217 protein-coding genes, 3 tRNA genes, 3 rRNA genes, 2 pseudogenes and 2 riboswitches (1 of these 227 only partly in view) are annotated in these 230686 nt (G+C 59.7%); of the genes and pseudogenes, 158 read left to right on the top strand and 67 right to left on the bottom strand.

Going from position 1 to position 230686, the window contains the following annotated elements; all coding sequences use genetic code 11:
* The first annotated feature begins 528 nt into the window (after positions 1-528).
* The 3 genes and pseudogenes from JOD50_RS03685 to JOD50_RS10595 form a co-directional block, all read left to right on the top strand.
* Complete coding sequence (locus JOD50_RS03685) at positions 529-741, top strand: hypothetical protein (protein ID WP_239541515.1); 213 nt, start codon at positions 529-531, stop codon at positions 739-741.
* A gap of 210 nt (positions 742-951) precedes the next feature.
* Positions 952-1647 (top strand): DUF4062 domain-containing protein, encoded by a 696-nt coding sequence (locus tag JOD50_RS03690; protein ID WP_338052001.1) that lies wholly within the window; start codon positions 952-954, stop codon positions 1645-1647.
* 531 nt (positions 1648-2178) lie between these two features.
* Positions 2179-2373: pseudogene (locus JOD50_RS10595) on the top strand (recombinase zinc beta ribbon domain-containing protein); the annotation flags it as partial.
* An 87-nt stretch (positions 2374-2460) separates the two neighbouring features.
* Here JOD50_RS10595 and JOD50_RS10375 read toward each other — a convergent pair.
* The 4 genes from JOD50_RS10375 to JOD50_RS03710 form a co-directional block, all read right to left on the bottom strand.
* On the bottom strand, positions 2461-5046 hold the full coding sequence (locus tag JOD50_RS10375) for a DEAD/DEAH box helicase (protein ID WP_239541516.1): 2586 nt from the start codon (positions 5044-5046) through the stop codon (positions 2461-2463).
* Positions 5046-7061, bottom strand: a complete 2016-nt coding sequence (locus JOD50_RS03700; RefSeq protein WP_204880446.1) for a site-specific DNA-methyltransferase — start codon at positions 7059-7061, stop codon at positions 5046-5048. The genes JOD50_RS10375 and JOD50_RS03700 overlap by 1 nt, the downstream gene beginning before the upstream one ends.
* Before the next feature lie 234 nt (positions 7062-7295).
* Positions 7296-7565, bottom strand: coding sequence for an abortive infection family protein (locus tag JOD50_RS10690; protein WP_204881520.1), 270 nt, complete (start codon positions 7563-7565; stop codon positions 7296-7298).
* The gene (locus tag JOD50_RS03710; RefSeq protein WP_204880447.1) at positions 7562-7741 is read right to left on the bottom strand and encodes a PDDEXK family nuclease; all 180 of its coding nucleotides are present in this window, start codon (positions 7739-7741) and stop codon (positions 7562-7564) included. Before JOD50_RS03710 ends, JOD50_RS10690 begins: the two co-directional genes overlap by 4 nt.
* Positions 7742-7939: 198 nt before the next feature.
* On the opposite strand from JOD50_RS03710, the gene JOD50_RS03715 reads away from it, so the two are divergent.
* The 3 genes from JOD50_RS03715 to JOD50_RS03725 all read left to right on the top strand — a co-directional run bounded on the left by JOD50_RS03715 (position 7940) and on the right by JOD50_RS03725 (position 11104).
* Entirely contained in the window at positions 7940-8218 is a 279-nt protein-coding gene (locus tag JOD50_RS03715) for a YciI family protein (RefSeq protein WP_204880448.1), read from the top strand.
* A gap of 67 nt (positions 8219-8285) precedes the next feature.
* Positions 8286-9068, top strand: coding sequence for an alpha/beta fold hydrolase (locus tag JOD50_RS03720; RefSeq protein WP_204880449.1), 783 nt, complete (start codon positions 8286-8288; stop codon positions 9066-9068).
* A 191-nt stretch (positions 9069-9259) separates the two neighbouring features.
* On the top strand, positions 9260-11104 hold the full coding sequence (locus JOD50_RS03725; RefSeq protein ID WP_204880450.1) for a bifunctional sugar phosphate isomerase/epimerase/4-hydroxyphenylpyruvate dioxygenase family protein: 1845 nt from the start codon (positions 9260-9262) through the stop codon (positions 11102-11104).
* A gap of 22 nt (positions 11105-11126) precedes the next feature.
* On the opposite strand, the gene JOD50_RS03730 is transcribed toward JOD50_RS03725, so the two are convergent.
* A complete protein-coding gene (locus tag JOD50_RS03730) occupies positions 11127-12155 on the bottom strand; it encodes a LacI family DNA-binding transcriptional regulator (protein WP_204880451.1) in 1029 nt (342 codons plus the stop codon).
* 235 nt (positions 12156-12390) lie between these two features.
* Between JOD50_RS03730 and JOD50_RS03735 the strand changes: the two genes are divergently transcribed.
* The 5 genes from JOD50_RS03735 (at position 12391) to JOD50_RS03755 (ending at position 16657) form a co-directional block, all read left to right on the top strand.
* Complete coding sequence (locus tag JOD50_RS03735; RefSeq protein ID WP_204880452.1) at positions 12391-13368, top strand: tripartite tricarboxylate transporter substrate binding protein; 978 nt, start codon at positions 12391-12393, stop codon at positions 13366-13368.
* Positions 13369-13407: 39 nt separating this feature from the next.
* Complete coding sequence (locus JOD50_RS03740; RefSeq protein ID WP_204880453.1) at positions 13408-13953, top strand: tripartite tricarboxylate transporter TctB family protein; 546 nt, start codon at positions 13408-13410, stop codon at positions 13951-13953.
* Complete coding sequence (locus JOD50_RS03745; RefSeq protein ID WP_239541517.1) at positions 13950-15509, top strand: tripartite tricarboxylate transporter permease; 1560 nt, start codon at positions 13950-13952, stop codon at positions 15507-15509. The genes JOD50_RS03740 and JOD50_RS03745 overlap by 4 nt, the downstream gene beginning before the upstream one ends.
* A 2-nt stretch (positions 15510-15511) precedes the next feature.
* Positions 15512-16270 carry an IclR family transcriptional regulator gene (locus JOD50_RS03750; RefSeq protein WP_204880454.1) on the top strand — a complete coding sequence of 253 codons (759 nt, stop codon included), beginning with the start codon at positions 15512-15514 and terminating at the stop codon, positions 16268-16270.
* A gap of 90 nt (positions 16271-16360) precedes the next feature.
* A complete protein-coding gene (locus JOD50_RS03755; RefSeq protein ID WP_204880455.1) occupies positions 16361-16657 on the top strand; it encodes a YciI family protein in 297 nt (98 codons plus the stop codon).
* 88 nt (positions 16658-16745) lie between these two features.
* Here JOD50_RS03755 and JOD50_RS03760 read toward each other — a convergent pair whose 3' ends face one another.
* The 3 genes from JOD50_RS03760 to JOD50_RS03770 all read right to left on the bottom strand — a co-directional run bounded on the left by JOD50_RS03760 (position 16746) and on the right by JOD50_RS03770 (position 18733).
* On the bottom strand, positions 16746-17888 hold the full coding sequence (locus tag JOD50_RS03760; protein WP_204880456.1) for a tyrosine-type recombinase/integrase: 1143 nt from the start codon (positions 17886-17888) through the stop codon (positions 16746-16748).
* Positions 17879-18220, bottom strand: coding sequence for an ImmA/IrrE family metallo-endopeptidase (locus tag JOD50_RS03765; protein WP_204880457.1), 342 nt, complete (start codon positions 18218-18220; stop codon positions 17879-17881). Before JOD50_RS03765 ends, JOD50_RS03760 begins: the two co-directional genes overlap by 10 nt.
* A 78-nt stretch (positions 18221-18298) precedes the next feature.
* Positions 18299-18733: a helix-turn-helix domain-containing protein gene (locus JOD50_RS03770; protein WP_204880458.1), complete on the bottom strand. Its 435-nt coding sequence runs from the start codon at positions 18731-18733 to the stop codon at positions 18299-18301.
* 309 nt (positions 18734-19042) lie between these two features.
* Here JOD50_RS03770 and JOD50_RS03775 point away from each other — a divergent pair, with 309 nt between their 5' ends.
* The 49 genes from JOD50_RS03775 to JOD50_RS04015 all read left to right on the top strand — a co-directional run bounded on the left by JOD50_RS03775 (position 19043) and on the right by JOD50_RS04015 (position 60941).
* Positions 19043-19243, top strand: a complete 201-nt coding sequence (locus tag JOD50_RS03775; RefSeq protein ID WP_204880459.1) for a helix-turn-helix domain-containing protein — start codon at positions 19043-19045, stop codon at positions 19241-19243.
* 159 nt (positions 19244-19402) lie between these two features.
* Positions 19403-19555 (top strand): hypothetical protein, encoded by a 153-nt coding sequence (locus JOD50_RS03780; RefSeq protein WP_204880460.1) that lies wholly within the window; start codon positions 19403-19405, stop codon positions 19553-19555.
* A gap of 5 nt (positions 19556-19560) precedes the next feature.
* Positions 19561-19752, top strand: coding sequence for a hypothetical protein (locus JOD50_RS03785; RefSeq protein WP_204880461.1), 192 nt, complete (start codon positions 19561-19563; stop codon positions 19750-19752).
* Entirely contained in the window at positions 19749-20525 is a 777-nt protein-coding gene (locus JOD50_RS03790; RefSeq protein ID WP_204880462.1) for a lambda exonuclease family protein, read from the top strand. The genes JOD50_RS03785 and JOD50_RS03790 overlap by 4 nt, the downstream gene beginning before the upstream one ends.
* Entirely contained in the window at positions 20510-21100 is a 591-nt protein-coding gene (locus JOD50_RS03795; RefSeq protein ID WP_204880463.1) for a hypothetical protein, read from the top strand. Before JOD50_RS03790 ends, JOD50_RS03795 begins: the two co-directional genes overlap by 16 nt.
* Positions 21097-21591 (top strand): single-stranded DNA-binding protein, encoded by a 495-nt coding sequence (locus JOD50_RS03800; protein WP_239541518.1) that lies wholly within the window; start codon positions 21097-21099, stop codon positions 21589-21591. The genes JOD50_RS03795 and JOD50_RS03800 overlap by 4 nt, the downstream gene beginning before the upstream one ends.
* Positions 21592-21632: 41 nt before the next feature.
* Positions 21633-22361, top strand: coding sequence for an NUMOD4 motif-containing HNH endonuclease (locus JOD50_RS03805; RefSeq protein ID WP_204880465.1), 729 nt, complete (start codon positions 21633-21635; stop codon positions 22359-22361).
* A gap of 1176 nt (positions 22362-23537) precedes the next feature.
* On the top strand, positions 23538-24104 hold the full coding sequence (locus JOD50_RS03810) for a hypothetical protein (protein ID WP_204880466.1): 567 nt from the start codon (positions 23538-23540) through the stop codon (positions 24102-24104).
* 3 nt (positions 24105-24107) lie between these two features.
* Positions 24108-24656: a hypothetical protein gene (locus JOD50_RS03815; protein ID WP_204880467.1), complete on the top strand. Its 549-nt coding sequence runs from the start codon at positions 24108-24110 to the stop codon at positions 24654-24656.
* A gap of 2 nt (positions 24657-24658) precedes the next feature.
* Positions 24659-25759 carry an HNH endonuclease signature motif containing protein gene (locus JOD50_RS03820; RefSeq protein ID WP_204880468.1) on the top strand — a complete coding sequence of 367 codons (1101 nt, stop codon included), beginning with the start codon at positions 24659-24661 and terminating at the stop codon, positions 25757-25759.
* Positions 25760-25780: 21 nt separating this feature from the next.
* Complete coding sequence (locus tag JOD50_RS03825) at positions 25781-26734, top strand: hypothetical protein (protein ID WP_204880469.1); 954 nt, start codon at positions 25781-25783, stop codon at positions 26732-26734.
* Positions 26731-27117, top strand: a complete 387-nt coding sequence (locus tag JOD50_RS03830) for a hypothetical protein (RefSeq protein ID WP_204880470.1) — start codon at positions 26731-26733, stop codon at positions 27115-27117. Before JOD50_RS03825 ends, JOD50_RS03830 begins: the two co-directional genes overlap by 4 nt.
* Positions 27114-27509 carry a RusA family crossover junction endodeoxyribonuclease gene (locus JOD50_RS03835; protein WP_204880471.1) on the top strand — a complete coding sequence of 132 codons (396 nt, stop codon included), beginning with the start codon at positions 27114-27116 and terminating at the stop codon, positions 27507-27509. The genes JOD50_RS03830 and JOD50_RS03835 overlap by 4 nt, the downstream gene beginning before the upstream one ends.
* Positions 27506-28093: a hypothetical protein gene (locus tag JOD50_RS03840; RefSeq protein WP_204880472.1), complete on the top strand. Its 588-nt coding sequence runs from the start codon at positions 27506-27508 to the stop codon at positions 28091-28093. Before JOD50_RS03835 ends, JOD50_RS03840 begins: the two co-directional genes overlap by 4 nt.
* Positions 28094-28184: 91 nt before the next feature.
* Positions 28185-28487, top strand: a complete 303-nt coding sequence (locus JOD50_RS10695) for an HNH endonuclease (RefSeq protein WP_204880473.1) — start codon at positions 28185-28187, stop codon at positions 28485-28487.
* Positions 28488-28622: 135 nt separating this feature from the next.
* Positions 28623-28922 carry a hypothetical protein gene (locus tag JOD50_RS03850; protein ID WP_204880474.1) on the top strand — a complete coding sequence of 100 codons (300 nt, stop codon included), beginning with the start codon at positions 28623-28625 and terminating at the stop codon, positions 28920-28922.
* Positions 28909-30339 (top strand): terminase large subunit domain-containing protein, encoded by a 1431-nt coding sequence (locus tag JOD50_RS03855; RefSeq protein ID WP_204880475.1) that lies wholly within the window; start codon positions 28909-28911, stop codon positions 30337-30339. Before JOD50_RS03850 ends, JOD50_RS03855 begins: the two co-directional genes overlap by 14 nt.
* The gene (locus tag JOD50_RS03860) at positions 30339-31742 is read left to right on the top strand and encodes a phage portal protein (protein WP_204880476.1); all 1404 of its coding nucleotides are present in this window, start codon (positions 30339-30341) and stop codon (positions 31740-31742) included. The genes JOD50_RS03855 and JOD50_RS03860 overlap by 1 nt, the downstream gene beginning before the upstream one ends.
* Complete coding sequence (locus JOD50_RS03865) at positions 31720-32763, top strand: VG15 protein (RefSeq protein ID WP_204880477.1); 1044 nt, start codon at positions 31720-31722, stop codon at positions 32761-32763. Before JOD50_RS03860 ends, JOD50_RS03865 begins: the two co-directional genes overlap by 23 nt.
* On the top strand, positions 32760-33074 hold the full coding sequence (locus tag JOD50_RS03870) for a hypothetical protein (RefSeq protein WP_204880478.1): 315 nt from the start codon (positions 32760-32762) through the stop codon (positions 33072-33074). Before JOD50_RS03865 ends, JOD50_RS03870 begins: the two co-directional genes overlap by 4 nt.
* Before the next feature lie 139 nt (positions 33075-33213).
* A complete protein-coding gene (locus JOD50_RS03875) occupies positions 33214-33687 on the top strand; it encodes a DUF4355 domain-containing protein (RefSeq protein ID WP_204880479.1) in 474 nt (157 codons plus the stop codon).
* Positions 33688-33702: 15 nt separating this feature from the next.
* Positions 33703-34629 (top strand): phage major capsid family protein, encoded by a 927-nt coding sequence (locus tag JOD50_RS03880; protein ID WP_204880480.1) that lies wholly within the window; start codon positions 33703-33705, stop codon positions 34627-34629.
* A 4-nt stretch (positions 34630-34633) separates the two neighbouring features.
* Positions 34634-34804: a hypothetical protein gene (locus JOD50_RS03885; RefSeq protein WP_204880481.1), complete on the top strand. Its 171-nt coding sequence runs from the start codon at positions 34634-34636 to the stop codon at positions 34802-34804.
* An 11-nt stretch (positions 34805-34815) separates the two neighbouring features.
* On the top strand, positions 34816-35214 hold the full coding sequence (locus JOD50_RS03890) for a Gp19/Gp15/Gp42 family protein (RefSeq protein ID WP_204880482.1): 399 nt from the start codon (positions 34816-34818) through the stop codon (positions 35212-35214).
* On the top strand, positions 35201-35527 hold the full coding sequence (locus tag JOD50_RS03895; RefSeq protein WP_204880483.1) for a hypothetical protein: 327 nt from the start codon (positions 35201-35203) through the stop codon (positions 35525-35527). The genes JOD50_RS03890 and JOD50_RS03895 overlap by 14 nt, the downstream gene beginning before the upstream one ends.
* Before the next feature lie 300 nt (positions 35528-35827).
* Positions 35828-36250, top strand: a complete 423-nt coding sequence (locus tag JOD50_RS03900; RefSeq protein ID WP_204880484.1) for a hypothetical protein — start codon at positions 35828-35830, stop codon at positions 36248-36250.
* 77 nt (positions 36251-36327) lie between these two features.
* Positions 36328-37011: a hypothetical protein gene (locus tag JOD50_RS03905; RefSeq protein WP_204880485.1), complete on the top strand. Its 684-nt coding sequence runs from the start codon at positions 36328-36330 to the stop codon at positions 37009-37011.
* A gap of 106 nt (positions 37012-37117) precedes the next feature.
* Positions 37118-37273: a hypothetical protein gene (locus JOD50_RS03910; RefSeq protein WP_204880486.1), complete on the top strand. Its 156-nt coding sequence runs from the start codon at positions 37118-37120 to the stop codon at positions 37271-37273.
* Between the two features lie 17 nt (positions 37274-37290).
* On the top strand, positions 37291-37647 hold the full coding sequence (locus JOD50_RS03915; protein WP_204880487.1) for a hypothetical protein: 357 nt from the start codon (positions 37291-37293) through the stop codon (positions 37645-37647).
* Between the two features lie 35 nt (positions 37648-37682).
* Positions 37683-38090, top strand: a complete 408-nt coding sequence (locus tag JOD50_RS03920) for a hypothetical protein (protein WP_204880488.1) — start codon at positions 37683-37685, stop codon at positions 38088-38090.
* 22 nt (positions 38091-38112) lie between these two features.
* Positions 38113-41127 (top strand): peptidoglycan DD-metalloendopeptidase family protein, encoded by a 3015-nt coding sequence (locus tag JOD50_RS03925; RefSeq protein WP_204880489.1) that lies wholly within the window; start codon positions 38113-38115, stop codon positions 41125-41127.
* A 1138-nt stretch (positions 41128-42265) separates the two neighbouring features.
* Entirely contained in the window at positions 42266-43525 is a 1260-nt protein-coding gene (locus JOD50_RS03930; protein ID WP_070491369.1) for an IS256 family transposase, read from the top strand.
* A gap of 44 nt (positions 43526-43569) precedes the next feature.
* Complete coding sequence (locus JOD50_RS03935) at positions 43570-44877, top strand: hypothetical protein (protein WP_204880490.1); 1308 nt, start codon at positions 43570-43572, stop codon at positions 44875-44877.
* Positions 44828-45910, top strand: coding sequence for a hypothetical protein (locus tag JOD50_RS03940; protein ID WP_204880491.1), 1083 nt, complete (start codon positions 44828-44830; stop codon positions 45908-45910). The genes JOD50_RS03935 and JOD50_RS03940 overlap by 50 nt, the downstream gene beginning before the upstream one ends.
* Complete coding sequence (locus JOD50_RS03945; RefSeq protein WP_204880492.1) at positions 45907-46482, top strand: hypothetical protein; 576 nt, start codon at positions 45907-45909, stop codon at positions 46480-46482. Before JOD50_RS03940 ends, JOD50_RS03945 begins: the two co-directional genes overlap by 4 nt.
* Positions 46483-46491: 9 nt before the next feature.
* Entirely contained in the window at positions 46492-46977 is a 486-nt protein-coding gene (locus JOD50_RS03950) for a carbohydrate-binding protein (protein ID WP_204880493.1), read from the top strand.
* A gap of 101 nt (positions 46978-47078) precedes the next feature.
* Positions 47079-47384: a hypothetical protein gene (locus tag JOD50_RS03955; protein WP_204880494.1), complete on the top strand. Its 306-nt coding sequence runs from the start codon at positions 47079-47081 to the stop codon at positions 47382-47384.
* A gap of 12 nt (positions 47385-47396) precedes the next feature.
* The gene (locus JOD50_RS03960; RefSeq protein ID WP_204880495.1) at positions 47397-47690 is read left to right on the top strand and encodes a hypothetical protein; all 294 of its coding nucleotides are present in this window, start codon (positions 47397-47399) and stop codon (positions 47688-47690) included.
* 89 nt (positions 47691-47779) lie between these two features.
* Positions 47780-48748: an N-acetylmuramoyl-L-alanine amidase gene (locus JOD50_RS03965; RefSeq protein ID WP_239541519.1), complete on the top strand. Its 969-nt coding sequence runs from the start codon at positions 47780-47782 to the stop codon at positions 48746-48748.
* Between the two features lie 15 nt (positions 48749-48763).
* Complete coding sequence (locus JOD50_RS03970) at positions 48764-49027, top strand: hypothetical protein (protein ID WP_204880497.1); 264 nt, start codon at positions 48764-48766, stop codon at positions 49025-49027.
* 420 nt (positions 49028-49447) lie between these two features.
* Positions 49448-50548 (top strand): alcohol dehydrogenase catalytic domain-containing protein, encoded by a 1101-nt coding sequence (locus JOD50_RS03975; protein WP_204880498.1) that lies wholly within the window; start codon positions 49448-49450, stop codon positions 50546-50548.
* Positions 50542-52149 carry an FAD-dependent oxidoreductase gene (locus tag JOD50_RS03980; RefSeq protein ID WP_204880499.1) on the top strand — a complete coding sequence of 536 codons (1608 nt, stop codon included), beginning with the start codon at positions 50542-50544 and terminating at the stop codon, positions 52147-52149. The genes JOD50_RS03975 and JOD50_RS03980 overlap by 7 nt, the downstream gene beginning before the upstream one ends.
* Before the next feature lie 92 nt (positions 52150-52241).
* Positions 52242-54020 (top strand): FAD-dependent oxidoreductase, encoded by a 1779-nt coding sequence (locus JOD50_RS03985; RefSeq protein WP_204880500.1) that lies wholly within the window; start codon positions 52242-52244, stop codon positions 54018-54020.
* Positions 54020-54928, top strand: a complete 909-nt coding sequence (locus JOD50_RS03990; protein WP_204880501.1) for a LysR family transcriptional regulator — start codon at positions 54020-54022, stop codon at positions 54926-54928. Before JOD50_RS03985 ends, JOD50_RS03990 begins: the two co-directional genes overlap by 1 nt.
* 144 nt (positions 54929-55072) lie before the next feature.
* Entirely contained in the window at positions 55073-56410 is a 1338-nt protein-coding gene (locus JOD50_RS03995; protein WP_204880502.1) for an MFS transporter, read from the top strand.
* Between the two features lie 15 nt (positions 56411-56425).
* Entirely contained in the window at positions 56426-57313 is an 888-nt protein-coding gene (locus tag JOD50_RS04000; RefSeq protein WP_204880503.1) for a shikimate dehydrogenase, read from the top strand.
* Positions 57310-58380, top strand: a complete 1071-nt coding sequence (locus JOD50_RS04005) for a Gfo/Idh/MocA family protein (protein ID WP_204880504.1) — start codon at positions 57310-57312, stop codon at positions 58378-58380. Before JOD50_RS04000 ends, JOD50_RS04005 begins: the two co-directional genes overlap by 4 nt.
* 3 nt (positions 58381-58383) lie before the next feature.
* Positions 58384-60087 (top strand): FAD-dependent oxidoreductase, encoded by a 1704-nt coding sequence (locus tag JOD50_RS04010; protein WP_204880505.1) that lies wholly within the window; start codon positions 58384-58386, stop codon positions 60085-60087.
* Positions 60088-60101: 14 nt separating this feature from the next.
* Positions 60102-60941: a sugar phosphate isomerase/epimerase family protein gene (locus JOD50_RS04015; RefSeq protein ID WP_204880506.1), complete on the top strand. Its 840-nt coding sequence runs from the start codon at positions 60102-60104 to the stop codon at positions 60939-60941.
* A 102-nt stretch (positions 60942-61043) separates the two neighbouring features.
* Here JOD50_RS04015 and JOD50_RS04020 read toward each other — a convergent pair whose 3' ends face one another.
* On the bottom strand, positions 61044-61949 hold the full coding sequence (locus JOD50_RS04020) for an MBL fold metallo-hydrolase (protein ID WP_204880507.1): 906 nt from the start codon (positions 61947-61949) through the stop codon (positions 61044-61046).
* A gap of 11 nt (positions 61950-61960) precedes the next feature.
* Complete coding sequence (locus JOD50_RS04025; protein WP_204880508.1) at positions 61961-63334, bottom strand: aldehyde dehydrogenase family protein; 1374 nt, start codon at positions 63332-63334, stop codon at positions 61961-61963.
* Positions 63335-63523: 189 nt separating this feature from the next.
* Between JOD50_RS04025 and JOD50_RS04030 the strand changes: the two genes are divergently transcribed.
* Positions 63524-64315 (top strand): coniferyl-alcohol dehydrogenase, encoded by a 792-nt coding sequence (locus JOD50_RS04030; protein ID WP_204880509.1) that lies wholly within the window; start codon positions 63524-63526, stop codon positions 64313-64315.
* A 2-nt stretch (positions 64316-64317) separates the two neighbouring features.
* Positions 64318-65121, top strand: a complete 804-nt coding sequence (locus JOD50_RS04035; RefSeq protein WP_204880510.1) for an IclR family transcriptional regulator — start codon at positions 64318-64320, stop codon at positions 65119-65121.
* A 9-nt stretch (positions 65122-65130) separates the two neighbouring features.
* Here JOD50_RS04035 and JOD50_RS04040 read toward each other — a convergent pair whose 3' ends face one another.
* On the bottom strand, positions 65131-66345 hold the full coding sequence (locus JOD50_RS04040; protein WP_338052003.1) for an MFS transporter: 1215 nt from the start codon (positions 66343-66345) through the stop codon (positions 65131-65133).
* Positions 66346-66607: 262 nt separating this feature from the next.
* On the opposite strand from JOD50_RS04040, the gene JOD50_RS04045 reads away from it, so the two are divergent.
* From JOD50_RS04045 to pcaDC, 10 genes are all read left to right on the top strand, one after another.
* Positions 66608-67579: a PDR/VanB family oxidoreductase gene (locus tag JOD50_RS04045; RefSeq protein ID WP_204881522.1), complete on the top strand. Its 972-nt coding sequence runs from the start codon at positions 66608-66610 to the stop codon at positions 67577-67579.
* An 18-nt stretch (positions 67580-67597) separates the two neighbouring features.
* A complete protein-coding gene (locus JOD50_RS04050) occupies positions 67598-68797 on the top strand; it encodes a cytochrome P450 (protein WP_204880512.1) in 1200 nt (399 codons plus the stop codon).
* A 133-nt stretch (positions 68798-68930) separates the two neighbouring features.
* On the top strand, positions 68931-70307 hold the full coding sequence (locus JOD50_RS04055; protein ID WP_204880513.1) for an MFS transporter: 1377 nt from the start codon (positions 68931-68933) through the stop codon (positions 70305-70307).
* A 268-nt stretch (positions 70308-70575) separates the two neighbouring features.
* Positions 70576-71391 carry an aldo/keto reductase gene (locus JOD50_RS04060; protein WP_204880514.1) on the top strand — a complete coding sequence of 272 codons (816 nt, stop codon included), beginning with the start codon at positions 70576-70578 and terminating at the stop codon, positions 71389-71391.
* Positions 71392-71402: 11 nt separating this feature from the next.
* Complete coding sequence (locus tag JOD50_RS04065; RefSeq protein WP_204880515.1) at positions 71403-72185, top strand: IclR family transcriptional regulator; 783 nt, start codon at positions 71403-71405, stop codon at positions 72183-72185.
* 137 nt (positions 72186-72322) lie between these two features.
* On the top strand, positions 72323-73516 hold the full coding sequence (locus tag JOD50_RS04070; RefSeq protein WP_338052004.1) for a 4-hydroxybenzoate 3-monooxygenase: 1194 nt from the start codon (positions 72323-72325) through the stop codon (positions 73514-73516).
* A gap of 84 nt (positions 73517-73600) precedes the next feature.
* Entirely contained in the window at positions 73601-74413 is an 813-nt protein-coding gene (pcaH, locus tag JOD50_RS04075; protein ID WP_204880516.1) for a protocatechuate 3,4-dioxygenase subunit beta, read from the top strand.
* Positions 74406-75008 carry a protocatechuate 3,4-dioxygenase subunit alpha gene (gene pcaG / locus JOD50_RS04080; protein ID WP_204880517.1) on the top strand — a complete coding sequence of 201 codons (603 nt, stop codon included), beginning with the start codon at positions 74406-74408 and terminating at the stop codon, positions 75006-75008. Before pcaH ends, pcaG begins: the two co-directional genes overlap by 8 nt.
* 12 nt (positions 75009-75020) lie before the next feature.
* Positions 75021-76454: a lyase family protein gene (locus JOD50_RS04085; RefSeq protein WP_204880518.1), complete on the top strand. Its 1434-nt coding sequence runs from the start codon at positions 75021-75023 to the stop codon at positions 76452-76454.
* The gene (gene pcaDC, locus JOD50_RS10730; RefSeq protein WP_204880519.1) at positions 76451-77701 is read left to right on the top strand and encodes a bifunctional 3-oxoadipate enol-lactonase/4-carboxymuconolactone decarboxylase PcaDC; all 1251 of its coding nucleotides are present in this window, start codon (positions 76451-76453) and stop codon (positions 77699-77701) included. The genes JOD50_RS04085 and pcaDC overlap by 4 nt, the downstream gene beginning before the upstream one ends.
* Positions 77702-77764: 63 nt before the next feature.
* On the opposite strand, the gene JOD50_RS04095 is transcribed toward pcaDC, so the two are convergent.
* From JOD50_RS04095 to JOD50_RS04105, 3 genes and pseudogenes are all read right to left on the bottom strand, one after another.
* Entirely contained in the window at positions 77765-78319 is a 555-nt protein-coding gene (locus tag JOD50_RS04095; protein WP_204880520.1) for a GNAT family N-acetyltransferase, read from the bottom strand.
* A 1-nt stretch (position 78320) separates the two neighbouring features.
* Positions 78321-79463: a maleylacetate reductase gene (locus JOD50_RS04100; RefSeq protein WP_338052005.1), complete on the bottom strand. Its 1143-nt coding sequence runs from the start codon at positions 79461-79463 to the stop codon at positions 78321-78323.
* Between the two features lie 184 nt (positions 79464-79647).
* Positions 79648-80511, bottom strand: a pseudogene (locus JOD50_RS04105) (DNA-methyltransferase); the annotation flags it as partial.
* A 105-nt stretch (positions 80512-80616) separates the two neighbouring features.
* On the opposite strand from JOD50_RS04105, the gene glsA reads away from it, so the two are divergent.
* The 3 genes from glsA (at position 80617) to JOD50_RS04120 (ending at position 84365) form a co-directional block, all read left to right on the top strand.
* On the top strand, positions 80617-81849 hold the full coding sequence (glsA, locus tag JOD50_RS04110; protein WP_204880522.1) for a glutaminase A: 1233 nt from the start codon (positions 80617-80619) through the stop codon (positions 81847-81849).
* A 106-nt stretch (positions 81850-81955) separates the two neighbouring features.
* On the top strand, positions 81956-82960 hold the full coding sequence (gene hutG / locus JOD50_RS04115; protein ID WP_204880523.1) for a formimidoylglutamase: 1005 nt from the start codon (positions 81956-81958) through the stop codon (positions 82958-82960).
* A gap of 58 nt (positions 82961-83018) precedes the next feature.
* A complete protein-coding gene (locus JOD50_RS04120; RefSeq protein ID WP_204880524.1) occupies positions 83019-84365 on the top strand; it encodes a S1C family serine protease in 1347 nt (448 codons plus the stop codon).
* 63 nt (positions 84366-84428) lie between these two features.
* Here the strand turns inward: JOD50_RS04120 and JOD50_RS04125 are convergent, their stop codons facing one another.
* Positions 84429-85145: a metal-dependent transcriptional regulator gene (locus JOD50_RS04125; RefSeq protein ID WP_204880525.1), complete on the bottom strand. Its 717-nt coding sequence runs from the start codon at positions 85143-85145 to the stop codon at positions 84429-84431.
* 169 nt (positions 85146-85314) lie between these two features.
* Here JOD50_RS04125 and JOD50_RS04130 point away from each other — a divergent pair, with 169 nt between their 5' ends.
* Positions 85315-86199, top strand: a complete 885-nt coding sequence (locus JOD50_RS04130; RefSeq protein WP_204880526.1) for an SseB family protein — start codon at positions 85315-85317, stop codon at positions 86197-86199.
* Here JOD50_RS04130 and JOD50_RS04135 read toward each other — a convergent pair.
* From JOD50_RS04135 to JOD50_RS04165, 7 genes are all read right to left on the bottom strand, one after another.
* Positions 86196-86870 carry a GntR family transcriptional regulator gene (locus JOD50_RS04135; protein ID WP_338052006.1) on the bottom strand — a complete coding sequence of 225 codons (675 nt, stop codon included), beginning with the start codon at positions 86868-86870 and terminating at the stop codon, positions 86196-86198. The two genes, JOD50_RS04130 and JOD50_RS04135, sit on opposite strands and share 4 nt — an antisense overlap.
* Positions 86863-88569: a 5-oxoprolinase subunit B/C family protein gene (locus JOD50_RS04140; protein WP_239541520.1), complete on the bottom strand. Its 1707-nt coding sequence runs from the start codon at positions 88567-88569 to the stop codon at positions 86863-86865. Before JOD50_RS04140 ends, JOD50_RS04135 begins: the two co-directional genes overlap by 8 nt.
* The gene (locus JOD50_RS04145) at positions 88566-89348 is read right to left on the bottom strand and encodes a LamB/YcsF family protein (protein WP_420825526.1); all 783 of its coding nucleotides are present in this window, start codon (positions 89346-89348) and stop codon (positions 88566-88568) included. Before JOD50_RS04145 ends, JOD50_RS04140 begins: the two co-directional genes overlap by 4 nt.
* A gap of 8 nt (positions 89349-89356) precedes the next feature.
* Entirely contained in the window at positions 89357-90694 is a 1338-nt protein-coding gene (locus JOD50_RS04150) for an MATE family efflux transporter (RefSeq protein WP_338052008.1), read from the bottom strand.
* Positions 90695-90758: 64 nt separating this feature from the next.
* Positions 90759-92030: an MFS transporter gene (locus JOD50_RS04155; protein ID WP_239541521.1), complete on the bottom strand. Its 1272-nt coding sequence runs from the start codon at positions 92028-92030 to the stop codon at positions 90759-90761.
* The gene (locus tag JOD50_RS04160) at positions 92027-92989 is read right to left on the bottom strand and encodes a CPBP family intramembrane glutamic endopeptidase (protein WP_204880528.1); all 963 of its coding nucleotides are present in this window, start codon (positions 92987-92989) and stop codon (positions 92027-92029) included. Before JOD50_RS04160 ends, JOD50_RS04155 begins: the two co-directional genes overlap by 4 nt.
* A gap of 35 nt (positions 92990-93024) precedes the next feature.
* The gene (locus JOD50_RS04165) at positions 93025-93495 is read right to left on the bottom strand and encodes a hypothetical protein (protein WP_204880529.1); all 471 of its coding nucleotides are present in this window, start codon (positions 93493-93495) and stop codon (positions 93025-93027) included.
* 263 nt (positions 93496-93758) lie between these two features.
* Here JOD50_RS04165 and JOD50_RS04170 point away from each other — a divergent pair, with 263 nt between their 5' ends.
* From JOD50_RS04170 to JOD50_RS04180, 3 genes are all read left to right on the top strand, one after another.
* Positions 93759-94475: a LysE family translocator gene (locus JOD50_RS04170; protein ID WP_101630519.1), complete on the top strand. Its 717-nt coding sequence runs from the start codon at positions 93759-93761 to the stop codon at positions 94473-94475.
* Between the two features lie 110 nt (positions 94476-94585).
* A complete protein-coding gene (locus JOD50_RS04175) occupies positions 94586-96544 on the top strand; it encodes a lamin tail domain-containing protein (protein ID WP_204880530.1) in 1959 nt (652 codons plus the stop codon).
* Positions 96545-96663: 119 nt separating this feature from the next.
* Complete coding sequence (locus JOD50_RS04180; RefSeq protein WP_204880531.1) at positions 96664-96930, top strand: glutaredoxin family protein; 267 nt, start codon at positions 96664-96666, stop codon at positions 96928-96930.
* On the opposite strand, the gene JOD50_RS04185 is transcribed toward JOD50_RS04180, so the two are convergent.
* From JOD50_RS04185 to JOD50_RS04215, 7 genes are all read right to left on the bottom strand, one after another.
* On the bottom strand, positions 96916-97968 hold the full coding sequence (locus JOD50_RS04185; protein ID WP_204880532.1) for a DUF2891 family protein: 1053 nt from the start codon (positions 97966-97968) through the stop codon (positions 96916-96918). The two genes, JOD50_RS04180 and JOD50_RS04185, sit on opposite strands and share 15 nt — an antisense overlap.
* A 93-nt stretch (positions 97969-98061) precedes the next feature.
* On the bottom strand, positions 98062-98670 hold the full coding sequence (locus tag JOD50_RS04190) for a biotin transporter BioY (protein WP_204880533.1): 609 nt from the start codon (positions 98668-98670) through the stop codon (positions 98062-98064).
* The gene (locus JOD50_RS04195) at positions 98667-99311 is read right to left on the bottom strand and encodes a CbiQ family ECF transporter T component (protein WP_204880534.1); all 645 of its coding nucleotides are present in this window, start codon (positions 99309-99311) and stop codon (positions 98667-98669) included. The genes JOD50_RS04190 and JOD50_RS04195 overlap by 4 nt, the downstream gene beginning before the upstream one ends.
* Positions 99308-100072, bottom strand: coding sequence for an energy-coupling factor ABC transporter ATP-binding protein (locus JOD50_RS04200; protein WP_338052009.1), 765 nt, complete (start codon positions 100070-100072; stop codon positions 99308-99310). The genes JOD50_RS04195 and JOD50_RS04200 overlap by 4 nt, the downstream gene beginning before the upstream one ends.
* Positions 100073-100124: 52 nt before the next feature.
* On the bottom strand, positions 100125-101513 hold the full coding sequence (locus tag JOD50_RS04205; protein WP_204880535.1) for an MFS transporter: 1389 nt from the start codon (positions 101511-101513) through the stop codon (positions 100125-100127).
* A 4-nt stretch (positions 101514-101517) separates the two neighbouring features.
* Entirely contained in the window at positions 101518-102336 is an 819-nt protein-coding gene (locus JOD50_RS04210) for a hypothetical protein (protein ID WP_204880536.1), read from the bottom strand.
* 69 nt (positions 102337-102405) lie between these two features.
* Positions 102406-103176: a hypothetical protein gene (locus tag JOD50_RS04215; RefSeq protein WP_204880537.1), complete on the bottom strand. Its 771-nt coding sequence runs from the start codon at positions 103174-103176 to the stop codon at positions 102406-102408.
* Between the two features lie 130 nt (positions 103177-103306).
* Between JOD50_RS04215 and JOD50_RS10600 the strand changes: the two genes are divergently transcribed.
* Positions 103307-104389, top strand: a complete 1083-nt coding sequence (locus JOD50_RS10600) for an EamA family transporter (protein WP_204880538.1) — start codon at positions 103307-103309, stop codon at positions 104387-104389.
* 20 nt (positions 104390-104409) lie between these two features.
* Here JOD50_RS10600 and dnaB read toward each other — a convergent pair whose 3' ends face one another.
* On the bottom strand, positions 104410-105813 hold the full coding sequence (gene dnaB, locus JOD50_RS04225) for a replicative DNA helicase (protein WP_204880539.1): 1404 nt from the start codon (positions 105811-105813) through the stop codon (positions 104410-104412).
* A 546-nt stretch (positions 105814-106359) separates the two neighbouring features.
* Positions 106360-106455: riboswitch (TPP riboswitch) on the top strand.
* 5 nt (positions 106456-106460) lie between these two features.
* On the opposite strand from dnaB, the gene JOD50_RS04230 reads away from it, so the two are divergent.
* The 4 genes from JOD50_RS04230 (at position 106461) to JOD50_RS04245 (ending at position 110428) form a co-directional block, all read left to right on the top strand.
* Positions 106461-107486: a PfkB family carbohydrate kinase gene (locus JOD50_RS04230; protein ID WP_204880540.1), complete on the top strand. Its 1026-nt coding sequence runs from the start codon at positions 106461-106463 to the stop codon at positions 107484-107486.
* Positions 107487-107614: 128 nt separating this feature from the next.
* Entirely contained in the window at positions 107615-108886 is a 1272-nt protein-coding gene (locus JOD50_RS04235) for an MFS transporter (RefSeq protein WP_204880541.1), read from the top strand.
* Entirely contained in the window at positions 108883-109770 is an 888-nt protein-coding gene (gene thiM / locus JOD50_RS04240) for a hydroxyethylthiazole kinase (protein ID WP_338052011.1), read from the top strand. The genes JOD50_RS04235 and thiM overlap by 4 nt, the downstream gene beginning before the upstream one ends.
* Positions 109751-110428, top strand: a complete 678-nt coding sequence (locus tag JOD50_RS04245; protein ID WP_204880542.1) for a thiamine phosphate synthase — start codon at positions 109751-109753, stop codon at positions 110426-110428. Before thiM ends, JOD50_RS04245 begins: the two co-directional genes overlap by 20 nt.
* A 48-nt stretch (positions 110429-110476) precedes the next feature.
* Here JOD50_RS04245 and JOD50_RS04250 read toward each other — a convergent pair whose 3' ends face one another.
* The 9 genes from JOD50_RS04250 to JOD50_RS04290 all read right to left on the bottom strand — a co-directional run bounded on the left by JOD50_RS04250 (position 110477) and on the right by JOD50_RS04290 (position 119186).
* Entirely contained in the window at positions 110477-111145 is a 669-nt protein-coding gene (locus JOD50_RS04250) for a PepSY domain-containing protein (protein ID WP_204880543.1), read from the bottom strand.
* 104 nt (positions 111146-111249) lie between these two features.
* Positions 111250-111774 (bottom strand): flavin reductase family protein, encoded by a 525-nt coding sequence (locus JOD50_RS04255; RefSeq protein ID WP_204880544.1) that lies wholly within the window; start codon positions 111772-111774, stop codon positions 111250-111252.
* Between the two features lie 39 nt (positions 111775-111813).
* Positions 111814-111927: riboswitch (SAM riboswitch) on the bottom strand.
* A 161-nt stretch (positions 111928-112088) separates the two neighbouring features.
* Positions 112089-112550, bottom strand: coding sequence for a 50S ribosomal protein L9 (gene rplI, locus JOD50_RS04260; protein WP_204880545.1), 462 nt, complete (start codon positions 112548-112550; stop codon positions 112089-112091).
* 23 nt (positions 112551-112573) lie between these two features.
* A complete protein-coding gene (gene rpsR / locus JOD50_RS04265) occupies positions 112574-112813 on the bottom strand; it encodes a 30S ribosomal protein S18 (protein WP_109303513.1) in 240 nt (79 codons plus the stop codon).
* A 69-nt stretch (positions 112814-112882) separates the two neighbouring features.
* Positions 112883-113470, bottom strand: a complete 588-nt coding sequence (locus JOD50_RS04270; protein ID WP_101630501.1) for a single-stranded DNA-binding protein — start codon at positions 113468-113470, stop codon at positions 112883-112885.
* A 52-nt stretch (positions 113471-113522) separates the two neighbouring features.
* Positions 113523-113822: a 30S ribosomal protein S6 gene (rpsF, locus tag JOD50_RS04275; RefSeq protein ID WP_035755761.1), complete on the bottom strand. Its 300-nt coding sequence runs from the start codon at positions 113820-113822 to the stop codon at positions 113523-113525.
* A gap of 265 nt (positions 113823-114087) precedes the next feature.
* The gene (locus JOD50_RS04280) at positions 114088-116277 is read right to left on the bottom strand and encodes an acyltransferase family protein (protein WP_204880546.1); all 2190 of its coding nucleotides are present in this window, start codon (positions 116275-116277) and stop codon (positions 114088-114090) included.
* Positions 116278-116373: 96 nt separating this feature from the next.
* A complete protein-coding gene (locus JOD50_RS04285) occupies positions 116374-117660 on the bottom strand; it encodes a M18 family aminopeptidase (protein WP_204880547.1) in 1287 nt (428 codons plus the stop codon).
* Complete coding sequence (locus tag JOD50_RS04290) at positions 117657-119186, bottom strand: glycosyltransferase family 87 protein (RefSeq protein WP_204880548.1); 1530 nt, start codon at positions 119184-119186, stop codon at positions 117657-117659. Before JOD50_RS04290 ends, JOD50_RS04285 begins: the two co-directional genes overlap by 4 nt.
* A 117-nt stretch (positions 119187-119303) precedes the next feature.
* Between JOD50_RS04290 and JOD50_RS04295 the strand changes: the two genes are divergently transcribed.
* The 7 genes from JOD50_RS04295 (at position 119304) to JOD50_RS04325 (ending at position 127930) form a co-directional block, all read left to right on the top strand.
* On the top strand, positions 119304-120593 hold the full coding sequence (locus JOD50_RS04295; RefSeq protein WP_204880549.1) for a cytidylyltransferase domain-containing protein: 1290 nt from the start codon (positions 119304-119306) through the stop codon (positions 120591-120593).
* 59 nt (positions 120594-120652) lie between these two features.
* A complete protein-coding gene (locus tag JOD50_RS04300; RefSeq protein WP_101630496.1) occupies positions 120653-121561 on the top strand; it encodes an N-acetylneuraminate synthase family protein in 909 nt (302 codons plus the stop codon).
* A gap of 47 nt (positions 121562-121608) precedes the next feature.
* Positions 121609-122718 carry a glycosyltransferase gene (locus JOD50_RS04305; protein ID WP_204880550.1) on the top strand — a complete coding sequence of 370 codons (1110 nt, stop codon included), beginning with the start codon at positions 121609-121611 and terminating at the stop codon, positions 122716-122718.
* Complete coding sequence (locus tag JOD50_RS04310) at positions 122715-124181, top strand: polysialyltransferase family glycosyltransferase (RefSeq protein WP_204880551.1); 1467 nt, start codon at positions 122715-122717, stop codon at positions 124179-124181. The genes JOD50_RS04305 and JOD50_RS04310 overlap by 4 nt, the downstream gene beginning before the upstream one ends.
* Positions 124178-125245 (top strand): hypothetical protein, encoded by a 1068-nt coding sequence (locus tag JOD50_RS04315; protein ID WP_204880552.1) that lies wholly within the window; start codon positions 124178-124180, stop codon positions 125243-125245. Before JOD50_RS04310 ends, JOD50_RS04315 begins: the two co-directional genes overlap by 4 nt.
* A complete protein-coding gene (locus tag JOD50_RS04320; RefSeq protein ID WP_204880553.1) occupies positions 125235-126677 on the top strand; it encodes a DUF6716 putative glycosyltransferase in 1443 nt (480 codons plus the stop codon). Before JOD50_RS04315 ends, JOD50_RS04320 begins: the two co-directional genes overlap by 11 nt.
* A gap of 167 nt (positions 126678-126844) precedes the next feature.
* Positions 126845-127930 carry an inositol-3-phosphate synthase gene (locus JOD50_RS04325; RefSeq protein WP_204880554.1) on the top strand — a complete coding sequence of 362 codons (1086 nt, stop codon included), beginning with the start codon at positions 126845-126847 and terminating at the stop codon, positions 127928-127930.
* A gap of 118 nt (positions 127931-128048) precedes the next feature.
* Here JOD50_RS04325 and JOD50_RS04330 read toward each other — a convergent pair whose 3' ends face one another.
* On the bottom strand, positions 128049-129458 hold the full coding sequence (locus JOD50_RS04330; RefSeq protein WP_204880555.1) for a CCA tRNA nucleotidyltransferase: 1410 nt from the start codon (positions 129456-129458) through the stop codon (positions 128049-128051).
* 116 nt (positions 129459-129574) lie between these two features.
* Here JOD50_RS04330 and JOD50_RS04335 point away from each other — a divergent pair, with 116 nt between their 5' ends.
* The 5 genes from JOD50_RS04335 (at position 129575) to trxA (ending at position 135254) form a co-directional block, all read left to right on the top strand.
* A complete protein-coding gene (locus JOD50_RS04335) occupies positions 129575-130126 on the top strand; it encodes an NUDIX hydrolase (protein WP_101630489.1) in 552 nt (183 codons plus the stop codon).
* Entirely contained in the window at positions 130116-131837 is a 1722-nt protein-coding gene (gene murJ / locus JOD50_RS04340) for a murein biosynthesis integral membrane protein MurJ (protein WP_204880556.1), read from the top strand. The genes JOD50_RS04335 and murJ overlap by 11 nt, the downstream gene beginning before the upstream one ends.
* Before the next feature lie 134 nt (positions 131838-131971).
* Complete coding sequence (locus JOD50_RS04345) at positions 131972-133723, top strand: hypothetical protein (protein WP_204880557.1); 1752 nt, start codon at positions 131972-131974, stop codon at positions 133721-133723.
* Positions 133724-133950: 227 nt separating this feature from the next.
* Positions 133951-134895, top strand: a complete 945-nt coding sequence (trxB, locus tag JOD50_RS04350; RefSeq protein ID WP_204880558.1) for a thioredoxin-disulfide reductase — start codon at positions 133951-133953, stop codon at positions 134893-134895.
* A gap of 35 nt (positions 134896-134930) precedes the next feature.
* The gene (gene trxA, locus JOD50_RS04355) at positions 134931-135254 is read left to right on the top strand and encodes a thioredoxin (protein ID WP_109303496.1); all 324 of its coding nucleotides are present in this window, start codon (positions 134931-134933) and stop codon (positions 135252-135254) included.
* A 136-nt stretch (positions 135255-135390) separates the two neighbouring features.
* Here the strand turns inward: trxA and JOD50_RS04360 are convergent, their stop codons facing one another.
* The 8 genes from JOD50_RS04360 to rpmH form a co-directional block, all read right to left on the bottom strand.
* A complete protein-coding gene (locus JOD50_RS04360; protein ID WP_420825527.1) occupies positions 135391-136602 on the bottom strand; it encodes a ParB/RepB/Spo0J family partition protein in 1212 nt (403 codons plus the stop codon).
* 1064 nt (positions 136603-137666) lie between these two features.
* Positions 137667-138554, bottom strand: a complete 888-nt coding sequence (locus JOD50_RS04365) for a ParA family protein (protein ID WP_204880560.1) — start codon at positions 138552-138554, stop codon at positions 137667-137669.
* A gap of 36 nt (positions 138555-138590) precedes the next feature.
* Positions 138591-139352 (bottom strand): 16S rRNA (guanine(527)-N(7))-methyltransferase RsmG, encoded by a 762-nt coding sequence (gene rsmG / locus JOD50_RS04370; protein WP_239541524.1) that lies wholly within the window; start codon positions 139350-139352, stop codon positions 138591-138593.
* Entirely contained in the window at positions 139352-139936 is a 585-nt protein-coding gene (locus tag JOD50_RS04375; RefSeq protein ID WP_204881532.1) for a Jag family protein, read from the bottom strand. The genes rsmG and JOD50_RS04375 overlap by 1 nt, the downstream gene beginning before the upstream one ends.
* A complete protein-coding gene (gene yidC, locus JOD50_RS04380) occupies positions 139936-140907 on the bottom strand; it encodes a membrane protein insertase YidC (RefSeq protein ID WP_204880561.1) in 972 nt (323 codons plus the stop codon). The genes JOD50_RS04375 and yidC overlap by 1 nt, the downstream gene beginning before the upstream one ends.
* Positions 140908-140918: 11 nt before the next feature.
* Positions 140919-141413: a membrane protein insertion efficiency factor YidD gene (yidD, locus tag JOD50_RS10605; protein ID WP_204880562.1), complete on the bottom strand. Its 495-nt coding sequence runs from the start codon at positions 141411-141413 to the stop codon at positions 140919-140921.
* The gene (rnpA, locus tag JOD50_RS04390) at positions 141400-141729 is read right to left on the bottom strand and encodes a ribonuclease P protein component (protein ID WP_420825528.1); all 330 of its coding nucleotides are present in this window, start codon (positions 141727-141729) and stop codon (positions 141400-141402) included. The genes yidD and rnpA overlap by 14 nt, the downstream gene beginning before the upstream one ends.
* Before the next feature lie 92 nt (positions 141730-141821).
* Positions 141822-141959, bottom strand: a complete 138-nt coding sequence (gene rpmH, locus JOD50_RS04395; RefSeq protein WP_204880564.1) for a 50S ribosomal protein L34 — start codon at positions 141957-141959, stop codon at positions 141822-141824.
* A 618-nt stretch (positions 141960-142577) separates the two neighbouring features.
* On the opposite strand from rpmH, the gene dnaA reads away from it, so the two are divergent.
* From dnaA to JOD50_RS04440, 9 genes are all read left to right on the top strand, one after another.
* On the top strand, positions 142578-144278 hold the full coding sequence (gene dnaA, locus JOD50_RS04400; RefSeq protein ID WP_204880565.1) for a chromosomal replication initiator protein DnaA: 1701 nt from the start codon (positions 142578-142580) through the stop codon (positions 144276-144278).
* A gap of 503 nt (positions 144279-144781) precedes the next feature.
* The gene (dnaN, locus tag JOD50_RS04405; RefSeq protein ID WP_101630478.1) at positions 144782-145906 is read left to right on the top strand and encodes a DNA polymerase III subunit beta; all 1125 of its coding nucleotides are present in this window, start codon (positions 144782-144784) and stop codon (positions 145904-145906) included.
* A 7-nt stretch (positions 145907-145913) separates the two neighbouring features.
* On the top strand, positions 145914-147107 hold the full coding sequence (gene recF, locus JOD50_RS04410; protein ID WP_204880566.1) for a DNA replication/repair protein RecF: 1194 nt from the start codon (positions 145914-145916) through the stop codon (positions 147105-147107).
* Positions 147088-147705, top strand: coding sequence for a DciA family protein (locus JOD50_RS04415; protein WP_204880567.1), 618 nt, complete (start codon positions 147088-147090; stop codon positions 147703-147705). Before recF ends, JOD50_RS04415 begins: the two co-directional genes overlap by 20 nt.
* A gap of 348 nt (positions 147706-148053) precedes the next feature.
* Complete coding sequence (gene gyrB / locus JOD50_RS04420; protein ID WP_204881533.1) at positions 148054-150081, top strand: DNA topoisomerase (ATP-hydrolyzing) subunit B; 2028 nt, start codon at positions 148054-148056, stop codon at positions 150079-150081.
* Between the two features lie 114 nt (positions 150082-150195).
* Entirely contained in the window at positions 150196-152868 is a 2673-nt protein-coding gene (gene gyrA, locus JOD50_RS04425; protein WP_204880568.1) for a DNA gyrase subunit A, read from the top strand.
* Positions 152865-153416 carry a DUF3566 domain-containing protein gene (locus JOD50_RS04430; protein WP_101630475.1) on the top strand — a complete coding sequence of 184 codons (552 nt, stop codon included), beginning with the start codon at positions 152865-152867 and terminating at the stop codon, positions 153414-153416. The genes gyrA and JOD50_RS04430 overlap by 4 nt, the downstream gene beginning before the upstream one ends.
* Before the next feature lie 279 nt (positions 153417-153695).
* A tRNA-Ile gene (locus JOD50_RS04435) sits at positions 153696-153772 on the top strand.
* Between the two features lies 1 nt (position 153773).
* Positions 153774-153846, top strand: a tRNA-Ala gene (locus JOD50_RS04440).
* A 252-nt stretch (positions 153847-154098) separates the two neighbouring features.
* Here JOD50_RS04440 and JOD50_RS04445 read toward each other — a convergent pair.
* Positions 154099-155013 carry a hypothetical protein gene (locus JOD50_RS04445; RefSeq protein ID WP_204880569.1) on the bottom strand — a complete coding sequence of 305 codons (915 nt, stop codon included), beginning with the start codon at positions 155011-155013 and terminating at the stop codon, positions 154099-154101.
* Between the two features lie 175 nt (positions 155014-155188).
* Between JOD50_RS04445 and JOD50_RS04450 the strand changes: the two genes are divergently transcribed.
* The 3 genes from JOD50_RS04450 to JOD50_RS04460 all read left to right on the top strand — a co-directional run bounded on the left by JOD50_RS04450 (position 155189) and on the right by JOD50_RS04460 (position 157547).
* Positions 155189-155731, top strand: a complete 543-nt coding sequence (locus JOD50_RS04450; RefSeq protein ID WP_101630473.1) for a peptidylprolyl isomerase — start codon at positions 155189-155191, stop codon at positions 155729-155731.
* A gap of 95 nt (positions 155732-155826) precedes the next feature.
* Complete coding sequence (locus JOD50_RS04455) at positions 155827-156600, top strand: rhomboid family intramembrane serine protease (RefSeq protein ID WP_204880570.1); 774 nt, start codon at positions 155827-155829, stop codon at positions 156598-156600.
* 629 nt (positions 156601-157229) lie between these two features.
* A complete protein-coding gene (locus JOD50_RS04460) occupies positions 157230-157547 on the top strand; it encodes a DMT family transporter (protein WP_204880571.1) in 318 nt (105 codons plus the stop codon).
* A gap of 118 nt (positions 157548-157665) precedes the next feature.
* On the opposite strand, the gene JOD50_RS04465 is transcribed toward JOD50_RS04460, so the two are convergent.
* Complete coding sequence (locus JOD50_RS04465) at positions 157666-157983, bottom strand: cell division protein CrgA (protein ID WP_233430915.1); 318 nt, start codon at positions 157981-157983, stop codon at positions 157666-157668.
* Between the two features lie 164 nt (positions 157984-158147).
* Between JOD50_RS04465 and JOD50_RS04470 the strand changes: the two genes are divergently transcribed.
* From JOD50_RS04470 to JOD50_RS04480, 3 genes are read left to right on the top strand one after another with little or no spacing between them, the layout of a single operon-like run.
* On the top strand, positions 158148-158882 hold the full coding sequence (locus JOD50_RS04470; protein ID WP_204880572.1) for a class E sortase: 735 nt from the start codon (positions 158148-158150) through the stop codon (positions 158880-158882).
* Positions 158882-159070 (top strand): hypothetical protein, encoded by a 189-nt coding sequence (locus JOD50_RS04475; protein WP_109303484.1) that lies wholly within the window; start codon positions 158882-158884, stop codon positions 159068-159070. Before JOD50_RS04470 ends, JOD50_RS04475 begins: the two co-directional genes overlap by 1 nt.
* Positions 159067-159720, top strand: coding sequence for an anthranilate synthase component II (locus tag JOD50_RS04480; RefSeq protein WP_204880573.1), 654 nt, complete (start codon positions 159067-159069; stop codon positions 159718-159720). The genes JOD50_RS04475 and JOD50_RS04480 overlap by 4 nt, the downstream gene beginning before the upstream one ends.
* Before the next feature lie 131 nt (positions 159721-159851).
* Here JOD50_RS04480 and pknB read toward each other — a convergent pair whose 3' ends face one another.
* The 7 genes from pknB to JOD50_RS04515 are packed head-to-tail and all read right to left on the bottom strand — an operon-like array spanning position 159852 to position 169102.
* Positions 159852-161762, bottom strand: a complete 1911-nt coding sequence (gene pknB, locus JOD50_RS04485; RefSeq protein ID WP_204880574.1) for a Stk1 family PASTA domain-containing Ser/Thr kinase — start codon at positions 161760-161762, stop codon at positions 159852-159854.
* An 8-nt stretch (positions 161763-161770) separates the two neighbouring features.
* Positions 161771-163450 (bottom strand): protein kinase domain-containing protein, encoded by a 1680-nt coding sequence (locus tag JOD50_RS04490; RefSeq protein ID WP_204880575.1) that lies wholly within the window; start codon positions 163448-163450, stop codon positions 161771-161773.
* The gene (locus tag JOD50_RS04495; RefSeq protein WP_204880576.1) at positions 163447-164904 is read right to left on the bottom strand and encodes a penicillin-binding transpeptidase domain-containing protein; all 1458 of its coding nucleotides are present in this window, start codon (positions 164902-164904) and stop codon (positions 163447-163449) included. The genes JOD50_RS04490 and JOD50_RS04495 overlap by 4 nt, the downstream gene beginning before the upstream one ends.
* Positions 164901-166379, bottom strand: coding sequence for an FtsW/RodA/SpoVE family cell cycle protein (locus JOD50_RS04500; protein ID WP_338052012.1), 1479 nt, complete (start codon positions 166377-166379; stop codon positions 164901-164903). The genes JOD50_RS04495 and JOD50_RS04500 overlap by 4 nt, the downstream gene beginning before the upstream one ends.
* Entirely contained in the window at positions 166376-167839 is a 1464-nt protein-coding gene (locus JOD50_RS04505) for a PP2C family protein-serine/threonine phosphatase (RefSeq protein ID WP_204880577.1), read from the bottom strand. The genes JOD50_RS04500 and JOD50_RS04505 overlap by 4 nt, the downstream gene beginning before the upstream one ends.
* Entirely contained in the window at positions 167839-168327 is a 489-nt protein-coding gene (locus JOD50_RS04510; protein WP_204880578.1) for an FHA domain-containing protein FhaB/FipA, read from the bottom strand. Before JOD50_RS04510 ends, JOD50_RS04505 begins: the two co-directional genes overlap by 1 nt.
* A 4-nt stretch (positions 168328-168331) precedes the next feature.
* Complete coding sequence (locus tag JOD50_RS04515; protein ID WP_180754752.1) at positions 168332-169102, bottom strand: FhaA domain-containing protein; 771 nt, start codon at positions 169100-169102, stop codon at positions 168332-168334.
* 334 nt (positions 169103-169436) lie between these two features.
* Here JOD50_RS04515 and JOD50_RS04520 point away from each other — a divergent pair.
* The 5 genes from JOD50_RS04520 (at position 169437) to JOD50_RS04540 (ending at position 173391) form a co-directional block, all read left to right on the top strand.
* A tRNA-Leu gene (locus JOD50_RS04520) sits at positions 169437-169520 on the top strand.
* Between the two features lie 343 nt (positions 169521-169863).
* A complete protein-coding gene (locus JOD50_RS04525; RefSeq protein WP_233430960.1) occupies positions 169864-170820 on the top strand; it encodes a metal ABC transporter substrate-binding protein in 957 nt (318 codons plus the stop codon).
* Between the two features lie 2 nt (positions 170821-170822).
* A complete protein-coding gene (locus tag JOD50_RS04530; RefSeq protein WP_338052013.1) occupies positions 170823-171578 on the top strand; it encodes a metal ABC transporter ATP-binding protein in 756 nt (251 codons plus the stop codon).
* Positions 171575-172525: a metal ABC transporter permease gene (locus tag JOD50_RS04535; protein WP_101630792.1), complete on the top strand. Its 951-nt coding sequence runs from the start codon at positions 171575-171577 to the stop codon at positions 172523-172525. Before JOD50_RS04530 ends, JOD50_RS04535 begins: the two co-directional genes overlap by 4 nt.
* On the top strand, positions 172522-173391 hold the full coding sequence (locus JOD50_RS04540; RefSeq protein WP_204880580.1) for a metal ABC transporter permease: 870 nt from the start codon (positions 172522-172524) through the stop codon (positions 173389-173391). The genes JOD50_RS04535 and JOD50_RS04540 overlap by 4 nt, the downstream gene beginning before the upstream one ends.
* Here JOD50_RS04540 and JOD50_RS04545 read toward each other — a convergent pair.
* The gene (locus JOD50_RS04545; protein WP_204880581.1) at positions 173342-174016 is read right to left on the bottom strand and encodes a metal-dependent transcriptional regulator; all 675 of its coding nucleotides are present in this window, start codon (positions 174014-174016) and stop codon (positions 173342-173344) included. The two genes, JOD50_RS04540 and JOD50_RS04545, sit on opposite strands and share 50 nt — an antisense overlap.
* 114 nt (positions 174017-174130) lie before the next feature.
* Between JOD50_RS04545 and JOD50_RS04550 the strand changes: the two genes are divergently transcribed.
* The 11 genes from JOD50_RS04550 (at position 174131) to JOD50_RS04600 (ending at position 182978) form a co-directional block, all read left to right on the top strand.
* Positions 174131-175690: a SulP family inorganic anion transporter gene (locus JOD50_RS04550; RefSeq protein ID WP_204880582.1), complete on the top strand. Its 1560-nt coding sequence runs from the start codon at positions 174131-174133 to the stop codon at positions 175688-175690.
* Positions 175691-175765: 75 nt separating this feature from the next.
* Entirely contained in the window at positions 175766-176002 is a 237-nt protein-coding gene (locus JOD50_RS04555; protein WP_204880583.1) for a hypothetical protein, read from the top strand.
* Between the two features lie 74 nt (positions 176003-176076).
* A complete protein-coding gene (locus JOD50_RS04560; RefSeq protein WP_204880584.1) occupies positions 176077-176508 on the top strand; it encodes a hypothetical protein in 432 nt (143 codons plus the stop codon).
* A 32-nt stretch (positions 176509-176540) separates the two neighbouring features.
* Positions 176541-177212 (top strand): hypothetical protein, encoded by a 672-nt coding sequence (locus JOD50_RS04565; protein ID WP_204880585.1) that lies wholly within the window; start codon positions 176541-176543, stop codon positions 177210-177212.
* Positions 177213-177354: 142 nt separating this feature from the next.
* Entirely contained in the window at positions 177355-177795 is a 441-nt protein-coding gene (locus tag JOD50_RS04570; RefSeq protein ID WP_204880586.1) for a hypothetical protein, read from the top strand.
* 98 nt (positions 177796-177893) lie between these two features.
* Positions 177894-178325 (top strand): universal stress protein, encoded by a 432-nt coding sequence (locus JOD50_RS04575; RefSeq protein WP_204880587.1) that lies wholly within the window; start codon positions 177894-177896, stop codon positions 178323-178325.
* 19 nt (positions 178326-178344) lie between these two features.
* Positions 178345-179151, top strand: a complete 807-nt coding sequence (locus tag JOD50_RS04580; protein ID WP_204880588.1) for a type 2 periplasmic-binding domain-containing protein — start codon at positions 178345-178347, stop codon at positions 179149-179151.
* A 246-nt stretch (positions 179152-179397) separates the two neighbouring features.
* Positions 179398-180159 carry a FadR/GntR family transcriptional regulator gene (locus JOD50_RS04585; protein ID WP_101630803.1) on the top strand — a complete coding sequence of 254 codons (762 nt, stop codon included), beginning with the start codon at positions 179398-179400 and terminating at the stop codon, positions 180157-180159.
* Between the two features lie 162 nt (positions 180160-180321).
* Entirely contained in the window at positions 180322-181140 is an 819-nt protein-coding gene (locus JOD50_RS04590) for an enoyl-CoA hydratase/isomerase family protein (RefSeq protein WP_101630804.1), read from the top strand.
* Between the two features lie 66 nt (positions 181141-181206).
* Complete coding sequence (locus tag JOD50_RS04595; RefSeq protein ID WP_204880589.1) at positions 181207-182166, top strand: PfkB family carbohydrate kinase; 960 nt, start codon at positions 181207-181209, stop codon at positions 182164-182166.
* Entirely contained in the window at positions 182163-182978 is an 816-nt protein-coding gene (locus JOD50_RS04600) for an HAD family hydrolase (protein ID WP_101630806.1), read from the top strand. The genes JOD50_RS04595 and JOD50_RS04600 overlap by 4 nt, the downstream gene beginning before the upstream one ends.
* A 51-nt stretch (positions 182979-183029) precedes the next feature.
* Here the strand turns inward: JOD50_RS04600 and JOD50_RS04605 are convergent, their stop codons facing one another.
* Together JOD50_RS04605 and JOD50_RS04610 are read right to left on the bottom strand one after the other, a co-directional pair.
* Complete coding sequence (locus tag JOD50_RS04605) at positions 183030-184130, bottom strand: phosphotransferase (protein WP_204880590.1); 1101 nt, start codon at positions 184128-184130, stop codon at positions 183030-183032.
* 50 nt (positions 184131-184180) lie between these two features.
* The gene (locus JOD50_RS04610) at positions 184181-185521 is read right to left on the bottom strand and encodes a uracil-xanthine permease family protein (RefSeq protein ID WP_239541525.1); all 1341 of its coding nucleotides are present in this window, start codon (positions 185519-185521) and stop codon (positions 184181-184183) included.
* Between the two features lie 188 nt (positions 185522-185709).
* Here JOD50_RS04610 and JOD50_RS04615 point away from each other — a divergent pair, with 188 nt between their 5' ends.
* Entirely contained in the window at positions 185710-187149 is a 1440-nt protein-coding gene (locus JOD50_RS04615) for an aldehyde dehydrogenase family protein (protein WP_204880591.1), read from the top strand.
* 61 nt (positions 187150-187210) lie between these two features.
* Here the strand turns inward: JOD50_RS04615 and JOD50_RS04620 are convergent, their stop codons facing one another.
* Positions 187211-188764, bottom strand: coding sequence for an amidase (locus tag JOD50_RS04620; protein ID WP_204880592.1), 1554 nt, complete (start codon positions 188762-188764; stop codon positions 187211-187213).
* 174 nt (positions 188765-188938) lie between these two features.
* On the opposite strand from JOD50_RS04620, the gene JOD50_RS04625 reads away from it, so the two are divergent.
* On the top strand, positions 188939-189268 hold the full coding sequence (locus JOD50_RS04625) for a rhodanese-like domain-containing protein (protein ID WP_101630810.1): 330 nt from the start codon (positions 188939-188941) through the stop codon (positions 189266-189268).
* 100 nt (positions 189269-189368) lie between these two features.
* Positions 189369-190319, top strand: a complete 951-nt coding sequence (pheA, locus tag JOD50_RS04630; protein WP_204881537.1) for a prephenate dehydratase — start codon at positions 189369-189371, stop codon at positions 190317-190319.
* Positions 190320-190334: 15 nt separating this feature from the next.
* On the opposite strand, the gene JOD50_RS04635 is transcribed toward pheA, so the two are convergent.
* Positions 190335-191330 (bottom strand): diacylglycerol kinase family protein, encoded by a 996-nt coding sequence (locus JOD50_RS04635; RefSeq protein ID WP_204880593.1) that lies wholly within the window; start codon positions 191328-191330, stop codon positions 190335-190337.
* 133 nt (positions 191331-191463) lie between these two features.
* Here JOD50_RS04635 and serS point away from each other — a divergent pair, with 133 nt between their 5' ends.
* Both serS and JOD50_RS04645 read left to right on the top strand, forming a co-directional pair.
* The gene (gene serS, locus JOD50_RS04640; RefSeq protein WP_204880594.1) at positions 191464-192756 is read left to right on the top strand and encodes a serine--tRNA ligase; all 1293 of its coding nucleotides are present in this window, start codon (positions 191464-191466) and stop codon (positions 192754-192756) included.
* Positions 192757-192835: 79 nt separating this feature from the next.
* On the top strand, positions 192836-193636 hold the full coding sequence (locus JOD50_RS04645; protein ID WP_204880595.1) for an HAD family hydrolase: 801 nt from the start codon (positions 192836-192838) through the stop codon (positions 193634-193636).
* Positions 193637-193640: 4 nt separating this feature from the next.
* On the opposite strand, the gene JOD50_RS04650 is transcribed toward JOD50_RS04645, so the two are convergent.
* Complete coding sequence (locus JOD50_RS04650) at positions 193641-194561, bottom strand: LysR family transcriptional regulator (RefSeq protein ID WP_204880596.1); 921 nt, start codon at positions 194559-194561, stop codon at positions 193641-193643.
* A gap of 143 nt (positions 194562-194704) precedes the next feature.
* On the opposite strand from JOD50_RS04650, the gene JOD50_RS04655 reads away from it, so the two are divergent.
* Entirely contained in the window at positions 194705-196351 is a 1647-nt protein-coding gene (locus tag JOD50_RS04655) for an aminotransferase class I/II-fold pyridoxal phosphate-dependent enzyme (protein ID WP_204880597.1), read from the top strand.
* Positions 196352-196399: 48 nt separating this feature from the next.
* Here the strand turns inward: JOD50_RS04655 and JOD50_RS04660 are convergent, their stop codons facing one another.
* Together JOD50_RS04660 and ppa are read right to left on the bottom strand one after the other, a co-directional pair.
* Positions 196400-197002, bottom strand: a complete 603-nt coding sequence (locus JOD50_RS04660; RefSeq protein WP_239541526.1) for a hypothetical protein — start codon at positions 197000-197002, stop codon at positions 196400-196402.
* Between the two features lie 20 nt (positions 197003-197022).
* Entirely contained in the window at positions 197023-197502 is a 480-nt protein-coding gene (gene ppa / locus JOD50_RS04665; protein WP_204880598.1) for an inorganic diphosphatase, read from the bottom strand.
* Between the two features lie 116 nt (positions 197503-197618).
* Between ppa and JOD50_RS04670 the strand changes: the two genes are divergently transcribed.
* The 24 genes from JOD50_RS04670 to JOD50_RS04785 all read left to right on the top strand — a co-directional run bounded on the left by JOD50_RS04670 (position 197619) and on the right by JOD50_RS04785 (position 228272).
* Positions 197619-199106, top strand: coding sequence for a D-alanyl-D-alanine carboxypeptidase/D-alanyl-D-alanine-endopeptidase (locus tag JOD50_RS04670; RefSeq protein ID WP_204880599.1), 1488 nt, complete (start codon positions 197619-197621; stop codon positions 199104-199106).
* Between the two features lie 43 nt (positions 199107-199149).
* Positions 199150-200241: a tRNA lysidine(34) synthetase TilS gene (gene tilS / locus JOD50_RS04675; protein WP_204880600.1), complete on the top strand. Its 1092-nt coding sequence runs from the start codon at positions 199150-199152 to the stop codon at positions 200239-200241.
* 170 nt (positions 200242-200411) lie between these two features.
* Complete coding sequence (hpt, locus tag JOD50_RS04680; RefSeq protein ID WP_204881539.1) at positions 200412-200930, top strand: hypoxanthine phosphoribosyltransferase; 519 nt, start codon at positions 200412-200414, stop codon at positions 200928-200930.
* A gap of 171 nt (positions 200931-201101) precedes the next feature.
* Positions 201102-203153 carry an ATP-dependent zinc metalloprotease FtsH gene (gene ftsH, locus JOD50_RS04685; RefSeq protein ID WP_204880601.1) on the top strand — a complete coding sequence of 684 codons (2052 nt, stop codon included), beginning with the start codon at positions 201102-201104 and terminating at the stop codon, positions 203151-203153.
* 151 nt (positions 203154-203304) lie between these two features.
* A complete protein-coding gene (locus JOD50_RS04690) occupies positions 203305-204879 on the top strand; it encodes a variant leucine-rich repeat-containing protein (protein WP_204880602.1) in 1575 nt (524 codons plus the stop codon).
* Between the two features lie 439 nt (positions 204880-205318).
* Positions 205319-207253, top strand: a complete 1935-nt coding sequence (locus JOD50_RS04695) for an FAD-dependent monooxygenase (RefSeq protein ID WP_204880603.1) — start codon at positions 205319-205321, stop codon at positions 207251-207253.
* Between the two features lie 26 nt (positions 207254-207279).
* Complete coding sequence (locus JOD50_RS04700; protein WP_204880604.1) at positions 207280-207993, top strand: helix-turn-helix domain-containing protein; 714 nt, start codon at positions 207280-207282, stop codon at positions 207991-207993.
* Between the two features lie 50 nt (positions 207994-208043).
* Entirely contained in the window at positions 208044-208643 is a 600-nt protein-coding gene (gene folE / locus JOD50_RS04705) for a GTP cyclohydrolase I FolE (protein WP_204881540.1), read from the top strand.
* A 45-nt stretch (positions 208644-208688) separates the two neighbouring features.
* Positions 208689-209648 (top strand): dihydropteroate synthase, encoded by a 960-nt coding sequence (gene folP, locus JOD50_RS04710; protein ID WP_338052015.1) that lies wholly within the window; start codon positions 208689-208691, stop codon positions 209646-209648.
* Positions 209645-210028, top strand: a complete 384-nt coding sequence (folB, locus tag JOD50_RS04715; RefSeq protein ID WP_204880605.1) for a dihydroneopterin aldolase — start codon at positions 209645-209647, stop codon at positions 210026-210028. The genes folP and folB overlap by 4 nt, the downstream gene beginning before the upstream one ends.
* Positions 210029-210059: 31 nt before the next feature.
* Entirely contained in the window at positions 210060-210737 is a 678-nt protein-coding gene (folK, locus tag JOD50_RS04720) for a 2-amino-4-hydroxy-6-hydroxymethyldihydropteridine diphosphokinase (protein ID WP_338052016.1), read from the top strand.
* Positions 210734-211213 carry a DUF3180 family protein gene (locus tag JOD50_RS04725; RefSeq protein ID WP_204880606.1) on the top strand — a complete coding sequence of 160 codons (480 nt, stop codon included), beginning with the start codon at positions 210734-210736 and terminating at the stop codon, positions 211211-211213. Before folK ends, JOD50_RS04725 begins: the two co-directional genes overlap by 4 nt.
* Complete coding sequence (locus JOD50_RS04730; RefSeq protein WP_204880607.1) at positions 211203-211796, top strand: PH domain-containing protein; 594 nt, start codon at positions 211203-211205, stop codon at positions 211794-211796. The genes JOD50_RS04725 and JOD50_RS04730 overlap by 11 nt, the downstream gene beginning before the upstream one ends.
* 8 nt (positions 211797-211804) lie before the next feature.
* On the top strand, positions 211805-213385 hold the full coding sequence (locus tag JOD50_RS04735) for a PH domain-containing protein (protein ID WP_204880608.1): 1581 nt from the start codon (positions 211805-211807) through the stop codon (positions 213383-213385).
* Entirely contained in the window at positions 213382-214293 is a 912-nt protein-coding gene (locus JOD50_RS04740) for a DUF2520 domain-containing protein (protein WP_338052017.1), read from the top strand. Before JOD50_RS04735 ends, JOD50_RS04740 begins: the two co-directional genes overlap by 4 nt.
* A gap of 569 nt (positions 214294-214862) precedes the next feature.
* A 16S ribosomal RNA gene (locus JOD50_RS04745) occupies positions 214863-216393 on the top strand.
* Positions 216394-216837: 444 nt separating this feature from the next.
* A 23S ribosomal RNA gene (locus JOD50_RS04750) occupies positions 216838-219946 on the top strand.
* A 200-nt stretch (positions 219947-220146) separates the two neighbouring features.
* Positions 220147-220263: ribosomal RNA gene (gene rrf, locus JOD50_RS04755) — 5S ribosomal RNA — on the top strand.
* The 16S, 23S and 5S rRNA genes sit together here, the layout of an rRNA operon.
* Before the next feature lie 217 nt (positions 220264-220480).
* The gene (locus JOD50_RS04760; protein WP_204880609.1) at positions 220481-222475 is read left to right on the top strand and encodes a M13 family metallopeptidase; all 1995 of its coding nucleotides are present in this window, start codon (positions 220481-220483) and stop codon (positions 222473-222475) included.
* Between the two features lie 94 nt (positions 222476-222569).
* Positions 222570-224096, top strand: a complete 1527-nt coding sequence (lysS, locus tag JOD50_RS04765) for a lysine--tRNA ligase (RefSeq protein WP_338052018.1) — start codon at positions 222570-222572, stop codon at positions 224094-224096.
* A 2-nt stretch (positions 224097-224098) separates the two neighbouring features.
* The gene (locus JOD50_RS04770; RefSeq protein WP_204880611.1) at positions 224099-224326 is read left to right on the top strand and encodes a hypothetical protein; all 228 of its coding nucleotides are present in this window, start codon (positions 224099-224101) and stop codon (positions 224324-224326) included.
* Between the two features lie 118 nt (positions 224327-224444).
* Positions 224445-224744, top strand: coding sequence for a histone-like nucleoid-structuring protein Lsr2 (locus tag JOD50_RS04775; protein ID WP_101629718.1), 300 nt, complete (start codon positions 224445-224447; stop codon positions 224742-224744).
* A 187-nt stretch (positions 224745-224931) separates the two neighbouring features.
* Positions 224932-227577, top strand: coding sequence for an ATP-dependent Clp protease ATP-binding subunit (locus JOD50_RS04780; RefSeq protein WP_204880612.1), 2646 nt, complete (start codon positions 224932-224934; stop codon positions 227575-227577).
* 122 nt (positions 227578-227699) lie between these two features.
* Positions 227700-228272, top strand: a complete 573-nt coding sequence (locus JOD50_RS04785; RefSeq protein ID WP_204880613.1) for an amino-acid N-acetyltransferase — start codon at positions 227700-227702, stop codon at positions 228270-228272.
* A gap of 33 nt (positions 228273-228305) precedes the next feature.
* On the opposite strand, the gene JOD50_RS04790 is transcribed toward JOD50_RS04785, so the two are convergent.
* The gene (locus JOD50_RS04790; protein WP_204881544.1) at positions 228306-229370 is read right to left on the bottom strand and encodes an A/G-specific adenine glycosylase; all 1065 of its coding nucleotides are present in this window, start codon (positions 229368-229370) and stop codon (positions 228306-228308) included.
* A gap of 49 nt (positions 229371-229419) precedes the next feature.
* On the opposite strand from JOD50_RS04790, the gene JOD50_RS04795 reads away from it, so the two are divergent.
* The gene (locus tag JOD50_RS04795) at positions 229420-230103 is read left to right on the top strand and encodes a hypothetical protein (RefSeq protein WP_204880614.1); all 684 of its coding nucleotides are present in this window, start codon (positions 229420-229422) and stop codon (positions 230101-230103) included.
* Positions 230104-230148: 45 nt separating this feature from the next.
* Here JOD50_RS04795 and disA read toward each other — a convergent pair whose 3' ends face one another.
* Positions 230149-230686: the final stretch of a DNA integrity scanning diadenylate cyclase DisA gene (disA, locus tag JOD50_RS04800; protein ID WP_275587715.1), read on the bottom strand. 557 nt of this gene lie beyond the right edge of the window; only the last 538 of its 1095 coding nucleotides appear in the window; its start codon lies beyond the right edge, outside the window — the gene reads right to left on this strand; its stop codon occupies positions 230149-230151.

The raw sequence follows: 230686 nt of genomic DNA on the forward strand, positions 1-230686 counted from the left end.
GCGGTCAATACGAGCTTTCCGTATGGCCGCCACCTCGTATGGAACGATCCAAACTGGCGAGCATGAGTACAAGGTGTGTTTCTGTGGCCATGATGTGGCCATCGCCTTGGAGTACAAGGATCCGACTAATGCGGGCAAGCAGCCGCCGCCATCGGCACCGACATCCTCGCCACAACCAAAGCCATGCATCCATTGTGAAGGAGGGGTCTGACAACTGGGGCGCGAACCGTTCAAGCGGTCCGCGCCCCAGTCGTTTATGTAGTTAGGTTCTGAGTTCCGCGCTGGTTAGTTCAGCGGGATTTTCAGTTCTTGCTGAATCGCCAGACGCCCTTTTCCTGTTCTGCTTCGTTGGCTACGGACAGGTCGATCCCTGGGCGGTCCTTGACCAAGCTAACCGCGACCAAAGAAATGAGTGCCATGAGCAGCAGGTAGTTGGATACCGATGCGGTAGTTCCGGTCGCTTCCAGTAGCGCCTGTGCGATCGTTGGGGCGAATGCGCCACCGAGAACCGCGTCGAGAGCGTACGAGATGGCAACGCCGCTGAATCGAATAGCGCTGCTAGCTGCCTACCGCTACTATCAGCAAGAAACTGCCAACCTTGACGTGGAGCAGCTGGAGTTCAGCCCATACCTCTACGTGGCACTGCTCGACAAAGGCGCCGTCGCCGTCGAAGTCGACGACACCGTGACTTTCCGATTCCGCGACGGAAGAGAACAAGAAATCACTATCAGCCCTAAATAAGCTAGGCCTCTTCTCGAGTCACTAGAGCGGTTGTACAAGTAAGATAGAGCCATGAGCTTTTCGGCAACCGTGCTACGCGTTCTCATCGCATCCCCATCCGATGTACCCGATGCCCGAGACGCAGTCGAAGATGCTCTGCACTCGTGGAACCGACGCCACGCAACGACTCGGAATGTAGTCTTACTGCCGTGGCGGTGGGAGACCGACTCTGTGCCCCTGCTCGGGGGTCACCCTCAGGAGATTATCAACGCTCAGGGAGTCGACGGAGCCGACATTGTTGTCGCACTTTTTGGCAGTCGCCTCGGCTCACCAACACCAGATGCAGTGTCGGGAACAGTTGAAGAGATCGAGCGTGCCGTCGACAGCGGCAAACCCGTACATCTGTATTTCTCAAGAGCCCCATTGCCTCATGACGTCGATACTGTGCAACTAGAGGGACTCCGAGATTTCAAGAATGAAATCAGGGAGCGGGGATTGCTTGGAGAATTCGATGACATACGCCAACTGGAGAACCAGATCTGGAGCGCCATCGATCATGACCTTGCCAAGATCGATCCCTCCATTACTGGGGTGCTCCATGTGCCGACCGGCGTCCGTTTTCGCGTCGACTCAAAGAGCGAGCAACACCAAAAAGAAATCGATAAGCGCGGCAGGATCAAATACACAACAGAATATTGGCTTGAAGTTACCAATATCGGCGATGAGGCCGCTGAATCCGTGAAATTCGAAGCGGATGCATCGTCCGGGGGTATGTACACCGCCAACAGTGATGACCCCATCACCCTAGAGCCTGGCAGCGTTTGGAAGATCCCGGTCACCTACTCATTGGGCACGTCGGGCCAGACCCTAACGATTAGGTGGCTCGAGCACGACGAGGAGCGGTCGAAGACCTTTAACGTTCAGTGACAACAGCTTTCTCGCTAGTTGAACCGATCAAGCGGCTAAATCTTAATTCCCGCGCATTTGTATCCGGCGTGGAATGAAAGTTTCGAAGACCATATGGAAGTGGATACAACGCCGATCTAGGCGCGGCTGATGAGGGTTAGGAGAAACCTCCTCACCACAAGGAAAACGCGCGATGACGCTGAGCGTCAAACCGTCTATTCGGGCGTTGTGAATTCGGCATCTGCCGTGACCGGGAGACTTAGCCGGGCATCATGAACCACAACGGGCCTGGCTGACAGTGGAGCGCCAAAAGGTATCGCCGTTTACGACTTGCTAGTAGCCCTGATCAGCGCGTGTATGTACGTGACGCAAAGACAGGAGCGCGCACCATGCAATACCCCGAACTCGCAACAGTACAAACCCGACTGACCTACCGGCTGACCAGCTTCCTCCTGGAAACCTCGCCGCCGGGCCCACCGTCAAGTGGATGGACGCATTCAACGCCCAACGCCACGCCGCCGAGGCTCTAGGCACTGCAGACCGCGAGTTGCCGTGGCTGGGCACCCGCGTCGACCCACGCGGCACAAGCCCTTCGGCAAGCGCCTGTGCCGCAAGATCGTCTGCGGCGACTGCGGACGTCCGTTCGGCCATAAGACCTGGCACTCCGGTACCCCGAACCGGGCCGACGTGTGGGAATGCCCCACGAACTACGTCAAGCGCGGCACTTGCATCACCAGCCACCTCTACCCGGAAGTGCTGCTGGTGAAGATGGCCGAGGCGTTGCAGCTGCTCGCTGGGCGCAACAGCGAGGCGGCCGACCAGGCGAACTCACAGCTACAAGGCGTTGCTGACCGGGCTAGCGAAGGCTTTCAGGTCTTCCCACGAGTCGGCACGGGCGGTGTCTTGCTCGTACGCGATCAGATAGCCCCAGTGCTGACCGGCGTAAGCATCCTCAGCAACCAACCGGCGCACCAACGCCTCGGCAGCCTCACGCTTGGCCTGCACCCTGGCATCATCGCGCCCGCGCTCTTCCTTGCCTTCGATGATCCAATGCACCCCGTTGGTGTCCAAGGCCACGAAGTCGGGGAAGTAGCGGTCTTTCGCGTTGTAGTACACGAACGCCCGGTCTTGCGGATGCAGGCGATGCCACCACACGATCCCCGGCGAGGTGTTGAGCAGGCGAGCAAGCTGGTATTCGCCGGTGAAGGAGTCGAAGGACTCCTCAGCGAATAGCGACTTGAACCATCCACCGTAGACCCGGCCTCGCACGAACTGGTCACGACTCTCGATCTGGTCATGCACTTTCTCACCAAGCGGGAGCGTGTAGCCGGTGCCTGGCATTGACTTGGGGTGTATGGTCGGCACCTCGCGGGTGGCTCGCAGTGTCTCGGCTGTGTAGTTCTTGATCAGCGCTAGGAGTTCGGCGCGGGCGGAGTCGAGGGATTTGACGGTCCAGCCGGTGAACGTCACGGCGCGCATGAACTTCGGCACCAGGAACGTGGCGACGTAGCGGGCGGTCTGTTCGGTTTTGGGCACCAACGACATGTTGATCACTAGTTTGACCAGCGCCTCCTCAGCGTCGGCGTCGTCGACGTGGACGGAGTCGACTTCGGCGCTTTCTCGATCCTCTGCCCGGAGTTTCTTGCCTAGGGCGGCGATGATCTCTTTGCGCAGCAGCACGTCCCCAGCAGAGGTGACCCGACGCGCCGCTTGCTCAATCTCGGCGTCACTGATTTCAGACAGGTCAATGGGCGGCTGCTGCACAGTCATCGTCGTCACCGGGAATCGGTAGGACACGTCAGCAAAGCTCGGGTTCCGTCCGATCGAAACCAGCTCCCAGGTGGGCTCATCCTCCTGCTCGGTGATGGTACGAACCCCAACACCGGGCAAAGCCAGCCCTTCGTCACCACCGTTGACGGGAACGGTGCCCGGCTGCGGAGCCACACCACCGGCGAGCTCACCACTGACACCAGTGCCCGGTTCAGAACCGGTTGTCATCGTTGGTTGGTCACCGCCGGTCGTGGGCGTACCTGTACCCGTACCGGAATCTTCGGCGGCTTTACGGATCGCCTCCTCAACCTTGGCTTTGTCAGGCTCGGCGATGGCTTCGTCCAGACCGAACTGCCGGAGCACGTTCTCCGCATTGAGCAGCTCGGTGAAGGACTGGTGAGCGATGATGTCGAGCTGGTCAATCTGCCACACGCCCGTGTACTTCCCAAACGGCAAACGCAGTCCGCGCCCCATGGTCTGCTGGGTCAACACCTCCGAGGCCATCGCTCGCAGTGTCACGACGACCGCGATGTTCTTGACATCCCAGCCTTCCTTGAGCTTGTTCACGCTCACCACCGCCAGCACCGGCGATTCGGGCCGATCCAATTCGTCGAGGCGACGCTGGGTCAACTCATCCTCGTGCTTGGAGTCCACCTGCAGCACAGCCTCATCTCGGCCGAGGTACTCCGGCGTGCGCAGCAGCTCGGCGACCTGGGTGGCGTGCCCCACATCGGAGCAGACCACGAAAGCGACCGCATTCACATGATCGCGGTTCTGGGAAGCCGCGTATGAGTCGTAATAGGCCTGCTTGAGCGCACGCAATTGCAGCGCGTCACGCAACTGCTGCTCTTCGGAGGCTTCATCGGTGCCATATCCAGTCTTGCGGAACGCCAACACGGGGGCCTTCACATACTTGTCCTGGATGGCGCGGTAGAGCGGGTACTCGAAGATGACGTGATCGGTGGCCTTGTCCACCGACGCGGTCAAACCAATCGCCGCTGCTGGATCGAGTTCCTTCAACGCTGCATTGAATGCGACCGCGCTGGCCCCGTAGAGGTGGGATTCGTCGGCGATCACAACCAGATCATCGAGGTTCTTCAGGTAGTCGAAGAGCACGCCGGCGTTCTCGTCGAAACGGCGCGGTTTCCGACGCATAGCCTCTTGCGTGCCACCATGTGTGTCTCCTTCAACATCTTTCGGAGCAATCAGCTGCTGGATGTTGAAAATAAACGCCAGCATTGGCACTTCACGGCCGAACGCGAGTCGGGCCGGCCCGTTCTGCCGGGCGATCCACGCCGAGTAGTCCTGTGGGGTCACCACCTCGGGCGGCACCGCCGCACCGGTGATATAGCGGGGCGTGCCGGGCGTGAAGTTCTGCACCGTCTTCGCCTGCACCGTCTTGCCTGGGGTGACGATCACGACGTTGCCGACCCCTTGGCGGCGCAGGTACTCCACGAACGCCGCCATCAAGTAGGTCTTGCCCACACCCGTAGCGAGGTTGAGCACCTGCATCACGGTCGGGTCGTAGTCACCCTCGAGAGTGAACACCAGCTGGCGTAGCGCTTCCTTATTCGGGGTGCGCAGGTCGAACTCGGAGCTGATCGACTCCAGCATGTCCGAATCAAAACTGATGTTGAGCTTGGTAGTCATTACTGGTCACCACCTTCGCTGTAGCGGAACACATCATCCGGCAAAGCCACCACTCGGGATCCCTTCACCAGTTTGCGTAGATGCTGGCGCACGCCGTCCATCACCGTGGTGGCCGCCAGCACGATTGTCTCGCCGGGCTGGATTTGGGAAGCAAGCCAGTCGACGATCTCGACCGTGGCAACCCCCTCCAGCACCTTGAGGAGGGCGTTGCCCCGGCGGGCGTCGAACATGTAGTCATCATCCGCATGCAGCAGGGTGAACCCTAGAATCGCGGCCACCGACTCGATCAGAGTCTGTCCGGTCGCGGCCGCAGTTAGCATCACCCTGTCCAATTCAGGGTCGTAGTCGAAACACGCAGGCGACAGATGGGCAACCTGGAAGCCGCCGCCACCTCGCCAGTTCAGCACTTCCTTCGTGCGCCTGGTCTTCGAGGCAGCCTTCAGTGTCTTCACCTCGACGCTCTTCTTTAATTCCGGGTCATCCTTGATCAGCTTGTTAAGCACGCTCGTGAATTTTGCGGCGTCCTCTGGCGAGACACCATCAGGTAGCCCGTCTTCCGTAGCGTCGACTCGTTCGCCCTTCGTCCGGGTTATCCCTCCCGGGTCTTGATCGTTGACAACCTTCTCCAGACGCGGACGAGTGAACCGATTAAACGTATCTTCCACCAGTTCACAGGTTACCCAGCGGCGACCCATCTTCTGCGCGACCGCAGCAGTCGTCCCCGAACCCGCAAACACATCCAACACAATGTCACCAGGATTAGACCCAATATGAATGATGCGCTCGAGGAGACGTTCGGGCTTCGGAGTAGAGAACGGAACAACTCCAGGCAGCAGAGACTTGATCTCATTTTTCGCACTTCTATTATGTCCGACATCACTATTACGCCATAGCGTGCGCGCGGGAGTGCCTCGCTCCGGAATATACATTTTTAGACCGAATCCACCTGCGCTTCCGTCAGCACCACGTAAAATAATTCTCGGCCATTGAAGTTCATCAAGGCGTTGAATTGTCCGACTAACAGTCGGCTCTCCCCAGTCCTTGACTTTCAAACAAGGAATGTCATCTCTAATTTCGACGCCTTCGCCTTCGAGCTCTGCGCGAATAGATAGCTCTTCCGAATCTGGATTAACCAATTCATAATCTGCCCAATGAGACAGTTCATTCAGCATCCATTCCTGGGCAAAGTACCAATTTGCTCCACTCCCCGGGTATTTCATCTCTCCCGTAATCGGGTGCTGGATTCCATAAACGCTCGGATGCTGGCGTCGGCCTCTATTGTGGCGCGCAGTCGGATCTCCATCCCACCATGGGCCGTTCGCGTCGTTATCTGGATTCTTGAACCGAGCGTTGTCAGCTGTGGTTCGGGGCATGCGGTTGACCGTAGAATCTGGCGATCTTCCGTAAACTATTATCGCATCCTGGTCTACGCTAAATTTGTCTGCATTATTGCGGGGGCCATCGGCCTTTTCCCAAATGATTTCAGCGAGAAAATTCTCTACGCCGAAAACCTCGTCGATCAGTAGTCGCATCCGATGGTTCTCGGCATAGTCCAGGTGAACCCAGATCGAGCCGTCGTCGGTGAGCAACTTCTTCATGTGCAACAGCCGGTCGCGCATCATAGTGAGCCACACGGAGTGCTCGAGGTTATCCTCGTAGTTCGCAAAGGTCTGGGCCGTGTTAAACGGTGGATCGATATAGATCAGCTTTACCTTGCCGACGTACTTGTCTGCCAGTTCTGGCACGCGGGTAAGGGCCTCGAGAACGTCTCCGGATTCGCCGAGGATGAGTAGGTTGTCGTCTTGGGGTTCGAGGTCGGCGCGCTCGGAGTATTCGGACTCTTCCGACTTCGGTCTCTGCGCACCTTGCACGTAGTCGTCTAGCACGAGGGTGTGGGTTTCGCAGTATCGCGGGTCTGAGGGGTCAACCCATGTGTAGCCGTACTTGCCGGTCTCAGTAGGGATGAGGGCTTTGTCTTTGTTATACCAGATGAGCTGGAGCCGTTGTTTCGTCATCTAGTTCGCCTTTCCAGTCGCTTCATTGCCACTGCGATAACTGCCCAGATGCCCGCGATATCACCGTCAAACGTAATCAAACTTCGAGATCATCCACTCAGGACAGCTAGGCGGTAATTCACAGTCCACGCACGATTACATCCATTATCGCTGAAAGCTTCAGAAACAACGCCCCTATGAATACAAAGCCCTAAAGTATGGGCGCCGCCGTCCAGAAGACGGGCACCAAAAGAGCTAACTCCCCGGGGCTTGGCCCCTAGCGGATGCCTTCCTCTCTAAATGTGTTGCCCATAGGTAATCAACGAGGGCTAGCGAGGCACCTGCCGCAAGATTTGCGTGCCGCTCCGTCAGTCCAACGTACGAAATAGTCTTCCCATGGCCTGTGCCAGAGCTGTTTCGCAATTCTGCAAGATTCCGCGCCATACTCGTAAGAGTTCCCAAGAGCACTCTGACCGCTTCGTGGTCTGGGACTAAATCGCTTACTTCACGAGGATTAATCGTCAGAGCGGTCTGTGTTTTGTCGACGACTTTGGGGAGTCTTTCGCATACAACGGGTCAGTCAGAAAGTACGCGCGCATCAGGCGCTCGAACTTCGAGCCCTTATCGCGCTCATCAAGCTCACCAAAGTACAGGCGGTCAAAAAGCGCACCGAACGCGTTGTCCTGCGAAGCGATAGTCATACGCTACTTCTACCAAATAAGTGTGGTCGCAGTAACACTGAATCGCCTATGTGGCGGGTTTGCGTGGCAGCTTGGGGTCGCGCTTGCGGGCCTTGCGTCCATCATAGATTCAGTCCCAGGCCGCCCCTGCACCGCCTGGACTATCCTGAGAGAAACAGTCCACGCATGTTTTGAGACAGTCTTTAAGGGAGCGCTTTCGTGGCTATTTTCGCGGTTGAATACACCTACATCGACGACGCCGAACTCATCCAGAAGCACCGGCCCGAACACCGCGCGTTCCTCGCCGCACAGCGCGAAGCCGGCACCGTGCTCCTCTCCGGCCCCAAAGTAACCGAGCCGGGCAGCGCCCTCATCATCGTCCGCGCCGAAACCGCCGAGGAGGCCGGCCGCATCCTCGACGCCGACCCCTTCAACAACCACGGCATCATCACCCACCGCACCATCGCGGAATGGAACGTCGTCATCGGCGAGCTCTAAAGCAGCGACCGCAGCGAACGCCAGAGCATCACCACCCAAGCCGCATAACGAAAGGTAGCCAGCCGTCGTGGCCCCAAACCTCACAACACAACGCCTCACCGACCCAGCCCCGAACAAGCCGTTACTGCTCGTCGGGCCCGGCATCGGAACAGGCGTAGAGGAACTGTGGAACACCACCGCGCAAGAGCTCGCCGATGACTTCGAAGTGATCGGCTACAACCTCCCCGGCCACGCCGGCGCCCCCGTGCACACTGACGCCTACACCGTCGCGGAACTCGCAGACGCGGCCGCCGCACTCGTCGCCGACCAACCCGCGGAACGCAGCGTCTACTTCGCCGGCGTCTCCATCTCCGGCGGCGTAGCCATGGAACTCGCACTCCACCACCCAGAACGGTTCGCCGCGGTCGCGGTCGTGTGCTCGGCACCGAAAATCGGCGAACCCGAAGCCTGGGAAGAACGCGCCCAAGCGGCCGCCGCCAACGGAACCGAGATCATGGTCCCGTTCTGCCGCGAAGGCTGGTTCGCCCCCGGATTCATCGACGAAAACCCCACCCAGGCCGAAGCACTGCTGAACAACCTGCGGGAAGCCGACCTCGCGTCGTACGTCACCATCTGCCGCGCACTCGGCACCTACGACGTCCGCGAAGACCTCGCCACCGTCACCATCCCCGTACTCACCATCAACGGCGCACACGACCAAGTCTGCCCACCAAGCGAAGGCGCCACCATCGCGGCCGGCGTACCCAACGGCAAAGCCGTAACCTTCAGCCACACGGCGCACCTAGCCCCCGTCGAAGACCCCGAACGCACAGCCACCGAACTCCGCAACTTCTTCCTCGCGCAGGGCTAGGCGACGGCGCGGATAACGACGGCGGTGGCGGCATCGCGGTCGCGTGGCAGCGACGCGGCTAGGACTGTACACGGCGACGGCGAGCGCGACTGCCGCGCGGCATCAAATATGAAGCGCCCCTACCGATCCAAAAGTCGAAAAGGCTAATGTTGGGTGGAAACGGCTCGCCGCACACAACACTGAGGTTGAACATGAAGACGTCCATCGCAACCGTTTGTCTCTCGGGAACTCTCGAAGAGAAACTCCATGCGTGCTCCGCGGCAGGCTTCGATGGCGTCGAAATCTTCGAACAAGACCTCGTCGTCTCCCCCATGTCGCCGGAAGAGGTTAAGGCTCTCGCCGCGCGGCTGAACCTCACGCTCGACCTCTACCAGCCGTTCCGTGACTTCGAAGGCGTGGACGAACCCACCCTGAAAGCCAACCTGCACCGAGCTGAAGCGAAATTTAAGCTCATGAACCGGCTCGGCATCGACACCATCCTCGTGTGCTCGAACGTCGCCACCGCAACCATCAACGACGACCGCGTGTTCGTTGACCAGCTCCGCACCCTCGGCGAGCTCGCCGCCCAATACAGCATCAAGATCGCGTACGAAGCCCTCGCGTGGGGTCGCTTCGTCAACACGTACCAGCACTCGTGGGAGATCGTCCGCGACGTCAACCTCCCCAACGTGGGCATCTGCCTGGACTCCTTCCACATCCTCTCCCGCGGAGACGACCCCTCCGGCATCGCCGACATCCCAGGCGAAAAAATCTTCTTCGTCCAACTCGCAGATGCCCCCGTGCTCTCGATGGACATCCTCTCGTGGTCCCGCCACTACCGCGTCTTCCCCGGCGAAGGCGGCTTCGCACTCGACGAATTCATGCGGTACCTCGCGCTGTCCGGTTACGACGGCATCGTCTCCCTCGAAATCTTCAACGACGTCTTCCGCCAATCAAACATGCGCAGAACAGCCGTCGACGGCCTCCGCTCCCTGATCTGGCTCCAAGACCGCACCGCGCACTTGCTGCAAGAAAAGAGCGAAACCTCCGCCCTCAACCTCGCGACACTGCCGTCGACGCAACCGACTCGAGGCTTCGACTTCGCCGAGATCCTCACCGACTCCCCCGAACTCGTAGCCGAAACCCTCTACCAGCTCGGGTTCCAGTTCTTCGGCCAGCACCGCCGCAAACCGGTGCAGCTATGGAAAGCCGGCGACGCCCGCATCATCATCAACGCGAAACCCCGCCCCGAAGGCGGAACCGAACTTTCAGGCTTCGGGATCCACGTCGAAAACCCAGCCACCGCCATCGCCAAGGCACGAGCGTTGCTCGCCCCGCGCGTCGCGCGCCGTCAGCTGCCTGACGAACAGCAGCTCGTGGGCGTCGTGGCCCCAGACGAGACCGAAATCTTCATCGGCTCCGCAGACGAATCCGCGCGCTGGGAAAAAGAATTCAGCGAAGCCGCCCCCACCAACAGCGAGCCCATCATCGAAGCCATCGACCACCTCAACGTGGCGCAACCATGGCAAGCGTTCGACGAATCCGTGCTGTTCTACACGAGCGCACTCAACCTCTCAACGCTGCCCGCCACCGAGGTCCCGGGGCCCATGGGGCTCGTCCGCTCCCAAGTCCTGGAATCTGCGGACCAAGCCGTCCGCATCGCCCTCAACATCGTTCCGCAAGGCACGTCCCAAGAGAAGAGCGGCGCCACCGAATACCCGGAACACATCGCGATCAGAACCAACAACATCATTGCCCTGGCGCAGCGCGCCCAGGCCGAGGGAATGCGGTTCCTCCGGGTCCCAGAAAACTACTACGACGACCTCGCCAGCAGGTACGACCTGCCCGCAGAAACGCTCGCGCGACTCAAAGAGCTCAACCTGCTCTACGACCGTGACGACGACGGCGAATTCCTGCACTTCTACACGGCGACGATCGGCGACATGTTCTTCGAAGTCGTTGAACGGCGCGGCGACTACTCCGGATACGGCGCGCCCAACGCCCCAGTACGGCTAGCCGCGCAGTTCGAAAGAACGCGGTTCCCCCACGGCAACTAGCAACGGAGTCTAGTAAGAGCAACTAGTAACTGACCGGTTCCTTGCGCGCGTGTGCTGTCGAGGCTCGAACTGTGAGCCCCGACGGCACACGTACCCGTTGAACCTCGCGGTTCCCCCTAATCTGAGCCAAGAGGAGACGGACCGCCTCGCGTCCCGCGTATTCAGTCTCAGCGCGCAGGCACGTCAAAGGTGGAGAGCTAAAGCTCGACCCGAACGTGTCGTCGTAACCCACAATCGAAACGTCCTCAGGCACCCTGACCCCCTTTGCCTCCATCGCCTGAAGCATCCCGATTGCCAGCTGATCGTTATATGCGACGATCGCCGTTGGGTTGTACGACAACGCGAGGTCCGCTGCCGCCGCGCCTTGATTGAGCAGCGGCCGAAACGGCCCAACTTGGATGGGGCTCAAGCCGTATTCACGGGTGACCTCTAGCACCGCCGACCAACGTTGCTGATTCGTCCAGCTCAGGCGAGGCCCAGAAACATACACAATCCTCTTGTGCCCCAATGACACCAGATGCTGGATAAGCAACTGATTCGTTTCCGGTGTTTCAGCGCATACAGAAGAAATCCCCGGGGCCTCGCGATTGAAAAGAACCAGAGGCTTGCGTCGCGCGATCTCCGTCAGATCTGTGTCCGAGAGCCAACGTGCCGAGACAATTAGCCCATCCACCGACGGCAAAATTCGGCGGATATGGTCAAGCTCAACACTTGCCGATTCTTCTGCATCGCCTAGAAGAACCATGTAGTCACCTTCACGAGCCGCCTGAACTGCGCCCTTCATGAGGTCAGTAAAGAACGGGTTACTGATGTCTTGAACCATCAGATCAATGGTGCGGTGTAGCGACGCTCCACCCACTTCTGGCGCGGGCCGACGGCGGTAGCCAAGCTCATCTGCTATCTTCTGGATGCGCAACATCGTTTGGAAGTTCACGCGGTCAGGCGTTGTGAACGCACGCGAAACCGTCGAGACCGCTACGCCTGCAACATTTGCAATGTCTTGCAACGTGACGGTCTTCCCAGGGAGAGCATCGTTGTCAAAGATTCCCATCACGTCCACCTGTGACCCTTCAAACCCATGCTTTCCCAAGCCTTTTGCACTCAGGCAAGAACAGACTAAATGTGATCTGGATCACCACACTATGGCAAAGTTTGGCAAAACTCTATCCGGAATTTGCCGGTTGTGAGAGCTTTGGATGCACCACTCCCGCCCGGAAGTCTTTGCAAGATCTGTCCCGGCGACTCGCACGAGGCCCTATGAGAGAGGCGTAACCACCATGTTCTCGATGAAGAAAAAGACCTTGCTAGCAGGAATCGCAGCGATTTCGAGTGCATCCCTCCTCGCCGGATGCGCCAACGTAGGCGACGGTAAGGCAAACGACGGAGAATTCCCCAACAAGGACATTCAGCTTATTGTCCCTTGGCAGCCAGGCGGTTCAGGCGACCTTTCCGCACGCACCGTTGCCTCCTCACTCGAAAAGGAGCTTGGAGTCAACATTGTTGTAGAAAACAAGCCGGGCGCAAACGGCTCTATCGGCTACAACTGGCTCGCTGACCAAGACCCAGACGGATACAAACTGTCTGTTTTGGGTATGGAAGTAGCGACGCTCCAGTACATGGATTACGACGTCAATCCAGATGACTACACCTACATCGGGCAGCTGCTTGAGGGCCCAGGAGCCATCGCAGTTAAGGCCGATAGCCCATACAAGACACTGCAAGACCTGATCGATGCGGCGAAAGAAAAGCCTGGCGCAATCACCTACTCAAGCCCAGGCGTCGGGTCGGTCTGGGATAACCCTGCACAGGGCTTCCAAGAGTTGGCTGGCATCGAACTGAAGAACGTTCCGTTTGACGGATCAGCACCTGCCATCCAGGCCGCAGCTGCAGGCGACGTCGATTTCTCCATCGACGCAGCTGGCTCACAAAAAGCCAATGTAGATGGCGGCAAGATGCGCTACCTCGCAGTGCTTTCTGAAGAACGCCTCGAAACACTACCAGACGTTCCGACCATGAAGGAACTGGGAATCGACCTTCAGAACTCTTCGTTCACCGGCATCATGGGGCCGAAGGGCATGGATGAAGAGGTCGTCAAGAAGCTCTCCAACGCTCTGGAGAAGGCCGTTGAAGATCCTGAATACAAAAAGGTGATCGAGGGCGCCAACCTTGTACCGGTTAGCCGCAACTCCGAAGACTTCACCAAGTACATCAATGAACAGGCAGAGATTCACGGCAAGTGGATCGACCTGGCGAAGGCTAAGTAAAACTGGCCACTACTGGTCAGCCTGAAACAAAGAGCTGAAATGTCTGAAGCAAAGCGAGAACCCCTGGCTGCGCTCCCGCATGAGGGTGAAAGCGCCATCGGAGACCATGAACCCGAGCAAACCGCTCCACAGGCTCGTGGCCTAGCCGGCTACCGCATGCGCGAATTGTTGCCCGTGGCCGTGTCGATTCTCCTCGGCGTTTTCATCCTCATCCAGGCCCAAAACATCCAAGCCGGCGATCGAGAAATTGGAGCTCGATTCTGGCCGACGATGCTGGCTGTGGGCTTGATCGGCTTAGGCGCGCTTCTGGTGGTCACAAATGTGATCCGCGGAACCCGCCCAGACGATATCCCGGAAAGGATTAGCGCTTGGGGCCTTAGCCGGTTCGCTGGTGCCGCAGTCGTGTTGATCGGCTATCTGATGTTGTGGCGCGTGCTGCAATTTTGGCTCATCACGATTGTCGTTGTCTTCCTCCTTTCGGTTCTATTCGATCGCCGCGGTTGGAAAGCGCTGATCTTGTTTCCCGTTGTGATCGGTTTGACTCTGCACTTGCTGTTCATTGTGTTGTTGAAGGTCCCACTATGAGTGAATTCCTCTCTTTCGACATGCCAAACACTCTGCTCGTCGGGAACGTCGTAGCCGAAGGCGCGTTGGCGGTTCTGAATTTTGAAACCCTGATATACATCTTTTTCGGGATGCTCGTGGGCATGCTCGTGGGCGCTTTCCCGGGCGTCACAGCCACGATGGCGGTGGCGCTCGCCTCGGGTTTCACCTTGACCTTGGAACCCACACAAGGTCTAGCCGTGCTGCTGACCATCTACGTGGCAGCGCAATTCGGTGACCGAGTGCCGGCAATCCTTTTGAACACACCGGGCACGCCAGCATCGATCTCAACAACGTTCGATGGCTACCCGATGGCGAAGAAGGGCCAAGCCGGCCTGGCTATGACCACCTCCGCGTTCGCCTCGGCATTCGGCATGATTTTCGGCATCATTTTGCTGTCTATTGCTGGAATCCCGCTGTCCCAATTCGCAATGAAGTTTGGGCCGCCTGAGCTATTCGCGTTGGTCGTTTTCGGTTTGACCATGATGATCGGTGTCTCTTCGGGCCGCATCATTAAGGGACTCATCGCAGGCCTCTTCGGCCTGGCACTGGCAACGGTGGGACGCGACCCAATCACGGGTGGTCAGCGGTTCGTCTTTGACATTCCGGAGCTTAACAGCGGCATTCCGTTCATCCCGGTCATCATCGGACTCTTCGGCGTTGCTGAAGTGCTGAATCAGATGATGACGCACCGCAAGGCTGCGCGTGAAGAGGCACCTATTACTCAGATGAATTCATGGATGCCAAGCCGGTCTGTGATGCGCCGAATTCTCAAGCCAATGACGCTGGGTGCCGGTTCTGGTTCGGTAGTCGGCATGGTTCCGGCTGTCGGCGGCGATATCGCTGGCATCATTGCGTGGGACTCAGCTCGGCGCGTATCTAAAAAGCCGGAAGAGTTCGGCAAGGGGTCTGTGGAAGGACTCACGGCGGGTGACACCGCCTCGACCGCAACGTTGGGCGGCTCGGTAACAACAAGTATGTCGTTGGGTGTCCCAGGTGACTCAGTCATGGCTGTGATCATTGGCTCCATGATGATCTGGGGCATCCAGCCCGGCCCGGCTCTGTTCTCGACGCAGCCGCAACTCGTCTTCACCTTGGCCACCATCATGCTGGTAGCGACCGTGTTGTCATTGGGTGTCTCGCTCGTGCGCATGAAGGGCATGGTCAAGCTACTCGAATTGCCTAAACCGTACCTGTGGACCATTATTCTGGTGTTCTGCATGGTCGGTACGTACTCGATCAACAACTCGGTATTCGAGGTCATTATGATGATGATCTTCGGCCTGGTTGGGCTGTTCATGGTGCGGTTCGGTTTCCCTACGGGACCGACGGTCTTGGGCCTCATTCTGGGGCCTCTGGCGGAATCAAACCTCCGGAGGACCCTCATCGGTGGAGGTCTGGAAAGCCTGTGGACCTCGCCTATCGCGATGGTACTGCTCATCATTTCTGCGCTTGCGCTGCTCAGCCCCGTGATTCGCGGGCTGGTTACTAAGCGCAAGAAGGCTGGCAAGAAGATCGGATATTTCCCACACCCTTAGTCATGGCAAATTCACCATCCGGCGAGAGCGTACTGCAGCGGATCTCCAAGATCCTGGGTTGCTTTGATCAAGAGAAACCCGTGCTTTCTGCCGCTCAGATCGCCAGGTTGACCGGCATCAGCCGTTCAACCACGTACCGGATGCTGCATGAACTCGAGCACGAAGGCTTTCTTAGGCGAACCAGCGAAGGCACGTACGCCATCGGGCTAAAACTGTGGGAGTACGGGGTCCGGGCGAGCGGCTACGAATACCTCGGCAGACTCTCGCGGCCATTCCTTCAAGGAATCCACGAGACCCTCAACGTCAACGTCTCGCTAGCCGTGCTCGACCACGACGACGGCTCCATCATTTATCTAGAACGCGCGGGCGACCTCAACCCGGAACAAGACCTCACCGAGGTCGCCGGGCGGTTGCCCGCGCTTCTCACCGCCACCGGACTAGTGCTGATAGCTTTCTCCGACCCAAAAGTGTGGGAACGAACCCTCCGCGAGGTGACGGAAGAACAGCTAACCCAAATCAACACGACCCGGAAACAGTTGCGGTCTTTGCTCGCGAAAGTGAAGTCGGAAGGCTTCTGTCATCTCAGCGGTGTACTGGTCAAATCCTCCACGGGCACTGCTGTACCCGTTTTCGGTCCGCACCGTGAACTGCTGGGGGCGCTGACCTTTGTGACGAAGGCTCGAGATGTAGACCTGCGCTCCCAACTGCCGGTACTTATTTCAGCTGCGCGAAGCCTGGGCCTGGCAGCATCTCCCAATTAGTCTCATTCAATGGGATTTTTCATTCGGCGGCGCTAAGAATGCTCAACTATAGAGCTATTCAACGTAAGCACGACCGTGGAGGCGACCGTCATGGCAATTTTTGCTATCCAATACACATACGGCCAAGACACCGAAAAAATGGGCGAGTTCCGGCCCGAACATGTTGAGTTTTTGTCCGGTCTCCACGAGGCGGGGACTCTACTCGCGTCCGGCCCCTGGTCTGTCCCTAACACCGGGGCACTACTGCTGATCAAAGCTGATAACGCTGAGGACGCTGCAGCGATCATGGGTAACGACCCTTTCGCACGCGAAAACCTCATTGCTGAGCGAAGCATTAATCAATGGAATCTGTTCTTCGGTTCCATCCCTGGTGCGGATTCAGAATAATGTTTGCGGCGGTCACAACACAGCGACGCGTCACGGAACTGGTAAACCTACCACGACGATAATAAGAACCCGCTAAAACATGCGGATTTTAGGGGGCTGTGGTGTTTTCGTGGTGACTTAGATTCACTACGCCATCGCTTAACGATACAAGGCGCGCCTGATCGCTTGGCCATAGGTGGGCATACGTCGCTAGGGTCTCGTTCGCGTTCGCGTGACCTAAACGCTTAGCAACAGCTACAGGCGACGCACCGCCGGCAATCAACAGCGACGCGTGATAGTGCCTGAGCTGATGCCAGCCCGGCCCGATATGGTCGCCTAACGTTTCACGTAGCCGCTTCCACGGTAACCAGATTCGCGGATAGGTGAGCGGCCCGCCATCCTTATACGTGAACACCAAACCCGCGGGCCCAGGATCTTCGGTGAGGGGTCGCAGCAGTTCAACGACCGCGGGCCCTATCTCAACATCACGATAAGAATGCGGGGTCTTGAGCGGCGCAAGCTCCCAATCTTTGACGTTGCCGGCAAGCTGATGTTCGACACGGACAATACCCGTATCGAGGTCGATGTTATCGACGGTGAGGCCGCACCATTCGCTAGGACGTAACCCGGTTGAGGCGGCGAACACGACCCCGGCACGTAGCCCGGGAAGGTCAGCAGGCAACAAGTCGATGATCTGTTGAACAGTTTCGGATGTGAGCGGCTTGACCCGTTTCGGGGCGGGCTTAGGTAGCTGGATGTCTTTACACGGGGTCGTGACGATGTACCCGGCCTTGACCGCGTAGTTTAGCGACGCTTTCAGTTTGCTGTAGATAGTTCCGATAGTAGACCGTTCTAGCTCGGTTCTAGCTAGGTCGCTCACCCACTGGTTTACGGATAGCCAGTCGATACGGTTCACGTACTCATCTTTGAAGCGGGGCAGTATGTATTGCTTCAAATAGGTGTTCGTACTCGCTTGCGTGTTCTTCGCTAACGTTCCTCGTTGTGCTAGCCATTCTTCGACTAGCGCGCCGTATTGGACGGGTTCGCGGCGTATGGCGCGGCCGGCGGCTATGTTCTCGGCTTCACGTCGCCGCTCGGTTATGAACGCTTCCGCGGCTATCTTGGTTGTGAACGACCGTTTGCGTTGTGGCTTACCGGGTGTTTCACGCCATACAGCTACCCAGCGTTTACCTTTCCCGTACCGTGCTGTTCTGGTCCGGTCCTTGTTATGCCAAGCATCAACTACACGCATCGGGTCACCTCATTCTTGGCGGCTGTGATGCGGTCTAGAGCGACCCCGGGTGTCACATGCCAGTATTCGGCGAGCTCGGATAGATGCGGCGTCCATTGGATGCCTTCACGGTAGAGGCACGCAGGAACGAGCCGTAACGCTGTAGCGCGGCGGACGGCGTGTTCTATCGCGGCCGGCTGTGAACCAACATGGCCCTGTTCGATGTGAATCAGTTCGTGTGTGAGTGTGCACCGCCGATCTATCTCAGTTCGGAGCGCCTCGGATAGGTACACGATGCGGCGGCCGTCTGTCATGCCCTTCACGCCGGCCGGGAGCGTGCAATCTTCGATCACGATGACACCGCGTTCGTTAGCCGCGCTCCATGGACACCACATAACAGCAACCGCAACACAGCACCCTGACAGTTTGAACTAAGCCGGCGCGTCATCGCCTGGCCATTCCCGTTCAATGAGGTCGCTGACCGTACCGCCGGGCGTAGTGTCAGCCGCGAGGCCGTACACGTCTGTTTGCTGTGGTGTTTTCTGGTTCACCATGACACGGACAAGTTGGAGGATTGCGGCGCGTTCTTCTCGGTTGAGGGCGGCGGCGTCGGCTGGGAGTTCGAAGGGGCCTAGGTGTTGGGGGATGCCGGCGGCGGCTCTTAGGAGGTCGGCATCTATCCGGAACGCCGCGGCTAGCCCTTCGATCATCTCGTTTGATGGTTTGGCGGGGTGAGCGCCGTTCAAGTAGCGTGAAACGCTTCCGTGCGAAATGCTGTAGCCGTGTTTGGCGGCTTCTTCGGCTATGCGTCTAGAACTTAGCCCTTGCGTGTTCAATCGGTTCAGCAAGTCAGATAGTTGGCTCATTTTGTGTTCCTGGTTGGTGGTGTCTCATGTCTAACTGTACGCAGGAAACGACGCGCCGTGTTGTAACGATTTAGGCGCGGAATCTCGCGGGAAATATGCCAGTCACGTAATTACGGTGTTGAAATTCGCTTGTTATGTGTATAGCCTGATATCGCACGCTATACAGAGCGCAGAAGAACGCAGAATAGCGCAAAACAGCGCACCGCGTGAATAGGGCGCTACGCGACAACAGAACGGCTAAACGCCGCATTCGCATGGTCAATCTGTATAACGTCAAACAGCACACAGCACAACAGGAAGGGGGAACGGATGGTCAACGACAACACCGCGCTAGACGTCAAGACCGCGGCAGAAGTGTTGGGCGTGTCTATGCCAACCGTTCGCGCGCTACTGAACGCCGGCGAACTAAAGGGCTACCGGATGAGCGACCGCGTGAACGCTAGCTGGCGAACAACAAACAAATGGATCGCGCAATACCAAGAACACCAAGCCGCGAAAACACACCGCTAACCAAACCAAGGGAGACAACAAGCAAATGATCCTCGCAATCATCCTCAGCATCATCACCGCCGTTGTCATCGGCCTGATCATCGCAGCTATCGCGCCGGATGTTCTCGGAATACAGCGACGCAAACCACGGCACCGAGCGGAACCACGAAAGGCAACCCGATGACCAACCACAACAGAGACACCTACGACGATGGGCCGGTTTGGTTACCGATGCTCGCAGGCGCGCTAACCGCCGTCGCAGGACCCTACCTACTCATCCAACTCATTCTTTGGATCATCCACGTGTTCGACCTATACCCGGAAGGAATCTAAACAACATGATCGTCAACAGGAAAGGCGGCGCGTTCGTCTACAAAGACAACACCCGCAGCTACACATCAACCGTGCTCGTTGTCGTTGAGCTCGACGGGGACACCGCACAGATTGAGTTGAACGACTATGACGCGCAGAAGCTAGCGGATGCGCTCACAGGCAAGACCCCTGACGACAGCCCGAAGGCGGCGGCATGACGGCGGATAACGGGATCACGGTTCATGAGTCGTTTGAGCAGGGAACACCGGCTTGGTTTGAGGCGCGCGCCGGTATCGTCACCGCATCCAACGTCCACAAGCTCTTGACGCCGCGGCTAGGGGTCGCAGACAACGCGACGAGCCGGGGCCTCATCTACCGGCTAGCGATGGAGCGGCTTACGGGGCACCCGGTTGACGCCGGCGCTACAACGTTTGCGATGCGGCGCGGCACCGAACTAGAGCCTTACGCACGGGAACACTTCAAACAACACTGGCTAGCGGATGGGCAGACGCTAACGGAAGCCGGGTTCATTACTCGCGACCATGAAGCGACCGATACCGCGCCCGCGTACCGGATCGGGTATTCACCTGACGGGCTCATCGACGATGACGGGATTCTTGAAATCAAATGCCCCGGACCCGAGAAGTTCTTGACCTGGTTTGAAGATTGGGAAGCGACGCGGCGGGAATACGGGCAGGCGGCCTATGTGCCAGCTGAACACATGTTGCAGGTACAGGCCGGGCTATATGTGAGCGGACGAACCCGCGGCGTGTTCATGGCGTACACGCCGGGCCTAACCCCAATCGTTAGCTACACGGTGTCAGACCCGGCTTGGGTGAACACAATCAAGGCCGCCGTTCAAGCAGCAGAAACCAAAGTGAACGCGCTGGTCAACCTGCACCGGACCGCGACCAGCGGCGAACCGTTCGACCCGTGGTTTGACCCCTTCGACGAAGAAGCGACGGTGATTGACCTATGTCCGACGAACTAGACCTTGCAATCTATACGCGTCCAAAGAGCGATCGGTTCACGATGGGTTATTTCGTGCACGGCCCGGAAACCTTCACTGTTAGAGCAGTTGACACTAACGGGCCCGAAGGATACGAAACTCAAATCTATTTTGAGGAAGTCAAAGACCGTGTATACCACCCCGGAGCGCAAGCCCTGTTCGTTCTTGTAGCGCTATGGGGTGCTAATGGGCGGGCCTATGTCGGCAGGCGGATGACCCTAGCCCCTGACTATGGCGCTAAGCGACTCAGCAGAACCGGCGAAACCCTCCGAATCAGCCACCTAAGCCACATCGACGGCGGCAAACAGGTTTGGGTGAGAACCGGCAAGAACACGCCAAAAGCCCCTTACGACGTCCACCCGCTGCCTATGGATGATGCGGCGGCGGCTGTGGACGAACCCGGGCTTATCGCGCAAATACATCAGACACGAACCGTCGAAGAGATTACGGCGCTAGCTGAACACCTCAAAACCATCGACGCGCCCGCGGCGGCTATGGAAGCGGCCCGCAAACAATGGGCGAACCTCACAAACACGCAAGGAGAAAACCAGTCATGACAGATACACACCTGACCATCATCGGAAACCTGACCGCGGACCCTGAACTACGTTTCACACAGAACGGGGCGGCGGTAGTGAACTTCACGGTCGCATCAACCCCGCGCACATACGACAAACAGGCGCAGCAGTGGGTTGACGGTGAAGCGCTGTTCATGCGGTGCAACGCTTGGCGTGAACAGGCAGAGCACGCCGCGGAAACCCTCGCGAAGGGGATGCGGGTTGTCGTCGTTGGGAAGCTGAAGGCGCGTTCTTATCAAGACAAAGAGGGCAACAATCGGACGGCGTGGGAGCTTGAAGCGGATGAGATCGCGCCGTCGCTACGGTACGCAACCGCGAACGTCACGAAAGCCAACAGCGGCATGAACAACAACGCCGGTGCTGGTTCGCCTTGGGGTGGACAACCACAACAGCCACAACCACAGCCACAACCACAGCAGCAGGGCTGGGACCTACCCGCCGGAACCCCGCAAGCCGCTCCACCGTTCTAAACCACACCACACCCGGCTAGCCAAGAAAGGAGACACCCCGCATGACGAAACAACGGGACCGCGCGTGCCGATACGTGGAGCCACCCAACGCCAAAACACAGCGCTACGACACCCACAAGCAGGCATATATCTACGCGACACAATGCGCAACCACGGTTGAGGAATGGCGGCCTATCCCAGGCTACGAACCCCGTTACCTCGTATCGAACCACGGCCGTTTGAAGAACACAGAAACCGGCCGTTACGTCGGCACTAGGGAGCACGGCGGCACCGGCTACATACGAGCAACCATCTACAAACAAGGCGCAACCAAACCAACCCGCGCCCGCGTCCACGTCTTGGTTGCGGCCGCGTTCCTCGGACCAAGACCCGCCGGGCTCGACATCTGCCACACCGACTCCAACCCCGGCAACAACCACATCGGGAACCTACGCTACGACACCCGCGGCGCAAACATAGCGGACGCGAAACACGCGCAAACACGATGCGCTAACGGGCACCCATGGAACACACAGACCCGTTACGTGAGGGCTGACGGCGGCGGCTGGAAATGCCGCATCTGCAGGAACGAAGGAATCGCACGCTACCGGGCACGCACGGCCGGGCACATCACGAAAGGCAGGCGCTCATGGGCATCACGACATGCCGCGGCTGGAACGGGACCGTACACGGCTACCTACACCACCAACAGCACGGAACCGCGCCGTGTATCGGATGCGTTACGGCGTGGCGGCAATACCAGGCACGCACCAAACCGAACCGGCGGTTAGGGCTCGCTACGTGGCCGCTATGCGGGGCAGAACACCCATACACGCCCGCCGGCTACACCTGGCACCAAGCAACCGGAACCCCGCCGTGTATCGGCTGCGAAACCGCACACAACGAAACCACACCATCATGAACCAGACCGAACAGAGCCTACACAACTGGATCACCGACCGGCGCGCCCGCGAACGAACCAGAAACCAGCCGGCCCTAACAATCCACCAAGCACACGCAAACGCTAAACGCATCATGACCGCCGCACAGAAAGAAGCGGATAAAGCACGGTGTGAAGCGAAACAACGGCTAAGCGATGCAACACACTTCGCGGTCACCATCCAGCGACGCCGCGCAATCCTAGCGCAAGCAGACCTGAAACACCGCGCCATGAAGCAGCAACGGCAACGCTCACGACAGGCCCAACCCGAACGATGCGGCGTTTGTGGTGACTGGACACTAAACGACCACTGCAACACGTGCCAACGAAAGAAACGACCATGACCATGACTAGCACTGTCTACAGCTACCGCGGCCGGAACCGTGACATCACATGCGGAGACGCGACCGGGACACCAAGAGGATACCGGAGACACTACCGGCGCGGTGAACCTGCCTGTGACCTATGCCGTGAAGCAGAACGGTTACGGAGCATACAGCGGCGAAACAAAATCCGGGAAGAACACGAACGCAGAACCGGGGGACGCAAACACCCTACCGGGTTCGACCTTGACGCGACCAAACGAGCGCTAGACCGATACCTACAGGCCCGCAGAGAACGGAAACAAAAGGCAGGTGCCGACCGTGGTTGAACGGAACTATTTACAAGCCCGCGGCGCATCCATCACCGCACCCACCAGCTACCGCACATTCAAACCCTACGTGTACAGGGGCGCGGAACCATGGACCCCACCGACCAAACCAGAAAACCACTACACCTGCGAGACCACAGGTAAACGAGTCACCACCTACACCTACAGGCAGCACCTCAACCAGGGGGAGCCGGCCTGCACGCCGTGCCAGGTGTTCAGTCGTCTGTTACAGCGGCGGAGTGAACAGCACCGCACCGTTGGCGTGTACTGCGAGGCACCGAAACCATGTAGCCCGGAAGGCTACGCGTGGCACCAACACCAAGGCGAAACACCTTGCCCCGAATGCACCCGATACCACCAAAAGGAGAACCCACAATGACCGCTAAGTTCACTGCCAGCAACGGCGTCGAAATTGAGATCACCGAAGACGGCTACTTACGCGGAAACAAACACATCCACCCAGGCATGCTGTATGCGACGGCTGGCCGCGAAGGGGTCGAAGCCCTACGCGAATACTTCCAGCACGAACGAGACCAAGAGCTAAACAGGTGGCGCGACCCGGACAACCCCGACTTCGTGGTGTACCGGCGACCTGAGGAGGATGACGACGACGGGCGCGCTGTCGCGGTGTTGGACGATTCCACAGGAGTCGCGTTTACCTACTGGGAAAAATATGGCCTGGACGGGCAATGCACCACGAGATACGAAAATGGGCAGGAAGCGGCGGGCCGTTACTTCGCCGCGCACCCCGAACCGAAACCTTGGGAAGAGGCAAAACCCCGTGAAGCGTGGGTTCTCACTATCGACGGAAAAGAATTTCCTGCCACCGCAACGCTCTCCCTTTTCTCAGACGGCTGTGACTTCTACACCGGGGGCGATTGTCTCAATGCCCATGACCCTTCTATCACTGCTGGCCGCCGTATCTGGCCCGAAGAGGACTGACCCATGACCGACCACTACACCGAAGCAATCAGGCTGATCCGCCAACTACCGACGGATCTACCTGTAGAAGGGGTCATCACCCTCGCCCAAGTCCACGCCACCCTCGCACTCGCTGAACAGCAACGAATAGCGAACCTTATTGCGTTCCTACCGGGAATCGAAATGCCCGAAACAGGCGGGGCTATGGTGCAAGCCGACGGCCTAACCGAGATCATCCGAAAAACCAACCACGAGGGCCGCGAATACGGAATGTACCGCATCCGCCCCGACATCGCCCGAGCCCTACGAATCGAGACAGCGAATGACTACCCACTCCAACGGGCCGAGGAAGCGGCCCGCGCGAAACTCCACGCAATCTATGGATCAGGGAACGTCCTGGATAAGGAGGCCATCGTCAAGGCCGCATTCGAGTCCATCGACACCGACGAACTGCGAGATGTTATCAGCGGCTGGCTCATTGGTACCGGCTACTACAGCGTTGAAATCTCCATCGACGAAGCCCATTACATCGCCTGCGCCGTCAAAAACTGGCTCACCGGAAAGGAGAACTAGACATGAGCAACGACACGCTAACCCCAGAGATTGAAGCCGCGCTAGACAAGATGAAGCTATACGACTACCACGAAGAAGCGTGTGGAAGCATCGCCGCGTTGCTGTGGGATTACCTCAACAACCCGCTAGTGAAGGGACACGACACGAAACTAACCGACAAAGACAGGGACAGCGTGGAGCGCGCCGCGAAATTCCTTGCCGCTATGTCGGGGATGCCCAACGTGTTCTATAAGCAGTGGGCAACACACGACTACGCGGAAACCTGTTTGAACATCGGACAGTTTCTAAGCGATGACTTCGAGCCGGCGACGTTCGAAGCAGGTGACCTGATGGGCTGGCTCGTATGGGACTACGTAACCCAGTGCGACATGATCAGCCGTTGGGATACAGAGTGCGAAGACTACGACCCCGAAGAAACGAAAGCAGTCTTGTTTGAGCAGCGGGCCCTATCGCCGCAAGCCAAGACTTCTTTAGCCGTCGCTGACATTTTCCTCGACTACATTACGCCGCTTGAAGATCAGTCGCTGACCGCCGCGGAACAGACCCTAGACGATGTGGGGCAGATGCTTTACGGCGTAGTGCACAACGACCCGGGAGCGCTATCAATAATCTTTGACCGGCCCGGCGAAACACTCGTCCATAAGCTCGCTGACTACATCCTTGACGATTACCTCGCTAAGGACGCTCCCGGCCGGGAACTGATCGAGTCGCTTGTTAGGCAGTTCCTCGCATGCGGGGCGCACATCGAGCGTCCCAACCCGAACACAGATGATCCCGTTAAGCACTATTCGGACACGGTACCGATCGAGTCAGACCCTCACTACACGATCACACGCGCCGGCACAGTCACCAACACCAAGACCGGCCGCGTATTGAAGCCCTTCCCACGCGGTAAAGCTCGCGGCCTATCGGTCAGCTTACCTAGCGGCACCCACTATGTGCACACGCTCGTTGCGGCCGCGTTCCTCGGACCGCGCCCGGAAGGTCACGACATCATCCACCTAGACGGCGACCAAGTGAACCTACACGCAGACAACCTGGCATACGTGACTAGGTCGGAACGTATGAAGGGCGTTTACTACCGCGCCCGCCGGAACCACTAGAGACAGACAGGAGCACACACTATGGCACGGATCAGAACTATCAAGCCTGAATTCTGGGACACCCCGGAAATCAACACAATAAGTCTAGAAGCGCGCCTAACTTTCATCGCGCTCTTGAACTGGGCAGACGACTACGGAACCGGCACCTGCAACCCGCGTGAACTGCTCGGTTTCGTCTTCCCGCATGACGAAAACATAACCCTCGGAGATTTCCGCCGAGCCCTCGGAGAAATCCGCCGAGTATTCGGCGTAACTTTCTACAAGGTGAACGGACGAGGTTACTACAACGTTTTGACTTTCATCAAACACCAAAAAGTAGATAAACGGTCACAACCGAAACACCCCGGCCCATACACGCCCGGAGTCGTGTTTGACACCCCAGAAGATGAAGAAAAAGCCCGGAATTCCGCGGAACTTCACGGCATCCGAGAATTTCCGCGGAATCCCGCCGAGCCCTCGGCGGAAAACATCGAGCCCTCGGCGTTGGAAATAGGAAATAGGAACGTAGGAAATAGGAACAGTCTTATTAACCCTCAACGCGCTGACGCGGTTGAGGAAGCGACCACACCCACGGCACCGGCACCAACGAAACCGAAACCGAAACAGTTCGCAGAGTTCTGGGAACACTACCCCCGCAAAGTCGGAAAACGAGCAGCAGAAACCGCATACCGCAACGCGACCAAACGAACCGACGAATCAACCATCCTCGAAGGCGTGAAACGGTACGCGACAGACCCGAACCTGCCAGACGTGAAATTCATCCCACACGCGGCGACCTGGCTCAACCGTGACGGCTGGCTAGACGAACCCGAACCCGTACAAGCCACAGGAACCGACGCACACAGGTTCATGACCAACACCGAACGGAAACTACACACCACACTTCAAGCCGGCCTCGCATGGGCAGCAGAAGAACAACCCGCCCTAGACACCACACAGCCGTTACAACTCAAATACGAGGAACCACGCCAATGACACGCAACGAACACCGGACGCTAACCCGTGAAGACGTCGTGAAGATCGTCGGCTACATCCAAGCCATCGACCCACAACACGACGGACACAGGCCAACCCTCGAACTATGGGAACGCGGCCTACAAGGCTACGACCCGGAAGAGATCCGCGAAGCCGTCCTTGAATTCCATGACGACCAGCCGAAAGCATTCAGCGGGCAACGGATCCGTATAACGCCCGCAGACGTCCGCAGAATCATTCACAGGCATAAACACGCACAGGAAGCACGCGAGGCCGCCAGAACCGCCCTAGAAGCCCGGAAACAGCCACGTACACGGGCGACGTTGCCGGCAGGTGGCTGGAGAGAACTAATCAAACACATCGGCACAGGCGGCAAACAATGACGAACCCAGTCACACACATCACCATCAACCGCCCCGACGGGTTGAAGTTCATGAACGCGAACCAGCGGCTACACCACCACCAAAGAGCCAACCTAACCAGACAATGGCGAGCACTCGGACGAACCGCCGGCGAAACCCTACAAGCACACACACCAACCCACTACAGCCGCGCCCGCGTCACCTACACCACCACCAAAACAACGCGGCGACGCTACGACCCACCCAACCTATACCCAACCTACAAAGCAATCCTTGATGGGCTAGTAGACGCAGGAATCTTCGACGATGACAACAGCGACATCATCACCGAACACACCTTCACCCGCGGAAACCTCGGAGCCATCGAACAAGCAACCATAACGATCACACCACTACCCGAACGGACACCATGAACACCGAACAGCACTGCACCATCTGCGACACACCCGCAACCTTGTACCTATGCCCGGCATGCACACGCGACCTACAAACATGGCTCAACAAAATCACAGGCGAATGGCTGCATGCCCTCTACCTCATCGCGACCGGACAAGCACGACCAGCAGACACCACAACACGCAACACCACCCCCGGGCCACGCGCACCCATCAACCACACACTCACAGCCATACACACCCGGCTAGCCAACACAGCGCGCGACGCACACACCTACGCCCGAAACCCCCACGCAGCAGAAACCGCGCCCGCAATCATCAACGCAATCAAAACCGCCAACACAGTCATCCACGGAACCGAAACCAGAACAAGCCACCTACTCGCAACCCACAAGCTAAACACCATCGACCCAATGCGAGTACCCGCGCTGTGCGACTGGTACCGGGACACGCTAGGCATCAACCTCAAACCCAACCGCGTCTACGGATGGATCAAACGCGGCAAACTCCCACACCAATACGCCTACCACCCACGCGACATCTGGGAACACCTCACAGAACGCGAACGCACCAACATCACACACACGCGCCCGAATGAATGATATAGTCACAACAGGGGCAACGAGCGCGCCCAGAAACCCTGTACAGGTAACGCATACCTTGCAGGGTTCAACACTTTAAGGCGTGGTTCACATGGCTACATCACGGACCGGAACCGGGCAATGGAAACGCGTAAGAGCATGGGCAATCCGTGAAGCGTTACGCAACAGTCAAGAAACCTGCCTAGTTTGCGGTGTCTGGATCGACTACCAAAGCGCACTACAACACAACAGCCCCGAAGTCGATCACATCATCCCGCACAGTCGAGGCGGCACAGACACACAAGACAACGTCCGCGTCATCTGTCGCCAATGCAACCAACGACGCGGCAACAAACTACACGACGCTAAAGCACGACCCACGGCACTCACACCAGCGACCGTTATCGAATGGTGAACTGATCGGGGCAGGGGGTACCCGGTCCCTACCGTGTCCCAGTCGCGGGGCCCCGGCGTAGCGATCTCTCCCCGGTAATTTTCGGCGGGGGCTGTGGCGCGTTGTAACGCTTTTATTTCCACGGAGGGGGCGGTTATGGCTACTGGTTCTTTGAAGTCTGTTAGGGGCGGTTCACGGGGCCGTAAGCGGCCGGGGCTTGTTGAGGCGGCTGAGGCGGGGGACCGGCTCGCGGAATTGAAGGCGATGCGGGTTCAGCTCGCTGAGGTTCTTTCTTCGGGTGATGTTGCGCCGCGTGATCTTGCGGCGTTGACTAAGCGGCTCGCTGACATGGGCCGTGAGGTCCAGGAACTTGAAGATCAGCAGGCCGCCGCGGTTGAGGCTAAGGCTAAGGCCGCGGCTACAGCGGATAAGCGGTTCAAGCTTGAAGCTATCTGAGGCCGCAAGGCACCTGATTGTTCCGGAAGGTATCGAGTCCACGGCTTGGCCGTCGATCGCGGAACAGTTGAGTGTCATGGATTGGCCGCTTGATGAGTGGCAGCAGGGTATCGGGCAGGTTGCTTTCGCGAAACGCGCTGATGGCTCGTATGCGGCGGGTGTCTCGGGTGTGGTTGTGTCTATTCCTAGGCAGGTCGGCAAAACCTATATGGTTGCGGGTTTCGTGTTCGCGGTGTGTCTAACGACGCCGGGGTTACGCGTGATTTGGTCGGCTCACCATTCGCGGACGCATCAAGAGACTTTTCAGGAGCTTGCGCAGCTTGCTGAGCGGCCGGGTCCTGTTTCGGCTGTTGTGAAGAATGTTCGGCGCGCTAACGGTGAAGAGTCGATTGTTTTCAAGAACGGCTCGCGGATCATGTTTGGGGCTCGTGAGCATGGGTTTGGGCGCGGTATCCCGAACATTGGTGTCGCTGTGTTTGATGAGGCGCAGATCATGACTCAGAAAGCGCTTGACGCGGTCGTTCCTACATTGAACACGGCTGAGAACCCTTTAATGTTCATGATGGGTACGCCGCCGCGGCCGGGCGACCCTGGTGAGGCTTTCACTCAGAAACGCAGTGACGCGCTTGAGGGTGATGACCCTGATTTGTTTTATGTGGAGATGTCGGCTGATCCTGACGGGCGACCACAGGACCGTGAGCAGTGGAAGAAAGCTAACCCGGCGTTCGCTTCTGGTCGTGTGCACGCGTCGTCGATGAAACGCATGCTGAAGGCGCTTTCTGTTGATTCGTTTCGGCGTGAAGCGCTCGGTGTGTGGGATGTACGGACGGCGGGGCGGCGCGCGTTCCCTGTCGGCGTGTGGGGTGACTCGGTGACGGTCCAGCCGCCGTCTGATGGTGTTGTGTCGTTTGGTGTGAAGTTCGCGGCTGACGGGTCGCATGTCGCTGTTGGGGCGGCGTTGAAACCTGAGAACGGCCCCATCGTCGTTGAAGGCATCAAACAAGCGCCTATGACTGACGGTACGCAATGGGTTGTTGATTTCCTCGTTGAGCGTGCTGAACGGGCGGCCGCGATTGTGGTTGATGGGCGTTCGGGTGTCGGTTTCCTGGTTGAACGGTTACGCGCTGAGGGCGTACCAGCGAAAACGATCATCACACCTACCGCGGAACAAGCAGTAACAGCGCACGCCATGCTGTTGGGCGGGCTCGTCGAAGGCTCAACAACACACACGGCACAACCAGAGCTAGACACGCAGGCAGATGACGCTATACGCCGGAAGATCGGGAACCAGGGCGGGTTCGGTTGGGACGCTGGCACGGAAGGCGAAACGGTCGCGTTACTGGACGCGGTGACGATGGCGCATTACGGGGCGGCGACAACGAAACGGCGGCCGGGTAAAGGGATGAGGTTTTTCTAATGGCACTCACTGCTTTCACAGCACGCAACATTCAGGTTGATGGCCTGGATGATAAAGACGCGGCGCAGCTGATTGAACTGTTTGACGTGTGGGATAGCCGCCGGGTGGCGAACTATAACCGTTCACTGTATTACGACACTGAACAGGCGTTTAAAGACCTTGGTATTGCGTTACCCCCTCAGTTGAAGGCGGCGAAATTCTATCTTGGGTGGCCTACGCAGGCGGTTCGCAAACACGCATTGCGCACTCAGTTCGATGGGTTGCGTCTACCGGGTTCGGATGACCCGTTTGAATTGGGTGAAGTGTTGTCTTATAACCGGTTCCCGCTGGAGTTTGGGCAGAACGTTTTGGCGGCCGGTACGCACGGGTTTTCTTTGGTGACTGTATCGAAGGATGACCGCGGGTTTGTCCAGGTGCAGGGGCATAGTGCTGAGCATTGCGCGGCGGTGTGGGATTACCGTTCTCGTAGTGTTGGGGCCGCGTTGACGATTTCGGAGTTTGATAAACGTGGCCCTCGCGTGGTGACGTTGTGGCTTCCGGATAAGGTTGCGGTTCTTGCTCGTGGTGAAGGCGATGCTTGGAGCACGGTGCAGGTGTCTGTTAACCCGTTGGGGCGTGTTTTGGCTGTTGCTGTGACGCATGACCCTCAGTTGCGTAAGCCTCTGGGTCGTTCGCGGATTACGCGTTCGGTTATGGCGCTCACGGATATGGCGGTGCGTACTCATGTGCGTATGGAGGGTAACGCTGAGTTCTATTCTTCGCCTCAGCTTGCGCTGCTTGGTTTGGATGAATCGGCGTTTGACGCGTTGAGTGAGTCGGAGGCTACGAAGTTCCGGCTTGCTATGAACCGTGTGATTGGGTTTACGCGTGATTCTGATGGTCGTGTTCCTGAGTTGAAGCAGCTGTCTCAGGCGACGATGCAACCGCACTCGGACATGTTGCGGACTGTGGCTATGGCGTTCAGTGGTGAAACTGGTATCCCGCCGTCTTCTCTCGGGATTATTCACGATCAACCGGCATCGGCTGAGGCTATCCGCGCGGCTGAACATGACCTGTTGATTGATGCGACTTACCATAACCGCTATGTCTATGCGCAGGCGGTCAGAGACATTATGGCGCTGGTGTTGATGGTTCGCGATAACACGGCCGCGCTACCTGATGAGTTTCATAAACTGACTGTCCGGTTTGTTGATCCTGAGTTCCGTTCTTTGTCGGCGCAGGCGGATGCGGTGCAGAAGCTTGCGGCGGGCATGCCAGACATTGCTCAGTGGGATGTTCTGTTGGAGCAGGTGTTTGATGCTGGGCAGATTGCTCGCGTGAAGTCGGATAAACGCCGCGCCGAAGGCGGTTCTTTGGTTGAGCGGCTCGCTAGGTTGCGTGATGCCGGTGCCGAAGCGGAGTGAAGTAGAGGCGTTTCAGAGTTCGATTCGGATTGTTGCTAGCGCGGCTCAACACGATGTAAAGACTGTTTTCACTTCACTGGATTGGAGCGAGCCGGGCGAAGCAGTTGCACGGTTGAAGGCGGCGTCACAGGAGATTCTTCCTGTCTACTCGAATGCGACTGTTGCGATGGCAGCGGAATGGGTGGAGGAACTCACAGGTCTGACAGCGGTGCTACCGGAAACAATGGCGGCCGAACACCTTGCTAAGCGTTTCGACTGGGCTACAGCTAAAGCATTCGATGGCAATGTTCAGCAGGCGTTAGAGACCACGCTACAAGTTGTTGATCATCTCGTGACGGGGCCGGGTAAGAAGACGGTTTCGGAAACGTGCGCGGCTCATGGGGTTCGGTTCGCTCGCGTTCCGAGCGGCGCAACCACGTGTGAATTTTGTTTGATGCTTGCTAGCCGCGGGTTTGTGTATGCCAGTGCTGAGGCGGCGGGCCGGGTTGATCGTTTCCACGCTTCCTGTGATTGCGTGATTGTTCCGGAAGACGGGGTTATTCCTGATGGGTATGATCCGGATGCGTTGTATGAGAAGTGGGAGAAGCGGCGTGAGATTGGCGAGTTGAATGAAGTCTTAGCTGAGCGTGGTTTGCCAAAGATCACTGAGAAAGTTGAGCGGCATATTCTTGACGGTGAGCCATATGATCTTAAGAAAGGTGGCCATAGGTACGGCACCGGAAGAGCCACTAAGACTGAGTTCCCTAAAGAATGGACTGACGAACAAGCCGTTATAGCAGTCATTCACGTGTTGAAGGCACCAGGTTATGTTGAGGATAGAGACCAAAACGTCAAACGACGCGGTATTATAAATGGTGTGGCCGTTGAAGTAGCCACTGATAAGCGGGGTAACGGCAAGGAACGTTTCCGGAGTGCATTTCCGCGTGGCGGGGATGGAGTTCTACGGAATCAGATTGACAAATCAACGGGTAATCTCGTAAAAGTTCCCGTTGGTGTACCGCATAGATTCTTGGAGGCATGAAATTGTTCGGAGGCGGCCCCTATAAGGCGGACTATGAATACGAGGCGTATGAGTTACACGCTGTGTTTGCTGAGGCGCTGGTTCAATCTGTTGGTTTACCTGAAGGTTGTTCAGACTTCATTCAAGGACCGCTCGAGGCAGGAGAGGCCTGGCTGGCTTTAGAGGAAACCGCTGACCTTATTGAATCTTATGGCGCGAAAGTGGACCCGACTTTGTTTCGGCAAATGGAGGACGCACAGCGTCACTATCTGGATGAGACCTTGCAGGGCGCTATTGAAAAAGTGCGCCCGTATGTAACACCAGCTACCTAATCTTTTCGAACCTTTATAACCCACCCGGGTTTGCTCGGGTGGGTTTTCTTATACCCAAAAACAGGTTTCCCTACTACCGCCGGGGGCATAACGGCGGGCTAAACCACGCACATGATTGCGGCATGAATGGAGGGCACACATGTCCGAAAATGTTCAAGAGAACAAAGAACCACAATCCACCGATACGGCGGGGTTTACTCCTATCAATAGCCAGGAGGAACTAGACCGGATTATTGGGAATCGGCTCGCTAGGGAACGTGAGAAATTTTCTGACTACGAGGAGTTGAAAGAAAAAGCGGGGAAGCTAGCGGAGGTTCAGGAGTCGGCACAGGCTGATCTTGAAGCTAAGCAGCAGGAGCTTGATAAGGCGATTACTGAACTGGACGGGTTGAAAGCGGCGAAGCAGGCAGCTGATACACGTGAACAGATCGCTGACAAGTTCGGCATCCCAGCCGGTGTTCTTCGCGGCTCTACGGAAGAGGAACTAACCGCGCACGCTGAGACTCTTACGAAACTCATCAATAGCGGCCCTGTGGTTCCTACGGCGCATGTGAAGCCTGGGCAGGCGCGCGGGAATGATGCGCTGTCTGCTGTGAAACAACTGTTTAAATAAAGGAAGGTTACGGCTATGGCTGTTTTTGGTACCAGTGATTCTCGTATCCTCATGCCGCGCACGATTGCTGACGGCATGGTTGAGGATGTTCGTTCTACGTCTACGGTTGCGGAGCTGTCTGCTCAGGAACCGCAGAAGTTTGGTGAAACTGACTATATCGTTTTCAACGATCTGCCTAAGGCAGAGTTTGTTGGCGAAGGTGAAGAGAAGTCGGCTACTAGCGCCGGGTTCTCGACTGTGACCGCTAAGCCACGTAAGGCACAGGTCACTTTGCGTTTCAATGAAGAAGTTCGCTGGGCTGACGAGGATCATCAGCTTGGGGTTCTGGATACTTTGGCGAATGCTGGCGCGCGTGCGTTGGCGCGTGCTCTTGACCTCGGTTTGTATCACCGTATTAACCCGTTGACTGGTACAACTATCAACGGTTGGGATAACTACGTTACAGCGACTGATAAGACCGTGCTTTTGGATGAGGGTACGGAAGCGGATGCTGCTGTTCGTGAAGCGGTTGGTTTGCTTGTTGGTGATTCGAAGCAGGCTACGGGGGTGGCGTTTGATCCAAAGATGACGTGGGCGCTGGCTAATCTGACCGGTAAGACTGCTAACGGGCAGTCTGATGGTGTTCAGCGTTATCCGCATCTTGGTCTTGGCGCTCAGGTTAGTACGTTCCTTGGTTTGGGTGCTTCGCAGGGTAATACTGTTTCGGGTGTTCCTGAGGCGAAGGACACTGGGGTTCGTGCGATTGTTGGTGATTTCACTTCTGGTATCCGTTGGGGTATCCAGCGTGAGTTGCCTGTTGAGTTGATTGAGCATGGTGACCCGGATGGGCAGGGCGATTTGAAGCGTAACAACCAGATCGCGTTGCGTCTGGAGATTGTTTACGGCTGGCATGTGTTCGCGGATCGTTTCGCGGTTGTGAAGACCGCGGCGGCTAGCGAGTAATCGTATGCGGTACCGTAACCCGGTTACGGGTGTCGTGTCGGTGGTTCCTGAGGCGCTCGCGGGGGCTATGGGTCTTGTCCCTATCGTGGATGAGGCTAAGCCGGCCGCGGCGCGCTCTCGGGCCGCTGGCGCGGGTCGGAAGCCGGCGAAACGTAAACAGGGCGTCGAGGAATAGCGGGGGTTGTTGTGGCTGACATTGTGGAGCCGTTCGCGACGGTCGAGGATTTGAAGGCGCGTTGGCCCGATTTCCCGGCCGGGGCGGAGAAACACGCGGCCGTGCTGTTGGCTGATGCGTCTGATTTCATTCTTGATCTTGTACCGGCGGCGGTGAACGCGCGTGAATCGACTCGGCGCCGTGTTGTGTGTTCGGTTGTGAAGCGTGCACTGTCGGCGTCGGCGGGTGAGGGTGTTTCTCAGTCATCTTGGACGCAGGGCCCTTACACGATGTCGGCTACAGCAGCTAACCCGCACGGTGATTTCTACCTGACACGGAATGAGCGCCGCGCGCTTGGTGAGGGCCGGCAGGTCGCGTTCAGTGTCCCGGTGGCGCCTGATTTTGAGGAACGTTTGCATGCGTGGCTTTGATGTTATGGCGTCTATGTGGGGCGTTGACGTGACTGTGTTGCGGGGCGGGGGTCGTGACCGTTTGGGGGACCCGCGGCCGGTGACGCGTCACCATGTGGGGCAGTGTCTTCTTGCGCCGGGTGAAGCGCGTGAATCGGATGAGTATGACGAGCTACCGGTGACGCGTGCCAAACTGTTTCGGGCTAACCGTGATTTCGATTTCGAGCGGGGCGACCGCGTCGAAGTTGCGGGGGACCCGGGCGTTTGGGATGTGGACGGGGTACCGGCGGTTTGGCCTGTCGGTGTCGTCGTTTCACTGAAACGCCGGGGGTGATGTCGTTATGGCTTTGCATCGTATGAGGGGCAACCCGAACTATTACGCGGATGACCGGGGGCTAAGGGAACTCGGTAACTCGGACGCGTTACGGGGTGAAGTCTTAGAGGCTACCCGGTCGATCACTCGATCTGTTCAGAACGCTTCGGGCGTGCCGAACGGTTGGCGTGTGACGCTGACAACGACGGCGCAGGGCTATGCGGGGGATAGGCGACCTGAGGGGCGAATAACGCTACCTGAGGGCGCTAACCCGCGCCGGCTACGCACAGCGGTGAACACGGTGCTACGGAACATGGAGGCATGGACACGGTGAACGGCTTACATACGTGGTGCGATACGAGGGAGTTTCTACGGGCTCAATTCGAGACCGCCGGGTATTCGGTTGCGTTTCATCTAGATACGCAGTCGGCTAACGGCGTCGAAGAAGACGTGCTGCCGTTGGTGTTGATTTCTACGTTGATGGGTGGGCACGCGACCCGCGCGGAGACGGTGGACGTGTACCGGGTCGCCGTCTACGGGCACGGACGGGAACCGTTACAAGTCTGTCATCGGTTGCGGGAGCTGATCGAGGGCGACCTGGTCACGTATGACGCGCCTGAAGGCCAGTACGTGATCGATCACGTGAAGATCGTGACACCGCCGGGCATGGGTACCGCGTCGGTGAATGATCGGCTTGATTTCGCTGACATGACGGTTCACGTTGTGCACCGTCCAACACGCTAACCAATTCAGTTATCTATCTATTGTTTTCGGGGCCGTCCTTGTGGTGGGGCGGCCTTCACTATTTAAGGAGTTGCACAATGGCGACGTTTGACGAACTGCACACGGAAGCACACCGCCGTTCCCTTATCCGTAAGGCGGTCAAGTCGGTTGCTTTCATCCGTAAGAAGGACGCAGACAATAAGCCGATTGAATCGATCTTCGGTTCTGACGGCTCGCTACTCGATTTGAAGTCTGAGGGCTGGCTGCCTATTGGTCTTGTGACTGATGACGGCTACACCTTCGGGCGTGACACGAACGTTGACGATATTACGAGCCATGGGTTCGCTAACCCTACCCGTAAGGACGTCGTGAGCGTTGAGCGTAGCGTTACTACGACTATCCAGGAATACGGCAAGCGCCATGTCGAAGAACTGATTCAGGGCGCTGACTTTTCCGGTGTGAAGCAGAACGCTAAGACCGGCGAGATTGTCACGGATGAGCAGGACCTGCCTACGCCGGGCGCTTATGAGCTGCTTGTTATCGCGATGGACGGCCCAGTAGATCAACGCTGGTACTTGGGTAAGTTCTTCCCTTCGGTTCAGCTGTCTGAGGCGTCTGAAGAGGCTTGGGGCAAGGAAGGCGCTATCGAACGTGAACTGACGTTCGACGTGTTCAGTGACGAAGAACTTGGCTTCCCTGTACGTCATTTCATTGGCGGCCCGGCGGCGTCGGCGTCTAAGGACATTCTTGGCTACGAGACCGCGGCCGGTTCGGAAGGCTAGCACAGTCTTGCGAGGGGGCGGCCGTGGTTCTTCGGGTGGTGGCGGCCGCTCTCTCGCATTCCCTTATCTATCCATGCACTACCCGCATTTGTTTTAGGGGGCCTTGATGGGTGTTTTGCGTAAACCTGTCGTGTTGAAGCGTGGCAAGGACACTGTGAAGACCGGAGCGGCGTCGGAGATTACCGCGTTGAAAGCGGCCGGGTTTTCGGTCGTTGAGGATACACCAAAGCCGGCATCGAAACCGGCGGCAAAGAAAAACTAAACCTAGGAGAACCAGGAATGACCACCCAGAAGAAGAACACTGTGAAACCGAACCTTGTGCTGGCTGATCTCGCGGCTGAGACCAGTAAGCAGACGATTGAGCCGTTCGTTATTGATCTTGGTGACGGGGATAGCGTCGAGTTCACTGACCTGTATTCGTGGGATTATGAGCGGGCTGAGGGGCTCGCTTACCGTGCACAGACCGGTGAGGATCGTCCATCTGAGACGCTCAAGGCTTGGCTTGGGGATGAGCAGTTCAAGCTGCTCGTTAGCAAGGGTGTTGACGCGCGCGCTATGAACTCGATCCTGGAAGCAGTGTTTGAGTATTTCAACGGCGTGCATAAGCCGGGGGAAGGCGGCGCGTCGGTGAGCTAGTAGCTCGGTGGCGTGCTGAGATTCGGGCTGACCTCATGGAAACCTATGGGGTTGATTTGGCTGAGGCTGTCGCCGGTAACCGGTGGATGATGTTGGTTGATTTGATCGATCAGTTGCCGGCGCGGTCTCGGTTCCATCAAGCGCAGATGGATGACCCGGAAACAGCGGCGCTACTACTTGAGCTCGCTGACGCGGAGCAAGAAAACGATACAGAGAATGAACCGTGGTCGCCGCCTTGGCGTGAATTCGGTACCACTGAGGTTCTACTACAGCAATTGATTAATAGCGTTCATTTAGTTGCCGCTAACGTTCAGTCGGCGGCGGGCGTGAAGAAACCGAATGTGCCGGATCCGTTCCCGTCGCCTGTGACTGGGATTGATCGGGCGAGGAAACGGCGAGACGAAGAACACGCGCAAGAGCAACTCGCGGCGTTTGGTTTCTAACTAGTTTTTTGGGGGTTACAGGGTGGCTACGGTTGGTTTGGCTCACATTGTTGTGAAGCCGTCGTTTAAGGATTTTCAGAAGACCGTAGCGGAGAATACTAAACCGACCGCACCAACCAAGAAGTCGTCGAATAAGCTTGGTTCGTTCATCGGCGGCGCGTTGAAGAAGGGCGCTATCGCGGGCGTTGCGGGCGCGGCCGGCCTCATGGGTACAGCCTTATTTAAGGGGTTCGGGCGTCTCCAGTCGCTGGAGAACGCTAAAGCGAAACTAACCGGTCTCGGACACAGCGCTAAGACCGTTGAAGGCATCATGTCGGACGCTAACAAAGCGGTTAAGGGTACCGCGTTCGGTATGGATGAGGCGGCTACTACCGCGGCGGGCGCTGTCGCGGCCGGCATCAAGCCGGGTAAAGACCTTGAAGCCGTGCTACGTCTCACGGGTGACGCGGCGACTATCGCGGGCACCGATATGGCATCAATGGGAGCCATCTTCAACAAGGTTGCGACGTCGAATAAGGTCCAGGGCGACGTTATCAACCAGTTGAACGAGCGCGGCATCCCTATCATTCAACTTCTTTCAGAAGAGCTCGGTGTCTCGGCTGAAGAAACGGTAAAGCTCGCTTCTAAAGGCCAGATCAATTTCGAGACGTTCCGCAAAGCGATGGAGAAGGGCGTTGGCGGGGCGGCGGCTGAATCCGGTAAGACCCTGCAGGGCGCATTCAAGAACGCGGGCGCGGCGCTTGGCCGATTCGGCGCAAACCTACTGAGCGGGGTTTACCCGAAGGTCAGGGATTTCTTCACCGGGTTTATTGCGTGGATGGAACCACTAGAGGAACACGCGAAACGTATCGGATCCGTGTTGGGTGATTTCATCGTTACGGCGGTGGAGAAGATCAGCGCGGTCGCTGTCCCTATCGGGCGGGCGCTCATCGATGGGTTGAAGAACGTCGCTACATGGGTTCGTGAGAACTGGGACCTTGTGAAGGTTCTCGGTATCGCTGTTGGCGCGGCCGCGGGCGCGGTCGGTCTTATTGTGGCCGCTCAACGCACGTGGGCCGCTGTTACACGCGGGCTAGCGGCCGCTCAAACACTCTTGAACACTGTCATGAACGCTAGCCCGTTGAAACTCATCGTCGGAGCTATCGCGGCGGTTGTCGCCGGGCTGGTCGCGTTCTTCACACAGACCGAAACCGGGCGTAAGGCGTGGGAGCGTATTAGCGCCGCGTTCACCGGGTTCATTAGCGGTGTCGCCCCGGTGTTCCGTGCCGTGATCGACGGCATCAAGAACGCCATCGGTGTCATGGGTTCGGTTTTCGCGTCGGTCGGTAACGCTATCAAGACGGGTTGGCAGGCTGTCGGCGCGGTGTTCCGTAGCGTGTGGCAGTCGTTTGTTAGCCCGGTGTTCGCGGCGTTCCGTAGCGTTTTCCAGGCGCTCTATAACGGTGTTGTGAAGCCTGTAGCTAACGGTATCAAGGCGGTTTGGCGTGGGGTCGGTTCTGTGGTTCGCGCCGTATGGCAAGGGACTGTTAGCGGCGTGTTCAACCTTATGCGGAACGGTGTTTCGGCTGTCGGTAAGGCGTTCTCGGTCGCGAAGGGCACTATCTCGACGGTGTGGAACGCGGTGAAGGGTATCGCGTCGGGTGTCTGGAACTCGGTTAAGGGTAGCTTCGGTTTGATGAAGGGCGGAGTCAAGGGCATCGGGAAAGCGTTCGAAAAGGCGCGTGACGCTATCCGGACCGCGTGGAACATGATCAAGGGGATCGCCGCTAAACCTATCAATTTTGTTATTGACACCGTCTACAACAACGGCATTAGGAAGGTTGTGGGCGCGGTCGGCAAGCTTGTGGGTATGAAGACCCCGGACCGTATCCCGAAGATCAAGGGGTACGCGAAGGGCGGCCGCGCGCCTAAGGGCTGGGCTATCGTCGGTGAGGAAGGCCCAGAGCTCGTCAACTTCACTCACCCGGGCCGCGTCTACACGGCAGCCGAAACACAGGCGATGCTAACCGGCGGGGAACAGGCACCGCTTGATGCACTGGATTTCCTTGTTGGCCCTAAACCTTCAACGTCTATGGTTGCGGCCGGTGGCTTGTGGGAAGACATCAAGAACGGCGCTAAAGCCGTCGGCAACACGCTTAAGCAAGGCTGGGATAAAGTCACGGGTTGGGCACGCGGTAAATTGCGTGACACCGCTAACGTGATCTTGAAACCGATTCGAGCGTTGGCAGATAAGTTCATCCCTAAGCAGGGGTTCGCGGAGTTTATCAACAGGTTTGTTCACAAGTCGCTAGATAACTTCCTTGATTGGCTTGGGGGCGAGGATAAGAAGGCGGAGGCTGAAGAAGCCGGGGGTTCGTCGCCGGGCGAATACAAGGGCAAGCTACCGGGCGGCCGTCTTATGCGTCCTTCGCGTGGCCCGTTCACGTCGATGTATGGCCCGCGTTGGGGCTCCTTCCATGCGGGCGTTGATATCGCGGGCGGCGGCCCAACCTATGCGGCCGCTGACGGCAAGGTTTCGAAGGTCGGCTGGAACGTCGTTCCTGGCCGCACCGGTATCGGCATCGTGTTGTCTCACGGCGGCGGAATGTACACCTACTACGGGCACAACCCGGTCGGCGGTGTACGTGTCCGCCCGGGCGACACGGTGAAGCGTGGCCAGCATATTGGCGCGCAGGGCGCTACCGGTAACGTGACCGGTGTTCACCTGCATTTCGAGGTGCACCGGGGCGGGATCGGCCGGAACGTCAACCCTATGCCGTATCTGCACGATAACGGCGGCTGGCTGAAACCGGGCTTGTCTACGATTATGAACGCGACCCGGAAGCCGGAAGCTATCTTGAATCCGTCGCAGTGGCGGGCGGCTCAACGCGCTATCAACCACACGATCAACAACAATCAGGGCGGGGTGCCGTCTGTGGTGAATGTTCGTATCGGTGAACAGGAGTTCACGGGCTACGTTGAGGGGATCACTGACGGGCGTTTATCGACGCACGCGCGCGGGGCGCGCCGTATCACACGACAGTTCGCTACAGCATAGGCGGGGGTTTAGGTTATGGCTATCACATGGGGTTCGACTGTACGGAATAGCGGCGGAAACACGCTGCAGGTCGGCATTGACATGACTCAATCGCCGTCTCGTGTTTCGGCTGGCACTAGCTCGGTTAAGATTACGGCGAAGTTTTATGTTCGCACTATCGGCCCGGTGTACTATAACGGGGCGCGTTTATCGTTGGCGGGTTTGTTTAGGAGCAGTACTACGTTCAACGTTAGCCACGGCGCGGGCGGTGGCACGACGCTTGTTAGGACTTATACCCATACCGTGAAGCCGTCCTACAGCGGATCAACAACGTCTAAGATCACGGCGTCTGTTAGCGGTCTATTTAACTTCGGGGTGGCTAAACATTCCCGTTCTGTGACTACAGGCCGCCGCCCGTACTCGAAACCGGCGACACCAACCGGCGCTACCGTGTCGCGTTCGTCCGATACGCGGCAAATCATCCGGTGGAGCAATAAAGCGACAACCGGGGCGCCTTATGCGTCTATCCATATTGAGCGTTCAACGAATAACGGGGCTTGGGGGCAGATCGCGACCGTAAAGGGCGGGGCGACTAGCTACACGGACACCGGTACACGTTACAACGCTGTCTATCGTTACCGTGTACGGGCTAGGAATACGGGCGGATACTCGGGTTACGCTACGACTAGCTACGTCACTACGACACCAGCGAAGCCGCCGGCACCGAAAGCAACGAAACGCGGCGCAACCATCGTTGTTGATACGGGCACTAATTTACCGCGTGCTACTAACCGGATCGAGATTTTCGACTCGGTGAACGGGGCGGCGCCGGTTCTTGTCGGAGCTGTAGCGGCTAGAACTGGCGTGAACACTAGGTGGACGCACCAGAACCCGGACACTACGAAAACGCACGCCTATACGGTGAGGGCGCGCGGCGGGGCACCTGAGGACGCGGCCGGCTATATTTGGGGGCCACAGTCGAACCGCTCGAATACGGTTCAGCTGCATACCGCGCCGGCGGCACCAGTAGTGCCCCATAGAGTGGTGTAACTCGGTGGCCGAGATCGTCTCCGACTTCGTGTCGTTGTCGGATGTAGAGCGGCCACCGCGTGATCCTTCGAGTCAACCTTCCAAAGAATCCTCGAACGGAGTCATCACGATGACCGCACCCCATATTGTCGACCCTGCCGGCCTGCTGGGCCAAGCCCTCGCCGATGCATCACCGGATCTGATGCGCGAGCTGCTGCAGACCATGATCAACGCCCTGCTTTCCGCCGACGCCGACAGCGTGTGCGGGGCCGAATGGAACGCCCGCTCCGAGCAGCGGACGAATCGCCGCAACGGCTACCGCCAGCGCCCGCTGGACACCCGCGTCGGCACGATCGATGTCGCCGTCCCGAAGCTGCGCCAGGGCTCGTATTTCCCGGAGTGGCTGCTCGAGCGCCGCAAGCGGGCCGAGTCCGCCCTGATCACGGTCGTGGCGGACTGCTACCTCGCTGGTGTGTCCACCCGCCGGATGGACAAGCTCGTCAAGACGCTCGGCATCCACGCCCTGTCGAAATCCCAGGTCTCGCGCATGGCCGCCGACCTCGACGAGCAGGTCGCCGCGTTCCGCCACCGACGTCTGGACGAGGCCGGGCCGTTCACGTTCGTCACCGCTGATGCGCTGGCGATCAAGGTCCGCGAGAACAAGCAGGTCGTCAAAGCCTCGGTGCTGCTGGCCACCGGCGTCAACGGTGACGGCCACCGCGAGGTCCTGGGCATGCAAGTCGCCACCAGCGAGACGAAGGCCTCGTGGAACACCTTCTTCGCCGACCTGGTGGCCCGTGGCCTGGGCGGAGTGCGGCTGGTGACCTCCGATGCCCACGCCGGGCTGGTGGAGGCGATCGCGGCACACCTGCCCGGGGCCGCCTGGCAGCGCTGCCGCACCCACTACGCCGCCAACCTCATGGCCGTGTGCCCCAAGTCCATGTGGCCGGCGGTGAAGGCGATGTTGCACAGCGTGTACGACCAGCCCACCGCATCGGCCGTGCACGAGCAGTTCGACCGCCTGCTGGAGTACACCGACAGCAGGCTGCCCGAGGTTGCTGACCACCTCGGCGATGCCCGTGAGGACCTGCTCGCCTTCACCGGGTTCCCCGACGATGTGTGGCGGCAGATCTGGTCCAACAACCCCACCGAACGTCTCAACCGGGAGATCCGCCGCCGCACCGACGTGGTCGGGATCTTCCCGAACCGGGATGCCATCGTTCGCCTCGTCGGCGCCGTCCTGGCCGAGCAGACCGACGAATGGGCCGAAGGCCGCCGCTACCTCGGTCTCGAAGTCCTCAGCCGCTGCCGACTCACCCTGACCACCGACCCCGCCACCAGCTCGCCGACGGAGGTGAGCACCGACGACCTGATGCAACTACCCGCCTGACCACCCACGAAGGATCACCATTCAGTTACACCACTTCCAGGGGCTTGACCGCGGCACCGAAACTAACAGAATCGGCGGCCGCGCTCATCCCGTACGGTGAGCAAGACACGGCCCGGTTGGGTTGGTCTCATGAGTCGATCGACTCCACCGAACAAAACGCGTATGAAGTACGGTTAGACTACGGCGACGGCTACGAGTCGCTAGGGAAACAGGAAAGCGGCGCTGATAGCCATGAGCTATACATAATCTTTGCCTTCCCGCCGGCAACGATACGGTGGCAGGTCCGAACCTGGGGTGAGCACGCTGACCCGTCGCCGTGGTCGCCGGTCGGTGTCATCGACATCAAAAACGCGCCCGCGGTCGCGATCATCGACCCAGCGGATGGGAGCGAGATCAACACGTCAAATGTTTCTGTGGCCGTCGAGTTTGAGACTGATGAGACCACTGAGCCGCAACGGTGGGAAGCGTACTTGGCCGAGCTTGGCAATAGCGAGAACCAGTTATGGAACGGTACAGGCCGCGCAGATACGGTTATAGAGCTACCTGAGATTGAGACACCGGACGAATACGTGTTAGCGGTTCGTGTTCGTGACACGGCGGGCATATGGTCGCCATGGGCTGAATCATGGTTCACGATCCGGTTTCTACCGCCGCCGGCACCGGTCGTTGATTCGGTTGATTGGGATATTGCGGCGGGCGCGGTTCACCTGTCGATCACGGCGGCGGAGCCGGGCGCGGGCGAAGATGCTACTGATTCGTTTGACGTGTACCGGGTCGAGGAGACACCCGCGGGAACTGTTCGTATCCCTGTCTTGCGGGGCGTGACACCGGAAGAAGCGGGGCTGATTTCAGACGCGCTACCGCCGTTGAACACGTTCGTGATGTATGAGGTTCGCGCCCGTACTCAATACGGTGCTACGGCTTCGGTTACTGAGACGGTTGAGACGCCGGCGCGCGGCTGGTGTTACGTGAACGGCGGCGCGGGGTTCGGTGAGGTCGCTCGCATCCGGGACAACCTGAGCACGGATTACACGCGGGGGGTTGTGAAACAGCTGCACCAGTTCGCGGGACGTCGTTACCCGGTCGAATACCAAGGCAACGCGCGGACACTCAAAATTGGTATGGCGGGCCGGCTAGGCGGTGGATCTTCAACGCTAGATGAATGGTGGAACGTGGTTGAGGCGACCCCGCCGTTGTGCTTCCGTGACGCCACATTGAAGGCGTTCGTAGCCGCGGGTGAGGTGTCAACGAGCTATACGCGTGTGACCCGTGAAATTAGCGTGGATTTCGAGGGGGTGGACTATGACGAATCAGCAGGATACCGCGCTAGTGTTGGCGGGTCCGAGATTTAACGAGTATTGGACTGCTGAATTGCTTGATTGGTCGGATAGTGTCGTTGGGTCGCTTGGTGAGGTGACCGGCGGTAGTCTCACGATGAACCTACATGCGGCGTTACGCCGTACCGGGTCGATCACGTACGCGGGTGAATCGGTCGCTTGGCACCGGTACCGGGTTAGGCCGGTCTATCACTGGACGGGGGTTGACGGTATAGCTAGGTCTTGGCCGCTCGGTGTGTTGATCCCTGACACTACCGGCGTCGAATATATGGACGGCGGACACACACGCACCGTGGACCTATACGACAAGATAGACATTCTCGCGCAAGACTGTTTCACGGGGCCTTATACGGTGCCGGCGGGCGTGAACATTGTCGCAGCTGTAGAAGCGGTGATTACGGCGGGGGATACGGACGCGCGGCACGCTATCTATCCATCGACGGAGGCGGCGCGGGTGAATCGTGTCTGGGAGCCCGGCACGGCACGGCTACGGGTCATCAACGACTTGCTTGAGTCGCTCAACTATGCGGCGTTGTATACGGATGATGACGGCATTTACCGGGCGGAGCCGTATAGGCCGCCGGGTAACCGGCCCACCGTTTACGAGTTCGCTGACGATCACACGGGCATCTATAGCCCGGAGTTCTCGCATGAGAAGGACACGTATGCGGCGGCGAACCGTGTGGTTTGTATTGTTCAGGGTACTGACGAGGAACCGGGGTTGAGGGCGGTCGCTGAGAACCGTGACCCGGATTCGGTTATCAGTTTTCAGGCGCGGGGCCGTTGGGTGACCCGTGTAGAAGAGGGGCTTGAAGCGGCTTCACGGGCGGCGTTGCAGGCGCAGGCTGACCGGTTGATCTTGGAGGAAGCTAACGCGGTGTCTAAATACCAGATTCGGCATGCCCCGGCCCCTATCGGGTTGGGTGACATGGTTGGGTTTACCCGTGACGCGGAGGGGATCAGGACGCGCGGAACGGTGGAGTCTATCGAGTACAGCCTTGAGACGGGCGCGCTTTGTTCAACGACGCTTAGGGAGGTTATCGGGTGAGTGGTGTGAATCCGTTAGCGGGGCTTGTGTCTGACCCGGCCCGGCTGGGCGCGGAGGTTACGCAACGTTGGGGGACGGTGAAGAGCGTTGACCCGCCGGCCGTCGTGTTGGACGGCTATGAGGATCCGGTTACACCTACGGGGGTAGCGTCTCCACAGTTCTGGCCCGGGTTGCGGGTGTTGTGTCTGCATCAGGGTACGCAGTTGAATGTTGTCGCTAACGCGGGCGGGGCCGGTAACCGTGAACGCGTCGATATTAGCGGGTCTTGGGGTTGGTGGAAGTGGGATCCGGGCACGTATATCGAACGCGACGGCAAGAAGCGCTGGATTACGGGCCGGCTGAGGCGCACGGATGGGGGTACTTTTGACCCTACAACCAGGGGGTATGTGTATAGCAACCTGCCTGACGGGGATAAGCCGGCTTCCCTACGGACTTCGGTGGTGTGTGCTGGTGGCGGCACATCTGGACCTGAAATTGTGAAGGTTTATTTTGATGCCGGCAATATGGTGTTGTATCCGGAGCGGTCTACAAGATTTGTTGATTTTCAATCGGTGTCTTGGAACGCCGCATAAGGGGTTGTTATGAGTATTGACCTGGACGGTTTGAGTGTCGAGGAATTGACGGGGTTGCGTGAACGTATCGACGCAGCGCTAACACGCAGAACAGCGGCCGCGTACATCGAAGAGCAGGTTACGCACGTGTATGAGTCGGCGCGGGGTGAAGGGATGATCACAGCGCCGGAGACCGGGGCGGAATGGGTACAGCCGGCGGGCGCTCACGACGCCTATGTTGCGGGTGATGTTGTCGAGTATGCGGGCCGGGTGTGGGTGTCGATCGTGACGCCTAATGTTTGGGAACCGGGCGTTACGGGTTGGCGGCAACAAGACACCAGCGGCGACGGCGACGGAGACGCTACCCCGGCACCGTATCAACAGCCCGCCGGCGCACATGATGCCTATAACACCGGCGACCTAGTCATCTGGAACGGATCAACCTACCGCGCTAAACAAGACGCTGTCGTGTGGTCACCCGGAGATTGGCCGGCCGCATGGGAGCGGGTCGAATGATGAGCGACGTAGACAAAGCAAACCACGACTCGGCACGGCTTAGGCGCGTGTTCATCGTCGCCGCCGCCGTATATGCGCTAACCCGCGGGCTAGCGTACCTAATGCCTCGCCCTACACAGGGCCCTATCTGGGACGCGTCGCTAAACGGTGAACTCATCCCAGTATGGGGCGCGGTCTGGATCATCGCCGGAACATGGGCGCTAGCAGGCGCTAAACGAGCGAACATCAACGCGGGCGTATTCCTCACGGTCGGGCTCATGTACGCGTGGGGCGCAATGTGGGGCCTCGGCTGGATATTCGCGCTAATCGAACATGACCTGTCTACGTTCTGGTGGCAAACAATGGCGACCTATATAGCGCCCGCCGTGATGGTTACCGCGCTACTAGGCATCACACCACGCAGATAAGGGGGCGCGTGTATGCATGCAACAGCGTGGCAGGTTGTGGCGACGCTCGCGGGCGTGTTGATTACGGGCGGCTGCACGGTGTGGGTTGCTCGACAGAACAGGCGCGTAACCCGCGAAGACACGCTTTTGAATCGGTATGGTGAACGGCTTGTTGCGTTGGAGGAACGGGAGCAGAGGCAACAAGAACGGCTGGATGCGTTAGAAGTGAAGTTGGCGTTGTCGGTTGACTATATCCAGGCGTTACGGCACCACATCTATACGGGCAGGAACCCGCCGCCGCCGGATTGGCCGGAAGGTTTACCGTAACAAGCTATAGGCGACCGCATAGACACTGACCGCGTGTTTATGGGGTCGCCTTTCATATACAGGAACACAAAACAATAGGGGGTTAGCTTATGGCTAGGTGGTTGACGGGGTTAGCGAGGGTTGCACGTAAGACGGGTTACCCGGTCGTTGAAGTTGGGGGCTGGAAACGGCGAGGGTTCCTTAGAACACCACAAGGCGCTGTGAAAGGCATCGTCTGTCACCACACGGCACACGCTAGAGGGAACACGCTCAACGCTCCATCGCTGAACGTGGTGACGCACGGCCGGCCCCGGTTACCAGGCCCGCTATCTCACTACGTGCTAGGACGCGACGGCACTATCTATGTCGTAGCCGCCGGTCACTGTAACCACGCCGGACGGGTGAAACAGGGCTGGCAGTCCAATAGCAACACGATCGGGATTGAGGCGGAGAATGACGGGGTAGGGCAGACATGGCCCGCTAAACAGCTAGATGCCTACGTGAAGCTATGCCGCGCGTTGATTGATGAGTTCAAGCTAGGAACGAAACAGGTTGTTGGGCATAAGGAGATCTCGCTTGAAGGGAAGATCGACCCGAACTTCAGTAGCCCGCGCCTGTCGATGGATGAGTTCCGCAGCTATATCGCGCGCGGCGGCTACACGGGTGTGAAAGCGCCGGCCCGCGCCGTAAAGACCGCCGCACGTAAGGCAGGCAAGACGGAAGCGAAAGCCGCGGCGAAACCAGCGGGCAAGACGTGGCCGGCCGTGAAACTACCGGTCACGGATCGGCACACCACGGCATCGCATAACGCTTGGGTGAAACTCATGAACGATGTTGGGTTTCGAGACAAGTCGCTAACCAAGAACATACAGTCCTGGCTTGCTAGCGCGCGGGTTGGCAGGTACTACCGCGGCCGGGTCGATGGAGTGTTTGGCCCGATGACTGTGACCGCGCTACAACGCTTTCTGACCGGTAAGCGGCATTACCGCGGGTTTGTTGATGGGAAGCGCGGCCCGCTCACTGTACGCGCTGAAATCCAGTACCTGAACGATCAAGCACGATTCTATAAACGCAAATAGGTTAGGTGGTTAGTTGTGAATATTGTTGAGCAGGTACCGGCCCGTACTCGGTCGGTGCTGTATCTGATTGTTGGTGTTCTCACGGTTGCGGCCGGCGCAGTCAACACCTGGTACGCGACCGTTGGTGACGGCGTGCCAGCGTGGGTTACCGGCGCAACAGCGGTGTTGGCGTATATCGCGGGCGCTACAGGTCTCATCGCGGCGGGTAACACTGACGTGACACCGTCCACGGGTAGACACGCCGCCGATATGGGGCAAGACGTGTTAGACGTCGAATAGAAACAAGAGCGGGCCCGTCGGGGAAGCCACAACCCGGCGGGCCCGCTTTTCTTGTGTCCAACCAACCAAGAAAGGAGACAACAACACGCGACCAGATAGGCGGCGTCTTGCTGTGTCTAGTGTATCAACAAAACATAGACGATAGACACGCTTCGGGACAGTGTGGGACAGTTTGGGACAAACGGGACAAACCAGCGGCCCGGCATCGACGGGCGGCGACGAGAGAAGACGAGAGAAGACGAGAGAAGACGACAATAAGACTTGCCCCAGGTTTGGTGCTGTTTTGGTGCTGTTTTCCCTATGGCAAGACCAGGGGGCGAGAAACTCTCAAAACCACCGCCGGCCCGTGGTGATCCTGTGGTGACCTGGTGGTGACACAGAACATTAACGGACGTTGCAAAACAGTGCACAACGGTAAGCATGCAAACCCGCGAAACCCGCGGAAACACGGGCCAAAACCCAAATAACCCCGGAAACACGCGGAACCACACAACACCCCAAAACAGCCCGCTAACTCTCCCACGTGCAGAATTGTTGCCTGAGCACGTTCTAGTTCGCGTCGAATTCGTCTCCTTGTGCGGTACCGATCTACACATTTGGGACGATGACTATGCTTCAGAACTACCCCTCATCCAAGGCCACGAAATCGCTGGCCGCATCGTCGGAGTTGGTGACGGGGTTTCTGAAACCTGGACGCCAGGAACACGCGTAGCGGTGTCACCGATGGTGTTCTGCCGTGAGTGTCCAGCGTGTCTCGTGGGGCGAGTTAACGCCTGCCAAAACATGAGCGTGCTCGGCTGCTACGAGGATGGCGCTCTTGCCGAGTTCATCGCGGTGCCGCAGGCCAAGCTCTACCTAATTCCCGACGGACTACCCGGTGAATTAGCTGCACTAAGCGAAGCTGTCTCCATCTCGATGCAGGCAGTCAACCGCTCTCGCGTGCAAGCCAACGAATGGGTCCTCATTTTCGGGGCAGGACCAATCGGTCTTCTGGCTCTTCTCTATTTGAAAGAACTAGGCGCCAACGTCATCGTCGTGGACTTGGATGCACAGCGTCTAAGCCTCGCTGAGGAATATGGAGCCGACCTTGTACTTGAATCTCAACCGGACTTCCCCAATGCCGAGCAACGTCGGATGATCCTAAGCCTTACAGGTGAAGCAGGGCCAACAGTAGTCCTTGAAGCGACGGGCGCTCCGGTGTGTGCAGAAGCCGCAATTGATCTGGTGGCCTGCGCGGGACGGGTTGTCCTCGTGGGTATCTCGGATCGCCCGGTGCAGTTCTCTCAACGAACTCTCCCAGTAAAAGAACTAGATTTGCTCGGTTCACGAAACTCGCTGTTGCTCCAAGGCGAAGCTTTGGCGCTCATAGACCGGCACCAAGCTCAGGTCAAAAAACTTATTACCCACCGCTTTAGGTTGTCCGAACTGCAGGCTGCTTTCGAAACGATGGCCGATCCGAAAGAGCTTGTAGGGAAAATCGTGGTGACCCTCGATGATGCCCAAGTAGGTGCGAAATGTTAGAAACAAACGGAGTACCGAACACAAAGTACGGCTTTGTAGTCTTAGGTTCCGGTGCTGCCGGTCTGATTGCTGCAGTTCGTGTCGCGCAAGCGGGCTACTCGGTAGCCGTTCTAGAGAAAGCTTCTCGTCTTGGCGGGACTTCTGCCGCCGGCGGTGGGGTAGTTTGGGCTCCCGATAACCATCTGATGACCGAGCACGGCTACGAAGACTCCATGGAAGCCGCGGAAAGCTATATTTCCGAAGCTACGCACGGTGTGTTGAGCGCGGAGGAAGCAAGAGCATTTGTTCACCGAGGCAAAGACCTCGCGCGTTTCCTTGATGACCATACTCATGTGAACTACTTACCACTTGGCCGCCCGGACTATAAAATGCAGCTTAAAGGCGCTAAGACTGGCCGAGGGCTCGACGCCCAACCCTTTGACACTGGCCAGCTTCCGGGGCTCACCGAGGCGCTAAGGCAACCAACGTACTTTCCGCTCATCACGATGAGTGAGCGCGACGCGCTTCACGGCCAAGCGCCCGATTCTGAAATCTTGCGAGAACGTTCAGATAAGGGGATTCGCACCATGGGTGGGGCGCTCATTGGTGCATTAGTGCTCACAGCGCACGAGGCCGGGGTTGAGTTCTACACGAATTTGCCGGCGCAAAACATTGCACGCGTGGACTCACAGCTCTGGGAAGTTGAAACCAAGAAAACACGAATCAGAGCCCCACAGGTTCTCATTGCAACTGGCGGTTTCGAATGGGATGAACAGTTGCGCGAGACGCTCTTGAAATACCCGATTCGTCCCATCAGCGCACCATCGAATGAAGGTGACGGCCTCAAACTTGCGCTTAAGCTGGGTGCAGGGTTTGCCCAAACCTCGGCCGTCTGGGGAGTACCTGTCATATCTCTCCCTATGCATCAGTACGACGGGCACCAAAGCGGTCGAATGGGTAACGTCGAGCTGACGCTCCCGGGCTCAGTCATGGTGAATAGACGTGGCCACAGATTCGTAAATGAAGCCATGAACTACCACGACCTCAACAAAGTCTTTGCATCCGTAGACCCACACGATCAAAAACTGCAGAATCTCCCGGCATGGTTGATCTTCGATGCCGTTTTTGCTCAAAAATATTCTGTTGCGGGTCAGAAACCAGGCGTCACACCTCAGGATGCAGTGAGTGCCGATTCCCTGTCTGAGCTTGGGGAAAAGATCGGAGTACCTAGCAAGGCGCTGGTCGAAACCATAGATCGGTTCAATCAGTTCGCTGAGACGGGCGTTGATGAGGACTTCGGTAGAGGTAGTGCCCCGCAGGACCGTCATCTAGGCGACCCCACAAGAGAACCGAACCCTTGCTTGGGCGAGATTAAATCGGCGCCGTTCTATGCATTACCTATCCATGCGGGTGTTCTTGGCACCGCCGGAGGTATCAAAGTGAGCGAGCATGGCGAAGTGCTCAAGCATAGTGGTGAAGCAATCGACGGTATATATGCCGCGGGTAACTGTAGCGAAACAGTCTTCAAGGATGCCTACCCGGGAGGCGGCGCAACGCTGGCTTCAGCTATGTCGAGGTCATTCGCGGTTGCGTCCAAGGTTCTCGACGAACTCCGCCGGTAAACATTGAGATACAAACCACACCTTGGGTTAAGACTTTATATAAGAGACATGAGTGGCTCAGCGCCCTCTTTCGATGACGAACTGGAATGGATATGGAAACTAGCGCAGTGAACGAACGGCACAAGGACAATCGGAGTAAGGACGATCGGGATAAGGACGATTGGGATAAGGAAGTCGACATCCTCGTTCTTGGAACGGGTGCAGCTGGACTCGCGGCAGCTTTGACGGCGGCCTCGCGAGGCGCGAAAGTCCTGACGCTCGAGAAGTCCGAGTACTTCGGCGGAACCACCGCATATTCCGCAGGCACCAGCTGGGTTCCTAACAACCCCTTCCAGCGCGATGCGGGAAACATCGATGACGAAGACCGCGCGGCCCGGTACCTGGACCGGCTTGTAGACGACAAAGCGCCACGGCAGCTACGCATGGCGTACCTGCGCAACGCACCGAAAATGCTCGACGAATTCACCGACCTCGGCATCGAATTCCTCGCTTCCCCAGCGGTTGTCGATTATCACTCGGACCTTCCAGAAACCGGCCAAACCGGACGCGCCCTGGAACCCGGCATCTTCAACGGACGCCTGCTTTCCAAGGAAGACTTCCGTCGAGTGCGGATGCCAGTTCCCGAGTTCACCCTCATGAACGGCACCCTCATGATCCGCCGGCCGGAAGTTTCACAGCTTCTCAAACTGTTCTCCGGCTCCCTCAAGGAACGCGCCAAGGCCGCAGGGCTCGCCTTGTCCCTGGGCCTGAAATGGGCGAAAGACCGCCTCACGTACCACCGCGGAACCCGCCTCGTGATGGGTAACGGGCTCGTGGCGAGCCTGTTCCATCAGGCTAAGAGCCGCGGCGCAGAATTCTGGTTCAACGCCCGCACGCAAGAGCTCATCCGGGAAGGCGACCGCGTCATCGGCGCCGTTGTGGCCTACGGCGGCCGAGTCGTACGCGTCAAAGCCCGCGCCGGCGTCGTCCTGGCAACCGGCGGCTTCGCTCAGAACCCTGAGCTCCGCGAAAAGTACATGCCGTCCCCTGCCCCGCAGTACTCGCGCGCTTCGGAAGGTTCCGAAGGCGACGGACAAAAGCTTGCCACTGACGTCGGCGCCGCGCTGGGCCGCGACGATGGCGAGAACGGCTTCTGGTTCCCAAGCTCAGTGGGCCGCCGGAAAGACGGCTCAACAGCCGTTTTCCCACACATTTGGGACCGCGCCAAGCCAGGCGTGATCGCCGTCAACTCAGCTGGAAAGCGGTTCGTAGACGAATCGCTCTCCTACCACCAGTTCGTCCGCGCGATGTACAACGACAAGGACGGCGCGGTGCCAGCCTGGCTGGTTGTCGACTCCCGAACGCTCGCCAAGTACGGGCTCGGTATGATCACGATGCCGCACCTGCCTCGGCTCTTCCTCAAGCGTTACATCGACGACGGCTACCTGGTTGAAGGCCGCACGATCCGCGAATTGGCGGGCAAGATCGGCGTTGACCCCGCGGGCCTCGAAGAAACCGTACGCCGCTGCAACACCTTCGCAGACACGGGCGTGGACGAGGATTTCCACAAGGGCGAGCTCATGTTCGGGCAAGTCGCGGGCGACCCCGACAATCACCCGAACCCGAACCTGGGTTACGTCAAGAAGGCTCCTTTCTACGCGATCAAGATCTACCCAACCCCGCTGGGCACAGCACTTGGAATCCTGACCGACGAGTTCGGTACCGCATTGGATGCCGACGGCAAGCAGATCGCTGGCCTGTACGTTGCAGGTAATGACGCGGCCTCGGTCATGGCTTCCGAGTACCCGGGTGCAGGCGGGCAGGTTGGCGCTGGCCTGACCTTCGGTTGGACGAGCGTTGACCACGCCCTCGAGACACGTCCAGGAGCATAATGGAACTTCGCTGGTTAGAGGTCTTCGTGGTCGTTGCCGAAGAACTCCACTTCGGCAACGCCGCCATCCGGCTACGGATGACGCAATCACCCTTAAGCCAAACCATTCGCAAACTCGAGCGTTCGCTCGGTGCCGAACTATTTCACCGCAGTACCCGCAGCGTCGAGCTCACGGCCGCAGGCCATGCTCTCCTCCCGCATGCCCGCGCGGTTCTGGATCAAGCCGATGTGGCGAAAAGCGCCGTCAGGAAGTCCGAGGGCGAGCTCTACGGAACCTTGTCCATCGGCTTCTCCGGCGTCCTGAACCACTTCTCACTGCCGCCGCTCACTCGCGCTATTAAGCAGCGTTATCCCGAGCTGAAATTGAAGCTGGTTGGCCGCATCATGACGCAAGACGCCATCCACCAAGTCGATTCGGGGCAGCTTGATATCGCGTTCGTGGGCCTTCCCGTGGATGAGCGGCGCGTACACGCACGGGAACTGATGCTAGAGCCCATGGGCATGTTTGTTCCCGTTGACCATGCCTTGGCCGAAGCCGAGGACCTGGTTCTCAGCGATTTTTCTGAAGATCCTTTCATTACGCCACCGGCTGGCGCGGGCTCAAACCTCAATGAAGTGACGATACAAGCGTGTGCGGCCGCGGGCTTCTACCCCAAGGTCGCCCAAGAAATCACTGACCCCTACATGATCCTCATGCTGGTTGCGGCCGGAGTTGGTGTGGCACACATGGCCGCAGGTTTGGCTGACGTGATGCCGCCTGGAGTGGCCTTCAAGCCCCTTGCCGGGGAATCCGTCTACATGCGGCACGGGCTGGCGTGGTCGAAAAAGACGGATTCAGTGGCTCGCGATGCTGTCCTTGAGCTTGTTGAGGAGTTGTGGCCTACGCCGGCGGAAAAGCCCACATCCTGATTGTGCTGTTTGTGCACATAGTATTTGCTAAATATTGCTGTGGACGAACAAAGTAATTCAGGTCACACTGGACTATGCGCCTTCACCGCAGGTTCATTTCGAACTGGTGAAAAGGCCCCCTCTTGTCCGCACTAGGAGACGATAATGGTTACCACAACGAGTCAACGCGTCGAACCGCAAGCCGAGTCTGCGAAGACCTCCCCGCAGGCCCGCAGAGCTGCCCTCTCAGGATTCTTGGGAAGCACGCTGGAGTACTACGACTTCTTCATCTACGGCTCTGCTGCAGCTCTAGTCTTCAGCAAAATCTTCTTTGCCGATGACGGCGCAAGCTCCGCCCTCCTCTCCATCAGCACGTTGGGCGTTGCATACGTAGCTCGTCCCCTTGGTGCAGTTCTGTGGGGACACCTCGGTGACAAGTTGGGACGCCGCTTCACGCTGATGGCATGCCTTCTCATGATGGGCCTCTCAACCTTCCTCATCGGTTGCTTGCCGACGTATGAGGCTATTGGAGTATGGGCGCCACTGATGCTCGTATTCCTCCGCTTGCTCCAGGGCCTTTCGGCTGGCGGCGAGTCCCCGGGTGCGGCTTCCCTCTCGATTGAACACGCTCCCTCGCGTCGCCGCGGTTTCTTCGCGAGCTTCACCATCAGCGGCGTGATGTTCGGCATCGTCCTCTCCAGCTTGGTGTTCGTGCCTATCGCAGCTCTGCCTGACGAACAGCTCTTGACGTGGGGCTGGCGCATTCCGTTCTGGATCAGCATCCTGCTGACGGTCTTCGCGTTCTGGATTCGCCGTCACCTGGAAGAGCCAGAGGTCTTCACTGAAGCCAAGGAGACCGAAGAGGTCGCCAAGGTACCAATGGTTGAGCTTTTCCGTTCCCACTGGGCGTCTGTGCTGCGCGTCATGCTGAGCTCGACCTTCGCCATGATCAACACGATGGTCAACGTCTTCGCTCTAGCCTTCGCCGTCGAACACAGTGGTATTGAGCGCACAACCATGCTGACCATCATTGCGGTCTCCAACTTCGCCGCGGTTCTGACTCAGCCTTTCTACGGTCTGCTCTCTGACAAGATTGGCCGCAAGCCAGTCTTCATCACGGGTGCGCTCGGCGCCGGCGCCATGATTTTTGTGTTCTTCTATGCAATCGGCACGGGCAACATTTTCCTGATCTACATTGCCGCCATCCTGCTTCTTGGTGGCTTCTACGCCGCACCGAACGCGACCTACATGGCAGCATTCCCTGAACAGTTCCCCGCTAAGGTCCGCTACAGCGGCATGGCAATCGGCCTCATGCTGGGCCTGCTGGTCTCCGGCTTCACCCCAGCGATCGGTACCGCCATGACTTCTGGCAATGCCGCCAACTGGATGCCTGTAGCCCTTATGTGTGCTGGCTTCGCCGTATTGTCGGCGGCAGCTTTCGCTACCGGCCCAGAAACCTATAAGACACCAACTGCACAGTTGGGTCAGAAGAACAAGCGATAAAACGAAAGCCACACCATGGACGAGCAACGCATTCGGATTGGCCTGGTAGGCAACGACCTGGGTACGAGCCTCTCACCAGAAATCCACGAACGTGAAGCCAAGCATCAGGGCCTCGACGGCTACACCTACGAGCTGCTTGACCTTGAAGGCAAAGCTGATGTCGCCGCAGATCTTGGGGGCTACATCAACCGCAAGCTTGAAGAGGGCTTCACCGGCTTCAACGTGACCCACCCCTACAAGCAGCAAGTGATGCGCTACCTCGACGGATTCTCCGAAGCGGTTGACGCGCTCGGCGCCGTCAACACGATCGTGCAGACAGAGGACGGCAAACTCATCGGTGAAAACACCGACTACACCGGCTTTCTGGCGGCTCTGAAGCGCAACCTTCCAGACGCGTCCCGTGACAACGTGGTGTTGATCGGTGCGGGCGGTGCAGGCTCAGCGGTAGCTAAGGCCCTCGCTGATTACGGAGTGAAAAACCTCCACATCGTTGACACCGATCAGAACCGACGCGAACAGCTGCAGCAGAAGATCTCGCGGCAGGACGTGGATGTTCACGTGTGGGAGCCTAGCGATCTACCGAACCTGGTTCCAAGCGCTGACGGCGTTGTCAACGCAACCCCGATCGGCATGGAAAACACCCCGGGAACACCGCTTGATCTGAGCCTGCTTGAGCCCCGTCATTGGGTTGCAGATGTGATCTACCGGCCGGTCGAAACTGAGCTACTCACGTACGCCGCTGGGCTCGGTTGCGCCACCTTGGACGGAACCCAACTATTGATCGAACAGGCCACAGACGGGTTCCGGCTCCTAACCGGAATTGAACCCGACGCCCAGCGCATGCGTGAAGAACTCACCGCAACACTGCAGGCACTCAGTGGCGCCACGGAAGGTGCGCAGTGACACTGCGAGTAGGGATCGTAGGCTGCGGGCGGATTGCACCTAACCATGTGCAAGCGTTCCGCGAGACACCGGGCGTGACCCTCGTCGGTTGTCTCGATACCGACGCCGAGCGCGCGCAAGCGTTCGCTGACGCACACGCCCTTCCCCACGCCTTCACAAACTTCGCGGACATGGTGGAAGCGGGCGTGGACGCCATATCGGTGTGCACCCCGCACCCAGTCCATGAGGCCAACGTGCTGGAAGCCGCATCCGCGGGAGTCCACGTGCTGTGTGAGAAGCCCATCGCCGTCGATACCGCAACAGCTGACCGCATGATCAAAGCCGCGGACGACGCCGGGATTGTGTTGGCCGTCGTGTTCCAGCGACGGCTGTGGCCGGCAGCACAACGGATCAAGAAAGCGATCCTGGACGGCCGCATCGGGCAACCGAACCTGGCTGAAGTGTCAGTGGTTCTGCACCGTGACAGCAGCTACTACTCCCAGGACCCGTGGCGCGGCAAGTGGGACACGGACGGCGGCGGCGTGCTGATGACCCAAGCGGTGCACCAGATCGACATGCTGCAGTGGTTCCTCGGCGAACCGGTCAGCGTGTCTGGCCTGATCCGCACCCACTTCCACGACGCGCACATGGAGACGGAAGACTCGGCGAGCGCAATTGTTGAGTTCGCATCCGGGGCGACTGCCACCATCACGGCCACGACGGGTGCCGGCCACAACCTGGGAAACCGGATCCAGCTGGTTGGCGAGACAGGCGCAGTTGTCAGCTTGACGGAGTTCCCGGAAGGGCAAGAAGGCGTCAATGACCTGTGGCTTGTCCCTGGGGAGACCGAGATCCACGCTCCATTCGATATCGATGTTCCGGGCACGCAAGACCTGGCCGATATCAATGGGCGGCTCACCGATTTTCACAAGGCTCAGGTTCAGGACTTTGCTGCATCGATTCTGGAGTCGAAGCAGCCCGTAGTCACCGGGGCAGATGCACGGGTCTCGTTGCGCATCATCGAAGCGATCTATGAATCGTCTAGAACTGGCCAGCGAGTCTTTATCAAGGAAGAAAAAGCGGAGTAATTAATGTCGGAAGAGTTTGATGTTGTCGTAATCGGTGCTGGAGCCGGCGGTTTGTCCGCGGCTGTGGCGGCTGCCCACGGCGGTGCCCGGGTTCTGGTGGTCGAGAAGGCTTCAGTGTGTGGAGGCGCGACCGCGTGGTCCGGCGGCTGGATGTGGACGCCACGGCACCGGTTTGCGCGCGAGGCGGGGGTTCGCGAATCCATCGATGAGCCGCTCACCTACCTCCGCAACCGCCTCGGCGATCAGTTCGATGAAAAGCGGGTGCGCGCTTATCTTGAGACCGCGCCGGAGATGGTCGATTTCTTCCACGAGAAGACTGCGCTCAAGTTCGTTCCGGGTGCGGGCGTGGCTGACATCCACGAGCACACGCCGGGAGCCGCGAACGGCAACCGCCAGGTGGCTCCGAAGCCGGTTCGCCTCACGTCGCTAGGCAAGAATGTTGCCAAGCTGTTGCGCCGCCAGATGTACGAAACCTCGTTCTTGGGCATGGGCATCATGGCCGGCGACGACCTGCAGGCTTTCTTGCACTCCACGCGCTCGGTCAAGGCGTTCATGCACTGTGCGGTGCGCGTGACTCGCCACATGATCGACCTGGCTATCCACCAGCGCGGCCAGTCACTTGTTAACGGAACGGCACTGATCGGTCGTCTTCTGCGTTCCGCTTTGGACGAGGGCGTAGAGATCCGCGTCAACACCGGCGCGAACGACCTCGTTGTTGATGACGACGGCCGCGTGGTTGGCGTGGACGTCGAAGGCCCAGAAGGCGCTTACCGCGTGAATGCCCGCGATGGCGTCGTTCTTGCGACCGGCGGTTTCAGCCATAACGCTGAGATGCGCAAGGAACATTTCCGTGGCTACCCGAACGCGGAAAACCACTGGTCCCTGCCTCCAGCGGGAGCCGGCACAGGCGACGGAGTTCGCTTGGCATCGGCAGCAGGCGGCAAGCTATCCAACGATGTGGCGTCCGCCGCCGCTTACTGCCCGGTTTCGCTCGTCCCGCTGCCGAAAGGCAAGACGGGCGTATTCCCACACATTTTGGACCGCGGTAAGCCGGGCACTATTGGCGTGCTGTCCAACGGTAAGCGTTTCGTCAACGAGGCCAACGGTTACCACGACTTCTGCCTTGGCCTGCTCGAAAACCTACCGGAGGGCGATGAGCCGCACGCGTGGCTCATCGCTGACGCTAACTACATGCGTTACTACCCGCTCGGGTTCTCCAAGCCTGCGCCAATCCCAACGTTCCCTTACACGCAGTGCGGCTACGTGAAGAAGGCTAATACCCTCAAGGAACTGGCCGACAAGTGCGGTATTGACGCTGCGCAGCTGGAGCAGACTGTCAAGGACTTCAACGAGCACGCACGCGTTGGTGAAGACCCAGAGTTCAACCGCGGCGAGACCGTGTTCAACCGGAACTCCGGCGACCCTGACAACCCATGGCCGAACCCTTCCCTGGCGCCATTGGACAAGGGCCCTTACTACGCGGTCAAGGTTCTGCCTGGCAGCTTCGGAACATTCGCCGGCCTGAGCACCGACAGCGATTCCCGCGTGCTCGACGACGAAGGCAACGCAGTCCAGGGACTGTACGCGGTTGGTAGCGACCAGGCCAACGTTCTGGGCGGGCACTACCCGTCCGGCGGCATCAACATCGGCCCTGCCATGACCTTCGGCTACAAGGCCGGCCGAGACATCGCCGCATCAGCACGATAAGACAGGAGCACTGTATGACTACTGCACCAGTCGGTCTTGCTGCACTGACCGTTCTAGACATCGATCCGATCGGTCAGATTGAGTATGCAGAAAAGTATGGTTTCGACACGGTCGGGTTGCGCCTTGTGCCGGCAACCCCCACGACGGCCGCTTACCGTTTGCACGAGCAACCTGAGCAGCTGAAGAAAGTACGCGAGCGGTTGGCGGATTCGCCGGTGAGTGTCTTTGACGTCGAAATTACTCGGCTCAACGAGGATTACCGGAGCCAGGACTTCCGGCCTTTCTTGGAGGCGGCTCAGGCGCTGGGGGCGCGCGCGGTCTTGGTGTCTGGTGACGACACTGATGCCTCGCGGCTGGTTGATTCCTACGCTGATTTCGCGCAAAAGTGCGCCGAGCACGGGTTGGCGGCGAGCCTGGAGCCGATGCCGTGGACTGCGGTTCCGAACGTGAAGCGCGCGCTTGAGGTTGTGGGCCAGGCTGATGGGCCTGCTCGTTCCATCTTGGTGGATACGCTTCACACCGGCCGCTCCACTACGACGTTGGAGGACTTGAAGAGCATCCCAACCGAGTGGATTCACTACATCCAGGTGTGTGATGCCCCGGTTCCAACCCCTGAGGATATGGATGAGGTGATCCGCCAGGCCCGCGAGGAGCGGCTCCCTGCCGGGGACGGCGGGCTGGACCTTGCCGGGATGGTGGCTGCTTTGCCTGCGGGCACGCCTTTGAGCGTTGAGTTGCCTAACGAACCACGGCGTCAGCGTTTAGGCGACGACGCCTGGCTGCCGTTGCTCTTGGAGAAAACGAAGGCGGTCGAGGAGGCGGCGAACGCGCTCCGCGCTGAGGCTACGCTCTGAGGTAGCGATGCGTTGCTGAGTGGCGGTTCGCCCGTCACTCAGCGGACGAGAACGGGGTCGGCATGAGCCGACCCCGTTTCCGCGTCTGAGCAACAGTTCGCATCAGTTGAGCACGGGTTGCTCGGCGAGCGCGTAACGGTCGCCGCTGCGTGCCACCGAGATCAGCCCGCTAAACCGGGTTGCGGCTTGGTCTTTCCACCACTGCTCGGGCGCAACACCCGCTAGGTGAGACAAAACCAACTGCCCCACGCCGGCTTCCTGAGCCACAGCCCCGGCATCGGCCGGCGAGGTGTGCGAGCATGCCTGGTGGTTCAGGAACGCGCCAGAGAAACCTTGCTCCTTATAGAAGTCCAGGTTCACGGCCTCATGCACCAGGATGTCAGCGCCGCGGGCCAACTCAACGAGCGCATCGGACTTAGCGGTGTCTCCAGAGAACACGATCGAGCCCTCCGCGGTGTCAAAGCGGAACGCGAAAGCCGGGTAGACCGGCGGGTGCTCCACGAGGGTCGCGCTCACCGTCACCGCATCATCGCGATATACCTCGAAGATCGGCTCATTCGGGATCACAATCTCTTCGGCCTGCACCAGCTCGTGCAGGTTAGGGCGGGCCTCATCCTGGATCCGGATATCGATGTCGTAGGAGAACCCGTCGAGGGTCTTCCCAACCAACTCGGCGGTACCGGCCAAGTCCTCACCACCAACACGGTGCGGATCCTTGCCCGGGCCCAAAATGCGGAACGGCTCAGTGAAGCCATTAACCGGCTTGCCCCAGTTCCACAGCAGAAAACCGGGTAGCTCCACAACATGGTCGGAATGCAGGTGCGTGATGAATCCCGCGGTGAAGTGCTTACCCTTCAAGCCGGCCTCAGCGGCAGCGCGGGTGCACCCCAGGCCGAAATCGATCAGGTAGAAATCATCGTTCACGCGGACTGCCGAGCAGATCCCTGGTTCGCTTCCTCGAATAGCCGGGCCGGCTGCCGTGCCGAGGGTAATGAGTTCAACGGTCATGTCAGTGTCCCCTAGTTGTGTGCTCGCCAGTTGACGGTGGTTGGTTCCAGGTAGGCCTCCAAGCCCCAGCGGCCGCGCTCGCGGCCAACGCCGGATTGCTTCCAGCCCCCAAACGGTGCATCAAGTTCAACAACGGTGTGTTGATTGATCCACACCGTGCCAGCCTCCAACTCCGGAGCCAGTTGCCGTGCCCGCTCCACGTCTGGAGTCCAGATAGAGGCGCCGAGCCCGAACTCGGAATCGTTCGCGAGCTCGATGGCCTGGTCAACGGAGCTATAGGACACGATCGGCAGGGCCGCTCCAAACTGCTCTTCCCGCACGATGCGCATGTCCTGTTCAGCATTGGCCACGATGGTCGGCGTCTGGAAATAGCCCGGTAGCTCGCACCGCTGATGCCCGGCAAGAACAGTGGCACCGTCGGCTGCCGCCGCATCGATCAGTTCCCGCACGTAGTCGCGCTGGCTCGCGTTATGCATCGGCCCTAGGGTGGTGGCGGCGTCGATGCCACGGCCAAGTACAAACTTGTTGACTTCCTCGACCACAGCTTCAGTGAAGTCCGCGCGCATGCTCTCTGGAACATAGACGCGTTTAACCGCCATGCAAACCTGCCCGGCGTTGCGGAAGGCGCTGCCGATGATGCCGCGCGCAGCCACCTCAATATCCGCGTCATCCAGCACGATGGCGGCGTCATTACCGCCCAACTCCATGGTCACGCGGGTGACATTTTCAGCGGCCTGCTGCATCAAAGAGGTGCCCACCGCGGTGGAGCCGGTGTAAGAAATCTTGTTGACGAGTGGTTCCGAAGCCAACGCCACGCTCACGGTGCGGTTGGAACCGGTAAGAACCTGCACAACATGCTCAGGCAGAACCGTGTTCATCAGTTCGATCAAAGCGATAGCTGAGGCCGGCGTCGTAGGAGCGGGCTTGGCCAGCACAGTGCATCCGGCGATCAAAGCCGGCGCCAGCTTGACGCACAACAGCGAGATCGGGAAGTTCCACGGGGTGATGGTTCCCACCACACCCACCGGACGGTTCAGCACCTCGACATTGCGGCCATCGCGCTCTGGAAGGCTGATCGTGTCTTCCCAGTCCAAGGTCGCGTAATAACGGAACAGGCCCGCCGAGACCTTGAACTCCATTTTCGCTTCGGCAATCGGCTTGCCCTGCTCACGGGAAAGCACCTCACCCAACGCATCGAGGTTCGCCTCAATCTTGTCGGCGATCTTCACCAACGCTTCCGCTCGCGCTACACGGTCACGCTGCCAGCCACGCAGCGCCGCGCGTGCACGGACCGCTGCCTGCTGCGTGTCTTCGGCCGTGTTCTCCGGTACCCGGGCAACAACTTCGAGTGTTGCGGGATCCAGGACGTCGTAGTGAGTGCTCATCTGTACCTGCCTTCACATGTAGAGGGCGGATGCGGCGGTGCGCCGTAGTAATGTCCCTACATCATGGAAGATTGTGAAGAGCGAATGTGATTAGCCTTCCATCCATTGGAAAAAACCCTGCGTGAATGGGGCACAATGGCAAACATAGAGCCAAACGCATGATCCAGCTCACACGAAAGGTTCTATCCCATGAAAAAGACCATTGTTGTAACAGGTGTTTCCTCCGGAATCGGCGCGCAGACCGCCGCGCAACTACGTGACGCCGGGCACCGCGTCATCGGGGTGGACCGCAACCCACCGGCTCAGGCTAACGGCGATCACACCGAAGACTTCGTGCAGCTCGATCTCTCCTCAGCAGATTCCATTCAAGCCGGCGTTGCCCAGCTCACCGAGCTAGCCGGCAGCCAAATTGACGGGCTCGCAAACATTGCGGGCGTTCCGGGCACCGCCCCCGCGGAGGTTGTCATGGGCGTGAACGTGATCGGCCTGCGCGACTTCACCCAGGCGCTGCTACCGCAGCTGGCGCCTGGTGCGGCCATCGTGAACCTGGCCTCATCGGTAGCAGTTGACTGGCGCAACCACCTCAACGAAGAGAACCGAGCCGTGCAGGCGAACAGCGTTGACGAGCTCAAAGCAGACGAACAAGTCTGGGCACTGGTTCAAGACGAGTCCTACCTGTTCTCCAAGCAGTGCGTCCGACTCCTCACCGAGCAGCTGGCCGCCTCTCTGGTGGAGCGGAAAATCCGCGTCAACAGCGTGAGCCCAGGCCCGGTATCGACCCCGATCCTGGAAGACTTCAAGACCGACCACGGCCGCGAAAAAGTCGAAGGCGCCTCAAAGCTACTCGGCAAATACGGCGAAGTCGCCGAAATCGCTGACGTCATCGAATTCCTGCTAAGCGACACCGCCCGCTGGGTCAACGGAACCGACATCCGCGTAGATGGCGGACTCGTAGCCTCCCGCAGGAGTGGAAACCAGTAACCATGGCCAACCGTGCACCGCAGCGGCAGGGCAACCCTGCCCAACGTTCAACCACCAAGCCAGCCACAACATCGGCATCCGTAACCTCGCGCGCACTACGAATTCTGGAAACATTCGATAGCGCCCACCGAGACCAGACGCTCAGCAGCATTGCAAGGCGCGCGGACCTGCCACTGGCTACGGCACACCGGCTGGTGAACGAACTAGCGGTGTGGGGCGGCTTAGAGAAGAAGTCTGGCCGCTACCGAATCGGACAGAAGCTGTGGCGCATCGGCCTGCTAGCTTCTGCCCAACAGGACGTAGCCGAAATCGCAGCACCCTACATGCAGGACGTCCTGTTCGTGACCCACAACGTGGTCAACCTGTTCATCCTGGACCAAAAAGAAGTGCTCCTTGTCGAGCGCATTTCCGGGACGAACACCGGCGCCCCGTTCCGCCGAGTAGGCGATCGGATGGATTTGCACTCGAGCGCGGCAGGCAAGTTGATGCTCGCGTACGGGGCGCCGGAACTGCTGGCTGAGCTACCAGCGGATTTACCTCGGCATACCCAGCACACCATTGGCCGGAAATCGGAGCTGATCCAACACATCACTCGGATCCGTTCGCAAGGCTTCGCGACGACCGAGCGAGAAAGCGGTGCGAACAACTTTGCTCTCGCCGTGCCTGTGTTCTCCCCGACCACGGGACAGATCATCGCCGCACTGGGCATCGTGACGCAGGATGCGATGGCCCCGATTGGGAACGTAGTGCCGGTGCTACAGATCGCTGCCCGAGGTATTTCCCGAACCCTCGAAGTTGGGGACTAGAACGTCTGCTCAGACTTCCTGACGCTGAGGCGTGCCCTTCAACAGCCAGATCGTGCCGAGGATTCCTAGCGAACTGAACCCGGCCGTCAGCATCCAGGAGCTCTCCCAGCCGCCCGTCTGCACCGCGAACCACGCGATGAGGAACGGCCCCAGGAAATTGCCCATGTTGAAGATCTGCTGCATCAACCCCATCACCACAGCACTCGAACCATCTGGCTGAGCCAATTCGCCAATCATCCGCGTCAACAACGCCGGCACCGCTCCACCAATCGCCGAAAACGCGACCGCCAACACAAGCGACGCCAACGCTGGGAACGCCGTCTGATCCCACGGGACAGCGAAAAGCCCGATCGACGTCAAAGCCATAGCCGCAAAGGACACGATCACTAGACGCTTTACCGTGACACCCCTGCCCACCAACAGGCCAGCGCCAAGCGCACCCAGGATATTCACCCCACCAACAACCGCGGACATCATCCCCGCCGCCGGCTGCTGAATCCCATACTGCTCATAAATCCGGGGCAAAAAGCCGACAACCGCCATCCACTGGATGCTGTAACAAGCGAAAATAGCGCCGGCCAGCCAAGGACCAGGTCGCGAAATCGTGACCCGCACCAACCGCCACGTCCCCGACCCCTTAGCCGAACCAACTGCCTCATCCCGGGGAACCAGCGCAAGCACGCAAGGAATCAAGGCCAACGTCACAACCGCAGCCCCAACCCACATCGGGCGCCAACCGAACTCCGGCACCACAAACGTACCCGCCATGAAACCGATAAAGGCGGCCAACCCCTGAAACATCGCCCACGCGGTCAACGCGCGAAACACATGCGGGGGCTCAAACCGATCCCGGAGCAACGCCGGCCCCAAAACTACGCAAAAGAGAAAACCGATGCCCTCGAAAGCTCGTGAGACGAAAACCATTGCGGCTGATGAGGCGAAAGCGCCCAACAAGGAGCCGAGGCTCATTAACACCAGGCCCGCCACAATGACCCGCCGCAACCCTAAGCGTTCACCCAGCCACGCCGTCGGCAAACCACCCAGGATGCTGGCAACTTGAATTACGCCGATGAGAACCCCCGCTTGAACGAGTCCCACGCCAAGTTCTTCTGACAGCGACTCCAAAGCCGGAGGAAGCTTCCAAATATGGACAGCGCTCATAATCCCAACAAGAACCACACAAAGCCATGAAGCCGAAGAAGTCTGACTGCGGGTGGATTTCACGGCTCACCTTCTCATCTATTGCTGCCTTAGCTTATTTCGACAATCATGCACAGGTTGGGATATCGAAAGGTTATATCTTCCGTTCTCCGGAAGGCTAGAGTCCGCAGGAAATGCAAGTCTCAAAACTCATATTTCCATTGGTCGGAAATATTTGTGATGCGTGCCACATGTTGCGCTTAGGGTTGCTTCACCAGCATCAGCTACCCCATGAGAGGGGTACCCCGATGAATCTCGTTCAAGGAGTGAGCTCACAGTGACAACCATGGTTGCCCAAGAGGCCCCCACACTCATCGACGCCGTCATTGACGAAGTCGAAGATATTGCTGAGGGCATCGTATCGCTCGTGCTTCGACGCCCCGATGGCCAAGAGTTCCCTCACTGGACCCCGGGTTCCCACATCGACCTGCACCTAGGCAACGGCCTGACTCGTCAGTACTCCTTGTGGTCGCCCGTGGATGATCTGACCCAGTTGCGAGTTGGGGTCTTGCGGACCCTCGATTCACGGGGCGGCTCGGAATGGATCCACGATAACCTCCGTAGCGGCGACCAGATCAGCATTTCCGCACCGCGCAACAACTTCCCGCTGGTTGATTCCCGTAAATACATGTTCATCGCTGGCGGCATCGGCATCACCCCGTTGATTTCGATGATCCAACAGGTTGAAGAGCAGGGTCGGGAATGGCAGCTCTACTACGGAGGCCGGAGCCGAGCCTCGATGGCGTTGGCGAAACAGCTCGAAGAAGAATACGGCACTGACAAGGTCCACATCTTCGACGAGGATGTCCGTGGTCGTCTGGACTTGGAAACCGTTCTCGCTATGCCGCGTGCTCACATGCTGGTTTATGCGTGCGGGCCGAGCGGGATGCTGAAGATCATTGAAGATTTCTGCATGGGCTGGCCTCCAGGAACCTTGCACACCGAAAGGTTCGTAGCTGATTCCCTCGGCGCTGCAGGCAACCCTGACCCCTTCACCGTCGAACTCGCGCGCAGCGGTAAGTCGCTCACTGTTCCTCCCGAGAAATCCATTCTCGAAGTCATGGAAGAGAACGGCACACGAGTACTTTCCAGCTGCCGAGCAGGCCTATGCGGCACATGCGAGACCCGCATCATCGCGGGAGAAGCCGAGCACCGAGACGCCGCGCTCACCCAGGAGGACAAGGACTCCGGTGACGTCATGATGGTGTGCGTTTCACGCGCCGCGGCAGGCTGCAGCCGGCTCGTTCTGGATCTCTAAAACTCTAGGAGGAAAGCAATGAAGACTTTAGAAAAGGTGCCTGTTTTCACCGAAGACCCATACAGCGAATCTGCCCTCCTGGATCCATATCCTTTCCTGGATCGGCTCGCAGCGGCAGGACCTGTCAGCTACCTCGAAGCCACCGGGATCTACGCGATCACCGGTTATGAAGAAGTCTATGAAGTACTCACAGACTTCGAGACCTACGTTTCATCAGGTGGCCTAGGCCCTCGCGATATCCGCAAGGATGCGGGTTGGCGTCCGCCAAGCATCCTCGAATCCGACCCACCCATCCACACGCTCATGCGGCGAGCGCTGACCGGGGTCATCAACCCTGGCACAGTGCGAAAGCTGCGCGAACCGTTCACCCCGCCAGCCGTGGAGCTGGTTTCTGAACTTGCGCATCGTACCCATTTCGATGCGATCAAGGACCTCGCAGAGCTGTACCCGATCAAGGTCTTCCCTGACGCGGTGGGCATTCCAGAAGAAGGACGCGAACACCTCCTGCCGTACGGCAACATGGTTTTCAACGCGTTCGGCCCGGAGAACTACATTTACGAGCAGGCTTTCTTGCACGCGGATGAACACTCCTCCGTGGTGATGAAGGCGTGCGAGCTTGAGTCCCTCTCCCCTGGTGGCTTCGGCATCAAGATTTGGGACAAAGTCAAGGAAGGGCTGATCACGGAACAGCAGGCAACCCTGCTGGTGCGTGCGTTGCTGTCCGCGGGTGTGGACACCACCATCTTCGGAATTGGCAACGTCCTCTCCGTGCTGGCGCGCGAACCAGAAGCCTGGCAAGAACTGCGCAAGCAGCCTCATCTAGCGAAGTTCGCGATCGACGAGGCGCTGCGCCTGGAATCACCGTTCCAGAAGTTCCACCGAACAGTAAGCACTGACACAACCCTGGGCGGAGTTGATCTTCCGGCAGGGACGAAGGTGCTCGTGTTCTTGGGTGCCGCCAACCGTGACCCGGAGAAGTGGGGCCCAGACGCAACCAAGTTCAGCTTGGACCGCACGTCCTCTGGACACGTCGCCTTCGGCATGGGCCTGCACCAGTGCGTCGGCCAGCCGATCGCGCGACTGGAAATGGAGATCGTGCTTCAGCAAATGCTCGAACACGTAGACACCATCTCCCTGGCAGGAGAGCCTAAGCCGATCCTGCACAACGTGCTTCGCGGTTTCGAATCACTCCCAGTGGAGATCAGCGCCGCAAAGTAGTCGTTTCTCCATAGTCACGGTGGGGTTTCCACTTCACCTCGACCACATCAAATCTCCATCTCATCCTGCGTCCCAGGCGGTCAGTGCCTAACGCAGCTAGCCGCCCCTACCCAAAAGTAGAGATAGGAAAGCCATGTCACTCGATACTCGAAAAGTCGAGGTGAAAACCCTCCCGCCTCTTGATAGCTCGGATCCAGCTAACTGGACCTCGCGTAAACGAACTACTTACGGCTGGTCAGTCGCTGTCATGTTGCTGATCCTGATGATGATCAGCTGGGCCGATAAGGCGATTCTTGGCATTGTCGCTATTCCCCTCATGAGGGACCTCGGCATCACGCCTGAACAGTTTGGTCTGTTGGGTAGCGGCGTGTTTTTGCTCTTCGGGGTAGCTCAATTTGTGGCTGCACCGATCGCAAACCGGATTCAGGCCAAGTGGATTCTGCTGTTCCTGTGCCTGGTCTGGTCCATCGCCCAGGTTCCGGTCATCCTGTTCGCTTCCCTGCCGGCACTGTGGCTCAGCCGCATCGTCCTCGGGGCCGGCGAAGGCCCTCTGGCGCCGATCACGATGCACGCTGTCTACAAGTGGTTCCCGGCCAAGCGATCCGCAACTCCGGCGGCTCTGGCTTCCGCTGGCGTGACGCTCGGCATCGTCGCATTCGCGCCAGTTATCGCATGGATTACCGCTACCTACGGCTGGAAGTCGGCCTTCGTTTTCGTTGCCTTGGTCGGTGTCGTCTGGGCGGTTCTCTGGCTCTTCATGGGCAAGGAAGGCCCATATACCTCGGTTGAAGCTGAGCACAAAATCGAAGGCACCAAGCCAGACGAGACGACGGTCGCCGCCGACTCCAAGGTCAAGTACCTCAAGTCTTTCCTGACACCGAGTTGGCTGCTCGCGGTCCTCTGCTCGTTCCTCGGCTACTGGACCTTCACGGTAGCGATGACGTGGTTGCCCGCCTTCTTTGAAACCGTGTACGGAATGTCCACGCAGAAGGCCGGCTCCATGATCGCGTTGCCAGCGATCTGGGGCACGATCTGCACGGTTGGTTTGAGCTGGCTGACGCAGTTCCTTGGCAACCGCGGAATCGCTACACGATTCTCGCGCGGCTGGGTGCTGGGCCTCGCCGCTGCCTTCTCCGGGGCCATGGTGCTTGCGGGAACGTGGGCACACAACCCAACGCTTGCGCTGGTGTTCTTCACCTTCGGTTTCGGCACCGCACCTGCCCTGTTCGCTGTCACCTACCTCGTCGCCGCTGAGACGACGAGCATCGCTCAACGTGGAGCGGTACTGCAGATCACCAACGCGTTCCTGACCTCGGGCGGGCTGTTCGCACCTGCGATTGTGGGTCTGATTGTTGGTGCAGCGGCAACCCCTGCTTTGGGCTACGAACACTCATTCGTCCTGACAGGCACGATGATGGTAATCGCCGGCATCCTCGGCTGCATCGGCATCAACCAGCAGCGCGACCGCCGCAAGCTCGGCCTCGACGCGCCCGTAGCGGCCGCTCAGTAATCACTGCTCAGTGATTGCTATTCAGTGATCGCTAATCACCAAGTCGTGCTGGGCTGAACCGGCGCTGCGCTAGGCACATCAACAGCGCGTCCCAGCCACAAAGCCGCCGTTGGCAACCACCCTGGTCGTCAACGGCGGCTTCCTTTTAATACTGACCTGCATTCTGGAGTGCAACCTGTTCTCATCCATTGGGACACCCTGTTAGAGACCGAGCCGCCACCTTTATGATCGAGTGTGAACGGACGCACACACGAACGGAGGCCCTCGCATGGAACTGACCACCGCCAACGGCACTAAGATCCCCGCACTCGCATTCGGCACGTGGCCACTCCAAGGTGCGGAAGCCACCGAGGCCGTCCGCCACGCCCTCGAACTCGGCTACCGCCACATCGACACCGCGGAAGCCTACGAAAACGAAGACGCCGTCGGCGCGGGCTTGCGCGCCAGCGGCCTCGACCGCAGCGACATCTTCCTCACCACCAAATTCCAGAAGAAATGGCACGGACGCACCGAAGTCCGGCAGGCACTCGAAGGCACCCTCTCACGGCTCGGCCTCGACACCATCGACCTCTACCTCGTCCACTGGCCCAACCCAGACCAAGACCGCTACGTTGAAGCGTGCCAAGGCCTCGAAGACCTCCGCGCGCAAGGCAAGATCCGCAACTGGGGTGTCTCCAACTTCAAGCCACACCACCTCCAGCGGGTCCTCGACGCCGGCCTGGCTCCACAAGTAAACCAGATCTCCGTCAACCCCTACGGCCCGCAAACCGAAATCCAGAAGTTCAACACCGAACACAACGTGCTGACTGCGGCCTACTCACCACTCGGCCGCGGCGGCGAGCTCCTCACCGACCCAACACTGACCCGCATCGGCGAAGAACACGGCAAGAGCCCCGCCCAGGTCGTGTTGCGCTGGCACCTGCAGCAAGGCCGCATCGCAGTTCCACGCTCAGGCAACCCGGAGCGCCAAGCCGAAAACCTCGCCGCGCTCGACTTCGAACTCACCCCAGCCGAGCTGGACGCGATCGACGCCCTTAACCGCAACGACGCCCCACGCCTCGACGCCGACGAGTTCGGTCACTAGGACGGCTCAGCATGGCAAACTCCCCCTCCGGGGATTCGATGCTGGAGAGGATCATCCGCATCCTCTCCGCTTTCGATGCGCACCGGCCTGTGCTCTCGGTGTCCGCTCTGGCGAACCGCGCTGACATCCCCCTGGCTACGTGCTACCGGCTCGTGAACCAGATGTGCGATGCCCAGTTGCTCCGCAAGGACGCGGACGGCAACATCGGGCCCGGCATGCGGCTGTGGGAGCTCGCCTCCCGCTCCTCCCCGGCGCGCGACCTCCGCGCCGCGGCCATGCCTTTCCTCGACGACGTCCAGGCAGTCTTCCGCCAGCACACCCAGCTTGCAGTCCTAGATGGCGATGAGGTGCTCGTCTTGGAACGGTTATCCTCCCGTAATTCGGTGGTCAACAAAGCCACGATCGCCGGTCGTATGCCGCTCCACCAGGTCTCCCTCGGGTTGTCCATGCTCGCCTTCCAGCCGCAAGCCGCCATCGACGCCTACCTGCGGCAACATCCCGAAGCCGCAGACATCTCTTATACGAACACCGGAAACCTGCGCACCACGCTGGCCACCATCCGCCAACGCGGCTACGCACAACTGGACGGCATGGTCGACCACGACACCGCAGGCGCAGCCGTGCCCGTCTTCGCGGCACTCACCGGGCGTGACCGTAACAAGGTGATCGCCTCCATCGGCGTCGTGGTGCCCATCGACTTCGAACAACGCGGAGCCCTCGTCCCCGTGCTGCTGGCCGCAAGCCGCGGCCTGACCCGCGCCCTCTCGGCCCCGGAACCGGAAGAAGATCAGTAACCGCCGGCAACAATTCTCATTCAATGAAAACCGATGTTGAACTCTGTGTTGACTAGATCACACTAGTAGGACTACAAGAACACACTGCTAGTCAGAACAGACTTTGCAGCCTTTTCTGATTCTCAGGAGCACACTTCGTGGCACCAACCATTGAAAAAACCCAAGTAGGTATCGTCGGCGGCGGCCCCGCCGGCCTCATGCTCTCCCACCTGCTCTCCCAGCAGGGCATCAAGAACATCGTGATCGAAAAACGCGATCACGAAACCATCGCGAACACCCACCGCGCTGGCATCCTCGAAACCGGTGCCGTGAAAATGCTGACCGAAACCGGCGTGGACTCCCGCGTGAAGACCCGCGGCTACGAACACGAAGGCATCGACCTTCGCTTCAACGGTGAATCCCACCGCATCAATTTCAAAGAACTCATCGACGCCACCGTGTGGCTGTACCCGCAGAACGACGTGTTCGTCGACCTCGCAGCAACCCGCGAACGCGATGGCGGCGACGTCCGCTTCTCATGCAACGTCACCGAAGTCTTGGATCACCTCACCGACACCCCGAAGATCCGCTACACGGACAGCGAGGGCGGCGAACACGAGATCCACTGCGACATCCTCGTAGGCGCAGACGGCTCCCAGAGCACGTGCCGCCGCTCCATCCCGAAAGAGGAACGCAGCGAAAACTTCATTGAGTACCCGTTCGCTTGGTTCGGCATCCTCACCGAAGCCCCACCAAGCGCTCCGGAGCTGATCTACGCGAACTCCCCACACGGATTCGCCCTGATCTCGCAGCGCAACGAAGAAGTTCAGCGCATGTACTTCCAGTGCGACCCTGAAGAGAACGTTGACGACTGGGATGAGGAACGCATCTGGGCCGAACTGCAGCGCCGCGTCGACGGCCCGGACGGCTTCCAGCTCAAGCGCGGCCCGATCTTCGAAAAAGTTGTGCTGAAGTTCCGCTCCTACGTAGGCGAACCGATGCGTTACGGCAACATGTTCCTTGCCGGCGACGCCGGGCACACCGTCCCACCGACCGGCGCTAAAGGCCTCAACTTGGCTTTCGCTGACGTACAGGTGCTGTTCGATGCGCTCAAGGCCCACTTCATCGACGGCAACTCCGAAGGCCTCGACGGCTACTCGGATAAGGCGCTCAAGCGCGTGTGGAAGGCACAGAACTTCTCTTACTGGATGACCCAGATGCTGCACACCCGCAAGGACGCCACCCCATTCGAAACCAAGCGTGCCCTCGGCGAGCTGAACACCGTCGTCAGCTCCAAGTACGGGCAGTCCTACCTGGCTGAGTCCTACACCGGCTGGCCACACGAAAACTAACCCGCGGGCGCCGAAGCCGACCACCCCGTCGGGCTCAGCCACTCAGCGCCACCGAAGCAGACCACAGACGACAAGGAGCAAATCATGGCAGATGATAAGTTGCCTGTGCTTGACCCGCTGGCCTCCGGCGACTCGCAAGAGCAGATCAGCCAAGAGATGGCAGACATCCACGCAGAATACGAGGCCGCCAAGAAGGCGGACCCGAGCAAAGAAGAAACGCAGCCACGCGTGAACTTCCCGCCATACCGGTCCTCGCTGCTGCGCCACCCAACCAAGAGCATGCACCACGCCGACCCAGAAACCATCGAACTGTGGTCCCCGGCCTTCGGCCACCGCGACGTGCACCCGCTCGAAGCCGACCTCACCATCCAAGGCAACGGCGAACCAATCGGCGAGCGCATCAAGATCCGCGGCAAGGTGCTCGACGGTGACGGCCGCCCGGTGCGTGGCCAGCTCATCGAAATCTGGCAGGCCAACGCCGCCGGCCGCTACGTGCACAAGCGCGACCAGCATCCGGCGCCGATCGACCCTAACTTCACCGGCATCGGCCGCGCCATCACCGGCCAGGACGGCTCCTACGAGTTCACGACCATCAAGCCGGCACCGTACCCGTGGAAGAACCACCACAACGCGTGGCGCCCAGCGCACGTGCACTTCTCGCTGTTCGGTACGGACTTCACGCAACGCATGATCACCCAGATGTACTTCCCGGGCGATCCGCTGTTCTCGCTGGACCCGATCTACCAGGCGATCACTGACCAAAAGGCGCGCGACCGCCTCGTCGCTAACTACGACCACTCCGTGACCAGCCACGAATGGAACACCGGATACCAATGGGACATCATCCTTACCGGTTCCAACCGGACCTGGATGGAGGACGGAGAAGACCATGCCTAAAGAGAAGCTTGTACCTACCCCTGGCCAGACGATCGGCCCGTTCTTCGGTTACGCCCACCCGCACGAGCAGGTCCACTTACCGTGGTGGGACGGCCAGAACCTTGTTCCACCGGGCCACCCTGAGGCTGTCCGCCTGACGGGCACGGTGTACGACGGCGCGGGCGAGCCGATCCCGGACGCGATGCTGGAGATCTGGCAGGCCGATGAGAACGGCAACATCGTGCAGAACGACGGCTCGCTGGTGCGCGACGGCTTCACGTTCACCGGTTTTGGTCGCGGCATCGTCGATAACGTCGGCACCTACACGTTCTCGACCGTGAACCCTGGCCCTACCGAAGAAGGCAAGGCGGCGTTCATCGCGGTGGTCGTGTTCGCCCGCGGCCTGCTGAACAAGCTGCACACCCGCATCTACCTCCCGGAGGATGAAGAAGCGCTCGCGAATGACCCGGTGTTGCAGTCCCTGGATGAGGATCGCCGCAAGACCCTCATCGCTACCCGCGGCGAGGACGGTTCCCTGCACTTCGACATCCACCTGCAGGGTGAAAAGGAAACGGTGTTCTTCCAGTTCCCAGGGATCGACTACCCTGACAACTAAAAGCTAGGAGTGATGCGCGTGCCGAATGCTGACTACGGAGTCCTCAGCCCCGCGTGGGCTGGGAGCCAGACGGCCGCGCTCGCTAGCGATCACGCGTTCATCCAGGCACTGCTCGATGTGGAGCGGGCTTGGTCTGTTGTGCTCGCCGATGCGGGTCTCATTCCGGGTGAGCATCTCGCCCCGATCAATGAGGCCGCTGATGCTGGCGCATATGATCTCGATGCGATTGCCGCCGCCGCTGTGGGCGGCGGCAATCCGCTGATCCCGTTACTGAACGCCTACCGCGCTAAGGTCGCGGAGAGTGACCCAGCCGCCGCATCGAGCATCCACATTGGCGCGACGAGCCAAGACATCATGGACACCGCCATGATGCTGCTCATCCGGCGTGCGGGCGCACAGACCCTGGCCACGGTGAAGCAGGCCGTGGTCGCTTTGGAGAACCTGGCCCGCGAACACCGGGACACCCCGATGGTCGCGCGCTCGCTGACCCAGCATTCGCTTCCGGCGACGTTCGGTTGGCGGGTCAGCCACTGGCTCCAAGCCCTCGCGCAAGCCGGCCAGCATCTCCAAGAAACCCTCGCGCAGACCGCGCTGCAGTGGGGCGGCGCGGCCGGAACGCGTGCCTCGCTCCAAGACTTCCTGACCCGCGCTGGACGCTCCGGCGGCGCTGACACCGCCAGCACCGTCACCGCTGACGAACTGATCGCCAACCTCGCGGACAAGCTGGGCCTCCAGAACCCGCCGCCGTGGCAAGCCAACCGCATCCCAGTCCTGGTGCAGGCGAACTCTTTCGCGCAACTCGCGGCGGCGTGCGGCAAGATCGCCAATGACGTCCTCATCAGTGCGCGTAGCGAAAACGGCGAACTCGGGGAGCCTCTCGCTGCAGGCCGCGGGGTCTCCTCCGCTATGCCGCACAAGCAAAACCCGGTGCTGTCCGTGCTCATCAAGAACGCCGCCCTGACTGCGCCGCAGCTGCTCGCGCAGGTGTACACGGGCGCCTCCGCCAACGTCGAGGAGCGTGCCGATGGCGGCTGGCACACCGAATGGGAGGCCCTGCGTGGGCTGGTCCGCACGAGTGGAGCGGCCGCCGAAAAGACCCACGAGCTGGTCTCCGGCTTGCGCGTGTTCCCTGACCGCATGGCCGAAAACCTTGCCCGCCACGGTGAGCTGCTGGCCACCGAACGCATGGTCGCGCATCTTGCGCCGCGGCTGGAAGAAACCGGGCATGCCGATGCAGGGCAAGGCAAGAAGCAGCTGCAGGGCCTGATCTCTCGCGCACTTTCAGAAGGCACCCCGCTCAAGCCGCTCTTGCTGGCGGAACTGCCGCGGGACGTCGTCACCGAAACAGATTTGAACGACTTGCTGGACCCCACCGCCTACACCGGGGACGCCACCAAGCTCGTTGACCACATCATCTCCACCTACACCGACTGGAGTCATTCATGACCGCACCAAACATCGTTGCCGTTCAGCTCACTGAAGCGGATCAGACCAAGCCACTGCTGCTCGTCGGCCCCGGACTAGGTACGGGCGTTGAGGCGCTGTGGACGCTGTGCGCCAACGAGCTCGCGGCCGATTTCGAAGTGATCGGCTACGACCTTCCAGGCCACGGCCGCTCGCCAGCCTCGACGGAGGAGTTCACCCTCGAGGAGCTCGGTGATTCCGCGGCAGCGATCACCGCCGAACAGGCCGCCGCTGGCCGTCAGGTGTTCTTCGCCGGCGTTTCGGTTTCGGGTGCGGTTGCGCTCGAGCTCGCGCTCAAGCACGGGGACAAGTTCACCGCGGTGGCGCCGATCTGCTCGGCCGCTAAGCTCGGCATCCCGGAGGCATGGAAGGAACGCGGCGAGCTGGTGGCGAAGGCCGGCACCCCGACGATGGTGACCGGTTCCGCTGAACGCTGGTTCGCGCCGGGCTTCATCGAGAAGCACCCGGAACGCACCACCAACCTGCTGCACACCCTGCAGAACGCTGACCGCTTCGCTTACGCACACGTCTGCAACGGCCTCGCCGGCTACGACGTGCGCGACCGCCTGGGTGAGATCACCATCCCTGTCGTGGCGATGGGCGGCGCGGCTGACCCGGTGTGCCCGCCGGAAGACATCGACTTCATCGCCAAGAACGTCCCGGACGGTGTTGGCATCATCATCGACGACGCGGCACACCAGGCGCCGCTCGAACAGCCAGAGGAGACCGCGTCAGCTTTGCGCGAGCACTTCCTCGGTGCCGGTCACGGTGGCGGCGCTACTCAGAGCGGCGCGGCGCCGAAGGATGGCGCGGTGCAGGATGGTTCCGCACAGAACGGTGCGGCGACGTTGCAGGAAGTTTTCGATAACGGCATGAAGGTGCGCCGCGAAGTGCTCTCGGATGCGCACGTGGACCGCGCGAACGCGAACAAGGACGAGTTCAGTGAGGACTTCCAGGACCTCATCAGCAAGTACGCGTGGGGCACTATTTGGACTCGCCCTGGACTGGATCGGCGTATGCGTTCGGCGGTGACGCTGACCGCGATGGTCGCTGGCGGGTATTGGGAAGAGCTCGCGATGCACGTCAAGGCCGCCCGCCGCAACGGCGTCACTGTGGAGGAGATCAAGGAGATCCTGTTGCAGACCGCGATCTACTGCTCGGTACCTGCCGCCAACGTGGCGTTCAAGACCGCTAAGGAAGCCCTCGCCGAGTACGACGCCGAACAGTAAACCACTCGATGCGACGGCCGCGGGCAGGTAGATCAGCTCGCGGCCGCTTCAGGTGGGCCGTTCTCAGTGTGCGGCTGGGATCGCGGAATACACCACGAGGTCACGGACCTCACCGCGCAGGACCTCACCGTTACGGCGAACGCCCTCATTCGTGTAACCGGCTTTTTCGGCGACCCTTCGGGACGCCGCGTTGTCCGGGTGAACACACAGTTCAACCCGGGCCGCCTCGCGCTCCAGAGCCCACGCCGTCACCAACCGGACCGCCTCGGTCATGAGGCCGCGCCCGCGCGCCCAGGGGGCTGTCATGTAGCCGATGGACACGTAGTGCTCGTTGTGGACTCGTAGCTCGATCTGCCCCATGAACCGGCCGCGCGCCGGGCTGTCGGGAACTGAGCCGTCGGGGACGGTAATGACCCAACGCGTTGCTGGCGCCTGCCTGCACCATTCGAGCGCCATCTCACGCGTATAGCTCAAGGGCACCTGCGTCCACTCAACCACCGCAGGGTCCTGGCATGTGGCTAAGAGATCGTCCGCATCGGACTCGCGGAAGTGGCGCAGCACCACGCCGCCGCCGGACAACTCGGCGGTATCGAAACGAAAATTCTCTGCAGGTCCCATGTCAGGCACCCTCCGCTACGCGCAACAGCAAACCTCGCAAGGAATCCTGCGTGACTTCACGCGGATTCCCCTCCGGGATCGCACCCCAAGCCAACTCCACTGCGCGATCCACTCCGGCCGCATCGAAACCCTGCTTGTTCGAGCTCCGCCCGTTCGCACCTTGCCCAGCTAAGCCGGTCTGCGCGTCAACACGCTCATACAACCGCAACAACGCGTCCACTGCCTCAGCGGCCGGGTCATCCGCGGAGGCGTCTCCGCCGAGCGCCCCCGCGAGCCTAGCCGCAACGTCCGGCACCGCCGGCGCATTGAACGCGAGCACGTAAGGTAGCACGGTCGCGTGCGTCAACGCGTGCGGGGTATCGAACGCCCCACCAATCACGTGGCACAGCTTGTGATGCAAACCAGACCCCGCCGAGGCGAACGCAACACCCGCCAAGTATGCGCCATACAGCGCCTGCCCCAACGCCCCCACATCAGGTACTCCGGCGTCCGTATCAGCCTCAGCATCCACACAGAGGCCGACACGTGAGCTCACGATGCGGGGCATGCTTTCCGTAAGAGCGCGCAGCCCCTCGATCGCAATGGCTTGGTTCAGCGGGTTCGCTCGCGGCGCCCACATGGAATCCACACAATGCGCCACCGCGTTCAAGCATGAACTCACCTCAAGCTCCACGGGCAGGCCCGCTAACAGCTTCGCGTCATAGATCACCGCGAACGGACGGACCGCGTCATCCACTCCCGTGACTTTGCGCCCCTCGCTGGTCTCCCCCCACATGGCGGTCGCCTCAGAACCTGAAAATGTTGTCGGCACCGCGATCACCGGGATCTTATGTTGCAGCGCAACCGCCTTGGCGAGCCCCGTCGCGGAACCGCCACCCACGCTCACCACAGCATCCGCTGCAACCTCAGCCGCAACATCGCGGGCCCTATCCGCAACATCCTTCGGAACATGCATCCGCACTTCGTCATGCCACACCGCCACCGGGACATCCGCCGCAATTCGGCGAGCGACCTCACGCTGCGAACCCGAAGCGATCACCATGACACGCTCAGCACCCAGCTCCGCGACAACCTCACGCAAAAAGCGCGCCGCCTCGCCCGCGCCGAAACAGACCTTCTGCCCCAACGTTGCATCAGAAAACACAGTTTCACCCGTGAACACGAACATCACCCTTCCCGGTCGGCTTCTCGGTCGGCTCACCTGCGGCGCCAGAGGCATCAGTAAGGCCAGCGTCAACGGCATGCCCCGAGGCGTCAACGATGCGCACCTCGCCGGCTTCGGCATCGTCACCTGCAGCCGCATCGGCACTAGCCCCCACATCGGCATCAGACATTGCAGCAAACCGCTTACGCATAACCTCGATCGCTTCCGGATTCTGATCGATCAACAGGAACTTGCGGCCCAACTCACGCGCCGCCGCCCCCGTGGTTCCGGAGCCACCAAAGAAATCCAGCACCGTATCGCCCGGCTTCGAACTCGCCGCAACGATGCGCCGCAAAATACCTAGCGGCTTCTGCGTCGGATACCCCGTCTTTTCCTTGCCCATCGGAGAAACGATCGTGTGCCACCACACGTCCGTAGGCAACTTCCCGCGTTCCCGCTTCTCCTTCGTCACCAACCCAGGCGCCATATAAGGTTCACGGTCCACCTCATCGGAATCAAACCAATACCGCGCAGGATCCTTCACATACACCAGGATGTTGTCGTGCTTAGCAGGCCACCGCTTAGTGGTGCGAGCCCCATAGTCATACGCCCAAATGATCTCGTTCAGGAACCCCTCACGCCCAAACAAGCCATCCAACAAAACCTTCGCGTAATGCACCTCCCGGTAATCCAGGTGCACATACAACGTCCCATCCGGGGTCAACAACCGGTACGCCTCCGCGAGCCGCGGACCCAGGAAATCCCAGTACTGCGCAAACGCGTCGTCATACGCCAACGCCGCCCCACGCAACGTCACATACGAATACCCACCAAAACCAACACGGTCCCCCACCTCATCAGCGCCGGCCCGCTTAGTACGCAACGACTGGCGCGACTGCTTACGGCCAGTGTTGAACGGCGGGTCAACATAGATCAGAGGGAAACTCTCATCAGGCAGCCGGCGCAAAACCTCGAGGTTATCCCCCACCACAATCGTGTCCGGATCCCCCGGCGCCCACAACGCGCCGCCATCAACTTGTTCCGTCACCTACACGCCCTTCGCCGCCGAACTCACCACTACACAACCGCTAGCACTACGCAACTGCTAGCACTGCAGATCCTCTAACACTGCGCAACTGCTAGCTTAGACAACATGCGAACACCCGTACCGGATTACCTCCAAGACATCATGGAGTCCTGCGTCGACGACGGCGAAGTCGCCAGCTACATCCCCGAACTCGCCAACGCGAACCCCAACACGTTCGGTATCGCGTTGTGCATGGACGACGGCACCGTCTATGAAGTCGGCGACTACCAGCACGAATTCTCGCTCCAATCCGCCGCTAAACCGTTCGCATACGCGCTCGCCGTGGAACACCTAGGGCCCGATGGGGTCGAAGATCACGTAGGCGTGGAACCTTCCGGTGACGCCTTCAACTCCGCCTCCGTTGACGCTAAAACAGGCAAGCCCAGCAACCCGATGATCAACATCGGCGCGATCACGACCTACGCGCTCACTGGTCCCATCAGCTTGACCCCCGAGGAACGCTTCGACAACGTGCGCCTGGGGATGTCCCGTTTTGCTGGCCGTGAACTCGAACCAGACATACCCGTCTATGAATCGGAGATGGCCAACGCGTGGCGCAACCTCTCGCTCGCCTACCTCGTCCGATCCACCGGGCACTTCACCCTCCCACCCCACGACGTCGTCGACGGCTACACGAAAGTGTGCTCCCTCAAAGTCACGCCGCACGACCTCGCCGTGATGGGCATGACGCTCGGCAACGGCGGCATCAACCCCGTCACCGAAGAACGTGTGGTCAGCGAAGATACCGCCCAACGCGTGCTGTCCGTGATGTCCACGTGCGGAATGTACGACGCCTCGGGCGACTGGATGACCGACGTCGGCATCCCCGCTAAATCCGGGGTTTCCGGCGGTATCGTCGGCGTCCTCCCAGGACAGGCCTCGCTCGCGACGTTCTCTCCGCGGCTGGACCGCTACGGCAACTCCGTTCGCGGCCTCCAAGCCTTCACACGGCTCTCGCAAGACCTCGGCCTGCACATCATGTCGCTGCCACCCACCGGCGAATCGACCGTCCGCTCCGTAGCCCGCCGCAACCAAGGCGACGGCCCCGAACTGCACGTCGAGATCCAAGGCCCACTACGCTTCTCCTCCGCGGAACGCGTCATGCGAACACTCGCCGCGCTCCCGGTCAGCGACGAACCCGTGGTCCTCGACGTCTCCCGCGTCGGTTCCGCCGACCGCATCAGTGTGCGCATGATCCACGAATCCATGCACCGCCTCCACACCGACGGCCACCAAGTCATGGTCCGCGACCCCAACGGCGTGCTCCGCGACCGCTGGGACTACAACTGGGACGAATAATCCCTCGCGCCGGTGCTCGCCCTTGCGCTGGCTGGCTCACCCGCATAGCCTCACAAACAGCAAAGCTTTCACCCACGCACGGCGTCACCCAAGAGAGCAGGTCACGATGTCCCACACCCCTCCGCAGCCGTGGACCGGCCGGATCGACGGTGACGGCCCCGAACACGCCCGCTGGCACTCCACCATCCAGCCGCTACGACTCGATGGCGCAGGGCACGATGCGGTGGCGGCCGATGCGGATGCAGAACCCGGAACTGTGCTGCTTGGTTTCGCCTCGGACGAGGGTGTGCGGCGTAATCAGGGTCGTGTAGGTGCCGCGGAGGGCCCTCAAAAGTTGCGCGAAATGCTCGCCTCGATGGCTATCCACTCCACAACAGGCAAACCCAACCACCCGAAATACGATGCGGGAAACATCAACGTCACTGACGGCGACCTCGAAACCGGCCAGGCGGCCTTCGGCGAACAGATCGCAACACTGCTTGGCGCCGGCCACTTCACGGTAGGGCTCGGCGGCGGCCACGAAATCGCGTACGCAAGCTACCTCGGCGTCGCCGAATACCTCACCCGCCTTCACGACGGCGAACCGTTCACTCTCGGCGTCCTCAACCTCGACGCCCACTTCGACCTCCGCGAAGCCGAACAACCCACCTCCGGGACCGGCTTCCTCCAAATGCACCACGCAGAAACCGAGGCCGGCAGAAAACTGCACTACGGCATCGTCGGCATCAGCTCCGCATCCAACACCAACACCCTGTTCCGGCAAGCCAAAGCCATGGGTGCAGAGTTCCTCCTCGACACCGAATGCAGCCACCGCGACGAAGTCACCGGCTTCATCCGCGACTTCAGCAGCCAAGTGGACCACCTCTACCTCACGATCGACCTCGACGTCCTGCCCGCCGCGACCGCGCCGGGCGTCTCCGCGCCAGCCGGCTACGGCGTCGACCTCCCCACGATCCACGCCGCGGCACTCACCGCGGCCCGCAGCAAAAAACTCGTGCACCTCGACATCGCAGAGCTCAACCCGAGCCTCGACATCGACAACCGCACCGCCCGCACGGCAGCGCGGCTCATCGACGACATCGTGCGCGCCCACGAAAACACGCGCACCTAAACTAGCCACACAACCGAGCCGCTAAACGACCAAGCAACCGGAGCGAGCAGGAGCCAGCATGCACCCCTACTTTGGGAACGCGCCCACACCAGGTGGCGCGCCGCAGCTAGCCCCCTACATGCACACCCACAACCCCGCCTACAGCGGCCCCGCCTACGGAGGGCAACCCAGCTACGCGGGGCATCCCGGCTACGGCCGGCCAGCGCCACGCAAGCGCCGCCGCACCGGAAGCAACATCGCAGCGATACTCGTGGTCATCGTCGCCATCGCGGCGTGGCTCGTCCCGAGCGTCCTGCAACCCGGCCTCACAACCAACCCCACGGGGACTACACAACAGCAACCTGTAGAGGAACCACCCAACCCCGCGGCGGCCGGTGAGCTCGCCGAGAAACTCAGGCAAGCCGAACCACCCACCGTCAACTTCCCTGCCGAACCCAAAGGGCAAGAGCCACGCGACAGCGGCCCCGTCAAGAAAGGTCAAGAGCTCAAAGACGGCGTGCCCGGGCTCGTGCTCATCGAATCCGTGCTCCCCGGGTTCGTGTCCGGAGCCGGAACCGGACTCATAGCAACAGCAGACGGCTACATCATCACCAACTACCACGTGGTCCAAGGCTCAACCGCCATCCGAGTGCAAGACACCCACACCAAAAAACGCTACGAAGCCGCACTCGTAGGCCACAACGCGCTCAAAGACATCGCAGTCCTCAAACTGCACAACGCGAAAAACCTCCGCACCATCGCAATCCCGAGCACCAACGTGACCCTCGGAAGCCGCGTCACCGTCATCGGAAACGGCGAAGCCAAAGGCGTCCTCCAACAGCTCAACGGAAGGGTCACCAACCTCAGCATCAACATCCGCACCCGAGCCGACGGCGCCGTCCCCGACACTAGACTCGACAACCTCATCGCAACCAACGCCGACGTCGTGCAAGGCTATTCAGGCGGCGCGATGATGCAGCGCGGCGGCCACGTCATCGGCATGACCGTCGCGGCCTCGGAAGGCGACTCCTCAGCCACCGTCAACGGGTACGCGATCCCCATCAGCACCGTCATCAACGAAACCCAGCGCATCCTCAACGGAACCAACGGAGACGGCACCATCATCGGCCGGCCAGCCGCGTTCGGGATCACGGTCATCAGCGAAGAGAAACCCAACCCGCGTGCGCCAGGGATCGCCATCGAAAGCTTCCTCGAAGGCTCACCACTGCCCGAGCTCGGCGTCAAAAAAGGCGACCGCATCACGATGATCAACGGGCAACACATCGAAACCTACAGCGACCTCAAACGCGCGCTCGCGCCGTTGCAGCCCGGCGAGAAAGTGAAGATCGCGTGGAGCGCCAACGAAGGCGCCAACGGCGGAACCGGCGAAGGAACCGTGACCCTCATCCGCTCCGGCGTGAACTAGCCGGTGTGGGCGTGGGCTACGGCGGACCGGTGTGGGGTCGGCTTGGGCGTGGGCTACGGCTGGCTAGCCTTCAGCGTCCGATGCGGTTGTTGCTGGCCGCACATACATCGCCGCCAGCTCGGCCTCAGATAGCGCTGAGCCGTCCGCGGCAACACCGGCACCTGCATCGTTGATCGCAACGCGCGCACCCGGGTGAACACCCACCGATTCGAGGCGGCGCAAAAGCTGCGGATCATCGTCAGCGATCCGTACGACCTCGTACGTGCCAGGGCCTAGCTCGGCGAGCGCCGCGACGTCGTCCATGGCCGGCATCGAAAGGTCCGGGCCCGGGATAGGGTCGCCGTGCGGATCCATGCGGGGGTGCCCCAGCAGTGCGTCGATCCGGTCAACAAACCGGGCGGACGCGGCGTGTTCGAGGCGTTCGGCGTCTTCGTGCACTTCGTCCCACGTGTAGCCGAGTGATTCCACGAGGTAGGTTTCGATGAGGCGGTGGCGGCGCACCATCATGAGGGCAACCGCGCGGCCACGCTCCGTGAGCGCGACCGGCTTATACGGCTCGTACGTGACGAGGCCCTGCCGCGCTAGACGCCGCAACGTCTCAGAAACATTCGGTGCCGAGGTCTGGAAGCGCGAGGCCAGCATCGAGGTGGATGTCGGCTCGCCGCCCCACTCGAGCGAAGCCCAAATCTGCTTGACATAGTCCTGGGCGACGGGGGAAATCTGATCCAGCTCGACCGGGGACAGTTCATTCGGCGCCACCGCGTGACCGTCAGAACCCATGAGTGCACTCCCCTCGCCGAACACGACTCAGCCACATGGCCGGCCGCTACGTGTTGTCACCTGCAACCTTATCGTTTCGGCCAGCGCGGCACCCAGCGCGTGTGCCCCCACCCAGCACATCCGCCCCTACCCAGCACATCCGCCCCCGCCCATGCGAGATACTGGACTCATGAGCCACACTCACGACCACGAACATGAGCACAGCCACGATCACCCGCACGAGCACACGCAGCCGCGGATGAGCGATACCCGCAGCCAGGCCGCGATCGAACACCAGGAAAAGTTCCCTCGCCCCGAGAAAGACCAGCCGGGCGGTGCGCTGCTTCGTTCCTACATCGAATACGACCAGGGCCCCAACGGCGATACCCTGCTCGCTTTCGGCTCTGACTTTTTCGGCACCAAGCTCTACGTTCCAGTGGCGGCCCGCAGCGCATCGGGCGCCGTAACCCACTTGGTGGCCCACGGGTTTGAGGAGCTGCGCGTGGTCGAGGCCGCGTTCTCCGAAGAGGAAGCCCGCAGCTTGTGGACGCAGATCCGCCCCGACGACGAGGTCCCCGAGTTCGCGGGTCTGTACGGCGATGAGCTCGCCGAGATCGCCTTCAAAGACACGAGCTTTGGCGCGAGCGGCATCACGGGCATCGTGGTGGACCCGATGGACACCGGAATGCTGATCCGCCCCGAAGACGAAACCATGCAGTTCCCGCTCCGCAACGGCCGCTTGCGTGCCGCTGTGCTCGCCGGCCATGACGATGCGGTTGAGGCTCTGATGGGCGAGGGCGAGGTGGTCTTGATGACGCAGAAAACCGGCGACGGCGACCGCGAAGGTGTTGCGTTCATGAAGAACAAAGAGACCGGCGAGATGATCCTGCCGGTGTTCTCCTCGACCCTCGAGGTGTTCCGGCACAACCCGGATGGCGGCTCCGTGATGGTTCCGCTCGCGAGCCTGCGCACAACGGTGAAGCCGGGGATAGGCATCGTGATCGACCCGGCCAGCCCTGAGGCGGTCGAACTGCCGAGCGCCGAACTCGAGAAGGTCGGCTACTACCAGGGTTAGGGTTGTGCGGCGAGGTGCTTGAGTAGTTCAGCTTCGGCGTTCTCGAGCACCTCACGCCACGCCTCAGCGGCGGCGAAACGATCCCCCGCTTCTAGAAGCTCGGCGACCGTTTGGTGCCCCTCAACATACAGCGCATGGAACGCCGGGACTGCGGCCATCGAATCGAACAGCAACCGCATCGCCGCCTGGATGCGCCCCATGAGGCCGTTCAGAATCTCTGACCCGCCGGCGAGCATCAGCACCGTCTGAAACGCCTGATTCTGCGCCGCCAGACCATCCAGGTCACCCCACCGCTGAGCCAGCTCGGCGCGTTCGGCGTGTACACGCAGCGCAGCCAGCTGACCCTCATCGAACTCGCCCCACGCGAGCCCGGCAGGTTCCATGAGCCGGCGGGCAGCGAAAATGCGGCGCACATCGTCAGCTTTCGGGACCGCGACGAACACGCCACGGTTACGCACCCGCTCAACCAGGCCCTCCGCGGCGAGCGCCGTGAACGCCTCACGCAACGTGTTCCGGGAAACATCCAGTTGGGCCGCGAGCGCGACCTCCCGCAACTGATGCCCCGGCGGCATCTGCCCACGCGCAATCAGGTCACGCAGACGTGCCGCCGCAACGACAGACGCGGGCGCGGAACTGCCGCGTTCAGGCTCCGAAACACCAGATTCAGCCACCGGACACCCGCTCAAACTGGACCACCCGCTCGAACTGCACCCTGGCGCCGGGAGGGAGCTGAGCGGCGAGCCGGATGTCGGCCTCAAGCACGACGCCGATCACCGGATAACCACCAGTGACTGGGTGGTCGGCCAAAAACAGAACCGGTTCGCCATTCGGCGGGACCTGCAGCGCGCCCGTGACCATGCCTTCGGTCGCGAGCTCGCCCGAACGGATGCGCTGCAGCGGCTCCGCACCATCGGCAGGCTTGAGGCGGGCGCCCACACGGTTCGACTCCGTGGAAACCTCCCACACAGCCTCTTCGAAATACTCAAGCCCCTCAGGGCCAAACCAGTCATCGCGCGGGCCCGGGGAATAGCGCAAAACCGTGACCTCGCCCGCGATCGGGTAGTCGACCGGCTCGATCGCGTCAGCCTCGGCTGCCTCAGTATCGGCTGCTTCAACGGCATCATCGGCCTCAGCGCCGCCGTCAGCCGGGGCAAGCACCCCGAGAACGTCGCCCGCCGCAAGCGGCTTAGGTCCGAGCCCCGACATCGTGTCAGTCGAACGCGAACCCAAAACTTCCTCGGCCGCGAAGCCACCCTTGACCGCGAGGTAGCCGCGCATGCCCTCGGTCGTGAAACCGATCTGCAGGCTCGCTCCAGCCGCCAGCTCAAACGCCTCACCCACAGGCGCCTCACCCACCGGCTTACCATCCTGCAGGATCTGCGCGGGCCCCACGGCACCACCCAACGCGAGCGTCACATCGTCCTGAGCCGTGAACTTCGCGTTGCCCAACAAAAACTCAACCGCCGCGGCGCCCGCATGGTTACCAACCGCGTTATTCGCCTCCGCAAGCCCCCACACATCAGCCGCGCCAGCCTGCCCCACACCCAAGGAACCCACCGCTGGACGGCCCACGTCCTGAATCAAAGCCTGCGGACCCGTAGCATCCACGACGATGCGGGCCACAGCATCAGAGGCAGCATCAGCGCCGCTGGAGCCAACATCGTCGGCAACATCGGCGTGAGCGCCAGCACCGGCGGAGGTCACGGTCGCGTGCTCGCGGACCGCTTCGAAACGCACGGTGTCGCCCGGGACCAGAAGCGACGGCTGCTCACGGTCAACGTCCCACATGCGTTCAGCGGTGGAGCCGATGAGCTGCCACCCGCCTGGGGTCGGCTGCGGATACACCGCGCTCTGCTGACCAGCCAACGCAACCGAGCCCTCAGGAACACGCGTACGCGGAGAATCACGGCGCGGAACCTCGATCACCGGCGCACCCTTGAGGTCGCGCGGCTTCAAATACATGAACCCCGGCGCGAAACCAGCGAAATCAGCGAGCCAATCGATGCGGGTATGCGCATCGATCAACGCATCCACGCTCAAACCGGCCAGCTCGGCGGCGTGGGCAAGGTCCTCGCCGTCATACACCACCGGGATCGTCACCAGCCGCGCGGCGTCCTCCGCCAACGGCTCCGGCTCCCGGCCCTGCAAACTCATCCCAGCCAACATCAACGCGACCGGGTCAACGAACGTCAACAAAATGGACTGCGCCGCCATCACGGCATCAACCATGCCGTCCACCGGATCGCGCTGAATCTCACGGTTCCACGCCATGCGCGAAGCCGTGTCATCAAACTCGAGCAACAAACCCGAGAAACCCACCCGCATCATCCGCGGGCGAGCAACAGCGCCTAAACCAGCAGGTCCACTCATGCAAACGCCTCGATCTTCACGCCAGCCTCAGTCAAACCAGCGCGAACCTTCGCCGCGATCTCAACCGCACCAGGAGTATCGCCGTGCAAGCACAAAGACTCGGCCTCAACACGGACACGCGAACCATCAACCGCCGTGAACTCACCCGTACGAGCCCAATCAACCACGCGGTCCACCACAGCCTGCGCATCATGAATCACGGCACCCGGCTCCCGGCGCGAAACCAGCCGGCCCTCCGGCGTGTAGCCACGATCAGCGAACGCCTCACCCACACCACGCATACCCTTCTGCGCAGCAACATCCAACGCAACCGAACCCGGCAACAACAAAACCGCCACATCCGACGAAAACGCGCGCACCCCATCAATCACCGCACGCGCCTGCTCCTCATGATGCGCAATCGTGTTATACAGCGCGCCATGCGGCTTCACATACGTAAGCTTCCCGCCAGCGGCACGCACCATCGCATCCAACGCACCAATCTGATACAAAACATCATCCGCCAACTCAGCCGGCGCAACATCCATAAAACGGCGACCAAAACCAGCCAAATCCCGGTACGCAACATGCGCACCCACCGCAACGCCCGCATCGACCGCGACCCGCGTAGTGGAACGCATATGCGACGGATCACCCGCGTGGAAACCACACGCAATGTTCGCCGAACTCACCTGCTGAAGCAGTGCCGCATCGTCCCCCATGGTCCATGAACCAAACGACTCACCCATGTCACCATTCAAATCAACGCGCACGCCACTGCCTCCCTCACAACTCTGCACGGTACTACTTATTCAACCAGCCACGCACCAGAACGTTGCCGCACTTCCAACGTAACCCACCGAGCGACCATGTAAATACCGAACGCAACCCAGATCCACGCCAAAACCAGCCCCGGCAACGGGACCAACGCCGCAACCGCAAGGAACGGCACATACACAGCCAACTGAATGCACGATGCGATCGCAAGATAACGGTGATCCCCCGCCCCGATCAGCACGCCATCCAGCACGAACACGATGCCGGCAACAGGCTGCATGACCGCCAGCAACAGCAACGCGATGGTCGCGGCGTGCGCGACCTCGCTAGACGGGGTGAAGGCCCGCGGAAGCCACGCGGCCGTAGCGGCGAGCAACGCACCGACGACGGCACCGAACCAGAAACCCCACCGCACCATCGTCGTGGTGAGAGCCTGCGCGCGATCCTTGTTTCCCGCGCCAAGCTCTTTACCGATGAGGGACTGCGCCGCGATCGCAATCGCATCCAACGCGAACGCCAACGTAGAGAAAAACGTGAACGCGAGCTGATGCGCTGCCAGCGTGACCGCACCCTGCGCGGTAGCCGCCCACACCGTGAGCAACAGTGCGATACGCATCGCGGCCGTACGGATCATGAGCCAGCCGCCAGCTTGCGCCGAAGCCCGCAAACCCGCGGCAGACGGCGCGAGACTCACCCCGCCCTCACGAATCCGCGGAACCAGCAACACGAGGTACACAGCCGCCATGATCCACTGCGCAATCGAAGTACCCAACGCGGCACCCGCAACCGACATGCCAGCCAGATACACGAGCGAAAAGTTCAGAACAATGTTCAGCCCGAAGCCCGCGCTCGCAACGATCAGGGGCGTCTTACCGTCCTGCAAACCACGCAGAACACCCGTGGCCGCGAGCACCAAAAGTATCGCAGGGACACCCGGCATCGACCACCGCACATAATCGATCGCGAAAGCCTGCGTAGCCTCATCCGGACCGAAAAGCCCCGTCAACAACGGCGCCGAAACATAACCCAGAACCGCGAGCACCATGCCGAGGAACAGGCCGAGCCACATACCGTCACGGCCCGCGGCGAGCGCCTTCGGCATGTTCCGGGCACCGTATGCGCGGGCGACCGCCGGGGTGGTCGCGTACGCGAGGAAAATCATGAGACCCACAGCCGTCTGCAGGATTGTGGTGCCCAGGCCCGCGCCCGCGAGCTCACCAACACCGAGGTGCCCGATGATCGCCGTATCTGCCAACAAAAACAGCGGCTCCGCGATCAGAGCACCCAAAGCAGGCAACGCGAGCGCAATAATCTGCCGCGGCAGACCAGGGAACTCAGCTGTTTTCTTCACGGGCACTGTTTTCTTCACGGGCACAGTCTAGTTGGCGCCGGGCGCGGCTAGTTATTGACGATGGCGCCGCTCAGGCGGCGGCCTACACGGCCACCGCGGCGTCACGCGGGAGTAGCTTGGCAGCAACGAACACCGCCAACACAATCAACGCCGCCACGAACAACACCACGCCACCCCACTGCGCGCCCTGGAACGCGAACCCGACAGCCCAACCGAACAGCGAAGAACCCGTGTAATACGCGAGGTTGTACAGGCTCGAGGCTTGAGCCCGGCCGCGCGTAGCGATCGCCGGAACCCAACTCGAAGCGACCGCGTGCGCACCAAAGAACCCGCCCGTGAACACCGCAAGCCCCACAATGATCCCCGGGATCCACGACACCAGCGTGACCAGTAGCCCCGCGAACATCACGCACGCCGAGCCCACCAACACCGTGAACCTGCCTCTGCGGCTAGCGAGCCGACCGGCCCATGCGGACGTGTACGTTCCAGCCAGATACGTCAAGAAAACTAACGAAGCCAACGATGCGGGAACCAGGAACGGCGGAGCCTCCAGCCGGAAGCCCATGTAGTTATAGACGGCGACGAACCCGCCCATCAGCAAACCACCCTGAGCGAACAACGCCAGCAAATGTGGGTTCTTCAACCCCCACCCGAGCTTGGTGATGAGCCGGATATCGCGGGCAGACTTACGCACGACAGGCTCGAAGCCCTGCGGTTGTGGCGCCGTCACAAAGAACACGAGCCCCGCCACCGCGGCACTCAACGCGACCGAAAAACTACCGAGCCGCCAACCGAAAACCTCACCCAACGGCCCAGCCAACATGCGGCCAAACAAGCCACCCAACGTAGTGCCAGCAATATAGGTTCCCGCAGCAACAGACGCGACCGAACGCTCAACCTCATCAGCCAAATACGTCAACGCAACCGCGGGGATACCACCCAACGCGAGCCCCTCAAGGAACCGCAAACCCAACAGCACCTCAAAAGACGGCGACCACGGAACCACCAAACCCAAGGCAACAGCCGCAACCAAGGCAACCCGCATCGTCGTGCGCCGGCCATGCCTATCAGCCACCACCGACCACGGCAGAACCGCAACAGCCAAACCCAACGTGGCCAACGAAACCGTCAACGCCGCGCTCGACTCAGGCACACCATGCGCCCTGGAAATCTGCGGCAAAACACCCTGAAAGGAGTACAGCTGCGCAAACGTCGCGACACCCGCCGCGAACAACGCAATGATCATGCGCCGGTAGCCGGCAGACCCACGACGATGCCCGCTAAAGGCTGGCCCGCCCGCGCCGCTACTGCCCGCGTTGTTGCCGCTAGCGCCGCCGTTTACCTCCGCACTCATGCATGCATCAGCCAACCCATCAGCAGCGTGCTCGGGTTGACCTCAGGGACACCGTTGGACTGCAACGTGTACATGAGCGCCAACGCAACCCCGTTGTTGAACATGTGCAGAATCCACGAATACGCGATCGACTTACCGCTCAAAATGTACGCGGTACCGAAAACCAGGCCCATCACCAGGTACGGCGCGCCAGTGGAAACGCTCGGCATCTCGCCGGCACCGATAAAGTGCAAAAACATGAACAGCAGCGAGGAACCGACCATCAGAACCCACTGATTAACCCAGCGGGACAACTTGCCGATCATCAGGTGCCGGAAGAAAAACTCCTCGACAAGAGGGCCCAGCGGCACAATCGCAAGACCAATCAGCCACCACGGGACCGCCGTAGCGAGTCCTTCAGCGATCTGCTGATTCTGAGACTGCGTTGGCGTCTCTCCCGAGATCCCCGCCCACGCCAGCTGGATCATGATGTTCACCAGCACCGTGCCCAGCCACAAACCCGGAATGCACAGGTACTTAGCCCACGGATACCACCGGAATGTCTTGAAAGACTTCCACAGTTCGTTGCCCAACGCGATCATCGCGAGCACCGCAACCACCGCATACGTGAACAGCAACACCACAACATTCGCGAGCGCCTCGTTGCCGTGGAACAGCGGCGCGACACCCGGAATGAACAGGATCAACGCGCCCAACCCAATGAACAACAGGAGGACGTAAGCGATAGCGGCGACGAGGTCCCACCACGTGAAACCACCCAACTGCGCTACAGGATGCGGGAAACGCTTTGGCTTACCGTGCGGCTGATACTGCGGCTGCCCGAACTGGCCCTGTTGCCCGAACTGACCCTGATGCTGAAACTGCGGATGCGCCGGGTACTGCTGCGGCTGGTACTGCGGACGGCCCTGTGGCGACGGCGGCTCTTGTGGCGGGTACTGCTGTGGCGGCTGAGAAGACATGCTTTAACCCTAAACCCGGCCAGCCGCGGGACGGCTTAGGAAACCGTGACCTCCGCGACGACCTCCCAGCCGTCCTCGATGAGCGCGTCCTTCTCGCCCGCTTTCACGACCGTAAACAGTTCGTCCGCGCCTGCGTTCCACGCCTCATCGGCGGCCGCGAACCGCAATTGCTGCACGACCGCCTCCAGCTGCTGCCGGGCATCGTCCGCATCGAAATGCTTACCCGGCAACGCCTTGACGGAACCGATCATGCCGGCGCCCTCTTCGGCGTCCGCAACCCAACGGATGCGGGCCGCAGGCTGATCAAAGATCGCGACCTCCACGACGTCGTAGTCACCCATCGGCGCGTGCGTCACCACAGCGTTCGATGCAGTGGCTGGCTCCGCAAGATCCTGCGGAGAAACCTTCAGCAGCACGTGGCTCGCATCAGCCGAGGCCTCCGCGATGTCCTCCGGTTGCGACCCGTTCAGCACCGCCCAAGCCTGCTTCCAATACTCGCTACTCACGCAATTCACCTCGCCCTTAGCTACCTGCCGCCGTGTCACATTCTGAACTCGCACCCAACACCGCCTAAGCTGGTGGGGCACCTTTCTAACAATAGACGCATACTCGGAGCGCCCTCTGGTGGCATCCACGCAGGCACTACGCCGCACCGCGTCACCATGAAGGGGTGCATCGTCATCATTTGCACTGCCGGCCCCGCCTCACCCATGAGCGCGGGGCCGCTGCACTTAACTACGGTCAGTTGTGTTTCACTAGACTGTCTCAAGTGCAAACTACGGCCTTTATCGCATCGCTGCTCCCGCTGCTCGTGACGTGGGCGGCCGGCTTGATGTCCCCCGGGCCGGATCTGTTCGTGGTGCTGTACCGCTCGCTCGCGGGTTCGCGACGTGAAGGCGTTGCCGCCGCACTCGGCGTCACCACATCCGTTGCGTTCTATCTCGCGTTAGCTTTCGCGGGGCTCGGTTTCCTGATGCGCTCCGTCCCGTGGCTCGGCTCCGCGCTGCAGATCGTGGGCGGAGGCGTGCTCATCTGGATGGGGTGGGGTGCATTGCGCGGCTGGTACGCCACCCGCAACAACCCAGCGATCATCAACTCCGGCGGAGACTGGGCAGAACAAGCCAACGCGACTCAGCAACCAAACGCGCCCTCCAGTGCCACCCCGGCCACGCTCGGTTTCTGGGGTTCCTGGTGGCGCGGCCTTGCAACGAACCTCGCCAACCCTAAGTTCCTGATCTATATCACCGCGATGTTCTCCCCGTTCATCGCAGTTGACCGCCCGCTGTGGCAGATCGGCGCCCTCATGGTGATGCTGCTCGCGTTCACGTTCAGCTGGTTCGCGCTCATCGCGCTCATCGCTGGCGCCCCAGCACTGCGCACACGCATGCAACGATGGCTGCAACACCTCGACCTGTTCGCGGGCCTGGTCTTTTGCGCGCTGGGGCTCTGGTTCATGATCCACGGGATCATCGAGGTCACCTCCTAACCCGTCCCCGGCGGTTCAGATTTCTTAGCAGTTCAGATTTCTTAGCAGTTCAAGCACCCCGCAACCGCCCGTTAACCCACAGTTAGCGCTGCTCCAGCATCCTGGGTGGCATGACTATGCCTCATCATTCACACGCATCCGCTGAAAAGCGTACGTTCACGCGAAAGCTGACCGTCGCATCGTTCGCAACAGCGCTCGCCGCGACCCTCGGCGGCGCCGCGTTCTTCCCTGCGCAAGCAACCGCCGCACCAGACGCCGAACTCCCCGTGGTCATCAACGAAGTCGAATCCAACGGTGACGACACCGACTGGGTCGAATTCGGCAACCCGACCGGCGACGCCGTAGACCTCACCGGCTACATCTTCACCGACAACGCGCCCACCAAGGCCGGCCACACCTACGTCCTGCCGGAAGGCTCCGTGGTCCCAAGCAACGGCTACTTTGTGCTCGACCAGGCGCAAGGCCCTACCCCGGGCTTCGATTTCGGCCTCGGCAAGAACGACTCCGTCAACCTCTACGCACCACCAGCTGAAGGGGAAACCGTAGAAGACGCGGTCGCCAAAGACCCAGTCCTGTCCTACGAATGGTCCGGCCACGCGGCCAACACCTACGGCCGCTGCCCATACTTCACAGGTGAACTGATCGACACCTTCGCCTCCACCAAGGGTGGCCCAAACCAGTGCGAAGAGCTCCCAGAAGAACCGGGCGACCCAGGCGACCCGAACGATCCACTGAACCCGGTTCCATGGCCAGGTGAGCAGACGGTCAAGCCGCTGCACGATGCCGATGAGGCCCGCGGCGACTGGTCCGGCCTCTACTGGCAGGCCGCCGGCACATTCGGTAGCGGCAAGCCATACCTGTGGGTTGCAGAGAACGGCAACGGAACCCTGTTGCGCCTCGACGGCACCGAAGAAAACCGCGGCGCTGAACTGCAGAAGTTCACCCTCAAGTACGCTGACGGCACCGGAACCCCAGACGCGGAGTCCGTGACCCGCGCAGCCGGCGCACCAAGCAAGATCTTCGTCGGCACCGAACGCGACAACGACAACAAGAAGGTCTCCCGCCCGGCAGTCCTCGCTTTCGACGCGCCGGACACCGCCGCTGAGAACGGCGAGCTCAAGGCCACACAAGAGTGGAACCTCGCAGAAGACTTCCCGGGCCTTGGCGCTAACTCCGGCATCGAGGGCCTGAGCTGGATCCCAGACGCATGGCTCGTCGAGAACAAGATCCAGGACGAAGCCACCGGCAAGGCATACGACCCAGCCGCCTACCCTGCACACCACGGCGGCGTGTTCGCGGTCGGCATTGAAGGCACCGGCCACGTCTACCTCTACGTCCTCAACGAAGACGGCAGCTTCCAACGCATCGCCGACATCGAAACTGGCCTCGACGTTGTCGCCGAAGTCCAGTTCGATGCCGAACGCGACCAGCTGTGGGCCGTCTGCGACGACGCGTGCGAAGGCCGCATCGCGGTCCTCACCCCTGAGTATGGCGAAGATGCCGGCGCTGAGACGGCCACGATGAAGTCCGCAACCGCTGCACAGGCAGGCAAGCTGACTGTCGCGCAGATTATGAACCGCCCAAGCGAAACCCAGAACTACGCCAACGAAGGCGTTGCGATCGCTGACATCAGCCAGTGCAAGGACGGTTCGGTTCCGGTGTTCTACGCTGACGACGCCAACACCGACGACATCTCGCTGCGTGAAGGCACCCTCAAGACGATCTGCCCAACGCCACCTCCCGGCGACGAACCGACCCCAGTGCCAACCGAAAACCCAGCGCCAACCGAAAACCCAGCCCCAACTGAGGATCCAACCCCGGCACCTACCGAGGACCCAGCTCCGGGTGAGGAACCGACTGCTGATCCAACCGACGCAGCTCCATCTGGTGAGGCACCAACTACCCCAGCACCGGGCGTGGATGCCGGCTCCAGCACGGGGGGCGGCAACCTCGCGAACACGGGTGCGGATGTCGCCTCGTGGATCACGCTCGCTGCCGCAGCGATGGTCGTCGGCGGTGCAGTCGCCCTCGCCACACGTCGCAACGGTGGAGCCCGCGAAGAAAACTAACACCGCGAGCACCTAACGGCGCGAGCTAACCTCCGGAAAACAAGAAGGCCCCGGGGCTTCAGTTCACCAAAACTGAAGACCCGGGGCCTTCCCTACGCCGAGTTCTCTACACTGAATGCATGGAGCACAACGTGAAAACCGTGACGATGTACGGCGCCGACTGGTGCAAAGACTGCCGCCGTGCAGAAACGTTCATGAACGAACACGGCATCGAGTTCAACTACATCGACCTCGTCGCACAGCCAGACATGGCGGATGTCGCCGAGGAAATATCCGGGCGGAAGAACATTCCGGTCGTCGTGTTCCCGGACAACTCGCACCTCGTGGAGCCAAGCAACGACGAACTCGCCGCGAGCCTCCGCGCCAACGGGCTACTCGCTGACTAGTTCGGCGAGCGCCTCCCAGCCGAACGTCGCGAGCCAATGCGAGGCCATGAACTCATCCGTGGTCGCCGCGGCTAGGCCGTTGCGCATCAACTGAGGCGCCGCATCACGTAACGCCGCCGCAAGCTCTGGTTCCGCATCGAGCGCGTCCAACGCCCGCGCTACACGCAGGCCCGAGGCCGCGAGCGTGAGACCCAGCCCGTCCAGGTGGGACTGGTGGCCGTCGCTCGCATCGATAGGGGCGACCGCCTGCAAAACCCGTGGCAAGCCACCGCGGCCTTCCGCACGTGAGCGGGCGTCCTCCGCGAGCTCAGCCACGAACCCCGGAATCCAACCCGCAAGCTCACCCTCCAGAACCTCACACATCAGGTCCGCTTCGCACATGCCGGCAGAGAGGAAGTCGTGGCCGGAACGTTCGTACGCGAATGGCCACCGCGCATCGTCGGCGTAGAAGCGCAGTGCATGCTCAGCGATCAGCTCCGCGACATCCGCGTAACCTCGCCGCCGGGCAACCAACAGCAGCCGTCGCAAACCGAACGCAGTATTCGAGTGAACACCGTGGCGCACAGGCTCCGGCATCGCAGGCAACCACGCCCGCACCGCATCCATGACCGCATCCAGCAGCGGCCGGGCACCCTCGGCGAGCGCGGCCAGCTCCGGAACGCGGGACTCATACAGCGCATCGACCAGCTGCGCCGCCCACGCCCACCCGTACGGGCGCTCCCACGACGGGTTCGCGGCCACGTACTCGGCCTCAACCCGCATGTTCTCCGCGGTCAGGTGTTCCTGCAGCAAACCAACGATGCGGGCCGCGGCGTCAGCGCTCACATGCTCAACCAGCTGCGTGCCAAGCCAATGCATGTGCACGCTGGAATGCCAGTCGAACGAGTTAGCGAACGCCGGATGCATCTGCCGCGGCAGCAGCAGGTCCGCTTCATCCCGCTGCACGTGATGCGCGGCGTACGGGAACTCGGTTGTGAGGTTATCGATCACAACTTTCGCGAACGGTTCAGCGTAGTTCTGGGGCGTCAATTCAGGCATACAGCAATTCTTGCACTCATGCCTCCGCAGCACTCATGTCTCCGCTGCGGGAGGCGACGGCGGCCGGTCGCAAAGACCGACCGCCGCCACCGCCTACTTGGCGAGCAGGCCGCGGTACGAACGGTGCACGATCACCGCAACCACAGTCGCGATCACAGCCTTCGCCGTGTCACCCGGCATAAACACGACGTTGCCCTTGATCGCGGTACCAAAGTTCAAACCAGTCGTGATGGTCAACCATGCCGAACCCGCGAGGTACACAACCAAAACGCCACCCACAACGCACGCAGCGAACACGCTCACCGCGTTGATCCAGCCGGCACGCGCACGGTCATACAACGCAACCGTCATCAAACCGATCACGAACGCACCGAAAATCCAACCGAAAATATAGCCGCCCGTCGGGCCCATGAGCGCACCCAGGCCCCCGCGGCCACCCGACAGCAGCGGCAAACCAGCCGCAACCAGCGCGATCAGCAAAACCTGCGAAAGCGCACCACGCCACGGCCCCAACAAAGCACCCGCCAGCATGACGCCCAACGTCTGCAACGTGATCGGCACCGGCAAAATACCCACCGTGATCGGCGGCATGAGACCCAAAACAGCGGTCAGCGCGGCGAACATCGCCACCAAAACCACATCCAGCGTCGGGTTTGAACGGCGAGCGTTACGTACCGGCTCACCTGCCACAGTCGTCGTCATCGTTTACGAGTTCCTCTCTCTTGAGTGTTGAACGAGCGGGCATCAAGGGCTTGAGCCACCTGTTCAGACGTTTTCAACGTGCGAAAAATCAACGGAACAATCAATGCGACCGCGTTCCGCTCCAAGCCACGAGCAATCTGCGCCTCGCGGACCTCCCGGTACATCCCCATCAGGTGCGGAACAAAGCGGACGGTCAACGCCATCGCCATCGAAATGTTCTCCGTGTTGACCCCAACCCCACGCAGCGGGGACACGATCTTCTCGAAGACCCGCAACATCTGCGGGAACGTGGTCGATGCGGTCACCGCGAACGCAAGCAAAACCAGCGTCAACAGGCGCATACCAAAGTGGATGCCGCGCGCGAGGTCCTGCTGCCACGCCATGATCGCCACCACAAGCCCCACGATCATCACCGAAAACAGCACCGACTTCACAAGCCGCATGAACGGAACCCGCGGAAGCAAAGCGATCAGAAACGCCGCAACCAGCAGGCCGAGCTGCACGCCCATCCACGGGATCAAGTACGTCACGATGCTCAAAAGGAACAACGCCGCGAACTTAAACCCCGCCGGAAGCCGCTCCAGAACTCCAGGATTCTGCGGGGCCGCACCCGCCTGAATCAACGAATACGAACTGCTCACAGCTCACACATCCTGCGATACGCCGCGATGCTGTCCTCCGGAGACCCATCCTCAACAATCCGGCCCTCGTGCACCACCAAAACCCGCTGTGCATCGGCCGCAAGCTCCAAATCATGCGTCACCACAATGCTGCGCTGAGCAAGCCCGACAATCACCGACCGCATCCGGTGCCGGTTCAGCAAGTCCAGCATCGTGGTCGGTTCGTCCAAAATGATCGTTTCGGGGCGCATCGTGAGCACGGAAGCCAACGCGATCATCTGCTGCTCGCCGCCGGAAAGCGCATGCGTTTCACGCTCGTAGAAGTTCCCCATGCCCAGCTGCGAGAGCGTCGCCCGCGCCCGCTCAACACGCTCAGCTTTCGGGATCCCGATGTTCTTGAGACCAAACAGCATGTCCTCACCCACCGTGGGCATGATGATCTGGTTCGCGGGATTCTGGAACACGAACCCAACGCGGCGGCGCACCTGCTTGGTTTCCTTCATCGTGCACGCGCCACCCACCGTGACGCGGCCGTACGTGGGCATCGCGAGGCCGTTGATGAGCCTCACGAGCGTGGACTTGCCGGAACCGTTGAGCCCGATGATCGCGATGCGCTGCTCACTCAGCGTGAGCGAGATGTCGTCAAGAACCCGCCGGTCATCGTATTCAACAGACACACGGTCCATGACGATGCGGTTCTCAGCTAGGTCGCTCACCTCTGGGGCGTGCGCTGGCGGGTTGTTCACGGAGGACGGCTCACTCAGGTTGGCAGTAGTACCCACCTATAGTGCACCAGATTGTTCAACAATGTCTAAACGGGGTTTATCTGAGCTTTCAACGCCGGCTTTTCTCAGCTGTAGCTCGTCTCAGCACAGGATCCCGGTCTACTTCTTCAAGTGGCTTGCCGGCCATGTCTCGCATGAGCCACATGAGCGGAATCCCGAACAGCACCACGACCGCCGTGGCATAGTAGGCCGGGGCGAACTGGTTGCCGGTCGCGTCGATGAGCGCTGTAGCGACCAGCGGCGAGAACCCGCCGAACAGTACGGTTGCGATGTTGTAGCCGATCGCCATCCCGGCGAAACGCCCCAGCGCGCTGAACTGCTCAGGGATGGCAGCCGCACCGATCGCGGACCACCCCGCTGCCGGAACCGCGAGCAGAGCAACACCCGTGACCGCACCTACGTTGCCGGTGCCCGCGAGCAACAAGTACGCCGGCAGGGTCGTGACCAAAAGCACGAGCCCGAGCGTGAGCGTCATGGCGCGGCGCCCAAACTTGTCCGAAAGAAAACCGATAAACGGCGTCGCGATAATCGCTGCGACCGCCGCAATAGCGCCCAAGTTCAGGGCCAGCTGACTCGAAACCTCGGCAGTGGATTCGAGGTAGGTCGGGACGTTCGTGATGTTGAGGAAGTACGTGACCGAACCGATCGAAGAAAACAGGAACGCAACCAGAACAGCCTTGGGTTGATGCTTCAGGACATCGATCAGCGGCGAGCCTTTCCGCCGCTGAGCTACCCCTGCTTCCTTGAGTTTCTCGAACGTCTCCGTCTCTTCCATGAACCGCCGGAGCGGAATCATCGCGGCCGCTAAGAGCCCGCCCACCACGAAGAGTATCCGCCAACCCCAGCTGCTCATCTGGTCTGCTGTGAGCCAATGCGCCAAGAGCGCGGCGCCACCCACGGCCAGCAGCGACCCAAGTTCGGAGTTCGCGGCGGCCCAGCTCGCGGCAACACCACGCCGGTTCTGCTTCGCGGACTCCATGAGGTACACCATGATCCCGGTGTATTCAGCACCCACTGAGAACCCGGCGAGGCACCGCAACGTCACCAGTAGGATGCCCGCCCACACGCCGAGCACGTCGTAGCCGGGCAGGACTGCGATACCGAACATCGCTACCGCCATCAGCACGGCAGAAATCACGAGGGCTTGTTTGCGCCCGATGCGCTCCCCCAGGTGCCCGAAAACCATGGCTCCCAGCGGGCGGAAGAGGAAGCCCGCAGCGCCAACGCCGAGTGTCAGTAGAAGCGAGTTCGAATCGCCGTGGAAGAACGTGCGCGTCAGTTGGGTGGAAACGTAGAAGAAAATCGAGAAGTCATACCACTCGATAACCGTCCCGAACGCGGCGACCGCAAGCGAACGCCTGCGCCGTTTCGACGTCCGCTGCTGCGCCGGCTTGTCCGCATCGACTGCATGCCGGACGTGAACGGGCTGTTGCTTCATATCCTTATGGGAGCGCGTCGTACACCTTCTTGCCGTCGGCGGCGATCGTCTCGAGGTCGCCCACCATAACCATGAGGTGGGTTCCCTTAGCGACGTACAGGTTGTTCGCCTGCGCATCTCCGCCTTCTACTTCAAGGCGAACCCGGACGCCGCCCTTGAAGCCGAGGGTGTCATTCACTTGGCTCGTCTTGATCTTGACGTCCCCGAGTTCAAGCTGGGCGCACGCAGGGTTGTTGAGTTCTTTCTTGAGCTGCTCGATGGCCTCGGCTGGCTTGGATGCGGTTTCAGGCGACGTGTATGCCTGAACCGCAACTGTGCTTGAACGTTCAGGAAGTTTCAGCGCAATAACCGCCTGGCTGTCCTTCGTCACCGTGGCCTGCAAACCCTTGAGCAGGATGTCGCATTGACCCAGCTGTGGGCTATCGCCGTGTTTCGCCTGCTCATAGAACTCTTTGCCGTCCTGCGTCTCATAGCCGCCGCCGAGCTTCCCCTTTACGAACTGCATGAAGTGCGGATCCGCCGGGTAGCCGGAAAGCTCCGAGCCTTTATCCGGTAGCGGGTTACTCGGGGTGCTACTGGCGTCTTGCGACGCGCTTTCGCTCGAATCTCTCGAATCGCTCGACTCGCTCGGCTCGGTGTGCGTTGACTCGGTGTGCGTTGACTCCGGCGTCGCAGACTGCGACTGGCTCGCGTCCGCAGACGCCTCCGCGCCGTCGCCGCCCTTATTCGAGTAGCCCACAAGGGAAGCCGCCAGGACCGCCGGCAAAGCGAACACGGCAACTGAGCGATACGCAAGCGAGCGGTTGAATGCACGCTGTGACATGAGGCTTTCCTTTCCGTGTCTCAGCACCTGCCCCGATCCGGACTGACATCGACCCGGAACCGGCGCGGACTAGGACGCTGGCAGGGCGTCGTAAACCTTCTTACCGTCCGAAGCGACCTCGTTGAGGTCACCGATCACGAGCACCAGGAACTGGCCCTTGGTGCTGAACAGGTTTTCGATCTTGTTGCCGCTGATGTTCATCGTGAACCCAGCGTAGTTGTCGAAACCGTACGAGTTCGTGACCGGTTTGATGCTGATGTCGTTCCCGTTGATCGGGACTGTCTTGCAGTCCGGGTTGTCAATTTCTTGCTTGACCTGTTCGAGGGCAGCGTTTGCCTTGTCAGCCGACGGATACATCAGCACGGTCACGGCCTTCTGCTTCGGCGACGACTGCGAAGCGCTCACCACCTGCGCGCCGTCCCGGGCGAGCTCCGCAGCGCCATAGATCACGGCTGGGCAAGAGTTAGCGAGGTTGCCCGCACCCACATCGGGCTTCTTCAAGTGCGGTCCAAGGTCCAGAACCTGGTAGTCAGAGCCGACGTTGTTCTTCATGAACTCCAGGAACTTCGGGTCTGCCTTCGCCGCACCGGTAGTCTGCGAACCCTGCGAACCCTGCGTGCCCTGGGACTGCTGGCCCTGGGACTGTTGGGCTTGGGAAGACATGCTTGGCGACGGCTGTGCCGTCTCGGTCTGCATCGGCTGCTGAGACGACTGCGAAGGCTCCGGGCTCGGCTCCTCGCCGCCGTTCTTATTGCCGCAACCCACAAGCGAGACTGCGAGCAGTGGCGCCACGGCCATCATTGCAACTGTGCGTCGTGCGGTCTTCGTCTTGTTAAACATGTTCAAGTCCCTACATATAGATGGGTTCTAGTGAGACACTAGCCTTGCGTAATTTTGCTCTGATTTCTAGGGTATCGGGCATTTTCTCCTAGGCTGATTCATAGATTCGCTCGATAACTAGGAGGTGTTTGTGCAACCAAAATTCCTTGTTGGTTTCGTCTTCGCTTTGGCGTCATCTTTCGCGTTCGCCCTTCCTGGACCCGTGGGGAAAGCGCTGTATGGTTCCGGCTGGTCACCCGGCTCGGTGACGCTGGTGAGGCTCACTGGTTGCGCACTCGTCCTCCTGTTCCCCACGTTGATTCAGTTGCGCGGCAAATGGGGCGAAGTCCGTGCGCACTGGCGGCTTATTGTCGCGTTCGGCCTGTTTTCGATGACGGGCGTTCAGGCGACCTATTTCGTTGCTGTTGAACGCCTCAACGTGACGGTCGCGATCCTGCTTGAGATGACCGCGCCCATGATGATCGTGTTTTGGCTGTGGGCTCGCACCAAGGCCCGCCCTTCCGGGTTGACATTCTTTGGGCTTGCGATCTCGATGATCGGTTTGGTTGCAGTGCTCGATGTGGGTGCTGTGATCCGTGAAGGTTCCGATGCGCTGGATGCGCTAGGCGTCATCATGGGCTTGGCCTCGGCGGTGTGCCTGGCAGTGTACTTCTTGATTTCGGCGAACGATTCGGTCAAGATCCCGTCGACTGCGCTCACTGGGCTGGGTTTCTCGGTCGGCGCCATCGGCACTGTCCCGTTTGTGGCGCTCGGTTTGCTTCCTTGGAAAGCGAGCACGGATGCTGCTGCGCTAGGTCAGTGGAACGCGCCGTGGTTCCTCGCCCACGCCATCATCATTGTTTTCACGGTCGCCGCGTACGTTCTTGGCGTGGTGGGCTTGCGGCTCATGGGCGCGGGTGTCGGCTCGTTCGTGAACCTGACCGAGGTTCTGTTCGCCGCGTTGGTCGCGTGGTGGCTTTTGGGTGAGACACTCGCGGTGGTCCAGTTCGTGGGTGGCGCTGCGATCCTCGCCGGCGTGGTGTTCATCAAACTCGGCGAGCGCCCACGCGGCCCTTCGGCTCTTGCGAAGAAGATGCCAGGCATCGAGCCTCGCCGCCGCGTCAAGTGGCGTCCCAAGCTCAAGAAGCCTCGGAAGAAAACCGCGAAAGCCCACACAACGGGCGCCAACGTGAAGACCAAGCGGCCGCCTCGTCGTGAGGTCACGCCGCGCTAACCGCGCCTCGGCTAACGAATCTAGATTCCGGCGTCGCTGGATTCGTAGGCCATGTTGCTGAAACGGGAGTAGTGGCCCTGGAACGCGACCACGATCGTCTTCGTTGGACCGTTTCTGTGCTTCGCGACAATCACATCGGCCTCACCGGCTCGCGGCGATTCCTTGTCGTAGATGTCTTCGCGGTGCAGCAGGATGACCATGTCCGCGTCCTGCTCAATCGAACCGGATTCACGCAGATCGGACACCTGGGGGCGCTTGTCGGTGCGCTGCTCTGAGCCACGGTTGAGCTGGGACAGCGCGATCACTGGGACCTCAAGCTCCTTAGCCAGAAGCTTCAACGCACGCGAGAACTCAGCGACTTCCTGCTGACGCGATTCAACGCGCTTACCCGAGGACATGAGCTGCAGGTAGTCGAGCACCACGAGCTTGAGGTTGTGCTGCTGCTTGAGGCGGCGGCACTTCGCGCGGATCTCCATGAGCGTCATGTTCGGTGAATCGTCAATGAAGAACGGTGCACTGTTGAGCTCGGGCAGGGTGCGGGCGACCTTGGCCCAGTCGCTGTCCTGCATGTCGCCCTTGCGGATGTTCTGGAGCCCGATGGCGGTCTCAGCTGAAAGCAAGCGCATCGCGATTTCGGAACGGCCCATTTCAAGCGAGAAGAACACGGTCGTCATGTTGTTCTTGATCGCGGCGGAACGCGCGATGTCGAGTGCGAAGGTCGACTTACCGACCGCTGGGCGCGCCGCGACAACGATCATCTGGCCGCCCTGGAAGCCCTGGGTCAGTTCGTCGAGCTCATAGAAACCCGACGGCACGCCCGTGATTTCGTCGCCCGATTTCTGTCCCGCCGCCTCGATCTCATCGACTGTGTGCTCCATGATGTCTGAAAGCACGACGTAGTCTTCGGCGGTCCTGCGTTCAGCGACCTGCATGACTTCGGCTTGCGCATCGTTGACGATCGCGTCGACCTCGCCGTCGGCGGCGTAGGCCATCTGGGTGATGCGGTCACCCGCATAGACGAGGCGGCGCAGGATCGCGCGCTCCCTCACAATCTCTGCGTAGAAGCTCGCGTTCGCGGCGGTTGGGACGGACTGGATGACCTCGTGGATATACGCCGCGCCGCCGGCCCGGTTGAGTTCCCCGTTTTTGGTGAGGTAGCTCGAAACCGTCACGGCGTCAGCTGGCTCACCGCGGCCGTAGAGATCCGTGATGGCGTCAAAGATGGTTGAGTGCGCTGGCTTGTAGAAGTCCGATGAGCGGAGGATCTCAACGCAGTCAGCGATCGCGTCTTGGGAGAGCAACATGCCACCCAAGACGGACTGTTCCGCTGCGAGGTCCTGAGGTGGGACGCGCTCCGAAAGCGCCGAGCCGCCTGCAGATGACGCACCTGCATCGTTGTATTGGGAATCGCTGTATTGATCCACTGTGCTCCTCCAGCCCACCTCAGCCACTAGCTTGGCCCTGCTCCGAGTAGGTACCGCCTTCACGCCAGTGTAAGGCGAAAAACCTCCATGACAAGCCAGGTTATCCACAGGCCTTGGGGATCATGTGTGGACAATTGTGGAACACACCGGTGGATATCCACCACTTCTGTGGATAACTTGGGGATAAGTATGGGAGTTTCTCACCTATGATGCCCAAACTTCCGTATGATTCCGCGGTTTTTGCTTGTGGACCAAACAATTCCGCTAAAAACTTTTCCCCAACCTTCAAGCTCAACTCTCATGTTGACAAGACGGATATCCACGCGGTACACACCCAAAAATGAAAGTTATCCACAGGTTTGTGGGACTTACCCACAGACTCACCCAAGTAGAGGTTGAAGGTTTGGCACAAGTGCACGCAATGTGTCAGCCGCGAGCTCGTTGACTATAGCGACCACAGCATCGACGCGGTCCGAATGCTGACTCCCTTGCCAACCTCGCCCACGACTCCGACGCGCTCCGCACCGGGAATCTGTGGCATAGTGTTCTCCCGACACGGGGTGCACCCACTGAGGTGCTGAGATCACACCCGTTGAACCTGATCTAGTTCGCACTAGCGAAGGGATGTCCCCACAATGCATGCCTCCGTGCGCCCACTTTCTGCCGGCGCATCGACCCCCGGCGCCCAGCGCGCGTCTCACCGAAACACCGCCCCGAGCGACGACACTGTTCCATACGGCGACACCGTCCCGTGCGTCGGCACTGTTCCATGCGTCGTCACGATCGCCGGAACAGATCCGACCGGCGGCGCTGGTTCAGCCGCCGATATCAAAAGCATTCATGCCGCTGGCGGCTATGCCCTCCCCGTGACCACCGCGGTGCTGGCGCAGAATAGCTCGCGTGTGACCCACATCGAACATATGAGCCCAACCGTGGTACGTGCACAACTCGATGCCATCGCGGAACATGCGCGCATCGATGCGGTCAAAATCGGAATGCTCGGCACCGCGGCAAACGTCCAGGCTGTGGCTGAATGGCTCAGCGAAGCGAAACCACAGCTGATCGTGGTCGATCCGGTCATGATCTCAAGCAGCGGAACCGCCCTGATTGCGCCTGAAGCATTCCCTGAAGTTGCGGCGCTCTGCGCTGCCGCGGACGTCGTAACCCCGAACGCCCTCGAGCTAGCGGAACTGACCGGTTCGACCCGCGGCGAGAACCACGCCGACGTGTGCAACCAGGCACGCGCGTGGGCCGAGCGGCACGGGAATGTTGTGATCGCTAAGACCGGCCACCTGGATTCTGAGCAGACCACAAACTACTGGATCGAGTCCGGCGCCGAACCCATCGCGATACACACCCAACGCGTTGACTCCTCGGCAACCCAGGGCACGGGATGTGCGCTCGCGTCTGCGCTCACCACGAGACTAGCTGCGGGAGATGCTCCTGCCCAAGCACTCGCATGGGCCAGTGATTGGCTGCACCACGCGATTTCTCACGGCGAGCGCCTCGATGTCACGCTCACACGTGGCCAGCCCCTGGCAGGTCCCGTGGATCATTTCCATCACGTCCGCGCCGCCATGCCCCAGCCGCACATGCCGCAACCGGAGGCGCCTGCGCCTCCCGGCCCGCTCCAGCATAGCTCTGGCGCTTGCGAGGGCGGCGGCTCGAAGTGACTTACCAAGCACAAGCGAATACCAGACTGCCGCACCCCGCGCATTCACGCCCAAACAGAAAGTTCCCACCGCGTGCGAAGGCCGCTCTCCAGGCGGGGGTCGTCGGTAACTGGGTGGATAACATCCACATGTTTCTGCCGGTCATCGCGCTCGCTCCTGCCCTCGAAGTTCTGGCCGGTCCCGCGGCGAGCGCTACAACCGGTGCCGGCGCAGGCGCTGCCGTCGTGATCGCGATGTTGCTCGGCAGGCCCGTGGGTGGGCTGGTGTTCGGTCGCATTTCTGATAAGTGGGGGCGAACCCGCGCCACGAGGCTCGCGCTTGTAGGCACGGCGGTGTGCGCAGCCGCGATCGCGCTGGTTCCGACCCACCAGGTGTGGGGTGTGTGGACGTTCGTTGCCGTGGTGGCTGCCCGGTTCGTGGGCGGGGTTTTCATCGCGGGTGAGTATTCAGCCGCGATCCCGCTGGCGATGGAATGGTCTCCTCCCCGTTTGCGGGGCTGGTTTTCGGGGCTCATTTTGTCGATGGCGCCGTGGGCTCAAGCTTCAATCGCGTTCGCTACTGCGATGATGTTGTCTTGGTTGGGCACGGATGCGTATGCGGTGTGGGGTTGGCGGGTTTTGTTCGCTTTCGCTGCGTTAGCTTCGCTCGGGATGTACGTCTTTTACCGTTTCTATGTTGAGGATTCTGCACCCGGCCATATCGGCAACCATGCTCAACGTGCAGTGCATCATGGGGCCGGACGCGTCGTCGACGTCGTGGCTGGACCGTTCGCTGGCCGTTTCTGGCAGATCTTTGTTCTGCTTTCGGGCTTGTGGTGCATGACGGTCGCAACGGTCTTGATCTTGCCCGCGCATGTTGGTTCCGGCGCATCTTCTGCTTCCAACACCGCTAGCGGTTCCGCTACGGCTGCCACTGCTGGCTTGGATGCCGGCGCCATCGCGTTGGCGATGGGCGTGGCCTCGGTTGCGCAGGCTGTTGCGATGGCGGTGCTGGGCCACGTCTCAACCCGGCTGGGTCGCCGCCGGTTCTTTATGGCGTGGGCGTTGCTTGCCGGGACTGTGGGTGTTGCCGCGTGGTGGTGTGCTGTCTCTGCGTCCTCGTTTGGTGCTGCGGCCGCGTGGGCTGCGGTGGCTCAGGTTGCGACGGTTTCTGCGTATGGCCCTGTTGCCGCGTACATTTCTGAGGCGTTTCCGGCTCGGGTTCGTTCGACGGGCTATGGGGTTGCGTACTCGTTTTCGTTGATTCTGCCGATGCTGTATCCGCTGTGGTTGCCTGTCGTGTCCGGTGTGGTGGGTGCGCAGGTTTCCGTGGTTGCCGTGTTGTGTGTGGGTGCGCTTTTGGTGGGTATGGGCGCGGCGTTGGGTCCTGCGCAGCGTTCGAGTGAGGAGTTGCCGAGGTGAGTCTTGTGGATACGCGCGAACACATGGCCGCGTGTGTGGATGCGGTGCGCGGCCGGGTTCCGTTGGTGCATTGCATGAGTGCCGCGGTGTCTTTGAGCATGGTCGCTGATGGCTTGTTGGCTGCGGGTGCCCGGCCGTTGATGACGGAGACGCCTGCGGAGGCTCCCACGATGACCGCGCATTCCGATGCGTTGCTGGTGAATCTGGGGACCTTGAGCGAGGCCGGGGCGCGTGGCATTCCGGCGTCTGTTGCGGCTGCCCGGCGGCATGATGTGCCGTGGGTTTTGGATCCCACGGCGGTGGGGTTGGCCCCGGTGCGTACGCGGCTGGCGGGTGAGTTGTTGCGGCCCGGCGGTTCCGCTCCGCATGTGATTCGCGGCAATGCTTCTGAGATTGTGGCGCTAGCGGGTGTTGTGGATGGCGATGCGCGGTTCAGTGGCGCTGGCTTCACTGGCCGGGGTGCTGATGCGGGGCCTGTGGCGTCCGATGTGGTGCGTGCGTGGGCCTCGCAGCTTGCTCGGCGTGTGGGTGCTGTGGTTGTGGTGTCGGGTGCCGCGGATGTGGTTATGGCTGAGGATGGCGCGTTCTGCGAGGTGGCCGGCGGCGACAGGTTGTTGACTCAGGTGACGGGCACGGGCTGTTTGCATGGCGCGTTGATTGCGGCGTGCGTGGGCGCTGGCGTGGATGCGTGGGTTGCCGCGGTGGGTGCGAGCGCGTGGCTGGCCCGTGCCGCTGAGATTGCCGCGGCGGAGGTCTCCGCGGGGGCGACCGGTACCGCCGAAGCTGCTTCGCCTCCGCGCGGTGGCCCGGGCTCGTTCCGGGTCGCATTGTTGGACGCCTTGTACCGCGTGGGAGGTGCCGAGCATGACCTTTTCACCCGATAGCGCGGCACCTGTTGACGTGCGCTGTTATATGGTCACGGCTGGTTTCGACCGTTCCGTTCCCGCGTTAGCCGCGCAGTGTGCGGCGGCTGGGGCGGGCATCGTGCAGGTTCGGGTTAAGGACGTGCCCGCGCGGGAGCTACTCGAGGCGACGCTAACGGTGGCTCAGGCGGTTGAGGCCGCCAATCCGGCAACTCGTGTGGTGGTGGATGATTCGGTTGAGGTCGCCGCTGCGGCGATGCGGCGGGGCGCTCACGTGCATGGTGTGCATGTGGGCCAGGATGATCTTCCGGTGCCGGATGTTCGTGCGCTGTTGGGTTCGGATGCTGTCGTCGGGCTGACTACGGGCACACTTGAACTCGTTGAGCAGGCCAACGAGTGGTCGGAGCTTTTAACGTATGTGGGGGCAGGCCCTTTCAGGCCCACCCCCACGAAGGATTCGGGTCGTTCCCCGATAGGTGTTGACGGTTATCCTCGGCTTGTCGCAGCTTCCCGAGTGCCTGTGGTTGCTATCGGCGATGTGCATCCTGAGGACGCTGCCGCGTTGGCTTCCACTGGTGTTGCCGGAGTCGCGTTGGTGCGCGCTTTGGCTCGTTCGCGTGACCCTCAGCGGGATGTCCGCCGGGTGCTGTCCGCATTCGATGCCATTGCGGCCAGGTAACCGTGTTTAGCTCATCGTGTCCTCGCTACGTGGCGAGGTTGCGCGTGTTTAGCTGTCGCGTTTGAGGATCTTGCCGTTCTTGACGCCACTCTTGACGTCGATGTAGATGTCTACATCGGAGCCGCCGCCCTCTGGGTAGATCTCAACGTTCCACATGATCTGGCCTTGTTCCTCGACAACGCTGACGTCATCGAGGGAGCCTGGGGTGTCCTTGAGGGCGGTTTCGATCGCCTTGCGGATGTCGGTCTTGATCGCGTCGTATTCACGGCGGTCGTCGGCATCTGCGTTTTCGACGTCGTCGCGTTCGATGATCTTGGAACCGTCGGCAGCGATCTTAATTTCGTGGATCTTGCCGCCCTCGTAGACTTCTACTTCCCAGCCGCTCTTGTCGTCATCCCAGTCGAGGTCAACGACCTTGCCGCCGATTTCTTTTTCAGCGGTGTCGATCGCCTTGAGAGCGTTGTCCTTGCTGCCACCCTTGGTTGGGGCCGCGGCGTCGTTGTTGTCATTATTGTCGTCAGCGTCGTCAGAATCGTCCATGTCATCGCTGGTGTCTTGCGATGCCATGTCTTCAGACTCAGTGTTCTGCGTGGCTTCCTGAGTCTGCTGAGTTTCGCTCTCGTTGGAGGAGTTGTTGTCCTCCGCTGGAGTGCCACATGCGGACAAAGCCAGCGCGAGGGCAGCTACGGACGTGAGGGCTAAATGTTTCTTCTCCATGGCTTAAGCCTATGCATATGTGAAAGGGGATTTCACTGATTATTTCTAAGCTATAAGCCTATTTAGGTGTTCCGCTCAAGCATGTGACACCGGGCTCCAGGCCGTTACGCCGTCACGAGTTCGCGGTCTCGCACCTGCGCGAGGTCGTGGAACGTCTTGCCGTGCAGCACGATCGGTTCGCCGTGGTCTTCGCCCTGGGATACAGCGTGAACCTTCAGGAGCACGATGGTGTGGTCGCCTGCCGGCACGGTGTCGTAGACCGAGGTTTCCAGCCACAGTGCAGCGCGGTCCAGGAACAGCGCGCCGGAGTCCGCCAAGGTGACGTCGAGGCCGTTGAAACGCTTGGTTTCGTCGCGGGATGCGAGCTGATAGCAGACCTCGCGATGCTCATCTGCAAGCACGGAGACGCCGAGGCGGTAGCCGTGCTTGAGGCGCTGCCACGTACGGGATTCGTTTCGGACGGAGAACGAGACGAGCGCGGGCTCATATGAGATTCCGACTGCGAAGCTCGAAGTGACCATGCCTTCGTGGCGTCCACCTACCCGCGAGCACAGGGCTGCGACCCCTACTGGGAATCGGTCGAATGCGGTACGCAGGGTTGCCTGGTCGAAAGTATGGGTCAGGGACATGGCGATTCATCCTTCGCGGTTACGGCCGTCCTCTATGGCCGGCGCAGCTTGCCGTCGGCATTCCCGACGGCCGAATCGTCACCTGGGGCACCCCACCTACGCGAGAGGGTTGCCGACGGATTAGCCAGGGCCTAAAAATCCGTACTCATGATTCGTGTTTTAAACGATAAGCAGTTCTGCGAGGGGCCCGCAACTGGATGTGTCGTTTAATTCATTTAATGAGACGAACGCCGCCACCCTTCGCGGGTGACGGCGTTCGTTTATGCTTCAGAGTTCGTAATCTTCGAGCCTGCGCAGTGCGCTAATGCTCGGTTTTACTTGCCCTTTGGCGTTGCAACAACGTGCAGCGTGGTGTTCGCGAGAACGTCTTCGTGCAGGCGGACGGTGGCCTTGTAGTGGCCGGTGGTCTTGACCTGCTGTGCGATCTCGATGGTGCGCTTGTCGACCTTGCCCAGGCCCTGAGCCTCGATTGCTGCTGCAACGTCGGCCTGCTTGACGGTACCGAAGAGGCGGCCGGACTCGCCAGCGTTAACCTCGATGCGGATCTCAGCAGCCTTGAGTGCTTCAGCGATCTTCTGTGCTTCTTCGAGGTTCGCTACGCGGTGGGCCTCGCGAGCGGCCTTGATGGACTCGACGTCCTTCTCGCCACCCTTGGTCCAGATGATCGCGTAGCCGCGTGGCAGCAGGTAGTTGCGTGCGTAGCCGTCGCGTACTTCGACGATGTCGCCAGCAGCACCCAGGCCGGTTACCTCATGCGTGAGAATAAGCTTTGCCATGTTTCTTCTCTCCTCCTTCTTGCTTAGCCGCGGCCAGCGCCGGAGTAGGGAAGCAGAGCGACTTCGCGCGCGTTCTTGATCGCCTGAGCGATCTTGCGCTGCTCCTGCACGGACACGCCAGTTACACGACGAGCGCGGATCTTGCCGCGGTCAGAGATGAACTTGCGAAGAAGGGCGACATCTTTGTAGTCGATGACCTCGATGTCGGCGGCCTTGAGCGGGTTGGCCTTAGGCTTAGGCTTGCGAATTTCAGGCTTAGCCATCGTGGAGCTCCTTAGTTTGTTTTGGAGCCCGCAGTTTTAGCTGCGGGATGGATGTTGGATTGGAACGATTTAGAACGGTGGTGCGGACTGGCCAGGGTTTGCACCCCAGTCGCTTGAGCCGCCAGAGTTACCCCACGGGTCGTTAGCTGGAGATTGCTGAGGTGCTCCCCAGTCTCCGCCGCCGCCCTGGGACTGCTGCTGGCCGCCGAAGCCGCCACCTTGGTTGCCGCCACCAAAACCGCCGCCGGTGTTGCCACCGAAGCCGCCTTGATTGCCGCCACCGCCGCCTCCACGCTGATTGCGGGAGACCTGCGCGGTTGCGTAGCGCAGGGCCGGGCCGACCTCGTCGACCTCGAGTTCCCATGCGGTACGGCGGTTGCCGTTCTGATCGTCATAGCTGCGGGCACGCAGACGACCCTGGGCGATGACGCGCATACCCTTGGTCAGCGATTCCGCCACGTTTTCGGCGTGTTCGCGCCATACGCTGCAACGCATGAAGAGAGCTTCGCCGTCTTTGAACTCGTTAGTCTGACGGTCGAAGAGGCGAGGAGTCGAAGCGATCGTGAAGTTCGCTACCGCGGCACCAGATGGCGTGAAGCGCAGTTCTGGATCGGCGGTGAGGTTACCCACCACGGTGATGATGGTTTCTCCAGCCATGTTTCCCCCTAGCTTGAAGCGTTAAACGTGGTTGTGCCCGCGTAGGACGCGCTTACTTGATGCGCTGGTCCTCTGGGCGGATGATCTTGGTGCGCATGATGGACTCGTTGAGGCCCAAAACACGGTCAAGCTCGGATGCGGTCTGTGGCTCAGCGGTGAAGTTAACCACTGCGTAGATGGCCTCAGCCTTCTTGTTGATCTCGTAGGCCATGCGGCGACGACCCCAGATGTCGATGTTCTCGACGGTTCCGCCGTCCTTGGTTACGACCTCGAGGAACTTGTTGAGCGTCGGTTCAACGGTGCGCTCGTCGACCTCGGGGTCAACCAGCAGCATCAGTTCGTAGTTACGCAAGTGAACCCACCTCCTTTGGACATGAAACGGGCACGGTCTTTCCGTACCAGGAGGTTCTATTGCGGTATCCCCTGCCCTGCATGTGAGGGCGTCCAGGCCTGCCGGAACACACATGACAATGCGGTTGCCAGCAAAACTTGATAGAGGACAACAGAACCAGTCTACCCATAGTCCGGGTGAGGACGTAATCCCCTGTGGATAAGCTCACTCTGGCAGAGGCCGCTCACGACGGCTCGGTGCGGCACTCAGTGATAGAACACGGTGTCTAGAACAAACGCTCGGGCAAGCGGCGTTCCATGACGGGAATCAAGCTCTTGAGGTACGTGTCACCGACGTGGTTGCCGTCGCGGTAGATCAGCGAGTTACCAGCAACTACCGGGCACGTGTCCTTGGTGCAGAAGTGATCGCTCAGGTCCATGACGTAGATGTCATCGAACCGCTGTGCGGCTTCGATCGCCGGATCATCGAGCAGTCCCTTCTCGACGGTGAAATCACACACCCCAGGACGGTCCATGTTTTCGGAAACACATGTGCGCGGCCGAGGAGTGTTCTTGTTGGTAGGCGGAATCGGGGTGTCCCGAACCACCACGAGCTGCGCTCCGCTCTTCTGCAGTTCCTTAAACGTCCGCTCGTAACCATCCACAGCATCGCCGCGGAAGGTTGAACCTGAGTAGTTTTGCGTGATGATCACGTCAGGCTCGTCTTCAAGAACCTGTTCGATCGACTTCTTATTCGGTTCAACACAGCGCTCTTCAGGGTCAACGAGCTTCCGCGGTTCAAGCGACATCGGGCACGAAGCCTTGGTGTACGTGATGATGCGCCAATCGTGCTCCTGAGCCATTTCCTCGAGCGCGGGGACCAGCATCTGAGAATGTGAATCCCCCATGACAGCCACCGTCTTCTGACCGTCTTCTTTACCCTTGACGCAGCGCGGAGTGGACGTCTCGGTTGCGCTTGGGAAACAGTCATCCGCCGAGGTTGTATCAAACTCAGCTTCCAACGGTACCGGTGTGATCGCCGAACCATACGGCAGTGCCGGCGGGAGCTCATCTGCACGCTCCTCGTCCACGACCAACCGGCCGCCCGGGCTCTCCGGATCCCCCGCATCGAGCTTTTCATCCTCAGCCTTTGTGACCAGCGGATCCCAGGCGCCAGCACCAAACCCAGGCTTTTCGGCCTTCAACAGCTCTGCCGCGAGCTGCCTCTGCTCCTTAATGAACGCATCGATGCGCGCAGTCGGGGCAAACGCCACCGCAACCGCAACGATCGTCGCAACCCCGCCGGCAATCCACGCCGGCAGCGGCGAAACCTTCAAACGCTTCCACCGCCGCACCGGCTCCTCAACGAAACGCCACGAAAGGTGAGCAAACACAAGCGAAACCAACACGAGAATGACCGCTTGCCACCAGTACGGCTTGTGGCCAACGATCTGCACGAAAACCATGAACACCGGCCAATGCCACAAGTACAGCGAAAATGAGATCTTGCCGACCCACTGCACCGGCGCCCAATCAACCAGCCAGTTGAGCGAAAGCGGGCCGCTCGTACGGCCCGCGATAATCACCACTGCGGCACCCACAACGGGAACAAGCGCCGTCACACCAGGGAACGGCGTTTCCTGCGTGTAGGCGAAAATCGACCAGCACATCGCCGCCAACCCCGCCAGCGCGAGCAGCGAGCGCCACGAAACGCCTCCGGCTACCCGTTGTCTGCGGCCCGGATCATCCTTGAGGATGTGCGGCGCCAGAGCCGCAATCATGCCGCCCGAGGCGAGCTCCCACACGCGAGTGGTCGTGACAAAATACGCCGCCGGATCGCTCGAACGAACCTGAAATTCAGCCCACGCAAGCGAGGAGACGATCACTGCCGAGAACAGGATCGTCGCGTAGGCTCGCAAAGACAGCTTGGTGCGACGAGCCAGCCAGATCGCCACAACCACGATCAGCGGCCACACAACATAGAACTGCTCTTCAACGCTGAGTGACCAGTAGTGCTGGAACGCGGTCGGAGCGTTGTCCTCAGCCAGATAGTCCACGGAATCGAAGGCCAGGACCCAGTTGACGACGCTCAACAGACTCGCGATGCCCTCGCGAGATATCTGTTTCCACTGTTCTAAAGGCCACCAGATGAACGTCGCGATGATGATCGCGCCAGCCGTGACCGTAGCCGCCGGCATGATGCGCCGAATCCGAGCAGCCCAGAACTCGGCAAGATTGATCTTGCCGTGCGTTTCTGCATCACGCAGAAGCTTCGACGTGATCAGGAAACCTGAGATCACAAAGAAGATATCGACGCCAACAAAACCACCCGGGGCAGTTTCTGGGTGGAAATGCCATGCAACAACCGCGAGAACAGCAATCGCACGTAGCGCTTGAACCTCCGGAAGGAACTTCCTAGGTTGCGCGCTGCGCGTGCGATCGCTGCCTCCGCGCGTGGATGTGCCGTTGTGGGACATGCAGGGGATTACATCACGTCTTAATCCTCATCTCCAGAACTGGAAACGACTTAAAAGTAAACGCAGATGAGATGCCCAGGAAACGTTGACGCTAAACTACGCCGTGTAAAAGACCTTCGCGACCTTGGACAGGTCATGCAGATCGCTCACGCCAGCGAGTTCGCGGGCCGAGTGCATCGACAGAATCGGGATACCCACGTCAACTGTGCGGATGCCCAGGCGGGTCGCCGCGATCGGGCCGATCGTCGAACCACACGGGATGTTGTTATTCGACACGAACTCTTGGCTCTCAACCCCCGCCTCGCGGCACCAGCCAGCCCACGCGGCAGCACCCACTGCATCGGTCGCATACCGCTGATTAGCGTTGATCTTCAAGATCGGACCCGAACCCAAAAGCGGCTTGACCACCGGATCATGATGCCCCGCATAGTTCGGGTGGATCGAGTGCCCCACATCAGAAGACACGTGCCAGGATTCCGCGTACGCCCGCGCCTGCTCCTCGGCCGAGGCGCCCAAGCCCGCGTAGATACGGTTCAAAACATCCTCAAGGAACGGACCAGCCGCACCCGAGCGCGAAGCCGAACCGAGCTCTTCGTGGTCGAAAGCCGCGAACATCGCGATCCGCTCAGCATCTTCGCTCACGCCTGCCTCGGCGGCCTCACCCAGCGCAACACAACCCGCGTGCACGGAAGCCAAGTTATCCAGACGGCCTGCCGCGAAAAACGCCTTGTCCTTACCGAACGCCTGGCCACGCGCCGAATCCGCAACCACCGCATCGAACCCATCGATCTGCTCAGGATCAACGCCAGCAGACGCCGCGAGCTCAGCCAACAGGTCATGCTCGGTCGGAACACCCAGGCCCCACACGGGCTGAGTCTGAACCTGCTTATCCAACGCAAGCTTCTCGTTTACGCCGCGATCCAGGTGGACGGCCAGTTGCGGCAAACGCAACAACGCGCCTGTATCCGCCAAAACCACAGAGCCGTCGCGCATCGCCAAGCGGCCAGCAAGACGCAACTCACGGTCCAGCCACGAGTTCAGAAGCGGGCCACCGTAAATCTCAACGCCGGCCTGCAACCAACCGTGGTTACCCGTGGTCGGCTTCGGCTTGAGCTTGAAACCCGGCGAATCCGTGTGCCCACCAAAAATATTCGACGGCGTGGTCGGCCCAGCGTTTGCGGGCACCGTCCACGCGATGACCGCGCCGTCGCGCACCACCACGAACTTGCCGCCACGCTGCGCCGGCCATTCGTCATGTTCAGCTAGCCGCGTGAAACCCTGCGCTTCCAGACGGCGAGCGCTTTCCTCCACCGCGTGATAGCTCGAAGGGGACGCATCAATAAAATCCGCGAGATCCTCTACATACGTCAACGCTTCAGTCATGACTCTCCTTTGTGCGCTGGAAGGGTTTCACTCTCTTTAGTATGGCTTGCCGGAGCCCCTACGCCAGCATGAGCCCCCGCCGAATCTTCAGATGCCGATGCGGTGGCACGGTCGGTAGCGGTGCGCGAAGCTGGTTCTGGGCTTGCGAACAAGCCGCCCAGCGGATCATCCAAACCGACCCGCCGCACAGGGTCCTCATCCGGCTGGAAAATGCACCGGATTACAAGGAGCATCAGGGCCCCTAGCGAGACGATGTGACCCAGAACCGCGAGGCTGAAAATCCAATCCGGGAAGAATCCGCTCGTCTTATCCGGGCCAGTCATCGAATACAGGCGCATCCAGATCGCAACGAAATGCAGAACCTCAAACAACTGCCACACGAGGAGGGCGCGCCACCGTGGGTACGCGAGCACAGCGAGCGGAACCAGCCACATCACAAACTGCGGCGAATACACCTTGCCGATCAACACGAACATCGCGATGATCAAAAACGCGAGCTGGGCAACACGCGGCCTGCGTGGGGCAACCAGCCCCAGCATCAAAACGAACAGGCACCAGCAGCCAAAGAAAATGATGCCGAGAACCGAGATCGCATCTGCCGTCACCACAAGCTCGGGAGCCACGCTGCCAACCGTCATGTTCCACAGCTCCCACGTCGAGGAGAAACCCGCGCCACGGTCGGACGAGAACGTGTAGAAAACAGCCCAGCGTTTCGCATCAATCAAGATCACCGGCAGGTTGACCACAAGCCAACCGATCGCGGCACCACCCGTGATCTTGCCGAAAACCTGCCAACGGCGCGTGCGCCACGCCAGCGTGAAAAAGGCTCCAAGTAGTAACAGCGGGAACAGCTTCACTGCGCCGCCGATACCAATCAGGATCCCGCCGAGCCACGGATGTTCACGCGCAATCGCGAGCAAACCCGTGACCATGAGAGCCACCGCCCACATGTCCCAGTTGACCGTCAGCGCGAGGATGATCGCAGGGGAGAGAGCAACCATCGCGGCATCCCAGATGCGCCGAGAACTCATCTTCGCAACCGCGATCACCACGATCGCCCACAAGACCACCGCGAAGAACGCGTTGATATCGAAGTAGAGGAGCACCTGATCGCGGTGCTCGAGCGAACGCGGAACGAGGAACGCAAGGGCCGAAGCGATGATGGCCATACCCGCCGGATACTCAAACGGAGTCTGCGCTGCATCGAACGGCGCGAGCGGCGTCTCAGCGAAACCGCGGGCACCCCACAACGCCGTCCAGTCCGAATAGCACATACCTATATAGCGGTACGGATCAGCCCAGCCGTTAACGCGACATGTGGTCTTCGTGAAGATCGCGATCACACCCGCAACCGCAACCATAACCAACAAGACCCGTTCAATGCGCCAAAACCCAGGAGAGACTACGCCTGGGGCTGTTCGCCGACCTAGCGGTCCTCCGATCGCACCCACCAAAGACTTCGCGACGGCGTCGTTGCGGCTCGGCACCGTGACGCGCAACGGCCCCTTTTTTGCTCCCTTAGTCATGCGTCCAAGCCTACGTTGAGGTGGTTAATTTAGTGTTCACCGTGGCCGCTATCGGGTTCATTTAGTATTCACGTCGATCACGGCCTATGGACACATCCCGCTCTTACCTTGGCATATGTGACCACTTCAACGACTTCCCCACAGCAGGCCGCTACGGCCAATGAAAATTCGAAGGCGCCGCGAACCGGCGCGACCGTCATCATCCCCGCTCGCGGCGGATCCAAAGGCGTGCCACTCAAGAACTTGCGCCCCATCGCAGGCCGCTCACTCGTCGGCCGCGCGATCGACGCCGCGCTCGCTACTGAATCGGTCACCAGTGTCTACGTATCAACAGACCACCCAGGCATCGCCGACGAAGCCCGCCGTTGCGGAGCCGGCGTCATCGAACGCCCAGCATCCCTCTCCGGCGACACCGCATCGAGCGAATCCGCCATCCTGCACGCGCTCGGAATCCTCGAATCCCGCGGCGAGCGCCCAGCCGTCACGGTTCTGGTGCAGTGCACTTCGCCGTTCATCCGACCAGAAGACCTCCAAGCAGCCGTCACCGCGGTCGAAACGAAGTCAGCAGACGTCGCGTTCTCAACCGTAGAAGATCACGGCTTCCTATGGACCCGTACCCCGAACGGCAACGTCACGGCAGTCGGCCACCAGGTCGCTTACCGTCCACGCCGCCAAGACCGCGCACCGCAGATGCGTGAAACCGGCGCGTTCTACGCAATGAACACCGAAGGGTTCCTCGAAACCCGCCACCGATTCTTCGGAACCCTCAGCGCGGTCGAGGTCCCAGCATGGACCGCACCGGAAATCGACAGTCTCGATGACCTCGAGCACGCGATCCGCATCGCGGAACTCCACGAAGCGCCTGTACAAGCGCTCGATGTTGACGCGCTCATCATGGACTTCGACGGCGTCCACACCGACGACTCCGTGACCATTACCCAAGAGGGAACCGAATCCGTCAAGGTGTCCCGCTCCGACGGCATGGGCATCAAGATGCTCCGCCAAGCGGGCGTCCCGATGGTCATCGTGTCCACCGAAACCAACCCCGTCGTAACCGCCCGAGGCAAGAAGCTCAAGGTCGAGGTTATGCAGGGCATCGAACACAAAGCCGAAGCCGTTGCCAACTGGATCAAGGACAACAACCTCGACCCGGCCCGGGTCGCATTCCTCGGCAACGACATCAACGACCTGCCAGCGTTCGCAGAAGTCGGATGGCCACTAGCTGTCGCAGACGCACAGCCGGTCGTCGCACGCACCGCCCGCCTCACCATCTCCGCTCGCGGCGGACACGGCGCGGTACGCGAAGTATGCGACCGCATCCTGGCGGCACGCAACGAAAACCGAGACGTCAACGACCCCGCAGGCCTCCTGCCTCGATCTATCAACCGTTCACCAATCTCCGCTTAAACGACGAGACAACCAAAACTTCAAGCCCTAACGGCTACCTTGTGAAAGGACTCAAGAAAATGACTCAGCCAACCAAGACTGTTCAGATCGGCGAAAAGACCCTCGGCGCAGACCAGCCTGTCTACGTCATCGGCGAAATCGGCATCAACCACAACGGTGACGTCGACATCGCAAAGCAGCTCATCGACGTGGCTGCAGACGCCGGCGCGGACGCTGTGAAGTTCCAGAAGCGCACCCCAGAAATCGCTGTTCCGGAGCACATGCGCGACAAGCCACGCCAGACCCCATGGGGCGAAATGACCTACATGGAGTACAAGTACCGCGTCGAGTTCGGCGAGAAGGAATACAAGGAACTCATGAAGTACGCAGCAGCGCAGGACCTGCACTGCTTCGCTTCCCCATGGGACGTCCCTTCCGTTGAGTTCCTCGAGGACCTCGGCGTTGTGACCCACAAGATCGCGTCCGCATCCGTGACCGACAAGGAGATGCTGCGCGCCCTCCAGCAGACCGGCAAGCCACTCATCATGTCCACCGGTATGTCGACGCTCGCTGAGATCGACGAAGCCGTCGCGATCCTCGGCACCGACAACCTTGTGCTCATGCACTCGTGCTCTACCTACCCAATGCCACCAGAGGAAGCCAACCTCCGCGCAATCAAGACCCTCGAAGACCGCTACGGCGTTCCAGTGGGTTACTCGGGCCACGAAGACGGCCTGCAGATCTCCCTGGCAGCAGTCGCCCTAGGCGCTGTCACGGTAGAACGCCACATCACCCTCGACCGCACCATGTGGGGCTCCGACCAGGCCGCATCCCTCGAGCCAAAGGCCTTCGAGGAGCTCGTCGCTGACATCCGCATCCTCGAAAAGGCTCTGGGCGACGGCCGCAAGCGCGTCATGCCAGGCGAAGCAGCTAAGAAGGACTCGCTGCGCCGCGTGACCGAAGACCCAATGGCAGTAAAGGCCAACTAACGCCTCCTCACATGGAGCGTCGAGTCAACGTGAATATTGGAGGATCCGTGACTGCATCCGCAGTACCTACCGAGACACGCTCAGAAGAACCTGAGCGCATCTCGCTGATTGTGACAACCCACAATCAGAAAAGCCTGCTCCCTGACACGCTCATCTCTGCGACTCGGCAGATGCCTGCCGGTCAAGAAGACCAGCTCCATGTCATCGTGGTCGACGACGGCTCAGACGAAGACGTCGCGGACGTCATCGAGGCGTTCCGCCCAGTTCTGCCACGCCTCACGCTTCTGAAGAACCCGGTTGCGCGCGGTGTCTCAGCCGCGCGCAACCGGGGCCTCGACGTTGCTCGCGGAACCTACATCGCCTTCCTCGACGGCGACGACTGGCTCGAACCGAACAGCCTCAGCGTCCGCGCCGAAACGATGGATCGGCTCGGGGTCGACTTCGTCCGCACACCGATCATCGAAGAAAACCGCGGGACCCGCACCGTGCGGCGCTTGCCAACCGGCCGCCTCGGAACAGTCGAGAACCCGCGTGACTTCATCATGCCTCCGAACCACACGACCGTGATCGACAACCCGTGGGTCACGGCAGGCATGTACCACCGTCGGCTCCAGGACGAACACGGTGCCCTCCGTTTCGACGAGAGCCTCCTGACCGCAGAAGACCGCTTATGGTTCTGGCGCGTCATGCTCGCCGCATCGAGCTGCGCATTCATTGATGCCCCAACGACGCTGTGGCGCCGCGGCATCAGCACAACGCTGACCCAGATCGGCGACGAACGCCAGATCCACTTCGCCTACGCGTTCGGCAAGATGGCGGATCTGCTCAACAAAGACCGGGAACGCGAGCGCTTGATGCCTAAGCTCGCCCGCCAGTTCCTTGCGATCACGTGCTTCCAGCTCGAACGGAAGAGCCGGCTGAGCAAGGAACTCCAGCACGAGATGTACTCGGCGATCCAAGTGACCGCGCAGAAATTCGATCAGGGCATTCTCCTGGAAACCGTGAAAGACCTGGGGCCTAAACGCCAGAAGCTACTCGCCCCAGCGCTTCCCGCGATGCACCAGAAAGTCGAAGGTGCGAGCTTCATGTCCGCATTGCTTTCATTCCGCCCTTCCGTACACTTCCCGAACTCTGACAACGCAAAGAGCAAACGATGACTCAGCTTTTCCAGGCTTCAACCCTGTACCAGGTGGCGTCACTCGCCGCTATGATCGACGCCGGCGCTGTCCCTGAAGACGACGACCGCGTCCTGTGCATCGTTGACACGACCCGCCAGCCGGAGCTCGTCCCTGGCATTACCGGAGCCACTGGTTTCGAAGAGCTTTCCTCACGCTTCGACCGTGTCATCAACTTGGGTGAATTCATCCGCCCACTACGGCCGCACCAGTTCGCTCCACGCGACTTCGAAACCCCGATGTGGCGCAAGCTCCTGTGCAAATTCTTCGACCTGCCGCTCACGGAGCCAGGCCACGCATCCAAGATCTCTCTATGGCTCGAGTCCCTCCAAGTCAATCCGGGGCGGGCACTCGCGAACATCTTCCATGACGCACCCATCACCGTCCACGCGGATGGGCTCATGGCCTACGGTCCGCTACGTGACCCTCTGCCCATGTCCATTGGTTCGCGACTGGATCGCGTTGTCCACCTCGACATCGTGCCCGGCCTCAAGCCTCTCTACGGCAGGGAATGGGACGCAGCCACCGATGCGGTAGCGCTTGAAAACTTCACTCACGTGATCAATGAATGGGCTAACAAAGTTGAGCCTTCTGAAGCGTGCGCGAGCATCATGCGCTCCGGAAAGCCGGCAGGCTTTATCCTGGGGCAGTACCTCAATGAGCTCAAGCTCATCACCGACGAGGAAGAGCACGAGCTCACCACCAACATGGCTCAAGCAGCGGTCGACGCCGGCGCCGAGATCATTGCATTCAAACCGCATCCTTCGGCTTCATACGCTTCCCGCACCGTTGTGCGCGAAATCATTGAATCCGCGGGCCTCGAGTACGTGGAAATTACTGACACCGTGCCCGCAGAGATCGTCGCAACCTGGATCAAGCCAGTCGTCGCAGTCTCGATCTTCTCAACCGCGCTCGCAACACTGCATTACGGCTACGGCATCCCCGCTGTCTCAATAGGTGCAGACCAGGTGGTTCACAACTTGAACCCTTACCCGAACTCCAACCGAGTGCCAGTTATGCTCGCGGACGCGCTCTTCCGTCGCAACATTCCCGCACCAGATGAAGAAAAGCACAGCGGCGCCTCGCACGACCAAGAACTGGGCTCCCATTACGAAGGTCGCCTCCAGGCCCTCCTCAACACCGTCGGTTACACGATGCAACCCGACCGGATGAAAGACCTCTACCCATCGGCCCACGAGTTCTGCACAGCAGACCCTGAACTCCGGAAACTCTACATGCGCAAGAGTCGCCTCTACCGGCTCGGCCTCATGAAAACGAACCCGGAGAACTTCTACGAGCACTTGGTTGGGCACCTGGACGACGCCATGGGAACCAACAACCTCACCGCACTCAAGAAGAAACTTCAAACCTCGAAAATCCTCAAGCACCCCACAAACGCAGCAGTTAAAATCCTCTCGTCGTTTGGTCAGCGGAAGTCGCGATGAGCACCACCCGTAAGCCTCGGTCCAGGCGCGCGCCCCGCGCCCCTCAAGAAACCCCGCGGCCGCGGCTCGGCACGAGCGAAATCTGGGTTGAATCCCCACTCCAGCTGCTCAGCGCCATCGAAGCACACGCAGCAGGCCTCACCGGCACATCGACTACGGTTCGTGTCCGACCCGGAATCCCCGGGATCAACAAAACCGCCGACACCCTCGCCAACAACGTTCCGCAAGGCATCACCATCGATACGGAAAGCGGACACATCACACCCCTCAGCTCATCACCGATGAACCGATGGGGTGCCGGAGACATGTTCTCCGGCCAAGTACAAAAAGCGATGCTCGGCACCCTTGGTGACCGCGAAATCATCATCATCGACGATGGCCTGGCAACCCTCGCATTCCTAGACAAACTCAGCCACAACAGCCCGACGCCACTCGTACGTGACCGAGGCAAGAGGACTGCCGGACGCATCGCCCTCGGGCTCGCTGCATGGCACCGGCTCCGTTGGGCAGCCAAAAACAACCGCGTGCTGCTCATCACCGCGTTGCCGCTCGTCCCAGAACTCTCCGAACGGCTCGCCCGCATTGGCGTGCGCGTTGAACACCACGCCTTCGAATGGTCCCGCAGCCAGCCGGCCGAGGAATCCTTCAGCGAACAAACCATGCTGATCGGTTCAGCGCTGGCCTGCGACGGCCTCATCGAACCAGAGCCGTACATCAACTGGATCAAACAGCTCGCCTCGGATGCCCCGCTGGCCTACTTCCCACACCGACGCGAACAAGGCGAACTACTCGAAGCGATCCGGCAAATCCCCGGCGTCAACGTGCAAGCCACCACAACCCCCGTAGAACTTCGCCTTCGCGGGCTACGTCCCCTCCAGCGCGTCGTATCCCTCCCATCGACCGCCGTAACCTCACTCCGGCTCCTGCTGGCCGGCCGCGGAATCGACGTGACCTACAAACGCATCCCGGACTCATGGTGGACACCTCAAGCCACCCCCGCGCTGAGGCAACACCTTTTGTCTTCAGTCTCGCTCAAACAAGGTAAGGAAAAACATGACGGTTAGGACCATCGCGGCCATCGCCGACTCCGACTCATACCTCAAGTACGCCGTCCATTTCCTCGACCAGCTCAAAGACTGGCGGCGTCAAGTAGTGGTCGTACGTTCCCACGTGATCCCGACCTCAGTACAGACCCGCGCCGCGCTCGCTGGCACCTTCCTCGAAGGCCGCCCGCCAGCAGTCGTGCCCGTACGCAAACTATCCGCCAACCTCAACCCGATGCCCGACGTCGTGCTCATCGCCGCAACCGGGCCGATCGCGCGGGAAGTCCTGATCCACTTCGCGTCCCTCAAAAACCGTCCAGCACTCATCACCGCTCTTCCAGGCATCGCATTCCCGGCAACCTCGCGTGCCCTTGGATACCGTGAACTCGCCGACACCTTCATGGTGCACTCGCTTGCAGAAGCCGACACGTTCGCAATCCTCGGCGAAAAGATGAGCCTCGACGGGATCACGCCACGCGCTATCCTCCCTAGCGGAAGCAGCTTCGATGACATCCGTACCACCACCTTCGACGACGCGAGCGCATCCGACGCTGACGCTACCGGCGCTGACGGACTCGACCCAGAACGCCCGGCTATCGACGAACCAGACCCAGCCGACGCGCCCGAAATCGTCAAAGCAGCACAAGAACGCGGTGAAACCCCAGCCCCTCCGCTCGAAGAAGAAATCATCCTCCCTCCGAGCTTCGCAGTGGGCCGTCTGCCCATGCTGAACCACCACGAGCCGCCCGCGCCTGACGAAACACCGGTCACCCGCATCGTGTTCGCGCCGCAAGCAAAAATGCCGTTCGAAGAATCCGAACGCCTCGAAATCCTCAAAGCCCTCGCCGAAACCAAGCGCCAGCACCCTGACGTCGAAGTCATCGTCAAACTGCGTGCGCTACGCGGCGAACCGCAGACCCACATCGAACGCTTCCCCTACGACTACCTGTGGGAAAAATACTGTGCCGAAACCGGTGAAAACGAACACCTGCTGGACTTCCAGACGGGTTCCCTCGCCGAACGCCTCACGCCAGGCACAGCCCTCGTGACCGTGTCGTCCACCGCAGCGATCGAAGCCATCGACCTCGGACTGCGCGTAGGAATCATCTCCGACTTCGGTGTCACCGAGAAGCTCCTCAACGCGATGTTCAGCGAATCCGGCCTACTCATGGCGCTCGATGAAATGCAGGACCTCGACATCCCGCACGCGAACCAGCAGTGGCTACGCCGCAACTACTTCCACACCCCGGACGACGTCGCCGCAGCACACCGCCGCGACATGGAACACGAACTCGTATCGCTGGCCGACGCATCCCGCAAGGGATACCTCGATGTCTCAGCGACAGCGATGGCTCGCGCCCGCACCCGCGCATGGCGCGCACGTCTCAAGACCGCGCTACCTGCACCCGTTTTAAAGGTCGCGCGCAACGTACGCAATGCCGTCCGAACATAAGACCAGCGCCCCAACGTGGATGCATGCCCCAACTAGTGCACCTGACCGGTGGTAGACATCCAGCGCATCGAAGCGAACTCCGCTCGGGGCATGCACTAAAATGAGCCCAGATCTCTTGTGCCGCTTTCGCGGTGCCCTTATTCGCTATTTCCAAGGAGACGGTTTCCGTGTCGGATAACGCAATCCGCGTCGCTATCGTGGGCGTCGGCAATTGTGCGACCTCGCTCGTGCAAGGCGTTGAATACTACAAAGACGCCGCCGCAGACCAGACCATCCCAGGTCTGATGCACGTGCAGTTCGGCGACTACCACGTCAACGATGTGAAATTCGTTGCCGCATTCGATGTCGACGCAAAGAAAGTTGGCCTCGACCTCGCCGACGCGATTGAAGCCTCCGAAAACAACACCATCAAACTGTGCGACGTACCGAAAACCGGCGTGACCGTACAGCGCGGCCACACCCTCGACGGCCTCGGCAAGTACTACCGCGAGACCATCGAAGAGTCCACGGCAGAGCCAGTCGACGTTGTCGCGGCCCTCAAGGAAGCCGACGTCGACGTCCTCGTCTCCTACCTGCCGGTCGGCTCCGAAGAAGCGAACAAGTTCTACGCTCAGTGCGCGATCGACGCCCGCGTCGCGTTCGTCAACGCACTCCCAGTGTTCATCGCCGGAACCACCGAATGGGCCGAGAAGTTCCGCGAAGCCGGCGTGCCCATCGTCGGTGACGACATCAAGTCGCAGATCGGCGCAACCATCACGCACCGCGTCATGGCCAAGCTGTTCGAAGACCGCGGCGTCATCCTGGACCGCACCTACCAGCTCAACGTTGGCGGCAACATGGACTTCAAGAACATGCTTGAACGCGAACGCCTCGAGTCCAAGAAGATCTCCAAGACCCAGGCCGTCACCTCCAACACGTCCGCGAAACTCGCGGAACGCGACGTCCACATCGGCCCATCCGACTACGTTGGCTGGCTCGATGACCGCAAGTGGGCTTTCGTGCGCCTCGAAGGCCGCAACTTCGGCGACGCCCCGGTCTCGCTCGAATACAAGCTCGAAGTGTGGGACTCCCCGAACTCCGCCGGCGTCATCATCGACGCGATCCGCGCCGCCAAGATCGGCCTGGACCGCGGCATCAGCGGCCCGCTGCTGTCGGCATCCTCCTACTTCATGAAGTCCCCACCAGTGCAGGTCAACGACGAGCAGGCGCACGCCGACGTCGAAGCCTTCATCCGCGGCGAAAAGGACTCCTAAGCCGTTCTGAGCCCCAGCTAGGGCATACACATAACGATGCGGGCCGTCACCAACCATGGTGACGGCCCGCATCGCTTTAAGTAGGTGACGCTGTCAATAGGTGACCTAGGCGTCCTGGTCAGCTGTCCTGCTCAGCCCACCAGTCCAGCAGTTCCTGCTTCGCTTGCTCTTCCGAGACCGGCCCGCGGTCCAGGCGCCGATCCAGCAAGAACTTATAGGCCCGGCCCACAACAGGGCCTGGCTTAATGTCTAGGATCTCCATGATCTGCTGACCATTCAGGTCAGGGCGGATCGCGTCCAACGCCTCCTGCTCGGCGAGCTCCTCGATACGACGCTCCAGGTCGTCATACGCGTGCTCAAGACGCTCAGCCTTCCGGCGGTTCTGCGTCGTCACGTCAGAACGCGTCAGCAAATGCAGCCGGCTCAAAACATCGCCCGCATCATTCACGTAGCGGCGCACCGCCGAATCCGACCACGCGACATCCGCATACCCATAGAACCGCATGTGCAGCTCAACGAGCCGCACCACTGCCTTGATCGTCGCATTGTCATAACGCAACGCACGCAGGCGCTTCCGCGCCATCTTCGCGCCCACAATCTCGTGGTTGCGGAAACTCACCGCGCCATTTTCGAACCTGCGCGTGGCCGGCTTGCCGATGTCGTGCAGAAGCGCCGCCAAACGCAACACCAAGTCAGGGCCAGGCACCGCATCGTCCTCCGATGTGCCCTCATGGTCAATCGCCTGCCGCAAAACTGTCAACGAATGCTCATACACATCCTTGTGATGATGATTCGCGTCCGTAGCCATGCGCAACGCCGGCAACTCAGGGAGCACAAACTCAGCCAAGCCCGTCGAAACCATGACATCCAAGCCAGACGCCGGATCAGCACCCAACATCAACTTATTCAGCTCGTCCCGGACCCGCTCAGCAGACACAATCTCCAAACGCGACGCCATCTGCCGCATCGCTGCACGCTCCGGCCCAGCCAACTCAAAACCCAACTGAGACACAAAACGCGCGCCACGCATCATCCGCAACGGGTCATCCGAAAACGAAATCTCCGGACCAGACGGAGTACGCAAAACACCGGCCTTAACATCCGCACGCCCACCATACGGATCCACCAACTCAGCCGCCGGCAACCGCAACGCCATCGCGTTCACCGTGAAATCACGGCGAGCCAAATCATCCTCAAGCCGCTCACCAAAACGAACATGCGGCTTACGCGACCCCGCATCGTACACATCAGCCCGGTACGTAGTGATCTCAATATCCTCACCACGCTTACGCAACGCAATCGTGCCGAACTCACGGCCCACATCCCACGTCGCCTCAGCCCAACCCCGAACCACATCCAAAATCTGGTCCGGAGTCGCGTTCGTCGTGAAATCTAGATCCGGTGCGGCCCGGCCCAAAAACAGGTCACGCACCGGCCCACCCACCAGCGCCAACTCAAAACCAGCAGCCGTAAACCGCTCACCCAACTCCAGAGCAAGCGGCGGCAACTGCACATCACGTAGATCCATCACGCTCCTTATCTTTCCAGATACCGCGCAAAGAACCCGACGCGAACAAACCCAAATTACAGACAAACCGCACGACACACAGAGACCCACAAGCTGTATTAGCTAAAGTGTCGGATATGAGTGACCACGTTCCGAACCCACAGCGCCGCACACCGTTGACGGCCGCTTTGGCGTGGGAACGTACCCGAACCCTGCGCGCATCACAGCGCTTAACGCCCTCAACACCAACCGTTGAAGAGGTCTCCGCGGGCGGAATCGTGATCGATCCCGACTCCCACGACCTCCGCGTAGCGATCATCGCCCGCTACAACCGTGCAGGCCGCCTCGAATGGTGCCTCCCTAAAGGACACCCCGAAGGCCAAGAGACACACGAACAAGCCGCCGTACGAGAAATCGCAGAAGAAACCGGCATCCACGGGCAAATCCTCGCCCCGCTCGGTTCGATCGACTACTGGTTCATGGTGCCCCAATACCGGGTCCACAAAACCGTCCACCACTTCCTTTTAATCGCGACCGGCGGCGAACTCACCATCGAAAACGACCCCGATCACGAAGCCGTCGACGTCGCCTGGGTTCCGCTCATCGAACTCCCGCGCCGACTCACCTTCCTCAACGAACGCAGAATCGCCGAAATGGCTCGAGAGGTAATCGAGACGCATGAGCTCTGAGAGCACCACAACCTCGACGGGACACACAACCCCAGACCTCGCCAACGAAACACGAGAAGGGGCATCTGCGCGCCGCGGCAAAGCCGTAGCCCTCATGGCGTCCGGCACCCTCATCTCCCGCGTCCTCGGGTTCGTGCGAACAGCGATGCTCGCCATCGCGATCGGCTCAACAACATACGTGGCAGACATCTTCGAGAAATCGAACACGATGCCCACGATCATCTTCATGCTGCTAGCTGGCGGGGTTTTCAACGTCATCCTCGTGCCGCAGCTCATCAAAGCATCCAAGAACGCGGACCGCGGCAGCGAATACACGTCAAAGCTTCTAACCCTCACAATCCTCGTGATGGCGGCCATTACCGCAGTCCTGATGGCCGGGGCGCCTGCGCTCATCAGAATCCTGTCCGCGGGATGGTCCGAGCCCATGATCGCCCTCGGAACCATCTTCACGTACTGGTGCATGCCGCAAGTGTTCTTCTACGGGGTCTACGCCGTGGCAGGCCAGGTACTGAATGCGCACCACCGCTTCGGCGCCTACATGTGGGCTCCGGTCGCGAATAACGTCATTCAACTCGCCGCGCTCGGAACCTACCTCGCGATGTTCGGCGCATACGCCGGCAACTCCGAAGAGCACTTCGAGACCTGGTCCAGCACCCAAACCCTCGTCCTCGCAGGCGGGGCCACCGCGGGTGTGACTGCTCAAGCACTCGTGCTCTTGTGGCCTCTCAAGACACTCGGGCTCAAGCTACGGCCCAACTTTCGCTTCCGCGGAATGGGCCTGCGTAAAGTCGGCCGCATGGCCGCCTGGACACTGCTCGCCATGGCCATCGGCAACATCGTCAACCTCTACACCGGCAAGGTCGTCTCCGGCGCGACCGCGGTGCGCGCAGGCAACCCGTCCGTTCCAGGCGAAACCGCTTTCAACCAGGCGCAACTGATCGTCATCCTCCCGCACAGCCTCTTCGCGCTCTCCCTCGCCACTGTTCTGTTCAACGAGTTCTCCAACGCATTCAGCGAAAACCGGGCCAAAGACGTCGGGCCTCTGCTCTCACAAGGCCTACGCACCATCGCGGTCCCGATGTTGTTCTCCGCAGTCGCACTCATCACGCTGGCTGGGCCGCTCGGCCGCCTCTTCGGCGGCACAAGCATTCACGCCGAAGCCGCCGGCTCCGCAACCGCGATACTCATCGCCCTTATGGCCATCGGGCTGCCCTGGCAGTCCTACAACTTCTTCTTGATCCGCGTCTTCTACGCCAAAGAAGATACTTTTACGCCGATGCTGTTGCAAACCTTCTACTCGGCCCTCACCCTCACAGCAGCCATCGTCATCGCCTACACACTGCCGTGGGAAATCCGCGCCCAAGCGCTCTGCATCTCGTTCCCCATCGCACACATCTCACAGACCATCGTCGCCCACCTCACCATCCGCAAAAAATACGGAACCTACGGTGCGGGCAACGTCATCGGCCAATACATCAAAATCGGCTGGTGCGCCTTCCTCTCCGGCCTCATCGGCGCTGCCGTCGCCTACAGCCTCGGCGCCTACAGCTACGGGTGGGCCTGGAGCGGCTACCTACCAGCCATCACCACCATCGCCGCAACCGGCATCGTGATGCTAGCCGCCTACATCGGAATCCTCAAACTCGCCCGCATTCCAGAACTAGACGACTTCCTCGGGCCCGTGCTGCGCAAACTGAAGATCTCCCGCTAACGCGCCGCCGCTAAGCCACCCACCGAAACATCCCCGGTAACATAAACACTAAAGAAACAATCCCAACACCAAAGAACCAGCCCCAGCGCACCCACCAACGGAACCGCAAGGCTGGTCAAGTTCGAGGAGAAGACGTGTCGGAAGAGATCGACAGCGGCACCGTACTAGGCGGACGCTACGAGGTTGGCGAACTCATCGTCGCAACCGAAGAAGGCGACCGCGTATTCACCGGCACCGACCAAGTCCTCAACCGAACCGTGTCCATCCTCACGGCCGCACCTGCCAACGCGACCCGCCTCGCCGTCGCGGCCCGGGAAATCGCGATCGAAACCCGGCCATCACCCGTGCAGGTCCTCGACCTCGGCATCAGCCAGTCCACGACCTACCTCATCGCCGCCGACGCCGACGCAACCGACCTCCTCGACCTCGTCATCGAAAGCGCAACCCCCTACGTCGAACCCTTCATGACCGACACACTCGGTTCTGAAATCTTCGGTGAATCGCGCTCCCACGAGCCTCAGATCTACGACGACGACGCCGAATACTACGAAGAACTCGCGCACGAACAAGCACGCAAACCCCTGTTCTCCGGGTTCGCTGAACGCCTACGCAACCGCCACCACAAGAACGACGAAGCCGCTGACGAAGACCACCCCGAGATCACCGATCCAGACGAGGGCCGGCCAGAAAACCTCGGCTCACCAACGCTTCCACCGGTCGATCTATCGTCTGCCGGCACATCCGAAACCGAACCGAGCGGACCAATCGCAAGCGTTCCAACATCGGCCTCTGACGCGTCCCAAGAGTCCTCCCGCAACCGTGATGCGGACAACGACGCAGCTGAAGACGTAGACATTGCGGACATTCCAACCCAAGCCACCCCGGTTGTATCCGGTGGCCAAGTCAGCTCTGATATCGGTGCCGATACCGCGGATGTAGACACCGCGGAAAACCGGGCCGCAACGGACGCTGCCGCAGCAGGCGCTGGCGCTGCTTCCACGGGCGAAAGCCGCGAAGAAGCCGATGCGCGCGCAGCCCGCGAAGCCTATGAGCGCGACGGCGACATGCGTCCTGCTGCTCGTTTCCCTCGTCAGGCCCTTGGTAGCGCCGGCGCGGCTGGTGCTGGTGCAGCAGAAGCGGGCGCAGCCAACGCGAGTGCAGCGCATGCTGGTGGCGGCTCAGCAGGCGGGGCAGGCAACCGCGCGTTTGAGGAATCCGAACCTGAAGATAACGGCAACAAGTGGACCCGCGTCATCGTTGGTGGGTTGCTGGGTCTTCTGATGATTGGCGGCGTCGTGTTCGCAGTCGGCAACCTGACCAATGGCGGCAGCACACCAACACCAGCAGCTTCCAGCTCCGAACCAGGTGCCGAGAACTCCAAGGAACCATCTGAGTCAGAGTCCGCGTCGCCATCTGAGGATGCCAAGGACGTCGAACCGGAAATCGCATCCATCAGCCGCCTCGTTCCAGGCGCGCAGGATTTGAACGCTGACACCGATGGTGAGCTTCCGAAGGCGATCGACGGCTCTCCGGCAACCTCTTACCAGACCTACAGCTATTCGACGCCGCAGTTCGGTAACTACGCTAAGTCGATGGCGTTGGTGCTTGAGCTCAAGGAGTCCGCTCCCGTTAAGCAAATCAAGCTTGAAGGCTTGAATGGCGTGGGTGGCAACATGGAAATCCTTGTTGGTGACACCGAGAACATCGACGACGCCAAGGAAGCATATTCCGGCTCCTTCTCCGGGCCCACCCTTGAGGCTGGTCTCGGTAAGGGTGTTGAAGGCAAGTATGTTTTCGTCAACATCACAGAGCTGCCAAAGATCGCTAGCGGCGGTCCTGCCGGCCGACCATACGGCTTCACCGTGGCAGAGATCAACGTCAAGTAGCAATACCCCTGTTCAAGCCTGAAGCTTCTCGCGCCGCAGGGCGCGAGAAGCTTCAGGCTTGTTCTTTGCCTATGGAATAGCTGGCGGCCCTATCTTGTTTCCCTTAACGAGTATGGGTGGCCTGTACTGCTGTTTCCGCACCTCCCAGCGAGTTGCGAAATAGCGTGGGTTACCGGTCAAGATCTTGGACCTATGCCGTGTGGGTCCGCTATGAAAGGCCCTGTTACGTGAGCACTGAAAAGATTCATGACGTAGTTATTGTTGGTTCCGGACCTGCCGGCTACACAGCAGCTATTTACACAGCGCGTGCGGATCTGAAGCCCGTCGTGATCGCTAGCTCGGTAGATGCTGGTGGCGAGCTGATGAAGACCACTGAGATTGAAAATTTCCCTGGCTTCCCTGAAGCGATCATGGGTCCAGATTTGATGACGAACATGCAGCAGCAGGCTGAGCGCTTTGGTGCTGAAGTTATTTACGACGATGCGACAGCGCTTGAACTCGAAGGCGATGTCAAGAAGGTTGTGCTCTCCGATGGCACGATCTATCAGGCGCGTTCCGTTATCGTTGCTTCTGGCTCTGCTTATCGTGAGCTTGGGCTTGAGTCAGAGGCCCGGCTTACCGGCCATGGCGTGAGCTGGTGCGCAACCTGTGACGGTTTCTTCTTCCGCGACCAGGAGATTGTTGTTGTCGGTGGCGGGGATTCTGCGATGGAGGAAGCGCTTTTCCTCACTAAGTTCGCTTCTAAGGTCACCATCGTCCACCGTCGCGATTCCTTCCGTGCTTCGGAGATCATGGCCGAGCGTGCACTGAACCACCCATCCATCGAAGTCCGCTGGAACAGCGAGGTTGCTGAGATCCTTGGCGATGACAAAGTTTCCGGTGTTCGTGTGCGGGATGTAATTAACGGCGAAGAGTCTGTCATCGACGCTACCGGCGTTTTTATCGCGATCGGTTCCGATCCGCGCGTCTCTTTGGTCGCTGACCAGCTAGATATCACCGATGAAGGCACCATTGCTGTGGAGGGCCGTACGTCTAAGACCAAGATTCCTGGCGTCTTTGCCGCTGGCGATGTCGTTGACCCTACCTACCGACAGGCTATTACTGCAGCTGGTTCGGGTTGCACAGCGGCTATCGATGTAGAGCACTACCTCGCGTCACTTAAAGCAAGCTAACTAACTTTCTACGTTTCGATTCCAAAGGAGTACTCATGAGCAATGTTATCGATGTAACCGAAGCTGACTTCGAAGAGAAGGTTCTCAATAGCGACAAGACCGTCCTTGTGGATTTTTGGGCAGAATGGTGCGGTCCATGCCGCGCACTGGGACCGGTTCTTGAAGAGATCCAGGAAGAGAACAGCGACAAGCTTCAGGTTGTCAAGGTTAACGTTGACGAGAACCAAGGCATTGCCGCTAAGTATGGAATCACTTCGATTCCTGCTGTCTTCGCTTTCAAGGGTGGCGAGCACGTAGGTACCTCAATCGGTGCGAAGCCTAAGGCTCAGCTGCTCGATGCGTTCAAGGAGCACATCTGATCGTTTGCACGGGCTCATCTGGCCCCCTATGTTTCACGTGAAACATAGCTAATTCATCCTGTTGTTACACGTGAAACACAAAGGGAGGCAGTTCCAAATGGAGCTGCCTCCCTTTTGTTTAGGGCTCTATGAGTTCCTAGCCTTCAGAGGCGCTTTCGCCCTTGATGATTCCCATAATGCGGTTCAGATCGTCTACGGACGCGAAATCGATCTGAACGCGCCCCTTACGAGCTCCCAGAGTGATCTTGACGTTAGTCTCGAGGCGATCCTGAAGTTCGTTGGCATAGAAATCTAAACGCTCCTGACGACGTGGCTCAGCTACACGACGACGCTTTGGAGTTTCACCTTGCCGCTCCATGACCTGAGCTAGTTCTTCGGTAGCTCGAACGGAGAGTCCCTCGTTCACGACACGCTGGGCGAGCTTCTCCATATCCTCTGTACGTCTCAGTGAAAGAATTGCGCGTGCATGGCCGGCCGAGAGCACACCTGCAGCGACTCGCCGCTGTACAAGAGCGGGCAGTCTCAGGAGGCGGATTGTGTTAGAGATCTGTGGCCTCGAACGGCCAATGCGCTCTGAAAGTTCTTCCTGCGTACAATCAAACTCAGCCATCAACTGTTGATATGCAGCAGCTTCTTCAAGCGGATTTAGTTGGGAGCGGTGAAGGTTTTCTAGGAGAGCATCCCTCAACAGATCAGCGTCATCGGTCTCTCGGATGATCGCTGGGATGACGTCAAATCCAGCTTTCTGTGTCGCACGCCAGCGACGTTCACCCATGACCAGTTCATACTTAGGATCGCCGTCTTCCCGTGATGGGCGTACGACAACCGGTTGAAGCAGACCGATTTCTTTAATTGAATGAACGAGTTCTGCAAGCTCATCCTCGTCGAAGACTTGGCGAGGCTGCTTACGGTTTGGATGAATATCCTTTACAGAAACTTCCATGAACGTAGCGCCTGGTACGGGTACGAGCGCGTCGTTTTCATCTGCGATAATGTCCGGTTCTACATTTACAGTAAGTTCTGTTTCACGTGAAACATTGCCACGAGCCTTAGGTGAGAGCACGTCTGGCATCGCCTTACGTGACTTCGCGACCTTATTCTGCGTTCGTGCCTTCGTTGCAGTTTTATCTTCGGTGACAGCTCGATCTGCCTCCGTAGTGAAGAAGAAGTCCACTGGTCGCCTGTTGGAAGCAGTTTTTGGTTTTGTACTGGACTTATCAGGGGCGGACGTAGCCTTGCGTGTTTCACGTGAAACACCAGCGTTCTTAGTAGGCGATTTAGTGTTGACACTAGTTGTCGACTTGGAAGCAGCCTTCTTACTCTTTGATTTATCTGTACCGGTCGACACTACTGACTTGGAAGGAGTCTTAGTCTTGTTTACGGAAGTGGTACCTGTGGCCGCTGAGACGGAAGTCGTATCAGGATCCGCTTTGCTCGTGACGACGTCGTCTGTTATGTCCGGTTCTTGTGTGCTTCCCGCGCTGGATCCAATGAGAGCCCCGAGCCCTCGTCCAAGGCCGCGTCTACGTGGTGGTGCCATGTGTTTCTCCTTCACTCGGCTTCCAGTTTATCGCCAACTACATACGTTTGCTGGAACTACTTCGTTCAATTCGCTTGCTGTTCCATATAAGGTGCTGGACTATACGGAGGCAGTCCACGCGATCCTTGCGATCATTGGGCCAGAGTCACTAAACCCGTCTATCTCATAGGCGAACGGTTACCAGTTATTACAACAAGCGCTTTGGCATTGCGCGGCCGTTTCACGTGAAACAATGACATGACTCTGGAGTCGTTACCAGCTTCACACAATATATTGTGGCTGTTACAGAAGCAGAACGGCTAGGGTCGTCTGCGATGATACGTCCGGTTGTACCGTCGGTTCATAACGTAGTCATCGGAAGCAGAACCTTATCTAGGTTTACTGCACCGCCTCGGTTGTTTGCTTTCTCGAAAGGAAGTCTGGATCCCTCGAAGTCTAGCCAACAGCCATTGCTCGGTACTATTAGAAGATCAGGCGTCACTCACCAAAGCCTTGTTGACTCTGCAGCAGCGCCGATGATCACTCACGTGACGAACCCTAGAGTTGCTTTACATGGAGCGCTCGCTCCCAGCGTAGATGAGCGAAGTGTTGTGTGGGACTCTATAAAAGGGCCCAGCCTGCCGGAATGAATCGCGTTGCCGAAGGCGCCAGGTACTCGGCTATAGTCCACGAATAGTTCTCTCGCTATGTTTCACGTGAAACACGCATATAAAACGACTCACGCCTCATACTCAAAAAGACTCCACACGCTCGAAGGTGCGGAAACAAGAATCCCACTCAGAATGGGACATTCTTCCCTTCCCTAGGTCAGGTAAGGTCCTCGACTCGCAGAGAAGGCGACTTGAAGCTCTAAAGCTTCCTAATAAATCTGGTTAGTTTGATTTTGATAACAGTTCGCGAGCGACGGCCTGATAGGCCAAAGACCCGGTAGAAGACGGGTCATATGTGAGAACAGTCTGCTGAAAACTCGGTGCCTCAGAGATACGAACCGAACGCGGAATGACAGACTCCAGCGCTTGCTGTGGGAAGTGCTCACGGACCTCTTGCGCGACCTGCGCAGACAAGTTTGTGCGGCCGTCGTACATAGTCAGCAAAATCGCACTCACAACAAGCTCAGGATTCATGTGTTCACGGATCAACTCGATGTTGCTCAGCAACTGGCTCAAACCCTCAAGCGCATAGTATTCGCTCTGAATCGGGATCAAAACCTCACGAGCAGCTACGAACGCATTAACCGTCAACAGACCCAACGAAGGCGGACAGTCAATGAAAACGAAATCCAGCCGCGGCAGCCCAATCTCTTCACGATAGGCGGCGTAGTTATCAATCGCCTGAGCCAATCGGCGGTCACGGTCCTCCAAAGAGACCAGTTCAATCTCGGCTCCCGCGAGATCGATCGTCGCAGGAGCAACAACCAAGTTCTCAACGTCAGGGCAGTCCTGGACCACCTCAGCCAGCGGAGTCCCCTCGATCAAGACATCATAGGTTGATGCAACATCAGAATGGTGGGGGATATTCAACGCAGTCGAAGCATTGCCCTGGGGATCGTTATCAATCACCAAAACGTGCATACCCTGCAAGGCCAGCGCGGCAGCCAAGTTAACGGTCGTCGTCGTCTTGCCGACGCCACCCTTCTGGTTACTTACAGTGATGATCCGCGTACTCTTAGGACGTCCCTTAGAACCCTTGCGGCGAGAACCTCCAGAGGCAGAACGCGACGCACCAACAGCATCGTTGTCGGCATGCTTCCTATCTGCCATTCCAGAGCCTCTCTTCCTTAACCTACAGAGTCCACACTAGCGAGGATCAACCGTAACGCGCACAACAGTAGACGGCTCGGCGAGCCATTCCTCACCCACAGTTTCAATACGCACGTCTCGACCCTTATATTTACGGATCACCTTAGCGGCCTTCTCAACCTCAGCGGCGGCTGAACGGCCCTTCAACGCGATCAGCTCACCACCACCGCGCATCAACGGCAAAGTTAACGGGACAAGCTGCCGCATCGCAGTCACAGCACGTGCCGTCACCACATCAACATCCAGCGTCTCCGCCATCTGCTCAGCGCGGGCCTGCACCACGTCGACCCTGTCACTCAGACCCAGATCTTCGACGACCTCATCAAGCCACAGGCAACGACGCTGAAGCGGCTCAATCAGAACAAGCGTCAAGTCAGGGCGCGCCAAAGCCAAAACCAGACCAGGCAAGCCGGCGCCAGAGCCGACGTCAGCAACCAGGGCGCCTTCAGGCATCACATCTGCCAATGCCGCACAGTTCAGAACATGTCGCGACCACAAAATAGGGATCTCGCGCGGACCAATAAGCCCACGTTCAATACCGGATGAGGCCAAATGCCCAACATAGCGTTGAGCCAGCTCAGACCGCTCACCAAAATAATGCTCGACCGCCGGGAGCTCATCCGCGCTTGGACGCGGAGCATCCTCAGGGGCTACCGCGATCTCAGACGAATCAACACGCGGGCCTTCAGGTCCAGTACCTGGGCGGCGCGGCTCATCATCAGCATCACGATGCTGCTTCGGCGAGCTGTGCGACATCATTAGTCTTCGTCCTCAGCAGGATGCACGACGACGTGGCGACGTGAACCTTCACCCTCAGATTCAGAAACGAGACCGGCATCGGCAATGACGTCGTGCACGATCTTGCGTTCATAAGGCGTCATCGGTTCCAAGGCTTCCGCTTCACCGGAAGCATTGACCGCCTCAATAGCCTTCTTAGCGATCACCTTGAGCTCTTCACCGCGTTCCTTACGGTAACCGGCAATATCAAGAACGAAACGCGAACGCTGACCAGTGTGCGCCAGAACCGACAACCGAGTCAGTTCCTGCAACGCATCCAAGACGCGGCCGTCACGGCCCACGAGTTCCTGAAGATCCGCATCGTCTTCTTCGGTCTCTACCGAAACATAGACCCGGCCACCGCGGACCTCAATGTCGATGTCGCCGTCAAGGTCAGCGATATCCAGCAGCTCTTCGAGGTAGTCGGCCGCGGCGTCGCCTTCCTCTTCGAGGCGCTGCATCGTCAAAGACTTACCGTTCCCACGCTGAGGCGGAGCATCGTCCGACGCGTGCTCCGTTTCGGTCTCAGGGGTGGCTTCAAGATCCTGCAACTGTTCGTCCTTCATCACTTACGCTTCTTCCGGTTCTTACGCTGCGGCTGGACGCGCTGGCCACGCACGTGCGTCTGGTTAGTCTTAGTGTTCTCTTCCTGAGCAGGCTTACCCTTCTCACCAATCGGCGGAAGGCCACGTGCTGCACGACGGATGTTGAGTTCCTTTTCCGCAAGCGAGCCAGGGGTTGGGTTGCGCTTGATAACCCACATCTGCTGGCCGAGAACCCACAGGTTCGTTGCAGTCCAGTAAACCAGCAGACCCAATGGGAAGTTAATACCACCGATACCGAAGACGATCGGCAGGAAGTACAGCATCATGCGCTGCTGGCGTGCGAACTGGCCCTGCTGTGCTTCCGGGGTCATGTTCTTAGTCATCAGCTGACGCTGCGTGTAGAACATGAGGCCAACCATCGCGAGGATCAGAACGATCGCGACGATGATGACAGAGACGTTCGGGGAATCGCTACCGAGTGTCCCCACGAACGTGTCGGAGAGGCGAGCGCCAAAGATCTTCGCGTCGTGGAAGGAGCGGACCTTCTCAGCGGACAGTGCTGCGATGTTGTCGTTATCGTTAGCGGCGCGTGCGGAACCGTTCAGCACCTGGAACAGCGCGAAGAAGAACGGCATCTGGATCAGAAGCGGCATACACGATGCGAACATCGATGTGTTGTGCTTCTTGAACAGTGCACGCTGTTCGGCAAGCATCGCCTGCTGCGAGAGCTGATCTCGCTTGCCCTTGTACTTCTGTTGGAGCTTGCGTAGCTCTGGCTGCACTACCTGCATTGCGCGCTGGGCACGGATCTGGCGCGCGAACACTGGGATCAGGGCCGCACGAACGATGACTGTCACCAGAACGATCGCGAGCGTCCAGGTCCAACCGGAGTCTGGGTCGAGCCCGAGGAAGCTAAACAGGCTGTGGAACATGTCCATGAGGAAGGACATGACCCAGCGGAACGGGGTCAGTAGCCAGTTAAAGAAATTCATAAAGCGCCGCTTTACTCCTTGGCCGCGGTGTGCGGCTGAGATGAATGCAGGGGATGGTTCAACACTATGATCTTCGGTACCTTCGACTCAGGCCAAATCCGTTTGCCGGGTGGCACTGGGTCGATTCCCCCTTTGGTCCATGGGTTGCACCGAGCGATTCTCGATACGGTGAGCCATGATCCTTTGACTGCACCGTGGCTTGTTACTGCTTCTAGCCCGTAGGCGGAGCAGGTTGGGTAGTAGGGGCAGACGTCTCCGTAGAGCGGGGAGATCACTTGCCGCCACAGTTTGATGAAGCCGATGATGATGTTGCGTGGAATGTCCACGATGTGGCGCCACCAAGGCACGGAAGGTGCTTGATCGTCGGGGACGATGGGGGCTGGGCCGAGCTGCTCCGCGAGGCTACGTTCGTCAGCAGGTTTGCTGTGGTCGCCGCGGTTTCGATCCGTTGCGTGGGCGTGCTCGTGGTAGGCACGTGCTGCACGTTCGTTTTTATTGGGTGCCACGTATGTCCACCCCGATTCTGCGTAGTCCGTTGCGGAGGTCCTTGTTAAGGGTGTTGTAGTCTGTGTTCGCTGCGGCGGGTAGGCCGCGGACTACGACGTCGTGGTTTGGGATGCCTTCTTTGATGATTTCCCATGCGCTCGCGCGTAGTCGCCGTTTGACTTTGTTTCGTACTGCCGCGTTGCCTACTTTTTTGGAAACGATGAATCCGAAGCGTGGCACGGAGTTATCGGTTGGTGTCGCAAAGACGACGACGTTCCGGCACCCTTTACGGGTACCGGAACGCATCACGTTTCGCAGTTCATTGCCTTTGCGCACTCGATGTTGTTGTGGGAGCACGAAAACACCCGTTGATGGGTTCGCTTGAGCTGACCCGGGACCGTGTGGTTCCGAGTGGCGACTCAGGCGGGTTAGGCAGAGATGCTCTTACGACCCTTGTTGCGGCGGGTCGAGAGGATTGCGCGGCCGGCGCGGGTGCGCATGCGCAGGCGGAAGCCGTGCTTCTTGCTGCGGCGGCGGTTGTTCGGCTGGAAAGTCCGCTTGGTCACGTTGAACACTCCATGACGTCAGTTAGGGCATCGTCCGTTGTGCCTTGGGGAAGTAACGGGATGGATGCGTTGTATCACGTTTACAACCGTGCTCTAACGAGGACTAACCGGAACGTTTTTGGTCCGTTTGGCCAGTGCATTGTCAGGTATTCGGGTGCGCCTTTTGGGCACGCCGCATAGCACGGAACTGATCCATAATAGCGAGTTTGTTTGCGTCAGGTCAAACTCGGGTTAGGTAGATCACCATTGGGAGCGCGTTCTGGTGGTGACTGCTGAGTTCGGCTGACGCTTGTGCGTGCTTTGGTGTCGTCGTCATGCCAGGCAAATGACAATCCGTCTGCCTTCTTTTCACACCCTGTTCACCAAAGTTATCCACAACTTGGGGACAACCCTGAGGATATCTTGCTTTTTCAGGCCTAGTTATCCCCAATTCACTGTGCATAAGTTCGGCATCCTGTGGCAAACCCGGGTACGGTAGTGCTGATAGGCCTACCGCATAGACTGATGGTGCCGTAGGCTCAGCTGTGTGTTTGCTGTGCACCTCGAGACTGTCCGGTGACGGGTCTCATGAGCCGGCAAAACTCACGTGATCTATGCGCTAACGGAAGGGAAACTGTGATGAGCACTCAGGACGCAGCTGCCGATCAGTGGCGGCAAGTGGTCCAAGAGCTGCGTTCAGACTCACGAGTGACCCCTCGCCAACGCGGATACCTCGAGCTAGCGCAGCCACAAGGCCGTGTGGGAACGACATTCCTCGTCGCAGTCCCCAACGAGCTCACGCGTGACGCGATCCAGAACGGCATGAGCGAACCGCTCGATGACGCGCTACGCACCGTTTTTGGTCAAGACATGCTGTGCGCGTTCTCGATCGACACCGCGATCAAAACACACGCTAGCGATAACGAAACAACCTCTCCTGACAACGCCGAGTCACAGTTCGCTGAATCCAACGCATCTTCAGCGAACGTGGATCCGCGACTTCGTTTCGATCGCGGCGAATACGACGATCGCGGCGAATATGCTCCATCGGAACGGCACCGCGAGAACTTCAACCAGCAAGAGTTCGATAGCGGCCGCTACAAGAAGAACGACCAGTACCAGGACGAGCACGAAGAGTCCTCTCAATATCCGCAGGATAACGGCGAATTCGTACGCTCAGAGGCCGATGTGCAGCGTTTCCAGCGAGCTGCTGAAAGGCTCGATGCAAGCCAGGGCGAGTCGGTGCCCGTAGCGCAGCGGCCTGCTGTACGTCCAGTGCCGCAACCGCCATCGACCTCGGCTGAATTTGGGCGTCTAAACCCTAAGTATGTTTTTGATTCGTTCGTGATCGGTTCTACAAACAAGTTCGCGCACGCGGCTGCAGTTGCTGTGGCGGAGGCCCCTGCCAGGGCGTACAACCCCTTATTCATTTACGGTGGTTCGGGGCTTGGAAAGACGCACTTATTGCACGCCATCGGACACTATGCACGCGATCTGTACCGCGGCATCCGTGTTCGCTACGTCAACTCTGAAGAATTCACTAACGACTTCATCAACTCGATTCGTGATGACGAAGGTACGAGCTTCAAGGCGATGTACCGCAACGTCGACATCCTGTTGATTGACGACATCCAATTCCTCGCGAACAAGGACGCAACGCAGGAAGAGTTCTTCCACACGTTCAACGCGTTGCACAACCACAATAAGCAGGTAGTGATCACCTCTGATCTGCCGCCAAAACAGCTTTCAGGCTTTGAAGAACGCCTGCGTTCACGCTTCGCTTCGGGGGTCACCACTGATATTCAGCCGCCGGAGCTTGAAACGCGTATCGCGATTCTGCGTAAGAAGGCCGAGGCCGAGGGCCTTTCGGTACCGCCGGAAGTCATGGAAGCCATCGCCTCGAAGATTTCCACGAACATTCGTGAACTTGAAGGTGCACTGATTCGTGTGACCGCCTACGCATCGTTGAACCGCCAGCCGGTCACGTTGGAAACTGCGGAGCACGTCCTCAAAGACCTCATTACAGATGAGGGAGCGCAAACGCTCACGCCAGAGACGATCATTCACACGACTGCAGAGTATTTCGACTTCACAGTGGCTGAGCTCAACTCGAAGTCGCGCACCCGTGCTTTGGTCACCGCACGTCAGATCGCCATGTATCTGTTGCGTGAGCTCACTGAAATGTCGCTGCCCAAGATCGGTGAATTGATGGGCGGCCGCGACCACACGACCGTGATCCATGCTGAACGCAAGATTCGCGAGCTCATGGCTGAACGGCGCGAGGTTTACAACCAGGTCACCGAATTGACCAACATGATGCGTCAGCAGCAGCGGGATTAACCCTGTATTCACGCGACTAAATCGCATATTTTCTGTAGTTATCCGCAAGAACTGTGCATATGTCTGTGGATAACTGTGGATAAAGCCGGTTTCTTGCGGATAGTTGTTATAGCGCCCTACGTCCTGCACAGCTATGAGGATGAAACCCTAGAGTTTCTCCACATGTTATCCACACCTCGTGGATAGCGAAAACAAGCCGATCAGGCAGGTTTTGCACAAACTCCACAACGGTTACTACTACCCCCGCCTTTAAACATCCCTCCAAATTACATTTTGTGATTCGATGCTTCCGGGACGGGCACTCCAAGGTCATGTCTCACGAAATTCTGTAGCCGTATGCAGCCCCATGATTTTGCAAGCTCACAATGACCTCCTCCTGTGAACCAGGTAGGCTAAACCCGTGCCCTATGTGACTTTTGAGCACAGGAGTGAACCTCATACCGCTCCGAGGCTTGAAATTTAGGGAATCTTAGGGCCTCGTATTTGCATCGGAAGGTGAATCTGTGAAGATCAGCGTGGATCGTGATGTGCTCACTGAAGCCGTGACTTGGACTGCTCGGGCATTGGCACCTCGTCCAGCGACCCCAGTGCTTTCCGGCATTTTGATCACAGCTGCAAACAACACTCTGACGTTTGAAGCTTTCGACTACACGACCTCAGCTCACCTCGATGTAGACGCCAGCATCGAAACTGAAGGTTCTGTGCTTGTCTCAGGCAAGATGCTTGCCGACATCGCGCGCACGCTTCCTGCAGCTCCAGTGACGCTTGAACTGGAGAATTCCAAGCTCACGGTTTCGTGTGGACGTTCCCGCTTCCACTTGGCGACCATGCCCGTGGATGAGTACCCGACTTTGCCTCAGATGCCAGAGGTTTTGGGCACGGTTGATGGATCGGAGTTCGCTCGCGCTGTTTCTCAGGTTTCGGTTGCTGCAGCTCGTGATGAGACCTTGCCGATTCTGACCGGAATCAAGGTTGAGTTTGAAGACGACACGATGACGTTGTTAGCCACGGACCGTTATCGTCTGGCGATGCGTGAGATGAACTGGAAGCCTGCGGCTTCCAGCGTTTCAACCTCTGCCCTTGTGAAGTCCAAGACGCTGTCCGATGTGGCAAAAACCTTGGGCTCGGCCGGTGAACTCAGCATTTGCATGGAGGAAAACGGCGACATCATTGGTTTCGTTTCGGGTTCGCGCCGCACTACAACTCTGTTGGTGGATGGTGACTACCCGAAGATCCGTTCGCTGTTCCCTGAAGAGTCGCTCATCTATGCCTCGGTTTCTACGTCGGAACTGATCGAGGCAGTTCGTCGCGTATCGATTGTTGCTGAGCGCAATTCTCCTGTGCGTCTTCAGTTCTCTGATGCCCAGGTGTCTCTTGATGCTGGCTCAGGCGAGGAAGCCCAGGCTGAAGAAGCCATTGAAAGCCAGCTCAATGGTGAGGACATCACGGTTGCGTTCAACCCTCCGTTCCTCTCGGAAGGTTTGTCGGCGTTCGATACCGATAACGTCCAGTTCGCGTTCACTACCGCGCCTAAGCCTGCAATGCTTACCGCGCTCGATCAGGAAAGCGGCCAGCCGGATATGTCTTTCCGCTATTTGGTGATGCCGGTGCGTCTGCCTAACGCGTGATGCTTAGGTGTTTCTGAACCATCTTTCGCTGCACGATTTCCGCACGTATCAGCACCTTGATCTGCCGTTAGGTCCTGGAACGACTGTGCTGGTCGGCCCGAATGGTGTGGGCAAAACCAACATCGTTGAGGCGATCGGTTATTTGGCCACGCAGGATTCTCACCGTGTGAGCCAGGATGCGCCGTTGGTGCGTTTCGGGGCGGAGCGTGCGTTGATCGCGGGGCAAGTGAACCGTGGTGACCGGTTGACGCGTATTGAGGTTGAGATTAATCCTCGCCGCAGGAACCGGGCACGCATCAATCGCGCCGATTTTGCCCGGGCACGTGAGGCGTTGGGTGTTTTCCGTTCGATCTTGTTCGCGCCGGAAGACCTCGAGTTGGTCAAGGGTGAGCCTGAGATGCGGCGGAGGTTCCTGGATGATCTTGTGGTTCAGCTTCGCCCGGATCAGGCCGCGGCTCGCAATGATTTTGAGCGGGTACTGCGTCAACGTAACGCGCTTTTGAAGTCGGCTCGCGCATCGGGCAGTTTTACTGAGGCGCATGAGGCGACGCTCGATGTGTGGGACATGCATTTTGCGCAGGCCGCGGCTCCGCTTTTGCGCAACAGGATTCACGTTGCAAAGTTGTTGGCTCCACATGTTGCGGAAGCCTATTCGGAACTCACGAACGGAGCTAAGGCGGCCACGTTGCGTTATTTCGCCACGGTGGTTGATGAGGCTGAACAACTGGGTTCCGTTGACGGTCCGGTTGCGGCAGAGACGTTGTTGACTCCTGACATGGTGCATCTGGCTGACGTGGTGAGCCGCGCGCTAGAGGCCGCCCGCCCACGAGATATTGAACGCGGCACCACAACTGTTGGCCCGCATCGTGATGACGTGATGTTCGGTTTGGGGCAGGCTCCCGCGAAGGGTTTTGCTTCGCATGGTGAGACGTGGTCGTTGGCATTGGCGTTGCGGCTCGCGGCGTTCAGGGTTTTGATCGAGGACGATCCGTCTGATGCCGCGCGTCCAGTGTTGATTTTGGATGATGTTTTCGCTGAGTTGGATGAGTTCCGACGGCAGCGTTTGGTAGCTGCGTTGGCGGATGCCGAGCAGGTTTTGGTGACTGCGGCTGTAGGCAGTGAGATTCCTGAAGTTTTGGATGCGACGGTGGTGCGGGTTTCCCCGGGGGAGGTGACGTTGGATGACGCGGGAGATTCGTGAGCGGGGTGGCACTGAACCGGGTGAGGTTGAACTGGGTGACGTTGAGCCGGATGAGCTTGAGGCTGGCGCTGTTGACGCGTTGATGGACGATGCCCCGACGGTGGCGTTGGCTCGGGCGCGTCAGTTGGCTTTGCAGCAGGGCGATGTGCGCAGGGATGCCGCGATGGTTCAGCGGGCTAAGGAGAAGGCTCGGGCTCGGAAGGCGCGTAGGGCTCGGTGGGATGATCCCGAGGCTGGTGGTCGTGATCCGGTGGGGCTGGGGTCCTTGCTAGAAGGCATGATGCGTGCGCGGGGCTGGTCTGAGCCGGTTGCGGTGGGTTCTGTTGTGGCTCGGTGGCCTGAGATTGTGGGGCCGGAGGTTGCGGCCCATGCGGTTCCGGAGTCTTTTGAGGATTCGGTTGTGGTGGTGCGGTGTTCGTCGACGGCCTGGGCGACGAATTTGCAGTTGATGCAGCATGATTTGTTGAAGCGTTTGGATGCCGCGGTAGGGCATGGTGTGGTGACGCAGATTAGGGTCTTAGGGCCGGCTGCGCCGTCGTGGCGTAAGGGTCCGCGGATTGCGCCGGGTGGGCGCGGTCCGCGGGATACGTATGGGTGATGTATGGGGAGCACGTTCTGGTGCCGCGAATCCCGCTCAATCGGTTTTGCGGGGATGGAGTAGCTAGAGGGGATTCCCTACATGTACGGACATGGATCGTGTCTGAGGGGCGTTTGCGGGCCTGCTAAGGCCGCGGGCGTTCGCATTCCGCGCTAGAATGGATCTAAATCGGCGCTTTTGCGTGCCCGCGTGCTGTTTGTGGTGCGCGGGGAGCAGGCGTTTGCAGTACGTATTCGAAGAACTGGGAGTACCGTGGCGGAGGATATCCAGCCGGAGAACGGCGTTTCGGAGCACCATGAGGGGTCTGCTGGGCAGGCGCATGGTGAGGCACATGAAGGCACCGGTCATGTGGGGAACCGTAAGGTGACCGAGGAATATGGTGCGTCTGCGATTACGGTGCTTGAGGGCCTCGAGGCTGTACGTAAGCGCCCCGGCATGTACATCGGTTCTACTGGCCCGCGTGGTTTGCACCACCTCGTGTATGAGGTCGTGGACAACTCGGTTGATGAGGCGTTGGCGGGTTATGCGGATACGATCCGCGTGACGTTGCAGGGCGATGGTGGCGTCCGTGTTGAGGATAACGGCCGTGGTATTCCGGTGGATATGCACCCTACGGAGGGTCGTCCGACCGTCGAGGTCGTTATGACGATTTTGCACGCTGGCGGTAAGTTCGGCGGTGGCGGTTACGCGGTTTCGGGTGGTCTTCACGGTGTTGGTATTTCGGTTGTGAACGCGCTTTCGCGCCGCATCGATACGTGCGTTAAGCGTCAGGGCTATAAGTGGAATGTGTCGTTTGAGAATGGCGGCCATGTTGTTGGTGAGGGCCTGACTCGTGGCGCTGAGACCGATGAGACGGGAACGATTCAGACGTTCTACCCGGATCCGGAGATTTTCGAATCGGTTGAGTTCGATTTTGAGACCCTGCGTGCGCGCCTGCAACAGATGGCGTTCCTGAATAAGGGTTTGCGCATCATCTTGACGGATGAGCGCAGCCTTGATGACGCGGGCGATGAGGTTGTTGATGACGCGGTTGCCGATGCGGAGGCAACTGAGGCTGAGAAGCAGCCGCAGCATCGCACGGTGGATTACAAGTACGACGAGGGCTTGCTTGATTACGTCAAGTTCCTGAATGCGTCGAAGAAGGCCGAGCTGATCCACGAAGATGTGATCGCTTTTGAGGCTGAGGACACCGACCGGAAGATTTCGGTTGAGATCGCGATGCAGTGGACGTCGGCGTATTCGGAGTCGGTGCACACGTATGCGAACACGATTAACACTCATGAGGGCGGTACTCATGAGGAGGGTTTCCGTGCCGCGTTGACGTCGCTGATCAACCGTTATGCTCGTGAGAACAACCTTCTGAAGGAGAAGGACGAGAACCTCACGGGTGACGATATCCGTGAGGGTCTGACCGCGGTGGTTTCGGTCAAGCTGGGTGAACCTCAGTTTGAGGGTCAGACGAAGACCAAGCTGGGTAACTCGATTGCGCGTGGTTTTGTGCAGGGTGTTATTCACGATGGCCTGGGTGACTGGCTTGAGCGTAACCCGATGCCGGCGCGGGATGTGATCCGTAAGGCGATGCTTTCGGCGCAGGCGCGTATGGCCGCGCGGAAGGCGCGTGATCAGGCGCGTCGTAAGTCTCCGTTGGAGACGTTCGGTATGCCGGGTAAGTTGTCGGATTGCTCGTCGAAGAACCCTTCCGAGTGCGAGATTTACATTGTTGAGGGTGACTCCGCGGGCGGTTCCGCGAAGCGTGGACGTGATCCGCGGACGCAGGCGATTTTGCCTCTGCGTGGCAAGATCCTCAACGTTGAGCGTGCGCGTTTGGATAAGGCGTTGGCGAACCGTGAGGTTCAGTCGATGATCACCGCGTTCGGCACGAACATCGGTGAGGAGTTCGATATCGAGAAGCTGCGCTATCACAAGATTGTGTTGATGGCGGATGCCGATGTTGATGGTCAGCACATCACCACGTTGCTGTTGACGGTGTTGTTCCGTTTCATGCGTCCGTTGATTGAGCGCGGTTATGTGTATTTGGCGCAGCCGCCGCTGTATCGCATCAAGTGGTCGAATGCTCCGCACGATTATGTGTTCACTGACGCTGAGCGTGATGAGGCGTTGGAGAAGGGCCGGGCTGCTGGCCAGCGTTTGCCTAAGGATAATGCGATTCAGCGTTATAAGGGTTTGGGCGAGATGGATTATTCGGAGTTGTGGGATACAACCATGAACCCGGAGTTCCGTACGTTGAAGCAGGTCACGATGGATGATGCTGCTGCTGTGGATCAGGTGTTTTCTGTTCTGATGGGTGAGGACGTTGAGTCTCGCCGTGAGTTCATTCAGCAGAATGCCCGTGATGTGAGGTTCCTGGATATTTAGGTTCGTCAGGGTGCACGGCGCTGCATGGTGTGAACCGACGATGTGGTTGTCACGGTGGCGTTGTTGCTGAGGAAGACTTTTGGACGTTGAGGCTAAGGAAGAAGCTGTAATTCGATGAGCGAGAACAACACTCCTGATCCGGATGTGAATGCTGAGGGCGCTGGAGAGTCTTTGGCTCCTGCGGTGGTTGCTGGTGACCGTGTTTCGCAGGTTGATCTGCAGACTGAGATGCAGCAGTCGTATCTTGACTATGCGATGGCTGTCATTGTTGGTCGTGCGTTGCCGGATGTGCGTGATGGTTTGAAGCCGGTTCACCGTCGCGTGATTTATGCGATGTATGACGGTGGGTATCGTCCGGACCGCGGGTTCAACAAGTGTGCCCGTGTTGTTGGTGAGGTGATGGGTCACTTCCACCCGCACGGTGACTCCGCGATTTATGACACGTTGGTGCGTCTGACTCAGGACTGGGTCATGCGTTATCCGTTGGCTACGGGTCAGGGTAACTTCGGTTCGCCGGGTAACGATGGTGCTGCGGCTCCTCGTTATACGGAGACGAAGATGGCTCCGTTGGCTATGGAGATGGTGCGGGATATCCACGAGGACACCGTGGATTTCATGCCGAACTATGACGGTAAGAACCAGGAGCCGACTGTTTTGCCGGCTCGTTTCCCGAACCTGTTGGCTAATGGTTCGGCTGGTATTGCCGTTGGTATGGCTACGAATATTCCTCCGCATAATATGCGTGAGTTGGCCGATGGTGTGCAGTGGGCGCTGCAGCATCCGGATGCGAGCCGTGAGGAGTTGCTTGAGGCGCTGATGCAGCGCATTCAGGGTCCGGACTTCCCTACGGGCGCCCGCATTTTGGGCCGTAAGGGTATTGAGGATATGTACCGCACTGGTCGCGGTTCTATCCCGATGCGTGCGGTGGTTAATGTTGAGGAGATCGACGGCCGTACGTGCTTGGTTGTGACTGAGCTTCCGTATCAGGCGAACCCGGATAATTTGGCGATCAAGATCGCTGATCTTGTGAAGGACCACAAGATTCAGGGCATCGCTGATTTGCGTGATGAGACCTCTGGCCGTACTGGTCAGCGTTTGGTGATTGTTCTGAAGCGGGATGCTGTTCCGAAGGTTGTTTTGAACAACCTGTATAAGCACACTGAGCTGCAGCAGAACTTCTCGGCGAATATGTTGGCGCTCGTGGATGGTGTTCCTCGGACGCTTTCGCTGGATGCGTTCATTATTCACTGGATTAATCACCAGATCGATGTGATTGTCCGCCGCACTAAGCACCGTTTGAAGAAGGCCAAGGCTTTGGCACATATTCAGGTTGCTTTGTTGATGGCTTTGGATGTGCTCGATGACGTGATTGCGTTGATCCGTAAGTCGCCGACTGTTGATGAGTCGCGTGAGGGCTTGAAGAAGCTCTTGGGGATTGATGATGATCAGGCGAACGCGATTCTGGATATGCAGTTGCGCCGCTTGGCTGCGTTGGAGCGTCAGAAGATTCAGGATACGTATGACGCTCTGATGGAGGAGATCGCTGGTTACGAGCGGATCCTTGCGTCGGAGATGCTGCAGCGTGAGGTGATCGCTGAGGAGCTCACGGATATTGTTGAGCGTTTCGGTGATGACCGCCGCACGGAGATTGTTCGTGGCTATGACGGGGATATGTCTGTTGAGGATTTGATCCCTGTTGAGGAAATGGTCGTCACGATCACCCAGGGTGGTTACGTCAAGCGGACCCGTTCGGATAATTACCGGGCGCAGAACCGTGGCGGTAAGGGTATTCGTGGTGCGCAGCTGCGTGGCCAGGATGTCGTGGAGCATTTCTTTGTGACCACGACGCACCACTGGATTGCGTTCTTCACTAACTTTGGCCGCGTGTACCGCTTGAAGTGCTATGAGTTGGCTGAGGCGGCGCGCGATGCGCGTGGCCAGCATGTTGCGAATGTGTTGGCTTTCCAGCCGGGTGAGCAGATTCAGCAGGTTTTGGCGCTCGAGAATTACGAGCAGGCGCCGTACCTGGTTTTGGCGACCCGTAATGGTTTGGTCAAGAAGACTCGTTTGGAGGAGTACGACACGAACCGTACGGCCGGTGTGATCGCAGTGAACCTGCGTGAGGGTGACGAGCTCGTTTCGGCTGGTTTGGCCAGCGAGCATGATGACCTGATGCTGGTTTCGAAGAAGGGTATGTCGGTTCGTTTCACGGCGTCTGACGAGGCTCTTCGTCCGATGGGTCGCGCGACCTCTGGTGTTACGGGCATGAAGTTCCGTGCTGGCGACGAGCTGCTGGGCATGAGCGTTGTGCGTGACGACGAGTCGTCGTTCGTCTTCACTGTGACCGACAGCGGTTACGCGAAGCGCAGCCCGGTTTCGGATTACCGTGTTCAGGGCCGTGGCGGCCTCGGTATTAAGGTCGCGAACCTGCCTGAGGACCGCGGTGAGCTGGTCGGCTTCAAGGTCGTGCAGGAGGATGACGAGATTCTGGTTGTGATGCAGTCGGGCAAGGTTGTCCGGACGGCTGTCAGCCAGGTTTCGCCTACGGGCCGTGACACGATGGGTGTGATTTTCGCTAAGCCGGATAAGAAGGATCACATCCTGGCGGTGGCGAAGAACGCTAACCATGACCTTGAAGCTGCAGGCGAGGAAGCCGGCGATGATGACGAGTCTGATTCTGCAGATGTAGACGCTGAGGGCACTGAAGCGGGTACAGTTGCTGAAGTGCAGACAGAAGGTCAGGGCGAAAGCGCTGATTCGGAGCCAACTGACGGAGGAGACGAGTGAGTACCTCAAAGAAGCCTGGTGAGCAACGCCCTCAGGCATCAAGTGGAAGGGGTCGGCCGGCCCCGCAAACGGTGAGCTCGCAAGCGAAGGCTCGTCCGGCGTCGTCGGGGGCTCGCCCCGCTGGCGCCCGTCCTGCGGCCGCTCGTGGTGGTAACCCTACGTTGGTGCGTCCTGCGCCTAAGGCCAAGGTTCGTAAGGCTCGGCTCATGGTGTCCAAGGTGGATATCTGGAGTGTTTTGAAGCTTGCGTTCTTGCTTTCGGTGGCTCTGGGTGTTGTCACGGTCGTCGCGACTGTGGTGCTCTGGGCTATTTTCGATGTCGCCGGTGTTCTTGATCAGATCAATAATTTCTTGGCCACGATCATGGGTGAGGGTAAGAAGTTCGACGTCAAGGACTACGTTTCGATGGGTAACGTGACGAGCTTCGCGGTGATTATCGCGGTTGTGAACGTGATCCTCTTGACGGTTCTAGCGATGGTCGCAGCGGTGATCTATAACTTGTCATCTTCCCTTGTTGGCGGAATTACGGTAACATTGACTGATGACTAGACGCCTGCAGTGACGTTGGCGGCCTCGTCTGGTTCAGGTGAGTTTCACATCACACCACATTCGATTTGGAACTTCCGAAGAAACCAGGTAGAGTTTTTCAACGTTGCTCCTGCTAAGGCAACAACTCAGGGACTTCGTCAAGAGGCTCCCGGTGAATAAAGAAAAACGAATAGTCTTTCGACATAGAGTTTCGTTTCGATTTTGTTCACCGTCGATTTGGTTCCTAGAGATTCTAGGAATAGAATCTTCTGAGGAAATATTCCTTAGCGGAAATGGTGCGGGCGTATAGCTCAGACGGTTAGAGCGCATCGCTGATAACGATGAGGTCCCTGGTTCAATTCCAGGTACGCCCACCATGGGGGATTGGCGCAATTGGTAGCGCATCTGCTTTGCAAGCAGAGGGTTAGGGGTTCGAGTCCCCTATCCTCCACAAAGTAAGAGGCCCGGATGATCGGAAAGATCATCCGGGCCTCACTCATTTAACCTCAACCATTTAGGGCAGTCCTACAAGCCCGTGTAAGACCGTCCACAAGAACAATCTCACGCCCACATCGGCCTCAGTTACAGTGGGGTTCTTAGCTGCGGTGGGGGTTCCAGGAAACTGTCTGACGTCAGCAGAAGGCCCCCGCCACCGGTTGTGGTGGCAGGGGCCCTCCTGTACGCCTGCGAGGCGTAGAAACGCTTACTTGTTCAGCGGGTTATCCGAACCGGTGCTTGCGTCCTTCAGAGGCTGCTCAGCAGCGCGACGGCCGGACTCCTTTGGCTTCTCGCCAGCCACCTTCTCCTTGACGTCCGATGCCTTGTCCTTAGCGGCATCGACACCAGTCTTAGCGGCGTCCTTAGCCTTGTCAGCGGTAACCTTTGCGGACTCCTTAGCGTCGTCGCTGGCGACCTTGTCCTTGATGTCTGCAGCCTTGTCCTTGGCAGCGTCAACTGCGGTCTTGGCGGCGTCCTTAGCCTTATCCACAGTCGACTCCTTCTCAGCCGCTGGCTTCGAAGCCAAGGTTGGAGCCTTCTCCTTAGGAGCAGGGTTCTTCCATGGATCCTCAACCGGGCGGGATGCCCGCCATGCAGCAACAACAGCCGCACCGATCGCAGCGAAGAGGACGAACAAGAAGAACTTCTTGCCGCCAGACTTCTTCTGCTTCTTACGCTCCTTAGCAGCCGCCTTCTTAGCTGCCTGAGCAGCCTTCTGAGCCTGCTTCTTCAGCTGACGCTTGGACATCTTCTTGCCCTTCTTAGCCTTCTTAGCGGACTTCTCCAGCTCCGCACGGCCGGCATTCGCACCAGCCTGAGCCTGCGCTGCCAGCTCAGTTGCCTTCGTCTTAGCGTTAGTGAAGGTCTCGCTAGCGGACTCCTGCGCACGGGAGGCGAAGTCCTTAGCTGCTGGGACGACGTCGTCCTGAACCTTTTCCATCATGTCTGCTGCCTTCTCCTTCGCGGTGTTCAAACCATCGGCGATAACCGGGGAAACCTGCTCGTAGCCGTGAGCAAGCGCTTCGGTGGCCGCATGGAGCTTGGGAGCAGCCCATTCGCGTACATTTTCGACAGTGCTCGCGATAGCGCCTTCTGCCTTCTTAACTGAACGGTCTTTCATGACTGCTCTCCTGTTTTAGTCGTTCGCCCACAGTCCGTGAGCGTTGTTCTATATCTTCACCCTAGACGGAAAACAAGCCGATGTGTTGGGTTTTGCGGAACTTACACCAACCTGTTCACTCAACGCGTATGAATCGGCAATATAAATGCCGGCACCTCATGGGATGATGGGAAGCATGAGCATTGCAACGCATGAAGCAACTATTCATACAAGCCTGGGCGACGTCGTCCTGAACTTGTTCGGTAACCACGCTCCGCAGACTGTGGAGAACTTCGTTGGCTTGGCCACGGGTGAGAAGGAATGGACCGACCCTGCAACGGGTGAAGCTCGCAAAGGCACCCCGCTGTACAACGGCACCATCTTCCACCGCATCATCAAGGACTTCATGATCCAGGGTGGCGACCCACTTGGTCGCGGCATCGGCGGACCTGGCTACCAGTTCGACGATGAGATCCACCCAGAACTCACGTTCGCTGAGCCATACAAGCTCGCGATGGCCAACGCAGGTAAGCGCATGGGCCGCGGCACCAACGGATCCCAGTTCTTCATCACGACCGTCCCCACCACGTGGCTGCAGGGCAACCACACCATCTTCGGTGAAGTTGTGGATGAGGATTCCAAGGCTGTTGTCGACAAGCTCAACTCTGTCGCAACCGACCCTGCAGACAAGCCGCTCGAGGACGTTGTTATCTCCTCGATCGACATCAAGAAGCTCTAAACCTGAAGCTTGTGCAGGTGCCCCGGTGCTGTCATAGCTCCGGGGCACCTTACTTTAACCGGGCACTCTTACCGAGCTAACGAACGGGTACATCAATGCAAAAACTGTGGGTGCGCGTACCAGGCACCATCATCATCACCGCCGTATTGCTGGTGTTCTACATCGTCCAGCTGGCTGTCGACGATTTCACCGAAGACATGGTCGTCCGTGGCATCTACGTGGTTGAAGAGCCATGGCGACTGCTGAGTTCAGGTGTAGTCCACAGCACAGAAACATTGCCCTCATCGCACTTGTTGAGCAACCTCTTGATGCTCTGGTACATCGGGCTGTTGCTCGAGAGAATCGTTGGAACGGTACGGTTTATCGCGATCTTCGCGGTCGGTGTCGTGGCGGGAAGCGTAGCGACTGTTCTGCTCACTAGCCCTGTCGACGGAGCGTTAGGCGCCTCCGGCGGCATTTTCGCTCTATGCACCGCGCTACTCATGGTTCTACGCAAAGGAGCTAATGCGGCGTTCAGGAGCCTCGCCATCGTTGTGGTCATCATGTTCCTGCAAGGAGTCCTCATGCCAGGCGTTTCGTGGGAAGGCCACCTCGGCGGCGCGATTGCCGGAATCGTGCTGGGCGGCGCCGCACGTTTCCAGCCCTACGTCCTTGAACGTGCCGGTATGGCTTTTCATTCACCAGAAGCTCTGGATCCGGCTGTGACACGGAACCGCATCGCTACCGCTGGTACTCGACGAATCGCGGAAATTGCGATCTACGGGATCTTCCTGACGGCGACCGTGTGGGCTTGCCTGAACTACGCAGCGGGCGTCAAGTGGACTACCGCATCCATGGCTGAGTGGAGCCCAGTAGTGCAGACACAGTAGACGCGTTCGACGCGCAAGCGAGCTTCGCACCACGAAGCGCGAATGGAAGTCCCTCGGCGTACAAGCCGGGGGACTTCTTTTATCCACAGGGGTTCTCCACAGTGTGGACAAGATACATCGATGTGATTCGAATAGGTGGGGAATATTCGAAGATCCGCTGGAGATCCTGTAAAACCAGGGCGGCAGTGGCCCGTTGTTAGAGGCGGGCGAAGATATGTACGAAGAAATCCCCATTTTGATCCACAGTTGTGGATAACTTTGTTCACGGGTGTTGACAGAATCGATGATTTTCGGTGAATTTGCTTCAAGATCCGTTGAACTTATGTTTATCCACATGCGTTCTCCACAGTGTGGAGAACTTACATCGATGTGATTCACATGAGTTCATTTCAGATCTCGACCATCGGCAAACTCCGCCATTTCAGGCAAGTAGCGCTGTTGCTATGGAATCTCTATGAAATAACTTCTGAATCCACATATGTTATCCCCACCTGTGGATAACTTGAGTTCACACGTCCACAGGGAGATCTCGTCCAATACTGCGGACACCGGAGGTCGATACTGTGTTCACAAGAGGATCGTCCTTCTGAAGAACAACGAAGAACAACGTCGAAAGATAGGCAAACACCATGGCATGGGTCGTGCTGGTCGTGTCCGGACTCTTTGAAGCGGTATGGGCAACGGCCCTTGGGAAATCGGAAGGCTTCACCAAACTGTGGCCCTCCGTCATCTTCTTTATCACCGCAGCAATCTCGATGGGCGGACTAGCGTGGGCCATGAAAACTTTGCCCACCGGAACCTCGTACGCGATCTGGGTATCCATCGGGGCGTCGGCGGCCGTTGCCTACGGAATGATCAGCGGCGACGAAAGCTTCAGCATCATCAAAGTGCTACTGCTCATCGGGATGATCGCGTGCGTCATCGGGCTCAAACTCGTCTCCAGCTGACGTGATAAAGCGACAGAGCTCAGAACCTAGGGCGCACAAACAACAGATCGTAAAGTGGAGGGGCGGAGTTCGCATTAACGAACTCCGCCCCTCCAGAAATCTAAAGCGGTGTAGAACCCTATTCTCGCCACCCGAACATCATGATGAAACCCGCCATCGCGATGCCGAAACCAATCAGAATGTTCCAGTTACCGATATTCGGGATCGGCAAACCCACACCAACCATGTGGGCAACATAGAACGTCACGATCCACAGCAAGCCCACGATCATGAGGCCGAACATGATCGCCTTATACACAGGAGAGACCGGCTGGAACTCGTTAGCCTCGCGGCGTTCACGACGGCTAGCTTCCTGCTGCTTCAAAGCAGCGTTGCGTGCAGCAGGGTTGCCAATCTTCTTTGGATTAGAAGATGCGCGCTTGGAAGATTCAGACACGTGTCCTCCTGGACCTGTTCAATACGCCCGTTCAATATGACAGTACGAACAGGTTGTAATATTGGTTATTGTTCCCGGGCTTGGGCTCAACATCACATTCTAACTGTAGATGTTGCAATAAATGCTAACGAGTCCACCCCGGAGCTAATAAATCAGGAGGGCTCGTGACAGCAGAGACAACCGCCCGGCGGCCACGTCAGCGCCGCAGCGTCGGCTCCGTCATCATCGGAGTCATCGCGGAGCTCCTGCTCACAGCGGGCATCTTCATCCTCTTGTTCATCGGTTGGCAACTGTGGTGGACCAACATCGAAGCCGAATCTGTTCAGCAAAACGCGATCACCCAGGTCACCCAAGACTGGGACAAACCTGAAGAAGATAACGGCGAACCAACCCAACCGATCGAAGGCGAAACATGGGGCATCCTCTACATCCCTAAATTCGGCGCGAACTATGCAAAACCTATCGCCGAAGGCATCAGCATGGACGTCCTCAACACCATCGGAGTGGGCCACTATCCACAGACCCAAAAGATCGGCGAAAAGGGCAACGTAGCTTTCGCCGGCCACCGCCAAACCCACGGCCAGGTGTTCTGGGACATGGATAAGCTCACCGACGGCGACACCGCCTACATCCAAACCAAAGACGGCATCTACTCCTATAAGCTGCGCCAGCTCCAATACGTGAGCCCCAACCAATCAGATGTACTGCTCCCAGTACCCGGCCAGCCAGGTGCAGAACCTGAAGACAAACTGATGACGCTCACAACCTGCCACCCACCCTTCAGCATGGCGCAGCGCATCATCTCAACCTTCGAGCAAACCGACTTCGCTAAACGCGGCGAACCGATCCCAGCAGAAATCGAAGAGATCGTCACCAAAACGACGGGAGGCAACGGCTAATGTACGGCTTCATCTTTAGGCTCCTTCCAGGGCCGCTATGGATCCGCGTTATCCAGGCGATCCTCCTCGTCGTGTTCGTAGTCCTCGTCCTCATGAACTACGTCTTCCCGCTACTGAATCCTTACAGCCCATGGCAAGACTCCACTGTTGACGGGACCATCCTCACTCCACTAAGTGGCGCCAAATGACGAGCACCAACGTCCTAGTCATCGATAACTACGATTCGTTCGTCTACACCCTCGTGGGGTATCTTCGTCAGCTCGGCGCGCAAGTGCGGGTCATCCGCAACGACGAATACTCGCTAGAAGAAACCACGCAGCTTGCAACCCAAGCCGATGGGGTGCTCATCTCACCCGGGCCAGGCAACCCAGCAGGGGCCGGCGTCAGTATGGACTTGATCCGCGCCTGCGTCGAGAAGAACATCCCGCTCTACGGGGTCTGCCTCGGTCTGCAATCTCAAGCGGAAGCGCTCGGAGGCGTGGTGAGCCACGCTGAACAGCTCATGCACGGCCGCACCTCGCTCGTGGAACACACCGGTCACCCAATGTTCGAAGGGGTAGCGAACCCGTTTACGGCGACGCGCTACCACTCGCTCGCAGTGCAGGGCGAAACCGTGCCCGAGGAGCTTGAGGTCACCGCGCGCACCCACGACGGCGTCATCATGGGGATCGCACACAAGACCGCACTCGCCTGGTGCGTTCAATTCCATCCCGAATCCGTCCTCACACAAGACGGCTACCGGATGCTCGGAAACTGGCTCGAAGCGCTCGGCCTCACCGGGGCGGCAGAACACGCATCACGGCTCAGCCCCCTCATCAGCAGCCCGCAACACGCATAAACGTGTGAGCAGGTCCTCCAGCCCGGCACACGAACACAAAGAAGTGCGGCGCCCCAAACCTTTGAAGGTCGGGACGCCGCACTTCTTATAACTACCGGCGCTAGCTGCGATACCCGGTGCTAGTCACCCGTCTAGTCATCCGCGCCGATCGTCGACGTCGCAGACGGAGACTCAGAGTCATCCTCCGACGGGCTCTCGCTCGAATCCTCCGATGGGCTCTCGCTCGGCTCAGGCTCTTCAGGGGCCTCCGCCACCGTAATCACCACGATGCTACCCGGAGCCGCCTTTTCGCCCTTACGTGGACGCTGAGAAAGAACCGTACCCTCATCAACGGAATCGTTCTCTTCCTTATTCACCTGAACGTCAAGCTTGTATTCCTTCGACTTCAGCATCTCAACGGCTTCAGATTCATCAAGGCCCGTCACATCAGGAACGCTGACCTCACCCGAAGAAATTGTCAACTGAACCTCGTCGCCAAAGCGCAACTCGCTACCAGGCTTCGGGCTGACCTCAAGCACAGTTCCCTGCGGCTTATCCGGAGAATCCTTCGTCTTCACTTCATCGGCAACAGTGAGCTTCGCCTCTTCCAAAATACGGCGAGCCTCACGCTCATTCTTCCCGATAATGTCTTCAGGGACCTTGACCTTATTGGTGCCCTCAGACACCACCAACGTCACCACGGTCTGCTTCTTAACACTCGTACCAGCCGCCGGATCAGTAGAAATCACATGACCTTCATCGACAGAGTCCGAATGCTCCTCCTTGACCTCATAATTCAGCTCAAGTTCCGTCAGCTTCGACTGAGCCTCCTGAAGCGATAGGTTCTCCAACGCCGGAATGTTGACCGGAGCGTTCCGCTCACGCTCAGCCTTGAGCCACAAGAAGCCCACGACTGCACCAACAATCAAGAGAACAGCGAAAACCGACGACGCGATCCACAACCCCTTGCGGCTACGGTTCTCGCGCTCATCAAAGTCATCATCATCATCGTCGCTCTGCAACGCAATCGCCTGCGTCTGAGCAGCATGAGCGGGTGCAGCTTGAGGAATCTGCGAAGCACCCATAATCGCGGCAGGCGCAACAGCGGCAGGCAACGTCGCCGTCGCAAGCGTATCCGGCGACGGCGGAGTCTCCCCACGCAACACCGCACGCAAGGCGGCAGCGAACTCATCGGCTGTCTGATATCGATCCTCACGGTTCTTCGCCAAAGCAACCCGCAGAACATCGTCCATAGCTGGAGAGACATCCGGGTTGAACTGCTGCACACGCGGAGGATGCTCACTCACATGCTGATAAGCAACAGAAACAGGCGAATCCCCCTGGAACGGAGGGCGGCCAGTCAACAACTCAAACAACAAACAACCGGCCGAATACAGGTCCGAACGCTGATCGACATCATCGCCACGAGCCTGCTCAGGTGAAAGATACTGTGCCGTGCCCACAACCGAATGAGCCTGAGTCATCGTTGCCGCGGAATCCGCGAGCGCCCGAGCAATACCAAAATCCATGACCTTGATAGAGCCCGAATTCGTAACCATCACATTCGCAGGCTTAATGTCACGGTGAACAATCCCCTGCTTATGCGAAGACGACAACGCCGCCAAAACACCCAACGTCGCGTTAACCGCGTCCTTCTGCGACAACGGCCCATGCTTGAGACGTTCCTTGAGCGTATGGCCAGCCACATACTCCATCACAATGAACGGAACCTTGAGGCTCGAATGTTCACCCGGGATACGCACATCCGTGTCGCCCGTATCAAAAACAGACACGATCGTCGGATCATTCAGTCCCGCGACAGCCTTAGCCTCACGGCGGAAACGCGCCTGAAAAATAGCATCCCGCGCCAAATCAGAGCGCAAAATCTTCACGGCCACGTCACGACCCAACAGCACGTCACGGGCCAGCCACACATCAGCCATGCCTCCGCGGCCGATCAAGCGGTCAAGCTCGTAACGGTCATTGAGTGTGTGCTGGCGTGGCTGCGCAACCTGCTCTTCCTCCCGATGTCGGGAGCGGTTCTGCTGTTCGTCCTCAGTCACGAGTCACCTCAGTTATTCTTCGGAGGGTCAGTGGATGGCAACGGTCTGCCCGTCTGCTGCGGGCCACTTCTTGTTGGTTCTTCGCTCGGAGTATCCGACTCTGAAGGCGGAGCCGTGGTCTCCGTTGGTTGCTCAGTCTCGCTCGGCTGCTCAGTTTCGCTCGGGCTCTCAGTCTGCGACGGAGTAGGTCGTTGCGTCGGCGAAGGAGCCGGTTGCGGCGACGTGTAAGAACCGTAATAGATCACGATGCGGGAGCCCTTTTCAAGCTCGCCCGTCGGGTTGATATCTACAACACGGGCCGCATCAGACTCCGACGCAACTCTACGAGGCTCAGCGTCAACATCGAAGCCAAGGCCCTCAAGTTCCGACATGACTTTTTCGTACGGTTCGCCGAGATAGTCAGCCTTCGCGACCGTGACGGTGTCCTTCTCGGATTCCGATTCAGACTCCGACTCAGATTCGGATTCCGTCTCCGAAACAGACTCACTCGGAGACGAGCTCGGATCCGCTGAACCACCAGTCAACTTAGGAATTACAATCGCGCCCGCGACAATCAAAGCGGCAACAAGCAGGCCAATGACCCACCACAGCCACGGCTTCTTGCCTTCGCCATCTTCACCCTGATCATCATCTGGATCTACCGGGCCAGAACCACCGCCAGCCGCACCCGCGGCATAAGCCGGAGAAGCGGACCCCGCTGTCGCAGCAACACTAGTTGCCGGCCCCACAGCAGGCAACTGCGACGTCGTCGGATTCGAATCCTGTGCACCGACAATGGTCGTCGCCGCCGTCGGCGCATCATTCGAGTCACCTGCAGCCTGATCCAAAAGCAGCTTCATACCAGGCACAGCAGCAACCGCATCAGCCACACGGCCCGCACGCAAAGCATCAGCAGCGATAGCCAACTTCGAAGCATTAGCCGGACGATCCAGCGGATCCTTAGCCAACATCGACATGATGAGCGCCTGAACCGGAACATCAACCGTGTCCGGCAGGGCAGGAGGCTTATCGTTCACCTGCGCCAACGCGATCGCGATCTGCGACTCACCCGTGAACGGACGCCGCCCAGCAAGGCACTCATAGCCGATAACACCCAACGAATACAGATCAGACTGACCCGTGGCCTGCTGACCCGTAGCCTGCTCCGGCGCCAGATACTGAGCCGTACCCATGACCTGGCCCGTCGCAGTCAACGGAACCTGATCAGCCAAGCGCGCAATACCGAAATCCGTGATCTTGACCTTGCCCGAAGGCATGATCAACAAGTTGCCCGGCTTCACATCGCGGTGCACCAAACCACGCGCATGCGCAGCCCCCAACGCACGCGCAGTCTGAGCGATCACCGAAAGCGTGAAATCAGAGTTCAAACGGCGCTCACGCTCGATGATGGTCGAAAGCGGCTCCCCAGGAACCAGCTCCATCACCAAATACGCGGAACCATCGGCCTCGCCGTAATCGAAAACGTTAGCGATACCGTCATTATTGAGCAGAGCCGTATGCCGCGCCTCAGCCCGGAAACGCTCCCGGAAACCCGGGTCGCCCATGTACTCCTCTTTGAGGATCTTGATGGCAACAACCCGGCCCAAGACATCGTCTAGAGCTTTCCAAACCTCACCCATACCGCCGATCGCAATGCGGTCAGTGAGCTTATAGCGGCTTCCAAGAACCATTCCAGTCGATGGCCTCATCGCTTCATCACCGCCCTCTCAATCTTGCTCATGATCGTGCTAGACAAGCCAGCGCTTTCTTCATATGAGATGTCTTTGACAACAACCGTGACCGCATATTGAGGGTCATCAGCCGGGAAGAAACCGGTGATCCAGCCGTTGACCTTCCCCGATTCACCGATATCAGCGGTACCCGTCTTCGCGGCCAAATCAACGCCCGGAACACGCGCCCGCGTTGCGGTACCCGACTTCACAGGCTCGCGCATCAGCTTGGTCATATCCTGAGCTACCTCAGAGCTCATGCCGCGGCCATATTCTTCCGCCTTGAAACGCTTCAAAACACGAAGGTCAGGGCTCGTGACCTGCTTGATCAACTGCGGACGCATGATCACCCCGTCATTCGCGATACCCATCGCAACCATGTTCATCTGCAACGCGGTCGTCTGAACATCGAACTGACCGATCGAGGAGTATGCGAGCTGAGCAGGGTCAGGGTTCTCCGGCCACGTCGACGCCGAGGTTGGGGCCAGGCCAAGCCAGTCCGGCTTCTCACCGAAACCAAACCTATCCGTGACTTCCTTCATCTTCTCCGTACCGATCTTCTGAACACCCTGAGCAAACGGGGTGTTACACGACTGGGCCACGATGAACGAAAGCGACGCCTTATTCGGCTGTGAAGAACAAATACCGAGACTGAAGTTCTTCAGCTCCTTCTTTGTTCCAGGAGGTGACCACGACGGCGGATTGTCGTAAGACCCATCGACCTTGAAATCGCCCGTCTCCAAACCAGCGATCAAAGTCAGCAGCTTGAAGGACGAACCAGGAGAAACGCGGTCATACACCGCAGGGTTCCAGTTGACCGACAGCCCCGGAACAGATTCGAGCTTGGCGCGGTTCTTCGAAACCTGATCAGAGTTCTGTACGGACAGGTCGTTCGCGTCGTACGTCGGCTTACTGGCCATCGCAAGGATGCGGCCGTCACGCGGATCCGTAACAACAACCGAGCCCTTTTTGCCGTCCGGAATCGCATCAAAGGCGGCCTTCTGGATGGCAGGATCGATCGTCAATTCGATGTCCGCGCCGCGGTCTTCTTTACCGGTGAAAAGATTCGTCAAGCGATCGAAGAACTGATCATCTGACGTGCCAGACAAGACCGTCTCTTGCGTCGCTTCAAGCTGGGTAGCGCCGTTAGCGAGCGAATAGAAACCCGTCAGGCCGGAGTACAGCTTCGAATCCGTGTAGGTTCGCTTGTACTTGTACGGGCCGTTTTCAGTCCGGATGCTTTGCGCAATCGGTTTGCCACCAACCAAAATCGCGCCGCGCGGCCGGTCATAGTTGGCCATGAGCGGACGCGTATTGAGCGCGTTGTTGTTGAGCTTCTCAGCGCCGATGAACTGTACGTAGGTCGTGCCCATCAGGATCGCCAAGAAAAGGGCTACGACAGCGAGCCATGTGCGGCGAATTGCGGGATTCATGCTGACGTAACACCTCCTGCGGTTGAGCTGGCATCTTCACGTGAGTCCTCGCGGGCATCGAGCGCCGAGGGCTTTTTCGGAGCGGAAAGCTTGCTTGCGAGCAACGAATCATCGTCGCTGCTGAGCAGGCCACCCGTCGATGGGCGGCGAGCGTTATGGCTGATGAGCAACAGCAACGCAGCAAGGACCCAGTTAGCGAGCAGCGAGGAACCACCTGCTGACATGAACGGAGTGGTCAGACCTGTGAGCGGGATGAGGCGCAAAACGCCACCAGTCACGATGAAGAACTGGAATGCCGTAGCGAAAGCCAAACCGGTAGCGAGGAGCTTCCCGAAGCCGTCGCGTGCACCCAAGCCGGCCCGGATCCCGCGGGAAACAAACAAGAAGAACAGCATCACGATCGCGAACAAGCCCACGAGACCCAGCTCTTCACCGAGCGCAGCGTAGATCATGTCTGACTTGGCGACAGGGATGCGTTCTGGAGAGCCAGCGCCTAGGCCGGTTCCCCCAAGCCCACCGTGTGCCATGCCGAACAGACCTTGAACAACCTGATAGCTACCGCCTGGATTGCGGTAGTACAGGTCAGGGTTGAACGCGTCGAGCCAGATATCGAAGCGCGCACGCACGTGACCCATGAACATGTATGCGAAAATGCCGCCGAGTGCCACGAGGCCGCCGCCGATAAGGATCCACGAGATACGGCCGGTAGCCACGTAAATCATGATCATGAACAGGCCGAAGAACATGAGCGCGCTACCGAGGTCGGTTTGCAGGACCATGATGCCCATCGCGATGCACCATGCAATCAGCATCGGCGCCATGTCGCGGAAGCGCGGTAACTGGAGCGAGCCGATTTTTCGGCCCGCCAGCAGGATCAGGTCGCGTTTTGACGCCAAGTAGCTTGCAAAGAAGATCGCGAGGGTAACCTTCGCGAACTCGCCCGGCTGGATCGAGAAAGATCCGATGCGGATCCAGATTCGTGCCCCATAGTCGGCATAGCCGAGGCCGGGGATCATCGGTAGCAACAAGAGCACAACCGAGATCGCGAGCCACAGGTATGTGAACTTGCGAAGCACGCGGTGATCGCGGATGACCCACAAAACAAGCACAGCGGAAGCCATGCCAACACCGGAATATAAAAGCTGAGATTGCGCGGCGGTAGCTAATTCCGGCGGTCCAGCAAGATCCAAGCGGTGGATCATCGCCAGGCCAATACCGTTCAAAGCCACCAGCAACGGCAATATGTATGGATCGGCATATTTAGCCCAGATGCGCAAAGAAATGTTGACGCCCAAGCCGAATACACCCAAGACGGCAACGTGTGGAAGCCACGCTTGATCGTTCCATGAGGCGCCCGCGGTCGACGAAACCAAAAACTCCGCCATCGCAGTGACGCCCAACGCCAAAATAAGCAGGAAGAGCTCGGTGTTACGGCGCGTTGGCTGCTTCTTCACGTGATTCACGGCGACGCTCACTGAATATCACCACGCAACTCATCACACCACTCAGGTACCGCGTGCTCCACGGTTCCGCTGCCACTAGATGACCCCGCAGAACCGTCAGCTCCGCCGCTCTCGGCAGGCGACGGTGCAACCACCGGGCACGACTGCTGGGCCGTGATGCGAACATCGTGCAGAATCTGCTGGGCGTCCTTGCGGGACTGCGTAGCGATACCGTTCTTCAACTGCGTTTGCGTGTATTCAGGCAAGGCCTCGAGCGGAACCTTCGATTCGGTATCCACACTCGACATCTTGATAGGGCCTAAGTCCTGAGAGATGCCCTTAAACATCGCGACCTTGCCCTGGTGGACCCCCACGTAGTACTGGGTTTGAGTCCACGCGTAGCCCAAATAGCCGCCTGTCACGAGGATCAAGATCAAAACCACGAGCGTTGTTGGCAGAACCCATCCGAAGCGACGTTTAGAAGGCTCCTCCTCGAGAGCAGCCAAAGCCAGCTGCCGCTCACGCTCGGAAGAACGATGCTGAAGCAACGCTGCCGCGCGTCGCTCGCCCGAACGCTGCGTCACGATCGGGATCTGTCCAGACTCGGTAGCGAGCTGCGCGGCACCAACCAGCTCGTGCGGGCGGTTCGCCATCTCGTAACGCAACAGTGCCTGGTTCGCGGCGAGGTCACCGCCGCGGGCAACCTCGATCTGGCCCGTGTCAGGCGAAGGCTCATCAGTGCTACTGAACTCTTCAGACGGCGGGGATTCCGCATCGTCAACAATGTCTACAACTACGACGGTGACGTTATCCGGTGAGCCAAGCTCCAGGGTCCGCTCTACGAGGCGGTCCGCGGCTTCCCGCGGGGTCGAGGCAGTCCGGACGATCTCTTCGGTTTCCTCCTCGGAAACCACAGCGTTCACGCCGTCAGAGCACAGCATCCAGCGTTCCCCGGCAGTTGCTGGGATGACCGCCATATCGAGTTCAGGGGACGCGTCAGAGTCTCCCAGAACACGCATGATCACGTTGCGGTGCGGGTGAACTTTCGCTTCGTCTTCGGTGATGCGGCCTTCAGAAAGTAGCTTCTCAACGAACGTGTGGTCCTTGGTGATCTGTTCCCACGTGTCGTTGCGCAGGCGGTACGCCCGCGAGTCGCCGATGTGGGCGAGGTGGAGCTTGGAATCGTTCAGCAGGATCGCGCTCACGGTGGTGCCCATGCCGGAAAGCTTGGGGTTTTGTTCAACGAGTTCGTTGAGGATGATGTTGGCCGACTGGATCTCGTCGGCGAGGATCGTGTCTGGATCCTCGACATCGGCGCGGTCCAAATGAACAAGGTCTAGGACCGTCGATGCGGAGGCGACGTCGCCTCCGACGTGCCCGCCCATGCCGTCAGCGACCACGGCGAAGTGACGCCCCGCGTACCCGGAGTCGTCATTCTTGCGGCGCACACACCCCACGTCGGAGTGGGCGGCGAAGTCGAAATACAGAGCCATTATGGGCGCAACTCCATCACGGTTTTACCGATGCGGATACGCTGGCCGATTTCGACCGGCTGGGCCCGGGTCAGCTGCATCTCGTCTACGTAGGTTCCGTTGGTTGAGCCGAGGTCTTCGAGGAACCAGCGGGTTCCTTGCGGGAATAGGCGTGCGTGGCGGGAGGACGCGTAGTCGTCTGCGAGCACGAGGCTTGCTTCTTGGGCGCGACCCAGCAGGATTGGGCTCGCCGCTAGACGCACTGAGGTTCCGACGCCGGGGCCGTCGACAACCACGAGGGCGTGCGCGATCTGGCGTGGCGGCGACGATGGTGTGGCGGGCATTCCGGGGGCGGGGCCGGAAGACCCTGCTGCGGCGCCTGCTTGCTGTATGCGTGTGCGCTTTCCTACCCCGAGGTCTCGGCGCATCGACATCACGATGATGAGGACCAAGATCCACAGGAAAACAATGAAAGCTAGACGCAACAGCGTCACTACCAAGGGGACCATGAGGTTAGCTCATTCCTTCGGGGGCGTTTTGCCAAGAGAAGGTCAGGCGGGCGTGACCGATCGCGATGATCGTGCCGTCGAGCAACTCTTCTTCACCTTGAATACGGGTTCCGTTGACGTAGGTTCCGTTGGTGGAACCGAGGTCGCGGACGAACATGCGGTCGCCACGGCGGATGATTTCGGCGTGGCGGCGGGAGGCGCCTTGGTCGTTGATGTGCAGACCGGCGTCACCTGCGCGCCCCATGACGACGGTGTCGGCGCTCAACGCGTAACGGTTGCCGTCGAGCTCGATGACGGGGGTCCGGTTGGTGTTGGGCCGGATGTGCTGCGTGCTTGCTTGTTGTTCCGCGGAGGTGAGGTGTGGCCGTGCAGCTGGGCGGGGCCGCGGCGTGGTTGGCGCTTTGGTGCCGCCGAGGGACGCGTCGACTTCGATTTTGGTTGGTCGAAGGGACTCATCTTTGCGGAACGTCACGGTGACGGCGTCGCGGAGCGAATAGTCTTGGCGCTGCGCGTGTTCGAGTGCGACGTCAGCGAGTTCTTGCGCGAGTGCGGTGCCCCATTCGCGTGCTTGGGCGAACGCGTCTGTGCCGAGCCGGACCGTGAAGGAGTGCGGCGCAACGGTGCGGCCTTCGGAGATGGAGAAAGATTCGTCATCCATCGTGTTGCGGATCAGGTTGGCGATCTCTACGGGTTTGATGGTCCCGTTGGAGTTCCCGCGGAAGGCGCGTGAAACGAGTCGTTCTAGTCCTTTTTCGAATCCTCTGACAATTCCCACAACGAACCTCCTCTCCATCTGTTTACTGTCACGCTCGCGGTGCACGAGGCGTTGCGGTGCGTCCTACTTCTACCGTACTTCCTGTTTTCGGGCACGGCAGTTGTTGGCCACATCGTTCTCCGATCTTACCTAAACCACGTGTTTAGAGTTGAAAAACCGTGAAATCCTTGCGGTTTTCCTGGCTTCTGCGTTCGATGCCGGGGTTGCGTCAGCCGTTGCGAGCAGGTGAGTAGCGGGCTCAATTATGAAATTCCGGCTTCCTCAGTTAGGCTTTTCTCTGTTGTCTTCACGTATCTGATGCATTCGGGTTCAACGTGAGGGGAACAAACACTACGCGCGAGTGGCGGAATTGGTAGACGCGCTGGCTTCAGGTGCCAGTGCCCGCAAGGGCGTGGGGGTTCAAGTCCCCCCTCGCGCACGATTGTGAGCGGTGTTGTAGCGCAGACCGAATAGGTTCTGGTTACAACACCGCTCTTTTTGTTTCTGCAGCTTGCCCGGCTCCTTGAATAGCCTTGTGCTTTCTGTTCAGCCGCGTACTTCGGCAGTGTTCCGACCCGTCTGTGTCCGCTGCCTTCCGCTAGTTCATGCTTCACGATTGCCTTTCTAGCGCCGACTACGAGCACACTTCATTTGCAACTACGTGTAGCCGAACATTATATTTAGACGCGCACAACATGGTGGGTTTCGGGCAGGGCGCATCAGTCAGTCCACATGGGTCACACATCGCGCCCATAATCACTGAAAATGGAAGGTTGCTTCTCTTGAAGATCGTCAAGAAACTCCTCGCGGGGATTGCAGTCGCCGCGACTGCGGCATTTGGTCTCACCGCGTGTTCCGACTCCGGCCCTGCCGTGAGCGGTGAGGGCAAGCCGCTTAAGGTTTACGCGACCACCGGGTACCTCGCCGACGCTGTTGAGAACATCGCGCCCAATGCCGAGGTCACGACCATGGTCGGCCCCGGCGGCGACCCGCACACCTACCAGCCGTCAACCAAGGACATCGAGACCATCCAGAAATCAGACCTGGTGTTCTGGAACGGCCTACATCTGGAAGCACAGATGACTGACCTGCTCACGAGCCTCGGCGACAAGCAGGTAGCCGTGGGGGAGAACCTCCCAAAGAACCTCCTGCTGGATTGGCCTGAAAAAGATGACAAGGGCAACGCGCTCCACGACCCACACGTGTGGAACAGCCCTGAAGCGTGGTCGCTCGTCGTAAAAAATGTTGCCGACAAGTTCGCTGAAGTGGACCCGGATAACGCAGAAAAATACAAAGCCAACGCTGAGGGCTACGTCAAAGAGATCGATGCGGCGGTAGATGAGTCACGCGATCTTCTGGCTGACGGGAAGATCAAGCCACGCATCCTCGTCACGGGTCATGACGCGTTCAACTACTTTGGTAAGACATTCGACCTCGATGTGCACGCAACCGACTTCGTCTCAACCGAAGCGAAGCTCAGCGCCGCTGAACTTTCAAAGCTCGCTCAGTTCATTGCTGACAACAAGGTTCCGGTCATCTTCCAGGACAATCAGGCCAACCCTCAAGCAATCACAAGCCTCAAGGAAGCTGTACGAGCTCGCGGCTGGCATGTTGAGGTGTCCAAGGAAGAGCTCTTCGCAGACTCCTTGGGTGCCGAGGCCCCGATGGACACCTACATCGGCGCCCTCAAACACAACGCTCGCGCGGTAGCTGAAGCATTGAAAACCTCAGGAGAATAGCCGTGACAGATCTCGTCGCTCCCGCGTGCAGTACCCACAGCCTCTCGGTTGCTTACGATGCGGTGCCCGTTCTGCGCAACGTGGACTTCACGGTGCCGCAAGGAGTTGTTATGGGCATCGTTGGGCCAAACGGTGCAGGGAAATCGACCCTCATCAAAGCGATGCTTGGCCTCGTGAAACCGCTGACGGGAACCTCCGAGTTTTTCGGACAGCCGCTTTCGCGTGCGCGGAAACGAGTCGGGTACATGCCACAAACCACGAGTGTGGACTGGGACTTCCCAACCACGGTGCTCGATGTGGTCACGATGGGAACGTACGGATCGCTCGGTTGGATTCGTCGGCCGGGAAAGAAGGAACGAGCCCGCGCGGTCGCTGCCCTCGAACAGACCGGGATCGCTGATCTTGCTTCGCGGCAGATCGGTGAACTTTCCGGTGGGCAGCGCCAGCGGGTGTTCCTCGCCCGCACACTGGTGCAAGCTCCGGACCTGTATTTCATGGACGAACCGTTCCAAGGCATCGATGCGAAAAGCCAGCAAGCTATCGTCTCGGTCCTGCACACGCTCCGGAAGCAAGGCAAAACGGTCGTGATCGTGCACCACGACCTCGCAACCGTGCGCGAATACTGCGACCACGTGACCCTGCTGAACCGCCGCATCATCGCCTCCGGGCCGGCAGAACAGGCGTTCACGCGGGAGAACATCCGCGTCGCCTACGAGGTCACGGCAACAGACGATGCGTTCCTGGAGTTCACATCGTGAGCCTCATAGAATTCTTCAGCAACCACACCTACCGGATGGTGTTTTTCGGAACCATGACCATCGGGCTCGTAGCCGGTGCGCTCGGATCCTTCGCCTACCTGCGTAAACAGTCGCTCATCAGCGATGTGATCTCGCACGCCGCGCTGCCAGGTACGCTGCTCGCGTTCCTCACCGCAGTCGGTGTGCTGGGCACCGATGGACGCAACATGATCGGGCTGATCCTGGGCGCGGTCATCGTCGGAACCATCGCCGTGCTGTTCGCCAACGGCATCAGCCTCACCTCCAAAATCCGCATCGACACCGCGATGGCCATCTCGCTCACCGTGTTTTTCGGCGGCGGGATGCTACTCATGCGCATCATCGCCAATGGCGCCTACCCAGGCAAAGGCGGCATCCAGGACTACCTGTTCGGCAACGCGTCAGTGATCACCGTTGCGGACCTCGCAACCAGCATCACCATCGGGGTGATCGTTGTGGCACTCATGCTGGTGTTCTGGAAAGAGTTCACACTGCGGAGCTTCGACCCGGACCACTCCACGGTGCTCGGGTTCAGGGCGCGCACGATCGACACGCTCATGTTCGTGACTATCGTCATCGCGACCGTCATCGGTGTGAAGGCTGTCGGGCTCGTCCTCATGGTCGCATTCGTGGTGACCCCGCCAGCGGCCGCCAGACAATGGACACGCACACTGCCAAGCATGGTCGCTTTGTCCGCCGTAATTGGCGGCGTCGGCAGTGGAGTGGGAGCCTACCTGTCGATCGTGCTCGGGAAAGTGCCAACCGGCCCGCTCATCGTGCTCACACTGTTCGCGATCTTCCTGGTTTCGCTTCTGTTCGCGCCGCGCCGCAGCATCATCACCCGGGCCGTATCGCGCGCCCGTGCCCGCGCACACCTCAAACGCGAACTCTTGCACGAAGGGAACCTGCATGAAGGGAGCCGGCCGTGAGTTTCGTTGTTGGCACAATGCTGCTCGCCGTAGTGACCGCGCTGGCGTGCGCCCTTCCCGGCGTCTTTGTTGTCTTGAGGCGCAACTCGATGCTCGTGGACGCCATCAGCCACGCGATTTTCCCCGGGATCATCTTCGGCTACTTCCTCACCCGTAACTTCAACTCACCGCTACTGATCCTCGCCGCTGCGCTCGCCGGGCTGGTTGTGGTGCTCGGAAGCGAATGGCTTGCCCGCACAGGCTTGCTGACCGGCGACGCCCCGCAAGGTCTCATCTTCCCCGCTCTGTTCAGTGCCGGCGTGATCCTGGTGACGCTTGAATTCGCGAACATCCACCTCGATACCCACGCGGTCCTTGCAGGCGACCTCAACATCGCGGCCTGGCAGCCGCTCATCATCGCAGGAACACATCTCGGCCCTGCATATCTGTACGTGATGCTCGGTGTGCTTCTCATCAACGTCGTGTTCCTTACGCTGTTCTATTCGAAGCTCAAGGTCACGACGTTCGACCCCGAGTTCGCAACGAGCCTCGGCATCCGCTCGAGGCTCCTGAACACCGCGTTCATGTTCCTCGTCTCCGTCACCATCACCGCCGCGTTCAACGCGGCTGGCGCGATCCTGGTGATCGCCCTCGTCGTGGTGCCGCCAGCGACCGCCTACCTGCTCACCACCCGCTTACCGGTCATGATTGCACTCACCGCGCTCATCGCCATCGGGGGAGCGCTCGCCGGGTTCTGGGTCGCGTATGTGCTCAACGCTGCGACCAGCGCAGGGATGTCGCTGTTCTATGGGCTGGTGTTTGCGGCGGTGCTCGTTGTTACGAGGCTTCTACCCAGACAGCGTCAGAAGCGGCACGCCCTAGCATGAGGGGCTCGGTCTGCCCTTGAACGAGGATTTCAACTGTCTCGGAGTATGGCGCACTAGGGTGCGCTTCGAGGAGTGTTCCGAAACGGATGCCGTTTTCTGCGAGGAACTGCAACAGTTGTGGATCGTCGTCGGAGATCCGCTCAACCCGCGCCTTTGACCCCGGCTCGAGTTCCGTAAGGGGGATTGCGTCCGGGAGGGTGATGTCGCCGTCTGCGGTAGGGATCGGGTCGCCGTGCGGGTCACGCCTTGGGTGGCCCAGTAGCTCATCGAGCCGTTCGATCATGAAATCTGACACCGCGTGCTCGAGCGTTTCTGCTTCGTCGTGCACTTGATCCCACCGGTAACCTAGGGTTTCGAGCAGGAAGGTTTCGATCAGCCGATGCCGGCGCACCATTGCAATCGCGTGCTCGCGTCCGGTTTTTGTGAGGGTCACTTCGCCGTAAGGCGCGTGGTCAAGTAGACCCTGGGCGGTGAGCTTACGGACGGCATCGGACACGGAAGAGAGCCTGAGCCCCAGCCGGTCTGACATGAGTTTGGGTGTTACCGGGGCGTCTGACCATTCACCGAGGTACCAGACCACCTTCAAATAGTCCTGGGTGCTCGCGGACAATTCAGAAACGGACATATCGTAAGTCTAGCCTTCAACGGGCAGTTCAACCCCTACTCTTTAAGCGTCTGGTGACGGACTGTCCGGTGGTGCCCGGAATACGAGCGTCTATATATAAGGAATGGAGTGCCGATGGCGCGGGGACAAGAGAGCAAGCCGCATAGTGATCCTTTGGTGCGGCAGTACGAGATTTCAACGCTGGGTGCGTTGAAGTCCCCGAGGAAGCTGGTGCGTGAGGTTCTGGCGGGCCTTGTGGTTGCTCTGGCATTGATCCCGGAGGCGATTTCTTTTTCGATCATCGCGGGTGTTGACCCGGCGGTGGGCCTGTTTTCATCGTTCATCATGGCGGTTGTGATCGCGATTGCCGGTGGCCGTACGGCGATGATTTCTGCCGCGACGGGCGCTGTTGCGTTGGTGATTGCGCCGTTGATGCGTGACTACGGTTTCGATTATTTCGTTGCGTGTGTTTTGTTGGCGGGCGTTCTTCAGGTTGTTTTCGCGCTGCTGGGTGTTTCTAAGCTGATCCGTTTTGTTCCGCGCGCGGTGATGGTCGGGTTTGTGAACGCGCTCGCGATTCTGGTTTTTATGGCGCAGATGCCCCAGCTGATTGATGTTCCGTGGGTTGTGTATCCGCTGTTGGCGGCGGGCATCGTGATTTTGTGGTTGTTCCCTAAGATCACTGGCGCTGTTCCGCCGCCGTTGGTCGCGGTGGTTGTGATCACTGCTGTGGTGATGATTTTCGATATTAAGGTCCCGACGGTGGGGGACCAGGGCGAGCTACCTCATGGTTTGCCTCAGTTGTTTTTCCCGAATGTCCCGTTGACGTGGGAGACCCTGCAAATCATCGCCCCGTATGCGGCTGCGATGGCTTTGGTGGGTCTCATGGAGTCTTTGTTGACGGCCCAGTTGGTGGATAACATCACGGGGACCTCTTCGAATAAGAAGCGTGAGTCATGGGGTCAGGGCCTTGCGAACATCACGTCGGGTTTCTTTGGTGGCATGGGTGGTTGCGCGATGATCGGGCAGACCATGATCAACGTGAAAATTTCGGGTGCGCGCACGCGTATTTCGACGTTCTGCGCGGGTGCGTTCTTGCTGGTTTTGGTTTTGGTGTTTGATCAGTGGGTCGCTCAGATCCCGATGGCGGCGTTGGTTGCGGTCATGATCATGGTGTGTGTCTCGACATTTGATTGGCACTCGATTCACCCGCGGACGTTGCATACGCTCCCGAAGTCGGAGACGGCCATCATGGTGGTGACGGTCGCGACGGTTTTGTTGACGTCGAACCTTGCGATCGGCGTGATTGTGGGTGTTCTGACGGCCGCTGTGGTGTTCGTGCGGCAGGTTGCGCACGTGGTGCGCGTTGACCGTGAGCTTCAGGATGACGACGGCAATGTGCTTTCCGCTGATACGCCGGCTGATGAGGTGGCCCGGGCGGTCTATAGGGTGCGGGGCGCGCTGTTCTTCGGTTCGAGTAACGACTTCACGACGATGTTCCGCTACGGCGAGGACCCGGATGTGGTGAGTCTGGACTTGTCGCAAGCCCAGGTCTGGGACGCATCCTCGGTTGCTGCGCTGGATAGCGTTGAGGCAACATATGCGGAACAAGGTAAGCGGCTTGTCCTTGAGGGGATGAGCGAGAAGAGCCGCAGGGTTCACGGCCGCTTGAGCGGCGAGCTTGGAGGGAATTAGTTTCGGCTTAGTTGTCGTGGAGGAAAACAAAAGAAACCTGGTACGCGTCTTGTTGCGGGGCTGTCCGCTCTTGGTATGACGGCCGTGTTCCTGACCGGCTGCTCAGGTAAGGACCCGGATGAAGGGTTGTGCGAAGAAGTCACCGCGGCGCTAGAGTCTCGGGATATCTACGACCTGTCCGACGCTGACGACGCAGGTCGCCTACTTCAGGGGGGCCTTCCCGCGGACGAGCAACGTAAGGTCGAGGAGCAGTGGAAGGGCCTCTCTGAGAAGTGCGAGCCTTTCGCAGGCCTTACCGATGAGAACGAATAAGGTCTGTGGCGCTCGAAGTCTTTCCCGTAGTCTGTAAGAGTCACGATAGACCCAACCTCGGTGGAGGAAGACTCATGAAGCACGGTACGCGCCTGGTTGCAGGTCTTTCAGCTTTTGGATTGGCTGCGGCGTTCCTGACCGGTTGTGGCTCTAAGGACCCGGATCAAGCTTTGTGCGACGATGCAACTGCGGTCCTCGAGAAAGCGGGAGCGTCGAACACGCAGGAGCTGGATCAGAAGCTTGCGAACGACCCGGCAAAGCTAGCCGAGGTGGGTAAGGGTTTGCGTGAGGCAGCGGATAAGAACAAAGACTCCGAGCATGCTGCACCGGTCGACTTGGCGGGCAGGATGTTAGAGGTTGCCGCGAAGGCTAGCGGGGACCCTGGCCAGATGGATCCGGAAACCATGCAAGAACTCACCAAGTTGAATCAAGAAGCATCTTCTCCCGAGATAGACAAGAGCGCTAAAGAGCTCACCGAGAAGTGCCCTGCTTTTGTGTCTGGATAAGTAACTGCCTAGCGACTCACTAGGAGGCGGGCATGCAAACTGGCCGGGAACTACGCACCACAGCAGCTGAGCGCCGTTCGCCACGTGCCCGCCTCGTCGTAGGCTTGTCCGCGTTCGGCTTAGCAGCCGCGTTTCTGACGGGCTGCACGCCGAAAACCCCGGACCAACAGCTGTGTCACGACGCGACGCAGGTGTACAAGGATGCAGGCGCTCCAAACACGGAGGAACTAGCTCCGCTCGCCAAGGAAGACCCCGCTAAGCTCGCTGAAATAGGCGAGGGCTTTCGCGAGGCAGCGGAAAAGAACCAGGCTTCTAGGTACGCAGAAATGATCGACCTAACTGGCCGGCTTTTCGAGAGCCTGGCGGGGCTCGAGGGCGAGACAGACCCCAAGAAGGTTGATCCTGCCAAGACGAAACACCTCGCCGAGCTCATCCAAGAAGCCGAACTTCCAGAGACCAAACTGGATGCCCAGCGGTTCAAAGAGAAATGCCCTGCCCTATACAGCGACTCCGAGTACGCTGAGCCCGTTGGTCTCATGGGAAAGATGATGACCACGGCCTCTAGGCTCGATAAAGACCCGGATAATCAGGAGCTGCAAAACGAACTGAAGAGTGCAGCAGAACAGGCCGCCAAGCCTGGAGTTGCAGAGAGGGCCGATGAATTCGGTGATAAATGCCCGGCTTTCGCACCTTCGGGTTCGTAGCTTCTGCTATCTCCTGCGAGCCTGCGAGGACAGAGTTCACTCACTATTTACTTCCATTCCGGGCTGAAACCCTCGGAGCCCCGAGTGCTTCCGATAGGGTGTAAAAACCTATCTTGACCATATATTTGATGGAGGAAGACTGATGAAGCACGGTACGCGTCTAGTTGCAGGACTTTCGGCTCTTGGCTTGATGGGGGCCTTCCTGACCGGTTGCGGCTCAAAGAATCCTGATGAAGCGCTGTGTGAGGATGCGACAGCTGCGTTGGAAGCGGCTGGGGTTTCGCAGGCGAAGGATCTCGAGAAGATCATCCAGGAAGACCCTGCCAAGGCGGGGGAAGCCGGCAAGGGCCTGCGTGAGGCTGCGGAGAAGCACAACGACTCCGAGCACGCTAAACCAGTCGAGTTGACCGGCAAGCTCATGGAAGCTGCTGCGAAGGTCGCAACTGCGGAGGACCCTACCAAGGTTGATCCTGCAGTGATGCAGGAGATCACTCAGCTGTCTCAAGAGGCAACTTCTTCGGACCTTAAAGACAACGCTGATGAATTCGCTAAGAAGTGCCCGGCCTTCAACTCGAATAAGTAAGGCATCTGGTTGAGTTCTTGAGCTTTAGGACTGTTCTAAGGCGTGTTGGGCGGTTATTATCAGTTCAAGACTGACCAGATATAGATACGGAGTACACCATGGGCACTTTCATCGTTGGCGTTGACGGCTCGCAGACTGCCTTCAAAGCTGCTTCTCGCGCAGCAGAGCTGGCAGCACGCACTGGCGACACCCTCGTTGTGGTTTCGGCTCACTCCAAGGACAACACTGAAGTTGTCAACATCGGCACGGATACGTGGGTTCTCGATGACGCTGACCTCGCGGGTGACCTCGCTCGCCGTGTTGCTGATCGTCTCGTGGAGAAGGAACCTGAGCTCAAGGTAGAGACGGCAGCGATGTTCGGTAAGCCGGTTGATGCCCTGATCAAGGCCGCTAAAGAGCACGATGCTGACGTGATTTTCGTTGGCAACGTTGGCACGCATGGTCTCGGTCGTGTGCTCGGTTCTGTCGCTACCGGCGTCGTGCATAACGCTCCATGCGACGTCTATGTTGTCCGAACCTCCGGAAACTAACTTTCCATACTCACTAGATATGCCCGCGCAGCTGAACCGTCTGCGTCTGTGGTGCGCACCCGGGACCAGCCCCGATAAGTGGCTGCAACGCTTCGGTGAAGCCCGCCCTGACGTCACGGTTGAGCTGATCGCGGGCGTATCTGATTCCGTAGCCTTCGATGAGCTGCTTCGCTTCCGCGTGGATGTCGCGTTGGTGCGCCACAACGTTGATGAGGCGTTGACACAACGTGAGTTCCCCGGTGGTGTGCGATTGCATGCGGTCGGCCTGTATGACGAGGACGCCGCGATTGTTGCGGCCCGGGATCATGACGCTGAATACTGGGACGAACACGATTCGATCCCGCTCGGAGACGCCGCTGAATGGATGCGCCTCGACCCAGCGGACTATCCGGATGATGTTTCCGGGCAACGGATGATGGTTGACGTCGTCGCCACTGGCGCTGGGGCTGTAGCCGAATTACCTTTTCCGTTAGCAAGGATGCTTTCCCGTAAGGACGTGGTGGTTCGCCGGCTGCAGGTAGAGCCCCGCACACGTGTATCGGTTGTCTGGGTGCACCCGGACTCTGCTGATGTGGTTACTGATACGGAGCTTTCGGACACTGAACGCGAATCCCGTGAAGCTGTCATTCAGGATTTCGTGGGGATTTTGCGTGGGCGCAGAGCGGGATCCTCGCGCGCCTCAGCGCAGATGGCGGAGAAAACGGCTCAGTCCGGCAAACAGAAAACTCCTGCCCAGCAGAAAGCTAGGACGTCTCGAAAAGGCTCTGCTCAGCGGTCATCTGTGAGACGCTCAGGTTTTTCTCGAAAAGTACGCAGGAAGCACTAACTTTCGCTGTATACGCTGTTCTCTAGGAGCTTGCCTGTGTGGGCGTCTCAGCGACCCCGAAAGTGCGTGACTGTTTCTATTTAATTCATCTAAATCGATCTAATCGACGTGAATATGAGCGCTCTTCATGCGAGATGTGTGGGAAAATAGCCGAGTCAGATAGAAATATCAATCAGAGAATATAGCCGATGATTGATAAATCGCATTGACCTTACATCAGAAAAATAATCAGGAGAATTCAACCCCATGACGACAAGCGATCATGACAATACTGAAGAGACACTCATTGAAGGGCCTGACTCGTCGTCACACGTTCTGCGTAACACTGTGGTCGCGGATCTAGGCCGTCGCATCGTTCATGGCGATATTCGTAGCGGCGCGCGTTTTACGTTGGACGACATTCAGGACCATTTCGATGTGTCTCGCACGGTTGCGCGTGATGCGATGCGAATTTTGGAGTCCATGGGTTTGATGTACGCGAAGCGCCGCGTGGGTTTGATCGTTACTGGTGCGGACCAGTGGCGTGTACTTGACCCGCAGGTTATGTCGTGGCGTTTGTCAGGGCCGTACGGCGAAACACAGTACCGTGAACTCATCGAGCTGCGGCAGGCGGTAGAGCCGTTAGCGGCCGCTGGGGTGGCGCTGAACGCTTCGCGCGAGATTAAAAATGAGATCATTCAGCTCGCTGGTCAATTGCGTGATGCTGCGGACTCGGGTGATGTGGAAGAGCTGATTCGTATTGATACAGCGTTTCACGAGCTAATTTTCACTCACAGTGGCAACTCGCTGTTTCGGATGTCGCCGGTGGTACTCCGGGAGATGATCCGCCGTAGTGTGACTATTGATGGGCAGCTGACGCATCCGAGTGAAACGATGCTGAATCAGCATGATGCGCTGGCTCTTGCGATCTCTTCGGGTAGCGCCGAGCGTGCCCGCAAGGCGAGTGAATGCATTGTGAATGAAATTGCGGCAAAGCTATCTTCTAAGGGAGATGCTGTCGAAGGGTAGAGCTTTCTGACAATTCTGCTCTGAGATGTCTGCTGTTCAAAGGTGATCTCCGCCTTCTGAAGGTGACAATGAGCCCCCTTTTGAAGGTGACAATGAGCACAGTTCGGTGCACCCTGGTTATAGTCAGGATGAATCGTAGGCTCAATCCGCAGAAGGTGCACCATGGAGTTTGGGGAGTTCTCAACAGTCAACGTTTCTGAGCGTGGGGACGCTCTGCTTGTCAGCATTAACAGGCCGCAAGCGATGAATGCGTTGTCCACTCAGGTGGTCGCTGACCTTGATGCGGTGGTCACCAAGTGCGTCCAGCTCCTAGAATCGGCACCCGAGCAGGGCTGGCCTTTCCGCGCCGTGATTATCACAGGCGAAGGTGAGAAGGCTTTCGCGGCGGGCGCTGACATCGTTGAGATGAGCGACTACGACCCGGAGCAGGCGCGCGCGTATGCGGAGTCGATGCATAAGGTCACCCTGGCGTTAGAGGCACTACCTGTCCCGGTGATCGCCGCGGTGAACGGCCATGCGCTCGGCGGCGGCTGCGAACTGGCATTGGCGTGCGATTGGATCATCGCTTCTGAGAACGCGTCGTTCGGTCAGCCGGAGATCACCCTGGGCATCATTCCGGGCTTTGGCGGGTGTGTGCGTTTGCCTCGCAGGGTCCCGCTGGGTGTGGCTCGCGAGATGATCCTCACCGGCAATCCTCTGAAAGCTCGGCGTGCGCTCGAGGTTGGGCTGGTTAATTGCGTGTGCCCGGATAAGGAAGCGTTGTTGGAGTGCGCTGATGAGCTGGTCGCCTCGATTGCTCGGCGCTCCCCGGTTGCTGTCGGTCAAGCTAAGCGGACCATGGCGCAGGCGGATACGCTCACGGTCCGTGATGGCCTGAACGTTGAATTGGGTGCGTTTTCGGCCGTGTTCGGTTCGGAGGATTCGCGCGTGGGGCGGCAAGCTTTTGTTAACAAGCAGGCCGCTGAGTTCCCTGGCCGCTGAGTCCCCGGTCCGCTGAATTCCCGAGCCCGCTAGTGCTGGGTTGAGTGATTGTTGTAGGTTGCGCGCATGTTGGTGATTGGTGAGGCTCTCGTCGATGTTCTTCAAAAGCCCGACGGGAGTGTTTCGGCTCATACGGGTGGTTCGCCCCTGAATGTCGCTGTGGGGTTGGCGCGTTGTGGTGGCCGGGTGACGTTTGCGACGCGTCTGGGTGACGATGATGCGGCCCGGATGGTTTTGGAGGCGTTGCAGCGTGAAGGCGTTGAGGTTTTCACGCCGCCTATGACTGGTTCGACGACTGTTGCGCGTGGTTCGGTGGGTTCTGATGACCGTGCGGAGTATTTGTTTGAGTCGCTGACGTGGGATCTTGGTCCGGCTGATGACGAGCTAGTCGAGTTGGCTGCTGGGGCTTTGGTGGTGCATTCGGGTTCGTTTGCGGCTTCGTTGGATCCGGGTCGTTTTGCTGTGTTGAATTCGATGCGTAAGGCGCGTGGGCGTGCGTTGGTGACGTTTGATCCGAATGTTCGCGCGGATACGGCGGGTACGCGTGAGGTTGAGGTTGAGCGCATTGAGGAGGTTGTTGCGCTGGCCGATGTGGTGCGGGCTTCGGATGAGGATTTGGAGTGGTTGTATCCGCAGTCTTCTGCGTTTGAGACGGCGAGCCGTTGGCTTTCTATGGGGCCTTCGCTTGTTGTGGTGACGAGTGGTGGTAGCGATGCGGTCGCGATGACGGCTGAGCATGTTGTGGTTCGTGCGGCGCGGTCTGTCGATGTGGTGGATACGGTGGGCGCGGGTGATGCTGTGATGGCGGCGGTGATTTCTGCGCTGGTTGATGCCGGTTGTGGTGGTGTTGGGGCTGCTGAGCGGGTGAGTGCTTTGTCTGAGGCGCAGGTTTCGCGTTTGTTGGACGTGGCGTTGGCTGCTGGCGCGTTGGCGGTTGAGTCGGAGGGGGCTAATATTCCGTCGCGTGAGCGGATTTTGGATGTGGTTGGTCCGGTGGCGGATGGTCGCGAGGGGGTTTTGTTGTGAAGCTTCTAGCGACTGATCTGGATGGGACGGTTGTTCGTCGTGATGGGACGATGTCTGACCGGACTGTTGAGGCTTTGCATGCTGCCCGTGATGCGGGTGTGCATGTGGTTTTGGTGACGGGGCGTCCGTTGCGGTGGCTGGGTCCGGTGCGTGATCGTTTGGGCGATTTGGGCTCGGTGATCGCGTATAACGGGGCTGTTTTGTTTGATGATTCGCGTGGCTTGGTAGTGGAGGCTGCGGAGATTGGTGCTGACGCGATGCGTGAGGCGCGGGATCGGATTTTGTTTGCGGCTCCGGATGCGTTGTTTGCTGCGGAGACGTTGGAGGGGATCGTCGCGGAGCCGGGGTTTATTCCGAACCGGTATCGCGCGGGTTTTGTTGATGTGGGTGCCCGCGTTTCGGAGTCAGGTTTGGATTTCGATGAGGCGGTTGCGCAGCGTACGGTGAAGCTTTTGGCTAAGCGGCCGTCGGGTAAGGCGTCTGAGTTCGCGGCTGTGGTGGGGCGTGCTGTGGATGATGTTGTGACGTTGACGCATTCTGCGTTCGATGTCGCGTTGTTGGAGATGTCCGCGCCGGGGGTCGACAAAGCGGCGCGTTTGCGTGATTTCGCGGCCTCTTTGGGTGTTGCGCGTGAGGATGTGTGGGCGTTCGGGGATATGCCGAATGATATTCCGATGCTCGCGTGGGCTGGCACTGGTGTTGCGGTGGGCCCGGATTATCAGATTGTTGCCGATGCTGCGGACCGTGTGGTTGGTCCGGTGCATGAGGATTCGGTTGCAATTGAGATTGAGCGGGTCTTGAAGCGCTTGTGATCCGGTGGGCCCAGTGAGCCCCGCTCGGCGACCCCGAGAAGTCCCTTCCCGCTAGCGTGCGCGGCGGCCGTGCTGGCGTTCGCCGGTGGTGCGGCCGTGGCGTGGGTCGGCGGCCACGGCGTAGTGGAGGAGCGCGCGGATTTCTGGCGCGTACTCCGCCTGGGTCTCTGGGTGCGCGTCGCGTAGCAGCTCCATGAGCGAGAGGTAGCTGCGCACGTGGGCGAGCAACGTTGCCGGCATGAGGTATTCCAACAGGTCGTCGACCTTGGTGGGGGAGTCGACTGCGAGTGGCGCGAGGTAGTTGGTCAGGAGGGCCTTCATGGGTTCCTGGGTTGGCTCTGCGCGGAGGACGCTGCTGAGTTCTGGAGCGATCCCCGAGATGGCCAGGAGTGGGTTGGTGTAGGACGCGGCGCTCCAGCCGATGAACATGATCGGGTTGCGGCGGGAGTCGGGTAGCAGGATGCTTTCGCTGTCGGGGTTGAGCTGGTTGTAGACCAACGGCAACTGGGTAGAGGCGAGCGCTGCGGAGGCGTCCTCGAGGTGGCGTGCTTCGCGTGCGAGGAACGAGAGCGTCTCGTCTTCGATCCGTAGCGGATGGTTGTCTGGCATGCTCGCGTGGATGTCGAGCGCGTTGTAGTAGTGCTCTGGCCAGGAGTTGTCGGGGTAGGCGAGCGCGCCGAGGTTCATGAGGCGTTCGCTGTTGACTACGGTGGCTTGGTGGAGGTCCGAGGCCTCTGTGAGGACACGGCCGATGAGTTCGGTTGCGGCTTCGTTTTCTTCAGGGCTCGGAGTGTGGCCGCGGTGGCCCCGCTGCCGCTGTGGAATGAGCGAAGACAGTGGGGTGCCGATGCCGGGGCTCAGGATCCACCCTTGTTCCGGTTCCACCGCGATGGGGACGGGAACGTGGCCTTCGGTGACCGCAGCGAGGTGCGCTGTCAGTGTCGCTTCCGCTGCACGGGCAGGGGCGGTGGCCTTGAAATAGATGGTTCCCGCGGGAGTCTCGATGCTGTAGACGGTTGCCGCGAGCGTTGTAGACACAGGGGTGAGCTCGGCTTCGCACTCGATTCCGAGCACGTCGAGGGCGTGCTGAACCCAGCCGCGGGCGGTCTCCTGCCAGCCCTCGGTTTTCCAGGTGTCTACCCATTCACTCATGTCTGTTCCATCCTAGGACGGCGCGGCCCCTTGTGCACCTCTTGGATCTACTAGCCTAGCTTGCCAGGCTTGGCGCCTTGTGGTTCGTCCACCTGGGTGGGGACGGTTTTGCGCCACAGAGCGATTCCGCGCATCACGTGGTAGATCACCAGGGTTGCGATGGTTCCGAGCGCGATGCCGTCGAGGGTCAGGCCCGCGATCATGAGGACGTTCTCGCCGCCATTGAGGGCGATCGCGATGATGAGGCCCGCGCCGGCGGTCATGAGGTTGATCGGGTTGCCGAAGTCGACCTGGTTCTGAACCCAGATGCGGGCGCCCATGATGCCGATCATGCCGTAGAGCACGATGCCCGCGCCGCCGAGAACACCCGGTGGGATGGTCGCGATGACGGCGCCGAATTTAGGCATGAAAGACAAGACGATCGCGACGAAACCGGCGATCCAGTATGCGGCGGTCGAATACACGCGGGAGGACGCCATGACGCCGATGTTTTCGGCGTAGGTCGTGGTACCAGAGCCGCCCGCGGCACCCGCGAGCATCGTCGCGAGGCCGTCACCCATGAGGGTTTTACCGTTGAGGTGGTCATAGCTCTTACCCGTCATGACGCCGACGGTGCGGACGTGGCCCACGTTTTCTGCGATCAGAACGAACAGAACCGGCAGGAACAGCAGGATCACGTGCAGATCGAACGTTGGGTGGTGGAATGCTGGCAGGCCAACCCACGCGGCTTCCTTAACGGGGGCGAAATCGATTTCACCCTGCGGGAGCGCGACGAGGTAGCCGATCACGATGCCGAGCAGGATCGACAACCGGCCCAGCATCCCTCGGAACAGGACGGAACAGATCACGACAGCCGCCATCGTGCTGAAGGTTGTGAGCGTGTATTCCTTCATCTTCGGGACGGTCGAGCCCGCGAGGTTGAGGCCGATGAGCGCGACGATCGTGCCCATCACGGCCGGCGGCATGAGCGCGTGAATCCACCCGGTTCCGGTGCGGTTGACGATGACGCCCACCAGGAACAGGGCAAAACCCGTCACGAGCACGCCGCCGAGCGCGGCACCGAAGTTATCGCGGCCCGGGCCCATCGCAGCGCTGACCGGGGCGATGAACGCGAAAGAAGAACCGAGATAGCTCGGGATGCGGTTGCCCGTCACGAGCAAGAAGATGATGGTTCCGAGGCCCGAGAACAGCAGGGTCGTGGTCACCGGGAAGCCAGTCAGCGCCGGAACCAGCACAGTCGCGCCGAACATCGCCATGACATGCTGAACACCGATGCCGATGGTCTGCGGCCAGTGGAGGCGCTCATCAGGGGCAACAGCTGCGTTCGGTGCAACGGTGCGGCCATCGCCGTGGACAGTCCAGCTGAACATCGGCTTGCTCTTATCTAGCATGGTTCTCCCTGAATGACGCCGTCCTCGAAACCCCGCCCGAACAATACGCGGGCATCCCTGACCGCGGCGCACAGCGTCGCGAAAGCATGGTGGGGTCGAAGCGTTATTTTACTCCGCGGCATGCGAACAGACGAACTCAGACGAGAGATGTTCTTGGCCGCGCGAATCCGAGCCCATAGGATCGAAACATGATGGCCTCAAACGTCACACCTGAAAACGCTGCCCGCATCCGCACCGCCCCAGAAGGCGTAGAAAAGCGTGGACTCCACGAGACAGTCACGCACATCCGCGACGGCGCGCACTCTCGCATTGCCCACAAGCGGCGCTTCAGGATCGCCCAGCTCGACGCGCTCGAAAAGCTGCTCGCAGAGAACCGTGACGAACTGCTCGAGGCGCTCGCCGAAGACCTCGGGAAGTCAGCAACCGAATCCTCCGTGGCTGAGCTGCAAGTTGTTCAGGGCGAAATTGAGCACGCCCGCCGCCACCTCGACGACTGGATGATGCGCCGGAAAGTGTCCTCGCCCATCGCGCTGGCCCCTGCATCGGCCACCGTGATGCCACGGCCTAAAGGGCTCGTGCTCATCATCGCGCCGTGGAACTACCCCGTGAACCTCACGCTTGGGCCGCTCGTTGCGGCGCTCGCCGCGGGCTGCTGCGTTGTGCTCAAGCCGAGCGAGCTGGCGCCTGCTACCGCGGACGTCTTGACGCGGTTGATCCCGAAATACCTCGACCACCGGACTGTGGCGGTCGTCAACGGTGCCGCAGAAGAAACCCAAGAGCTCCTGAAAGAACAGTGGGACCACATTTTCTTCACCGGTTCCGAGAAGGTAGGACGCATCGTCTACCGCGCGGCGGCGGAACAGATGACGCCGTGCACGCTCGAACTCGGCGGGAAGAGCCCCGCAGTGGTCGTGGACGGCAACATCAAGACGATCGCGCGCCGTATCGCGTACGGAAAGTTCATGAACGCCGGGCAGACGTGCGTGGCCCCCGACTACATCCTCGCGGTCGGCTCACGCGTGAGCCGCGGGCTTGAGAAAGAACTGCCTGCCGCGATCCAACAGTTCTACGGCGCAGACCCGCAGAACTCACCTGACTATCCGCGCATCATCACCCCACGCCATGCAGAGCGGCTCGCGGGCTTCCTCGACCAAGGCCGCGTTGTCACCGGCGGAACAGCGGACGTAGAGGACCGCTACATCGCCCCGACGGTGCTCGCCGACGTCGACCCCGAGGCGCCCGTCATGCAAGAGGAAATCTTCGGTCCGATCCTGCCGATCATCGAGGTGGATACGCTCGATGACGCACTCGACTTCATCGAAGACCGGCCAGACCCGCTCGCCGCATACCTGTTCTCTGACAAGGCAGGAACCCACCGGGTTTTCGAAGACAACGTGCGTGCCGGCGGAATCTGCATCAACGCGGCCGTGATCCAACTCGCGGTCCCATCGCTGCCGTTCGGTGGCATCGGCGCTTCCGGAATCGGTCAGTACCACGGCAAAGCAGGCTTCGACGAGTTCAGCCAAGACCGGCCAACCCTGTCCAAGCCGCTACGCTTGGACACCCTGAGGGTCGCTTACCCGCCATACGGGGCAACCAAGTCGAAACTGCTGAAAGAGCTTCTGTAGGCGGTGCTTACGCGGCGTGGGTTGCGGTGGCGGTGTCACTGCAACCCACGCCGTAGCTCGCCTAGATGAGGCTTTCCGAGGCCAGCTCACGTTGCATCAACGCCGCGATGCACAACAACTGGAGCTCGGAACCCATCCGGCCGATCAGCTGAGCCGACATCGAGAACCCATCCGGAGTCCACCCCACCGGAACGGTCACAGCCGGCACCCCGGCGACGTTCACCATCGACGTGTACGGCGTGTACAGGCACTGCAAGCGGTAGTCCGTTGCGCCATCGTGCTCCGTGAAATAACCGATCCGCGGCGGAGTGTCAGCCATCGCAGGGGTCACCACAACATCGAACGAACCCCACGCAGTCGACATCGCGCCACCGATCTCCAGGAGCCGCTCATTCGCGTTCTCCTGCTCCTGCGGGGTGCGGGCCTGCGCCTCAGTACGGAACGACGCCGCGAGGTCACCCAGCTTGTCCTCATACTGGATCGGGGCGCGGCCCAGGCCGGCGGTCCAGACTCTGCGGAACGTCTCGTCGTAGTCGCTCGGAGCTTCCCACGGGGACTCCTCGACCGCGGCTCCCAAGCGCTCCAAAACCGCGCAAGCCCGTGCGAAAGCGGCCTCGGCGGCAGGGGAGATCTCGACTGGCAACGCGGCATCAAACGCGCTCGCACGCGTGAAGCCCACGTGCAGGCCAGAGAGACCCTCGGAATGATCCAGCGTGTTGATTACGGCGTCCAAGGCCGGGGTTGCTGAGTGACCAGCCGCAAGCCGCGAACGATCAAACAGCAGGCCATCCAGCATCAACGCGGCGTCACGAGCGTCTCGCCCCAACGGGCCAGTCACGGCGAGCTTCGGGGCGCCCCAACGGTCAACGGCAGACACGGTGCCGTCCTCATCAGTGATGTCCTCAACCATCGCGCCGCGGCCCAGCTTGAGGCCCACAAGCCCCGTGGCGGAGGCCGGAATACGAACCGAACCGCCACCGTCATTACCCGGCGCAACCGGCATCAAACCGCCAGCGACCGCCGCGGCAGCGCCACCCGAGGAGCCGCCAGGAGTGAGTGAAACGTCCAGCGGATTCCGAGCAGGCGGATGAATAGGGTTCTCCGAATGGCACGAAAGGAGAAACTCGGGAACCGCCGTCTTGGCGAAGAGATTCGCACCAGCGGAACGCAACCGGGACGCGTGCAAGCCATCCTCGCCCACGACCCCATGGTCCACCGCGGCAGAACCGTGCGTAGTAGGCAGACCCGCAACGTCTAGGCCGTCCTTCAAGCCCATCGGCAACCCAAGCAACGGCGGGACGCGCTTACCCAATGCGGCAGAATCATCGCCGGCGGAGTTCGATGCGGCGGCAGGGTCTGCGGTGGCGGAGCCGCGGAAGCCGGCCAGCGCATCGTCGGCTTCACGCGCCTGAGCCAACAGCATGTCCTCATCCCACGTGACGACCGCGTTCAGGTCGGGGTTCTTGGAGCGCACCCGCTCAGCTACGTCCTGGGCGATCTCAACCGCGGAGATCTCGCCCGCAAGCAACTGACGCCGCAATTCGCTAGCCAGCGGCAAACCATCATCAACCCTGCGAGGAACACCAGACAACGCTTCCGGAATCTCAAAACTCATACAACCATGATGCCAACCCGCACCCACAGCGTCACACGAACGCCACGAAAACAAAGCACACCACGAAAACAAACTGCCCCACGAAAACAAAGAACACAGAGGCGCTCGATACAGTGGGACATCTGTAGGCTGGGAACCACAAATACCGGCCACACCGTGAGCAAGGAGGACACCATGTCAGACCTCTTCGAAAACGTCAGCGTCAACGACGTCCCAGAGAACGCAGCGATCCTCGATGTTCGCGAACAAGACGAATGGGACGCCGGGCACATCGTCGGTGCGCGTCACCTGCCGTTGAGTGAACTCATGCAGCGCTACGAAGAGCTTGATCCAGACGAGGACCTCTACATTGTGTGCCGCACCGGTGGCCGCTCGATGCAGGCTTGCGGCTGGCTTGCAAACCAGGGGTACAGCGTCTTCAACATCGCAGGCGGTTCCGGCGCATGGCTTGATGCCGGCAAGCCGATTGAATGCGATAACGGCGAAACCCCACGCATCAAGTAAGCCGCATCAAGTTAGCCGCGCACACCCGTAGCGGACTCCGCCTGTGTATGTCGCGCTGAGCATACACAGGCGATATATACATATCTGCGCATATGAGGACATTGCGACCGTGAAATACACCTACCTGGGACCAGCCGGAACCTTCTGCGAACAGGCCCTCCTCACACTCCCTGGGCCCGCCGCGGAACCTGAGCACAACCGAATCCCAGCCACCAACGTCGACGCAGCACTCCAGCTGGTGCGCGACGGTGAGGTTGACGCGGCCGTCGTGCCCATCGAAAACTCCGTCGAAGGCGGCGTCTCCGCGACCCTCGATGCGATCGCGGCAGGCGACTCGCTCCATATCGTTGCCGAGGCCGTGATCCCTGTGACCTTCCAACTCGCTGCACTACCTGGCATCGAGAGTCTTGAAGAGATCCGAACTATCTCAACCCACGGCCACGCGTGGGCCCAATGCCGGCAATGGGCACAAAACACGATCCCGAATGTCGATTTCCTGCCCGCATCATCAACCGCGGCAGGCGCGCTCGGGCTGCTTGAAGAGAACCCGGCGTATCAGGCAGCGATCTGCTCGCCGTTGGTAGCGGAGCGCCACAACCTCAAGGTGCTCGCCGAAGGGATTGAAGACAACCACGGCGCTGTTACGCGTTTTGTCATGGTCCAGAAACCTGGCCGCATCCCAGAAGCGACAGGATCAGATAAATCGACGATCGTCGTCGAACTGACCCACGACCGCCCCGGCGGCCTGCGTGAAATCCTCGACCACTTCGCAACCCGCGGCGTCAACCTGACCCGCATCGAATCCCGGCCCACCGGAACCGGGCTCGGCCAATACTTCTTCTCGATCGACCTTGAAGGCCACATCAGCGAACCCCGAGTCGAAGAAGTACTCCACGGGCTGCACAGGATCAGCACCTATATCCGGTACCTCGGCTCCTACCCATCAGCTACCCCCGTGGTCGTCAACGTGCCACCTCACGCAACGCCCGAGGCCTACCAAGCCGCCGACGCCTGGCTCAACGAAATCCTTGCGGGCAACAACCCAGCGTAAGCCGGCACGCCGGCGCTAACTGCGCAGAACGCCGAGCGCCTTCCGGAAACCCTCTGGCAGCATCGCCAGCAAATCCCCACCCGGAGAACACCGATCCACCGGGCGAGGAACACGCAACCGCAACGCGTGCTTCACAACCTCTGAAGTCAACGTCGTCACCTCACCCACCGGATCACCATCGATCTGCGCCATCACAGGCTTCAAGGGGCGCACCGAAATCTTCCGCGTCTGCACATGCGCCATCAGCCGCGTGCGCAAATCCTTATGCCACAGCGTTTTCAGGCCCACAATCGACCACCCCAACGCCGTCCGCGGCCTATACAACACCACATCCTGCACACCATCAGACATCGAAGCGCCCGGCGCGAACTCGATACCGCCCTGAATGAAGCCCGCATTCGCCATCACAATAGTGCGGAAATCAACCGTTTCCCACGCGCCCTCACCAAGCCGAACACGAGCCTCCTTAGGGAAACCCGCCAACCGTTGCAAGCCAGCCACAACATACGCGCCCGGACCAATCACCTTCTTCAACACGTGATTCGTGCTCGACATGACCTCCGCGTCGATCCCCACGCCAGCGGCAACAAGACTCAACTGCGAATCAACAGACCGGTCCCGCTTGACCAACTCAACCCGCAACGCATCCACCTGGTGCACTTCACCCAGCAATGCAGTACGGATCGCACCCGAAACATCATCGGGATCAATACCCATATTCCGGGCCAACAAATTCCCCGTGCCCAGAGGCAAAACAGCCAACTCAACATCGCTACGGCCCACCAAATACTCCGCAACAACGCGAATCGTGCCGTCCCCACCACCAACAATGATCAGATCCGCACCCGCAGCCAACGCCTCCGCGGCCTGACCCGCCCCCGGATCATCCTCCGTCGTCTCAAAAAACAACGGCTCCGCCAAACCCTCAGCCCGCGCAACCTCACGGATCTCCTCGCGGATCGCCTCCAAACCAGGCTTACCGCCGTTCAAAATCACCGCTGGTTGAACCACGAACGCACCAAAACCTTTCACACCGGTTCACGAACAGGTCGTCACCATAGATTACCGGCCAGGCTACGCAACTATGAACAACACAAGGCACAACAAACCCCTCAAAATGCACGTGACAGGTAGGCTTATAACCATGATCGACTTGAAAGACCTGGCCGAAAACCCAGAGAAATACCGTGCATCCCAACGCGCCCGCGAAGCCGACGAACAACTCGTTGATCGCGTTCTCACGGCCGACTCCGAACGCCGCAGCGCGCTCGCCGAGTTCGAATCACTCCGAGCAGAACAAAAAGCGTTCGGTAAGAAAGTCGCTCAAGCCTCCGGCGAAGAAAAACAAGCCCTCCTCGAAGGCGTCAAACAGCTCGCCGGCCAAGTCAAGACCGCGGAAGCCGCCGCAAACAAAGCCCAGGAACAGCGCGACGAGATCGCCGCATCGTTCCCCAACCTCATCATCGACGGCATCCCAACCGGCGGCGAAGACGACTTCGCCGTCCTCAAAACCCTCGGAACCCCACGCGACTTCACCGCCGAAGGCTTCGAACCGCGAGACCACCTCGAACTCGGCGAAATCCTCGGTGCGATCGACATGGAACGCGGCGCGAAAGTCTCCGGATCCCGCTTCTACTTCCTCAAAGGCGTAGGCGCACGCCTAGAAATGGCCCTCATCAACATGGGCATGGACCTCGCACTCCGCAACGGGTTCGAACCGATCATCACGCCAACACTCGTACGCCCACAAACGATGCGCGGAACCGGCTTCGACGTCGAACACGACGACGAAATCTACCGCCTCGAAAAAGACGACCTCTACCTCGTCGGCACGTCCGAAGTTGCGCTCGCCGGCTACCACGCCGACGAAATCCTCGACCTCAGCGGCGGTCCCCTCAAGTACGCCGGCTACTCCACCTGCTACCGCCGCGAAGCCGGCTCCGCAGGCAAAGATACCCGCGGCATCATCCGCGTGCATCAGTTCAACAAGCTGGAAATGTTCATCTACTGCCAGCAAGAACAAGCCGAAGAACTCCACGAGCAACTGCTCGCGTGGGAAGAAGAAATGCTGCAGTCCCTCGGGCTCGCCTACCGCGTCATCGACACCGCGGCAGGCGACCTCGGAACCAGCGCCGCACGCAAATTCGACTGCGAAGCGTGGGTACCAACCCAAGGAACCTACCGCGAGCTGACCTCCACATCGAACTGCACCACGTTCCAGGCCCGCCGCCTCAACGTGCGTGAACGCGTAACCGACGCGGAAGGCAAGAGCAAGGGCACCCGCTCCGTAGCGACGCTCAACGGAACGCTCGCAACCACCCGCTGGCTCGTCGCGATCCTGGAAACCCACCAGAACGCCGACGGTTCGGTCACCATCCCAGAAGTCCTACGCCCATACATGGGTGGAATGGAAAAGCTCGAACCCATCCAGCGGTAGCCGTGCCGCGCTAGCTAGAGCGCACGGCTACCCGAGGGCCCGCCCCACAAAGAATCCCAGCTGAAAGAGCAAGGTTGAGATGAGTGAGAACAGCCCGTACATGATCTGCCTCGACGTCGACGGCACCATCGTCGACCATTCAGGCGAACTCTTCGAACCCGTCCGCGAAGCCGTCCACGCAGTCAGGCGGGCGGGCCACGAAGTCATCATCGCAACAGGCCGCTCGCTCCCTGCGACGTTGCCTGTTGCGGAGGCTTTGGGGATCGATAAAGGCCACGTGGTCTCCTCCAATGGCGGCGTCACCGCGCAGCTCGACCCCGCGTATTCGCGTGGATTCTCGGTGGTCGACCGGCGTACTTTTGACCCCGAACCGGCTCTGCGGGCCCTCCAGGAAGCGCTCCCCGTGGCGAAGTTCGCGATCGAAACAGACAAAGGCGACTTCCTTTCGACCGAACGCTTCCAAGACGCGAGCTTCGGCGTCCAGGCCCGCGGCGTCAGCCTCGAGGAAATGATGGAAGCCGATGCGGTGCGGCTCGTCGTGTTCTCAACCGACTCAACCGCGGAAGACTTCGGCCGTGCCGTCGAAGGCATCGGCCTCTCTGGCGTCACCTACTCCGTCGGCTGGTCCGCGTGGCTCGACATCGCCGCGCACGGCGTAACGAAAGGCTCCGCACTCGAAGCGTTGCGCTCACGGCTCGGCTTCCCGATCGAAAAGACCGTGGCGGTCGGCGACGGCCGCAACGACATCGAAATGCTGGCATGGGCCGAACGCGGCGTAGCGATGGGACAAGCCGTTGAAGAGGTCCGCGCAGCAGCCGGCGAAGTCACCGGCCACGTCAACGACCACGGCCTCGCCGACGTCCTGAACTCACTGCTGTAGTTTTCTAGTCCTCGACTTCAGCGATAGCGCCGCGGACCGCGGCCTCCAGCCGTTTCGCAGCGTGTCCCGTGCGTCCAGAAGCCCACGGAGCAACCAGCTCCAAGTGCCGCGCGAAACGTGCGTCTTCAAACGGAACCAACGCAACATCGTCGTTCACCATGTGCTCAGCAAGATGCGGAATCAAACCCACCGCAAGCCCCGCACCCACCAAGCCAAGCAGCGACGGCAGGTCATCAGTGCGCAGCGTCGAAATGTTCAGCTGAAGCCCCGCGCCGGCGAACACATCCATGACCACCTGGTCCATAGGGTCCCCTTCCTTGGTGCCCAAAGCCCAGCGTTCACGTGCGAGCGGCGCCAAATCATCAGCGCGAATAACACTGCGCTCAGCCGCCCAATGATCCGTAGGGACCGCCAATAAGAGCTCATCCTTGTATAAAGGAATCCGCAACGCACGCGGACCGAGAGCCAGCGGATAGCCCTCGACCGCGTAAATGATCGCCGCATCCAGATCCCGGCGCTTGATGTGCTGGATCAGATCCGGGCTTTCCTCAAGGGTCGGCTCAGCCTCGAAACCAAGCAGTTCAGCATTGCGAACAATCGACGGCAACAGGCGCGCGGCCGCGGTGGGGAAGATACCCAACTTGAGGCGGGTACGACCCAAGCGAGCAAGATCCCTGGTGTCCCGAAGCGCGGACTCCGATAACGCGAGGATCTCCGCTGCCCGCTCCGCCATGAGCTCACCCGCGTGCGTTAGCCGCGTGCCGCGGGTGTCACGGACTGTGAGCTGCGAACCAACCGCGCGGTCAAGATTGCCCAAATGATGGTCAACCGTGGGTTGCGACCAGCCCAGCGAGCGTGCGGCTTTAGCGACCGAACCGTGCCGTGCGATCGCATCGAGCGCCTGGAGTTGTCGCGTATCAAGCATGAATGTGCCTTTGTGGCCGGGGTAGAAACGAGTGAGCGCTACTGAGCTAGCTCCATACTGAGTATAGAGCCATACAGAAAAATAACCCGTTCACATAGAAGAACTAGCGTGTTCTCATGGAGGTTATGCTCAAGGAAACTTTTATGCGAAAGCCGGCCTCCGACCTCAACAAGGCCGCCCGTCAGGTTGGTGACACCGCCCGCCAGAACCCAGCACAGCATCGTGCACCGTTCGCTCATGCCCTCCTTGAGCATGCGGAACGCGACACCCTTCAGATCATGGTTCCTGGCCACGGATGTGACGCTGAACGCTCCTACCCAGAACTCGTCGACTTCCTGAGCCCTCGAGGTGTTGCGCTCGATGTCCCACCGATGACCGACGGCATCGACCTTGGCGAAAACACTCCGCTCGATGAGGCGCTTGAACTCGCTGCGGAGGCGTGGGGTGCCTCCCGTACGTGGTTCATGACCAACGGCGCGTCCCAGGCGAACCGCACCGCAGCGATCGCGGTGCGCGCACTCGGTGAGCGCGTTATGGTTCAGCGCGCAATGCACTCAAGTTTTACTGACGGCATTCTGCTTGCAGGGCTCATGCCGTCTTTCGTTGTCCCGAATGTGGATACCCATAACGGCGTGACCCACGGCTTGACGCCAGAAGCGCTCGATGAGGCGCTCACCTCGGAAGCTGAAGCCGGCCGGAAGGTCGACAGCATCTATGTTGTTTCGCCTAGCTACTTCGGTGCGGTGGCCGATGTTGAAGGGCTCGCTAAGGTTGCTCACGCACACGACGCCGCGATCATCGTGGATGGCGCTTGGGGCCCGCACTTCGGTTTCCACCCTGACCTGCCGGGCTCTCCAGTAGCCCTTGGGGCCGACCTCGTGATTTCTTCGACGCACAAGCTCGTCGGTTCGCTCACGCAGTCCGCGATGCTGCACCTTGGCCACGGCCCGCTTGCTAAGAAGCTTGAGCCGTTCGTTGAGCGCGCCTACACGATGACGGGATCGACCTCGGCCTCGAACATTCTTAAAGGCACCCTCGACGTCGCCCGCCACGGACTCATCAACGGCCGCGACCGCATCGAAGACGCGTTGCGTGGTGCTGAAGAGTTGCGCGAAGCGTTGCGTCAGGATGACCGTTTCCGCGTGCTTTCGGATGACTTTGGCGACTTCGATGACATCCACGAGATCGATACGCTACGTATCCCAGTGGATGTTTCGCGTCTGGGCCACACGGGCCACTGGGTTCGTCAGCGACTCATCGCCGACCACGACATCTACTGCGAAATGTCCACCGCCACGACCATCGTCATCATTTTTGGTGCGCTCGCGACCCCTGCGGTTGAGCGTACTCTCGAGGCGCTGCGTGCTGTCGCGGATGCCGCGCAGAACCCAGTCGATGAAGATGCCGCCGACATCCCAGTTGCTTCGGGTAACTCGGTGGTTGTGGCTACGGACGCGTGGGAAGCGACCACGCCCGGTCACGCTGTTGAAGCGCTCAGCGCCGAAGGAGAGCGGTTCCCTGAGATCCCGAAGGCCGGCACGATGCGCTTGCTGCCACGCGATGCCTACTTCGCGGACGCTTTCGATGTGGTTGCCGCGGAAGATGCGGTGGGCCGCATTAGCGCGGACACGTTGGCCGCGTACCCGCCGGGAATCCCGAACGTCCTGCCGGGTGAAGAGATCACGGAAGAGATCGTGAAGTTCCTGCAGGCGGTAGCGACCTCACCTACGGGTTATGTGCGTGGCGCGCAGGATGCGAAGGTCACGACGTTCCGCGTGGTCGCTGAGTAGTAGCCGCCTACGCAACCTGCGCAGGGTTTCGGAGCTTGCGCAGAGTAGTTAAACGAGGGTCGCAGCTAGCCGCAACAGCAGCTCTGCTGTTGCTCGGCCCGCGACTTCTTCGCGCCAGCGCGCCCGCGCAACCGTCTGGGATACCGCCTGGACTGTGACCCCTAGGGCCTCGGCGATCGCTTTCTGTTGCCCCCGCACGCCCGGAAGCAAAAGGTCGACCACAGCCCAATCGGCGGCAGACCTGCGCGCAACCACGTCCCCCAACAGGATCAACGCGCCCTCAGCGGCAGCCGCAGTTTCCGGTGCGGTGGGCAGGCCTTCGAGCGCGACACCAGCCGGGCCCGCCTCGACAGCCACCGGAACCGGCGCCCGCACCGTCCGCTCAACAGCCACGCGAGACCGAGCCGCCGCCGCATCGCCGGCGTCAGCGCCAGCAACCCCGATACCCACCCGGAACACTGCACCGTTCGGACCGGGCCGCAGCCCCGTCAATGCGGCCAAAACCGCATCGCGAGGGTCATCAACAAAGCCGGCCGCCTCATCGCCCACGGTCCGAGCGAAACCATCAGCCGCATCGCCCACCGACCGTTTAAGCGACTGCAGCAGAACACCCACGCCATCGCCGACGTCGCGGGTGTTCTGCTGCGTCAAAGTCACATGGAACAGGGGGCTCAGCCCTTGAAGCGCTCGATCGACTCCTGAAGTTCCTTCTCAGCGGCCGCGCGGTCAGCCCAGCCCTCAACCTTGACCCACTTGCCTGGCTCAAGGTCCTTGTAGCGGGTGAAGAAGTGCTCGATCTCCTGGCGCAAGAACTCGCCCAAGTCCTCAACGTCCTGGATGTGATCGAAACGTGGGTCGGAAGGAACGCACACAACCTTCGCGTCCTCGCCGCCGTCATCGGTCATGTTCAAAACACCGATCGGGCGAGCCTCAACAACAACGCCTGGGTGCAGGTCAACGTCTGGGATGTAAACCAGCGCATCCAGCGGGTCGCCGTCCAAGCCGAGGGTGTTGTCGAAGAACCCGTAGTGGGTTGGGTACTGCATAGGGGTGAACAGCACGCGATCCAGGTGGATGCGGCCGGTTTCGTGGTCCACTTCGTATTTGACACGGGAACCGGCAGGGATTTCGATGGTTACATCGTGCTTCATGTGTGCACTCCTTTTAACGGTGGGATGCCTGTTTAGCGACGGGATGCCTAGCCGAAAGGCGCAGGCTTTCTCTAGTTTTAAAGGGTAACCGACGGCGGCGAAGTAGGATTCCATTCATGACCACGCGTTCCCGATCTCAGCGTCGCTTCCTGATCCCTGTGGTTGTGGCGTTCTTGTTGGTCGCTACAACGCAGATCACGTCCGCGTATTTTGGGCGCCCGGATGAGCCTGCGGCTACCGCTAAGGTCCCAGATCTGCCGGTGGCTCCGTTGAGTGAGTCGGGGCCGGCACCGGACGCCGCGGTGTTGCAGGAAAAGGTCGATGCGGCAATCAAGGGCAGCCCGGGTCGGGTTGAGGTTTCGGTGGTCGATGCGGTGACCGGCGAGCAGGTCGCTCACGTTGGTGACGGCGCGGCTTTGATTCCGGCGTCTTCGTTGAAGGTTTTGACGGGCACTGCGGCGGTGGCTTCGCTCGGGTTGGAGCAGACGTGGGTTACGCGGACCGTGCTGGAGCATCGGGATGGTGAGGCGCCCGTTGTGTGGCTGGTTGCTGGCGGCGATGTGATGCTCGCGCCGGGCTCTGGAGACCCAAAGGTTGCGAATGGTCGCGCTGGTTTGAAGACGCTGGCTGAGCAGACCGCTAAAGAACTGAAAGCATCCGGGGCGCTAGAGGAGTCCGGCGGTTCGCTCACGGTTGGTGTGGATACCCGCATGTTTAGCGGCGAACAGCTGCACCCTGACTGGTCGGATGATCTGGTGTCCAGCCATAACGTCACCGATATTTCGCCGATCGCCGTGTTCGCGGGCCGCACTGACGCGGCGCATACCTCGCCGGTGGTGCGGCATCCGGATGCCGCGGCGTTGAAGACGTTCGCGGGGAACCTGAAGGACGCATTGGGTTCCGAGGTTACGGCGGTGGATGACGATGCGGAACCCGGCTTCCGTGAGGTTGACCCGTTCAACACGGGAACGGTTGAAGGTCAGCTCGCCGCGGTGCACTCAGCGACTGTACGCGAACAGCTCGCCTACGCAGAAGCCCACTCAGACAACGTGATTCTCGAAGTCTATGGCCGTCTCGTAGGCATCAAACTGGGCCGCGGCGGCACTGAGGAGGGCGCCGTCGAAGGGGTGACCCGCGTCCTTAAGGAACTCGAGGTGGACACCAGCAACCTCATCATGCGCGACGCCAGCGGCCTCTCCCCAGAAAACCGTGTTCCCGCCCGCACCCTCGCCGAGACCATGGCGCTAACCCTCAACGCCGGCGACCAAGCTAGCACCAAGAAAGCTGGCCCCAGCACAGCCAGCGCCAAGAAGGAAGCCCAGCGCATCCGTCGTGATCTGGCGTTCATACCAACAATGCTTCCGCGTGCCGGCGCCACCGGAACCTTGCAACACCGCCTAGACGGGACCAAGGCCAAGGCGCTCGTGCTCGGCAAAACCGGCACGCTCATCGACGTCATATCTCTTACGGGCGTCGTGACAACTAAGGAGGGCCGACCGCTCGGATTCTCGATCCTGTTCAACGACGTCGAAGGCAACCTGGATTCTGCGCGCGCCTCCGCCGACGCCGTCGCAACCGCGCTCGCCGACTGTGGCTGCCAATAAGCGGCCACCGATAACCGGCAACCATCAACGAAACCCCGCCACGATGAACAACGAACGCATCCCTCCCGCAGAGTTCCGGCGCATCCAACGCGCCCGCGAAGCCCTCCGCAACCGGCTACCCGGCGGGCTCAACTATGTCCTCGCGGTGTCCGGCGGCGCGGATTCGCTCGCGCTCGCCGCGGTGTGCGGGCAGATGCGCCGCGACGGGGACCTGACAGGCCATGTCACGGCGGCGATCGTGGACCACCAGCTCCAGCCGGGAAGCGCGGAAGCCGCGGAAGGCGCCGCGCAAGCGTGCCGCGAACTCGGCGTGGACCGCGTGGTGATCCGCCGCATCGTGGTGTCAGGTAAAGGCACAGAGAACGATGCGCGGGAGGCTCGATACCGCGAACTTGAGTTGGTACGGCAGGAAGTCGGCGCCGAGTTCCTGCTGACCGCCCACACCGCGAACGACCAAGCGGAACAGGTCCTGCTCGCGTTGGCGCGCGGATCCGGTACGCGCGCAATCGCCGGGATCCCGGATCGCCGTGGCCGGGTTTTGCGCCCGTTCCTCGACGTGTGGCGCGAAGACACGGAAGCCGTGTGCGAAGCCTACGGAGTGGAGCCGTGGGAGGACCCCACCAACGCAGACCCCGAATTCGCGCTGCGGAACAAGGTCCGGCTTGAACTCCTGCCCGAAATCACGCGGATCCTCGGCGACGGTGCGCTCGCCAACCTCGTGCGCACCGCAACCCAAGCCCGCCACGACGCCGAACACCTCGACAACGAAGCCCAAGCCGCACTCCAAGCCTGCGCGCTCACCGAAACCCCGGACGTCCTCGAAGGCCCACGCGCGTCAGGCCGAGCACCCATGCAATGGGACCTCGACCGCTACCTCCTCAAAAACGCGCCACAAGCGATCCGCACCCGCGTACTCCGCATCGCCGCGCAAACCGTTGGTGGACGCGCCCCCACCGCTGAACGCACAGCCGCACTCGAACGCCTCACCGCAGGCGAAGGCTCCGCCGGCCCCATCCAGCTCGACGGCTACGTCACCGCCCACCGCATCAAAACCACACCTGACCACAGCGTCATCCGGTTCATCGGGCGCCCGCCGGCTGCCGCATCGGACGCATCCACCGCATCGGACGCATAAAGACGCACGAAACCGCACAAATCTGCGCACAAATCCTGCAGAGAACCCCGCGGTGTGCAAACATGTAATGAAGCGGCTTTGCACATTCGAAGCCGCCGGCCACAACATCGTGTAAAAAGGGGAAGTTCGTGAAGCCAGAACACGTCGCCGATGACCTAAAAAATGTACTCATGTCGCGTGAGGAAATCGATCAGGTTGTTCGCGACCTGGCCGCACGAATCGATGAGGACTACGCCGGCCGCGACCTTCTGCTCGTCGGTGTTCTCAAGGGTGCCGTGATGATCATGGCTGACCTTTCGCGCGCGTTGAAGACCAACGTTTCGATGGATTGGATGGCGGTGTCCTCCTACGGTTCCGGCACGCAGTCATCGGGTGTTGTGCGGATCCTGAAGGACCTTGATACCGACCTCATGGGCCGCGACGTGCTCATCGTTGAGGACATCATCGACTCGGGCCTGACGCTTTCGTGGTTGATTTCAAACTTGAAGTCGCGTGGCCCGCGCTCGCTGGAGATCTGCACGTTCCTGCGCAAGCCGGATGCGGTCAAGGTTGATATCGATGTCAAGTACGTGGGTCGTGACATTCCGAACGAGTTCGTGGTCGGTTACGGCTTGGACTTCGCGGAGAAGTACCGCAACCTGGATGCGCTCGGAACGCTCGCCCCGCACGTGTACCAGAGCGAGCAGTAGCCCGCGGAGTAGCGCGGGTGCCTCTTTCGCGGCAGGCGAGGGGTAACCTAGAACTTCAAAGTATGTAAGTCGGTTCACAGCCGCCCTAAAGCAGCCGGCGATGGCGAAAACAGCTGGCAGCGACAGGTGGGGTAGGCGCTGTGGCTAAGAGGAAGGCGCGTCAGCGCATCAATGGACAAGACGACTCAGCCTAAGAAGAAGCTGTATCAAACCTGGTATTTCTGGGTGATTCTGGGTGTCGTTGGGCTCATGGTTGGTATGTCCGTTCTGTTGAGCGGGCAGCGTAACGAGGTTCCGACGTCGGTTGGTTTGAAGCTCCTTGAGGACAAGAAGGTTACCCGCGTTGAACTGAACGACGACGGTAACCGGGTTGAACTCACCACTTCGGATCCGGTTAAGCATGAGGGCCGTGACCTAGGTAAGAAGGTCACGTTCACGTATTCGGTGACGCGTGGTCAAGAGGTTGCTAAGGCGATCGCGGCGGCGGAGCCGGAGAAGGGCTTTGAGGATCGTCCGCAGACGAGCAACTGGCTGTTGTCCACGTTGGGTCTGTTGTTGCCGATGATCATCATCCTCGGCTTGTTCTTGTTCCTGATGTCGCGTGCCCAGGGTGGTTCCGGCAAGATCATGCAGTTCGGTAAGTCCCGGGCGAAGATGATCAATAAGGACATGCCGGAGGTCACGTTCAAGGATGTGGCTGGCGTGGATGAGGCTGTTGAGGAGCTCCGCGAGATCCAGGAGTTCTTGCAGTATCCGCAGAAGTTCGCGTCTGTTGGTGCGAAGATTCCGCGTGGTGTTTTGCTGTATGGCCCTCCGGGTACCGGTAAGACGCTGGTTGCGAAGGCTGTTGCTGGCGAAGCGGGCGTTCCGTTCTTCTCGATTTCGGGTTCCGATTTCGTTGAGATGTTCGTTGGTGTGGGTGCGTCCCGCGTGCGTGACTTGTTTGAGCAGGCTAAGAGTTCGTCGCCGTCGATCATTTTTGTTGATGAGATCGATGCGGTGGGCCGCCAGCGTGGCGCCGGCATCGGTGGCGGTAACGATGAGCGTGAACAGACGCTGAACCAGTTGCTGGTTGAGATGGATGGTTTCGATGCGAATACCAACGTCATCTTGATTGCTGCGACGAACCGTCCGGATGTTTTGGATCCGGCCCTGTTGCGTCCGGGTCGTTTTGACCGTCAGGTTCCTGTTGAGGCGCCGGATCTTGCTGGCCGTAAGAAGATTCTTGAGGTTCACGCGCGCAATAAGCCGCTGGTTGATGGGATTGACCTTGAGGCTGTCGCGAAGAAGACTCCTGGCTACACGGGTGCGGATCTTGCGAATGTTTTGAACGAGGCTGCGTTGTTGACGGCTCGGTCTAACGCGCATTTGATTGATGACCGTGCGATTGATGAGGCGATCGACCGCGTCATGGCGGGCCCGCAGAAGCGTACCCGTTTGATGCGTGAGCATGAGCGTCAGGTGACGGCGTACCACGAGGGTGGTCACGCGTTGGTTGCGGCTGCTTTGCGTCATTCAGCTCCGGTTACGAAGATTACGATTCTTCCGCGTGGCCGCGCCCTGGGTTACACGATGGTGGTGCCGACGGAGGACCGCTATTCGGTGACCCGTCAGGAGCTGTTGGATCAGCTCGCGTATGCGTTGGGTGGCCGCGTCGCGGAGGAGATCGTGTTCAACGATCCGTCCACGGGCGCATCGAACGATATTCAGAAGGCAACTGACACTGCCCGCAAGATGGTGACTCAGTACGGGATGAGTTCCGAGGTGGGTATTGTCCAGCTCGGCACTGGTAACGGTGAGCCGTTCTTGGGCCGTGAAGCTGGGCAGACCCGCGATTACTCCGAGGGCATGGCCGAGGTTGTGGACAAGGAGGTTCGTCAGCTCCTGGATAACGCTCACGCTGAGGCGTACCAGATTCTGACTGAGAACCGCCATGTTCTGGACCGCTTGGCTAAGGAACTTCTGGACCGCGAGACGCTGAACCAGGCTGAGGTGGCGGAGATCTTCCATGACCTCGTGAAGCTTCCGGAGCGTAAGCAGTGGCTGTTCGACGAGGCTCGCCCTGGTCAGGATCTGCCGCCAGTGCGTGGTGAGCGCGACATCAAGCGCGACCCGCAGGGTGAGGGAACCGAACCGAAGCCGGGCGATGGTGTGACGGTTGTCGATCCTCCGGCCGGAGGAACAGAGTTGCCAGGCGGGGAACCGCAGGGACCAGGCGCCTAATTCGTTGCACTGAGCTCGCTAGCGCGTGTTTTCGTTAGGTGTTGCTTGGAGCTAACTGGGCTAGAACCAACGGGCTTTTCTGTTCTAAGATCGAACTGATCTGTTACCGACGCCTAGTTAGGTTGTTATGAACACCCCTGACTTTTCCTCAATGACTGAGGCGGATGTTAGAAATAATCCGCACTTGGATGCGAATGCGTTGATGAACATCGCGCAGGCGCGTCCGGATCTGCGTTCCGCGGTGCGTCAGCACCCTAATTGCTATCAGGCTCTTGCTGAGTGGATCGATAGCCAGTCGGGTGGTGGTCAGCAGCAACCGCAGCAGCAGTCGCAGCAGCAAAACCAGTTCCAACAGCACCAGCCTGCGCAGAGCTACAACACTGGCTACGGTCAGCAGGGTCAGTCTCAGCAATACGGTCAGAATCAGTATGGCCATGCGCAGCAGAACCAGTACCAGCAGGGTGGCTACGGTCAGGCCCAGCAGTACGGCCAGAACCAATATGGCCAGCAGCAATACGGTCAGTCGACCTATGGGCAGGCTGGCCCGGGCTTTTCCGCTCCAAAAGACTGGACGGGTTGGCTTCCGTTCATCATCGCGGGTCTAGCGGTTCTTAGTTTCATTGCGATTTTCTTGCCGGCGGTGTCGGCCAAGAATCCATTTGGGGGCGAGAGCCTGTCTGGTTCGCTTCTTGAACTTGAGGACTCCGTTGGTGTTTTTGCGATCTTTGCGATGATTCTGGTGATCGCTGCTGTTGTCCTGCCGGTTGTGACGTTTTTTGTACCGCGGAAGCCACTACCTTTGATCTACCCAATCGCAGGGATTGCCGCTGGTGCCATGGGTGTCATCACCTACATTGTGATGTTCATCCAGATCGGTGCCCGCCTTAACAAAGCCCGCGAGGAAGCTGGGCGGTACGGTGTCTCCCTAGAGGATACCGGCGTCACATTGGGTCCCGCGTTCGGTACCTTCGTTGGTTTGATCGCGTTCGGTTTGCTTTTGGCTGCAGGTCTTCTCGCACTTCTGATGGAGTTGAAGGGTAAGGGCCTCAGTGCGAAAGCTCAGCCAGCTTTGGCAGGTAGCTCCAACGCGGGCGCGTGGGGCCAGCAGTCTTCTCAGAACAACCAGTACGGTGGTTACGCTCAGCAGTCGCAGTACACGCAGCAGGGTCAGCATGGTCAGCAGGGTGGCTACGGCCAACAGGGCCAGTACGGTAACCAGCCTCAGCAGTACGGATCCTACGGTTACGGTCAGCAGCAGGGTAACCAACAGCAGGGTCAGCAGCAGTACGGTCAGCAGTCGTCCGAACAGTACGGGCAGCAATTCTCTGAGATCCAAGAGCCGGCTCAGAGCGAGCCAGTTGTTTCGGAGCCGACTGTTTCTGAACCGGAGTCGGTGGCTTCGGAAGAGCTGTCTTCCGCTGAATCAGCAACGTCTGAGCCTGAGGTAAATGTTGAGCCAGTGGCTGAGACCTCTGAAGAGGTAAGCGAGGAGCCAACACCAGCTGCTGAAGCTGAACCAGTTCAGGAATCAGCTGACGTAACTGCCCAGGAGCCAGCTGAATCACCGGCTGAGGAATCGGGGGAGACGGTGCCGGCCGACGCATCGGCTGCCGATTTGCAGCAGCTTGCAGCGACTAAGCCTGAATTGTGGGAGCAGATCTGCCAGCACCCTAACTGCTACCCAGCATTGGCGGAGTGGATCAAACAAAACCAAGGCAACAATTGATTCATCTGGAGGACCAGGGTCTGGGTGCGTAGCCCATCCTGCATCTCCGTTGTGAGAAGATGCCCCAAGAGGAGACTCTTGGGGCATCTTTCGTAACTACATCAGGAAGCCTTCTACGGTTCGTTTTGGGGCTTTGATGAATGTGGCGCGTTCACGGCCAGATCTGCGTGCCACGGTGTGTTAGCACCCGAGCTGTTATCCAGCTTTAGCTGTCTGAATCAAACGGGCGCAAACTATGAATCATTAGAGCATTCCTCGTCGGGTAGTAAAGGGATGTGGCCCATGGATAGGGGTCACATCTCGGCGCGTTAAAGACTGTTTCAAGCTTCGGGAAGAGTGTAGGATAGATCACAGTTGCGAATACAGAATGCAGTGTTCGCATATCGAACTTTTCTGTGATCGTTTGACCGCGATATCGTTTCACCGCAATGGAGCCAGAATGCAGTTTCACCACAACGGCTATGTGACCGGAGACCCCCTCATCAAGGAAGCCGCAGGCGTCGGCATTAACCGTAGTGAAGACCTTCCGGAGGTCATGGACGTACTGATCGTGGGTGAAGGCCCCGCCGGTATGACGACCGCAGCACAGCTTTCAGTCTTCCCGCAGCTCGATGTGCGCCTGATCGAGCGCCGCGAACACGAGTTGCAGGTCGGCCAGGCAGACGGCATCCAGGCTCGCTCCGTCGAAACGTTCCAGGCCTTCGGGTTCGCAAACCGCGTGATCGACGAGGCCTTCCACCTCCGCGAAATGGCGTTCTGGAAGCCGGACCCAGAAAATCCGAAGAACATCGTCCGCGCGGCACTCGCTCCGGATGACCCGCACGGTGTCTCCGAATTCCCGCACCTGATCATCAACCAGGCGCGCATCATGCAGTACTTCGGCGAGTTCATGCGCAACCAGCCATCCCGCATGAAGCCGAACTACGGCATCGAATACCTCTCCCACGAACGCGACGATTCCCAGGAATACCCACTGCTCGTCAACCTGCGGTACACGTTCGGCGAAAAGGCCGGCGAAGAGTTCTCGGTCCGCACCAAGTACCTCGTCGGCGCAGACGGTGCGCGTTCACAGATCCGCCGCGACATCGGCGCAACCCGCGTAGGCCAGCAGGCCGCACACGCGTGGGGAGTCGTGGACTCCATCGTCGAAACTGACTTCCCAGACTGGCGCACCAAGTGCGCCATCCAGTCCCACGACGGCGGCTCGATCCTCCACATTCCACGCGAAGGTGGCGCGATGTCGCGCATGTACGTCGACCTCGGCGAAACCGCTCCGGACGACGACGGCAAGGTCCGCCAGACCCCGCTCGAAGAGATCGTTCGCCACGCCAACGAGATCCTCCACCCATACACGGTCGAGGTTAAGAACGTTGCCTGGTGGTCGGTTTACGAGGTCGGCCACCGCGTGACCGACCGCTTCGACGACGTCCCTGTCGAGGAAGCCGGCAAGAAGATGCCGCGCGTCTTCATCCTCGGCGACGCCTGCCACACCCACTCCGCTAAGGCCGGCCAGGGCATGAACGTGTCGATGCAGGACGCATTCAACCTCGGTTGGAAGCTCGCACACGCCTTGCTCGGCACCGCCCCGCAGGAGATCCTTTCGACCTACACGGGTGAGCGCCAGGTCATCGCCCAGAACCTCATCGACTTCGACATGGAATGGTCCTCGATGATGGCCCGCAAGCCAGAGGAATTCGAGAACCCGAGCGACCTCGAGGACTTCTACGTCCGCACCGCTGAGTTCCCAGCGGGCTTCATGACCGAATACGAGTCATCCATGGTCTGCGGCGGCACCAAGCACCAGGCGCTCGCCGAGGGCTTCACGGTTGGTAAGCGCTTCAAGTCGGCGTGGGCTACCCGCCGTTGCGACGGCGTGCGCGTCCACCTTGGTCACCTCGCTGAGGCCGATGGCCGCTGGCGCATGTATGTGTTCGCTGACGGCGCGCACCCAACCGAGCACTCGGCGGTGGATGACTTCGCTGCCTGGCTTAAGGACGACGAAGCCTCACCACTGGTTGGTGGCGAGCTCGGCGGCCGCCCGCGTCACGAGTGGTTTGACGTCAAGGTCATCTACCAGCAGTCGCACGAAGAGTTCGAGGTCTTCGACGCGCCCGAGGTGTTCCGCCCACGCTACGGCAAGTACAACATCATGCAGTGGGAGAACGTGTTCGCCGCGGCTCTCGGCAACGCCGACCGTGAGCGTCAGGAAATGAACCCTGTTGCGCTCAGCCGTGACATTTTCGATGAGCGCGGTCTCTCGCGTGACGGCGTGGTTGTTGTTGTGCGCCCTGACCAGTATGTTGCGCAGGTCCTTCCGTTGGATGCCACTGATGAGCTGAGCGAGTTCTTCAAGGGCGTCCTCTCGGAGTCCTAGAACGTTCTCAAGAACTGGGTGTCTTTGTGACGGTTGAAACTGAGGGCCGTGCGGGGGCGTCTGCGGCGGGTTCGCAGACGCTCTCGCGCGGCCTGAGTTTGTTGGAGGCTATCGCGGAGCATGAGCAGGGTCTCACGATTCCGCAGTTGTGCGATCGGGTTGGTTTGCACCGCTCGATTGTGTACCGCCTGTTGCGTACGTTGGAGGCGCACAACATGGTGGTGCGTGGGTCGGATGGCGTGGTGACGTTGGGTCCGAACTTGTTGGTTTTGGCCCGTTCTGTGAACCGTGATGTTCAGGCTGCCGCGTTGCCGGAGTTGACGAGGTTGTCGCAGGATCTGCAGATGACGGCGTTCATTGCGGTTTTGACGCAGAATCACGTGGTCACGTTGGTTTCGGTTGAGCCGAAGACCGACGGTGCCGCGCTGGTTCAGCGTCCGGGTTCGTCGCATGCGTTGGATGCTGGCGCCCCGGGTGCGGCTATTCGTGCCCAGTTGGGGCCGGCGGAGTTGGAGGCGCGCGGTGTCGCTACCCCGGAGTTGTTCGGGGATGCCGCGCGCCCGTATGCGAAGAGCCGTTCGCAGGTTTTGGATGGCGTGAGTTCGATTGCCGTTCCGTTGCGGGTTCCGGGGTATGCCGCGGCCTCGCTTGGGGTGGTGTTTGTGAGCCGTGAGAACGATGCGGGGGTTGCGGCTGCTTTGCATCGTTCGGCTTCGCTGATTGAGGCTGATCTGTTGTAGGTCGGTAGGCTGTGAGCATGTCGAATGTGGACTCCGAGGGTTTTGATGTGATGGGCGAGAATTCAGACGCTGTAGCTGGCCAGGTTGATCAGCCGCGGATTGAGCGCGCTGTCCGTGAGATTTTGTTGGCGGTGGGTGAGGATCCGGACCGGGATGGTTTGGTGGATACACCGGCGCGTGTGGCGCGTGCGTATGCCGAGGTTTTCTCGGGCCTGCATATGGATCCGGCTGAGTTGTTGTCCACGACGTTCGATATCGATCATTCGGAGATGGTCTTGGTGAAGGACATCCCGTTTTATTCGACGTGTGAGCACCATTTGGTTCCGTTCCATGGCCGCGCCCACATCGGCTATATTCCGGGTGTTTCGGGCAAGGTTACGGGGTTGTCGAAGCTTGCCCGGCTGGTTGATTTGTTTGCTCGGCGTCCGCAGGTTCAGGAGCGTTTGACGACTCAGATTGTTGAGGCGTTGGAGGAGCATTTGCAGCCGTGCGGCGCGATTGTGGTGATTGAGGCTGAGCATTTGTGCATGTCGATGCGGGGTGTGCGTAAGCCTGGGTCGACGACGACGACGTCGGCTGTGCGTGGTCAGTTGCGTGAGCCTGCTACGCGTGCTGAGGCGATGGGCTTGATTATGGGGCATGGCCGTTAGCTTTTTGTGTGGCGGGTAAGCTAGGGGTAGGCGGCTTTGTGCCGCGTGTTCGTTGCGAATCGTCTGGAAGGTCGGTTGATGTTCAACCTCGCTGCAACTCCTGGTACTGGTCCTAACACGTCTGCTTTGCCTGTGATCCGTGCGAAGTCTCGTGAGGATGCTTGGGCTGATTTGCCTCATGATCGTTGCTTGGTGATGGGTGTTTTGAATGTCACTGAGGATTCGTTTTCGGATGGTGGCCGTTTCCTGAATGTTGATGCGGCGATTGCGCATGGTGTTGAGATGATGCGTGCGGGCGCGGACATTATCGATGTGGGTGGTGAGTCGACGCGTCCGGGCGCTGATTTTGTGGATCCTGAGGTTGAGGTTTCCCGTGTGGTGCCTGTTGTGAAGGGTCTTGTTGCGGCGGGTGCTGTGGTTTCGGTTGATACGACGCATGCGTCGACTGCGCGTGCGGCGTGGGAGGCTGGCGCGCATCTGATTAATGATGTTTCGGGTCTGACGTTTGAGCCTGAGATGGCGCAGGTTGTTGCTGAGCTGGGTGCTCGTGTTGTGTTGACGCATCGTCGTGGTGATCAGAAGACGATGGTGGATCACGCTGAGTATGGCGATGTTGTGGCTGAGGTGGTTTCGGAGCTGGTGGAGGTCCGGGATCAGTTTGTTGCAGCGGGTGTGGCTCGGGAGAACATTATTTTGGATCCGGGTGTGGGTTTCGCGAAGAACGCTGAGCATGATTGGGCTGTTTTGAATGCGACGGATCGTTTTGTGGCTTTGGGTCATGACGTTTTGATTGGTACGTCGCGTAAGCGTTTCTTGGGTCGTTTGTTGGAGGAGCGTAAGCGTCCGCATGAGGTTGCGGATCGTGATGCTGCTACGCATGCGACGAGCGCGTTGGCCGCGGCGTCGGGTGCGTGGGCTGTGCGTGTTCATGATGTTGCTGGTACGCGTGACGCTGTGGAGGTTGCTCGTGCGTGGGTGAACCCGGCTGAGGCGGTTGAGGCGTGAGGCCTTTCCAGTGGGATGGTCATGACGTCATTACGATCAGCGGGATTTCTGCGACAGGTTTTCATGGCGTTTTCGACCATGAGCGGCGTGAGGGCCAGACGTTCGTTGTCGATGTGAAGGTTGCGACGTCGTTCCGGGTGTCTGCTGCGTCTGATGATGTTTCGGACACGTTGGATTATGGCTTGATGTCTCAGGCCGTTGTTGAGGAGATTCAGGGCGGCCCGCACAACTTGATTGAGAAGTTGGCGTCGGTGATTGTTGACCGTTTGATGCGGGATTTCGCTCCGCTTGCGGTGCAGGTTACGGTGCACAAGCCGCAGGCGCCTATCTCGGTGCCGTTTGGCGATGTGGCTGTGACGATGAGCCGCAGCCGTTCATAACGTTGGATGCTTCGTAGGGTTGGAGGCTGTTGTGTCGCAGGGGTCTGACTCGCAGGGTTCTGAGTTCAATGCATCGGAGCCGCATGAGGTGGAGCAGGGCCCGCTTCCGGAGGTTTTGACGCAAGAGCCGGGGTACCCGGTGATCGCTGTGATCGCGTTGGGCGCGAACTTGGGTGACGTTGTTGAGACGTTGGCGTTGGCGCGCGCGGAGATCGCGGCGTTGGATGGCGTCACGGTCACGGGTGAGTCGCCGATGGTGGTGACGGATCCGGTGGGCGGCCCAGAGGGTCAGCCTGAGTACTTGAACCAGGTCGTTGAGGTTTCGACGACGTTGTCACCTGCCGCTTTGCTGGAGCAATTGCAACGTATTGAGTTGGAGCATGGCCGTACTCGTGAGGTGCGGTGGGGTGCTCGGACGTTGGATTTGGATGTCATCACGTTTGGTTCTGTGGTGAGTGATCATCCGTTGTTGACTTTGCCGCATCCGCGCGCGTTGGAGCGTGGTTTTGTGGTGATTCCGTGGTCGTGGATGGATCCGGGCGCGTTTGTGGGTTCGGAGTCTGTGTTCCGTGTTGCGCGTGAGCTTGAGCCTTTGGGTGGGGTGCGTCCGTATATGGATCCGGCGCATCGACTGCCGGACTCGCGTGACGCCGCCGCTGAGACCAGCGGCACTGCATCTTCCGACGGTGACGGGGCTTCCGCATCGTGATTAAGTTGCGTGTTTTGCCGCTGCTGATTGGCTGGTTCGTGTTCGCGGCTGCGGGGTTGCTGCTGTCGACGCTGCTGGCTGTTGCGGGTGCGAACGTGTGGGCGGTGGGGTGGACGTCGTCGGCGGCGTTGCTTGCGGTGGCTGTTGTCGCGTTTGTGCTGGGTTTGTGGGTGTATTTGTCGCGGACGCGGCGCACGGATCGGCGGATCGACCCGTTGGCGGCGGTGCGCGTTGTGGTTTTTGCCCAGGCTTCCGCGCTGGTGGGGCTGGCGGTTTCGGGTTTCCATGCGGGCGTTGTGGTGGATGTGGCGTTGCATGGCGCTGTGGGCTCGCCGGTTTTCTGGCGTTCCGTGTTCGCGGTGGCGGCTGGCGTGATTGTGGCCGTGGTGGGGCTCGTGGTGCAGCGGTTGTGCACTGTGAATTCGGATGATGACGACGAACCCGGCCCAACGGAAGGAGCTCCAGATGCAGCATGACGATGCGGTCCACGCGGCCGAGGAACCGCGGGTTGCCGATACTGCGCAGCCGGGCGGGCAAGAGCCTGCACAGCCGCAGCCGTGGGTTGCGGATCATGAGTGGATCCCGGTGGATCCGCGGCTGGCGAAGGTTCAACATCTTGCGAATTTCTTCTCGACTGTGGCGTGGGCGGCCGGGGGTTGTGTTCCGTGGCTGTTGACGCATTTCGATGTGTGGGCCGCGCCAACCTGGCTTGTATGGGCTGGCTGGATTCTGGCTGCGTACTCGCTGGTGAGCGGGGTTGTTCAGGCTTTTCTGATTGGGCCGCGTGTGCGCAGCATGGGCTGGATGCTGCGGGAGAACGATTTCACGTATCGCGTGGGGATCATTCTCCGCCGGGTTGTGGTGGTGCCCTATGGCCGGCTTCAGTATGTTGATTTGACGTCGGGGCCGTTGATGCGTCGGTATGGCTTGTGTGAGGTGTCGTTTAAGACGGCCGCGGCGGAGAGCTCGCCCGATATCCCTGGCTTGACTCAAGCGGATGGCGAGCGTTTGCGTGATGAGCTCGCGGCGCGAGGTGAGCAGAAGCTCGCCGGGATTTAGGGGGCGTTGTGTCTAGCGTTCCTGAAGAAGTTGAGTGGAAGCGGGTCCACAAGGCGACGCCGCTGGTGCGCGGTTGGGTTATTGTCGCGCTGGTGGCGTTCAATTTTGTGCGCAGCTGGGTTGAGTCGTTTGTGAGTGGTGGCTCGTCCGGCGTCGACGGCGAGGGTAAGGGCCAAGGCAAGGGGGAGGGTTCTTCAGGGTCGTTTGATTTTGCCTCTGAAGACCTGCTGATCCTGGGGGTGTCGCTTGTCGTTGCGGTTGGCATGGTCGTGTATTCGTGGTTCATGTGGCGGGCCATGGGGTATCGGATCACGGAGAACCGCGTTGAGGTGCGGCAGGGTGTCTTCATGAAGAACGTGCGTCACGCCCGCATCGACCGGATCCAGAGCGTTGATATCAATCGGCCTATTTTGGCGCGTATCTTCGGCCTTGCTGAGCTCGAGTTCCATGTCGCCGATGCGCAAGAGGCCGCCGCGAAACTCCAGTACGTGACGTACCGGCAGGCTAAGCAGTTGCGTGAAGACATCTTGCGGGCCGCCCGCGGTGAGCAGCGAGCGGCGGCCGCGGCGCAGGCTGAAGCGACTGCACAGACCGAGGCGACGAGCGGCGCGATAACTGAGCCGCGCATCGAGCATTCGAGTGAACCGTCGACTCAAGCGATAACCGACCCGCACATGGGGCATTCACATGATCCACACATCGACGTTTCGCAAGCACAGGCCGAACGCCCCCTCGTTATGGTTCGGATGGGCCGCCTTGTGACGGCGGCGTTGATGCGTCATGTGGGTTTCGGTGCCGCTGTGGCCCTCGGGTATGTGGTGACCGCGCTCATCACGTCCTCTTTTACACGGCCTCTCGTGGTTTTCGGGCCGCTGGTCCTCGCGTGGGCCGGCCTCGTGTTCTCGATGGTCAACACGAACGGTGGCTTCGTGGTGAGCGCCGGCCGAGACGGCCTGGTTTTGAAACGCGGCTATACCGAATCCACCAGCACCACCGTCCCGCCGGAGCGTGTGCACGCGTTGGGTCTTGAGCAGCCGTTGCTGTGGAAGCTGACCGGCTGGTGGCGGGTTATCGCGAACGTGCCGTCCGACGGGCTCGCTGAGGCGAAGAGCAACGTCCTGTTGCCGGTGGGTACGTTCCAGGAGGCGCTCGCCGTGGTTGCTGCGTTGATCCCGAATCCGGGGACGGACCGCACCAGGCCGCTCGTTGTGGCGGCGGTGGATCAGCCAAGCGCTGAGCCGGAGTTTGTTGTTAGTCCGCGGAAGGCGCGCTGGCTTTCGCCGATTGCGGGGCCGCGGCAGGCGTTCGCGGTCACGCAGACGATGCTGATCATCACGTCGGGACGCCTGGTGAAGAGGGTCGCGTTTGTTCCGCATCAGCGCACACAGGGGGTCGCGTTGGTGCAGGGGCCGCTCGCTAGGTCGGCAGGCGTTGCCACCATCACAATCGGTACGGCCGCGGGGCCGGTGGACACCGAGATCTACGATGTGGCGGAACAGACCGCGGAAGCGTTCATCCTGCAGCAGGCGGAGCGGGCCGCCGCCCTCGCGGGCTGGGTGGATAAGAACCACTGGGGTGAGGCGTCGTGAGTTTTGGTTCGTTGAGTTCTTCTTTGGGTTCGCGCGCTCCGCGGTTGGGTATCGGGATTATTGGTGCCGGTCGCGTGGGTCCGGTGGTTGCGGCGGCGTGGAGGTCCGCGGGGCATCAGATCGTTGGGATTTCGGTTACGGATGAGCGTTCCGCCGACCGCGCCGAGGCGATCCTTCCGGGCGTCCCTCACATGACCACGGCCGACGTCTTGGAACGCAGCGAAGCCGTCGTGTTCGCGCTTGATGCCGCGACGATCAAGGAGGAAGTCGCATCGGCTGCGGCTGCGCAGCGTTTTCAGATGGGCCAGTTGGTGATCCACACATCGCCGGCGCTAGGGATCGACGTTCTGACTCCCGCGGCGGAGGCTGGCGCGATTCCGCTCGCGATCCACCCTCTGCTCCGCTTCACCGGCACGAGCATGGACGTCACTGCGTTGAATGGTGCGCGTGCCGCGGTGTCTGCGCCGAAGCTCATGGTTCCGGTTGCATTGGCGCTGGCTGTTGAGTTGGGTTGTGAACCGTTTGTGCTCGATGAGGATGACCGGGATCTGTATGCCGCGGCCGTAGCTGTGGCTACGGAGCCGGTGTCTGCGTCGGTTGCGTACGCGTGGGATGCGTTGAGCTCGGTGGGTGTTGACGACCCGAGCGCGGCGTTGGGTCCGTTGGTGCGTTCCTCTGTTGATGCGGCGATCGCTAGTGGTTCTGGCGCGGGTGTTGGTTTTGCGCGGGGTTTGACGCCGGAAGCGGTGGAGTCTGCGCGTCGCGGCTGGTCTGGGCCTGATGCGCCGGTGGGTGCGCACGGCTTCTATGTAGCAATGGCGACGGCGGCCATCACCAGGGCTGTAGGCCGGGGCGAGATCTCAGATTCGCATGCGGCAGCAGTGCTCGATGCGCTGCGGCGAGGATAATCTGACGAGAATAGCTCCGGGTGAAAGTGGGTCTTTTCTCGCGTGATCAAACAGTTTTCCGGCAATTTTTAGTGACGCTAGCCACAAAAATTCGGTGAATTTCGGGTGAACTGAAGGGCTGGTGCGATGCAAAACCGCGGAATCACGCGGTTTTTGGGGACATTTCCTTGGCTGGTGAGGGTTCCACGTCGATTTGCACGATGTTCGGAACTGCCGTAATGTTTTCTCTTGTCGCCGCGAACGGCTCCGACCGAAAGAGGTCGTGAGAGCACTGAGGCGACCAACCCACTGAAACTCAACCAAGAAATTGGTCGGTATTCAGTGCGCCCTTCGGAGCGGACTGCAGGTCACTGCAGCGAGCTGGTTGGGTGTCTGTTGTTTGAGAACTCAATAGTGTGCCAAGTTTGTTTGTTGATACCAAATATTTTTTTGTTTGGTGGTTGCCTGCATGCTCTTGATCCCTGTCAGGGTGTGTGGGTTTCTGCTTGGATTAGATGTTGACCATGCTGTGGGGGCGTTTTCCCGTCTCTTCGTGTGGTTGTCCGCTTTTTGAACATCGTTTTTTGTTTTTTGCGGAGAGTTTGATCCTGGCTCAGGATGAACGCTGGCGGCGTGCTTAACACATGCAAGTCGAACGCTGAAGCCTGGTGCTTGCACTGGGTGGATGAGTGGCGAACGGGTGAGTAACACGTGAGTAACCTGCCCTTGACTTCGGGATAAGCCCGGGAAACTGGGTCTAATACTGGATATGACCTCCTGCCGCATGGTGGGGGGTGGAAAGATTTATCGGTTGGGGATGGACTCGCGGCCTATCAGTTTGTTGGTGGGGTAATGGCCTACCAAGACGACGACGGGTAGCCGGCCTGAGAGGGTGACCGGCCACACTGGGACTGAGACACGGCCCAGACTCCTACGGGAGGCAGCAGTGGGGAATATTGCACAATGGGCGCAAGCCTGATGCAGCGACGCCGCGTGAGGGATGACGGCCTTCGGGTTGTAAACCTCTTTCAGTAGGGAAGCAGCCCTTTTTGGGTGACGGTACCTGCAGAAGAAGCGCCGGCTAACTACGTGCCAGCAGCCGCGGTAATACGTAGGGCGCGAGCGTTATCCGGAATTATTGGGCGTAAAGAGCTCGTAGGCGGTTTGTCGCGTCTGCTGTGAAAGCCCGGGGCTTAACTCCGGGTGTGCAGTGGGTACGGGCAGGCTAGAGTGCAGTAGGGGAGACTGGAATTCCTGGTGTAGCGGTGGAATGCGCAGATATCAGGAGGAACACCGATGGCGAAGGCAGGTCTCTGGGCTGTTACTGACGCTGAGGAGCGAAAGCATGGGGAGCAAACAGGATTAGATACCCTGGTAGTCCATGCCGTAAACGTTGGGCACTAGGTGTGGGGGACATTCCACGTTTTCCGCGCCGTAGCTAACGCATTAAGTGCCCCGCCTGGGGAGTACGGCCGCAAGGCTAAAACTCAAAGGAATTGACGGGGGCCCGCACAAGCGGCGGAGCATGCGGATTAATTCGATGCAACGCGAAGAACCTTACCAAGGCTTGACATGGACCGGATCGGCGCAGAGATGTGTTTTCCTTTCGGGGCTGGTTCACAGGTGGTGCATGGTTGTCGTCAGCTCGTGTCGTGAGATGTTGGGTTAAGTCCCGCAACGAGCGCAACCCTCGTTCTATGTTGCCAGCACGTTATGGTGGGGACTCATGGGAGACTGCCGGGGTCAACTCGGAGGAAGGTGGGGATGACGTCAAATCATCATGCCCCTTATGTCTTGGGCTTCACGCATGCTACAATGGCCGGTACAATGGGTTGCGATACTGTGAGGTGGAGCTAATCCCAAAAAGCCGGTCTCAGTTCGGATTGGGGTCTGCAACTCGACCCCATGAAGTCGGAGTCGCTAGTAATCGCAGATCAGCAACGCTGCGGTGAATACGTTCCCGGGCCTTGTACACACCGCCCGTCAAGTCACGAAAGTTGGTAACACCCGAAGCCGGTGGCCTAACCCTTGTGGGGGGAGCCGTCGAAGGTGGGACTGGCGATTGGGACTAAGTCGTAACAAGGTAGCCGTACCGGAAGGTGCGGCTGGATCACCTCCTTTCTAAGGAGCACTCAACGCCACAACCCGCATGGATTTATGCGTGTGTTTGGTGGTGTCAGAGATATGTGGTGCTGCTGTCACGGGTGTTGACAGGTGCCATGCTCATGGGTGGAATATCAACGAAACCACACACTCCTTTATGGTGTGTGGGTCTTGGCGCATTGTTGGGTCCTGGAGCAACAGGCCACCACGTGTGTGGTGTGGTTGTTTCTCTGGTTGTCCCCTGCCTGATCCTTCTTCTGTTCTGTATGGAGCGGTGGTTGGTGGGTGTGGGGTTGTTGTTTGGTTACTGCATAGTGGACGCGAGCATCTTGTGAGGATGACGCCCCCTCTTTTTTGTGGGGTGTTGTTTTCATGTATGTGATTTTCTCAACCCGACATAGCCAGTTTCTGGTTGTGTGGGTTGTGTTTTGTTGCTCATGAATCAATGGTTTGCACTTGTGTGTGTAAGTTGTTGAGAGCGTATGGTGGATGCCTTGGCATCAGGAGCCGATGAAGGACGTGGGAATCTGCGATAAGCCTGGGGGAGTTGATAACCGGACGGTGATCCCAGGATGTCCGAATGGGGGAACCCCGCATGCTGTGAGGTGTGTGACCTGACACTGAATATATAGGTGTTATGGAGGGAACGAGGGGAAGTGAAACATCTCAGTACCCTCAGGAAGAGAAAACAATAGTGATTCCGTTAGTAGTGGCGAGCGAACGCGGATGGGGCTAAACCTGTATCGTGTGATACCCGGCAGGGGTTGCGGTATAGGGGTTGTGGGTGTATGTGTCCAGTTACTGCCGTGGCTGGCTGGTGAGGTGCGGGCGTGGAGACGAAGCAGTGTGAGTGCTGCACCGTAGAGGGTGTGAGTCCCGTAGTCGTATGATGTTCCGCCGCTAGATCGTATGACCCGAGTAGCACGGGGCTCGTGGAATCTCGTGTGAATCTGCCAGGACCACCTGGTAAGCCTGAATACTACCTGATGACCGATAGCGGATCAGTACCGTGAGGGAATGGTGAAAAGTACCCCGGGAGGGGAGTGAAATAGTGCCTGAAACCATGCGCTTACAAACCGTCAAAGCCCTTATACGGGTGATGGCGTGCCTTTTGAAGAATGAGCCTGCGAGTTAGTGCTGTGTCGCGAGGTTAACCCGTGTGGGGTAGTCGTAGCGAAAGCGAGTCTGAATAGGGCGTTGAGTGGCACGGTCTAGACCCGAAGCGGGGTGATCTACCCATGGCCAGGTTGAAGCGTGTGTAAGAGCACGTGGAGGACCGAACCCACCTAGGTTGAAAACTGGGGGGATGAGCTGTGGGTAGGGGTGAAAGGCCAATCAAACTCCGTGATAGCTGGTTCTCCCCGAAATGCATTTAGGTGCAGCGTTACGTGTTTCTTTACCGTGGTAGAGCTACTGGATGGCTGATGGGCCCTACAAGGTTACTGACGTCAACCAAACTCCGAATGCGGTGAAGTGAGAGCGTAGCAGTGAGACTGTGAGGGATAAGCTTCATGAGTCGAGAGGGAAACAGCCCAGAACATCAGCTAAGGCCCCTAAGCGTGTGCTAAGTGGGAAAGGATGTGGAGTTGCTGAGACAACCAGGAGGTTGGCTTAGAAGCAGCCACCCTTGAAAGAGTGCGTAATAGCTCACTGGTCAAGTGATTCCGCGCCGACAATGTAGCGGGGCTCAAGTACACCGCCGAAGCTGTGTCACTCCACATATTGTGGGGTGGGTAGGGGAGCGTCGGGCATGTGGTGAAGCCTGGGTGGAAACCATCAGGTGGAGCGTGTTCGAGTGAGAATGCAGGCATGAGTAGCGAATGGCGGGTGAGAAACCCGTCCGCCGAATGATCAAGGGTTCCAGGGTCAAGTTTTTCTTCCCTGGGTGAGTCGGGACCTAAGGCGAGGCCGACAGGCGTAGTCGATGGACAACGGGTTGATATTCCCGTACCGGCGAAGAACCGCCCATATCGAAGCGATGATGCTAACCACCCCAAGCATGCTTGACTGGCTACTTAGTAGCTGGCTGGTGTGTGCGGCGTGGGACCCGAATTGTGGAGGTAAACGTGTTAACAGGTGTGACGCAGAGAGGTAGCCGGGCCAGGCAATGGAATCGACCTGGTCTAAGAGTGTAGGCCGGTGTATAGGTAAATCCGTACACCACTTGAGGCTGAGACTTGATGGGCGCCCACAAATTGGTGGGTGATCCGGTGATCCTGTACTGCCAAGAAAAACATCGACGTGAGGTTCTAGCTGCCCGTACCCGAAACCGACACAGGTGATCTGGTAGAGAATACCGAGGCGAACGAGAGAATCATGGTTAAGGAACTCGGCAAAATGCCCCCGTAACTTCGGAAGAAGGGGGGCCTGCCCCGTGACCCCCACGTGCTGGGGTGAGCGGGTGTGGGCCGCAGAGACCAGAGGGAAGCGACTGTTTACTAAAAACATAGGTCCGTGCGAAGTCGCAAGACGATGTATACGGACTGACTCCTGCCCGGTGCTGGAAGGTTAAGAGGACCTGTTAGAACCCTTGTGGTTCGAAGCGGAGAATTTAAGCCCCAGTAAACGGCGGTGGTAACTATAACCATCCTAAGGTAGCGAAATTCCTTGTCGGGTAAGTTCCGACCTGCACGAATGGAGCAACGACTTCCCTGCTGTCTCAACCATGAACTCGGCGAAATTGCAGTACGAGTAAAGATGCTCGTTACGCGCAGAAGGACGGAAAGACCCCGTGACCTTTACTATAGTTTGGTATTGGTGTTCGGTGCGGTTTGTGTAGGATAGGTGGGAGACTGTGAAGCAGCCACGCCAGTGGTTGTGGAGTCATTGTTGAAATACCACTCTGATCGTATCGGATGTCTAACCTCGGCCCGTGATCCGGGTCAGGGACAGTGCCTGATGGGTAGTTTAACTGGGGCGGTTGCCTCCTAAATGGTAACGGAGGCGCCCAAAGGTTCCCTCAGCCTGGTTGGCAATCAGGTGTCGAGTGTAAGTGCACAAGGGAGCTTGACTGCGAGACTGACAGGTCGAGCAGGGACGAAAGTCGGGACTAGTGATCCGGCAGTGGCTTGTGGAAGCGCTGTCGCTCAACGGATAAAAGGTACCTCGGGGATAACAGGCTGATCTTGCCCAAGAGTCCATATCGACGGCATGGTTTGGCACCTCGATGTCGGCTCGTCGCATCCTGGGGCTGGAGTCGGTCCCAAGGGTTGGGCTGTTCGCCCATTAAAGCGGCACGCGAGCTGGGTTTAGAACGTCGTGAGACAGTTCGGTCCCTATCCTCTGCGCGCGTAGGAAATGTGAGAAGGGCTGTCCCTAGTACGAGAGGACCGGGACGGACGAACCTCTGGTATGTCAGTTGTACCGCCAGGTGCACCGCTGATTAGCTACGTTCGGGAAGGATAACCGCTGAAAGCATCTAAGCGGGAAGCCTGCTTCAAGATAACATTTCCATCCAAACTTGTTTGGGAGAGGCCCCCAGCTAGACCACTGGGTTGATAGGCAGGAAGTGTACGCACGGACCATAGACGTGTTCAGCTGACCTGTACTAATAGGCCGATCACTTACACACCAACACATCATCCTCAAACAACGAGGGGTTCGCGTCCACTAAGCGGTCACCACACCACAAACCCACCCCCAACACAGCAGCCATAACGCTGCAACCCGGGGTGACACACACGTAACCGAATACAGAACACTATGCACACGTAGTAACAAGTTTCCCCAGCCAACACCACAACGAGACTGTTGGGTCAGGGGTGAGAGAGTTACGGCGGCTATAGCGTGGGGGAAACGCCCGGTCCCATCCCGAACCCGGAAGCTAAGCCCCACAGCGCCGATGGTACTGCAACCGGGAGGTTGTGGGAGAGTAGGACACCGCCGAACATACCTTCAAATCGTGACAGGAGAAGACCGATTATCGGTTCCGCTTGAGCCACCCCACCACCACCGGCTCGCGACCGATAGCCCCTTTCGGTTCTTCTCCTGTCACTTTTCTTTTAAGCTCAACCGCGTATACACAAACACTTAAACGCCACGCTGCGATCCACAGAGCACCACAAACTTTTGAAGCCCACGCGAGGCGCCGGGTAGCGTTAGAAGCATGACTTCTACAGCTAACGCCGAAAACCAAACTAGCGACGTACCTCGTCCACAAGACGACCTCTACCGCTGGGTGCACCACGAATGGCTCTCCACCTCAGAGATCCCATCCGACCGAGGCGCATACGGTGTCTTCCACGAACTCCGCGACCGCGCAGAAGCCGATGTGCGCGACATCATCGAGAAAGCTGTAGAACGCCACCGCAAGCGTGCATCCTCCGGCGAAGACGCCAACGATGAGGATGCAGCGCGCGACGCACGCATCACTAGCCTCTGGGAGTCCTTCATGGATGAAGAGGGCATCGAAGCCCTCGGAATCAGCCCCGTCGTTGACCTGCTGAAGAAGATTGACAACGTCCACGACGTCGAAAGCCTCATGAAGCTCAGCGGAGAGCTTTCAACCGTCGGCATCGACGGATTCTTCGACATCGGGGTGTCCAATGACGCGAAAGACCCGGACGTCAACCTGTTCACCATCATCCAAGGTGGGATCGGTCTGCCGGACGAGGCGTACTACCGCGAGGACGCCTACCAGGAAATCCGTGAAGCGTACCGCGCACACATCGAGCGGATGCTGACCCTGTTCGCCTATCCTGACCCGGCTGGTACCGCACTACGGATCTTCGAACTCGAAACTGCCATCGCGTCACATCACTGGGACATTGTGAAAACCCGTGATGCGCAGGCTCGCTATAACAAGATGAACAGCGACGAACTGCTTGAACTTGCGCCGCTGCTGCGGCACTGGTTCGACGGCTCGCGGATCTCCGAGAAGTACTGGTCCGTCGTAGACGTGTGGCAGCCGAGCTTCCTCGAAGGTCTCAACAAGGAGCTCATCGAACAGCCGCTCGAGGCATGGAAAGAGCTGCTCGCGTTCAACGTGATGCGATCCCGCGCGCCGTACCTGAACAAGGACGTAGTGACCGAGAACTGGTCCTTCTACTCCCATATCCTCGGTGGAGCAACAGAACAGCGCGAACGCTGGAAGCGTGGAGTTGCCTTCGTCGAATCCGGTGTTGGCGAAGACATCGGCCAGATCTTCATTGCCGAGCACTTCCCACCGGAAGCTAAAGACCGCATGGACCACCTCGTCGACCGCTTGATTGAGGCGTACCGGAACTCGATCAACGGCCTCGACTGGATGGGCGAAGACACGCAGAAGCGCGCGCTCGTCAAGCTCGAGAAGTTCCGCACCAAGATCGGGTACCCGAGCGAATGGATTGACTACAGCTCGCTCGACGTAGCGGCCGACAACCTCGTCGGTAACGTTGCCGCGATCGCGCAGTTCACGCTCAAGCGCGAACTGCAGAAGATCGAGGACGGCGTCAACCGCGAACTGTGGTTCATGTATCCACAGACAGTCAACGCGTACTACCACCCGTTGCTCAACGAAATCGCGTTCCCAGCAGCGATCCTCCGCCCACCGTTCTTTGACCTCCACGGCGACGACGCGACCAACTTCGGTGCTATCGGCGCGGTGATCGGCCACGAAATCGGGCACGGCTTTGACGATCAAGGCTCCCGTTTCGATGGCGACGGAACGCTCACCGACTGGTGGACAGAAGACGACCGTGCAGCGTTCGAAGCGCGCACCAAGAACCTCGTTGAACAGTACGGCAAGCTCGTGCCGCCGGAAGCGCCAGAGCACACCGTCAACGGCGAACTGACCCTCGGTGAGAACATCGGCGACCTCGGCGGCCTCGGCATCGCACACAAGGCCTACCTCGCCGAGATGAAAGTGACCGGCCGCAACCCTGAGGAAGAGAGCGACGGGCTGACCGGGAACCAGCGGTTCTTCACATCGTGGGCACGCGTCTGGGCGAGCCTCTCGCGACCAGAAGCGATGGTCACCATGGTCTCAACCGATCCGCACTCGCCAACCGAATTCCGCGCAAACCAGACCGCCCGCAACGTCGATGCCTTCCACGAAGCCTTCGGCACCCAGGAAGGCGACGGCATGTGGCTCGCGCCTGAGAAACGCGTCAGCATCTGGTGACCGTTGCACCCCGCCCGGGGCCGAACCCCATCGGCCCCGGGCGTGTGTCCACCGGTTTCTACGGAAGCCAGCGGTGCCAGCTAGAATAGGGGGCGTGACTGCCAACGCTAATTCTTCTGAGACGACATCGACCGTTGACAACCGCGACCAGCGCGCCGTGCGCCTGGCCAAACGTCAAGAAATCCTTGACTCCGGCAAGGAAGCGTACCCAGTAGGGGTACGCCGCACGCACTCCCTCGCGACCGTACGCGAATACTGGGCGCACCTTGCAAGCGGTGAAGAAACCGACGACGTCGTGGGTGTCGTTGGTCGCGTTGTGTACCAGCGCAACACCGGCAAGCTGTGCTTCGCAACCCTGCAAGAAGGCGGAGAGGACGGCTCAACCGTCCAGTTGCAGGTCATGATCTCGCTCGCGGAAGTCGGTGAGGAAGCGCTTGAGGACTTCAAGCACCTCGTCGACCTCGGCGACCACGTGTTCTTTGAAGGACGTGTGATCTCCTCCCGCCGCGGCGAACTCTCCATCATGGCTCAGCGCTGGGAGATGGCCTCCAAAGCGTTGCGTCCGCTGCCAGTACTGCACGCCGACCTCAACGAAGAGACCCGCGTTCGCCAGCGCTACGCAGACCTCATCGTGCGTGAAGAAGCACGCCAGATGATCTACAAGCGCGCCGCAATCACTCGTGCGATCCGCCGCGTGCTCGAGTCTCACGGCTACGTCGAAGTTGAGACCCCGATGCTGCAGCTCATCCACGGCGGTGCCGCGGCACGCCCATTCGAGACACACCTCAATGCGTTCGACCAGGACATGACTCTGCGCATCGCGACCGAACTGTTCCTCAAACGCACCGTCGTCGGTGGCGTGAACCGCGTCTACGAAATGGGCCGCATCTTCCGCAATGAAGGCGTCGACTCGACGCACTCGCCAGAGTTCACCACACTCGAGTTCTATGAAGCGTACGCAGACCAGTTCATCATGGCTGCACGTCTCAAAGAAATCATCCTTGCCGCCGCCGAAGAAATCGGTTGCGGCCTGCAGATCCCAGGACCAAACGGAACCACCATCGACCTGTCCGGCGACTGGGACTGGTTGAGCGTTTACCCGGGCCTTTCCGAAGCCGTGGGGCGCGAGATCACCCCTGAGACCAGCATCGACGTTCTTAAGGAAGTTGCGGCAGAGCACAACGTTGACTGGGATGAGAACTGGGACGAACAGAACGCAGTGATCGAGCTGTTCGGCGAGATCGTGGAACCAAACCTCATCAACCCGACGTTCGTCTACGACTACCCGCCAGCGGCCCAGCCGCTCGCCCGCCCGCACCGTTCCAAGGACGGCGTGATCGAGGCATGGGACCTCATCATCGGTGGCATGGAGCGCGGTACCGCGTTCTCCGAGCTGATCGACCCAGTGATCCAGCGCGACCGTTTGACGCACCAGTCCGAACTCGCGGCAGGCGGCGACCCTGAAGCGATGCAGCTCGACGAAGACTTCCTGCGCGCCCTCGAATACGGCGCACCACCAATGGGTGGTACCGGCCTTGGCGTTGACCGCCTCGTCATGCTGTTCACCAACGTGGGCATCCGAGAAACTATCCTCTACCCGCTCTTGAAGCCGGAGGCATAACGATGGCCGCCATCTGGGAAGCTATTTACCCATACGTTTCGGTCTTGCTGCCAACCATCACGCTGATCCTCATTTTCTGGTGGGTCATGCGGTCGATCGTCAATGCCGACCGTCGCGAGCGTGAAGCCGCAGCTGAAGGTAAAAAGCTGACCGAAGCTCAGTTTGAAGATGCCGTTGAGCAACGGATGAAAGAAATCGAATCTGAAATGGTTGGGAAAAGCAAAAACTAGAGAGAATTACGCACATTCCCTCTGACAGATCGCTCGAACTACCGTAGTATTTTTACACAAAGCTCATTGCTTTGTGAGCTTCCAGCCAACCACACTCACATGGGAGCGGAGAAACACTATGGCACGTCAAGTTCAAGTCACCCTCATTGACGATATCGACGGCACGCCAGCGGACTCCACCGTCTACTTCGGTTTCGAAGGCTTGCACTACGAGATCGATCTTTCGCAAGCCAACCTCAACAAGCTACGCGACTTCCTGCGCCCCTACATCAAAGCAGGACGCAGGTCAGCGCCGCGCTCGTCCGATGAAGCTGCACGCATCCGCGCATGGGCAAAAGACAAAGGCTATGAAGTCTCCAACCGCGGCCGCCTGCACCACGACATCATCGCTAAATACCGCGAAGCGCACCGCGCATAAAACCTGAGTAGGCTCACAGCGGGACGGGCATGGCCCGTGTGTAGGCGCGCCCCGACCTCTGTGCGCGCGCCATTCACTTCCGCTATCTGCGTACACGGCCCCAAACCGTTCACCTGATGGTGAACACGGGCCAAACGACCGTTTTCGATGCGTAGCATCGGAGGCAAGTCATTAAAGGAGTGTGCGCATGTTCGAACGTTTTACCGACCGTGCCCGTCGTGTTGTGGTGCTCGCCCAAGAAGAGGCGCGCATGCTCAATCACACCTACATCGGCACCGAACATATCCTGCTCGGCCTCATCCACGAAGGTGAAGGCGTAGCAGCTAAGTCCCTAGAATCCCTCAACGTAACGCTCGGAGCGGTACGTGAGCAGGTCCAGGAAATCATTGGCCAGGGCTCCCAAGCCCCAACAGGTCATATCCCTTTCACCCCACGCGCCAAGAAAGTCCTCGAACTTTCGCTGCGTGAAGCCCTCCAGCTGGGCCACAACTACATCGGTACCGAGCACATCCTCCTCGGCCTGATCCGCGAAGGCGAAGGTACCGCCGCGCAGGTTCTCAACAGCCTCGGCGCAGACCCACAGGCTGTCCGCCAGGAAGTCATCCAGCTCATCTCCGGCTACCACTCCTCCAAGGAACCAGCCGGAGCAGGTGGCGGCTCCCGCGACCAGAAGGAAGGAACCCCATCCGGTTCCGCAGTCCTCGACCAGTTCGGCCGCAACCTGACCGCCGCAGCACGCGAGAACAAACTCGACCCCGTCATCGGGCGCGAACACGAGATGGAACGCGTCATGCAGGTCCTGTCTCGCCGCACCAAGAACAACCCTGTTCTCATCGGTGAACCAGGCGTTGGTAAGACCGCCGTCGTTGAAGGGCTCGCGCAAGCGATCGTGCGTGGCGACGTGCCGGAGACCCTCAAGGACAAGCACCTCTACACGCTCGACCTGGGCTCCCTCGTGGCTGGCTCCCGCTATCGCGGTGACTTCGAAGAGCGCCTCAAGAAGGTCCTGAAGGAGATCCGTACCCGCGGCGACATCATCCTCTTCATCGACGAAATCCACACCCTCGTCGGTGCAGGTGCCGCCGAAGGCGCGATCGACGCCGCAAGCATCCTCAAGCCGATGCTCGCGCGCGGTGAACTCCAGACGATCGGCGCAACCACGCTCGACGAGTACCGCAAACACATCGAAAAGGACGCCGCCCTCGAGCGCCGCTTCCAGCCGATCCAGGTTCCGGAACCATCCGTCGAGCTCACCGTCGAGATCCTGCGCGGCCTCCGTGACAAGTACGAGGCACACCACCGCGTCTCCATCACCGACGAAGCGCTGCAGTCCGCGGCCCAGCTCGCGCACCGCTACATCTCCGACCGCTTCCTGCCAGACAAGGCCGTCGACCTCATCGACGAAGCCGGCGCACGCCTGCGCATCCAGCGCATGACCGCGCCACCGGAGCTCAAGGAAATGGACCAAAAAATCGCGGACATCCGCCGCGAAAAGGAATCAGCGATCGACGCGCAAGACTTCGAAGGCGCAGCCAAGCTCCGCGACGAAGAACAGCGCCTCATCACCGAACGCCAGGAGAAGGAAGCCGCGTGGAAGAACGGCGACCTCGACGAAATCTCTGAGGTCACCCCAGAGGTCATCGCTGAGGTCCTCGCGTCCTCGACCGGCATCCCAGTTGTGCAGCTCACCGAAGAAGAGTCCACGCGACTGCTCAACATGGAAGACGAACTGCACAAGCGCATCATCGGCCAGGACGAAGCGATCAAATCGATCGCGCGTTCGATCCGCCGCACCCGTGCAGGCCTCAAAGACCCGAACCGCCCAGGCGGCTCGTTCATCTTCGCAGGCCCAACCGGTGTGGGTAAGACGGAGCTCGCTAAAGCGCTCGCCGAATTCATGTTTGGTGACGAGGACGCCCTCATCACCCTCGACATGTCCGAATACGCTGAGAAGCACACCGTTTCTCGCCTGTTTGGTGCCCCTCCGGGCTACGTCGGCTACGAAGAAGGCGGCCAGCTGACAGAAAAGGTACGCCGCCGCCCGTTCTCGATCGTGCTGTTCGACGAGGTTGAGAAGGCTCACGCCGATCTCTTCAACTCGCTACTGCAGATCCTCGAAGACGGTCGCCTGACCGACTCCCAGGGCCGCGTGGTCGACTTCAAGAACACGATCATCATCATGACCACCAACCTCGGTACCCGCGACATCTCCAAGGGCGTCATGACTGGCTTCCAGTCCACAACCGACGTCCAGACGGGATACGAGCGCATGCAGGCCAAAGTCCAGGAAGAACTGCGCCAGCACTTCCGGCCAGAGTTCCTGAACCGCGTCGACGACATCGTGGTGTTCCCGCAGCTACAGCACAGCGAGATCGTCCAGATCGTGGACCTGTTCACCGACCGGCTCTCCGAACGCCTCAACGAACGTTCAATTTCGCTCAAGGTCACGCAGCCAGCCCGCGACCTGCTCGCAGACCGTGGTTTCGACCCAGCGATGGGCGCCCGCCCACTGCGCCGCACCATCCAACGCGACGTCGAAGACCCACTCTCCGAGAAGATCCTCTTCGGCGAACTGCTGCCAGGCCAGACCGTTGTGGTCGACGTCGAAGGCGAAGAAGGTTCACGCAAGCTGACTTTCACCGCCGTCGACGGGCCAGATCAGCTCGAAGGTAAGGCCACCCCGGCCGCAATCCTGGCGGGATCGACCGAACCAACCGGCACGAACGAGTCTGAGTCCGGCACAGGCGAGGCCGGTACGGGTGAGGCCGGTACGAGTGAGGTAGGCGCCGACGAATCCGGCTCGGATGAGGCAGGCGCCGATGACCGCGCCTAATAGATAAGGCCCACCGCGCATCGTGCGCAACAATGAGCTGCGTCCCGCTCCACACGGAACGGGACGCAGCTCACTTCTTAACAGACCCCATATATTGAGGTCACCAAACTACGATGGACACCATGGCAACCCCCGCAACAAACAACCCCAGCACGATCACCGTCCGGCCAGCCCGGTCGCAGGACGTCACCTACATCCGCGAACTCGTGCGTCCATACGCCGAGCAACGCATCTTGCTCGAAAAAGAAGCCGTAGCGTACTACGAAGCACTTCAAGAGTTCCGGGTTGCCGAAGACGCCGACGGCCGCATCATCGGATGCGGCGCCTTCCACGTCATGTGGGAAGACATCGGCGAAATCCGAACCCTCGCAGTCCACCCGGACGCGGCCGGACACGGATGCGGCGGCATGCTACTTGAACATCTGCTCCAGGACGCCCGCGAACTAGGCATCCACCGCGTCTTCTGCCTCACGTTCGAAGTCGAATTCTTCAAAAAACACGGCTTCGAAGTCATGGACCAACAAGACGCCGTTGCGCCCGAAGTGTTCCAAGAACTCTTGCGCTCCCACGACGACGGTGTCGCAGAATTCCTCGACCTCGCACGCGTCAAGCAAAACACCCTCGGCAACACCCGCATGATCACCACGCTCACCGATGTCGAAGAACGCATCACGCCACTCGTGAGCCGCAAGTAATGCGTGGGCGGCGTGGTGAGCGGCTGTGGGCACTTACCCCGGGAGTGACACCTCGCCCCCCGAGGTCAACACCGCGAGCCCATCCTCAACAAGTCCACGCACACACGAAGCCCGCTGCTCATCGTCCGCGGAAAGCAACGCCAACTCAACCAAAGCAGACCGCAACCGCGACTCCGTGACGGCTGACGCGGCACGCTCGGCGCCGTCGCGGGTCGCCATCATCTCGTACGGGACGGGACCATCCGACTCACGCAGAACCGCCATCATACGGCCACGCACCTGCCGATCCGTCCCATGCCAAGCCTGACCACGCGGAACATAATCCGCGGCCGGTTTCCCCGCCGCAACCCACGCACACAACGACTCCACCGGACACTCCCCGCAACGAGGGTTACGTGCCGTGCACACCAACGCACCCAACTCCATCGACGCCGCATTCCACGTGTTCGCCTCCGTGACCTCCGGCGGAGAGTAGTGGGCATCCGCGGCGTCGCCGGCTTCGTTCGGGTGCGCGGACATCAACGCTTGGGCCGCGCGGTACTGAGCCCGCGTCATCGTTGGCCCTGGGAGCGCTTTCGCGTGAAAAATCCGGCCGATAACTCTGCGGATATTCGTCTCCACAACGGTTGCCGGGATGCGGTAGGCGAAACAAGCGACGGCCGCGGCAGTGTATTCGCCGACGCCCGGAAGGGATAAGAGTGTGGGGAGGTCGTTGGGGACTACGCCGTCGTGTTCTGTGGCGATCGCTTGAGCGCACGCGTGCAGGCGTAGCGCTCGGCGCGGATAGCCTAAACGTCCCCAGGCGCGTAGAACTTCGCCGGCAGGTTCCGCCGCGAGGTCGTGTGGAGTTGGCCAGCGCTCCATCCACTCTTCCCATACGGGTTGAACCCGCACGACCGGGGTTTGTTGCAACATGATTTCCGAAACGAGGATGCCCCACGCGGTTGCGTCGGGGCGGCGCCAGGGGAGATCGCGGCCGTTGGCGAGGAACCATTCGTTGACGCGCGCCCGAACGGTGGAGGCGGGGGCGGCATCCGGGTCTGAGTGGCCGGCGGCGTGTGTTGCGGGGTCATGGTTCGGGTGGGACACGTCTGACATCATACGGTGGCTCGCTCGTTAGTGGAGGTGAGCGGATTATCCTGGTGACATGGCCACCGAGAATCAGAAACCCACAGCTGCTACGTATCGTCGCCGCCGGATTGTGGCGTTGATAGTCCTGCTCCTCCTCCTCACTTTAATAACCTTGGGCATCGTGAGTGTCGTTAAATGGGTGTCGGGTGTCTTCGGTGGAAACAAGGCTGATGAGAAACAGACGGCGCAAACGTCGACGCAGCCGGGTGGGGAAAATAGCAGCACTGGTGATGCTAAAGGTAAAAATAAGAGCACTGGTGATGCCGAAGGTGAGAAAGAAGGGGAGCGGCCCAGCCCTAAGCCCGACGGCAGCCAAGACTGCGTTGCTGGCGACATCACGGTGAGCGCTGCAACGGATAAGCAGTCCTACGGCGCGGGTGAAGACCCGGTCCTGATCCTCAAACTGAAAAACACGGGTGACGTGCCGTGCACCATGAACGTCGGCACAACCCAACAAGAGTTTGTCGTGACTTCTGGCAACGACCGGATCTTCTCGACCCGCGACTGCCAACAAGACCCAGAAGACGTCAAAATCAAACTCGAAAAAGGCCAGGAAGAAAATGCGCGCTTCACCTGGAACCGAGTTCGCTCCGTACCGGAATGCCAACCGATTTCTTCCAAGCCGCGGCCAGGAACCTACAAGCTCAAGGTGAGCCTGGGCGACAACGAATCTAAACCGGCAACGTTCGTACTCCAGTAGACACACTGTCTGCGCGGAAGCTCGCCCGCCAACGCCTCCCAGCGCTTAGCGGTACCGTTCCAACAAGCTGTCTTCAGCGAAGCGGCTGAGCCCCTCACGTACGCTGCGGGCCCGCCCCTCACCGATGCCTTCGATCTTCTGCAAATCATCGACATTGGCGGCCATGAGTTCCTGCAAACCGTCGAAACGTTGGACAACGCGTTCAACCAGATGCTGCGGCAACGATGTGATGCCGGAAAGCAGACGGAACCCACGCGGCTCCACGTGGTGGTCAAGATCTGAAGCTCCATCCGGGAAGCCCAGGAGCATCGCGATCTGCCCGAGGTCAACCAGGTGCGGAGAGTCCAGGGCGGCGAGTTGCTGCTCAATCTGGTTGATGTCGACGATCGTGTCACCCATCCCTGCCCGCCGAGCTGCATTCGCGTAGTCACGCAAAACAACCGATAGGGATGGCCCGGCACCTGTGCTGAGTTCCTCGAGGTGCAGGCCGACTAGCCGCCCGTTCACGCCGAGTTCGAGGATGTCGCGGCGGATCTCTTCTGAAATACGGCGCACCATTTCGAGCCGCTGGATCACCGTGGCG

This window comes from Pseudoglutamicibacter cumminsii (assembly GCF_016907775.1).
Classification (GTDB): Bacteria; Actinomycetota; Actinomycetes; order Actinomycetales; family Micrococcaceae; genus Pseudoglutamicibacter; species Pseudoglutamicibacter cumminsii.

Coding starts and splice junctions, on each gene's coding strand:
- JOD50_RS03685 (WP_239541515.1), top strand. CDS start 529: ATGGCAACGCCGCTGAATCGAATAGCGCTGCTAGCTGCCTACCGCTAC.
- JOD50_RS10375 (WP_239541516.1), bottom strand. CDS start 5,046: ATGACTACCAAGCTCAACATCAGTTTTGATTCGGACATGCTGGAGTCG.
- JOD50_RS03700 (WP_204880446.1), bottom strand. CDS start 7,061: ATGACGAAACAACGGCTCCAGCTCATCTGGTATAACAAAGACAAAGCC.
- JOD50_RS03710 (WP_204880447.1), bottom strand. CDS start 7,741: ATGACTATCGCTTCGCAGGACAACGCGTTCGGTGCGCTTTTTGACCGC.
- JOD50_RS03725 (WP_204880450.1), top strand. CDS start 9,260: ATGAAGACGTCCATCGCAACCGTTTGTCTCTCGGGAACTCTCGAAGAG.
- JOD50_RS03730 (WP_204880451.1), bottom strand. CDS start 12,155: ATGGGAATCTTTGACAACGATGCTCTCCCTGGGAAGACCGTCACGTTG.
- JOD50_RS03735 (WP_204880452.1), top strand. CDS start 12,391: ATGAAGAAAAAGACCTTGCTAGCAGGAATCGCAGCGATTTCGAGTGCA.
- JOD50_RS03740 (WP_204880453.1), top strand. CDS start 13,408: ATGTCTGAAGCAAAGCGAGAACCCCTGGCTGCGCTCCCGCATGAGGGT.
- JOD50_RS03745 (WP_239541517.1), top strand. CDS start 13,950: ATGAGTGAATTCCTCTCTTTCGACATGCCAAACACTCTGCTCGTCGGG.
- JOD50_RS03750 (WP_204880454.1), top strand. CDS start 15,512: ATGGCAAATTCACCATCCGGCGAGAGCGTACTGCAGCGGATCTCCAAG.
- JOD50_RS03755 (WP_204880455.1), top strand. CDS start 16,361: ATGGCAATTTTTGCTATCCAATACACATACGGCCAAGACACCGAAAAA.
- JOD50_RS03760 (WP_204880456.1), bottom strand. CDS start 17,888: ATGCGTGTAGTTGATGCTTGGCATAACAAGGACCGGACCAGAACAGCA.
- JOD50_RS03770 (WP_204880458.1), bottom strand. CDS start 18,733: ATGAGCCAACTATCTGACTTGCTGAACCGATTGAACACGCAAGGGCTA.
- JOD50_RS03775 (WP_204880459.1), top strand. CDS start 19,043: ATGGTCAACGACAACACCGCGCTAGACGTCAAGACCGCGGCAGAAGTG.
- JOD50_RS03780 (WP_204880460.1), top strand. CDS start 19,403: ATGACCAACCACAACAGAGACACCTACGACGATGGGCCGGTTTGGTTA.
- JOD50_RS03785 (WP_204880461.1), top strand. CDS start 19,561: ATGATCGTCAACAGGAAAGGCGGCGCGTTCGTCTACAAAGACAACACC.
- JOD50_RS03790 (WP_204880462.1), top strand. CDS start 19,749: ATGACGGCGGATAACGGGATCACGGTTCATGAGTCGTTTGAGCAGGGA.
- JOD50_RS03795 (WP_204880463.1), top strand. CDS start 20,510: ATGTCCGACGAACTAGACCTTGCAATCTATACGCGTCCAAAGAGCGAT.
- JOD50_RS03800 (WP_239541518.1), top strand. CDS start 21,097: ATGACAGATACACACCTGACCATCATCGGAAACCTGACCGCGGACCCT.
- JOD50_RS03805 (WP_204880465.1), top strand. CDS start 21,633: ATGACGAAACAACGGGACCGCGCGTGCCGATACGTGGAGCCACCCAAC.
- JOD50_RS03810 (WP_204880466.1), top strand. CDS start 23,538: ATGACCGCTAAGTTCACTGCCAGCAACGGCGTCGAAATTGAGATCACC.
- JOD50_RS03815 (WP_204880467.1), top strand. CDS start 24,108: ATGACCGACCACTACACCGAAGCAATCAGGCTGATCCGCCAACTACCG.
- JOD50_RS03820 (WP_204880468.1), top strand. CDS start 24,659: ATGAGCAACGACACGCTAACCCCAGAGATTGAAGCCGCGCTAGACAAG.
- JOD50_RS03825 (WP_204880469.1), top strand. CDS start 25,781: ATGGCACGGATCAGAACTATCAAGCCTGAATTCTGGGACACCCCGGAA.
- JOD50_RS03830 (WP_204880470.1), top strand. CDS start 26,731: ATGACACGCAACGAACACCGGACGCTAACCCGTGAAGACGTCGTGAAG.
- JOD50_RS03835 (WP_204880471.1), top strand. CDS start 27,114: ATGACGAACCCAGTCACACACATCACCATCAACCGCCCCGACGGGTTG.
- JOD50_RS03840 (WP_204880472.1), top strand. CDS start 27,506: ATGAACACCGAACAGCACTGCACCATCTGCGACACACCCGCAACCTTG.
- JOD50_RS10695 (WP_204880473.1), top strand. CDS start 28,185: ATGGCTACATCACGGACCGGAACCGGGCAATGGAAACGCGTAAGAGCA.
- JOD50_RS03850 (WP_204880474.1), top strand. CDS start 28,623: ATGGCTACTGGTTCTTTGAAGTCTGTTAGGGGCGGTTCACGGGGCCGT.
- JOD50_RS03860 (WP_204880476.1), top strand. CDS start 30,339: ATGGCACTCACTGCTTTCACAGCACGCAACATTCAGGTTGATGGCCTG.
- JOD50_RS03865 (WP_204880477.1), top strand. CDS start 31,720: ATGCCGGTGCCGAAGCGGAGTGAAGTAGAGGCGTTTCAGAGTTCGATT.
- JOD50_RS03870 (WP_204880478.1), top strand. CDS start 32,760: ATGAAATTGTTCGGAGGCGGCCCCTATAAGGCGGACTATGAATACGAG.
- JOD50_RS03875 (WP_204880479.1), top strand. CDS start 33,214: ATGTCCGAAAATGTTCAAGAGAACAAAGAACCACAATCCACCGATACG.
- JOD50_RS03880 (WP_204880480.1), top strand. CDS start 33,703: ATGGCTGTTTTTGGTACCAGTGATTCTCGTATCCTCATGCCGCGCACG.
- JOD50_RS03885 (WP_204880481.1), top strand. CDS start 34,634: ATGCGGTACCGTAACCCGGTTACGGGTGTCGTGTCGGTGGTTCCTGAG.
- JOD50_RS03895 (WP_204880483.1), top strand. CDS start 35,201: ATGCGTGGCTTTGATGTTATGGCGTCTATGTGGGGCGTTGACGTGACT.
- JOD50_RS03900 (WP_204880484.1), top strand. CDS start 35,828: ATGGACACGGTGAACGGCTTACATACGTGGTGCGATACGAGGGAGTTT.
- JOD50_RS03905 (WP_204880485.1), top strand. CDS start 36,328: ATGGCGACGTTTGACGAACTGCACACGGAAGCACACCGCCGTTCCCTT.
- JOD50_RS03910 (WP_204880486.1), top strand. CDS start 37,118: ATGGGTGTTTTGCGTAAACCTGTCGTGTTGAAGCGTGGCAAGGACACT.
- JOD50_RS03915 (WP_204880487.1), top strand. CDS start 37,291: ATGACCACCCAGAAGAAGAACACTGTGAAACCGAACCTTGTGCTGGCT.
- JOD50_RS03920 (WP_204880488.1), top strand. CDS start 37,683: ATGGAAACCTATGGGGTTGATTTGGCTGAGGCTGTCGCCGGTAACCGG.
- JOD50_RS03930 (WP_070491369.1), top strand. CDS start 42,266: ATGACCGCACCCCATATTGTCGACCCTGCCGGCCTGCTGGGCCAAGCC.
- JOD50_RS03940 (WP_204880491.1), top strand. CDS start 44,828: ATGACGAATCAGCAGGATACCGCGCTAGTGTTGGCGGGTCCGAGATTT.
- JOD50_RS03950 (WP_204880493.1), top strand. CDS start 46,492: ATGAGTATTGACCTGGACGGTTTGAGTGTCGAGGAATTGACGGGGTTG.
- JOD50_RS03955 (WP_204880494.1), top strand. CDS start 47,079: ATGCCTCGCCCTACACAGGGCCCTATCTGGGACGCGTCGCTAAACGGT.
- JOD50_RS03960 (WP_204880495.1), top strand. CDS start 47,397: ATGCATGCAACAGCGTGGCAGGTTGTGGCGACGCTCGCGGGCGTGTTG.
- JOD50_RS03965 (WP_239541519.1), top strand. CDS start 47,780: ATGGCTAGGTGGTTGACGGGGTTAGCGAGGGTTGCACGTAAGACGGGT.
- JOD50_RS03975 (WP_204880498.1), top strand. CDS start 49,448: ATGCAAACCCGCGAAACCCGCGGAAACACGGGCCAAAACCCAAATAAC.
- JOD50_RS03980 (WP_204880499.1), top strand. CDS start 50,542: ATGTTAGAAACAAACGGAGTACCGAACACAAAGTACGGCTTTGTAGTC.
- JOD50_RS03985 (WP_204880500.1), top strand. CDS start 52,242: ATGGAAACTAGCGCAGTGAACGAACGGCACAAGGACAATCGGAGTAAG.
- JOD50_RS03990 (WP_204880501.1), top strand. CDS start 54,020: ATGGAACTTCGCTGGTTAGAGGTCTTCGTGGTCGTTGCCGAAGAACTC.
- JOD50_RS03995 (WP_204880502.1), top strand. CDS start 55,073: ATGGTTACCACAACGAGTCAACGCGTCGAACCGCAAGCCGAGTCTGCG.
- JOD50_RS04000 (WP_204880503.1), top strand. CDS start 56,426: ATGGACGAGCAACGCATTCGGATTGGCCTGGTAGGCAACGACCTGGGT.
- JOD50_RS04010 (WP_204880505.1), top strand. CDS start 58,384: ATGTCGGAAGAGTTTGATGTTGTCGTAATCGGTGCTGGAGCCGGCGGT.
- JOD50_RS04015 (WP_204880506.1), top strand. CDS start 60,102: ATGACTACTGCACCAGTCGGTCTTGCTGCACTGACCGTTCTAGACATC.
- JOD50_RS04020 (WP_204880507.1), bottom strand. CDS start 61,949: ATGACCGTTGAACTCATTACCCTCGGCACGGCAGCCGGCCCGGCTATT.
- JOD50_RS04025 (WP_204880508.1), bottom strand. CDS start 63,334: ATGAGCACTCACTACGACGTCCTGGATCCCGCAACACTCGAAGTTGTT.
- JOD50_RS04030 (WP_204880509.1), top strand. CDS start 63,524: ATGAAAAAGACCATTGTTGTAACAGGTGTTTCCTCCGGAATCGGCGCG.
- JOD50_RS04035 (WP_204880510.1), top strand. CDS start 64,318: ATGGCCAACCGTGCACCGCAGCGGCAGGGCAACCCTGCCCAACGTTCA.
- JOD50_RS04045 (WP_204881522.1), top strand. CDS start 66,608: ATGGTTGCCCAAGAGGCCCCCACACTCATCGACGCCGTCATTGACGAA.
- JOD50_RS04050 (WP_204880512.1), top strand. CDS start 67,598: ATGAAGACTTTAGAAAAGGTGCCTGTTTTCACCGAAGACCCATACAGC.
- JOD50_RS04055 (WP_204880513.1), top strand. CDS start 68,931: ATGTCACTCGATACTCGAAAAGTCGAGGTGAAAACCCTCCCGCCTCTT.
- JOD50_RS04060 (WP_204880514.1), top strand. CDS start 70,576: ATGGAACTGACCACCGCCAACGGCACTAAGATCCCCGCACTCGCATTC.
- JOD50_RS04065 (WP_204880515.1), top strand. CDS start 71,403: ATGGCAAACTCCCCCTCCGGGGATTCGATGCTGGAGAGGATCATCCGC.
- pcaH (WP_204880516.1), top strand. CDS start 73,601: ATGGCAGATGATAAGTTGCCTGTGCTTGACCCGCTGGCCTCCGGCGAC.
- pcaG (WP_204880517.1), top strand. CDS start 74,406: ATGCCTAAAGAGAAGCTTGTACCTACCCCTGGCCAGACGATCGGCCCG.
- JOD50_RS04085 (WP_204880518.1), top strand. CDS start 75,021: ATGCGCGTGCCGAATGCTGACTACGGAGTCCTCAGCCCCGCGTGGGCT.
- pcaDC (WP_204880519.1), top strand. CDS start 76,451: ATGACCGCACCAAACATCGTTGCCGTTCAGCTCACTGAAGCGGATCAG.
- JOD50_RS04095 (WP_204880520.1), bottom strand. CDS start 78,319: ATGGGACCTGCAGAGAATTTTCGTTTCGATACCGCCGAGTTGTCCGGC.
- glsA (WP_204880522.1), top strand. CDS start 80,617: ATGCGAACACCCGTACCGGATTACCTCCAAGACATCATGGAGTCCTGC.
- hutG (WP_204880523.1), top strand. CDS start 81,956: ATGTCCCACACCCCTCCGCAGCCGTGGACCGGCCGGATCGACGGTGAC.
- JOD50_RS04120 (WP_204880524.1), top strand. CDS start 83,019: ATGCACCCCTACTTTGGGAACGCGCCCACACCAGGTGGCGCGCCGCAG.
- JOD50_RS04125 (WP_204880525.1), bottom strand. CDS start 85,145: ATGGGTTCTGACGGTCACGCGGTGGCGCCGAATGAACTGTCCCCGGTC.
- JOD50_RS04130 (WP_204880526.1), top strand. CDS start 85,315: ATGAGCCACACTCACGACCACGAACATGAGCACAGCCACGATCACCCG.
- JOD50_RS04140 (WP_239541520.1), bottom strand. CDS start 88,569: ATGAGTGGACCTGCTGGTTTAGGCGCTGTTGCTCGCCCGCGGATGATG.
- JOD50_RS04155 (WP_239541521.1), bottom strand. CDS start 92,030: ATGAGTGCGGAGGTAAACGGCGGCGCTAGCGGCAACAACGCGGGCAGT.
- JOD50_RS04160 (WP_204880528.1), bottom strand. CDS start 92,989: ATGTCTTCTCAGCCGCCACAGCAGTACCCGCCACAAGAGCCGCCGTCG.
- JOD50_RS04175 (WP_204880530.1), top strand. CDS start 94,586: ATGACTATGCCTCATCATTCACACGCATCCGCTGAAAAGCGTACGTTC.
- JOD50_RS04180 (WP_204880531.1), top strand. CDS start 96,664: ATGGAGCACAACGTGAAAACCGTGACGATGTACGGCGCCGACTGGTGC.
- JOD50_RS04185 (WP_204880532.1), bottom strand. CDS start 97,968: ATGCCTGAATTGACGCCCCAGAACTACGCTGAACCGTTCGCGAAAGTT.
- JOD50_RS04190 (WP_204880533.1), bottom strand. CDS start 98,670: ATGACGACGACTGTGGCAGGTGAGCCGGTACGTAACGCTCGCCGTTCA.
- JOD50_RS04205 (WP_204880535.1), bottom strand. CDS start 101,513: ATGAAGCAACAGCCCGTTCACGTCCGGCATGCAGTCGATGCGGACAAG.
- JOD50_RS04210 (WP_204880536.1), bottom strand. CDS start 102,336: ATGTCACAGCGTGCATTCAACCGCTCGCTTGCGTATCGCTCAGTTGCC.
- JOD50_RS04215 (WP_204880537.1), bottom strand. CDS start 103,176: ATGTTTAACAAGACGAAGACCGCACGACGCACAGTTGCAATGATGGCC.
- JOD50_RS04235 (WP_204880541.1), top strand. CDS start 107,615: ATGTTTCTGCCGGTCATCGCGCTCGCTCCTGCCCTCGAAGTTCTGGCC.
- JOD50_RS04245 (WP_204880542.1), top strand. CDS start 109,751: ATGACCTTTTCACCCGATAGCGCGGCACCTGTTGACGTGCGCTGTTAT.
- JOD50_RS04250 (WP_204880543.1), bottom strand. CDS start 111,145: ATGGAGAAGAAACATTTAGCCCTCACGTCCGTAGCTGCCCTCGCGCTG.
- JOD50_RS04255 (WP_204880544.1), bottom strand. CDS start 111,774: ATGTCCCTGACCCATACTTTCGACCAGGCAACCCTGCGTACCGCATTC.
- rplI (WP_204880545.1), bottom strand. CDS start 112,550: ATGGCAAAGCTTATTCTCACGCATGAGGTAACCGGCCTGGGTGCTGCT.
- rpsR (WP_109303513.1), bottom strand. CDS start 112,813: ATGGCTAAGCCTGAAATTCGCAAGCCTAAGCCTAAGGCCAACCCGCTC.
- JOD50_RS04270 (WP_101630501.1), bottom strand. CDS start 113,470: ATGGCTGGAGAAACCATCATCACCGTGGTGGGTAACCTCACCGCCGAT.
- JOD50_RS04280 (WP_204880546.1), bottom strand. CDS start 116,277: ATGTCCCACAACGGCACATCCACGCGCGGAGGCAGCGATCGCACGCGC.
- JOD50_RS04285 (WP_204880547.1), bottom strand. CDS start 117,660: ATGACTGAAGCGTTGACGTATGTAGAGGATCTCGCGGATTTTATTGAT.
- JOD50_RS04290 (WP_204880548.1), bottom strand. CDS start 119,186: ATGACTAAGGGAGCAAAAAAGGGGCCGTTGCGCGTCACGGTGCCGAGC.
- JOD50_RS04300 (WP_101630496.1), top strand. CDS start 120,653: ATGACTCAGCCAACCAAGACTGTTCAGATCGGCGAAAAGACCCTCGGC.
- JOD50_RS04310 (WP_204880551.1), top strand. CDS start 122,715: ATGACTCAGCTTTTCCAGGCTTCAACCCTGTACCAGGTGGCGTCACTC.
- JOD50_RS04315 (WP_204880552.1), top strand. CDS start 124,178: ATGAGCACCACCCGTAAGCCTCGGTCCAGGCGCGCGCCCCGCGCCCCT.
- JOD50_RS04320 (WP_204880553.1), top strand. CDS start 125,235: ATGACGGTTAGGACCATCGCGGCCATCGCCGACTCCGACTCATACCTC.
- JOD50_RS04330 (WP_204880555.1), bottom strand. CDS start 129,458: ATGGATCTACGTGATGTGCAGTTGCCGCCGCTTGCTCTGGAGTTGGGT.
- JOD50_RS04335 (WP_101630489.1), top strand. CDS start 129,575: ATGAGTGACCACGTTCCGAACCCACAGCGCCGCACACCGTTGACGGCC.
- murJ (WP_204880556.1), top strand. CDS start 130,116: ATGAGCTCTGAGAGCACCACAACCTCGACGGGACACACAACCCCAGAC.
- trxA (WP_109303496.1), top strand. CDS start 134,931: ATGAGCAATGTTATCGATGTAACCGAAGCTGACTTCGAAGAGAAGGTT.
- JOD50_RS04365 (WP_204880560.1), bottom strand. CDS start 138,554: ATGGCAGATAGGAAGCATGCCGACAACGATGCTGTTGGTGCGTCGCGT.
- rsmG (WP_239541524.1), bottom strand. CDS start 139,352: ATGATGTCGCACAGCTCGCCGAAGCAGCATCGTGATGCTGATGATGAG.
- JOD50_RS04375 (WP_204881532.1), bottom strand. CDS start 139,936: ATGAAGGACGAACAGTTGCAGGATCTTGAAGCCACCCCTGAGACCGAA.
- yidC (WP_204880561.1), bottom strand. CDS start 140,907: ATGAATTTCTTTAACTGGCTACTGACCCCGTTCCGCTGGGTCATGTCC.
- dnaA (WP_204880565.1), top strand. CDS start 142,578: ATGAGCACTCAGGACGCAGCTGCCGATCAGTGGCGGCAAGTGGTCCAA.
- JOD50_RS04415 (WP_204880567.1), top strand. CDS start 147,088: ATGACGCGGGAGATTCGTGAGCGGGGTGGCACTGAACCGGGTGAGGTT.
- gyrA (WP_204880568.1), top strand. CDS start 150,196: ATGAGCGAGAACAACACTCCTGATCCGGATGTGAATGCTGAGGGCGCT.
- JOD50_RS04445 (WP_204880569.1), bottom strand. CDS start 155,013: ATGAAAGACCGTTCAGTTAAGAAGGCAGAAGGCGCTATCGCGAGCACT.
- JOD50_RS04450 (WP_101630473.1), top strand. CDS start 155,189: ATGAGCATTGCAACGCATGAAGCAACTATTCATACAAGCCTGGGCGAC.
- JOD50_RS04455 (WP_204880570.1), top strand. CDS start 155,827: ATGCAAAAACTGTGGGTGCGCGTACCAGGCACCATCATCATCACCGCC.
- JOD50_RS04460 (WP_204880571.1), top strand. CDS start 157,230: ATGGCATGGGTCGTGCTGGTCGTGTCCGGACTCTTTGAAGCGGTATGG.
- JOD50_RS04475 (WP_109303484.1), top strand. CDS start 158,882: ATGTACGGCTTCATCTTTAGGCTCCTTCCAGGGCCGCTATGGATCCGC.
- JOD50_RS04480 (WP_204880573.1), top strand. CDS start 159,067: ATGACGAGCACCAACGTCCTAGTCATCGATAACTACGATTCGTTCGTC.
- JOD50_RS04490 (WP_204880575.1), bottom strand. CDS start 163,450: ATGAGGCCATCGACTGGAATGGTTCTTGGAAGCCGCTATAAGCTCACT.
- JOD50_RS04495 (WP_204880576.1), bottom strand. CDS start 164,904: ATGAATCCCGCAATTCGCCGCACATGGCTCGCTGTCGTAGCCCTTTTC.
- JOD50_RS04505 (WP_204880577.1), bottom strand. CDS start 167,839: ATGGCTCTGTATTTCGACTTCGCCGCCCACTCCGACGTGGGGTGTGTG.
- JOD50_RS04510 (WP_204880578.1), bottom strand. CDS start 168,327: ATGGTCCCCTTGGTAGTGACGCTGTTGCGTCTAGCTTTCATTGTTTTC.
- JOD50_RS04545 (WP_204880581.1), bottom strand. CDS start 174,016: ATGTCCGTTTCTGAATTGTCCGCGAGCACCCAGGACTATTTGAAGGTG.
- JOD50_RS04550 (WP_204880582.1), top strand. CDS start 174,131: ATGGCGCGGGGACAAGAGAGCAAGCCGCATAGTGATCCTTTGGTGCGG.
- JOD50_RS04555 (WP_204880583.1), top strand. CDS start 175,766: ATGACGGCCGTGTTCCTGACCGGCTGCTCAGGTAAGGACCCGGATGAA.
- JOD50_RS04560 (WP_204880584.1), top strand. CDS start 176,077: ATGAAGCACGGTACGCGCCTGGTTGCAGGTCTTTCAGCTTTTGGATTG.
- JOD50_RS04565 (WP_204880585.1), top strand. CDS start 176,541: ATGCAAACTGGCCGGGAACTACGCACCACAGCAGCTGAGCGCCGTTCG.
- JOD50_RS04570 (WP_204880586.1), top strand. CDS start 177,355: ATGAAGCACGGTACGCGTCTAGTTGCAGGACTTTCGGCTCTTGGCTTG.
- JOD50_RS04575 (WP_204880587.1), top strand. CDS start 177,894: ATGGGCACTTTCATCGTTGGCGTTGACGGCTCGCAGACTGCCTTCAAA.
- JOD50_RS04580 (WP_204880588.1), top strand. CDS start 178,345: ATGCCCGCGCAGCTGAACCGTCTGCGTCTGTGGTGCGCACCCGGGACC.
- JOD50_RS04585 (WP_101630803.1), top strand. CDS start 179,398: ATGACGACAAGCGATCATGACAATACTGAAGAGACACTCATTGAAGGG.
- JOD50_RS04590 (WP_101630804.1), top strand. CDS start 180,322: ATGGAGTTTGGGGAGTTCTCAACAGTCAACGTTTCTGAGCGTGGGGAC.
- JOD50_RS04595 (WP_204880589.1), top strand. CDS start 181,207: ATGTTGGTGATTGGTGAGGCTCTCGTCGATGTTCTTCAAAAGCCCGAC.
- JOD50_RS04605 (WP_204880590.1), bottom strand. CDS start 184,130: ATGAGTGAATGGGTAGACACCTGGAAAACCGAGGGCTGGCAGGAGACC.
- JOD50_RS04610 (WP_239541525.1), bottom strand. CDS start 185,521: ATGCTAGATAAGAGCAAGCCGATGTTCAGCTGGACTGTCCACGGCGAT.
- JOD50_RS04615 (WP_204880591.1), top strand. CDS start 185,710: ATGATGGCCTCAAACGTCACACCTGAAAACGCTGCCCGCATCCGCACC.
- JOD50_RS04620 (WP_204880592.1), bottom strand. CDS start 188,764: ATGAGTTTTGAGATTCCGGAAGCGTTGTCTGGTGTTCCTCGCAGGGTT.
- JOD50_RS04625 (WP_101630810.1), top strand. CDS start 188,939: ATGTCAGACCTCTTCGAAAACGTCAGCGTCAACGACGTCCCAGAGAAC.
- serS (WP_204880594.1), top strand. CDS start 191,464: ATGATCGACTTGAAAGACCTGGCCGAAAACCCAGAGAAATACCGTGCA.
- JOD50_RS04645 (WP_204880595.1), top strand. CDS start 192,836: ATGAGTGAGAACAGCCCGTACATGATCTGCCTCGACGTCGACGGCACC.
- JOD50_RS04650 (WP_204880596.1), bottom strand. CDS start 194,561: ATGCTTGATACGCGACAACTCCAGGCGCTCGATGCGATCGCACGGCAC.
- JOD50_RS04655 (WP_204880597.1), top strand. CDS start 194,705: ATGCGAAAGCCGGCCTCCGACCTCAACAAGGCCGCCCGTCAGGTTGGT.
- ppa (WP_204880598.1), bottom strand. CDS start 197,502: ATGAAGCACGATGTAACCATCGAAATCCCTGCCGGTTCCCGTGTCAAA.
- JOD50_RS04670 (WP_204880599.1), top strand. CDS start 197,619: ATGACCACGCGTTCCCGATCTCAGCGTCGCTTCCTGATCCCTGTGGTT.
- tilS (WP_204880600.1), top strand. CDS start 199,150: ATGAACAACGAACGCATCCCTCCCGCAGAGTTCCGGCGCATCCAACGC.
- hpt (WP_204881539.1), top strand. CDS start 200,412: ATGTCGCGTGAGGAAATCGATCAGGTTGTTCGCGACCTGGCCGCACGA.
- ftsH (WP_204880601.1), top strand. CDS start 201,102: ATGGACAAGACGACTCAGCCTAAGAAGAAGCTGTATCAAACCTGGTAT.
- JOD50_RS04690 (WP_204880602.1), top strand. CDS start 203,305: ATGACTGAGGCGGATGTTAGAAATAATCCGCACTTGGATGCGAATGCG.
- JOD50_RS04695 (WP_204880603.1), top strand. CDS start 205,319: ATGCAGTTTCACCACAACGGCTATGTGACCGGAGACCCCCTCATCAAG.
- folE (WP_204881540.1), top strand. CDS start 208,044: ATGGGCGAGAATTCAGACGCTGTAGCTGGCCAGGTTGATCAGCCGCGG.
- JOD50_RS04730 (WP_204880607.1), top strand. CDS start 211,203: ATGCAGCATGACGATGCGGTCCACGCGGCCGAGGAACCGCGGGTTGCC.
- JOD50_RS04760 (WP_204880609.1), top strand. CDS start 220,481: ATGACTTCTACAGCTAACGCCGAAAACCAAACTAGCGACGTACCTCGT.
- JOD50_RS04770 (WP_204880611.1), top strand. CDS start 224,099: ATGGCCGCCATCTGGGAAGCTATTTACCCATACGTTTCGGTCTTGCTG.
- JOD50_RS04775 (WP_101629718.1), top strand. CDS start 224,445: ATGGCACGTCAAGTTCAAGTCACCCTCATTGACGATATCGACGGCACG.
- JOD50_RS04780 (WP_204880612.1), top strand. CDS start 224,932: ATGTTCGAACGTTTTACCGACCGTGCCCGTCGTGTTGTGGTGCTCGCC.
- JOD50_RS04785 (WP_204880613.1), top strand. CDS start 227,700: ATGGCAACCCCCGCAACAAACAACCCCAGCACGATCACCGTCCGGCCA.
- JOD50_RS04790 (WP_204881544.1), bottom strand. CDS start 229,370: ATGTCAGACGTGTCCCACCCGAACCATGACCCCGCAACACACGCCGCC.
- JOD50_RS04795 (WP_204880614.1), top strand. CDS start 229,420: ATGGCCACCGAGAATCAGAAACCCACAGCTGCTACGTATCGTCGCCGC.